Below are 225,294 nucleotides of genomic sequence, written 5' to 3'. Positions count from 1 at the left end.
ACAGGCGGTCGACCAGCGCCGTGGTGGGGATGGTCCGGCCTGCGGACAGCAGCAGGTGGGCCAGGAGCGCGCGCTCGGCCGGGCCGGGAAGCGGAGCCGGCTCGCCGTCGACGACGACCTCCATGGGCCCGAGCAGCAGGTAACGCACCTCGTCCACCGCGGTACCACCCTTCACCAGGACCATCGTGCCGGACGCCGAGCGGGGCGGGCAACGCCCTCCCGGCCCCACCGGGAGAGTGCCGGGCCCGTCGCTGGTGGCCTCTGATGCCCGCCCGTCACCGGCCGGTCGCGGCGTCCGGGCCGGCACCGGGCACCGCACCGACACGAGGCGTGTATGCCGTGCCGGCGAAGACGTCGAGGACCTCACCCAGGCGCATGGTGCCGGTGAGCCGCACGCGCGTGGTTGCCGCGTCCGCCTCGACCGTCGCGACACCGGGGACGTCGCGCAGCCAGCGCGACACCTCCCGCACGCACCGTCGACAGCCCATGCCCTCGACCACCAGGGCGATCTCGTGGTCCACCGGCCCCTCCTCCACCGTGCTCGGCCCTGCTCCCTGCCCTGCTCGCTGCCCTGATCCAGAAGGCCATCGTGGTGCCGGGCGCTGTCGGCTCACTGTCCGCCGGCCCCCAGCTGGAGGGACAGGCCTAGCCGGTCGAGCTGCACCCAGTACTCGGCGATGCGGTCGTCGGCCACGCGGTAGACGGCCGAGCCCAGCTCCACCAGGGGCTCACCGGTCGGGGCGTGGCCGTCGACCTCCCCGACGTGGCGCCCCTCCTGGCGCCAGCGCACGTAGACATGGTCGCCCTCACCCAGCAGCTCGGTGACCGTGAACCGGAACGGCCCGAAGGCGCGCAGCATGTCCCGGACGTGCCCGGCATACTCCTGCGGCGTCCGCACCACCTGCTGCTCGCCCTCGGCCAGGACCTGGTGCGCCACGACGCGAGGTGCCATCACCCGATGCGCCTCCGCCGCGTCGCCGGTGACCCGGACCCGCGCCAGGAACGCGACGACGACCTGGGCGGCCGGCGTCAGGCCTGCCGCCGCCGGCACCTCACCGGCACGCACCTCGAACGTCCTCATGCCGCCCCACTCCTTCCGGGATCCGCGTCCGTGGCCCCACCTCTCGGGCGCCCGGTCGACGACGGATCGCTGCACCGTATGCCGCCGGGCCCGTGCCGACAACCGGCTCGAGCCGCCCGGAAACCGTTGTCCCGAGCCGGGAAAGACGCCGGACAGAGAGTGGACAGCCGACGACAACCCGGCGGGCCCAGACTCGTGGGCAGGTACCCCACTGGGGTATCCCACTTCCCGCAGGACCTTCCGACAAGGAGAAAGACAGATGAGCACCACCATCGCGTCGCGGCGCTGGAAGGGCCTAGCCCTGATCGCCGCGGCCCAGTTCATGGTCATCATGGACACCTCGATCATCGGGGTCGCGCTGCCGAAGATGCAGGCGGACCTCGGCTTCAGCCAGGAGAACCTGTCCTGGGTCTTCAACGCCTACGTCGTGGCCTTCGGCGGGCTCCTCCTCCTCGGCGGCCGCCTGTCCGACCTGCTCGGCGCCCGCAGGGTGTTCACCAGCGGCTGGCTCGTCCTGCTCGCCGGCTCGGTCGTGGCGGGGGTCGCCGCCACCCCCGCGGTCGAGCTCGCGGGGCGCGCGGTGCAGGGTGCCGGCGCTGCGCTCATCGCGCCGTCGGCGCTGACGCTGCTGATGATGACGTTCGGCTCCAACCCCAAGGAGCTCACCAAGGCGCTGGCGCTCTACGGCGCGGCGGCCCCGGCGGGTGGCACGGCCGGCGTGTTCCTCGGCGGCGTCATCACCGAGTACCTGTCCTGGCCGTGGGTGTTCTACCTCAACGTCCCGATCGCGGTGCTCGTGTTCGTCCTGACGCCCGCGTTCCTGCCGGCCGGCGGCGCCCGTTCCGGCTCGGTCGACGTGCTGGGCGCGCTCACCGTCACCGGTGGCCTGGGCGCGGCCGTGTATGCCGTGGTGCGGGCACCCGAGGTCGGCTGGTCCTCCGTCTCGACCTGGGTCGCCCTGGGGGTGGCCGCGGCGCTGCTCGTCGCCTTCGTGCTGGTCCAGGTCTCGCGTCGCGATCCGCTCGTGCGCCTGGGCATCCTGCGGACCCCGAACCTGGGCGCGGCCAACCTCGCCCAGCTGCTCCTCGGCGGTGCGTGGATCCCGATGTGGTTCTTCCTGAACCTCTACCTGCAGCAGGTGCTCGGCTACAGCGCCTTCCCGTCCGGCGCGGCGCTGCTGCCCATGACCGCGCTCATCATGCTCGGCATGATCGCGCTGGCCCCGAGGGCGATGGCGGCCTTCGGTCCCAAGGCCATGGTCGTCACCGGCATGCTCCTGCTCGCCGCCGGCCTCGGCTGGTTGTCGCTGGTGCGCCCCGACGGCGCGTTCTGGGTCGACGTCCTCCCCGCCTCGCTCGTCGCGGCACTCGGCATGAGCCTGGCGTTCATCCCCTCGCTCGGTACCGCCATCAGCTCGGCCCGGCCCGAGGAGGGCGGCCTGGCCTCCGGCATCGTCAACGTCAGCTACCAGGTGGGCTCCGCCCTCGGTCTCGCCGCGATGACGGCGATCGCTGCCGGTGCGGGTGCCGGGCAGCTGGGCGACGTGCGCGCCCTGACCGACGGCTTCTCCGCGGCCTTCGTCGGCGCGGCCGTCATCGCCCTCGTCGGTGCCGTGGCCGCCGCGGTCACGCTGCGGACGCCGGCACCAGCGGACCAGTCCGCGCCCGAGCCGGCTCACGCCTGACCTGCGACGGGAACGAGGACGACCATGACCGAGATCCAGCACGTCACCGACGCCGACTTCGAGACCGAGGTGCTGCAGTCCGAGCTGCCCGTGCTCGTGGACTTCTGGGCACCGTGGTGCGGACCCTGCCTGGCCATCGCGCCGGTGCTCGCCGACATCGCCGCCGACAATGCCGGGACGCTGCGCGTCGTGAAGCTCAACGTCGACGAGAACCCCGTCACCGCAACGCGGTACGGCATCACGGGCATGCCGACGATGAACGTCTACGTCGGGGGCGAGGTGGTCAGGACCATCACCGGAGCCAGGCCCCGTCGCCGGCTCGAGGCCGACCTCGCCGGGTTCCTCCGCAACCCGGTGGGGAGGGCCTGAGCCACCAGAGCACCGGCACCCCGCCTCCCCCCTGCACACCGAACCACCACAGGAGAACCAGATGATCCACCACAGGGAACACACGACCACCGGCGCTGCCGGACGCGTCCTGGTCATCGGCGCCGGGGGCTACCTCGGCGGCGTCGTCACCGAGCACCTGCTCGCAGCCGGGCACCAGGTCCGTGCCCTGACCCGACCCGGCGAGGCGAGCAGCCCCGTCCCGGACGGCGTGACCACGGTGCCGGGCGACCTGCGCGACCCGGACTCGCTGCGAGCGGCGGTCACGGCCGACGTGGACGCCGTCGTGCACCTGGCCACGCCGCTCGGGGACGAGGCAGCAGACCTGGCGGCCCTCGACGCGCTCGTGTCCGCCCTGGCCGGGACCGGTCGCGCGCTGCTCTACACGAGCGGCGCCTGGGTCCTGGGCCCCTCGACGACGCCGTCGCCGAAGGACACGGCCGTCCCGGACCCGACGACTCCGGACGCCGCGACCCGACCGGCCACCGTCGAGCCGTTCGACGAGACGAGCCCGACCAACCCGATCCCACTCGTCGGCTACCGCCACCGCCTCGAGGAGCGGGTGCTCGCAGCGTCCACGCACCAGGTGCGCGGGGTGGTCGTCCGACCCGGCGTCGCGCACGGACGCGGGGGCGGCATACCGGCCCTCCTCGTGGAGCTCGCCCGGCAGCACGGGGTGGGGCGGCACGTGGGTGAGCGGACGGTCCGCTGGCCCATGGTCCACGTGGACGACCTCGCCGACCTGTTCGTCCTGGCCCTGCAGCACGCCCCGGCAGGCAGCGTCCTGCACGGGGTCACGGAGGAGGGCGTCGACACCCGGGCCCTGGCCGCCGCAGCCGCCGAGGCCGCAGGAGTCAGCGGCACCCGCGGCTGGTCCGTCGACCAGGCCGCCGACGTCCTGGGTGGGCCGTTCGCGCAGGCCCTCGCCTGCGACCAGGTGGTCTCGTCGGAGCGCACCCGGCGGGAGCTGGGCTGGCAGCCACACCGACCGAGCGCGGTCGACGACGTCGCGCACGGGTCCTACCGCGTGACGAGCGCAGCCTGACCCGGCTCCCGACCCCGGTCGCGGTCAGGGCGTGACGATCGCGAAGTCGGGGTCGGGCGCCTCGAGCGCCCCGACCAGCCGCCCCAGCGCCGCCGGGTCCCCCTCGACCCGGACGCCGGCGGCTGCGAGCGCAGCGGGGTCCGTGGCACCGGTGGCCACGGCGACGAGCCCAGCCGCGGGGAGGTGCAGGACTGCGTCGGCTGGGGTGTCGGGCAGCACAGCCGTGTGGCTCAGCACACCGTTGCGCAGGGTGAGCCGGAACGCCTGACCGGTGTCCGTGAGGCGCACGTCGAGAGTGAGGCGCTCCTGCCAGCAGGCGGGCCCGTCCACCCTCACCGCGAGCGCGTCGAAGACCTGCTCGGGGCTGAGCGCGGCCAGCATCCCCGGTGAGGTGGCGACCGGCGTACCGAACGCCCCGTGGCGCAGCTCGTGCGCGGCAGCGAGGTACGCCGAGCGCCAGGTGCCGTTCTCGCAGCCGTAGCCGAGCTGCTCGTAGGTGTCCGCGAGCAGCTCGCGAGCGGCCTCGTGCTCAGGCTGGGCGAACACCACGTGGTCGAGCACCTCGGCAACCCAGCGGAAGTCTCCCGCCGCGTACGAGTGCCGCGCCCTGGCCACGACGGCGTCGGCACCCCCCATGAACTCGACATAGCGCCGTCCTGCCTCCACCGGCGGGTGGGCCCACAGGTGGGCCGGGTTCCCGTCGTACCAGCCCATGTAACGCTGGTAGATGGCCTTCACGTTGTGGCTCACCGATCCGTAGTAGCCGCGGGCGTGCCATGCGTGGTCCAGGGCCGGCGGCAGCACGATCTCCTCGGCGATCTCCGTACCGGTCATGCCCCTGTTCAGCATGCGCACGGTCTGGTCGTGCAGGTAGGCGTAGAGGTCGTGCTGCTGGCTGAGGAACTCCACGGCCCGCTCCCGTCCCCACGTGGGCCAGTGGTGGGAGGCGAAGACGAGCTCGAGCTCGCCGCCGAACAGGTCGATCGCCTCGCCGATGTAGCCGGCCCACGCGTGCGGGTCACGGACCACGGCACCCCGGATCGTGAGGATGTTGTGCAGGACGTGGGTGGCGTTCTCGGCCATGCACAGGGCGTGGGAGCCGGGAGGTAGAGGTGCATCTCCGCAGGAGCCTCGCTGCCGGGAGCCATCTGGAACACCATCCGGATGCCGTCGACGACCTCCTCCTGCCCCGTCCGCGTGATGTCCACGGTCGGCGCGATGATCCCGGCGGTGCCGGTCGAGGTGGTCTGGCCGAGACCGGCCCCCACCTGTCCCTGCGGTCCGCGCGGCAGGGACGCGCCGTACATGTAGCCGGCCCTGCGCGTCATCGCGGTGCCTGCGTACACGTTCTCGCTCACGGCGTGCTCCAGGAAGCCCTCGGGCGCGAGGACCGGGACCTCACCGGTACGCACTGCCTCCGGGGACACGACGCCCTCGACACCGCCGAAGTGGTCGACGTGGCTGTGCGTGTACACGACACCGGTCACCGGGCGGTCGCCGCGATGGGTCCGGTAGAGACGCAGGGCCGCCGCCGCCGTCTCGGCCGAGATCAGGGGGTCGATCACGAGGACGCCCCGCTCCCCCTCGACGAAGCTGACGTTCGAGAGGTCGAGCCCCCTCACCTGGTAGATCCCCGGAACCACCTCGAACAGCCCGTGCATCGCCGTCAGCGTGGACTGCCGCCACAGGCTCGGGTTGACCGTCGCGGGTGCGTCACCGTCCAGGAACTCGTAGGAGCCGGCATCCCACACGACCTCACCCCGGGCGTCACGGACGATCGCGGGCTCGATGGTCCCGAGGTAGCCGCGCCGAGCGTCCTCGAAGTCCTGCTCGTCGTGCATGGGCAGCGTCTTCGACAGCTGCTCGTGAACGGCCAGGATCGCCTCGGTCGGCGGCTTCTGCATGGTGTCCATCACGGGTTCCTCCTGGGTCTCGGGCGCAGGCCACGGTGGCTGCCTCCCGACCCAGCGAATCGGCCGCGGCCGGCGGTCGCCTCACCCCGCGTGGGTGAGTGCCGCGACTCGTCCGCAGCCGTACGTGGCTCATGCCAGCCGGGTGGTGCCGCGGCGACCGCCCGCTCGTGGAGCCGGACGAGGTAGGCGCCGCGCCGGGTGGACGAGGTCGACCCGGCAGGGTCAGGGCCGTCGGCGGTGCGCGGCGGGGAGCCGGACGGTGAACGTCGCCCCCCGCCCCGGTCCGTCGCTCGCCGCTGTCAGCGTGCCCCCGTGGGCGTCGACGATGGCACGGCTGATGGTCAGGCCGATGCCGGTGCCTCCACGGTGCTGTCGGGCCGGGTCGGCGCGGTAGAAGCGCTCGAAGACATGGGGCAGGTCCTGCTCGGCGATGCCCGAGCCGGTGTCACTGACGACGAGCTCCACGGTGTCGCGGGGCCCGCTGCGCACGCCGAGCGTGATCGTCCCCCCGGAGGGCGTGTGGTGGAGCGCGTTGTCGAGCAGGTTGGACAGGACCTGCGCCATCCGGTCGGCGTCGGCGTCGACGACGTCCGGGGCGTCGGCGTCGGTGCGCAGGGTCACGCCGTGCTCCTGGCACGCCTCGGCGGCAGCGGCAGCGGCGGCACGGACCAGGTCCCCGGCCGGCCGCGGGACGGGGCGCACGTCGAGCCGGCCCTCCTCGGCCCGGCTCACGGCGCTGAGGTCGTCGGCCAGCCGGTGCAGGCGTCTGGTGTTGTCCCGCAGCACGGTCATGGTCGCCGCGTCGGGGGTCCGCACCCCGTCCTCAATGGCCTCGAGGTGGGCCTCGATGCTCGCCAGCGGGGTGCGCATCTCGTGCGCGAGGTCGGACAGCAGCCGCGTGCGCGTGTGCTCGACGTCCCCCAGCCTCGTGGCCAGCTCGTTGACGGTGTCGGCGAGGTGGTCGAACTCCTGCCCGAGCCCGACGGCCGGGACCCGGGTCTCGTAGTTGCCGTCGGTGATGCGGCTGGCCGAGTGGGCCACGGCGTCGGTAGAGCGCTGCAGCCGCCGGCTGAACCACGCCGTCACGACCAGGGCGATGACGACCGCCGCCAGCAGGCCGGTGCCGAGGGCCACGAGCAGCGAGTCCCGGAACCCGCGCTCGATGTGCTCGAGCTCGGCCGCGCCGTGCCCGCCACCCGCCTCGACCAGGTGCCGGTGGAAGATGCCCGGCCCGATGGCGGACGCGACCAGCCACGCCGTCCCCGCGCCGGCGACCAGCAGCAGCGCCTGGGCCAGGAGCAACCGCGTCGACAGGCCGACCGCACGCCCGGACCTCATGCGCCGGTCCCCATGCGGTACCCGACGCCGCGCACGGTCCTGATGTACCGGGACGCGGCCGCGTCGTCACCGAGCTTGCGGCGCAGGTGCAGGACGTGGACGTCGACGAGGTGCTCGTCACCGACCCAGCCCGAGCCCCACACCTCGTCGATGAGCTGCCGCCGCGTGAAGGCCAGCTGCGGCCGGGCCGACAGCGCGCCCAGCAGGTCGAACTCGGTCCGGGTCAGCGGCACCGGCTCCCCGTCGAGCCAGACGTCCCGTCCCAGCGGGTCGATCGAGAGCGCCCCGAACGAGCGCAGCTGTGGCTGCGGGTGTGCGCGCGCGCCCAGGGGTCGCGGTCGGCGCAGCATGGCCCTGAGCCGGGCGACGAGCTCGCGCGGGCTGAACGGCTTGGTCATGTAGTCGTCCGCCCCGACCGAGAGACCGACCAGGGTGTCGACCTCGTCGCTGCGGGCGGTCAGCATGACGACGTACGCGTCGGAGAAGGTCCGCAGCTGCCGGCACACCTCGAGCCCGTCCTGGCCGGGCAGCCCGAGGTCGAGGACGACCACGTCCGGGTCGAGCTCGCGGGCCACCTCGACGGCACGGATGCCGTCGTGCGTCACCTGCACCTCGTAGCCGTCGCGGTCCAGGTAGCTCGCGACCAGGTCCGCCATGGGGGCGTCGTCCTCCACCACGAGGGCGCGCAGCCCGGCTGCGGGGCTCGCGTCCTGGTGGGCGGCGCTGGTCACGCGACCATCGTCCCAGCCCGCCCGGCGGCGACGCAGGACCCGGTGGTCCCGAGCCCGCTTCTTCAGCGAACCTTCATCGTCCCGCGACCGGGTCATGGGGGCGGGCTGCGCACGCTGGAGGCACCGAGAGAGGAACGGTGGTCCCGATGACGGGGTGGTACGCAGGAACGGGCTGGGGAACGTGGCTGGTGATGGTGCTGGTCATGGTCGCGTTCTGGACCCTCGTCGTCGTGGGCATCGTCGCGCTGCTGCGCTGGACCGCGGCACCGCGGACCGCGGCACCGCGGACCGCGGCACCGCCTCCCGCGGCACCGCGACAGGGCGCTGCCGACGCCGGCGGCCGGCCCGCGCCCGACGCCGCCCGCGCGCTGCTGGACGAGCGCCTCGCGCGCGGCGACATCGACGAGGCCGAGTACCGGTCGCGGCTCGCGACGCTGCGGAGCCGGGCATGACCGGCCGGCACCCGAACCCGCTGGTGACCCGCCGGGCCGTCCTGGCCGGCGCGGCGGGCCTGTCGGGGGCCGGGCTCCTCGCGGCGTGCGGCTCCCCCACCGGCAGGCTGCTCCCGCCGTCGGGCGCTGCTGTCCGGGCGACCGAGCGGGCGCGCCACCACAGCGGCCGCACCGTGACCGCCCGGCTCACCCCGTCCGCCGGGGCGCTGGACCTCGGCGGGGTCGTGGTCGACACGTGGTCCTTCGGGAGCCTCCCCGGCCCCACACTACGGGCCCGGGCCGGCGACCGCCTGCTGGTCGACCTCGCCAACCACCTGCCCGCACCGACCACGGTGCACTGGCACGGCATAGCGCTGCGCAACGACATGGACGGCGTGCCGGGCATGACCCAGGAGCCCATCGCTCCGGGCGCCGCGTTCCGGTACGACTTCACCGTCCCGGATCCCGGGACCTACTTCTTCCACCCGCACGTCGGGGTCCAGCTCGACCGCGGGCTGTACGGCACCCTCGTGGTCGAGGACCCGGCCGAGCCGGGCGACCACGACCTGGAGTGGGTCGTCGTGCTCGACGACTGGGTCGACGGCACCGGTCGGACGCCCGACCAGGTCCTGGCCTCCCTGCGCGCCGGCACGTCCGCCTCGGGGATGGGCGGCATGGGCGGCATGGGCGGACCCGGCATGGGCATGGGAGGCGAGGGAGGCTCCTCACGACTGCTCGGCGGCGCCGGGGACGTCGACTACCCCCACTACCTCGTCAACGGCCGCGTCCCGACGTCCCCGGTGACGTTGACCGGCCGGCCGGGGCAGCGGGTCCGGGTGCGCCTGGTGAATGCCGGGTCCGACACCGCCTTCCGCGTCGCCGTCGGTGGGCACCGGCTCACGGTCACCCACGCCGACGGGTTCCCCGTGCAGCCGGTCGCCGGCGACGCCGTCCTGCTCGGGCAGGGCGAACGCGTCGACCTCCTGCTCACCCTCGGCGACGGGGCGTTCCCGCTCGTCGCCTCCGCGGAGGGCAAGTCCGGCCACGGCCTCGCCGTGGTACGCACGGCCGGCGGCGCCGCCCCGACCGCGGCCGCCGTCCCCACCGAGCTCGGCGGCCGCGTCCTCACCGTCGCCGACCTCAGCCCGGCCGCGTCGGTGACCCTGCCCGCGAAGCGGGTCGACCGCAGCCACGACCTGCTGCTCGGCGGGTCGATGCGCGAGTACCGCTGGACCATCAACGGCCGCACGTTCGACGAGCAGCAGCCGCTCGAGGTGCGCGAGGGCGAGCGCGTCCGGCTGCGGATGCGCAACGCCACGATGATGTTCCACCCGATGCACGTCCACGGGCACACCTTCGCGGTCGTCGACGGGACCGGGCGGCCCGGTGTCCGCAAGGACACGGTCGTGGTCCGACCCATGCAGACCGTGCTCGTCGACCTCGACGCGACGAACCCGGGTCAGTGGATGACGCACTGCCACAACGTCTACCACGGCGAGGCCGGGATGATGACGACGCTCTCCTACCGCGCCTGACCCCGGCGCGGCAGTGCCGGAGGTGGCGCGGGTCTTCATCGAACCTTCATCGGATGCCGACCGGATGCCGGGGGCACGCGGGCGAGGCTCGGGGTGCAGGCCGGGCCGACGTGCCCGGGCGCCCCGACCATCGGGGCAGGGCCTGCCGTCCGCACCCGACCCCGAAGGAGCCCGACCGTGCGCACCAGCGTCCGCGCCCTCACCCTGACCGCCACCCTGGCTGCGAGCCTCGCCGTCGCGTCGTGCAGCCAAGGCGGCGACCACGACGACATGGACGGCATGAGCGGGATGGGCGGCGCGAGCAGCAGCTCGACCGCCTCCGGCTCCACGTCCGCCGCCGCCGGCGACGTGATGTTCGCGCAGATGATGGTGCCCCACCACCAGCAGGCGGTCGAGATGGCCGACCTGGCGCTGACGAAGGCGGAGTCACCGGACGTGAAGACGCTGGCCACGAAGATCAAGGCCGCCCAGGGGCCCGAGATCGAGACCATGAACGGGTGGCTGCAGCAGTGGGGCGCGCCGACCACCGCCGGTGGGATGGACCACGGCACCGACGGGATGATGACCGACGCCGACATGTCCAGGCTCAGGGACGCCAGCGGCGCCCAGTTCGACCGCCTGTGGCTCACCATGATGGTCGCCCACCACGAGGGCGCCCTCACCATGGCCAAGGACGTGCTCGCGACCACCAGGGACTCGCGGGTGCGCACGCTCGCCCAGGACGTCGTCGACGGCCAGACGCGCGAGATCTCGACCATGAAGGCGATGCTCAGCGCCTCGTGAACCCGCCGCGCGGGACCGGCGCGCCCCGGGCACCGGACGTACCGGTGCCCGGGGCGACCTCCGTCACGGCTGTCCCGGCACCTTGTTCAGGGTGCAGACGAAGTACTTGACGATGCCGTCGTCGACGAGGGTCCCCGAGGCCATCGCCGCCTGCACCTCCGTCGCCGAGTCCAGGACCCCGTCGGCGTCGAGGTCGCCCGCGGCCAGCGCCGCGGCATACCCCTGGGGCGTGGACACCTTGTGCACCTGCCACCGGCCCCCGTTGAAACCGGGGTCACCGGGAGCCGCGGTGGCGACGCTCGGCTGCGCCCCGAAGAAGTTGTAGATCGTGTCCCAGCTCTGGGCGGGGGCGCCGGTGCCGGACAGGTCGGTCGGCGTGGCGACGGTCCGGTAGAGGACGTGGTCGACGTAGATGGCGGGGCCGGAGACACCCGCCGCGTATGCCGTCGAGCCCAGCCCCAGCGCCGCGGCGCCTGCCGAGACGGCGACTGCTGCGATGCGAAATGCCTTGCGGTTCATGGTTCTTCCTCATTTCTCACCGCCACGGTGGCGGCCTCGGGACGAGTCAACCGAGGTGGGGCGCGGGAGACCATGACGTGGCGGTTACGCCCTCCTTACGAGGTCCTGACGTGCGCGGCTGGGCACTCCGCACAGGGGTGCCCCGGACCTATCCTCGATCCATGCCCAGCGCCCTCGTCGTCGACGACGACCCGACGGTGGGCGACGTCGTGGGGGCCTACCTCGTCCGGGCCGGCTTCGAGGTGCACCGCGCTTCCGACGGTGCGACGGCCCTGGACCTCGCCGCGCGCACATCCCCCGACGTCGTGGTGCTGGACCTCATGCTGCCGGGGGTCGACGGGCTCGAGGTGTGCCGGCGGCTGCGCCGTGACCAGCCCGAGGTCCCGGTGCTCATGCTCACGGCCCTGGGCGAGGAGACCGACCGCATCCACGGGCTCGAGGTCGGTGCCGACGACTACGTGACGAAGCCGTTCAGCCCGCGCGAGCTCGTCCTGCGCGTGCAGGCGATCCTGCGCCGGGCCTCCGGACAGGCACCCCTCCCGGGCAGCTCGGGCGACGCCCACCCGGGCGACCCCGGCACGGATCTGCCGCCGACCACCGCGGACGGCGACCTGGTCCTGGACCGACGGGCCCACGTCGTCACCCGCGCGGGGTCGGAGCTGGCGCTCACCGCCCGCGAGTTCGCCCTCCTCGACTGGTTCCTGCGCCACCCCGGCGTGGCGCACCGCCGGGACGACCTCATCCGACACGTGTGGGGGTGGGACTTCGGCGACCAGTCGACGGTCACGGTGCACGTGCGCCGGCTGCGGGAGAAGGTCGAGGCGCAGCCGTCCGCCCCGCGGCGGCTCGTCACGGTCTTCGGCGTCGGCTACCGCTGGGACCCGACGCCACCGGACGCCTCCTGATGCCCGCCCAGCTCTCCGCGGTGGCGCTGTCGGCCGCGGTCGCCCTCGTCACGGGACTGCTCGGCGTCGCGGCGGTGGTGCGCCTCGCCCGCCGCTCCCTGGGGGCCGCCGCGGTCGCGGCGCCGGTCGTGGTCGTCCTGGCCGTCGCGGCCGGGGTGTACGCCAGCTCCCGGGCGATGTTCCTGCGCACCGAGGACTCCACCACCGTCCTGCTCGTCCTGCTCGCTGCGGTGCCTGTCGCCGCCGTCCTCGGTGGGCTCGTCGCCCGACGCGTCATCGCCGCCGACCGACTCGCCACCACCGAGCGGATGCAGCGGCAGCAGGAGGCGCGCTCGGAGTCGGACCGGCGCGAGCTCGTCGCCTGGGTGTCGCACGACCTGCGCACCCCGCTGGCGGGCATCCGGGCCATCAGCGAGGCGGTCGAGGACGGCGTGGCCACGGACGTGCCCGCCGCCATGCGGATGGTGCGGGACTCCGTGGTGCGCATGGGCGACCTCGTCGACTCCCTCCTGGCGCTGTCCCGGCTGCAGGCCGACGGCCCCGGGGTGCAGGTCGGCGAGGTCGACCTGGGCGACCTGGTGTCGGACACGGTGGCGAGCCTGTCGCCCCTGGCGCAGCAACGCGGCATACGGCTGACGGGCTCGGCCGCCCCCGGCGTGCGGGCCACCGTGGCCGCGGGGGACGTGCAACGGGCAGTGGCCAACCTCGTGGTCAACGCCATCCGGCACACACACGGCGAGGTCGTCACGACCGTCACCGCCGCCGCCTCGGGTGACGTCCTGGTCACGGTCGAGGACCAGTGCGGAGGCATCCCCGCGGACGTCATCGGACGGGTCTTCGAGACGGGCTTCCGCGGCAGTGGGGCGCGGACGCCGGGCGACGGGGGCGGCTCCGGACTCGGGCTGGCCATCGTCGCGGGGGTCGCACGGGCCCACGGAGGGACGGCGACGGTGGTCAACACGGCAGACGGCTGCCGGTTCTGCCTCCGGCTGCCCGTCGTACCGGCACAGCACAACGGCCCCTGACCGGCGTCTCCGCCGGCCGGGGGCCGTTCGTGGTGGTGGGCGATACTGGGTTTGAACCAGTGACCTCTTCCGTGTCAAGGAAGCGCGCTACCACTGCGCCAATCGCCCGGGTGGTGCTGGGTTCGACTCCCCCCAGAGGGAGCCGGTCCGAGGTGGAGACGGGATTTGAACCCGTGTACGCGGCTTTGCAGGCCGCTGCCTCGCCTCTCGGCCACTCCACCATGAAGGCGGTCCAACCCTTCCGAGCGGATGACCGGGCTCGAACCGGCGACCTCAACCTTGGCAAGGTTGCGCTCTACCAACTGAGCTACATCCGCATTACACGCGCTATTGGTGTTGTTCACGGGCTTTCACCCGCTGCGCGTGCGGTCAGACATTATCGGATCGGCGGACCCGTCTCCAAATCGGGTGCCACCGGTGTCATTTCGACCGGCTCGCGAGGCGCTCACGAGCGGTGCGCCGGTCCTGCTGCGTGCCCTGCTCGCGGTCGCGCTCCGCGCCCCGCTCCCCGTGGCGCTCCTGCCCCTCGGGGACCTCGCCCTCGCCCTGCATCGGGGTCAGGGGGCCGCGCGCGGCAGCACGCAGCCCGGCCACCGAGGACGAGAGGGCCGCCTGGTCGCGCTGGACACGGGCCCGCGCGGTGAGGCGGCGGCGCCGCCTGCGGGCACCCCGCGGCTCGGTGACAGCGCCGGCAGGCACGACGCCGCCGGCAGGCACAGCGCCACCGGTGTCGACCCCCCGGGTCTCGGCGACGCGGTCACGCACCCACTCCACCGTCTGGGCACGCAGCGAGGGGCGCTCCTCCACCGGCCACAGCTTGCGCACCGCGGCGTTGAGGGCCGCCCCGATGAGGATCGCGATGGCGAGCGCGTACAGGAAGATCAGCAGCACGATGGGCGCCGACAGCGGCCCGTAGATCGACGTCCCGCCCCGGATCGAGGCCGTCACGGTCTCGCGCACCACGAACGACGCCACGACCCAGATGACGAGCGTGAGGGCCGCACCGGGCACGTCCCGCAGCCACGGCGTGCGCCGCGGGGTCGAGATGTGGAACAGGGTCGCGATGCTGGCGACGGCACCGACGACCACCACCGGCCAGTACAGCCAGGTGAGGAAGCGCACCTGCTCGGGCAGCAGGTCCCCCACGACCGCCGGGCCGATCACGACGAGCGGCACGATGACGATGCCGACGAGGAGGGACAGGAAGTACAGCGTCAGCGACAGGGCCCGCGTGCGCACGATGCCCCGGACGCCCGACTGGCCGTACATGATCGAGATGGTGTCGACGAAGACGTTGAGCGCGCGCGACCCCGACCAGATCGACAGCAGGAAGCCGATCGAGATGAGGTCGCCACGCCCGTTCTTCAGCACCTCGCGGACGGTCGGCAGGATCGTGTCGTCGACGACGGAGGCCACGAGGAACCGGCCCGAGAACTGCTGGATGCCGAGGATGACCCGCTCGACGATGTCCTCGCCGAGCCACTGGCCGACGTAGCCGACTCCACCGATGAGCCCGATGAGCAGTGGCGGCAGCGACAGCAGCATGAAGAAGCCCGCCTCGGACGCCAGCCCCGTCACGCGGTACTTCATGCACACCCGGACGGTCTCGACCGTGAGGCGCGCGACCTGCAGCCCGCCGGGCACCCGGACGAGCGTCCGTCGCAGCCGGCCCCTGACACTCACCCCGCCACGGTATCCCGGCATAGGGTGCCTGACGTGTCCACCCACGCCGTCACCAACCAGGTGCCACCGCTGCCCGAGGCCAACACCCTGACGACGCAGCCGGCGCTGGCGGAGGGGCTCCGGCGGTGGTCCGACGACGCGGCATACCGGCAGGTGGAGGAGCTCGGCGCCCGCGCCGGCAGCGACGAGGCCCGGGCGTGGGCCGTGCAGGCGAACGAGTTCGAGCCGCGGCTGCGCACCCACTCCCCCCGGGGCGAGCGGGTGGACGAGGTCGAGTTCCACCCCGCGTGGCACGAGCTCATGCGCATCGCGGTCGGCGCCGGGCTCACCGCCGAGCCGTGGACCGCGCCCACCGGCACCGGCGCGCACGTCCGACGCGCCGCCGGCTTCATCGCCTGGTCCGAGAACGAGCAGGGCCACCTGTGCCCCGTCTCGATGACGTATGCCGCGGCGCCCGCCCTCGCGGCGAACCCCACCCTCGCCGCCGGCTGGGTCCCGCAGCTCGCCTCGCGCGACTACGACTTCGGTCTGCGCCCCGTCGCCACCAAGCGCGGCGCCATCGCGGGCATGGGCATGACCGAGAAGCAGGGCGGCTCCGACGTCCGCGCCAACACCACCCGGGCCGTGGCGACCCCGGGAGGACCGCTCGGGGGCGGCGACACCTACCGGCTGACCGGCCACAAGTGGTTCTGCTCGGCGCCCATGAGCGACGCGTTCCTCGTGCTGGCGCAGACCGACGCCGGCGTCGGCTGCTTCCTGGTCCCCCGCGTCCTCGAGGACGGCGAACGCAATCCCTTTGCCCTGCAACGGCTAAAGGACAAGCTCGGCAACCGCTCGAACGCCTCCTCCGAGGTCGAGCTCGACGGCACGTGGGGTGTCCGCGTCGGCGACGAGGGGCGCGGCATCCGCACGATCCTCGACATGGTCGCGGCGACCCGGCTCGACTGCATCCTCGGGTCGGCCTCGACGATGCGGGCCGCCCTGGTGCGCGCGATCCACCACGCGCGGCACCGCTCGGCCTTCGGGGCGCTCCTCGTCGACCAGCCGCTCATGCAGAACGTCCTCGCGGACCTGGCGCTCGAGGTCGAGGCCGCGACGACCCTCGCGCTGCGCCTCGCGCACGCCGTCGACGAGGGCGACACCGCCCTGTCGCGGCTCGGCGTCGCGGTCGGCAAGTACTGGATCTGCAAGCGCACCTCCCCCATGGTCGCCGAGGCGCTGGAGTGCTTGGGCGGCAACGGCTACGTCGAGGAGAACGGCCTGGCCCGGCTCTACCGCGAGGCACCCCTCAACTCGATCTGGGAGGGCTCGGGCAACGTCAACGCCCTCGACGTGCTCCGGGCCGTCGCCCGCGAGCCCATGGCGGTGGAGGCCTTCCGCAAGGAGGTCCAGCTCGGCGCCGGCCACAGCGCGGTCCTCGACGCCGCCATCGACCGCGTCGACGACGTGGTGCGGTATGCCGCCGAGCCCGGTGCCGCGGCCGGCGCGCGCAGCGTCGTGGAGCACCTCGCCGTGACCCTGCAGGCGTCGCTGCTCGTCCGCCACGCCCCCACGGAGGTCTCGGAGGCGTTCGTGGCCTCGCGGCTCGGCGGCGGCCACGGCGCGACGTTCGGCACGCTCGAGGCCGGCCTGGCCGCCTCCACCGCACGCGCCCTCGTCGACCGCGCCTGGGCCGGCTGAGCCGGACTGGCTGCGCCGGGCTGCGGCGGCCCTGCCTGACCCGAGCCGCCGGCCGTCAGTCCTGGATCACGGACATGACGTTGCCCGCGGGGTCGGTGAACCACGCGATGAGCGGGCCGCCCTTGCGGAACACGCCCTTGGCGTCGGTCTCGATCGGCGTGCCCTCGTAGTGTTCGAACCGGACCCCTCGGGCGGTCAGCTCGTCCACCGCCGCCTCGACGTCGGGCACGGGGAAGTTGAGCACCGTGAAGCCGGCCGGCTGGTGGTCGGCCTTGGGGTAGGCGATGGCCCGGTGGCTGCCGCCGAGGTGCAGGGTGAGGATGCCGTTCTGCTCGGTCACCTCCAGCCCGAGCGCCTCGGTGTAGAACGTGCGGGCGGCCTCGGTGTCAGGGACCGAGAACCCGCTGAACGCCTGTGAGTCGCGCAGCATGGCGCCTCTCCTCTCGTGGGGTACCGGTACCGACCGCCCGCGACCGCGGAACTCATCGATCGCCCCTTCGGCCCCTCGCTGTGGCAGGCCCTAGGACTTCGCGGCCCCGGGATCAGGTACGGGCGAGCCGCTCGGTCTCCTCGGCGATGTCGAAGTCGGCCGGCGGCCACTGCGGGTCCATCCGCTCGAGGTGCTCCAGGACCAGGTTCTGGACGGCCAGCCGGGCGTACCACTTGCGGTCGGCCGGGACGACGAACCACGGCGCGATGTCGGTCGACGTCCTGTCCAGGACCGCCTGGTAGGCCTCCTGGTAGTGGGGCCACTGCATCCGCTCGTCGATGTCGCCGGGGTTGAACTTCCAGTACTTGTCCGGCCGCTCCAGCCGCTGGGCGAGCCGCGCCTTCTGCTCGTCGCCGGAGATGTGCAGTATGACCTTGACGATGGTCGTCCCGGCCGCGGCGACCTTGGCCTCGAAGGCGTTGATCTGGGCGTACCGACGCGACCACACCGCCTTCGGCACGAGCTCGTGCACCCGCACGATGAGCACGTCCTCGTACTGCGAGCGGTCGAAGACGCCGATCTGGCCCGGCGCGGGCAGCGCGTTGCGGATCCGCCACAGGAACGGGTGCCGCTTCTCCTCCGCGGTGGGCGCCTTGAACGACGTGTAGCTCACGCCCTGCGGGTCCATCTGGCCGACGACGTGGCGCATGATGCCGCCCTTGCCGGAGGTGTCCATGCCCTGCACCACGAGCAGCAGCGACCGCGAGCCACCGCCCTTGGACTCGGCATACAGGCGCTCCTGGAAGGCGCTGATCTCACCCGCCCGCGCCGCCAGCGCCACCTCCCCGTCGGACTTGCCGCCCTTGAAGCCCGGCGTCGAGCGGGGGTCGAGGTCGGTCAGCGAGAAGCCGGGCCCGGCACGCAGCGCCTCGGTGAACGAGACCGGGGCGGGGGCCTCGTCCTTCACGTCCGAGACGTCGATCCCCGCGACCTTGGACTTCCTCGCCTTGTCCGCGCGCTTGGAGCCCTTGCCGCCGTTGCCCTTGGAGCTCTTGCCCTTGCCGCCCTTGCCGTTCCCCTTCGCCATGGCGGCATCAAATCACTGCCAGCCCGGTCTCGCGAGGGACGTGAGCCGCGACAGGGCGCGGAAGTACTTCTTGCGCGAGTCATGCGCCTGACCAGCATAAATGTGCTTCTTGCGGCCAAATGGGCTCACCATGGGCTCCCCGCACCGATATTCTGTCCCCGTGAGTCCATCTCGGGCCAGCACAGAAATTGCAGCGAAGGGAGCGGCAGAGTGGCACAAATAGTGCGCCGCGAGCGGATGGGGAGCGGCAAGCGCAAGGAGTACTCCTACCGTGTCAGGTGGCGCTATGGAGGCACCCGCGAGGGAGCGTGGCAGTCCGTCACCGTGCGCAGCGCGGAGGACGCCAAGTCGCTCCAACGAGCCGTTGAGGTTCGCGGCCACCGCGTCAAGGATGATGACCCCGACGTCCTAGACCGCAGCATGATCACGGGCGAGCGCACCCGGCATGGGGTGCCCGCGTTTGCCGAGGTGGCCGAGCAGTACATCGCGAGCCGAACCACCACGACCTCCGGCACGAGGGACCGGTATCGCCGACTCGCGCGAACCACCCTCGCCGACTGGCAGAACCGCCCAGTGGACGAGGTCAGCCGGGATGACGTGGCCGCCATGGTGAATGGACTGACCTCGCGGGGCATGTCCGCCGAGGCTCCCTACGACTTCGCTAAGGCGGTATTCCGATACGCCACGAGCGCGGAGCCTCCGCTTCGTGCGGGGAATCCGTGCGCCTCCGTGAAGTGCCCTCGTCGCCGCAAGCGTGATGGGGTGCGCGCCCTGGAACCAGCTGAGGCTTCGGTCCTGCTGTCGGCGTGTGACCGGTCAATCTCTCTGCTCGTGGAGACCGTCCTGGCAACAGGACTTCGGCAGGGTGAGGTGTTCGGCCTCCAGGTGCGCGACCTCCGGCTCGGGCCGCGACCCATGATTTCGGTTGTGCGGGCCGTTCGTCGTCCGGAGGGTGAGAATGGGGCCACTCTCGGGGAGCCAAAGTCGCAGAGCAGCGTGCGCGACATCGTGATCGACCATGACCTCGCCGCCGCGCTGAAGGCGCACGTCAAGGGCAAGGCTGCAGAGGACTTCGTTTTCCCCAACCCCTCGACCGGCGATTTCTGGCGAGCGTCTGTGTTCGCGAAGCGCCATTGGTACCCAGCACTCGAACGTGCCCGTGCCGAGGGCCTGGCCGGACGCCTCAGGTTCCATGACCTGCGGCACACTCATGGGTCATGGCTGCTCGCCGGGGGGATGGAGCTGCTCGCGGTGTCGCGTCGGCTCGGGCATGACTCCGTCGGCATCACCGCCGACATCTATGGCCATGTGCTGGCCCAGACCGATGACCGGATGCGCGAGCTGCTGTCAACCCGCCCCCGGGCAACAAGACCCGCGCGCAAGGCCCACAGGAGCGCCTAGGCGACTTCGGTCCGCGTCCGTGGGCCTGCGGGAGCCGTACACCCCTCGGAAGGCCTTTGCGTTCGCCAGCGTCGCCATCGTGTCCGACAGGTAGGTCGAGAACTGGGAGCGGCGCACCTGCGGCCCCTCCTCGTGGGTGCCGCGGTGGCACATGCGCCCGCAAACTATGCTGGCGCTATTGCAGGTCAGGTCGCGTGTCGCGCTACAGCCCGTATGTCCAGTTCACCGTGAAGCGAGGGGCGAGGGCGTCCGCGTCGCGCTTCAGCCTGTCGATGCGCCAGTACAGGAATAAGCGGCCCCGGAATGGCGACCACGCCAAACGCGACACCAACTTTGCACACTCGCGAGTCACGTCGGCCAATTCGGAGTTAATACCGCCGCCGTACTCGGGGTCCGGGTCGTCCGCCCACGACGCGATGCTGGCGGAAGACGCAGTGCGCCCGACAGCGACATACAGGCCCGCAACTTCCTGTGGCACTCTCGCCACCAGACATGCGGTTGATAGGTCGTGCGCAGCATCGTTAAAACTTGGTTCGTTTGGCAGCCGGGGGGCCCAGCGTGCGCTCTCACAGACTGACAGGGCCCGCAGGACCGCTGCCCGGGCCTCCCGGCGCTGCCCCGAAGAGGACAGAAAACTGCCCAGCATGGACCCCAAGCCCAGCGTTCCGACAACCTGAATGAGTGTCGCCGCCGTACTGGTGGTCGCTGGTGTATCCGTCACGGCACCATCATTGGCCAAGGGTGGGGGAGGTTGCTGAGGCGCGCCGTGCGCGAGAACCCCCGGTCAAGCGTTTGTGCATGCTCGCAAGTTGTGTCCCACGACCCCCGCACGTCGAGGACGGGCTCAGGAAGCCTGCCTACTTGGCGTCTTCCTGATTACTTGCTGCGGTCACCGGCTGCAAAACCTCTGGCGCGCCACCTGCGAACGCCCTCCATACACCGGTGATGCAGGCTAGCGCCTCGACCAGCAGTGTTGACGCCGAGACATTTACGGCTACGTCTGGGAAATCCTTGTGGAAATAGAGCACAGCACCTGCACCCACCGCGAGGAGTGGCAGCAGGGCGCAGGCGATCCAACCCATAGTCATCCTCAGACGAAAGGACTTCGCGTCCTTTTCCTTCCTGCGGTCGAAGGTTTCGCGCTCTTGCCTCAAGCGTTCCTGCGCCTGTGTCAACGCAGCCGTTCGCTGGGTCTGATCGGTCATGGCTGATTCCCCCGCCTGCGCCTCCGCCGCGACATCAAGAACATCTGCGCGATGACCGCACCGGATGCACCCGCCAGGACTCCACCAAGGGCGACTATCACGTTTCGTGAGTCTTCGGCCGAGTCCTTGTAGAGGATGGCGAGAAGAGAAAGAGCCACCGCCACCATCAGTGTTGATGCGGTAGCCGCGATCGCCAGCATGCGATAGCGCCGGGCGGTCGCCTCTGCAAACTGCGCACCTTCGTACGCACGCCTCTCCAGATCCAGTTCCATCCGACGGAGGTTCAGCAAGAATTCTTCGGAGTCAAGCTGCTCTCTGACGTCCGGCTGGCCTACCAGTCCCGAAAGACTCCTGCTGATCGATCTCGCCGCGTCTGTGAGACTTCCATCGCGGGCATCTAGCCACTGGTAGCGGCGCAACAAGCTAGGGATCTTGTTCGTGTCGAAGTTCGGATCGATGAGAAGGGGAACGATTAGTTTTCTCTCGCCACCCGCGATCTCGGCCGACGCGGCCGCTACCTCCACCTGCGCCCACTCACTCTTCACGAAGTTCTGCGACAAAAGGAAGATGACTCCCTCCGCCGTTTCGAGCCCTTCGTTGATGGCGTGGCTGATGTTCGAACCTGGTGTGATGAGAGAGGAGTCAAAGACGTCTACGCCGCTGTTGATCAGATTGTGGCGAAGCAGGTTGGCTGCCGGCGCGTCCTCGTGCGCGTAGCTCAGGAACACCGAAGGCAAAGCCCCCCCTAACGGAACCTACGTCTGGAAGCTGGATGCTAGCCCAACAGAGCCCCTCGCTCGTTGTTGTACACGATGCTGCCACCCTGCTCGCCGCTGCCGCAGGAAGGCCCTAGGGGTCCGGCGTTGCGAGCCCGCACAGGAAGCACAGCACGGCACCATGATCGCCATGGACTGGTCGACGTTGGCACCCACCGCCCTCGGCGGCGCGCTTGCTCTGGGTGGTGGGTTCCTCGGCCAGTGGTGGGGCGAGCGTCGGGCGGTAGCCCGGGAGCGCCGAGACCGTGAACACGAGCAAGCCGTCTGGGCGAGGCAGCAACGACGCGATGCGTACGCGGAGTTCTCCTCTGCATTCCATCGGGACTACGACACGGTCGTGGCCATGAATGTGGCAGGCGACGAGCCAGACTTCGAGTTTTTCTCCTCGCTCTACAACAGGCTCTCAAGAGTCAAGGTTTTTGGTTCCGTGGAGGCAGACGCCATAGCCGAGGAGATGTTCGAAAACCTCATGTCCTATAGCGGGACGAGTGCCGAGATGCCTACGCGCCGGGTGCAGGAGTCGCTGGATCGATTCATCAGACAGGCGAGACGCGACCTCGGAGTACCCGACTAGTCAGACAGCCCGGCTGCCGCGTAGCAGCCCCATCTGAGATCAGCCCTTGCCATGGCGGCTACGCCAGGTCCTTGGGGCGTCCGAATCTGTTTGCCCACCTCGCCGTCAACCACTGGTGGCATGGGGTTCCTCGACGTCCGACCCTTGGGTGCGGCACGTGTAGTCGCTGATAAGCATGCTCATCCGCATGGCGACGCTGTCGATGAGTCGGTCGACCTCTTTCGTCAGCGAGTGGTGCGCCTCTCGCTGATGGTCGTGCGCGGGTGACTCGAGGGCCACTAGGACAAGCTCCTGCACGACGCGGGGTGACGGACCTGACTCGATCGTCATCCGACCGATGACATCTCCGTCGCTCCAAGGCGGGGGCTTGAGGTAGCGCCAGTCCACCCGCGGCTCCGAGCCCGCCTCGTTGATCCAGTAAAGCAACGATGGCCAGACGGCCGTGACGGTCAGTCGCCGATGCTTGTCCAGGTTCGAGAGTCGCTGCAGCACATAAAGAGAGTCGGTGGCAGCCTCCGACTCCCAGGAGAGGTCGGAAGAGGTCGCTGACCCTACTTTCTGCGCCTGCTCCAGCCAATAGAAGGGTTGCACGTATCGGAGGCATCCCTGCATCCGAGTCGAGAAGATCTGCCGTCGTGCCTTACCCTCGAAGAACCGTTCGAACTCTGCAGGGGTCGCGCATATCGGCCACTGGCATTGACGCTCCTCGTCCTCCGTCAGCTGCCGGCCCAGGTCATACGAAACTATGGACAACAGCAGGCTGTCTAGCGCGCTGCGCAGGTTGTGAACGATGTCGCCCAGAACAAGACTGATCGCCACTGGGGGCGGCTCAACTTCGTGGAACTCGAACTCGACCACGATCGGTGGCCCAGTCTCGTTCCTCTCCTTGATGTTGAAGGGCTTTCGCTCCATGTACTCGCGCTCGGCTTGATCCAGCCGCTCCCAATGCTCACGGGCGTGAGCGTGCTTTGCCCACCACGCAGAACTCGGGTCGGTCCATGTGCTCTCGGGTGTCACCCACGGATCATGACAGGAGTTTGTCAGCTATCTGCCGTGCACGGCGGACGCGGACGGTGGGGGCGCAAGGTTCGCGCCCCCGTCCGCACACCATCAGGCTGCACCGACCGTGAGCCGCCGGATCGACTTCACCGGGACGGGCAGCCCGGCCCCGAAGCGTCCGGTGATCTTGAGGGCGACCTTGTCGCCCTTGAAGGCGGGCGCGTAGTCGACGGAGCGCTCGACACGGAAGTCTCGGGCGGCGACGGCGTAGATGCGGCCTGCGTCGTAGACCAGTGGGCTCGTGAGCCCGGGAACCGGCACGACGGTCAGGCCCTGGAGTGAACCCATGCCTGACGGGTAGACCGGGTGACCGTCTGAGCCTTCGCGTGCCGCCTCGGTGGCCGCAGCGGTGGGCGACAGGGCGACGTGGGTGGCCCGACCGCCTGCTTCACCGATGTCGGAGACCGCAGCGGCGACCGCAGCGGTCAGTGTGGCCCCGGTGATCTCCTCGGCGCGGCCGGTGACGCCAAGGGGGTTGGCCCCGGCTCCGGTGCCGCCGAGCAGACCGAGGTCGAGGTCGTGGGAGAACGCGTCCTGGACGACGCGGGAGACCTCGTCGGCGATCGGCCAGGTGGCATCCTCGAACGCTTCGCGGGTGATGAGGACGATGCCGCCGAGCTTCTTGACGGCGACGACCTCGGAGCCAGTGGTGAGGTCGACGTCCGGGAGGTCTGCGCCCTCGGCGACCCACCCCTGTCCCGTGACTGCGCTGACGACCGGGATGACGAGGTTGCCTCGGGAGGGGCGCCGGGTGAGGGTTGCGGTGAAGGGCGCGCCGCCGATGATCGAGTCGGCGATGAAGTCGGCGACCTCGGGGGGGAAGACGTTGCCGTTGAACTCCGTGCGCGTGATGGTGGTGGCCATGTCGAACTCCTGTGCATGCGAATGACATTCGCCATGCGCGCGGCTCGACGGCTCACGGCTCCGGCCGGATGGCTGCGGTCAGCACTCCCCTGGGTCCATCATGCCTGCTGGTAAGCCAGTCGATCCACCTCGGCGCGCAGTTCCCGTACGCGCCGGTGCACATCGTCGAGGAGTCTCGGCTCGACGGGCAGGAACTCCATGGTGACCGTCATGCCGCCGATGATCGCGACGGCGGCCACCTCGACCAGTGCGAACCGGTACCTGTCCCGCTGCTGGCGGTATCGCTCGTCCCGGGCGCTCACCCCTCCACCTCCTCGTTCAGCGTCGGCCACAGCGTCCGGTGTTGGGTGACACCGTCGTCCGTCATCTCCACGACGGTCACGGTGCCGTCGCCGTTGTCCACGATGCGCTCCAGGGCGGTGGGTAGGCTGTGGTCGCCCAAGCGGTGGCGAAGATCCTGGACACGTTCGGGGCGGGTCATCTTGTTCTCCTACTTCGTGGGCTTCTTGGTGTACTCACGGATGTGCCAGCCCTCGAGCTCCGCGATGGTGGCAATGTCGGCGAGGTGCTCTCGGCGCACCTCGTGGGCGCGGTGGAGACGGCTGTACATGCTGTGGATGCCCCGGTCGCGGAACCACTGGCGACCATCGTCCGAAGTGAGCCGCACGAAGCCGTAGCGCTCGCCGGGCGGGCTGTAGATGCTCATAAACCGGCCGACCGCATCGGGCGAGGTGCCGGCGGACGGCACACCACTTTCGTCGTGGCCGCCTTGCACCTCACCGCCATCGGACTGAGGCACGCGCTGGGACTCCTGCAAGGTCCGGGTGACCTGCGCCGTGGAGGTGGGCACGCGGGTAGTACTAGGAAGGGTGCGTCTGGTCTGGCCGGACGGGTCCACGGGCGTGTCGCCACCGTCTCGTCCGGCTCGGCCGGACGAGACCACCTGTCCGGCCCGACCGGACGAGACGTTCACCCACTCCTCCGGCGTGGCCGGACCAGTCGAGATGTCCGGCAGCGCTGGACGAGAAAAGGCGAACACCGTATGCCGCTGCCGCTTGCCCACTCGGCGCACCAGCGCCGGTCGGTGTTCCGCGGGCTCGCACAGACGGGCCAGGGCAGCGCCCACGGAAGACCGCAGCAGGCCGCTCCACCTCGCGAGGTTGTCGTAGCCCGGGGCGGCGGTGACCCCGTCGTACGAGTCGAGGGCCAGCAGCATCAGCACCCTGAACTCCGCGTCGGTCAGGCGGTAGGGCATCGACGTCACCCACTCCACGGCCGGGCGCGGGCCGTCCACCGTCATGGCGCTCATGCCGAGGACTTGGGGGTCTCAGCCAGCGGGTCGCGACGACCGTCGGCCATGGGGCTGAGCCGTCGTGCCGCCTCGCGCCGCCGGCGATCCATATCGAGTAGCGCTCGGTACCGCTCGATGAGCTCGGCGTAGTAGTCCGGCGCGGTGGGCTGGAGCCGCGGGCGCTCCGGACTAGAGTTTGAGGAGTCGAGGGCGTTGGCAGCGAGGTCGGCGGCGAAGGGCCCCATCGGGGCCTTTTGTTCTGTGGGGACCACCGTTCACGCCCCCGCAGGTCGCGGTTGAGCCCGAACGCGAGCGTCCTTCTCGATCTCCTCGATGTCCGAGGCCGAGAACCGGACCTGGCGTCCGAGTCGGTGATGTGGCACGCGACGACGCTGAACCTGATCTTCGAGCCACCTCTGGGTGACACCGAGCAACTTCGCCGTGTCGGCGTAGCTGAACAGGATGGTCGAGGGATCGGCGGCAGAACCGAGTGCAGGCATGGGCACGCTCCGTGGGAGGTACGTACCCAGCCGCTATCCGGCTCGTATGTCCGGTCACCGCACTGGTCTCAGGCTCAGCCTTGTGCAGCCGTGATCTGCACGACGACACGGGACAAAGTGTACCGAAAAGGGCATGCCTGCGGAAAGATGTGGGCATGAGCACCCCGCTCCCCCGCCGAGCGTCCTTCACCGATGTCGTAGGCATGCTTGGAGTCCCGATTGCATGCTCACGTTGCAGGCGTCGAGGTCAGTGGACGGTCGTCGCCTTCCTGTTGCAGCTCAACGGGTGGCCCCACCTGGTACCCGCAGAACGATCGGATGATCGCGGAGATGGTTCACTCCGAAGCGACATCGCGGCCAGCGTTCCGGCGACCGCGCGGGGTCCGGTCGATGTGACCTGCCACAGGTGCCTGAAAAGCTGCGGCCAGTGGACCGCCAAGGCGGTGGCGGCGCGGGTGTCCCAAGGGAAGCCCTGGGTGCCCGCGCTCTAACCACCCATCTAGCCCCTCAAGGGGTGAGCCCAAATGGGCTCACCATCTGAGATTAGGCGGGACCAACAGGGCCTGTTGAGGCGCGCCAGTGCTCGTCCGGGCGCGCCAGCGCGGTCAATCTGCTGATTGCCCTGTAGTACTTCTTGCGGTAGCCGCCGCGCAGCATGTCGCCGCCGAACACCTCGCCCAGTGGGAGGCCGCTGGCGTACACCGGGATCCGGGCGTCGTAGAGCCGGTCGACGAGCACGACGAGCCGCAGCGCGACGGCCTGGTCGGTCACCTGCCGCACGTGGGTCCACCCCATCGCGGACACGCCCTCGAGCATGGCGCGGTACCGGCTCGGGTGGACCGTGGAGAGGTGCCGGGTCACGTCGACGAAGTGGTCGAGCAGGGCCTCGTCCTCGGCCGTGGCCGCACGGACCTCGTCCTCGGGCAGCGGCGGCGGGCTGTCCACGGCGTCGCGGTGCCGGTAGTCCGGGCCGTTGACGGTGAGCACGTCGAACCGGGCCGACAGCGCCTGGATCTCGCGCAGGAAGTCCTCGGCGGCGAAGCGGCCCTCGCCGAGGGCGTCGGGCAGCGTGTTCGACGTCGCCGCCAGCGACACCCCGGCCTCGGCGAGCCGGGCCAGCAGGGTCGCCATCAGCACGGTGTCGCCCGGGTCGTCGAGCTCGAACTCGTCGATGCACACGAGCCGGTGGTCGCTCAGCGCCTCGACGGTCTGCTGGAACCCGAGCGCCCCGACGAGGTTGGTGTACTCGACGAACGTCCCGAACGCCTTCGGCCCCGGTGCCGCGTGCCACAGCGAGGCGAGCAGGTGCGTCTTGCCCACCCCGAAGCCGCCGTCGAGGTAGATGCCCCGGCCGTCCCCGTCGCCGTTCCCCCGGCGCAGGCGCCCCAGCAGGCCACCACCGCGCCGCTCCCCCAGCCCGGCGGCATACGCCTCGAGCCGGCGGACGGCCTCGGCCTGGCTGGGCTGCGCCGGGTCCGGGCGGTAGGTCGAGAACCGCTCGGCGTCGAAGCGCGGCGGCGGGACCAGCTCGCGCACCAGGCGGGCGCGGTCCAGCTGCGGTGAGCGTTCGGTCAGGGAGCCAGGCACGAGGGGCAGCGTAATCAGGCACACTGCGGCCATGCGCATCCTCCTCGGCCCCAGCGGCTCCCCCGCGCCAGGCACCGACCTCGACGAGCAGGCCCTGGAGCAGCTGTATGCCGTGCCGGCCGACCGCACGTGGCTGCGCGTGAACTTCGTGTCGAGCCTCGACGGGGCCGTCACCGGCGCCGACGGCCGCTCGGGCAGCATCAACACCCCCGCAGACCACCGCGTCTTCGCACTCCTGCGGCGGCTGGCCGACGTGGTCGTCGTGGGGGCAGGCACGGTCCGGGCCGAGGGCTACCCCGCCCTGCGCGACGAGGACCCCGGGGCGCCGGTCCTCGCGGTCGTGAGCAACCGCGGCGTGCTCCCCGAGACGGTCGCGGCCATGACCTCGCCACGGGGCTCGGCCATCCTCGTCACCCGCAGCGGCGCCGACGCGAAGGCGCTCGACGACGCGCGCCGGGTGCTCGGGGAGGAGAACGTCGTCCTCGCCGGCGACGACGAGGTCGACCTCGTCCAAGCGCGGAAGGCGTTGGCGGACAGGGGACTTCGCCAGATGCTCAGCGAGGGCGGCCCGGGCCTGTTCGGCTCGATGCTCGCGGCCGGTGTCGTCGACGAGGTCGACCTGACGTGGGCGCCCACCATTGTCGGCGGCGACCACGACCGCATCGTCAAGGCGGGCGACCTCGACGTCTCGCTCCGCCCGATGACCCTCGTCGAGGAGGACGGCACGCTGATCGGCCGCTGGGAGGTCGTGCCCGGTGCGCCCGGGGACCGTGCCTAGCGCGTCGTGAACTCCGCGACCGAGCGCTCCCACCGCTGCGGGTCGGTGTTCCACTCCTTCGTGTGCCGGGCGGTGTCCCAGTGCTCCATCGTGACCAGGTCGGGACGGGCGCGGGCGAGCTCGATCGACGGCCCGACGGGCACGAACTCGTCGTCGACGGAGTGGATGAGCAGCACGGGGTGGCGCAGCTCGGAGGCACGCGCGACCCAGTCGGTCTGGGCGACGTCGAGCGGGTCGTGCACCCCGACGAGGCGACGGGCGGCACGCCTTCCCATGAGCGCCCGGCTCAGCTCGCCGATGGCGTGCGGCACCCCGTTGAGCTCGGCGTGGTGGGCGAGCACGTCGGCCCAGTCGATGACCGGGGCGTCGAGCACCACCCGCGCAACCTGGTCCGCGAGCGTGGACCGGGCCAGGGTCTGCAGCACGATCGCCCCACCCATGGACCACCCGACCAGGGTGAGCTCGCGCGCTCCCCGCCGGACGGCATACAGGCCGGCGTCCTCGATGTCACGCCACTCGGACAGGCCCAGGTTGTAGCGGCCGTCCGGACCGCGGCGGGCGCCCAAGTCGTTGCGGTAGCTCGGGACGATGACGTTGATCCCGTTGTCGTGCAAGGGACGGACGGCGCGCAGGCCCTCGTGGCGGCGGGCTCCGCGTCCGTGGACCAGCACGGCCCAGCGGTCGCTGTGTGCTGCCGCCGGCACGACCCAGGCCGGCATGGTGCCCAGCTCGGTGTCGACGTCGACGTACTCCGTGCGCAGGCCGAGGGACCGGTCCGGCGGCCCGGAGAAGTAGTACTGGTTCCACCGGCCGTAGCCGGGCGCCAGGTGCCCGAAGTCCGTGCCGAGCACCCGCCGGCGCACGCGTCCCGCCCGCTCGTCGAGGTCGACGACGTCCCCGAGCCGGACGTGCCCGCTCTCGTTGTCGAGCCAGAGGCCGTACCGGCCCGGGACGACCGTCTCCGGCGTCACGCCCAGCACGACGGTGCCGTCGTCGACCGTGAGCAGGTGGGTGTCGTCGGGACGGCGCCGGTCCGGGGTGAGGGCACGGCGGGCGACGTAGGCCGCGGCCCCCAGCGAGCCGGCCAGCCCGGTGGCGACCACGGCGCCACCGGCGACGGCGGCCGCCGCGCCGGCCCTGCGTGCCGCCGACCGCTGCTGCTCGCCGGCGCCGGGCTGCGTCATGCGGTGTCCGTCCCGCCGAGGACGTCGGCGAGGTCGAAGCTCACCGGCTCCTCGAGCTGCTCGTAGGTGCACGACTCGGGATCGCGGTCGGGGCGCCACCGGGAGAACTGCGCCGTGTGCCGGAACCGGCTGCCCTCCATGTGGTCGTAGCGCACCTCGACGACGCGCTCGGGACGCAGCGGGGTGAAGGACAGGTCCTTGCCGGCGTTCCAGCGGCTGCCCGCGCCGCTCGTGGGGGTGCGGCTGCCCATGTCCTCCTGCGCCCACGCCCACGGGTGGTGCTCGAAGTCGGTGACCAGCGGCTGCAGCTCCTCGAAGAGCTCCCGGCGCCGGGCCATCGGGAAGGCGCCGATGACCCCGACGCTGTGCAGCGTGCCGTCCTCGGAGTACAGGCCCAGCAGCAGCGAGCCGATCGCGTCCGGGCCGCTCTTGTGGGTGCGGTAGCCGGCCACCACGCAGTCGGCGGTGCGTTCGTGCTTGATCTTGAGCATGAGCCGCTTGTCGGGCACGTAGGCGACGTCGAGCGGCTTGGCGATGACGCCGTCCAGCCCCGCGCCCTCGAACTGGTGGAACCACTCCTGCGCCACGTCCGGGTCGTCGGTCGCCCGGGTGAGGTGGATCGGCGGGGCCGCGCCGGCGAGCGCCTTATCGAGGGCCTCGCGCCGCTCGGCGAACGGTCGACCGGTGAAGTCCTCGTCCCCCAGCGCCAGCAGGTCGAACGCCACGAAGCTCGCCGGCGTCTCCGCCGCGAGCCGCTTGACCCGGCTGGCGGCCGGGTGGATCCGTTGCTGCAGCGCGTCGAAGTCGAGCCGGTCACCGGACTGCGGGCTGACGAGGACGATCTCACCGTCGATGACGGCCTTCTCGGGGAAGCTCTGCAGGACGGCCTCGACGACCTCGGGGAAGTACCGGGTCATCGGCTTCTCGTTGCGGCTGCCGATCTCGACGGTGTCGCCGGACCGGAAGATGATCGACCGGAAGCCGTCCCACTTGGGCTCGAAGAGGTAGCCACCGTCGCGCGGGATCGCCTTGACCGGCTTGGCCAGCATGGGGGGCACCGGCGGGACGACCGGGCCCCAGAGCGCCCGCAGGTCCGCGTCGCGGTCGGCCTTGGGGCCCATGTACTCCTCGTCGCCCTTGTCCTTGCGCCGCTTGCTCGGCTGCACCCGCGGCGGCTCGCCCGGCATCTTGGGGTAGTCCGGCGGGAAGTTGAGCTCGCCGAGCCCGCGCTCCTGCACGTCCCGGTCCCACAGGGCGATCGCGGCGGCGACGTCGCCGACCGCGTCGTCCATCCCCTCCCAGGCGTCGCCGTCGGCGGCGAGGATGCCCGGGACGGTGAGCACGGTGAAGTCGGCGGGCTCCACGTCGCGCAGCGCCTCCCAGGTGACGGGCATGCTCACGGGCGCACCGGGCAGCGGACGGGGGCTGTAGGCCGAGGCGATCGTGCGGTCACGGCAGGCCTGGTTGAAGTCGACGAAGACGCGCTCCCCGCGCTCCTCCTTCCACCAGGAGGTGGTCACGAGGTCGGGCAGCCGGCGCTCGAGCTCGCGGGCGATGCCGATCACCCCGTGCCGGACGTCGAGGAACTCGTGCGTCGGCGCGACCCGGACGAAGACGTGCACCCCGCGGTTGCCCGACGTCTTGGGCCAGCCGGTGAGGCCGATCCCGTCCAGGACGTCCTTGAGCGCGTACGCCGCCTCGACGGCGTCGCGGAAGTCGCGGCCCGGCTGCGGGTCGAGGTCGATCCGCAGCTCGTCGGGCCGGTCGACGTCGCTCGTGCGGACCGGCCAGGGGTGGAACGTCACGGTGTTCATCTGCATGGCCCAGACCGCCGCGGCGGGCTCGTCGACCACGACCTGCAGGTGGCGCCGCCCGCTGGGGTAGGTGCACATCACGGGCTCGATGAAGTCCGGCATGCCCTTGGGCGGGTTCTTGGTCCAGAACTCCTCGCCGCCGATGCCCTCGGGGAACCGCTGCAGGGTCACCGGGCGGTGCCCCAGCGCCCGCATCAGCCCGGGCGCGACGTCGACGGCGTACTGCGCCAGCGCGAACTTGGTGATGCCGCCGGGAGTCGCGTCGTCGTCGGGCCAGATGAGCCGGTCCGGGCTCGAGATCCGCACCGTCCGCCCGCCGCCGCGCCCCCCGGGCACCTCGATCTCGGTCGCCTTCGCCGCCGCCATGGGCCGAGCCTAGCCCCGGGGGTCCGACGGCCCCGGACCATTTCCGGGCGTCCGGGACCATTTCCGGGGTGCGTGGCGTTGCACCGAGTGCCCACCCATCCGAGACACGAGAGGGCCACGAACCGTGAGCATGAAGAGCACCGAGCGCACGTATGCCGTGAGCAAGACCGACGAGCAGTGGCGGGCCGAGCTCAGCCCCGCCGAGTACGACGTCCTGCGCCGCGCCGGCACCGAGCGACCCTTCGTCGGCGAGTACACCGACACGACCACCGAGGGCGTCTACGCCTGTCGCGCCTGTGGCGCGGAGCTGTTCACCTCGGACACCAAGTTCGAGAGCCACTGCGGCTGGCCGTCGTTCTACACCCCGCTCGCCGGTGACACGGTCGAGTACATCGAGGACAACAGCCTGGGCATGAAGCGGGTCGAGGTCCGCTGCGCCACCTGCGGCAGCCACCTCGGCCACGTCTTCGAGGGCGAGGGCTACGACACCCCGACCGACCAGCGCTTCTGCATCAACTCGATCAGCCTCACCCTGCGGCCGAAGGCCGACGCCTGAGTGAAGCCTCCGGTCAGAGCCGGATGATCGTGGCGGGGTCCTCCTCGCCGCCGTAGTACTGCGACAGGACCGCGCGGAACACCGCGCGGTCCTCGTCGTGCTCGGCGGCGTGCGCGAAGAGCGTCATCGACGACCGCAGCTTCACGGCGTCGATCCCGCCCAGCACGGCCTGCGGGTCGGAGCCGCCGAGGTCGAGCAGCGCCTGCGCACACTCCAGCAGCCGCGGGCCGAGGACGGGGTGGGCGAGGTAGGCGCGGGCCTCGTCCACGCCGGAGATCGCGTACTCGCGCGCCGTGGGGCTGGAGCCCAGGCCGGCTACCTGCGGGAAGACGAACCACATCCAGTGGCTGCGCTTGGAGCCGGCGCACAGCTCCCCGAGGGCCGTGGCGTACGTGCCGCCGTCGTCCTGGGCTCTGAGGAAGCGGCTGAGGTCGGGTGTGGCTGCCATGCCCCCATCGTGCCCACCCCCGCTGACGGTCGCAGGCCGCCGTCCACAGGGCCCCTGCCCCGCCTCCGTCAGGGACGGGGCCGCCGGTGCGCGAACCGGGGGTCGGTCTCCCACCACGGCCGGTCGAGCACAGGCTCGGCCGCCTCTGCCGCTGCCTGCGCAGGCGCGACGGCACCCCGCACGGGCACGGTCACGTCGCCGCCGCCGTCTCCCGCCCGGGGCGCCCGGAGGGCCCGCTCGGCGTCCAGCCGCGCGTCGACCGCGGCCGCCTCCCTGGCGTCGGCACGGACCCACGCCAGCACGGTGGCCGCCAGCAGCGGCAGCCCGACCGCCTCGGCGATGCCGAACATGGCCCCACCGCCGAGCCGTTGCTGCCACAACGGGTCCGGTGCCGCGAGGTAGGCCGCGACAGGAGCCCCGAGCAGCGCGGGTGACGCCATGACGACGACGCCGGGCACGGCGTCGAACAGCCCGTCGGCGAAGCCGATCAGCACCCGCACCCCGGCCGTGCACCACGCCGGCACCAGCTCGTCGGCGAGCAGCGGCAGGGTGAACAGGACACCCGTGCCGAGCAGCACGGCATACGTCGCCTCGCGCAGCCAGCCGTCCCGCAGGCTGTCGGCGAGCCACGGGGTGACGAACAGCAGCAGGTGCACCGCCGTGGCCACGACCGAGGCCAGCAGCGGGAACATCACCACGCGGGCCACCCGCCCGGACAGCACGCGGTCGAGCCGCTGCACTCCCCCGCCCAGCGCGCGCCGGGTCACCCCGACCGGGTCGCCGAGGGCCAGGCCGACCGGGGTGATCGCGGCGAGCACCGCCGACTGCGCCGCGGCCGCGACGAACGAGTGACCACGGTCGGCGGCCAGGCCGCCGTCGGTGGCGAGGACCAGGGAGCCCACGCCGAGCCCCAGGAACGCCAGCGTGCGCAGCACACCCACGCGGTGCCCCTGCGCCCGCCCGGCGCGCAGGGCGACGACGTAGCCCACGGTGAGCACGACGGCGAGCGCGGTCCCGAACGGCGACACGACCCACCGCGTGAGCAGGTCGGCCACCGGGAACGACATCAGCGCAGCGACGTGACCAGGTCGGCCACCTCGACCCGGCGGCCGGTGTGGAACGGGACCTCCTCGCGGACGTGCATCCGGGCGCGGGAGGCCCGCAGCTCACGCATGAGGTCGACGATGCGGTGCAGCTCGTCGGCCTCGAACGCCAGCACCCACTCGTAGTCGTTCAGCGCGAACGAGGCGATGGTGTTCGCCCGGACGTCGGGGTACTCGCGCGCCATCTGGCCGTGCTCGCGCAGCATGTCGCGGCGCTCCTTGTCCTCGAGCAGGTACCACTCGTAGGACCGCACGAACGGGTAGACGCAGATCCAGTCCTTGGGGTGCTCGTCGGCGAGGAACGCGGGGATGTGGCTCTTGTTGAACTCGGCCGGGCGGTGCAGCGCGGCAGCCGACCAGGTGCTCTCGAGCTGCCGCCCGAGCTCGGTGCGCAGCAGGGCGCGGTAGGCCGCCTGCAGGTCCTCCATGCGCTCGGCGTGCCACCAGACCATGAAGTCGGCGTCGGCGCGCATGCCGCCCAGCTCGTACACGCCGCGGACGACCACGCCGGTCTCCTCGAGCGAGGCGAACAGCTCCTCGACCTCCTTGGCGACCACGTCGCGGTTCTCGCCCAGCGGTGCGGTGACCGAGAAGACGGACCACATGGCATACCGGATCGAGTCGTTGATCTCACGGATGCGGGACGGGGAGGGCTTGCTGCTCATGCAGCCATTGTCACCCCTGCCGGGGGCGCTCTCGCAGGTGGGTCAGGACCGCCTCGGCCGCCGCCCGCCCGCTCGCCACGCAGGCGGGGATGCCCACCCCGTCGTATGCCGCGCCGGCCACCTCCAGCCCCGGGAGGGCCTCGACGCCCGCCCGGATGCGTGCGACGCGGTCGACGTGCCCGACGGTGTACTGCGGCAGGGCGCCGCCCCACCGCTGGACGTGGGAGTCGACCAGACGTGGCAGGGGGTGGCCCAGCGCCTCGCTCACCTCCGCCACGGCGAGCGCCTCGAGCTCGTGGTCGGGTCGCTGCAGGTCGCTCGTCTCGCCGTACCGCCCCACCGAGGCGCGCAGGAAGACCAGGTCGTCGGCGGCCTGAGCCACCCACCCCCACTTCGAGGACGTGAACGTGCTGGCCTTGATGGTGCGGCCCTCGGTGGCCGGGACGAGGAAGCCGGAGCCGGGCAGCTCGCGGGCGGCGTCCCCGGCGTCGCCCACCCCGATCGCGAGCGTGACGATGGCCATCGAGGCGTAGGGGATGGCGCCCAGCTCGCGGGCCGCGGCCGGGGCGTGGGGCGCGAGCAGGCGGCTCGTGGGCACGGCTGGTGTGGCGAGCACGACCGCGTCGGCGACGAGCCGCTCGGGCGCCGGCCGCGGCCCCACGACGACCGTCCAGCCACCTCCCTCGGACTCCGGCCGCGGTGCCACCTCCCGCGCGATCGTCTCGCTGCGGACCTCCACCCCCTCCGCGCGCAGCTGCTCGGTCAGGACCTCGGCGAGACGGCCGATGCCGCCGTCGAGCCCGGCGAAGACCGGCGTCGGCACCGAGGTCCCGGCCGGCACCGGCGCGGACCCCGAGGAGGCCGTCGCGGTCACCGCCGCCTCGTTGGCCGCTGCCGCCCGTGCCGCGGCGGCCGCCGCCTCCTCCAGCAGCGAGCCCGCGCGCCGCGCGGCCGCGAACACCTGCGGCAGGCAGGCCCGCAGCGACAGCTGTCGCGCCTGCCCGGCGTACACGCCCCCGAGGAGCGGCTCCACCAGCCGGTCCACGACCGCGTCGCCGAGCCGGGCCGCGACGTAGTCGCCGACCGACACGTCGTCGAAGTCGCCACCGGTCCACGGCTGCTCGTCCGCGAGCCGCGCCACCTCTGCCGGGCTGAGGATCCCGGCCGCCGACTCGGGGGTCGACGGGATGCCCATGAGCGTCCCCCTGGGCATGGGCCGGAGCTCACCGCGGGACCAGATCGCGGCCGAGGTCGTCGCGGGGTGGACCCGGTGCGCGGCCAGCCCGGCCTCGTCCATGAGGGCGACCGCCTCCGGCCGTCGGGCGAGCACCGACTCGGCGCCCACGTCGAGGGCGACCCCCGCGACCGGCTCGCGGCGCAGCTTGCCGCCCGGGCGGTCACTGGCGTCGAGGACGGTGACCGACACGGCGGCATCCGCACGCGTCAGGGCCCAGGCGCAAGCAAGCCCGGAGATCCCGCCCCCGATGACGACGACTCGTGACCGAAGCATGTCCACATGCTGTCAAGACCGTGACTGTTCCGATACCGCGGGCTGGGAACGTCACGGTTCCAGCGCCAGTCGCACCGGTGTCCGCAGGTTCCGCCGCACACCCGTAGGGGGTCGTCATGCCAGTCCCGACACACCGTCTCCACCGTCCCGCCGTCCTCGCCACGGCAGCGCTCGCCGCCGCCGTCCTCGCCCTCGCCGGGTGCGCGGGCGGGAGCGGCGACAGCTCGGGCGCCGCCCGGTCCGACTCCGCCGGTGTCGCGGGCGGCAGCGCGCCGAAGTCGCTCACCGAAGGGTCGGCCGGGTCGGCCGGGTCCTCCGGCTCCCGTGCCGGCTCACCCGCGCAGCCCTCGTCCGGTGGCAAGGCCTCGGGGGCCTCTGGCTCCGCGGCGCAGCAGGTCTCCCCCGCGAGCCTGCGGGCCGCCCAGCAACAGCTCGCGCGCCGCGCGTCCGTCGCCCTCGAGGTGAAGAACATCTCGCAGGCGGTGGCGCGGGTCCGCGCCACGACGGCGGCCTCCGACGGGATCATCCTCGCCGAGAACATCGGCACCACCGACGGCACCGCACCGCTGGCCGAGCGCTCGAAGGTGAGCGCCACCACCTACGGCGAGATCACCATCTCCGTGCCGAGCGCCAAGCTCGACGCCGTGGTGGCCGACCTCGCCTCGGTCGGCACCGTCCTGCGGTCGACGACCTCGAGCGACGACGTCGGCTCGCAGATCGTCGACACCCAGTCCCGGCTGGAGACCATGCGGGTCAGCGTGGCGCGGGTCCGGGCGTTCCTCGACCAGGCCAAGGGACTCGACCAGGTCGTGGCGCTCGAGGCCGAGCTGACCCGGCGGCAGTCCGACCTCGAGGCGCTCGAGGCCCAGCTCGCCTCGCTCAAGGACAGCGTCGCGATGTCACCGGTCCAGGTCAGCCTCACCACCCAGCCGGAGGTCGTGCAGCCGAAGAAGGCCGACACCGGCTTCCTCGCGGGCCTGCACAGCGGGTGGGACGCCTTCACCGGTTCGGCGGCCGTGGCCCTCACCGTGGTCGGCGCGGTGCTCCCGTTCGCCGTGCTCCTCGCCCTGGTGGGCGTGCCGGTGCTCGTGTGGCTGCGCCGGCGTCGGCCGCTCGCGGCGCCACCGGCCGCGCTCCCGCAGTGAGCGCGGAGGTCAGCGGGCGCTGATCTCGTGCACGAGCTCGACGACGCGGGTCAGGACGTCGGGGTCGGTGTCGGGCAGGACGCCGTGGCCCAGGTTGAAGATGTGGCCCGGCGCCGCTCGGCCCTCCTCGACGATCTCGCGGACCTTGGCCTCGAGGGCCTCCCAGGGCGCGAAGAGGAGGGCGGGGTCGAGGTTGCCCTGCACGGCGTACGACCCGCCGAGGCGGGCGATCGCGTCGGTGAGCGACACCCGGAAGTCGACGCCCACGACGTCGGCGCCGGCGGCGCCCATCGAGGCGAGCAGCTCACCGGTGCCGACCCCGAAGTGGATGCGCGGTATGCCGCGTGCCTCCACCGCGGCGAGCGCCGCCGCCGAGTGGGGCTGGACGAACCGCTCGTAGTCGGCCCGGGGCAGCGCGCCGACCCAGGAGTCGAACAGCTGGACCGCGGAGGCGCCGGCGGCGGCCTGCACGTCGAGGAACGCGCCGGAGATCTGGGCGAGCCGGGCGCACAGGTCGTGCCACAGCTGCGGGTCGCCGTACATGAGCGCCTTGGTGTGCTCGTGGTTCTTGCTCGGTCCGCCCTCGACGAGGTAGCTGGCGAGGGTGAACGGCGCGCCGGCGAACCCGATGAGCGGGGTCCCGCCCAGCTCGGCGGTCAGCAGCCGGACGGACTCGGTGACGTACGGGACGTGGTCGGGCGTGAGCTCCGGCAGGCGGTCGAGGTCTGCGCGGGTGCGGACCGGCTTGGCGACCACGGGTCCGACACCGGCGACGATGTCGAGGTCGACGCCGACCGCCGCGAGCGGGACGACGATGTCGGAGAAGAAGATCGCGGCGTCCACGCCGTGACGGCGGACCGGCTGCAGGGTGATCTCGGTGACGAGGTCGGGGCGGCGGCAGGACTCGAGCATCCCGACGCCCTCGCGGACCTTGCGGTACTCCGGCAGCGAGCGGCCCGCCTGGCGCATGAACCACACCGGGGTGTGCGGCACGGGCTGGCGTCGGGCGGCCCGGACGAGGACGGAGTCTGCTGGGGAGGTCACCCGGCAATCCTAGGTCGGTCGCGCGCCTCCTCCTGACGCCCCGGCCCGCTCCTGCAGCTGCTGGGTCCCCAGCACCCGCAGCAGGGCCAGGGCGTCGGCCTCCGGCGTCCCCGGCGCCGCCGAGTAGACGACGAGCAGCTGGTCGGTGTCGGGTACGTGCAGCGTGTCGCACTCGAGGGTGAGCGGGCCGACCGCGGGGTGGAGCAGCGTCTTCCGGTGGCTGCGCCAGGCGCCGGCAGTGGTGTCCTCCCACAGCGCCGCGAACTCCGTCGACCCCGACCGCAGGTCGCGCAGGAGCCGCTGGAGGTCGGGGTCGCGCGGGTAGCGCGCTGCCGCCCTGCGCAGGTTGGCCACGCTCTGGCGCGCGATCGCGGCACGCTCCTCGGGAGTACCGCCCACGGGTGTCATCGCCTCGCCTGCGGGGTCGTGCAGGAACCGCAGGCGGGCGAGGTTGCGCTGCTCGGGCCGCAGGCCGGACCAGTCCCCCTGCAGCGCCGCCGACATGGCGTTCCAGGCCAGCACGTCGCCCTTGGCGCTCTGCACGAACGCCGGCAGGTCCGTGAACCGGTCGATCAGGCGGAGCACCGAGGGACGGACGTGCACGTCGATCGTCCCCGCCTCCGGAGGAGGCGTCCCGGCGAGCCGGAACAGCTCGTCCCGGGCGTCCACGTCCAGGCGCAGGGCCCGCGCGAGCGCGCCCAGCACCTGGCTCGACGGCTGCGGTCCCCGGCCCTGCTCCAGCCGCACCACGTAGTCCACGCTGATCCCGGCCAGGAGCGCGAGCTCCTCACGGCGCAGGCCGGGCACCCGGCGGCGCGACCCCGCCGCGAGGCCGACGTCCTCGGGACGGACCGCTTCCCGGGCGCGGCGCAGGACGGCGGCGAGCTGGGGACGGCTGGACGGCACGCCCCCAGCATCCCCGGTCTCGGGCGGCGCTGGGTAGGACTGCCGCTCCCACGACCAGCCGTCCCTTCCGGGGCCTGCGCGCCGGCCGCACGGTGGTGCCATGACCCCCACCACCGACACCACCGACACCACCCTCCCCGACGACCCCGCGGACAGCACCACCACCGTCCTGGTCACCGGCGCCAACAAGGGCCTGGGCCTGGAGACCTCGCACCGGCTGGCCGACCTCGGCTGGACCGTCTGGATGGGCGCCCGCGACGCAGCGCGCGGCGAGGCGGCCGCCCGGGCGGTCGCCGACGCCCACCCCGGCGCCGACGTCCGGTTCGTCGAGCTCGACGTGACCGACGACGACTCGGTCGCCAAGGCCGTCGAGGCGGTCGACGGCTCCGGCACCGGCCTCGACGTCCTCGTCAACAACGCCGGCGTCCTCGGCCCGGGACGCCCCGCCCTCGAGACGGTCCCCGCGGACTTCCTGCCCGTGCTCGAGGTCAACCTGCTGGGTCCGGTCCGCGTGACGCACGCCTTCCTGCCGCTGCTCGCGGCGTCGTCGCGCCCGCGGCTCGTCATGGTCTCCAGCGGGCTGGGCTCCATCCAGCACGTGAACGACCCGGCACGGACCGAGTCCAGGGTGCCCGGCCTCGTCTACCAGTCGTCCAAGGCGGCCCTCAACATGGTGACGACCCTCTACGCCAAGGCGTTGCCCGGTGTCCGCGTCTGCGCCGTCGACCCCGGGTACACCGCGACCGACCTCAACGGGCACTCCGGTCCCCAGACGGTCCGCGAGGGCACGGACGCGATCGTCACCGCCGCCGCCGCCGACACGGTCCCGGGACCGCACTTCGACCGGCACGGCGTCGCCCCCTGGTGACGCAGCGCCTCGCGGACGCGCCGCGGTCGTCGCTCAGAAGGCGATGACCGCGGCGCCCACGAGGGACAGGACCGCGCCGACCCGCTGGATCGCGCGCAGCCGCTCCTTGAGGACCACCCGTGCCAGCAGGATCGTCACGACCGGGTAGAGCGACCCCAGGACGCTCGCGACGCTGACCTGCCCGCGGCTGCTGGCGAGGCCGAAGAGGATGTTGGCGAGCATGTCGCCGCAGCCGATGACCAGCAGGGCCGGCAGCTCGCGGGCGACGACACCGCCGACCGACCGCGCGACGAGCGCCACGACGGTGAAGACGACGACGGAGGTGGCGCGCATCCCCCACAGCGTCATCAGCGTCGAGGTGCGCGCGCCCCGGTCGATGCAGAACAGCGCCAGCCCGAACCCGACGGCCGCGACCCCCGCGAGCACCACCGGCCGCGGCGACACGTCACCGCTGAGCTCGGGCCCCGAGGCGAGGGTGACGCCGATGACGGCGACGAGGATGCCCACCCAGGTCCACGCGCCGGGCTCGTCGCCCGTGGCCACGCCGAGCAGCACCGGCACCGCGACCCCCAGGGCGGCGATCGGTGCCACCACGCCCATCGTCCCGGTCGACAGCGCGGTGTAGAAGCAGAGCAGCCCGGTGAGCCCCGACAGCCCGGCGGCCACGGACCACAGCGGCCAGCCGTGCCACGGCACGTGCCCGAGCTGGGTGAGGACCACGACGCTGATGACGAGGAAGGCCAGTCCCTGGGTCCAGCCCACGACCGCGACGGCCGGGCGCCGGCGCGAGAACAGCCCGGCGAAGAAGTCCGAGGTCCCCCACACCGCGCTCGACGCGAGGGCGAGCAGCGAGACCATGGCCCGCACGGTACCGACCCTCCCCGACCCCGGGGCACGGCGTCCACGCGCGGTCCGACACCCCGCGCGGCGTGCCGTTGCCTGTGATAGGCGACCCCGCGGCATACGCTCTGACGGTGGGCAGCCGAACGGTCCCCGGAGACCACTCCCCCGAGTTCGCGCAGGCGTTGGCCGATCTGCGTGGAGCGCGCCTGCGCCCCGAGATCCGGCTCACCGAGGTGCCCGCGCCGCAGCGCATCGCCCCGTATGCCGTGGCCCTCACCGCCGAGGTGGTCGGTGCGGCCGCCGACGAGGACGAGCTCGCCTCGGGACGGTTCGTGCTGCTGCACGACCCGTCGGTCCCCGAGCCGTGGGACGGCGCCTGGCGTGCGGTGACGTTCGCGCGGGCCGAGCTCGAGCCCGAGCTGGCCACCGACCCGATGCTCGGTGCGGTCGGGTGGTCCTGGCTCGTCGACGCGCTCGACAGCCACCACGTCGGCTACACCGCCGAGGCCGGCACGGTCACGCGTGTGGTGTCCGAGAGCTTCGCCGGGCTGTCCGACCGGCCGGCCAGCGTCGAGATGGAGGTGCGCGCCTCGTGGACCCCGGTGACCGGCAACGTGGGGGCACACCTGCTCGCGTGGTCGGACCTGCTGTGCACCATCGCCGGCCTGCCTCCGCTGCCCGAGGGCGTCATCGCCCTCCCGGGCCCACGCCGCTGAGGGGACCAGCCGGTAGGTTGGGCCGGTGACCGACACCGACGCCGCGCGTGACGCCGAGCTGGACCCGGCGCCCGACGCCACCCCGGCGGTCGACCTCGTCCCCCTCGACATGCCTGCCGACGGCGTGCCGCCGGTGGTGGAGACCGAGCGGGCGCTGATGGAGGCCGCCCGCGCGATCCGGGCCGGCGAGGGGCCCGTGGCGCTCGACGCCGAGCGGGCCAGCGGCTACCGCTACGGCCAGCGCGCCTACCTCGTGCAGCTGCGCCGCGAGGGTGCCGGCACCTGGCTGATCGACCCCATCGCCTGCCCCGACCTGTCGCCGGTCGACGAGGCCATCGGCAACGCCGAGTGGATCCTGCACGCCGCGACCCAGGACCTCGCCTGCCTCGCCGAGGTGGGGCTGCGACCGCGGCAGCTGTTCGACACCGAGCTCGCCGGACGGCTGCTCGGCCTCCCGCGCGTCGGCCTGGCCGCCGTCGTCGAGCACTACCTCGGGCTGTCGCTGGCCAAAGAGCACTCGGCCGTCGACTGGTCGACCCGCCCGCTGCCGGAGCCGTGGCTGCGGTACGCCGCCCTCGACGTCGAGGTGCTCGTCGACCTGCGCAACCTCATGGGCGTCGACCTCGCCCGCCAGGGCAAGGACGGTTGGGCGCGCGAGGAGTTCGAGGCGCTGCTCGACTTCACCGGTCCCGCCCCGCGCGTCGACCCGTGGCGCCGCACGTCCGGGATGCACAAGGTCCGGCACCGCCGCACCGCGGCCATGGTCCGCGAGCTGTGGGAGGCGCGCGACGCCATCGCCCGGGACCGCGACGTCTCGCCCGGCCGGGTCCTGCCCGACGCCGCCATCGTCGACATCGCCATGGCGGCGCCGTCCAGCCCCGACCAGCTGCCCGGCGGCCACCGTGCGGTGCGCCGCTACCAGCGCCAGTGGCTCGAGGCCGTGGCGCGGGCCGGTCAGGTCCCCGAGGACAAGCTGCCGCCGATGACGTTGCGGTCCGACGGGCCCCCGCCGGCGCGCGCGTGGGCCGAGCGCGACCCGGTCGCGGCCGCCCGGCTGTCCCAGGCCCGGGCCGAGCTCACCGCGTTCGCGGAGGAGCGCAGGGTACCCGTGGAGAACGTGCTCTCCCCCGACCCGCTGCGCCGCGTCATCTGGACGCCGCCGGCCGACCGCACCGCAGAGGGCTTCGCCGAGGCGCTCGCCCGGCTCGGTGCCCGCCGGTGGCAGACCGACATCGTCGCGCCGATGGTGACGCGCGCCTTCGCCGACCACCCGGACGCCGACGCGGGGTGAGGAACCGACACGGGTGACGGCACTCACTTCCGGGGTGCCGTGACCGACCGGTTACCCGCGGGTAGCATCGAGCGGTACGCACCGGCATACCGGTGTCACCCCCACCTTCCACAGGAGGCCACTCGTGCCCCGCACTCTGCGTGAGGTCGTGTTCGTCGACGGCGTCCGGACGCCGTTCGGCAAGGCCGGGGAGAAGGGCATCTACGCCCAGACCCGCGCCGACGACCTCGTCATCAAATGCATCCGTGAGCTCATCCGCCGCCACCCCGAGCTGCCGCCGGAGCGCGTGGAGGAGGTCGCCATCGCCGCGACCACCCAGATCGGCGACCAGGGCCTCACCCTCGGCCGCATGGCCGCGCTGCTGTCCGGGCTGCCGAAGACCACGCCCGGCTACTCCATCGACCGCATGTGCGCGGGCGCGATGACCGCCGTGACCACCACGGCGTCCTCGATCGCCTTCGGCGCCATCGACGTCGCCATCGCGGGCGGGGTGGAGCACATGGGCCGCCACCCGATGGGTGAGGGCGTCGACCCCAACCCGCGGATCGTGGCCGAGAAGCTCGTGGACCCCTCCGCGCTCGTCATGGGCTCGACCGCCGAGAACCTGCACGACCGGTTCCCGCAGCTCACCAAGGAGCGCAGCGACGCGTATGCCGTGGCCTCCCAGGACAAGCTCGCGAAGGCCTACGCCAACAACCAGGTGCAGCCCGACCTCGTGCCGGTCGCGACCCGCCACGAGGAGCTCGGCTGGGGGCTGGCCACCGAGGACGAGCCGCCGCGTCCCGGCACGACCGTCGAGGACCTGGCGCAGCTCAAGACGCCCTTCCGCCCGCACGGCAACGTGACGGCGGGCAACGCAGCCGGCCTCAACGACGGCGCCACCGCGTGCATCCTGGCCTCCGCCGAGGCCGCCGAGGAGCTCGGCCTGCCGGTGCGGATGCGGCTCGTGGACTTCGCCTTCGTGGGTGTCGAGCCCGAGGTCATGGGCATCGGCCCGGTGCCGGCCGCCGAGAAGGCGCTGGGCAAGGCCGGCCTGTCGATCGAGGACATCGGCCTGTTCGAGCTCAACGAGGCCTTCGCCGTGCAGGTGCTGGCGTTCCTCGACCACTTCGGCATCGCCGACGACGACCCCCGGGTCAACCAGTACGGCGGCGCCATCGCCACCGGCCACCCCCTCGCCTCCTCCGGCGTGCGGCTGATGACCCAGCTCGCCCGCCAGTTCGAGGAGCACCCCGAGGTGCGCTACGGCATGACCGCGATGTGCATCGGCATCGGCATGGGCGGCGCGGTGATCTGGGAGAACCCCAACCACGCCGACTACGGCAAGGAGGACGCGGCATGAGCACGGACACCCAGCAGCAGGCCCCGGCGGACAAGGGCGCCCAGGGCTTCGAGGAGGTCGTGACCCACACCCCGGTCCGCGACATCACCCTCCCCGGCGGCGCGGGCACCCTCGCGCTCGTCACCCTCGACAACGGCTTCGACCACACCAAGCCGAACACGTTCGGGCCCAAGACCATCGAGGGCCTCGTCGCCACGGTGGCCGAGCTGCGCCGGCGCGCCGACGCGGGCGAGATCCAGGCGGTCGGCATCACCGGCAAGCCGTTCATCTTCGCCGTCGGCGCCGACCTCAAGGCCGTGGGTCAGGCCCGCTCCCGCGAGGACGCGCTCGGTGTCGCCCGGGCCGGCCACGCGGCATTCGCCGGCATCATGGACCTGCCCGTGCCGACGTTCGCGTTCGTCAACGGCGCCGCCATGGGCGGTGGCGTGGAGATCGCGCTGTCCGCCGACTACCGCACCATCTCCTCGGGCGTGCCGGCGATCGCGCTGCCCGAGACGTTCCTCGGCCTCGTCCCCGGCTGGGGCGGCTGCTGGCTGCTCCCGAACCTCGTCGGCCCCGCCAACGCGCTCAAGGTCATCATCGACAACCCGATGAACATGAACCGCATGCTCAAGGGCCCGCAGGCCTTCGAGCTGGGCATGGCCGACGCCATGTTCGAGCCGGCCGACTTCCTCGAGGAGTCCCTGCTCTGGGCGGCCGAGGTCGTCTCGGGCGAGACGACGGTCCAGCGCCCCGAGGTCAGCCGTGACGAGGCCGAGTGGGCCGCAGCCCTCAAGGCTGCCAAGAGTGTCGTCGACCTCAAGACGGGTGGCAAGTCCCCCGCGCCGTACCGCGCGCTGAAGCTCGTCGAGGCGGCCCGCACGGCCACCCGTGACGAGGGCTTCGCCGCCGAGGACGAGGCGCTCGCCGACCTCGTCATGGGCGACGAGCTGCGCGCCGGGCTGTACTCGTTCGACCTCGTGCAGCGCCGCGCCAAGCGGCCCGCTGGTGCGCCGGACAAATCGCTGGCGCGCAAGGTCACCAAGGTCGGCATCGTCGGGGCAGGCCTCATGGCCAGCCAGCTCGCGCTGCTGTTCGCCAAGAACCTCGAGGTGCCGGTCGTCATGACCGACCTGGACGAGGAGCGCGTCGCCAAGGGCGTCGGCTACGTCCACGGCGAGGTCGATAAGCTGCTCGCCAAGGGCCGTCTCGGCAAGGACAAAGCGAACCGGCTCAAGGGCCTGGTCACCGGCTCCACGTCCAAGGACGGCTTCGCCGACGCCGACTTCGTGCTCGAGGCCGTCTTCGAGGAGATGTCGGTCAAGAAGCAGGTCTGGGCCGAGGTCGAGGCGATCGTCGGTGAGGAGTGCGTCCTCGCGACCAACACCTCCTCGCTGTCGATCACCGAGATGGCCTCGGAGCTGACGCACCCCGAGCGGGTCGTGGGCTTCCACTTCTTCAACCCGGTCGCGGTCATGCCGCTGCTCGAGATCATCAAGGGCGAGCAGACCGACGACGCGACCCTCGCCACGGCGTTCGCCACCGGCAAGGGGCTGAAGAAGACGACCATCCTGGTCAAGGACTCCCCCAGCTTCATCGTCAACCGGCTGCTCGGCCGCTTCATGGGCGAGGTCGCCAAGGTCGTCGACGAGGGCACGCCGATCGAGGTGGCGGACCGTGCGTTCGCCGGCCTCGCGCCGATGCCGCCGTTCATCCTGCTCGGCCTGGTCGGCCCTGCGATCGCGTTGCACAACAACGAGACCCTGGCCAAGGCGTTCCCCGACCGGTTCTACGTGTCGGAGAACCTGCGCAAGGTCGTCGCCGCGAAGAAGCCGGCGATCTACACCTGGCCCGAGGGCAAGCCGGTCGTCGACCCCGAGGTCGAGGCGCTGTTCGACAAGCCTGCCGACCCGGTGGTCCTGACCACCGAGGAGGTTCGCGAGCGCGTCCTCGGCGTCCTGGCCGACGAGGCCCGCAGGATGCTCGACGAGGGCGTCGCGCAGGCCCCGATGGACCTCGACCTGGCGATGATCACCGGAGCCGGGTTCCAGTTCTGGAACGGCGGCCTCACGCCGCTGCTCGACCGCGAGGGCGTCTCGGAGAAGGTCACCGGCACGCGCTTCCTGCCGCCGGGCGTGGCCAGCGTCCCCGCCTGAGCGGACACGTCACCAACCGGAGGGGTGGCGCACGACAGCGGTCGTGCGCCACCCCTCCGGCGTCCGGGGAACGAAACCCTTCAGCGGCACCCGCGGACGACCGAGGCCCGCGCGGTCAGTCGAGCAGCTGCGCCACCAGGGTGCGGCGGACGAAGTCGGCGTAGTCCTCGAGCGACCAGCCCTGCTGCAGCACCAGGGTCTCGTACAGCCCGGCGCCGGTGATGGCGAAGAGCACGTCACGCGCCCTGCGTGTGGACAGCCCTGGTCGCAGGAAGCGTCGGATCGCCCTGGCGTTGTGGGCCATTCGACGCAGGCGAGCGGCCTCGAGCTCCTCGTGCAGGTCGGCCACCGCCGGGTCGCTCGCGGCCGCCGCACGCACGAGCAGCTGCACCGGCGCGGCGCGTGGTGCCACCTCGGCGCTCAGCCGGGCCCACGCGTCGAGGACCACGAGCGGGTCCGTGGCCGTGCTCGACACCGCGTCCGACCGGCGCTCCGCCGGCTCGGGCCCTGCGCCCTCGAGTGCCTGCAGCCACAGCGCCCGGACGAGGCCGGGCTTGCCACCGAACTGCTTGTAGACGGTCTCCACGGACACCCCGGCGTCCGCTGCGACGTCGGCCACGGTGGTGCCGGCGTAGCCCTGTGCCGCGAATCTGCCCGCGGCCGCGTCGACGACGGCCCGGCGGCGCTCGGCAGCCGCGGCACGGCGCCCCGACGAGTCGTAGGGGCGCCGCCTCTTGACGACCGCTTCGGCCAAGGCGCACCATCCCAGTATTGGTTACTGATAACTGTAACCAATTAGGGATCGAGGCACCATGGACACGTCACACGCCACGCCCGCCAGCACCATCGACAGGCTCTTCGCAGCGACCAACGCGCACGACCTGGAGGCCTTGGTCGCCTGCTTCGCCCCGGACTACGTCAACGAGACCCCCGCCCACCCCGACCGCGGCTTCCGGGGCCCGCAGCAGGTGCGCGCGAACTGGACCCAGCTGTTCGCGGGGCTCCCAGACATGACGTGCAGGGTGCGGGCCCAGGTCACCCAGGGGGACGACGTCTGGGCGGAGGTCGAGATGTCCGGCACCCGGGGCGACGGCAGCAGGCACCTGGCCCGCGGCGTGCTGGTCTTCACCGTCGCCGACGGTCTCGTGCGGCGGCTCCGCTTCTACGTCGAACCCGTCGACGAGAGCGGTTCGACGGCGGACGACGCAGTGGCCCGGGCTGTCTCGGGCGGCGCGCCGTGATCACCGTGGTCGGCGGCACCGGCCACCTGGGACGCGAGGTGGTGCGACGCCTGCTCGCGGAGGGGAACACGGTCCGCGTGTACGCCAAGGGGGCCGCCTCCGCCACGGACCTCGCGGACGCGGGCGCCCAGCTCGTGCCGGGCGACATCCGTGACGCGGCGGCCGTCGCGCGGGCCGTCGAGGGCGCGACGGTCGCCGTGTGCGCAGCCCAGGGGCTGGCGGGTACCGGCAAGCCCTCCCCCGCCTCCGTCGACCGCGACGGCAACCGCCACGTCGTGGATGCCGCAGCCGCTGCGGGGGCGGCCCTCGTGCTCGTGTCGGTCGTCGGCGCCGGTCCGGACCACCCCGTCGAGCTGCACCGCATGAAGGGCGCTGCGGAGGCGTACCTGAGGTCCAGCGGCGTGCCGTGGACGATCGTGCGTGGCACCGCGTTCGTCGAGACCTGGAGCGACATCCTGCGATCGAGCGCCAACCGGGCGGGGCGGGTCCAGGTCTTCGGCAGGGGCCGGAACCCGGTGAACTTCGTGTCGGTGACGGACATGGCCACTGCCGTGGTCCGCGCCGCGGTGGACCCGGGCCTCCGGGGACAGGTCATCGAGGTCGGCGGCCCCGACCAGCTGACCCTCGTCGAGCTCGCCCAGCTGGTCGCACCCGGGACTGCACCACGCCACGTGCCCCGGACGGCGCTGCGGGTGATGCGCGTGCTCGCCCGACCGGTACGACCGCAGCTCGCCCGCCTCGCCGAGGCGGCCCTCGCCATGGACACGACTGACATGACCTTCGACGCGGCACCCGCCCACGCGGCATACCCGTGGCTGTCCTCGACTCACGTCGAGGCAGTGCTCGCCTGACCTCCGGCGGGCACCTCACGGCACACCAGAGCCCGGGCGCGGCCGTCGGTGTCGGCTCGTCCCTCCGGCCGGACCTGGCCGATCCCGGCACGCGACGCGGCGGGACCTGCCACAGTCCACTGCGTGCCCAGCCCCCACCGAGCCGTCCTCGCCGCGGTCATCGCCGTCGTGGTCACCGGCTCCACCGCGGCGTGCCTCCGGACGTCCCCCGGGACGGGCTCCGGTACGTCCTCGGCCGGCGCCGGCGCGACGACCACGACGCCCCTGCCAGCCACCGGCCCGGGCGGTGCCACCGGCACGCCGGTGACGCCGGGACCCGGCCGGTGGGCGGACTTCAGCGTCCCGGCCACGGCCTGGACGACGTGGAAGCCGGTCCTGCGGAACGTCCGGCCGGCCGGCGAGGACGACGTGGAGACCGTCCGGCGCCGCAGCCGCGCCGTGCTCGCGCGCGAGTTCACCGCCACGGTCGCGGGCCCCTTCGGGGAGTACACCCTGACCCGTGGACGCGCCCGGTCCCACGTCCGCCTCGGTCCGCAGGACCGCCCCGTCCTGGACGTGTATGCCGACCACGCGGCGCTGGCGGACCCCGACCCGCAACGGCTCCTCGCCGTGCCGGTCACCGTCTGCCCCCACGCGGAGAGGTCCTGCTTCACGATCACGGGCAAGGAGTCCCCCGGCGACAGGCCGCACCTGTTCGACACGGTGACCGACTCCTTCGTCTACGTGGCGTCGGCCGCCATGACGGCCCAGGCGCGCGGGCCGGCATTCCTCGACGCGGTCCGCGGCCAGGGACCGGCCCTGGGGACGGCGACCGTGGAGTCGCCGCTCGGCGCCCTGGACTGCGTCGTCGTGGTCGAGCAGCCCGCGGACCTCGCGACGCTCGAGGGGACCACGGTCGAGGCGGCCGACCGCAGGGCCGACCACGCAGAGCTGTGCATCGACACCCGCGGCCTGGTGGTGCTCGCCCCGGGCGAGCTGCTGTCGCCGGCCACGCCGTGGACCTCGCTGCGCACCAGCAGCTCCGGCGACCCCGACCCCTACCCCTACCCGGTCCGCCCGTACCCCTCCTGATCATCGCGGGCGCCCACACAGGACCGGGGCGAACTGTGGTTGGCCACCACATGCTCGGCCCCTCCCGCCAGACCTAGTCTCGCGGTCATGCCGACGACGCCAGCCCTGCTCGACCTGTCCGGACGCACGGCCCTGGTGACCGGCGCCGCGAGCGGGATCGGGGCCGCCTGCGTGGACCGGCTGGCGGCTGCCGGGGCGAAGGTCTACGCGGTCGACCGCGACGAGGCGGGCCTGGCCCGGTTCGAGGACAGCGGGGTCGTGGCCCTCGCGACCGACCTCAGCGACCTCGACGCCGTGGACGCTCTGCCCGGCGACGTCGACGTGCTCGTCAACAACGCGGGCATCCAGCACGTCGCGCCGATCCACGAGTTCCCCACCGAGACGTGGGACCTCATCCTGCGGCTCATGCTCACCTCCCCCTTCCGCCTCGTGCGCCGGGTGCTGCCGCACATGTACGAGCAGCAGTGGGGCCGCGTCGTCAACGTCTCCAGCGTCCACGGCCTGCGCGCCAGCGAGTTCAAGGCGGCGTACGTCTCGGCGAAGCACGGGCTGGAGGGCCTGTCGAAGGTGACCGCGCTCGAGGGTGGTGGACGCGGGGTCACGAGCAACTGCGTCAACCCGGCCTACGTGCGCACACCGTTGGTGGAGAAGCAGATCGCCGACCAGGCGCGCACCCACGGCATCGGCGAGGACGAGGTCGTGGGCAAGGTCATGCTCGACCCGGTGGCGGTCAAGCGCCTGGTCGAGCCGCCGGAGGTCGCCGAGCTCGTGGCGTTCCTCTGCTCCCCCGCTGCCGACTCGGTGTCCGGGGCGTCGTTCGCGATGGACGGCGGGTGGACGGCCCACTGACGGCTCCGGCTCCCCTAGGATCCCGGGCGATGGCCGAGCACCGCGACGACCCCGCGATGACGCTGCTGCGCCTGCTGGCCGAGGGGGCACCCGCGTCCGAGCTCGGTGCTGTCCGCGACGACTCCGGCGAGGCCCGCGAGCTCGCGCTGCGGGTGCGCGCCGCCTTCGACTCCCGGCGACGCCGCGAGGCCGAGCTGACCGCCCTGGTCGAGACCGCGCGCGACCTGGCGTCACTGCGCGACCCGGCAGGCCTGCTGGAGGCGATCGTGCGCCGGGCCCGGGCCCTGCTGGGTACCGACGTCAGCTACCTGACGCTGTACGACGCGCAGGCCGGCGACACCTTCATGCGGGCCACGGACGGGTCGGTCAGCGTCGAGTTCCAGAACGTCCGGCTCTCCCTCGGCGACGGCCTCGGCGGCCTGGTGGCCTCGACGCACAAGCCGTACTGGAGCGCCGACTACCTGCACGACCACCGCTTCCAGCACACGGGGACCATCGACAGCGCCGTCGGCGACGAGGGACTGGTCTCGATCTGCGGCACGCCCCTCGTGGTCGAGGACGAGTTCGTCGGAGTGCTCTTCGCCGCGAACCGGTCGCCGCGGCCGTTCTCCCCCGACCAGGTGGCCCTGCTCGGGTCGCTGGCGGCCCTGGCGGCCGTCTCGATCGTGCAGACCCGCAGCGCCGAGGAGGTGCGGCGCCACACCTCGGGCGTGGAGCGCGCGGCGGCGGCGCACGACCGCTTCGCCGAGCTCGTGCTGGCCGGCGGCGGCGTCGACGACATCACCAAGGCGCTGGGCGACCTGCTCGGCGGCTGGGTGGTGTTCGTCGACTCCGAGGGCGAGGAGCTGAGCAGCCACGGGCCCGTCCCGGCCGCGACCGACAAGGGCGGCCCGGCGCTGTCGGAGTCGCCCGCCGTCCGCGAGACCTCGGGCACCGGACGCCTCGCGCACGACGCCGCGCGCGACCAGTGGGCGATCGCCGTCAAGGCGCCGCAGACACCGCTCGGCGCCCTCGTCCTCGGAGGAGCCGGCGTGCTCGACGACGCCGACCGCCGGACGATGGAGCGCGCGGCCGTCGTGTGCGCGCTGGTGCTCCTCTTCGAGCGGACGGCTGCGGAGGCCGAGCAGCGGGTCCGTACCGACCTCGTCAGCGACCTGGTGAGCGGCCGGGGTGACCCGCAGACGCTTGCCGCGCGGGCGCGTTCGCAGGGCGTCGACCCCACGACCCCCCTCACGGTCCTCGTGGCCCACGCCGACGACCAGACGCCCCGTCGCACGCTGCTGCTGGCCTCCCACGCCGCAGCGGGGCCCGGCTCGGTGGTCGGTGAGCACGACGGCAACGTCGTGGCGCTGCTGCCGACCGACGACCCGCACGCCGCGGCGGTGCAGCTCGCGAAGCGGCTGGCACGACTGGGCGCCGTCACCGTCGGTGCCGCCGGTCCGGTGGCGGTCGGCGGCGACCTCCCGGGAGCCTGGCGGGAGGCGGTGCGCACCCTCGACGCCCTCGTGGCCCTCGGCCTGCAGGGCCACGGCGCCTCGTCGGCCCACCTGGGCTTCGCCGGTCTGGTCGTGGGTTCCACGCCCGACATCGACGGGTACGTCCGCACCCAGCTCGGACCGCTGCTGGACTACGACGCCCGGCGCGGGTCGGAACTCGTCAAGACGCTCCAGGCCTACTTCGACGCCGGGGGCAGCCCGCGGCACGCGGCGACGGCGCTGCACGTGCACGTCAACACCGTCAGCCAGCGCCTCGAACGCATCACGGCGCTGCTCGGTGGGGACTGGCAGCGCCCCGACGCCGCCCTGGAGCTGCAGCTCGCGCTGCGCCTGCGGCTGCTCAGCGAAGGCGCTCGGCGAGCGACGTAGCCACGGCGTCGGCCGTGAGGCCTAGCTCCTCGAGGAGCTCACCGCGCGAGGCGTGGTGGAGGAACTGCTTCGGTATGCCGTGCAGGTGCACCGGCACGTCGAGGCCGGCCTGGCGCAGGGCCAGGGTCACGGCCGCGCCGACGCCGCCGCTGACCAGGTTGTCCTCGACGACGGCCACGGCACCTGCGGAACGGGCGAGCTCGACGAGGTCGTCAGAGACCGGCAGCACCCAGCGCGGGTCGACCGCGGTGACGGTGTGCCCCTGGGCCTCGAGCTTGGCGGCGACGTCGACCGCGAGCGAGGCGAAGACCCCCACGCCGACGACGAGCAGCTCGCAGGAGTCCCCCGTGGTCTCGTGCAGCACGTCGACGCTGCCCTGCTGCCGCACGGCCGGCACGGCCGGGCCGACGTCGCCCTTGGGGAAGCGCAGCACGGTGGGGGCGTCGGAGACCTCGAGCGCCTCGCGCAGCTGCAGGCGCACCTGCTGGCCGTCGCGCGGGGCCGCCAGCCGCAGCCCGGGCACGATCGAGGCCAGGGTCATGTCCCACATCCCGTTGTGCGAGGCACCGTCCGACCCGGTGACCCCGGCCCGGTCGAGGACGAAGGTGACGCCGGCGTGGTGCAGGGCCGCGTCCATGAGCAGCTGGTCGAAGGCCCGGTTGAGGAAGGTGGCGTACACGGCGACGACCGGGTGCATCCCGGCATACGCCAGGCCGCTGGCCATCGTCACGGCGTGCTGCTCGGCGATGCCCACGTCGAACACGCGGTCGGGGTACGCGGCGGCGAAGCCGTCGAGGCCGACCGGGATGAGCATGGCGGCCGTGAGCGCCACGACGTCCTTGCGCTCCCGACCGACCGCGACCATCTCGTCGTTGAACTCGTCGGTCCAGATGCGGCCGCTGACCTCGAACGGCAGGCCGGTCTCGGGGTTGAACTTGCCGACGCCGTGGAACTGGTCAGCCTCGTCGTTGCGGGCGGGCGCGTAGCCGCGGCCCTTCTGGGTGATGACGTGCACGAGCACCGGGCCACCGAACGACCGCGCCCGGCGCAGGGCCTGCTCGACCGCCTGCTCGTCGTGGCCGTCGACCGGGCCGAGGTACTTCAGGCCGAGGTCCTCGAACATCCCCTGCGGGGCGACGATGTCCTTGATGCCCTTCTTCATGCCGTGCAACGTCTCGTACATCGCACCGCCGACGACGGGTGTGCGGTGCAGGGTGCTCTTGCCCCAGTCGAGGAAGCGCTCGTACCCCCGGGTGGTACGCAGCGTCGCGAGGTGCTCGGCGAGGCCGCCGATGGTCGGGGCGTAGGAGCGCTCGTTGTCGTTGACGACGATCGTCAGCGGCAGGTCCTTGTCGGCGGCGATGTTGTTGATCGCCTCCCACGCCATGCCGCCGGTGAGCGCTCCGTCGCCGATGACGGCCACGGTGTGCCGGCCGCGCTCACCGCGCAGGCGACGGGCCTTGGCGATGCCGTCGGCCCACGACAGCGCGGTGCTGGCGTGGCTGTTCTCGACGACGTCGTGCTCGGACTCGGCGCGGCTCGGGTAGCCGGACAGGCCACCGCTCTTCTTGAGCCGGCTGAAGTCGTGCCGGCCGGTGAGCAGCTTGTGCACGTACGACTGGTGCCCGGTGTCGAAGACGATCGTGTCCGTGGGGCTGTCGAAGACGCGGTGCAGGGCGATGGTGAGCTCGACGACACCCAGGTTGGGGCCGAGGTGGCCACCGGTCTTGGAGACCTCGGTGACCAGGAAGGTGCGGATCTCCTCGGCCAGGGCCGGGAGCTGGGCAGGCGTCAGGGCCTTGAGGTCTGCCGGGCTCGCGATCGTCTCGAGCAGTCCCACAGGGTGCGTCCTTTCGCCGTGCTGCGTCCTTCGCGGACCCGTGCTGCGTCCTGGGGGGAACGCCCGAGTCTAAGCCGTGACCACCACGGAGACCGAGTCGGGCAGCCCCTCGACGTGCACCTCCCCGTCCCGGTCCACGGTCACCGAGAACGTCACGTCCGCCCAGCGCAGCCCCTTCACGCGCAGGCTCCCGAAGGGCGGGGTCGCGGGCGGCCGCACCACGAGCTCGCCCCCGGGCACGTCGGCGCGCAGCCCCAGGGCGGTCGTGACGAGCGCGCCCACCGAGGCGGCCGACCACGCCTGCGGGCGGCAGGACGCCGGGTAGGGCGCCGGGCTCTCGATGAGCGGCGACCCGGAGTAGAGCTCGGGCCACCGGCGGTCGAACGCCGTCCCCGACGCGACGAGCGACCGGGCCAGCATGCCGGCGAGGTCGCCGAATCCCTCGCGGGACAGCCCTACCGCGGCGATGGCGGTGTCGTGGGTCCAGATGGAGCCCGTGTGGTAGCCGATCGGGTTGAAGCCCCCCGTGTCTGTGGACATCGTGCGGACACCGAAAGGGTCGAGCAGGGCCGGCGAGGTGAGCCGCTCGCTGACGAGCACGGCCTCCTCCGGGGTGAGGGCGCCCGTGCCGAGGACGTGCCCCATGTTCGAGCCCACGCCGTCGACCGGCGCTCCGTGGCCGTCGAGGGCCATCGCGAGGTACCGGCCCTCGGCGTCCTCGACCCAGAAGCCGTCGCGGACCCGCGTCGCCACCTGCTGTGCCTCCGCCGACCACCGGTCCGCCCCGTCGACGCCCAGCGCCCCGAGCAGGTCCGCTGCCCCGGCGAGCGCCTCGACGGCATACGCCTGCGCCTCCACGAGCGCGATCGGGGCGTCGGCCACGCTGCCGTCGCGCATCCGCATCGAGTCGCCGGAGTCCTTCCACCCCTGGTTGGCCAGCCCGTGGCCGGTGGTGTCGATGTACTTGAGCAGGCCGTCGGTGTCCGGTCGGCCGGGACCGGTCAGCCAGTCCAGCGCCGCCTGCAGGTTCGGGAGGAGGGAGCGCACCTCGTCCTCGGGCAGGCCCCAGCGCCAGGCGTCGACCAGCAGGCACACCCACAGTGCCGTGGCGTCCACCGTGCCGTAGTAGAGCGGCGGCAGCTGGAGCGCGTGGCCCGCGGCGCCGTATGCCGTGCGACGCACCTCGTGCGCGATCTTGCCGGGCTGCTCGGCCGAGTCCGCGTCGTTCTTCGTGCCCTGGCGCCGCGCCAGCGAGCGCAGCGTGCCGGCGGCGAGCTCGGTGCCGAAGGGCAGCGTCAGGCGCGCCGCCCAGATCGAGTCGCGGCCGAACAGCGTGAGGTACCAGGGGGTTCCGGCCGCGGCGAACACGTCGTCGGGGTCCAGCGGGTCGCGCAGGAGCAGGTGGCGCAGGTCTGCCATCGACTCCGCCACCAGCGGGCCCAGGCGGGGGTCGTCGGCCTCGACGACGACCTCGTCCCAGGCGACCACGTCGAGCCCGGCGTCGGCGTCGAGCGCGCTGGTCGACCGGCGCGTCGTCGCGACCGTCACCGCCAGGTCCAGCGAGCCCCCCGGCGACAGCTCGAACGGCTGCTCGAGCACGAGCGCTCCCCCGTCGACACGGACCGTGGCCTGCGACCGGACGGTGATGCCGTGGCGCGGCGTCTCGACCCGCGCTCCCTCGCCGTCGACGGACCACTCGAGCGGGGGCTGGTCGACCTGCCCAGCCTTGACCGTGGCCATGTCGGCGCCGTCGGCCGTGACCTCGACCCGCACGGTCGAGCGCACCGTCGTCGCCGCCCGGGAGACGACGCGGACGGTCTCGACCATCCCGGCGTCCACGAGCTCCCTGCTGCGCCGCACCTCGACCGTCGGGTCGGCACCGGGGTCCCCGAGGTCCCTGGCCGAGGAGAGGAACTGGGCGCGCCCGGCGCGCGCCTCGCCACCGACCGGACTCGGCTCCTCGCCGCCCACCGCCACCAGCAGCCCGCTCAGGACCCGCTCGTCGTCCACGTAGAGACCGTGCGCCGTGCCGGGGCGGAGCTGGCCGTCCTCCCCGGACAGGGCTGTGACGTTGCCCCGAACCGTGATCGCCAGGTCGTGCAACCACGGCTGGCGGTGTCGAGTGGGCATGCGGGCGGCTCCTTCGGGTCGGGGTCTGCGTCGTGCAGGGGTGTGGGTCGGGAACGCGGTGGGCCCACCCTCTCAGGTGCCGGACCGTTCGCCGAGCCGGGCCGCCGGCAGATCTTGACGACGCACGCGTGGTGGGTCATCCTTCCGATGGCACCCGATTTGAACGTTCCAATCCGCGTTCCGGGGCAACCGTCCCACCACCGACGATCACTTCGCAAGGGAGCGACGTGGCAACGAGAGCGACCCGGCCCGGCGACCGCGTGACGATCGTCGACGTCGCCGCCGCCGCCGGCGTGTCCCGGCAGACGGTGAGCAACGCGCTCAACAAGCCGCACCTGCTGGCCGCCGAGACGCTCGCCAAGGTGCACGCGGCGATCGACGAGCTCGGCTTCGCCCCCAACGTCGCCGCGCAGCAGCTGCGCCGTCGCCGCGCCAGCGCCTACGGCTTCGAGGTCAACCCCTCGGGCGCCGGGCGGATGGGGCACATCCTGGACGGGTTCCTCGTCGAGATGACCGTCGCGGCCCCGGGCCACGCCGCCCACCTGGTGACCTTCGCCCCCGACCTGGACGCCCTCATCGAGGGCTACGACCGGCTGCTCGGCACCGGGCTCGTCGACGGCTTCGTCCTCGGCGACACCCGGCGCGGGGACCCCCGACCGGACTGGCTGCTCGGCCAGGACGTGCCCTTCGTGACGTTCGGCCGGATCTGGGACCGCCCCGACCTCGGCGGCTGGGTCGACGTCGACGGCCGCGCGGGCATGCGCATCGGCGTCGAGCACCTCCTGTCGCAGGGGTACGAGCACGTGGCGTGGCTGGGCTGGCCGGAGGGGTCCCCCGTCGGCGAGGACCGCCGCGCCGGCTGGCTCGACGCGCTCGTGGCGTCCGGACACGACGACGACGCGTCGCTCACGGCCGAGGCGGTGCAGGACGTCGCCGAGGCCACCGCGGCCGCCGAGCGCCTGCTGCACGGGATGGGCGGCCGCGGCGCGATCCTGTGCGCCTCCGACCTGCTGGCCCTCGGAGCGGTCCGCGCCATCGCGGCGCAGGACCTCCGGCTCGGCACGGACGTCGGCGTAGTCGGGTTCGACGACTCGGACGTGGCCGAGGCGCTCTCCCTCACCAGCCTGCGCCAGCCGCTGCGCGCGGCAGCCGAGGCGGCGTGGGGCATCCTCCAGCCGGCCGCGACCAACCCGGGGGCCACTGACGGAGCGGCGACTCCCCCGGCGGCCGGCAGGGCCGACCGGACCGCACTCCTGCCCCCCACCCTGACCATCCGTGCGAGCAGCACCCGAGACCCGTCCGGCACTCCCACCGGACGCCCCACCCGAAGGAGCAGTACATGAGGCGCACCCCCATCCTCGCCGTCGCGCTGGCGGCCACCTCCGCACTCGCGTTGAGTGCCTGCGGAGGCGGCGGCGGCTTCAGCAGCGGCTCGGCGACCCAGAACACCAAGAAGGGCCCGGTCAAGCTCACCGTCATGATCGGCAGCTCGGGCGACGCCGAGACCAAGGCCGTCAAGGACGCGACTGCCGCGTGGGCGTCGAAGACGGGCAACACCGTCGAGGTCATCGCAGCCTCCGACCTCGGGCAGCAGCTCGGGCAGGCGTTCGCCAGCTCGACCCCGCCCGACCTCTTCTACACCGACGCCTCGAAGATCGGCACCTACGCCAAGGCGGGCAACCTGTACGCGTACGGCGACCAGGTCAAGGACGCGGGTTTCGTCGACTCCCTCGTGAAGACCTTCACGTACGACGGCAAGTTCTACTGCGCGCCCAAGGACTCCTCCACCCTCGCGCTGGAGATCAACACCGACCTGTGGCAGAAGGCAGGGCTCACCGACGCGGACGTCCCGAAGGACTGGGCCGGCCTCGAGACGGTCGCCAAGAAGCTCACGAAGGGCAACGTCACCGGCCTCGTGATCGGCAACGACATCAACCGGTCCGGCGCCTTCATGAAGCAGGCCGGTGGCTGGGTCGTCTCCGACGGCAAGATGAGCGCCGACGCCCCCGGCAACCTCCAGGGCCTGCAGGAGGTGCAGAAGATGATGAAGGAGGGGTCGCTCAAGTTCAACACCCAGACCAAGCCGGCCGCAGGCTGGGGTGGCGAGGCGTTCGGCAAGGGCCTGGCCGCCATGACGATCGAGGGCAACTGGATCGCCGGTGGGATGAAGGACTACCCCAACATCAAGTACAAGACGGTCGAGCTGCCCGCCGGCCCTGCGGGCAAGGGCACGCTGCTGTTCAGCAACTGCTGGGGCATCGCCGCCAAGTCGCCCAACCAGGCGCAGGCCGTCGAGCTCGTCAAGTCGCTCATCACGCCCGAGCAGCAGATGAAGTTCGCGGACGCCTTCGGCGTCATGCCCTCGACCACCGAGGGCCTGCAGCAGTTCTCCGCGAAGTACCCGGACAGCAAGGCGTTCGTCGACGGCGCGGCATACGGGCAGGGCCCGGTCAACCTCCCGGGTCTGGACGACGTGATCGGCAAGTTCAACAGCCAGCTGGCCACCCTGACCGGTACGTCCGGCGACCCGAAGGCGTGGCTGTCCGACCTGCAGAAGAACGGCGCCGCCGCCCTCGGCGGCTGACCCGTCCCCGAATCGCGGGCGGCGTGCGAGCGACCCCCACGCCTCGCACGCCGCCCGCCACCAGAACGCACCCGACTCCGCCCTGCCGCGACGCGGCATCCCCCAGGAGGACCCATGACCCAGCTCGGCACTGCGAACCAGGCGGTGGGGACCGAGGCCATGACGCCGACGGCCCAGCCTCCGCGGGGGCGCCGCGGTGGTGGGGGGATCCGCAGCGGCGAGGGCATCGCCGGGTGGGTGTTCGTCAGCCCGATGATCGTCATCCTCGGGCTCTTCATGGTGATCCCGATCGTCATGGCGCTCTGGGTCAGCCTCACGAACTGGAACGGGTCGGTGAACCCGTTTAGCGGCGGCCCGGGCGCGGAGTTCGTCGGGGTGAGGAACTACAGCGACCTGTTCGCCCGCGACGGCCTGACGCGCTCCAACTTCATGCAGTCGATCGGCAACACCTTCTGGTACGTGCTGTTCGTCGTGCCGCTGCAGACGCTGCTGGCCCTGGGGCTCGCGCTCCTGGTCAACAACCGGATGCTCAAGGCCAAGGGCTTCTTCCGCACCGCCTTCTACTTCCCCTCCGTGACCAGCTCGATCGCGATCTCGACGGTCTTCCTCTTCCTCTTCTCCGCCACGGGCGCCGTCAACGCCCTGCTCGGCGCCATCGGCGCCGGCCAGCCCAACTGGTTCACCGACGACCGCGGGCTGGTCCACCTGCTGTTCAACGCGGTCGGTGTCGACAACCCCGGGTGGGCGCAGGGCGAGGTCCTCGGCCGCTCGCTGTGGGACTGGGTCTCAGGGCCGTCGGTCGCGCTCAGCGTCATCATCATCCTCGTCGTGTGGACGACGTCCGGGACGTTCATGCTCATGTTCATCGCGGCGCTGCAGGACCTCCCCGTCGAGATCGACGAGGCGGCCGCCCTGGACGGCACCAGCGGCTGGCAGAAGCTGCGCCACGTCACGATCCCGATGATCCGGCCCACGCTCTTCCTCGTCATCACGCTCGGCCTCATCGGCACCTGGCAGGTCTTCGACCAGATCTACGTCATGGGCAAGGGCAACCCCAACGGCACGACGCTAACGCCCGCCTACCTCAGCTACCAGCAGAGCTTCGGCAACTTCAAGTACGGCTCGGGCGCGGCCATGGCGTTCGTCGTGTTCGCGATCATCGTGGTGCTGACACGGATCCAGCGCTGGGTCCTGACCGACAAGGACGAGCGTCGACCACTGCTTCGCCGGTCGAAGGCGGTGGCCCGGTGAACCGCCGGGTCAGCCCGCTGAAGCAGGTGATGCTCTACGTCGCCCTCGCGCTCTTCTCCATCCTGTTCATCTACCCGTTCCTCATCCAGATCGCGACGTCGTTCAAGACGGACCCGGACGCCGCGGCCCACCCGCTGTCGCTCGTCCCCAACCCGTTCGACCTCCACGCGTGGAAGCAGATCTTCGGCCAGGGAGCCGGGAGCGTGCCCTTCATGCGGTGGCTGTCCAACTCCGTGGTCATCGCCACGGTCGTGACCGTGGGCCGGGTGTTCCTCGACAGCCTGGCCGGGTATGCGTTGTCGCGCCTCAGGTTCCGTGGGCGCGGCTTCGTCTTCGCAGCCTTGCTGGCCGTGATGAGCGTGCCCAGCGTCGCGCTGCTCATCCCGAAGTTCCTGATGGTCAACTACCTCGGGATCTACGACACCTATGCCGCGATGATCCTGCCCCTGATCGTCGACGGGGCGGGCGTCTTCATCATGAAGCAGTTCTTCGACTCGGTGCCGGTCTCGATCGAGGAGGCCGCCCGGATGGACGGTGCGAGCATCTTCCGCACCTTCTGGTCGGTCGTGCTGCCGATGGCCCGGCCGGCCCTCATCACGTTGACGATCCTGTCGTTCCAGGGCTCGTGGAACGAGTTCTCGCACTTCCTCGTTGTCACCCGCGGCACGCCGGAGCACATGACCCTGGTGACCGGTCTCGCCAGCCTCGTCAGCGGGCAGCTGGGCACCGGCACGCAGTACCCGCTCAAGCTCGGCGCAGCGCTGCTCACGACCATCCCGGTCGCCGTCATCTTCTTCGCCCTCCAGCGCCACTTCATCCGCGGCGCCAACGAGGGCGGCGTGAAGGGCTGACAGCGCCTGTCGGAGTCCACGTACCGCGGGACCTGCGCACGTACTGACGCGGGACGAAGCGTCGGCACAGTCCTTCGTCGACGCGCTGGTCCGGTCGATCCACACGACCTAGAGGTCGGTCACGTACCACCGCTCGGGCGGCCCGGGACCGTTGACGGCCGCCCTGGACGCCGCTTCCTTGCACGAGACCGGACGGTCAGCGGACCGACCCGACCACGACAGATCCGGACGTTCTGTCGTCCTCGTGCTGCCAAGGGCGCCGGAGACGTAGATGTAGATGTCGACCGACGGGTCGTCGGCGTCCACCGGCTTCGGCAGCTCGCCGGACTTCCTCTGGATCCCGTCAACGACCCGACCGAGCCCCTCCTTCGGGCGTCGCCACGAGTCGCCCCAGGTCAGATGTGTCACCAGCCCCATGTGGGCAGCATGCCGCATGACGATGCGCGCGCTTGCCGACCGTCGTCCCCCTCGTGGCCGATGGGCGACCGCCGGCCGATTCGGGACCTGCCTCGGTGCGCGTGCCGGGGCTTCCCGGTGGAAACCCGGTGGAGTCCCAGCGGCGTGAAGTGGTTGGGTCCTGTTGAGTGCCTCGCTGCCACGACCCAGCACAGTGCGAGGCGAAGGGCACGAATCTCAAGGCGCGGTCCACGCCGCGTCTCCTCAGGTGACGGGGGTGGTCGCGGTGGCTGGTTACGGAGCGCTTTCCGACGTGTACGAGTGGCTGATCGGCGACGACAAGCTGACCCCGGCCAAGGCGGCCGCCTCGTACTACGGCGACGTCGTGGGCTCTCTGCCGCCCCACTCGCGCGTCCTCGACTGCGCGTGTGGAACTGGCCAGCTCGCTGTCGGTCTCGCGAGCCTCGGCCTCGACGTGGTCGCCGCGGACGCCAGCGATGGGATGGTCCGCCGGACGGAGGAGCTCGCCGACGAGCAGGGCGTCCCGCTCCGAGCTCTCCGCGCGAGCTGGGACCAGCTGCCCGACCACCTGGAGGACTCCACGTTCGATCTGGTGTTCTGCGTCGGCAACTCGCTGGGGCACGCCGAGGGCGCAGCCGGGCGCCTGACAGCACTGGAAGCGATGTCGCAGCTGTTGGGTCCGAACGGACGCCTCGTTCTCACGTCACGGAACTGGGAACTCGTGCGCTCCGCCGGCTCACGGGTGGACGTCCGCGACCGACTCATCCGCCGCAACGACCGCGACGCGGTCGTCAGCTACTACTGGCAGATCGAGCAGCGCTGGGAGCAGGAGCACTTCCTGGAGATCGTGGTCGCCCAGATCGAGCCGGATGGGGCGGTGCGCGCCTGCTCGGAGCGGCTGTCCATCTGGCCCTACCGGTACGAGGACCTCGTGGCGCAGTTGGGCAGCGTCGGGCTCACGGTGCAGTCCACCACCTTCGACCCCCAGAGCGACGGATACGTCGTGGTTGCCGGTCGCGATCGGACTGCTGCGGCTGTCAGGGCGTGATCGTAGGTCGTGGTGCAGGAGCGATGGCGATTCTCCGATCAGCCTGACGACATGGTCGACGCGGCAACGCTTGCCGAGACGATTGAGCGCCGAGTGGCATCGGGCGTGATGACCACATGGCTGGAGAGTTCGCTCGGTCGCCGGATCGCCTTGGTGAGCAACGGTCTGCGAGCGATGGTGCTGCTCCTCCAGCATGACGACGGCGACCCCGGCGAACACGCGATCGACCCAGCGGCCGGCGTGGGGTCGAGCGGTGGGTTCGTCCTCGACAACGGTCAGGTCGACGAGTACGACGACCGAGAGACGGTGCCGATGGGCGAGGCGTTGAGGATCGTGGTCTCCCTTGTTTCTGACGGCGTCCCTCCCAGCGATGCGTCGTGGGAGGTGGACCGGTAACACGTCCCGACGTCCGCTCATCGCCCAGAGCCGGTCCATGCGGCGCGCACGGGTGCTCGAGGGAAGACGTCCGCTCAGAGTCGGGGCACGTAGCGCTTGCCCTGCAAGGCGTCGTAGACCAGTCCGGCGCTGCGCCGGGCGGCGAGCAGCCGCACCCCCTCGGCCTCGAGGTCGGCGAGCACCTGCGCCAGGCCCTCGTCGCTGAGGTGCTCGCCGAGCTCGACGCGGACCTCCCGGTAGGCCTGCCGCATCGCGACGAGCTGGGCATCGATGTGGCGGGTCGCGAGCCAGGCGAGGGCCACCGGCTGGCGCCGCCACGAGGCGTAGAGCCGGTAGTCCGCCGGGCAGAAGTCGAGCAGCCACGACACCGCCGGAACCTGCCACCCGTCGGCCTCCGGGGGTGGCACGAGAGGCGGCCAGCCCGGCGGCACGGCTGCCGTCCTGGGCTGCTTGTCGAACACATGTTCGAGTGTAGGACAGCTTCCCGGGAGCCGCGGAACGACCGAGAAATCAGGTCACGAACTGGCCGGAAGCGCTCCTACGCTGGATCCATGGACACCTCCTCGCCCCAGGCCCAGCACCCGACTCCTTCCGGTTCGCGTGAGCGCGACGACCTGGTGGAGACCCTCCAGCGTCACCGCGGCTTCCTGCTCTTCACGGTTCGGGGCATCACCGACGAGCAGGCCCGCACCCGGACCACGGTGAGCGAGCTGACCCTCGGCGGCCTCATCAAGCACGTGGCCGAGACCGAGGCCCACTGGGCGACGTTCATGACCGAGGGCGCGGGAACCGCCCCGGACATCGACTGGCCCTCGATCGACTGGCAGAACCCGCCGCCGGAGGTCGCCGCCTTCCAGGACTCCCACCGGCTCACCGAGGACGAGACGCTGGCGGAGCAGCTCGCCCGCTACGAGCAGGTCGCCGCGCGCACCGACGAGCTCGTCCGCACCCTCGACCTCGACACCGCGTACGAGCTGCCGAAGGCACCGTGGTTCGAGCCGGGCGCGACGTGGACGGTGCGGCGCGCCGCCCTGCACATCGTCGCCGAGACGTCGCAGCACGCCGGCCACGCAGACATCATCCGCGAGGCGCTCGACGGCCAGAAGACCATGGGCTGAGAGGGATCCGCGCCCCGGAGGCGCACCGGAGCAGGCCGCCCGGGGCGGCGCGGACGTCGCTGCGGACCACGAGGTGGACGCCCGGCATACCCAATCCGCGGCAGCGGAGTTAGCGTGAGGCGGTGACGCACCCTTCCTCCGCGACCACCACCCCCACTCCCGCCCCCACCGCCCGCACCGTCGGCGAGCTGCGCGCCTCCGGCCACCAGCACAAGCCGCTGCGCCAGGAGGTCCGCGACAACCTGCTGGCCAAGCTTGCGGCCGGCGAGGACCCGTGGCCCGGCCTGCACGGCTTCGAGAACTCCGTGATCCCCCAGCTCGAGCGGGCGCTGCTCGCCGGGCACGACGTCGTGCTGCTGGGCGAGCGCGGCCAGGGCAAGACCCGCCTGCTGCGCAGCCTCGTCGGCCTGCTCGACGAGTGGACCCCCGTCATCGAGGGGTCCGAGCTCGGCGAGCACCCGTTCCACCCCGTCTCCCCCGCGTCGATCCGCCGCGCGGCCGAGCTCGGCGACGACCTGCGCGTGGCGTGGCGCCACCGCGACGAGCGGTATGCCGAGAAGCTCGCCACCCCGGACACCTCCGTCGCCGACCTCATCGGCGACGTCGACCCGATGAAGGTCGCCGAGGGCCGCTCCCTCGGCGACCCCGAGACGATCCACTTCGGCCTGATCCCCCGCAGCCACAGGGGGATCGTCGCGATCAACGAGCTGCCCGACCTGGCCGAGCGGATCCAGGTCGCGATGCTCAACGTCATGGAGGAGCGCGACATCCAGATCCGCGGGTACGTCCTGCGACTGCCCCTGGACGTGCTCGTCGTGGCCAGCGCGAACCCCGAGGACTACACCAACCGCGGGCGGATCATCACGCCGCTGCAGGACCGGTTCGGCGCCGAGATCCGCACGCACTACCCGCGCGAGCTCGAGGACGAGATGGCGGTGATCCGGCAGGAGGCCGACCTCGTCGCCGAGCTGCCCGACCACCTCGTGGAGATCCTCGCGCGCTTCACCCGCGGGCTGCGGGAGTCGTCGTCGGTCGACCAGCGCTCGGGCGTCTCCGCCCGGTTCGCGATCGCCGGCGCCGAGACGGTAGCGGCCTCCGCCCTGCACCGTGCCACCCGGCAGGGTGAGGACGAGGCGGTCGCCCGCGTCGTCGACCTCGACAGCGCCGTCGAGGTCCTCGGCGGCAAGATCGAGTTCGAGACAGGCGAGGAGGGCCGCGAGCAGGAGGTCCTCACCCACCTGCTGCGCACCGCGGTCGCCGAGACGGCGCGCCGCCACCTCGGCGGCATCGACCTCGCGCTGCTCGTATCCGCCCTCGAGAACGGTGCCAGCGTCACCACGGGCGAGCAGGTGTCGGCGCGCGACGTGCTGACCGGGCTGCCGGTGCTGGGCGAGTCCGACCTCTACGACCAGCTCGCCGACCGGCTCGGCGCCACCACGGACGGCGGCAGGGCCGGTGCCGTGGAGCTGGCCCTCGAGGCGCTGTACCTCGGCCGCCGGATCGACAAGGACAGCGCCGACGGCGAAGTCGTCTATGGCTGAGCACCGTTCCCGCTACGGGAGGTACACCGGCGGCCCCGACCCGCTCGCTCCCCCGGTCGACCTCGCGGAGGCGCTCGACGCCATCGGCGAGGACGTCATGGCCGGGTACTCCGCGGAGCACGCGATGCGGGAGTACCTGCGCCGGGGCTCACGCCAGCAGGCCGGCCTGGACGACCTGGCCGCGCAGGTCGCGCGCAAGCGGCAGGAGCTGCTGCAGCGGCACTCGCTCGACGGGACGCTGCAGGAGGTCAGGGAGCTGCTCGACCGGGCGGTCCTGGCCGAGCGCAAGCAGCTGGCCCGGGACCTCGACGACGACGCGCGGTTCGCGGAGATGCGGATGGAGAACCTGCCGCCGTCGACCGCCGGGGCGGTGAGCGAGCTCGCCGACTACCAGTGGCGCAGCCCGTCGGCGCGGGAGGACTACGAGCGGATCAAGGACCTGCTGGGGCGGGAGGCGCTCGACCAGCGGTTCGCCGGCATGAAGCAGGCGCTGGAGAACGCGACGGACGAGGACCGCGAGGACGTCCGGCGGATGCTGTCCGACCTCAACGACCTCCTCGCGGCCCACCGTCGGGGGGAGGACACCACCGAGCAGTTCCGCGAGTTCATGGAGCAGCACGGCGACTACTTCCCGGACAACCCGCAGTCGGTCGAGGAGCTCGTCGACAGCCTGGCCCAGCGCGCCGCCGCGGCCCAGCGGATGCTCAACTCGATGACGCCGGAGCAGCGCGCCGAGCTGATGGAGCTGTCGGCCCAAGCGTTCGGCAGCCCCGACCTCATGGACGCCCTCGCCGACCTCGACGCGAACCTCCAGGCGCTGCGGCCGGGCGAGGACTGGTCGGGGTCCGAGCAGTTCGAGGGGTCGCAGGGACTGGGGCTCGGCGACGGCACAGGGGCATTGCAGGACCTCGCGGCGCTCGACCAGCTGAGCGAGCAGCTCTCGCAGTCCTACCCGGGCGCCCGGATGGACGACATCGACGTCGACGCGCTCGCCCGGCTCGTCGGGGACGCCGCGGCCGTCGACGCCCAGACGCTGTCGCGGCTGGAGAAGGCGTTGCGCGACTCGGGCTACCTCAACCGCACCTCCGACGGACAGCTCCGCCTCTCCCCCAAGGCGATGCGCCAGCTGGGCCGGGCGCTGCTCCGCGATGTGGCACAACGCCTTTCGGGGCGGCAGGGCCAGCGCGACGTGCGCCAGTCGGGGGCCGCGGCCGAGCCCAGCGGGGCGACGCGCGAGTGGCAGTTCGGCGACACCCAGCCGTGGGACGTGACCCGCACGGTCACCAACGCCGTCCTCCGCACGGCCTCCTCGGGAGGGGGCCTGGGCGGTGGCGCGGGCGCCGGGACTGCCGGCGCCCACGGCGGCCGGGCACCCGGCATACGCCTCGACATCCGCGACGTGGAGGTCGCCGAGACGGAGGCGCGGACGCAGGCGGCGGTGGCGCTCCTGGTGGACACGTCGTTCTCCATGGCGATGGACGGGCGGTGGGTGCCGATGAAGCGCACCGCGCTCGCGCTGCACCACCTCGTGCGGACGCGGTTCCGCGGCGACCACCTGCAGCTCATCGGGTTCGGCCGGCACGCGCAGGTGATGGAGATCGAGGAGCTCACCGCGCTCGACGCCGAGTGGGCCAAGGGCACCAACCTGCACCACGCGCTCCTGTTGGCGCAGAGGCACTTCCGCAAGCACCCCAGCGCGCAGCCGGTGCTGCTCGTCGTGACCGACGGCGAGCCGACGGCCCACCTCGAGCCGGACGGCGGCGTCTACTTCGACTACCCGCCCCACCCGCTCACGATCGCCTACAGCGTCCGCGAGCTCGACAACGTCGCGCGGCTGGGGGCACAGGCGACGTTCTTCCGGCTGGGCGAGGACCCGGGGCTGGCGCGGTTCGTCGAGCAGATGGCCCGCCGGGTCGAGGGACGTGTCGTCGCACCGGAGCTCGACGACCTCGGCGCGGCGGTGGTGGGCAGCTACCTCGGGTCGCGCGGTGGCCGCGGGGGCGGGTCGTACCGCGACCACTTCGGCGACTGGTTCGGCGGCGGGCGCGGCTTCTGGGTCGACGACTGAGTGAAGGCCCGGGCCTGGGGCGGCGGCGGGAGGGCTTCCGGGTCGAGGCTAGAAGTCGAGGAGCAGCGGCTGGCGCTCGACGTGCGCCTTGCCCGCCAGCGGAAGCAGCGTGGACAGCCCGAACCGGGCGCACGTCTCCACGTCGGAGTCCGGGTCCGGCGGGCCCGCTGCCCGGATCGCCGCCCGCTCCTCGGTGTCCGTCAGGCCGATCGCCTCCGCGATGTCCTTGAGCTCGAGCAGCAGCCGGCTCAGCGGGGCCATGGTCGTCACCGGTCCGTCGGGCCGTGGCGCCCGGAACACGCGGCCTCCGGTCTCGACGGGCAACCACCACTCGGTGCCACCGAGCAGGCTCGGGAAGCGTGTGGGGGCCGCGCTGGCTGCCTGGTATGCCTCCGCCTGCTGGAAGTCCCGGGGGTCGTCGGCGTGGGCGCGGCGGAAGAAGCCGCCGCGGTTGACGGGGACGAGCTCGGGGCGTTCGAGGTATGCCGCGAGCAGCACCAGGCCGCCGTACCCGTCCCAGTCGGGCTTGTCCGTCCAGTACGGCAGGTCTCGGTGGTCGACCCACGGGGTGTCGCTGCCCAGGGCCTCGAGCAGCTCGCGCTGCCAGGTGGCGACCATCGACTCGGCCGCCGCGTGGTCGGGGGCGGGAGGGTCCTCCCTCCGCAGGACCTGCACGCGCCGCCCCGTCGCCGCACCGACCTGCTGCACCAGAGTGAGCCAGTCGCGCGCGAGGTACCGCGACAACGGGCCCACATAGACGTCCATCCCCATGGGGGCAGGCTGTCACGACGGCTGCGTGCGGATGGTCCGGACCGTGGGATGCCGACCGTTCGGGTGAGGGAGCGGGTCGTGGGGACAGGGCCGACGCTCCCGTCGGTGGCGTGAGCAGCGACGGTGCCTCTGTGTCAGCCCGGATGGCGAAGTCGTTGCGTCGCAGTCGATTACGACTGCGACGCGTGGCGGCAGGCTGTCGATGGTCGCACCTAGGCTTGCATCATGTCCACCGCAGACGAGGGCTTCGCCTGGCGAGGAGCCACCGGGCCCCGCCCGGTGCTGGCTGCGACCGTCGCGGCGCTCGAGGCGATGACCTCGTCGTCCCCGGAGCGGCTGTGGGCCCTCGGCGAGGGTGAGGTCACGGCCGCGCTGCAGCTGCTCGGCCGCCTCTCGGCGTGCGTCGACGCCCACCTCGTGTCCGTCCTCGCCGAGGCCAAGCGGCGCAGCCTGGACAAGGGCGAGGGGTGGGGTCCCGTCGACTGGGCTCGGGCCGTCGCACCCGAGCTGCCGCAGCGGACCGTGCTCGCCGCCAACACCGTGGCCGAGTCCGCGGACGAGCCACGCCTGGCGGAGGTCGTCGCCGCCGCGACCGTCGCCTGCGGCGGGGACACCGCCTCGAGCCTGCCGGTCTCGAAGGCGGCACAGCTGGTCCGGTTCCACAGGTCTGTCCGTGGCCTGGCCGACCCCAAGCAGCTCGACAGCCTGACGGACCTGCTCCTCGACTCCGCCCGCGGGCACGGTGGGCTGTCCGAGGGCGACCTCGCGGTGGCCCTGCGCCACACGAGCAACGAGCTGCGCCCGGACCGGCTGGTGGAGCACGAGGACGACGTCCGACGGGCACACCGGTCGATGGTCAAGAGCAGGGGCCCGCTCGGCCTCTCCCGCTACACGCTGTTGCTCGACGACGAGGGCGCCGCGGTCGTCGACGCTGCCGTCGACGCGCTCGCCAAGCCCTCCCGCGACGAGGAGACCGGCGAGCTCGACCTGCGCTCTCCCGCGACCCGTCGCGCGGACGCCCTGCTCGACCTCGTCCGCCGCGCGGTCGAGGCGCCTGACGGTGTCCCACGACAGGCCAAGACGAGCCTGGTGGTGACGATCGGCCTGGACGTGCTGAGCCGACGTTGCCGGGGCGCCGGCCTGACCTTCGGCGACGCCCTGCTCACGACCGACACCGTGCGACGGCTGGCCTGCGACGCTGAGGTGGTGCCCGTCGTCCTCGGTTCGCGCGGTGAGGTGCTCGACCAGGGCCAGGCGAAGCGGCTGTTCACACCCGGACAGATCCGCAACCTCTGGCTGCGCGATCGCCGCTGCACCTTCCCGGGATGCTCGAAGCCCGCTCGCTGGACGGATGCGCACCACCTCGTCCACTGGGCCGATGGCGGGGCGACCGACGTGGCCAACGCCGCCCTCCTGTGCCGCGCCCACCACACCGTGGTGCACCGGCAGAGGTATGCCGGATCGGTGGTCCAGGGCGACCACGGCCCGAGGGTGCACTGGGAGCTCGTCCCCGGCTCGTACGACGACCTCGTCGAGGCGATGCGCCGCAGGGGGCTCCACCTGGTGCCGGTGGAGGACCCCGAGCCCGAGCCGCCGGGACGAGATCGACCTCGCCCCTGACCCCGTCCGCCCGGACGGGGCCAGCGGCATGCCCCTGCTCGCGCAGGGCGCGAGCAGCACGGACGGCGGTCCCGGGACCGTGGCTGTTTCAGCCCCGGGACCGCCAGTTCGGACGCCGGTCGACGACGCTGACCGAGCCAGTCAGCTCGTCAGGCCGCGGGCACCCAGTCAGCCGGTCAGGCCGCGGGCACCCACCTCCTGCTCGTCAGCGCTGCCGCGCCCGCCAGGACGAGGGCCAGCGCGAGGAGCAGCAGCCCGATGGCGGGAGCACCCGTGAGGGCAAGGGCCGCCCCTGCGGCGGTGTCGAGGGCTGGCACCGCAGACGCTGCGCCCGAGCTCGACGGACCGGTCCCGGGGTCCACGACGTCGCCGCTCGGCGTACCCCCGCCACCGGAGCCACCCGGCGTGGTCGTGGAACCACCGGGAGTACCGGGCGGAGTGGTGGAGCCGCCGCCACCGTCACCGGGCTGCGTCGAGCCGCTTCCCCCGCTGCCCGGAGGCATCCCTGCGCCCCCAGCGGGCGGGGTGCTCGTGCCACCCGACGAGGAGTCAATGGTGCTCGCGTCGCCGACGACCGACACAGCGTTCCCGACGATGGTCACGGGAAGCGTGACCGGTGTGGTCACCTGGTTGCCACCGCCGGCGGAGTCGGAACCGCTGGTGGTCGAACCGGAGCCCGACGTACCGGACGCACCCGTCGACCCTGAGACCGTCGAGCCACTCGACGTGGCATCCCCGACCACGGACACGGCGTTGCCACCGGCCGTGACCGGCGCCGTCACCGGCGCGGTGACCTGGTTGCCACCCGCCGTCGAGTCGGTACCGCTGGTGGTCGAACCGGACCCCGACGTACCGGACGCACCCGTCGGCCCTGAGACCGTCGAGCCACTCGACGTGGCATCCCCGACTACGGACACGGCGTTGCCACCGGCCGTGACCGGCGCCGTCACCGGCGCGGTGACCTGGTTGCCACCCGCCGTCGAGTCGGTACCGCTCGTCGTCGAGCCCGACCCGGGGGTCGTGGACCCCGACGTGGCTGAACCGCTCGACGTCCTCGACGTCGAACCGCTCGACGTCGAGTCCCGCAGCACCGAGATGCTGTTGCCCGACGCCGCGATCGGCGCCGACACCGGCGCGGTCACCTGGTTGCCACCCGCCGTCGAGTCGGTACCGCTCGTCGTCGAGCCTGACCCGGAGGTCGTGGACCCCGACGTGGCTGAACCGCTCGACGTCGAGTCGCCCAGCACCGAGATGCTGTTGCCCGACGCCGTGACCGGCGCCGACACCGGCGCGGTGACCTGGTTGCCACCCGCCGTCGAGTCGGTACCGCTTGTTGTCGAGCCCGACGTACCGCCCCCACCGGCCGTGGTCGATGCGGCGGAGCCACCCGAGGTCGAGTCCCCCAGCACCGAGATGCTGTTGCCCGACGCCGCGATCGGCGCGCTGACGACGGTCGCCAGCTGGTTTCCGGCAAGGGTGCCGGACGTTCCGTTCGTGTCGTCGGCGGAGGCCGTCCCTGCGAAGAACAGGATGCCTCCCCCAACGATCAGGGCCGCTTCGAGGCCCCTGCGCACGTATGCGTGCATGGTCGTTCCTTCCTGATCGTGAACGTCGCGCGCAGCGCGACATGGCTCTCTCGCGTCCGTCCAGGGACGCAGCGAGCCGATCAGTCAGGACGGCTGTCGGGTTGCCTGAGGTCGGACCCGGCCAGGGCCGGCGCCCAATGAGGGACCGGTACCTGCGCCGCGGCACGCAGCACCGCGTGAGGCGGCAGCGCAGCCATGTCTGAGGCCAGCGGGCCGGACGAACTTGAGGTGGCCGGAGCCGCCGGCGCCTGCGGGTCCGGGCTGAGGGGCGCCGTCGGCGCAGGGCCGTCCGGCCCGGACGACGACGCCATCGAAGCAGCCGAGCGGGCCGGCACAGAGGGGTCCGGCGCCGGGACCATTCCACTCGGCGGCCCGACAAGCGACGATGGCGGAATCGACTGCGACACAACGATGTCGGAGGATTCCTGCAGTTCTGCTCCCGATCCTGCGAGGTGAGGTTTCGCCGGCGCTCCGGTGTTCACCGTGCTCTGGTCGGCCGACGGCTCGGTGGCCGGTGCGGTCGTCGAACCAGCTCCCGGCGACGGCGCGGGAACCGGAGCTTCGGCCGGCGCGGGCGGGAGCACCGCCTCCACGGTGGTGGTGATGGGCGTCGTCACGCCCTCGACGACGTCGCGCACGACGGGGGTCACCTCGGCGACCTGGTCTCCCACGACAGGAACGCCGCTCGTGGCCTGTTCGACCACCTGGGTCGTCGTGCCGACGAGCTCCTCAGAGGTCCCGATGGAGGTCTCGACGGTGGTACCGACAAGGCCGCCCAGCGGTGCCGTCGCCGCACCCGTTGCCGGTGCCGTCGCCGTCGCCGCGGTCCTCGCCGCACTCGTTGCCGGTGCCGTCGCCGTCGCCGCAGTCGTCGCGCCACCCGTCGCCGTCGCCGTCGTCCTCGCAGTCGCCTGCGTAGTCGTCGACGTGATGTCGTCGAGAGCCGCGGGGAGGGGCGACGAGGACGTCGTGGCAGGCAGGAGGCCGAGCGGGCGCGGCGCCTCGGCCGCCTGGGCCTCTCCGGACGAGAGCACCACCCACGCGACACACAGGAACCCAGCACCGAGCAGCAGCCGCACAAGGCGGTGCCACGGCACTATTCCCCTCATTCCCCTGCTCCCCCAAGCTCCCCGGCTCAAAGGACCTGCGGTGTCCAGTGGAACACCAACCGGAAGGGGATGCAACCGAACCGGCGTGCCCGGCAGCGTCCGCGGGTCTTCTCAGCGGGCTGCGGACAGCCCAACGTCCGGCGGGCTCCACACACGGTGAAGGGGTGTGCCGCGTGGTCTCCCACGCGGCACACCCCTTGGCGAACTCCGTTGCGGCGGAGGGGAACTCAGCCGTTCACGAGGGAACGCAGGACGTACTGGAGGATGCCGCCGTTGCGGTAGTAGTCGGCCTCGCCGGGGGTGTCGATCCGCACCACCGCGTCGAACTCGACCGGCTCGCCACCGTCCTTCTCGGCCCGGACCTTCACCGTCTTCGGCGTGCGGCCCTCGTTGAGCTCGGTGATGCCGGCGATGGAGAACGTCTCGGTGCCGTCGAGGCCCAGCGACTCCGCCGACTCCCCCTGCGGGAACTGCAGCGGGATGACACCCATGCCGATGAGGTTGGAGCGGTGGATGCGCTCGTAGCTCTCGGCGATGACGGCCTTGACGCCCAGGAGGCGGGTGCCCTTGGCCGCCCAGTCACGCGACGAGCCCGAGCCGTACTCCTTGCCCGCGAGGATGACGAGCGGGACGCCGGCCTCCTGGTAGGCGGCGGAGGCGTCGTAGATCGTCGTCTGCTCGCCACCGGCGAGGAAGTTGCGGGTGAAGCCGCCCTCCACGCCGTCGAGCAGCAGGTTCTTGAGCCGGATGTTGGCGAACGTGCCGCGGATCATGACCTCGTGGTTGCCGCGGCGCGAGCCGTAGGAGTTGAAGTCCTTGCGCTCGACGCCGTGCTCGGCGAGGTACTTCCCGGCGGGGCTGTCGGCCTTGATCGAGCCGGCCGGGCTGATGTGGTCGGTCGTGACCGAGTCACCCAGCTTGGCGAGCACCCGCGCACCGGCGATGTCCTCGACCGGGGTCGTCTCCATCTGCATGCCGTCGAAGTACGGGGGCTTGCGGACGTAGGTGGAGTCGTCGGCCCAGTCGAAGGTCTTGCCCTCGGGCGTCGGCAGCGACTGCCACCGCTCGTCGCCGGCGAACACGTCGGCGTAGTCCTTGGTGAACATCTCCTGGTTGATCGACTGCGCGATCGTGTGCTCGACGTCGTCCGGGGTGGGCCAGATGTCCTTGAGGAAGACGTCCTTGCCGTCGGTGTCCTGGCCGAGCGGCTCGGACTCGAAGTCGAAGTCCATCGTGCCCGCGAGGGCGTAGGCGATGACCAGCGGCGGCGACGCGAGGTAGTTCATCTTCACGTCGGGGTTGATCCGGCCCTCGAAGTTGCGGTTGCCGGAGAGCACCGACACGACCGCGAGGTCGTTGTCGTTGATGGCTTTGGAGATCTCGTCCGACAGCGGGCCCGAGTTGCCGATGCAGGTGGTGCAGCCGTAGCCCACGAGGTGGAAGCCGAGCTTCTCCAGGTAGGGCCACATGCCGGCCTTCTCGTAGTAGTCGGTGACCACCTTGGAACCGGGCGCCATCGAGGTCTTGACCCACGGGGCCACGGTGAGCCCGCGGTCGACGGCGTTCTTGGCCAGCATCGCGGCGGCCATCATGACGGACGGGTTGGACGTGTTGGTGCAGCTCGTGATCGAGGCGATCGACACGATGCCGTGGTCGATCTCGAACGACGCACCCTCAGCCGTGGTGACCGTGACCTTGCGCGAGGGACGGTTGCTGGCGTCACCCGTGTCGGCCGGCTTGTCACCACCGTTGTTGCGGTCCACCGAGACGCCCGAGGGAGCCGTCGGGTCGCTCGCCGGGAAGCTGGCGGCAGCGCCGGGGTCGCCCTCGGAGTGGGAGACGTAGGTCGGGAGCACCTTGCGGAACGCGGACTTGGCATCCGTCAGGGCGATGCGGTCCTGCGGGCGCTTCGGGCCGGCGATCGACGGGACGACGGTGGACAGGTCGAGCTCGAGGTACTCGCTGTAGCGCGCCTGCGTCGACGCGTCGAGCCACATGCCCTGCTCCTTGGCATACGCCTCGACGAGCGCGACGGACTCCTCCGAGCGGCCGGTGAGGCGCAGGTACTCGAGGGTCACGTCGTCGATCGGGAAGATGGCGCAGGTGGAGCCGAACTCGGGGCTCATGTTGCCGATGGTGGCGCGGTTGGCCAGCGGCACCTGCGCGACGCCCTCGCCGTAGAACTCGACGAACTTGCCGACGACACCGTGCTTGCGCAGCATCTCGGTGATGGTCAGGACGACGTCGGTGGCGGTGGCGCCGGAGGGGATCGAGCCGGAGAGCTTGAAGCCGACGACCCGCGGGATGAGCATCGAGACCGGCTGGCCGAGCATCGCGGCCTCGGCCTCGATGCCGCCGACGCCCCAGCCCAGCACGCCGAGGCCGTTGACCATCGTCGTGTGCGAGTCGGTGCCGACGCAGGTGTCGGGGTAGGCGACGCCGTCACGCACCATGACGGTGCGGGCGAGGTGCTCGATGTTGACCTGGTGGACGATGCCGGTGCCCGGGGGGACGACCTTGAAGTCCTCGAACGCGGTCTGGCCCCAGCGCAGGAACTGGTAGCGCTCGCCGTTGCGCTCGTACTCGATCTCGACGTTCTTCTCGAAGGCGTCCTTGCGGCCGAAGACGTCGATGATCACCGAGTGGTCGATGACGAGCTCGGCCGGGCTGAGCGGGTTGATCTTCGTCGGGTCGCCGCCGAGGTCGGCGACGGCCTCGCGCATCGTGGCCAGGTCGACGACACAGGGCACACCGGTGAAGTCCTGCATGATCACGCGGGCGGGCGTGAACTGGATCTCGGTGTCGGGGTCGGCGTTCTCGTCCCATCCGCCGAGCGCGCGGATGTGGTCGGCCGTGATGTTGGCGCCGTCCTCGGTGCGCAGGAGGTTCTCGAGCAGCACCTTGAGGCTGTACGGGAGGGTCTCGGCGCCCTCGACCGCGGAAAGTCGGTACACCTCGTAGGAGCTGTCACCGACCTTCAGCTCACCGTGGGCGTTGAAGCTGTTCGTGCTGGCCACTGCAGGCTCCTTCGATGCTGTCGACTTCTTCGTCCGATTTATCTTGACGTCAAGATATCACGTCAGGAGGGGCGCTGCGATCGATCCTGCTCCAGCGCGCGACGCAGCGGAAGCGGGAGGTCTCGCTTGGTCCGCTCGGCGAGACCGGCGGCGACGTAGGTGATGGTGAGGACGGCGCACAGCTGGCCGTCGCCGGCCCGGTGGATCTCGTGCCGGAGCGTGAACGACGTCGTGCCGACCCGCACCGGCCGGACCACGATCTCCGCGTGGTCCCCTGCCGACAGGCTCGCGAGCCACTCGATCTCGGCGTGCCGCACCAGGGGCATCGCATCGTGCGCCTTCGCCTCCTCGATGCCGTAGCCACGGGCGTCGCAGTAGGCCAGCCGGGCGTCGTCGCACCACGCGAGGTACCACGCGTTGAACACGACCCCGACCTGGTCGACCTCGTAGAAGTGCACCTCGACCCGGTGCACGAAGGGGTCGGCCGCGCCTGCGTCGGTCGCCCCGGCCGCGCTCGCACCGGTCTCCCGCGCGGCGATGGTCGGGTCGGTCCGGTCGGTGGTGCTCACGTGCGGGTCCTCTCGAAGAGCGCGATGCACTCCAGGTGGTGGGTCATGGGGAAGGCGTCGAAGGCGCGCAGGGTCACGAGGTCGTAGCCGTGCTCGGCGAGGTATGCCGTGTCACGCGCGAGCGCCGCGGGGTCGCAGGCGACGTAGGCCACGGCCCTCGCCCCCAGCGCGGCGACCTGCCGCACGACGTCGCGCCCGGCGCCGGTGCGTGGCGGGTCGAGGACGACGAGGTCGGCCGTCGGCGGCAGCATCGGGTGACGGCGCAGCTTGCGGCCCCTGGCGGCGCGGCGGTTGCCCGACGAGCCCTTGCGGGTCGGCCGCGGGACGCCGAACGCGTCGTCCACCCGGGCTCGCACCACGAGCGTCGACGGGTGCGCCGCGAGGTTGCGCTCGGCCTCGTCCGTGGCGCGCGGGTCGGACTCGACCGCGACGACCCGACCGGTCGGGCCCACCTGCTCGGCCAGCGCCCGGGCGAAGAGCCCGACGCCGGCATACAGGTCGAGGGCGGTCTCCCCCGCGCGCGGCGCGAGCATGCCGAGGACGGTGTCGACGAAGGTCGTCGCGGCGGCGGGGTGGACCTGCCAGAAGCCGCGGGCCGACACCTCGAACTCCCCGGAGAACCGGTCCCCGCGGACCGCCTCCGTGACCACCGGCACGGCCTGCGCGCCGGGCACCGCGACCACGACGGGCTCCCCCACCGACGGTGCCACGACGTCCACCGAGCTCTCCCCGGCCCAGCTGCCCTCGAGCACACCGGTGGCCAGCACCCGCGGGTCGGCGATGAGGCAGGTGTCGACGGGGACGACGTCGTGCGACCGGTGCTTGCGCAGGCCGGCCCGCCCCGACTCGTCGACGGCGAACTCGACCCGGGTCCGCCAGCCGAGGCCGTCGGGCGCACCGGGCAGCGCCTCGACCTCGACGTCGACCTCGAGCCCGGCCAGGCGCGACAGCTGCTCACGGACGACGGCGGTCTTGAGCTCGCGCTGGTACGCCAGGTCCGCGTGCTGGAAGTCGCACCCGCCGCACAGCCCCGGCCCGGCATACGGGCACGGCGGCTGGACCCGGTGCGGGCTCGCGGCCGTCACGGCCATGGCGTCTGCCCGCACGAACCGCTGGCCCTCGCGCGCCTCGGTCACCCGGACGGTGACCCGCTCCCCCGGCAGGGCGTGCCGGACGAACACGACGCGGCCCTCGTGCCGGGCGACGCAGAAGCCGCCGTGGGCGACGGGGCCGACCTCGACCTCCACCTCGTCACCGACGGACAGGTCGCCGGGACCGGCGTGCACCGTCGGCTCGCTGCCGCCGCTCACTGGCCGAGCCGGACCGAGCCCGCCGTGGGGCCGTCGAGCCGCTCCTCGACGCCCTCGGAGGACCGCAGCTGCCACGGGACGCTCGCGACCATGACACCGGGCGTGAACAGCAGCCGGCCCTTGAGGCGCAGGGCGCTCTGGTTGTGCAGGACCTGCTCGTACCAGCGGCCCAAGACGTACTCGGGGATGTAGACGACCACGACGTCGCGGGGGTGGCCCGAGCGCAGCGACTTGACGTACTCGACGACCGGCCGCGTGATCTCGCGGTAGGGCGAGTCGAGGGCCTTGAGCGGCACCGGGATCCGGCGGCGGTCCCACTCCTCCTGCAGCGCGCGGGTCTCGTCGGGCTCCACGTTGACCGTGATCGCCTCGAGCCGGTTGGGGCGGGTGGCCCGGGCGTAGGCGAGGGCCCGCAGGGTCGGCTTGTGGATCTTGGACACGAGCACGATGGCGTGGACCCGGCTCGGCAGCAGCTGGGCCTCGCTGTCGTCCTCCATGACCCGCAGCTCCTCGCGGACCCGCTCGTAGTGCTTGTGGATGCGCAGCATGATGAAGAACAGCACCACCATGGCCGCGATGGCGTAGCCCGCGCCGTGGACGAACTTCGTGAGCAGCACGACCACCAGCACCAGGCCCGACATGGTCGCGCCGACCGCGTTGATGACCCGGCTGCGCATCATGCGGGCGCGGGCACGCGGGTCGCGCTCGAGGCGCAGGTGCCGGTTCCAGTGCCGGATCATGCCGGTCTGGCTCAGCGTGAACGACACGAAGACGCCGACGATGTACAGCTGGATCAGCTTCGTGACCTCGGCGTTGTACAGGATGATGAGGAAGGCGGCGGCGCCGGCGAGGATGAGGATCCCGTTGGAGAAGGCCAGCCGGTCGCCGCGGGTGTGCAGCTGGCGCGGCAGGTAGCCGTCCTTGGCCAGGATCGAGCCCAGCACCGGGAAGCCGTTGAACGCCGTGTTGGCGGCCAGGACGAGGATGAGCCCGGCGACGATCGAGACGAGCACGACGCCCGGGTGGAAGCCGGAGAAGACGGCCTTGGAAACCTGCCCCATGATCGTGTCCTGCACGTAGCCGTCGCCGACCGGCTTGCCGTCGAGCAGGAGCTGCGTGGCGGGGTTCTCGGCGTACTTGATGCCGGTCCACTTCGCCAGCACCAGCATCGACATGAGCATCGTGATGGCGATGAGGCCCATCATGAGCAGCGTCGTCGCGGCGTTGCGGGACTTGGGCTTCTTGAACGCCGGGACCCCGTTGGAGATCGCCTCGACACCGGTGAGGGCGGCACAGCCGGAGGAGAACGCCCGCAGCAGCAGGAACATCAGCGCGAAGCCGCCCAGGGACTCGAACCCGGTCTCCGGGGCGAGCGTCAGCTTGGCGCTCTCGGCCTGCGGCAGCGTGCCGGTCACCTCGCGGATGAGCCCGACGACGCCCATGCCGATGACGCTGGCCATGAACGCGTAGACCGGGATCGCGAACGCCTTCCCGGACTCGCGCACGCCACGCAGGTTCATCGCGGTGAGCAGGACGACGAGCGCCACGGCGACGACGACCTCGTGCCCGCGGATGAACGGCAGCGCGGCCGCGGCGTTCTGCACGCCGGAGGAGATCGAGACCGCGACGGTCAGGACGTAGTCGACGAGGAGGGCCGAGGCGACGGTGAGCCCGGCCTTGGGCCCCAGGTTGGTGTTGGCCACCTCGTAGTCGCCACCGCCGGAGGGGTAGGCGTGCACGTTCTGCCGGTAGGACGCGACGACGACCAGCATGACGGCGACGACGCACAGGCCGATCTGCCACGAGTGGGTCAGCGCGAGGAAGCCGCCGGCCAGGCCGAGGGTCAGGAAGATCTCGTCCGGGGCGTAGGCCACGGAGGACAACGCGTCGCTGGCGAAGATGGGGAGCGCGAGCTTCTTGGGGAGGAGGGTCTCCCCGAGGCGGTCGCTGCGCATCGCGCGCCCGACGAGCACCCGCTTGAGGACGCGTCCAGAGGTTGGCACGGCGAACACTCTATGGGGCCCGGGTGGGGGCTGCGCGCCGCCCTGCGCCGCTGGTCAGGTGAGCGTGTAGCGTCGGCGTCGTGCATTTCGTGATCATGGGTTGTGGGCGTGTGGGGTCCTCCCTCGCGCACAGCCTCGAGGCGCAGGGCCACGACGTCGCCGTCATCGACCAGGAGGAGTCGGCGTTCCGCCGGCTGGGGTCCTCCTTCGAGGGGCGCCGCGTCACCGGTGTGGGCTTCGACCGCGACACCCTCAAGGAGGCGGGCATCGACGACGCCTACGCCTTCGCGGCCGTGTCCAGCGGCGACAACTCCAACATCCTGGCGGCCCGCGTGGCCCGGGAGACTTTCGGCGTGGAGCACGTGGTCGCCCGGATCTACGACCCCGGCCGCGCCGAGGTCTACCAGCGGCTCGGCATCCCCACCGTGGCCACGGTGAAGTGGACGTCGGACCAGATGATCCGCCGGCTGCTCCCCCAGGGACACGTGCCCGAGCTGGTCGACCCCTCCGGCAAGGTCGTCATCGCAGAGGTGACGGTCAACCCCGCCTGGGTGGGCCACCGCATCAGCGCGCTCGAGGAGGCCACCGGCGCCCGCACGGCATACCTGACCCGGCTCGGCTCCGGCATCCTCGTCGAACGCGACACGGTCTTCCAGGAGGGCGACCTGCTGCACGTCGCGACGCTGGTCACCGACCTGCCGTCGGTGGAGCGCACGCTCGACGCCCCGCCCGCGCCCAGCGAGCACTGACGAGAAGCACGGACCAGGAGGACATCGATGCGTGTCGTCATCGCCGGCGCCGGCAGCGTGGGCCGTTCCATCGCCCGCGAGCTGCTGCACAACGGCCACCAGGTGCTGCTCATGGACAAGGAGCGCAAGGAGATCCAGAGCCGGATCCCCGAGGCGAGCTGGCTGCTCGCCGACGCCTGTGAGATCACGGCCCTGCACGAGGCGGGCCTCGCCGAGTGCGACGTCGTCGTCGCCGCCACCGGCGACGACAAGGTCAACCTCGTGGTGTCGCTGCTCGCCAAGACCGAGTTCGGCGTGCCCCGCACCGTGGCGCGGGTCAACAACCCCAAGAACGAGTGGATGTTCGACGAGGCCTGGGGGGTGGACGTCGCGGTGTCGACGCCGCGCCTCATGACGGCCCTCGTCGAGGAGGCCGTCAGCGTCGGCGACCTCGTCCGGATCTTCCAGTTCCAGCAGGGCCAGGCCACCATGGTCGAGCTCACGCTGCCGGCCGACAGCCCGTATGCCGGCAAGCGCGCCGGCGACGTGGCGTTCCCCGGCGAGACGGTGCTCGTGGGGATCATCCGCGAGGACCACCCGATCGCGCCGAGCCGGGACGACTCGCTCGAGCCGCACGACGAGCTGCTGTTCATCACCACGCCGGAGTTCGAGGACGAGCTCGAGGCGATGCTCAGCCCCGGCGACCGGCAGCCGCGCGCGGCCGACTGACCGCCTGCCGCCAGCCCGCCGCGGCGAGCCTTGGCGTGCCGCGGACTCGGTGTCCGCCGCCGGGCCGTGGCCTAGCGAGCAGCGGACTCGGTGTCCGTCGCCGGGCCGTGCTCCGCCGCCTCGGCGGCGTGGTGGGGTGCCCGGGCCGCTGCGGGGGCGGCAGCCGGCTCCTGCGGCGTGTGGCCACGCACGAGCAGCACGCCCATGACCGCCACCGCGCCGAGCCACAACGGCCAGCCCAGGACGATCTTGGCCACGCCGAGGGCTGCCACGGCGCCCGCGAGGTACAGCGGGACCATCACGGCGAGCCGGACGGCGAAGATCGCGACCAGCACGAGGGTGAGCCGCTGGCAGACGCGCACCAGCCCCCGGTCGCGCCGCCACCCCAGGGGGTCCTCGGCGAGGTCCGGGTCACCGGCCGCGACCATGAACCCGACCAGCGGCCACCGGGTCGCGACGGACACGACGGCGACGACGCCCATGACCGCGTTCCAGAGGATCCCGGGCAGGAACGCGTCCTCGGCCCGGCCCGAGCGCAGCGCGAAGACGGCGGCGACGACGGTGGGGACGACCGCCTGCAGGACGAACTTGGTGCTCTGGCGCTGGGCGAGCCGGACGACCGCGAGCACGACCGTCACGGCGACGGCGGCCACGACGGCCGTCCGCAGGTCGCTCCGCGCGACCCACGGCACGACGAAGGCCAGCGTCGGCAGGGCGGTCTCGAGCGACCCGCGCCACCCGCCCAAGGCGGCGGTCAGCCGGTGGCGGATGACCTCCTCCACCGTCGTCAGCGGGACGAGCGCCCCGCCGGCGTCCGCGCCCACGCGGTCAGTGGCCACGCGGCGGGACGATCTCGTACGACGGGTTGAAGATCGTGGGCACGCCGCGCGTCCACGTGACGCGACCGCTGGCCCGCAGGTAGGTGCCCGGCGAGATGCCGCCGATGGTGCGGCGACCGAGCCAGACGAGGTTGATGGTGCGGCTGCCGTCGTAGAGGTCGACGACGAGCGCGGGCACGTTGACCCGGGGCCGCAGCGTCACCGCGCGGACGGTGCCGGACACCGTCGCCTCCTGCCGGTCGACGAGGTCGCACATCGGGGTGCAGCCCATGCGAACGGCGTCCTCCTGCAGCTCGTCGGCCTCGATCTGCGTGACCGACTTGGTGAGCCGTTCCCCGAGCCGGGCGAGGGCCGAACGGTGCTCCTTGGTGGCCGTGCCGCCGACGCGGGTCGGGGTGCTGGGGTGAGCCATGGCTGCCTACCTGACCTCGGTGATCTCGGGGCCGCGTTCGAAGGGGTTGAGGTCGTCGGCGCGGCGCTGGGGGGCGCCCGCCTCGTCGGCCGGCTCGCCCTCCGGCCCGGCGGCCTGGGCGGGGAGCTGCAGGGGAAGCATCTCCCGGGGGGCCATGGCGGCGTCACCGCGGACCACGACCGTGTTGCGCACGACCTCGAGCAGTGGGGCGGCCGCCTCGTCCTCGATCGCCGCGCGGCCCGAGAACACGGCGCGCAGGAACCAGCGCGGGCCGTCGACACCGGCGAACCGGGCCGGGGCGAAGACCGTGCGGCCGTCGGGGCCGGCGGAGGGCATCCGCGTGCGCAGCTCGAGGCCGAGCTCGCCACGCACCTCGTCGGCGGTGCCACCCTGGTTGAGGATCGACTCCGCGATCTCGCCGCGGATCTCGTCCCAGATGCCGGCGGTCCGGGGCGCGGCGAAGGCCTGGAGCTGGACGGCGGAGTCCGCGATGACGGCGGTCGCGCCGACCACCTGTCCCGCCTCCTCGTCGACCTCGAGCCGCAGCTCCATCCCGGGGACCCCCTGGATGCGCAGGCCACCGAGGTCCAGGCGGCCGTCGGACTCGCCGTCGACCTCAGCGCTGTCGAACGGGCCGAGCTCCTCGCGCCGGCCCGTGCGCGGTGCACCGGTCTCGTCCGCCCCGGAGGAGCTGCCCTCGGTGTCGTCGCCGCCGGCGGTCGACGCGTCCACGGAACCAGCGCCGGTGGCGTCCGGGTCCGCCGCACCTGTCGCGTCGGAGACCGTGTCCGTGCGGTCCACAGTGGAGCCCTCGGCGGAGAGGTCGTCGACGGCGTCGCCGGGAACCGTCTGGTCGGTCGCCGCGGTCTGCTTGCCTCGTCGGAAGATGCCCACTGCTGTCGTCAGTCCTTCGTCGTCGTGGTGTGGTGCCCGAAGCCACCACTGGCCCCGTGTCCAGTGTCACCCCGGGAGCTGTCCTCGAGCGAATCGACCTCGACGAACTGCACGCGGGCGACCTGCTGCACCACGAGCTGCGCGATGCGGTCGCCACGGCGCACCGTGAAGTCCTCGCGGGGGTCGAGGTTGACCAGGTTGACCAGCACCTCCCCGCGGTAGCCGGCGTCGACCGTCCCGGGTGCGTTCACGATCGTGATCCCGTGCCGGGCGGCGAGCCCGGAGCGGGGGTGCACCAGCCCCACGTAGCCCTCCGGCAGGGCGAGGGCCACCCCGGTGGGGACGAGCGTGCGCTCCCCCGGGGCCAGGGTCACCTCGACCGCTGCGTGCAGGTCGGCGCCGGCGTCGCCCGGATGGGCGTACGAGGGCACCGGGAGGTCCGGGTCGAGCCGGCGCAGGTGCACGGGCACCGCCGGCTCCGGGACGCGGGAAGGGTCAGCCACGTGGACTGACCCTATCCCTGCCCGGCCCTGCCGTCGTCCGTCCGGACGCGGGTGCCACCTACGCGGCGCACTCCCGGCACACCAGCACCCCGCCGGCCTCGCTGGCCAGCTGGCTGCGGTGGTGCACCAGGAAGCACCGGGAGCAGGTGAACTCGTCGCTCTGGCGCGGGATCACCCGGACCGAGAGCTCCTCCCCGGACAGGTCGGCACCCGGGAGCTCGAAGCCCTCGGCCTGCTCGGCCTCGTCGACGTCCACGCTCGAGGCGCTCTTGTCGACCCGTCGGGACTTCAGCTCCTCGATCGAGTCCTCGGACAGCTCGTCATCGGTCTTGCGCGGCGCGTCGTAGTCAGTCGCCATGGTCGCTGTCGCTCTCCTGTTGCTCGGTACATCTGGCCTCCCGCTCGCCGGGAAGCCATTTCGCCGGTGTCAACGCAGGTGCGTGCGGTTTTGTGCCCACCGCAGGCCGGGATTGTGCCCCATGGAGACCGGGGCGTCACCATCGGGTCCAGATTCGGCGAGCCGACCGTCGCCAGCGGCCTCGACGGGCGTCCCGTTTCTGCCCGAACGTGGCGGTTCCCAATGCCAAGGAAGCGTCTGCATTCACCCACTGTTCACCCAAGACGGGCAACCCGGTTCCCGGTTCCTGCGTTCGGGTGCATAGAGTCTTCGCTCCGGCCCGAGCCCGACCTACGCCTCGTCCCAGACGAAGAGAGGGGTGCACGATGACCGAGTTCCACAGTGAGATCCGCTCCCACGCCCAGAGCGCCATGGAGTCCCTGCGCGGAGCGCGGGAGTCCGGTGACGACTACCTCGCCTCCGTCAGGGAGGCCGAGCTGGAGAACCTCGCCCGCCTCGCCGCCGAGCACGGCCTGCGCATCCCCGAGCTGGCGGGGTTCGCCGCCTCGGCCTGACCCGGCGCCCTCAGGCCAGGGTGGCCCTCGCCTCGCGGACGACACGCTCGAGCTCCCCGTGCAGCGCGGGTGCCCCGGCCACGACCATGTCGGGCGTGGGCGGGGCGTCGCCGAGCCCGGTGAAGACGCCGCCCGCCTCGGTGAGCACCAGCCACGCCGCGGCCATGTCCCAGGCGTTGAGGCCCTGCTCGTAGTAGCAGTCCAGGGTGCCGTGCGCGACGGCGCAGATGTCGAGCGCGGCGCTGCCCAGGCGCCGGATGTCCCGGACGCGCGGCAGCACCTCGACCAGGAGCCGCGCCTGCTCGCGTCGCCGCTCGGGGTCGTAGCCGAAGCCCGTGCCGGTCAGCGCCTGGGCCAGGACCGGGGGCGCTGTCACCTCGAGCCGCTGGTCCTCACCGACGCCGGTGCGCAGCCAGGCGCCACCACCCGCGCGGGCGTGGAAGAGCTGGCCCGTGACCGGGTTGACCACGGCCCCGGCGACCGGCTGCCACGCCCCGGGCGTGCCGGGGTCCCCCACCACGGCCGCCACGGACACGGCATACGCGGGCAGGGCGTAGAGGTAGTTCACGGTGCCGTCGATGGGGTCGACGACCCACGTGACGTCGGACCGGGCGGCGGCGCCGCCCTCCTCCTCGCCGAGGAAGCCGTCCTGCGGGCGCAGCTCCCCCAGCCGCGCGCGCAGCAGGTCCTGGGCCCGCTGGTCCATCACGGTGACGATGTCCGTGGCCGTGCTCTTGGTCTTGGACACCCCGAGGTCACGCGGGCGCTCGTCGACGACGAGCCGCCCCGCCTCCCCGGCCACCGCGACGGCGACCCGCTCGAGCTCCTCGAGCTCCTCCTGCGGCGGAAGGACCGCGTCCACGGTCAGTCCCGGCCGCACAGGGCGGGCTTGGCGACGCGCAGGTTGGGGCAGCAGCCCGGGGCGCAGACCCAGTTCAGGGGCTTGCCTCCCGGCCACGCCGGCTGCTGCGGCTGCTCACCCCGCGCCAGGGCCGCACGCTCGAGGAGGAGGTCGGCCAGCCCGGAGACGAACTCGGGGTCGACACCGACGGTGGGGACGCGGACCATGCGCAGCCCGAGCCGCTCGGCCGTCTCCGCGGCCTCGGTGTCCAGGTCGTAGACCACCTCCATGTGGTCGGACACGAAGCCGATGGGGGCCACCACGACCGTCCGGGCCCCCTCGGCAGCCAGCTCCTCGAGCCGGTCGTTGACGTCGGGCTCGAGCCACGGCTGGGTCGGCGGGCCGGAGCGCGAGCAGAAGACCAGCTCGCCCTCGAGGTCGGTGTCGAGGGTGGCGTTGACCTCCTCGGTGATGGCCGCGCCGAGGGCGAGGTGCTGGCGCGAGTACGCGTTGCCCTCCCCGTCGCCGGGACCCGACGTGTCGTCCATCGCGGTCGGGATCGAGTGCGTCACGAACAGCAGCCGGACCGACCCCGGGTCCTCGCCGGAGCGCAGGACCTCGCGGACGGCCTCGGTGACCAGCCGGCTGTTGGTGCGCGAGAAGCCGGGGTGGTTGGCGTAGGTGCGGACCTTGTCGACCTCGACCTCGAGGTCGACGCCTGCGGCCTCCACCTCCTGCTGGGCGGCGGCGAGGTCCTCGCGGTACTGCCGGCACGAGGAGTAGCAGGAGTACGCGCTGGTCATGACCGTCACGAGCCGCCGTATGCCGCGCTCGTGCGCCTCGGTGAGGGCCTCGGCCACGAACGGGGTGAAGTTGCGGTTGCCCCACACGATCGGGGTGTCGATCTCCCGGCGGTCCAGCTCGGCGCGCAGGGCGGCGATGAGGGCGCGGTTCTGGTCGTTGATCGGGCTGCGGCCGCCGAAGCCGTAGTAGTGCTCGCCGACCTGCTCGAGCCGCTCGTCGGGGATGTTCTTGCCGGCGGTGACCCGGCGCAGGAACGGCAGGACGTCCTCCGGCTTCTCGGGTCCGCCGAAGGACAGCAGCAGGATGCCGTCGTAGGGGGCGAGGGGGTTCGCGGTGTTCTCAGGGGTGCTCACAGGGAAATCCTCTACTGGGGCAGCTCGGTGCGCAGGGGACGAGGGGCGTGGACGTCGAGGATGACCGCCACCATCCGGACAACGAAGACGAACGCGACACAGGACCAGATCACCAGCGGGGTGACCAGGTCGAAGTGGTGGGCGGTCACGATGAGGGCGGACCCGAAGAGCGCCGGCAGCGCGTACATCTCCCGGCGGAGCACCTCCGGCACCTGGCCGGCGAGCAGGTCGCGCAGCATGCCGCCCCCGACGGCGGTGATGCCGCCGACGAGGACCGAGGTCAGGGGGTCCATGCCTGCGCCCAGGGCCTTGAGCGACCCGCTGATCGCGAAGACGGCCAGGCCGGCGGCGTCGAGGACCCGCACGAACCGCGAGATCCGCTCGACGCCCGGGTGGAAGAGGAAGGTCACGAGGCCGGCGACGACGGCACAGGTCACCAGCCGCCAGTCCGAGATGCCGACCGGTGGCACGGAGCCGATGAGCAGGTCGCGCAGGACCCCGCCACCCAGGGCCGCGGCTCCGGCGAGCACCAGCACCCCGAACAGGTCGAGCCGCTTCTTGACCGCCACGAGCCCACCGGACAGGGCGAACGTGAAGACCCCGACGAGGTCGAGGACCAGCTGCAGGTGGGTGTCGAGGGTGAGCATCGCAGGTCAAAAGTACCTGCGCGGCGTGGGCGCTTTCGTGGGGACCTCACGGATGGCAGAGTCGAGGCGATGCCCAGCACAGACCAGGGCGGTACGGGAGAGGCAATGCGAGACCTGCGGCTCATCGGAGTCCACGAGGACGGTCAGCACCTGCTGCTGTCCGACAACGAGGGCGAGCGGTTCCGGGTGGAGCTCGACGAGCCGCTTCGCGCTGCCGTGCGCCGTGACCGCCCGCGCCTCGGCCAGCTCCAGATCGAGATCGACGGCGGCATGCGTCCGCGCGAGGTGCAGGCGCTGATCCGGGCGGGGTACTCGGCCGCTGAGGTCGCCGAGCGCTCGGGCTGGACGGTCGAGAAGGTCGCCCGGTACGAGGGCCCCATCCTCGCCGAGCGCGAGTATGTCGCCGGCCTGGCCCGCACCGTGCGGGTGCGCGCCCGAGGCGGCAGCGGGCAGCAGGCCACGACGCTGGCCGCGAGGGTCAGCCAGCGCCTCTCCGGCCGCGGCGTCGACCCCGGCCTCGCCGAGTGGGACTCCGCCCGCAACGACAGCGGTGAGTGGACCGTCATCCTGACCTTCCCCGCCGGCGGCCGCGAGCGCCAGGCGCGCTGGGCCTTCGACGTGCAGGCGCGCACCGTCACGGCGGTCGACGACGAGGCCCGCTGGCTCAGCGAGGAGGAGGCGGCCACGCCGGCCTCCCCCCTGCCGGCCCCCCACCTGGTCTCGGCTCCCGCCCGGGCGACCACGGTCTACGACGTGGAGGCCGAGGGCGGCGTGGCCTCACCGCGCCGCCAGGCCGCTCCCCCGGTCCCGGAGGAGCCCCTGGACCTCATGTCGGCCATGCGCGAGCGGGCCGCCCACCGCGGCCGTCCCCGCCGGCGCCGGAGCAGCCCCGCGGCGACCCCGGTCGACGAGGCCCCGCGCGAGGACGCGCTGCCCCTGGAGGACTTCGCCTACGACCCCGAGACCATGGCGCCCCCGCCAGCGGCCAAGGGTCCGCACCCGCTCGACGAGGACGCCGGCGAGGTCGGGCACGACGTCCTCCCCGCCGCGTACACCTCGCCCGAGGACCGGCCGGACCCCTCCCGTGGCCGTGGGACCGCGCCGGGGCCCGACGCCCCCAGCGCTGCGGAGGTCCAGGAGACCGACGGGCCGGCGGAGCCCGGCCGGCGGGTGCCCGGGGACCGGGAGAAGGCGAAGCCGGCGCAACCGGCGGCGCAGGACCGCGCGCAGCCCGAGTCGGAGCCGACGTCAGGGCGGGAGCCCGAGTCCGAGACCGCGCCGCGGCCGCGGCCGGCCAGGCGGCGCGCGGGTCGGCCGAGCGTGCCGAGCTGGGACGACGTCATGTTCGGGGCCAAGCCCCGCGAGTGAGCCGCGCCCCGGTGCCGGGCCCTCAGGCCTTCGGCACCGGGCACAGGTCGAGGTCGAACGGCAGCACGTCCGGTGAGCTCGAGGCCGCCCGCGCCGCCGCCGAGTTCATCCGCCGCATGAAGTGGCGACGGCACAGCACCTCGTACTCCACGAGGTCCTCGCTCCCGGGCGCGGTGTCGCCGACGACGACCTGCTCGCCCTCCACGACCATGGCGCCGTTGACGACGCGCGCGTTGTGCGTGGCGCGGCGGCCGCACCAGCACAGGGCCTCGACCTGGAGCACCTGCACCTTGTCCGCGAGCTCGATGAGCCGGCGCGACCCGGGGAACAGCTGGGTCCGGAAGTCGGCCGTGATCCCGAAGGCGAAGACGTCGACCCCCATCTCGTCGACGATGCGGGCCAGCTGCTCGACCTGCTCGGCCGAGTAGAACTGGGCCTCGTCGCAGATCAGGTAGTCGATCCGCTGGCCGGAGGTCGCGTGTCCCACCACGGTGTCCCAGAAGTCGAGGTCGTCGTGCACCTCGTGCGCCGCGGTCGACAGGCCGAGCCGCGAGGACAGGCGGTCCTCCCCGCCCCGGTCGAGCTTGCTGAAGATCAGCCCCCGCCGCCCCCTGGCCCGGTGGTTGTGGTCCATCTGGAGGGCCAGGGTGGACTTGCCGGAGTCCATGGTGCCGGAGAAGAAGACGAGCTCAGCCACGAGAGGACACCCTAGGCGGTCACCCGGGCCGGGACGTGGAACAGCGGCACTGCCGACTCCTCGGGTGTCAGCGACCCGTGCAGCCCGAGCAGCGCCAGAAGCTGTGGCCGGGCACGGCGCGAGTCGACGATCGCGAAGTTGTCGCGCATCGCCACCACGAGGTCGCCGATGCGCTCACGGTTGCGGTCCTCCACAGGGCCGAACCAGCCCTCCTCGATGGCCTGGTCGCGCGTGCGGATCCAGGCGCGCTCCTGGACCCGTTCGCGCCAGACGTGCGCGACGTCGCGGGCGGCGCCGGGCTGGCAGTACAGCTGCAGGGCCCGTGGCTCACCGCCGACGTGCCGCACGCCCGCCGCGAGCTCGAGGTCGTGGGCCAGGTCGATGCGCAGGGCGTGGGGCGCGTCGACCATGCCGTGGTCGGCGGTCACGACCACGGCCGTGTCGGGCGGCACGCCGGCGACCAGCCGCGAGATCTCCGAGTCGATGGCCTCGAGCTCGTCGCCCCACTCCCAGGACTGGCAGCCGTGGACGTGGCCGACCTTGTCGAGGTCGCCCCAGTACACGTAGACGAGGGAACGGGCGTCGCGCCGCAGGGCCGCCTGGGCGGCGTCCACGCGGTCCGCCAGGGACTTCGCTGCCACGAACCGGCCGCCGCGCACGGCAGCGCGCGTGAGGCCGGAGCCGTCGAAGAACGCCGGCCCGATGCGGGTCACGGAGACACCGTCGCGGTCGGCGGCCTCGAGCACCGTCTCGATCGGCTGCCACGCGAGCGGGTCGGGGCCGTCCTCCCACGAGAGCTCGTTGACGAGCCGGTCCTCGCCGGGCACGAGCACCTCGTAGCCGAGCAGCCCGTGCACCCCCGGCGGTGCCCCGGTGCCGAAGGTGCCCATCGAGGTGGCCGTGGTCGAGGGGAAGCCGGCGGTGAGCCGGTGGGCGGCCGGCAGCAGCGAGCGCAGGTACGGCGCGTGGCCACCCCTACGGCGGACCAGCTCGTAGCCCAGGCCGTCCACGAGCACCACGACGGCGCGTCGCGCCGGCGGAAGCTCGATCGGGGCCCGCCCGGCATACCCCGTGACGCCCAGGGCGGCTGCCACGGAGGGGAGCACGGCCGCAAGGCCGGCGTCGTCGTAGTGCGGTGGGGTCAGACCCTCGTGTGGCATCGGCTACCGGACGTCCGGAGGGGGGAGCAGGGTCACGGTCCTCACCGGCCGATGCCGGCCGACAGCTGCCGGGCGAAGCCGAGCGCCTGTCGCAGGGCCGCCTCGCCCTCGGCGTCGGCGCTGATCCGCAGGGAGATGTCGTCGGAGGCGATGCTGCCCTCGTAGCCGTGGTCGGCGTCGCAGTCGGGGTCGGCGCACGAGGCCGGGACGAGGTCGACGCGGCTCACCGCGCCCCAGCCGAGCGTCAGGGTGATCTCGCGCCCGAGCGAGCCGGGCCGGTACTCCTGCGGGTTGGACACGACGTGGGTCACCATCACCCCGCGCACGGCCGACAGCGGGACGCTCTCGGTGGTGGCCGTGGCGGTGTCCTCGTGCTCGGGGCTCTCGTCGGTGTGGTCGTCGGCGTGGGCGATGACCAGCCGGCTCGAGGTGAGGGCCAGCACGGTGATGTGGCGCCGGACCACGTCGTGGTCGAAGGTCGTCTCCTGGTGCACCAGGTGCGAGACGACGTCCTCCCCCGCGAGCGCTGCCTGGACGACGTCACCCACGAGGGCGGGGTAGTAGCCGGCGCGCTCGATGGCGCGCGTGAGGTCGTCGGGCAGGGGTGCCAGCGGCGTGGACGCGCTGGACGGGGAGGTGGGACCCATGGAGGCCATCCTGCCCTAGCCCGCGGCCCCACGCCGGACTGGTGGACGCTGCGCGGCATCGGTGCAGGTCAGCCCCTCGCGGGTACGCGGTGGGCGGTCCGGCACCGTCAGGGCAGGCCTCAGGTGAGGGTGCGCCGGCCCGGGTCCTTGCGCCGCGGCATCGGTGACAGGGTGACCTCCGCACCCAGCACCTCCACCCCGCCGGCGTGGGCGTTGACGGGGTTGAGGACCAGGCTCGCCACCTCGGGGAGGTTGTCCGCGAGCACCGACACCCGGGCGATGAGGTCCGCGAGGGCGGCACGGTGGACCGGGGCCGCGCCGCGGTGACCGTGCAGCATCGGCGACGCCTTGACCGAGGAGATGAGGTCGGAGACGTCGACGTCGGTCAACGGCGGGATCCGGTGCCCGATGTCGCCGAGCAGCTCGGTGGGTGCGCCCGCGATGCTGAACGAGACCACCGGTCCGAAGAGGGGGTCCTCCTCGCTGCGCACGACGCAGGAGATACCCGGCTGGGCGGCCATGCGCTGCACGACGAACGCGTTCGCCGACAGGGGCGTGAGCAGCTCGTTGAGCGCCTCGAACGCCCCGCGCAGCTGGCCCTCGGTGCGCAGGTCCACCCGGATGCCGGACAGGCCCGGCGAGTGCTGCATCAGCGGCGCGACCGACTTCACCACGACGGGGTAGCCGACCGCCTCCGCCGCCGCCACCGCCTCGTCCGCGGTCGTCACGGGGATGCTCTGCCACATCTCGATGCCGTACGCCTGGAGCAGCTGTCCCGCCTCGGTCGGCGTGAGGCGCCGCCCCTCCGGGTCGCGCTCGAGGACCTCGTCGACGAGGTGCTGGGCCGCCTCCCGGTCGATGCCCACCGGCCGCACGGGCACGCCGTGGTCGCGCGAGCGCCACGCGGCATACCTCGTCGCGGCGGCGAGGGCGCGCACGGCGTCCTCGGGCATGGAGTATGCCGGGACCACCTCCTCGCGCCCGTCGCTCGTCGTGCCGGCGAGGCGCTCGACCACGCCGCGCATGCCGAGGAACGTGGCGAGGCACGGCTTGTCGGACAGCAGGGCGGCGTCACGCACGGCCGTGGCGACGTCCTCGTCGAGGGTGACCAGCGGCGGGATGAAGCAGGTCAGGACGCTGTCGACGTCGGGGTCGGCGAACGCGTCCGCGAGCGCCTGCGCGAACAGCTCGCCCCTGGCGTCGCTGGGCAGCGACACCGGACCGTGGGTGACCTCCAGGCCCCAGCTGACGCAGGCCTCCGCCGTGAGGGCACCGAGCGCGTCGGAGTTGCCGACGACGGCCACCCGGTTGCCGCCGGGGAGCGGCTGGTGGACCAGCAGCTGGGCGACGTCGAACATCTGGTGCACGTTCTCGACCCGGATGACGCCGGCCTGGCGCAGCATCGCGTCGAAGGCCTCGGGCCGCACCCGGGTCGTGCGGGCCCGGTGGCCGGGCGGGACGCCGTAGCTCGAGACGCCGGACTTCACCACGACGACGGGCTTGGTCAGCGCGAGCCGCCGGGCGATGCGGGAGAACTTGCGGGGGTTGCCCATCGACTCGAGGTAGAGGCCGACGACGTCGGTGTCCTGGTCGTCGATCCAGTACTGCATGAAGTCGTTGCCGGAGACGTCGACGCGGTTGCCGGCCGAGGCGAAGACCGAGATGCCCAGCCCCCGACGGGCCGCCGACGCGAGCACCGCGATCCCCAGCGCCCCGCTCTGGGCGAACAGCCCCAGCCGCCCCGCGGGCGGCAGCTCGGGGGCGAGCGAGGCGTTGAGCCGCACGTGCGGGGAGTTGTTGATGACGCCGAAGGAGTTCGGCCCGAGGACCCTCATGCCGGCGGCACGGGCCCGGGTGAGCAGCTCGGCCTGCAGCTCCTCCCCCGCGGGCCCCGCCTCGGCGAACCCCGCACTGACGACGAGCAGGGTGCGCACACCGGCCTCGGCGCAGTCGGCCACGACCTCGAGCACCTCGTCGGCCGGGACGGCGACGACGGCCAGGTCGACGTCGTCCGGGATCTCCGAGACACGGGCGTGGCTCGGCAGCCCGAGCACCTCCATGGCCTCGCGGTTGACCGCGTGCACCGCGCCGTGGAACCCGGCCGCGAGGATGTTGGCGAGGATGTGGTGGCCGATGGAGTCGGTGCGGCGGCTGGCCCCGACGACCGCGATCGAGTCGGGGAACAGCACCGAGTGCATGCTCACCGACTCGGCCCGGTGCTCGCGGGAGAGCCGGACGGCCTCGGACCGCTCGGTCGGCTGGATGTCGAACCGCAGGGAGACGACGCCGTCCTCGAACCGGCGGCTGACCTCGTACCCGGCGTCGCCGAAGACCGACATCATCTTGCGGTTCTGCGGCAGCACCTCGGCCGTGAACTCCTCGATGCCCGAGTCCCAGGCGATGACGGCGAGGTGCTCGAGCAGCACCGACCCGATGCCCTTGCCCTGGAAGTGGTCCGAGATGTTGAAGGCGACCTCGGCGCTCGTCGGCGTGATCCGGTCGTACCGTCCGATGCCGATGATCTCGCCGCGCACGGTCGCCACCAGCGCCACGCGGTCGTGGTAGTCGACCGTGGTGAACCGGGTGACGTCACGGTCGCTGAGCTGCCGCAGCGGCGCGAAGAAGCGCATGTAGATGGACTCGTCGGACTGCCCGGCGTGGAACCGGTGCACCGCCGGCGCGTCGGCGGGGGTGATGGGGCGCAGGTGGGCGACCGACCCGTCGCGGAGCACGACGTCGGCCTCCCACCACGCCGGGTACCCGGGTGGAAGGGCCGCGGCCTGCGTCATGGCGCAAGCATGACAGACCCGCGGGACGTCCCTCGCGGGTCAGCGCCGCATCGGGACCCGGGCGAAGTGCTGCCCGGCGTCGGTGCTCTGCCAGTACGCGAGCCCGCCCTCCACGGCATACACCAGCGAACCGCCCGCCGCGCCCGCCCAGACGGGCGCTCCCCCGCGGCCCGGGCCGGTGTCGCCCCACGTGCGCCCGCCGTCGCTGCTGGCGAGCAGGGCCGTGGGGGCCGGCGTGCCGGAGGTGCTCGAGGGGGCGCCCCCGGTGACCGCGACGAGGTGGTCGGCGTCCGTGGCGGTCAGCCAGGTGCCGGGTGCCGTGGGCCGGCCCAGGCCCGGCGACGGCGTCGCCGTCCACGTCATGCCGCGGTCGGTCGAGGTGACCACCGACCACTCGTCCGCCGGCTTGCCCTTCGTCGGGCACAGCCCGACCAGGGTGCCGCGGGCGGCCGCCGCCCCCGAGGCCCACATGCCGCCGTCGCAGCCGTCGACGGCCCCGAGGGCGCCGGCCGGACCGGAGAGCCGGACGAGCGGCCCGGGGCGGGCGACGTCCGGACGGGCCGGGTCGGAGAGGGAGGTGTTGAGGTACGCGTCGTGGCCGTCCATCGTGATCCACGCGGCGAGGGCGCTGGTGGGGGTGCCGTTCGCCCGGACCGGGGTGGTCGAGGTGTCCCCCGCCTTCCCGGTCAGGGGCTGGAGGTCGGTGCACCCGGTCCGGGTGGACGTGTCCGACGCGGTGCACGACCGCGCGGTGGCCATCCAGACCCAGTCGCCGTCGGTCTCGAGCGAGAGGACGACCCGACGGTCCACGTCGACCGGCTGCCAGCTCCGCCCCCCGTCGAGGGTCCGCAGGGTGGTGCTGCCGAACACGTAACCCACGTCGGGGCTGGCGAACCGGATCCCCACCAGCTGGTGGGCACCTGTCGGGGTGCTTCCTGCCGCGGGCGTCGTCAGCGTCGTGAAGGTGGAGAGCGCCACCCACGTGCGGCCGTCGTCGCGCGACGTGACGACCTGGGTGCACGGCTTCCCGCCGGGGCAGGTCGCCGAGCCCAGGGCGTAGAGGACGTTGCCGCCGGCGTTCGTCATCGAGACCAGGCCGAAGGACTGGGCGACCGGCAGCGGGCCGGTCGCCGTCGAGACCGCCGGAGTGGGGGTCGTCGCCTGGGCGGGGAGCGAGGAGGTCGAGGGCAGCGGCGTCGGCGTCGTCGTCACGGTCCGCGTCACCGTCTCGACCGAGCGCTGGGACGATGCGGTGGCGGGCGAGGTGCGGTCGTCGGTCCGGTGGACGAGGCCGGCCCAAGCCCCTGCGGCGACGACGGCAGCGACGGCCGCCGCCGCGGCATACGGCAGCCACGACCGTCGCGCGGGCCGGCGGGCCTCGCGGACGATGCCCTCCCAGTGGTCGTGCCCCGCCTGCAGGTCGCGCACGTCGGCCCGCTCGCGGGCGAAGAACTCCTCCACGGGGTCGCGCTGGTCGCCGGCCCCGGGCAGGTCGGTCAGGTCGCGGCGGCTCATCGGGTCTCTCCCAGCATCTGCGCCATGCGCTGGCGCGCGTCGAACAGGTCTCGCTTCACGGTGCCCTCGGACTTCTCCAGCTGCCGGGCGACCGTCGCCACCGGCAGGTCGGCGAAGTAGTGCAGCAGGACCACCACCCGCAACCGGTCCGGCAGCGCCTGGACGGCGTCGCGCACCGTCAGCGTGGTGGCGTGGTCGGGCGCGGGGGTGACGAGGTCGCGCCCCGCCTCGTGCCGCTGGTATGCCGCGGCCTCACGACCGCGCTTGCGCCAGTGGTCCCGCACGAGGTTCGCGGTGACGGTGTAGAGCCAGGGCCGCGGCTCGTCCACCCTGGCGAACTCCCGGTAGAGCTTGACGAAGGCCTCGCTGGCCAGGTCGTGGGCGGTGTCGGGGTCGCCGACCAGCTTGGCCGTCCACCCGGCGAGCCGGGCGTAGTGCACGTCGTAGAGCTCGCGCAGGGCGGACTCGACGTCCACCGACTCGTGCGCAGGCACCGACAGCCCTCCCCGACTGCTCACCGCGGGAATCGGCCCGGCCAACGTGGTCATGTCCCTCTGACGCCACTGTGGTCCGCGCGGTTGGGCCCATCCTCCCAGCCCGCGTGTCGGGGAGGACCTTGGCCCCTGCGCATCCGGCCGGGCCGGCGCCCAGCATGGGTCATGAGGTCCGGTCGCGCGAGGTCGACCCGCGCCACCCCGCTGGTGGCCCTGGTCGCGGGCGCCCTGCTGTGGTCCGGCTGCGGCGGCACGGCGCGGACGCCGGCCACGAGCCCGACGGGCGGCTCGACCGGCAGCTCGACCGGCACGGCGACCACGCCCGTCGTCGCCGACACCGTCACGGACGTCCTCGACGTCGCGGCCTCCGACCACCTCGCCCACCCCGACCCTGCCCGCGGCCCTCGCCGACGGCGTCGTCACGCGGATCCCGACGAGCCGCAAGGTCGTGGCCCTCACCTTCGACGGCGGAGCCGGGTCGCAGGGGGCGGCCTCGATCCTGTCGACGCTGCGGTCGCAGGGCGTCCCCGCCTCGTTCTTCGTCACCGGCGAGTTCGCCACCGCGAACCCCGCCCTCGTCCGGCAGATGGCGGCAGTCGGCCCGGTGGGCAACCACACCTGGGACCACCCGCACCTGACGAGCCTGTCCGACACTGCGGTCCGCACCGAGCTCTCGCGCGCCGAGTCGGCGGTCCGGGCGGCGACCGGCCGCACCCCGCGACCGTTCTTCCGGTTCCCGTTCGGCGAGTACAGCACCCGCACGCTCGCCCTGGTCCACGCCTCCGGCTACGGGGCCGTCGGGTGGACGACAGACTCCCTCGGGTGGAAGGGCACGAGCGGCGGGCAGTCGGTCGACTCGGTGGTCGCGCGCGTGCTCGCCGGGCGCACCCCCGGGCAGGTCGTCCTCATGCACGTCGGCGCCAACCCGGACGACGGCACCACCCTCGACGCCGCCGCGCTCCCCCGCGTCATCGCCGGCTACCGCGCGGCCGGGTACGGCTTCACCACCCTGGACGCGCTGCGCTGAGCGCGACGACACAATGGCCGCGTGGAGCTTCGCGAGGTGCTGCGCCGGCGACGGATGGTGCGACGGTTCGACCCCGGCCGCCCGGTGGGGCGCGCCGCCCTCGACGCGGTCCTGTATGCCGCGCAGCGGGCACCGAGCGCCGGGTTCAGCCAGGGCTGGGACTTCGTCGTCCTGACCGCCGAGGACGAGCGGGAGGCGTTCTGGGCAGCGGTCGCCGGCGGCTCGTCCGGGGAACCGGACGCCTGGCTGCGGGGGGTGTCGGCGGCGCCCGTGCTCGTCCTGTGCCTCTCCGACCCCGACGCCTACCTCGACCGCTACGCCGAGCCCGACAAGGGCTGGACCGACCGCGACCCGGCCCGCTGGCCCGTCCCCTACTGGGACGTCGACACCGGGATGGCGGCGATGGCGATGCTGCTCGCGGCCGTCGACGAGGGCCTCGGAGCCCTGTTCTTCGGCGTGCCGCCCACGGCACACGAGCGGGTGCGGCAGGCCCACGGCATACCGGGCAACCGGCGGCTCGTCGGGGTGGTGGCGATCGGGCACGAGCGCAGCCGCGTCGGCGGGTCGAGCCGCACGCGGGCCCGCCGCCCCCCGGCCGAGGTCGTGCACTGGGGCAGGTTCGGCGGAGCCGACCAAGGGCTCAGTGGCGGAGCCGACCACGGGCCCGGCGGCAGCGCGACGCGGGCCCCCTCCGGCGCGGTGGCCGCACCACCTCCCGGCGTGGCGGGCGAGGGGCCCTCCGGCCGGTAGGACAGGATGGTGGGGTTCCCCACCATGAGTGCCAGGAGATCGCCACCGCATGGCCCGCAAGACCGCTGCCTCCCCGCCCCCGCCCGACGACTTTGTCGAGCGGATCGCCGACATCGACGTGTCGGAGGAGATGCAGAACGCCTACATCGAGTACTCCGTCTCCGTCATCAAGGCCCGGGCGCTGCCCGACGCCCGCGACGGCCTCAAGCCGGTGCAGCGACGGATCCTGTTCTCGATGCAGGAGATGGGGCTGCGGCCCGACCGCGGCCACGTGAAGTCCTCGCGGGTCGTCGGCGACGTCATGGGCAAGTACCACCCGCACGGCGACACCGCGATCTACGACGCGCTGGTCCGCATGGCCCAGCCGTTCACGATGCGGCTGCCGCTGGTCGACGGGCACGGCAACTTCGGCTCGCTCGACGACGGCCCGGCCGCGTCCCGGTACACCGAGGCCCGCCCCGCCCCGGCGGCCCTGCTCATGACCGGCAGCCTGCACGAGGACACCGTCGACTTCGTCCCCAACTACGACGACCAGCTCATGCAGCCGGACGTCATGCCGGCGGCCTACCCGAACCTGCTCGTCAACGGCGTGAGCGGCATCGCGGTCGGCTTCGCGACGAACATGCCGCCGCACAACCTCGTCGAGGTCATCGGCGCGGCCCGGCACCTGCTCACCCACCCGTCCTGCTCCCTCGACGACCTCATGAAGTTCGTCCCCGGCCCCGACCTGCCCCAGGGCGGGCGGATCGTCGGGCTCGACGGCATCCGCGACGCCTACCTCTCCGGCAAGGGCTCGTTCCGCACCCGCGCGACCGCCCGGGTCGAGAAGGTCACTCCCCGCCGCCAGGGCATCGTCGTCACCGAGCTGCCCTACCTCGTCGGCCCCGAGAAGGTCATCGAGAAGATCAAGGACAACGTCCAGTCCAAGCGGCTGCAGGGCATCGCCGACGTCAAGGACCTCACCGACCGCAAGCACGGACTGCGGCTGGTCATCGAGGTCAAGAACGGCTTCAACCCCGACGCGGTGCTCGAGCAGCTCTACAAGCTGACGCCGATGGAGGACTCGTTCCCCATCAACAACGTGGCGCTCGTCGACGGCCAGCCGCGCACGCTTGGCCTGAAGGACCTGCTGCGGGTCTTCGTCGACTTCCGGATGCAGGTCGTCCGCCGTCGCACCGAGTTCCGGCTCGGCAAGAACAAGGACCGCCTGCACCTCGTCGAGGGCCTGCTCATCGCGATCCTCGACATCGACGAGGTCATCCAGGTCATCCGCTCCTCGGACGACTCCGCGATCGCGCGCGGCCGCCTCATGGAGGTCTTCGACCTCACCGAGGTCCAGGCCAACTACATCCTCGACCTGCAGCTGCGCCGCCTGACCAAGTTCTCCCGCATCGAGCTGGAGAACGAGAAGACCGAGCTCGAGCGGCTCATCGAGGAGCTGGAGGCGATCCTCGGCGACGAGGCCCTGCTCACCAAGCTCGTGTCCTCCGAGCTCGCCGAGGTCGCCAAGGCGCACGGCACGCCCCGCCGGACGGTGCTGCTCGAGTCGGCCGGCGTGCCGGCGACCGCGACCTCGCCGCTGGAGGTCGCCGACGACCCGTGCTGGGTGCTGCTCTCCTCGACCGGCCTCATGGCACGCACGACGACCGCCGACCCCATCCCCACCGACGGCGGCCGCAGCAAGCACGACGTCGTCGTGGGCGCGGTGCGCACGACCGCCCGCGGCGAGGTCGGCCTGGTCACCTCGCGCGGCCGGATGATCCGCCTGTCCGCCCTCGAGCTGCCGACCCTGCCACCCACCAACGGCTCCCCCAACCTCTCCGGCGGCGCCCCGCTCGCCGCGTACGTCGACCTGCCCGCCGGTGAGGAGCCGCTCACGATCGTGTCGCTCGGCACCGACGGCGCGGGCGTCGCGCTCGGCACCGCGCAGGGCGTTGTCAAGCGCGTCACGACCGACTACCCCGGCCGCACCGACTTCGAGCTCATCTCGCTCAAGGACGGCGACGAGGTCGTCGGCGCGGTCGGCCTGACGTCCGACGACGTCGACCTCGTGTTCATCACGACCGACGCGCAGCTCCTGCGCTTCAGCGCCACGGCGGTGCGCCCGCAGGGCCGCGCGGCGGGGGGCATGGCCGGCATCAAGCTCGCCGCCGGGGCCAAGGTCGCCTTCTTCGGCGCCGTGGCGCCGGGCGCCGACGCCGTGGTCGCCACCTCCTCCGGCTCCTCGGGCGCGCTGCCCGGCACCGAGCCCGGGTCGCTCAAGGTGACCCCGTATGCCGAGTACCCGCCCAAGGGCCGCGCCACCGGCGGGGTGCGCTGCCACCGGTTCCTCAAGGGCGAGGACACCCTCGTCCTCGCGTGGGCCGGCGAGACCCCGGCGCGGGCGGCTGCCGCCAACGGCGTCGCGATCGAGCTGCCCGAGGCCACGGGCCGCCGCGACGGCTCCGGCACCCCGGCCGCCAGCCCGATCGCCCGCATCGCGAGCCCGCCCCGGTGAGCGACTCCCCCGGCGGCTCGCCCGGCGAGACCGCCCGAACCGCACCGTCGGCCGGCCACGGCCACCCGGCGCCGGACGCCTGCTCGGTGGGGTTCGACCGGGCGGACGTGAGCGCCTACGGCACGGCGGCGCGGGCCGGCTTCTTCGTCGCCCTCGAGCAGTCCGGTCCCTGGGGGCGCGACGCCGCGACGCAGTCGCACCTGCCGGCCGACCTCGGGGCGCGGCTGTCCTCGGCCTGCAGCGACCGCGGGGGCCGGCTCTCGCTGCTGCGCCGCCCCGGGCGGCACGCCGACGAGCACCACGGCGGCGGGCACACGGCATACCTCGCCTGGAGCGGTCCCGACGCCTGGCTGCTCCGGGCCACGGTCGAGGACCCGGCCACCCTGCTCTCGGTCGACCTCGACGCGCTGGCCCGCGGTGACCGCGACGCCGTCGTGGCGTCGCTCCCGGGTGCAGTGCCCGCCGAGCCCGTGCTGCTCGTGTGCACGAACGGGCGGCGCGACGTCTGCTGCGCGGTGCGCGGCCGGCCGGTCGCGGTCGAGGCCGCCGCCGCCCGCCCGGGGCGCGTGTGGGAGGCCTCGCACACCGGCGGCCACCGCTTCGCGCCGACGGGCGTCCTGCTGCCCCACGGCGCGACCCTCGCCCGGCTGGACACCGCGCTGGCCACCACCGTCCTCGACGAGGCGGACCACGGCCGGCTCCCGGCCGCGGCGCTCGGTCCCCGGCACGACCGCGGCCGCAGCAGCCTCGCCCCCGACGCCATGGCTGCGGAGTCCCACGTCCGCGCCGAGCACGCCGTCACCGACCTTGGCGCGCTGGTCACCGAGCCGGTGGACGAGGGCGCAGAGACCGTGCAGGGCCGGTATGCCGTCCGGCACCGGGACGGGCGCGCGTGGGTCGTGCAGGTGCAGCGGCACGAGGCCGGGACCCTGCCGGAGTCCTGCGCGAAGCTGCCGGTCACCGTCGTGCAGCGGGTGCCCCGCACCGTCGGCTGAGCCCTCGCTGCCCGCGCGGCGCGATGTGACACGCGTCACCTCTGGCGGTTGCGGTCGAGTTACGCAATCGTTACCCGAAGGAATACGCGCAACGATTGCGAGGCGCGGGCGTAAACGTTTACATGGGGTCGGTTCACCTCAGCGCTGAGGGGGCGTGTCCGCCTCAGCACGACGCGAGAAATGGAGGCGGGCACATGGCCCTCCGAATGCACACACGGCGCACCCTCACGGTGCTGGCCGGAGCCGCGTCCGTGGCGCTCGTCGCCGCGGCGTGTGGTGGTGGGAGCAGTGGCGGCGGCAACAGCGCTGCGTCCTCGGGCGCGGACAGCCGCGGCCCCATCACCTATGTCCAGGGCAAGGACAACAGCAACCTGCTCGGCCCGATGGCCGAGAAGTGGAACTCCACGCACCCGAACGAGAAGGTGACGGTCAAGGAGCAGTCCGACCAGGCCGACCAGCAGCACGACGACCTCGTGCAGCACTTCCAGGCCAAGGACCCGGGCTACGACGTCGTCTCGGTCGACGTCGTCTGGACGGCCGAGTTCGCCGCCAAGGGCTGGCTGACCCCGCTCAAGGACAAGTTCGCCCTGCCGACCGACGGCTTCCTCGAGCCGACCGTCAAGGCCGCGACCTACAACAACACGCTGTACGCCGCACCGACGTCCTCCGACGGCGCGATGCTCTACTACCGCAGCGACCTCGTCCCCAACCCGCCGAAGACCATCGACGAGATGTGGTCGATGTGCTCGATCGCCAAGAAGAACGGCATCGACTGCTTCGCCGGCCAGTTCGCCAAGTACGAGGGCCTGACCTGCAACGCCACCGAGTGGATGAACGCCTACGGCGCCAAGGTCGTCGACGCGGCGGGCAAGCCGACGGTCGACTCCCCCGAGGCGGCCAAGGGCCTGCAGGTGCTCGCCGACCACTACAAGAACGGTGACATCCCCAAGCAGGCGATCACCTACCAGGAGGAGCAGAGCCGGCAGTCCTTCGAGGACGGCAAGCTGCTGTTCCTGCGCAACTGGCCGTACGTCTACAACCTGGCCAGCACCGACGCCTCCTCCAAGGTCAAGGGCAAGTTCAAGGTCGCCCCGCTCCCCGGCGTCAGCGGCCCGGGCACCTCGACCCTCGGTGGTCACATGGCGGCCATCAGCGCCTTCTCCAAGCACAAGGCCACCGCGCTGGACTTCCTGAAGTTCCTCACCTCGCCCGAGCAGCAGAAGACGAACATGGAGAAGGGCTCGCTGGCCCCGGTCATCGAGTCGATCTACACCGACCAGGCCCTCGTCTCCAAGTACCCGTACCTGCCGGTGCTCAAGGAGTCCATCTCCAACGCCGTGTCGCGCCCGGTGACGCCGTTCTACCCGGCCGTCACCCAGGCCATCCAGGAGAACAGCTTCGCTGCGATCCAGGGCCAGAAGACGCCTCAGCAGGCAGTCAAGGACATGCAGGACGCCATGAAGGCCGCTTCCGGCGGCTGACCTGACGGTCCCAGCATTCCCAGTGGTGTGGGGGTGGTCCCCACGGGGCCACCCCCACACCCGTTCGGCGGCACGACCGCCACGCACCACCGGCGGGACCCCGCCACGCAGCACCGGCGGCACCCCCGCCACGCAGCACCACCTGAACACTCGAGCATGACGTCCACCACCCGCCCTCCCCCGAGGGCGCGGCGCAGCCGGGGCAAGGAGCAGGCATGAGCGCAGTCGCGGAGTCGACGAGGAAGTCGACCCCCACGAGGAACAAGGCGCCCAAGGAGAAGGGGCTCCACGCGGGCCAGGGTCGTCAGGGGCTGCTGCTCGTGGCACCGACCCTCATCTTCTTGGCCGTCATCATCATCTACCCGCTGCTGCGGGCAGTGCAGCTGTCCTTCCAGAAGGACGCCGGCCTCGATCCCGCCACCGGCCTGTTCGTCGAGGGCGGCAGTGCCGGCATCTCCAACTACACCCACTGGCTGCTGCAGCAGTGCGGCAACGTCGACTGCCCGCCCGGCACGCTCGGAGCGCAGTTCTACAACGCCTTCTGGGTGACGCTCTTCTTCACCGTGACCAGCGTGGTCATCGAGGTCATCCTCGGCATGTGGTTCGCGATGATCATGAACCGCGAGTTCCGCGGTCGCGGCCTGGTCCGCGCCGCGATCCTGGTCCCCTGGGCCATCCCCACCGCGGTCACCGCGAAGCTCTGGTTCTTCATCTTCGCCTACCAGGGCATCGCCAACAAGCTGCTCGGCTTCGTCGGGATCTCCCCCCAGCTGTGGACCAGCGACCCGGTGGCCGCCAAGCTCGCGATCGTCATCGCCGACGTCTGGAAGACCACGCCGTTCATGGCGCTGCTCATCCTCGCCGGCCTGCAGCTCATCCCCGGGGACGTCTACGAGGCCGCCCAGATCGACGGCGCCACCAAGTGGCAGACGTTCGTCCGGATCACGCTGCCCCTGGTCAAGACGCCGCTCATGGTCGCGGTCCTCTTCCGCACCCTCGACGTCCTGCGCATCTACGACCTGCCGGCCATCCTCACGCAGGGCGCGGGAGGCACCACGTCGTTGTCGATGCTCGTCATCAGGCAGATCCGCTCCGGGTTCCACAGCGCGTCGGCCCTGTCGACGATCGTCTTCCTCCTGGTCGCGTTCGTCGCGTTCCTCTTCATCAAGTTCGGTGGCGCCGACGTGATCCAGCGGCCGCCGCAGTCGAAGAAGACGAAGAAGAAGGAAGAGCCGCAGACCGGCAACCCCGTCGCCGCCAACGCCACCTCCACGGGAGCCTGACATGACCGCCACCACCGCGACCACCGCACCTCCGAACGCCGGCCGCACCGAGGCCCAGGAGATCCACTTCCGCAGCGACCGCAACGCCAAGATCCGGATGTACATCGGCCTGGCCGTGCTCGTGATCTGGGGCCTGGCCCCGTTCTACTGGATGGTCGTCACCGCGTTCCGCGACGTCGGCTACACCTTCGACAGCAGCCCGTGGCCGACCCACGTGACGCTGGACAACTTCAAGACCGCCTTCTCGACCGACCGTGGCAACCACTTCGGGGCCGCGCTCGTGCACTCGATCATCATCGGCGTCGTCACCACCGCGGTGGCCATGCTCGTCGGCGTCTTCGCGTCGTACGCCCTGGCCCGGCTCAACTTCCCCGGGAAGTACGTCGTCCTCGGGATCATCCTGGGGTCCTCGATGTTCCCCGGCGTCGCGCTGGTGTCGCCGCTGTTCCAGCTGTTCTCCAGCCTCGGCTGGCTGAGCGGCGTGAACTACCAGGCGCTGATCATCCCGAACATCTCCTTCGCGCTACCCCTCACGATCTACACGCTCACGGCGTTCCTGTCGGAGATGCCGTGGGAGCTCGAGGAGTCCGCTCGCATCGACGGCTGCACCCCGGGCCAGGCCTTCCGCAAGATCATGCTGCCCCTGGCCGCCCCCGGCCTGTTCACGACGGCGATCCTGGCGTTCATCGCCAGCTGGAACGAGTACCTGCTGGCCCAGCAGTTCTCCACCCCGTCGACGCAGACGGTCACCGTCGCCATCGCCCAGTTCACCGGCGCGCAGCCGCACCAGGAGCCGTACACCGCGGTCATGGCGGCCGGCACCATCGTCACGGTGCCGCTCATCATCATGGTGCTGGTCTTCCAGCGGGCCATCGTCTCCGGCCTGACGGCGGGAGGTGTCAAGGGCTAGGCGCAGGCCTCGCCCGGACGCCATGGGACTGTTCAACCCGGGCAGCGGTACCGGCGACGCACGCGCCAAGGCGCAGCGCCTCGACACCCTGCTCGGAATCCTGGGTTTCTTCACGTTCATGGCGGCGGTGCAGACCGTCGTGCTCGAGGTCCGCGGGGAGGCGGCGGGTGGTTCCGCCGCCCTCCTCGCGGTGCTCCTGCTGGCCTGCTGGCTCGTCTGGCGAGCCCGGCGGAACACGGGAGCCTGAACCACAGCGGGGAGGGGTGGATGAGCACCATCGGGGACGTGGCCCGCGCCGCCGGCGTGTCGGTGGCCACGGTCTCGCGCGCCCTGCGTGGCCTGGACCGGGTCAGCCCGGACACGCGGGACCGCGTGCTGAAGGCGGCGGCCGAGCTCAACTACATGGCCTCCCCCGCCGCGACGAGCCTGGTGTCGGGGCGCACGCGCGGCATCGCGGTCGTGACGCCGTACTTCGACCGCTGGTTCTTCGCCACCGTGGTCAGCGGCATCGAGAAGGAGCTGCGGGACAAGGGGTACCACGTCCTGCTCTGCGACCTCGAGGGCCACACGTTCGACACCCGGCTGCCCATCACCCAGAGCATGTTCTGGAAGCGGGCCGACGGCATCATCCTGCTCAACGTCCCACCCGACGCCTCCGAGCGGGCGCTGATCGACCGGCTGGGGCTCCCCGTCGTCACCGTGGGGAACCGCCAGCCGGGGTGGCCATCGGTGCGGATCGACGACCGGGCCGCGATGGCCCTCGCGACGCGGCACGTCATCGACCTGGGCCACCGCGACATCGCGTATGCCGGGACCGTGCCGGGCTCGATCACGCACCTCCAGACGCCCTACGACCGCCGGGAGTCGTTCACGGCGGTCATGCGCGAGCACGGGCTGGCGTGCCCACCCGACTGGGTGCTGGAGTGCGACTGGACGGCCGTCGGCGCGATGGAGCACGCGGACCGCCTCTTCACGAGCGGCCACCTGCCCACGGCCGTCGTGGCGGCCTCGGACGAGATGGCCTTCGGCGTGATGGCCTCCGCCCGCCGGCACGGCCTCGACGTGCCCGGTGACGTGTCGGTCATCGGCATCGACGACCACGTGTACTCGGACATCATGGGGCTCACGACGGTCCGCCAGGACGTGCTGGCGCAGGGGCGCCGGGCCGGCCGCATCATGCTCGACGCGCTCCACGGGCACGTCGACCCCGACCTCGACGAGGTCCTCGGCATCACCCTGGTCGACCGGGGCTCCACCGCGCCGGTGGGCGCCCGTGTGTCGACGGGCCTGACGACTGCGGGAACGGCGACCTGACCCCGCCCGCGCCCTAGTTGACCCCGCCCTCGGAGTCGGCGAGCGCCTCAGGGTCGCGCACGTACGTCTTCTTCGCCCGCAGGGAGCGGTTCGCCACCCAGGTGAGCAGCCACAGCACGACGCCCAGGGCGAGCAACCAGCCCGCGATCTCGTACTGGACCGTCTTGCGGCCGGTCCAGGGCCCGACGAAGAAGGCGCAGCACAGCGCCCCGAGGACCGGCAGCACCGTGGGAGCCACGAAGTGCCGGCGGTCGACGGTGTCCTTGCGCAGGACGAGGACGCAGACGTTGACGATGGTGAAGACACCGAGCAGCAGCAGTGCAGTCGTGCCGCCGAGCGCTGCCACCACGTCGCTGTCGGACCGGGTCGTGACCAGCACGATGAGCCCGAAGGCGATGACGGTGGTGAACAGGATGGACAGGTAGGGCGTGCGCCGGCCAGCGTGGACCCGTCCCAGGAAGGGCGGCAGGACCTCCTGGCGCGCCATGCCGTAGAGCAGCCGGCTCGCCATGAGCATGTTGATGAGGGCCGAGTTGGCGACGGCGAACATGGAGATGAACGGCAGCAGCGTGTCGATGGGGACCGACGGCGCCGCCGCCTCGACCACGCGGACCAGGGGCGTGTCGGTCCGGCCGAGCTCCTCGACCGGGACGATCGCCACGGCGAACAGGGCGACGAGCACGTAGATCAGCCCGGTGATGCTGATGCCGGTGATCATCATCCTGGGGAAGTTCCGCACCGGGTCGTGGGTCTCCTCGGCCATGTTGACCGAGTCCTCGAAACCGACCATCGCGAAGAAGGCGAGCGAGGTCGCCGCCGTGACGGCGAGGAAGGCGCTCTTGTCACTGGGGCTGTCGAAGACCACCGTGCGGCTGAAGTCCGTGCGCCCGTCCATCAGCGCCCAGAACCCCACGAGGATCACGAGCAGGAGGCCGGACAGCTCGACGAGGGTCAGGACGATGTTCGCCTTGACGCTCTCGCCCACTCCGCGGAAGTTAACGACGGCCACCAGCGCCATGAACGCCAGCGCCACCCCCATGACGAGCCCACCGTTGTCGGGGTCGAGCCCGAAGCCCTGGGCGAGGTTGGACGCGAACGCCTGCGAGGCGGTCGACGCGCTCGTGATGCCGGAGCACATCACGGTGAAGCACACGATGAACGTGAGGAAGTGGATGCCGAACGCCTTGTGGGTGTAGAGCGCCGCGCCCGCCGCTCGCGGGTACTTGGTGACCAGCTCGAGGTAGGAGAAGGCCGTCACCATCGCGATCGCGAAGGCCACGAGGAACGGGACCCACGCCGCGCCGCCGACCTCCGCGGCGACCTGGCCCGTCAGCGCGTAGACCCCCGTGCCGAGGATGTCGCCGACGATGAACAGCAGGAGCAGGCCCGGACCCATCACCCGCCTGAGGTCGGTCTGCTCCTCCCCCGTCGCGCGCTGGTGCGTGTCCTGGGCAGTGCTCATGGCACACCCTCCTGGGGTCGCGGCGGCCGCCCTTCACGACCCCTGCTGCCCCTTACCGTGACGCACCCGCACCCCGCCCGCAACGGCGGACGGTCGCGTCCGCGTGGACGCGCCCCGGCGTCAGGCGTCGATGCGCTCGCGGCCGAGGTCGGCGGCGGACTCCACGATGAAGTCCTTGCGGGGTGCCACGTCGTTGCCCATGAGCAGCTCGAACACGCTCTCGGCTGCCTCGGCGTCCTCGAGCCGCACCCGGCGCAGGGTGCGGTGCCGGGGGTCCATGGTGGTCTCCGCGAGCTGGTCGGCGTCCATCTCGCCGAGGCCCTTGTACCGCTGCAGCGGCTGCTTGATGGTCCGGCCCCGCTTGTTGAGGTTGGCGACCGTCGCGCGCATCTCGCCCTCGGAGTAGGTGTAGATGAGCTCGTTCTTCTTGGACCCGGGGTTGACGACCTCGATGCGGTGCAGCGGTGGCACCGCGGCATACACCCGGCCGGCCTCCACGAGCGGGCGCATGTAGCGGAAGAAGAGGGTGAGCAGCAGGGTGCGGATGTGGGCGCCGTCGACGTCGGCGTCGGTCATGATGATGACCTTGCCGTAGCGGGCCGCGTCGAGGTCGAAGCTGCGGCCCGAGCCGGCCCCGATGACCTGGATGATCGCCGCGCACTCGGCGTTCTTGAGCATGTCCGAGACGGACGCCTTCTGGACGTTGAGGATCTTGCCGCGGATCGGCAGCAGCGCCTGGTAGTCGCTGGAGCGGGCCAGCTTGGCGGTGCCGAGGGCGCTGTCGCCCTCGACGATGAACAGCTCGGACTTCTCGACGTCGGTCGAGCGGCAGTCGGCCAGCTTCGCCGGCAGGCTGCTGGTCTCGAGGGCGTTCTTGCGGCGCTGTGTCTCCTTGTGCAGCCGCGCGCTGATGCGCGACTTCATCTCCGAGACGACCTTCTCCAGCAGCAGGGCGGCCTGCGCCTTGTCGCCGCGCTTGGTGGAGGTCAGGCGGGCCGTGAGCTCCTGCTCGACGACCTTGGCGACGATGGCGCGCACCGCGTTGGTGCCCAGCACCTCCTTCGTCTGGCCCTCGAACTGCGGCTCGGCGAGGCGCACCGTGACGACCGCGGTGAGCCCGGCCAGGACGTCGTCCTTCTCCGGCTTGTCGTTGCCCACCTTGAGCCGGCGGCTGTTGACCTCGAGCTGCTTGCGGAAGACCTTGAGCAGCGCCTGCTCGAAGCCGGCCAGGTGGGTGCCGCCCTTGGGCGTGGCGATGATGTTGACGAAGGACGAGACCTTCGAGTCGTAGCCGGTGCCCCACCGCACGGCGATGTCGACGGCGCACTCGCGCTCGACCTCCGTCGGGCTCATGTGCCCCTTGGCGTCGAGGACGGGCACGGTCTCGGTGAAGGTGCCGGTGCCCTGCAGCCGCCACACCTCGGTGACCGCGGCGTCGGGCGCGAGGAACTCGGCGAACTCCGAGATGCCCCCGTCGTGCAGGAACACCTCCTCGTGCGGGCCGCCCTCCCCCGGCGTGCCGGGCAGGCGGCGCTCGTCGCGGATGACGATCGCCAGGCCGGGCACGAGGAAGGAGGTCTGCCGGGCCCGGGCGACGAGCTGGTCGTAGTCGAAGGCGGCGTCCTTGAGGAAGATCTGCCGGTCGGCCCAGTAGCGGATCCTGGTGCCGGTGACACCCCGCCTGGTCTTGCCGACCACCGCGAGCTCGGAGGACCGCTCGTAGGGCGTGAACTCGTGGTCCGGGCTCTTGTCGTCGCTCGCGACGTCCGGGAAGTAGCCGGGCTCGCCGCGCCGGAAGCTCATGGCGTAGGTCTTGCCGCCGCGGTCGACCTCCACGTCGAGCCGGGAGGACAGCGCGTTGACGACCGAGGCCCCGACGCCGTGCAGGCCGCCGGACGCGGTGTACGAGCCGCCGCCGAACTTGCCGCCGGCGTGCAGCTTGGTGAAGACGACCTCGACCCCCGTGAGGCCGGTGCGGGGCTCGATGTCGACGGGGATGCCGCGGGCGTTGTCGCGCACCTCGACCGACCCGTCGCGGTGCAGGACGACCTCGATCCGCTGGCCGTGGCCGGCGAGGGCCTCGTCGACGGCGTTGTCGATGATCTCCCAGAGGCAGTGCATGAGGCCGCGGCCGTCGGTCGAGCCGATGTACATGCCCGGCCGCTTGCGGACGGCCTCGAGGCCCTCGAGGACCTGCAGGTGGTGGGCGCTGTAGTCGCTGCTCGACTTCGTCGTCGCGGTCTTCTTGGCAGTGGTCTCGGTGGTGGCGGTGGCCACGGTCTGGGGTGCTCCTGTGCTGGGTCCGGCCCCGGTGGTGGGTGGCCCGTCGAGCGGGCCCCGGGTGGGGACCACGCTATCCCGGCGCGCCGACGAGCCGGCGCAGGCACGCGGCATACGGCATCGGGCGTAGCCCCCTCGGGCCACTCGCGCCCCACCCGGACCGGTTCCTCCCATCCACCGGACGCCCGAGCACCGAATCACCTGATGTGACATGCATGACGTGCATCACCACCCAATGCGGGCCGGGAAGAACTGCGCATGCTTGACTGTTGCTACCGGCGCCGGAACGGGCAGGTCTCCACGGAGACGAACCCCCGACCGGAGTAGGACGTCTCATCGGAGACACGACTTATGGAGGAAGGCTGACGTGACCACTGCACTGGCACCCACCCTGAGCGCGGCCGACCGCTGCGACCGCTGCGGAGCCCAGGCCTACGTGCGCGCTCGCCTTCACGCCGGCGGTGAGCTGCTCTTCTGCGCCCACCACGGACGCGAGCACCTGCCCAAGCTGCGCGAGCACGCCGACATCGTCGACGAGACGGACCGCCTGAACGAGACCCCCGCGATCGCGGCGGACGACGAGCGGTAACCGCCTCTAGGCTTCCGGGATGGAAGCCTCCACCTGGGTCCCCGCCCTCCTGATCCTGATCGGGATGGTGGGGATCGTCATTCCCGTGCTGCCCGGGCTGTTCCTGTGCCTGGCCGCGGTGTTCCTCTGGGCGCTCGACGCCCGGTCCGCGCTGGGCTGGACGGTCTTCGGGGTGTGCGCGGTGCTGTGGGGCGCGGGCGTGGGGCTGCAGTACGCCGTGCCCGGCCGGCGGATGAAGGCCGCCGGCGTGCGCAGCTCGACCCTCGTGCTGGCGGTGCTCGTGGCGGTCGTGGGGTTCTTCGTTATCCCGGTCGTGGGGGCTTTCGTCGGCTTCGTGCTCGGGATCTACCTCGTCGAGCTCAGCCACTCGCGGGACCGGGCGCTGGCCTGGGTGTCGACCAAGGCGGCGCTGCGCGCGGTGTTCCTGTCGATGGGGATCGAGCTGATGGCGGCGGTGGCGATCGCCGTCACGTGGGTGGCAGGGGTGCTGGTCGCTCAGTAGTCGTCGTGGCGACGGTCCCAGCGCTGCTCCATCCGCTCCATGAACGAGCCGCCCCGGGCGGATCGGGTGCGCTGGGCCGGGTTGGCGCGGCGGATGGTGCCGTCGGACTGCACGCTGCCGAGCCGGGCGCGACGACGCTGCGGGGTGAGGGCGAACGCGGCCGAGGCGACCATGACCGCGAAGCCGACGGCGCCCAGGACCCAGAGCTGGGTGTTGACCCCGACGAGCACGACCGCGAGGCCGACGACGACACCGACGATGCCGACCGCGATCCGGCGCCGCTGGGCGGCGCGGGCCCCGGCGCCCTGCATCTGCGAGGCGAACTTGGGGTCCTCGGCATACAGCGCTTGCTCCATCTGCTCGAGAAGCTGCTGCTCGTGCTCTGACAGGGGCACCGTGACCTCCTACGTTCGGTGTTCACCACCGCCAACGCACAGCCCCACCGGATCGTTCACCGAGAGCGAATCGGTGCCGGTCAGGGCTGGTGTGCTGACGTCTTCAGGATAGGTCCCCGCGCGGGGATGCACTACCTGATCGGTGACCTCCGTCACGGATGAGGCTGGCGGGACGGACGCTGCCGGCGCCGAACCGCGCGCTGGCCCGGTCGACCGCCCGGTCGGCCTCGCGCCAGCCGGCGTCGGGCTCGTCGAGCAGGCCCTGGATGGGGGCGCCCTCGGTGTCGACGAGGCCCTCCATCCGCACCCCAACGAGGCGGATCCGGGCGCGCTGCAGCCCGAGCCCGTCGAAGAGGGACCGGGCGGTGGCGTAGATGTCGCGGCTGACGTCGGTGGGGTCGCGCAGGGTGCGGCTGCGGGTGATCGTCGTGAAGTCGGCGAAGCGGACCTTGATGCTCACCGTCCGGCCCATCATCCCGGCGGAGCGGACGCGCGCCGCGGTGCGGTCGCTCAGCTTGAGCAGCTCGCGGTGGATGTATGCCGGGTCGTCGACGTCGTGCTCGAACGTCTCGTCCGAGCCGATGGACTTCTCGCGCCGGACCGGCTCGACGTGGCGGGGGTCGCGGCCCCAGGAGAGGTCGTGCAGGTGCGGGCCGAGGCTGTCGCCGAGCGCCCGGCGCAGGGTCTCCAGCGGGGTGTGGGCGATGTCGGCGACGGTGTGCAGGCCGAGCCGGACCAGTGCCTCCTCGGTCTTGTCGCCCACCCCCCACAGGGCGCCGACCGGCAGCTGCTGGACGAACCCGACGACCTCGTCGCGTGGCACGACGACCATGCCGTCGGGCTTGGCGAGGCCGGAGGCCAGCTTGGCGACGAACTTGGTCGGGGCCACCCCCACCGAGCAGGTGATGCCCTGCTCGTCGTGGACGGTGTCGCGGATGAGCTGACCGATCCGGGCGGGGTTGCCCAGCCGTCGGACCGACCCGGAGACGTCGAGGAAGGCCTCGTCGAGCGACAGCGGCTCGACGACCGGGGTGATGGTGTCGAAGGTCGCCATGACCGCCGCCGAGATCCGGGCGTAGAGCGCGTGGTCGGGGGCGATGACGGTGGCCTGCGGGCACAGGCGCCGGGCGCGCGACATGGGCATGGCCGAGGCCACCCCGAACCGGCGTGCCTCGTAGGTCGCCGAGAGCACCACGCCGCGGTTGCCGCCGCCGATGATGACGGGGGTGCCGACGAGCTCGGGCCGGCTCAGCAGCGAGGCCGAGGCGTAGAACGCGTCCATGTCGACGTGCAGGACGGTGCAGCCGGTGTCGTCGGGGGGACCGGCGTCCCCGCGCTGCGGCAGGGCGTACTGCCGCCGGCTCACGATGCCGTCCCGGCGGTGCCCCGTCGCCCGGCGGGGCCAGGGACCGCGAGGTCGGGAGTCATTGCGTCGGCGGTCAGGGGGTCGGGGGTCCGGCGGCCGGCTGGCGTGCGGTCGGGGGACGAAGGGTGGGTCGTGTGCGCCGGCGGGTGCGCTGGCATGGGCGCTCCCCTAGCGGTGGGCGAGGACGTGCACGGCCGAGCCGAGCTGTCCGAGGAAGGCGAACTGCGGTGAGTCGGCGACGGCCTGCTCGAGGCGCAGCAGCGCCACCCGGTCGGCGTCGGTGTCGACCAGGGCCGAGGGCACGAGGTCGCTGAACGTGCGCACCCCGTGGACGGCGTCGACGACGAGCCCGGTCTGCTCGACCATGGCCCGCAGCGCGTCGGCGTCGAAGCGGCGGGGCAGGGGGTCCTGGCTCCCCCAGCGCCCGTCGGCGCTGGTGAGGGCCTGCTCGGCCTGGGCGAACTGGCCGGCGAGCGCGCGCGCCAGCACCACGGCGAGCCGCTGGGCGGCGACGAGGCTGAGCGAGCCGCCGGGCGCGAGGACGTCCGCGAGCGCGGACAGGGTCGCCTGCGGGTCGTCGACGACCTCGAGGGTGCCGTGGCAGCAGACGAGGTCGACCGGGTCGGCGCCCACGACGCCGGCGAGGCTGTCGGCGTCGCCCTGGACGGCGTGCACCCGCGCCGCCACCCCGCGCTCGCCGCTGCGGCGCGAGAGGGACGCGAGGGCGTCGGGGCTGGGGTCCACCACCGTGACGTCGTGGCCGAGCTCGGCGATCGGGACGGCGAGGCCGCCGGTGCCGCCGCCGAGGTCGAGCACCCGCAGCGGCCGGCCGAGCTCGGCGGCGCGGCGCTCGACGATGTCGTGGACCGCGGCCCAGACCGCCGAGGTGCGCAGCGAGGTCTCGACGCCGCCACGACGGGTGCGCCACTGCTCGTCGACCACGCGGTCCTCCTCCTCAGACATCGGGACTGGGCAGCGTCGCGGGCTGGTTGCGCCACGGGTCTGCCTCGACGACCAGCCTAGTCGGCGGGGGTGACGGCGGTCGGCCCGTCCGAGCCCGCGGCACTCCCCGACGGACTCCCGAGCCCCGGCATCGTCCGTCCGGTCCGTGTCGTCCGGAACCTCCCACCTCGGGCGCCACCGCGCGGCTAGCGTGCACGCGCTCCCCCGCCCGAACGCTCCCCGCGCAGACAGCTCCCCCGCCGTCCGATCCCCCGAGGACCCGCCACACCGTGCCACCGCTCCGCCCCCACCCCACCGCCTCCGGGTCTCCGGCGGGCGCACCCGTCCCGACCGTCCCGACCAGCCCGACTCGGCCGCGACGACGGACCGCCCGGACTGCCCTCCGCGCCCGGGGCGGCATCGCCGTGGCGGCGGCAGTCGTCGCGCTGGTCGCGGGCTGCGGACCGGCGACGACCCCGACGGCCACCTCGGGCTCGGTGCGGCCGACCGCCGCAACGACGACGACCGGCACCGACGGCTCGGCGGGGGGCGCCGCGACCGCCACCTCGGTGGCGCCGGCTGCGGCTGCGGCGCCGTCGACCCGCGCCGTCGGGAGCACGGCGTCCCAGGCGCGCCCCGGGACGGCCCTGGCCCTGCTCGGCACCCTGGTCGTCAAGGGCCGCGGACCGATGACGGGGTACACGCGGGCCCAGTTCGGGCAGGCGTGGACCGACACCGACCGCAACGGGTGCGACCAGCGCAACGACGTGCTGCGGCGCGACCTGCGCGGGATCCGGCTCAAGGCCGGCACGCACGGCTGCGTCGTCCTGTCCGGGACGCTGCTCGACCCGTACACCGGGCGCACGATCGCGTTCACCCGCGGACCCGGCACGTCGGCGGCGGTGCAGATCGACCACGTCGTGCCCCTCGCCGACGCGTGGGTCAAGGGAGCGGCGCGCTGGGACGTCGGCACCCGGACCACCTTCGCCAACGACCCGCTCAACCTGCTCGCCGTGAGCGGTCCGGTCAACGCCGCCAAGGGCGCCGGGGACGCCGCGACGTGGCTGCCGCCGGCCAAGGGGTTCCGGTGCGCGTACGCCGCGCGCCAGGTCGCCGTCAAGGCGAGGTATGCCGTCGCCGTCACCTCCGCCGAGCGCGCCGCCTTGGCGCGCATCCTCGGGACCTGCCCCACGACGCCGGTGCCCACCGCCGGGCCCGTCGCCCTCGGCGGCTGGCCGGTCGCGACGAGCTCGTCGACCTCGACACCGCGACCGACGACCGCGACCGGCACGTCGTCGCCGAAACCGTCGACCACGTCCACCTCGTCCGTGGTCCAGGGCGTCCACCCTGGCGCCTTCTGCTCCCCCGAGAGTTCCCTCGGCCGCACGAGCGCGGGAACGCTGATGCGGTGCAGCACCACGGCGACGGACCCCCGCGCCCGGTGGCGGCGGGCCTGACCTCCCCGGTCGTCGTGCGCCGGCGTCAGTGGCCGGAGCTGCCGGGACTGGAGTGCCACAGCTTGCGCGGCGGGTCGAGCCGGTCGGCCCCCGGGCCGCCGGGCACCGCGGTGCCGCGCGCGAGCCGGTGCGAGCCCCGGACGTCCTCCCCCGGCGGCTTGGTGTCGGCGTAGGGAGACTGCCGGAACCCCGAGGCGTGGACGAGCACCCGTCGCCCGCCCCGCAGCGCCGCCTGGTGGGCGGCCTCCTCCGCCTGCGCCTGCTCGGCGGCCGCGCGCTCGGACTCCTCCATCGCGGCATACACGGCCTCCACCCCGCCGCGCTGCCACGCCTCCCACAACGGCGACAGCTCCCACGCGCCCGTCGCCCGCAGGGAGATGCCTCGCGGGCCGGTGCGTCGCACCACCCCGCGCACGAGCAGCATCCACGAGTGGAACACCGTTGCGGCGTAAGGACCCTGGACGTCCTCGAAGAACGTCGCGTCGACCGGCCCGGTCGAGTCGTCGAGGGTGAGGAAGACGACACGCCGGCCCGAGCGGATCGGCGGCGTCTGGGTGGCGACCTTGACCCCGCAGGCCCAGACCGTCGACCGGCTGCGGGCCGAGAGCAGGTCTCGGCTGCGGGTGACCCCGAGGGCGTCGAGCATCGGCGCGTAGAACTCGACGACGTGCGCGCTCGCGTCGAGGCCGAGGATGTCGAGCTCGGCCCGGACCCGCTCGGGGCCGCTCAGCTCGGGCAGCCCGGTGCCGGTGGTCAGCTCGGGGCGGTCGCCGAGGTCGAGGGCGAGCTGGGTGGGCTGGAGGTCGGCTGCGGTCACCGGTGCGGCCGCCTGTGACTGGGCCGCGGCACGGCCCCGCACCTGGTCGCCGGCGAGCACGTCGGGCAGGGTCGAGGCCTCACCGCGCGACCGGCCCCGGGGCGCGACCCGGCGGCTCGAGCGGCCGACGGCGCGGGTCCAGCGGTCGAGCTCGGCGAGGTGGAGCAGCAGGTCGCGCCGGGTGGTGCGGCCACGCCGCCCCAGGCCCGCCGTCGTCGGGCCGGACGTCAGGCCCGGCACCCCGCCGGAGACCGCGCCGATGCCGTAGAGCCGGTCGAACGCCCCGGCGAGGACGAGCCGTTCGGCGACCGGCCGGGACACCCGGGCGCGGTGCCAGAAGTCGGACAGCCCGGCATACGGCTGGCCGGCGACGATGCGCGCCACCTCGGCGTCGCTGATCCCGCGGACGTCGGCGAGCGAGAGGCGGATGCCGTAGTCGCTGGCATCGGGCAGGTCACCGGTGAGCACGTCGGCCGCGGTCCTGTCCCCGGGGTCGCCGGGGAGCCCCGGACGTCCGCCGAGGGGGTCGAGCGGCTCGACCCGCTCGACCCGGTAGGTGCCGGTGGAGGCGTTGACGTCCAGGCCCAGCACGGTGATGCCGAGCGAGCGGGCGTCGTCGAGGATGAGCCGCTTGGGGTACATGCCCGGGTCATGGGTGAGCACCCCGGCGAGGAAGGCCGCCGGGTGGTGGGTCTTGAGCCAGGCCGAGTGGTAGGTCGGCAGGGCGAACGCGGCGGCGTGGGCCTTGCAGAAACCGAACGACGCGAACGCCTTGAGCACCTCCCAGATGCGGTCGGTGTCCTCACGGGTGTACCCGCGCGCCAGGGCCGCGGGACGCCACCACGCCTCGATCTCGACCTGGCCGCCGGGGGTGCCGAGCGCGCGCCGGACCTCGTCGGCCTGCGCCAGCGAGACGCCGGTCGTCTCGGCGACGATCATGAGCACCTGCTCGTGGAACACCACGACGCCCTCGGTCTCCTCCAGCGCCGCGATGAGCGTGGGGTGCAGGTAGGAGGCGGCCTTCCAGCCGTGCCGGGCCTCGAGGAACGGCGTGATCATGTCGGACTTGACCGGGCCGGGGCGGAACAGCGAGATGTCGATGACGAGGTCCTCGAACCGCTGCGGCCCGAACTTGCCGATGAGCTCGCGCTGCCCCGGGCTCTCGATCTGGAAGCAGCCGAGGGTGTGGCTGGTGCGGATCAGCCGGAAGGTCGCCTCGTCGTCGAGCGGCACCTGCGCCTGGTCGTCGAGGTCGACCGTGACACCGTCGACGCGCTCCACCTCGGCCACGGCGTGCGCCATCGCCGACTGCATCCGGATGCCGAGCACGTCGAGCTTGAGCAGACCCATCGTCTCGACGTCGTCCTTGTCGTACTGGCTCATCGGGAACCCCAGCCAGCTCGCCTCGACCGGCGTGCGGTCGAGCAGGCTGCCGTCGGACAGCACGACCCCGCACGGGTGCAGCGCGATGTGGCGCGGCAGTCCGTCGAGCCGCTCGACGAGGTCGAACAGCGCACGCAGCCGGGGGCTGTCGAGCCCGCGGGAGCGCAGCTCGGGCAGCTCGGCGATGGCGTTGCGGACGTCGCGGGCGCGGATGTGCGGGAACGCCTTGGCGATTTCGTCGACCTCGACCGGGGCCATGCCGAGCGCCGCGCCGACGTCGCGGATCGCGTGCCGGACCTTGTAGGTGTCCATCATCGACACGCAGGTCACCCGGTCGCCGCCGAACCGCTCGAGGACCTTCTCGTAGACCTCGGTGCGCCGGGCCGACTCGACGTCGATGTCGATGTCGGGCAGCTCGGCGCGCAGCGGGCTGCAGAACCGCTCCATGATGAGGCCGTAGCGGATCGGGTCGACCCCGCTGATCCCGAGCAGGTAGTTGACCAGCGACCCCGCACCCGACCCGCGCGCGGCGACCCGGACCCCCATCTCCCGGATCAGGTCGACCACCTCGGCGACCGTGAGGAAGTACGAGGCGTACCCGAGCTCGGCGATGACCTTGAGCTCGTCGACGAGCCGGGTCTCGACGGCGGACAGCTCGCGCTCGCCCAGCCCGGGGTACCGCCAGGCGAGCTTGTCGCGGCAGCGCTGCTCGAGCCGCACCTGCGGGCTCTCCCCCGCCTCGATGCCCAGGACCTCTGGTTCGGGCAGGTGGACCGACCCGATGCCCAGGTCGTGCCGGGCGCTCTGGGCGCAGGCCAGCCCCAGGGCGAGGGTGCGCTCGAGCAGCGCGTCGGCCCGGGTGCGGTCGCCGCCGGTGACCGCGAGCGCCACCTCGCGCATGGTGTCGGTGCTCGCGAGGTGGGCGGCGTCGGTGACCCGGTCGAGGTGCCGGGTGTCGAGGGCGACGAGCCGGCGGGCGGCGTCGAGGACGTCGACGACCGCGGACTCGGCCGGGTCGACGTGGCGGACCGCCGCGGTGAGCACCGCGGGCAGCCCCGCCTCGTCGGCGAGCCCGAGCATCCGCGCGGCGTGGACGCGCGAGGCCGGGGTGCCGGACGGGCCGCCGTGGCAGACCACCTCGACCACGAGCGCACCGGGCGGCAGCCGGTGCTGCCACCGGGCGAGCAGCGCCCGGGCCCGGTCGGGCCGCCCGGCGAGGACCGCCCGCCCCACGTCGGAGTCGGGGCCGAGCAGGACGACGAGCGGGCTGGGGTGGCCGTCGGGGGCCGTGCAGCGCGCGGCGACGGTGTCGAGCGAGGTCACCGGGGTCCCCCGCTCCCCGCGCAGGTGGGTGTCGGTGACGAGCCGGCACAGCGCGGCATACCCGACACCCCCGGGCAGCCCCGTCGCCCGGCCGCGGGCGAGCACGGTGACGCGCGGGTGGCGCGGGTCGACCACCGCACCGCCGCGCACCGGGGTGCGGGGCCGGGCCGACGGTGGCAGGTATGCCGGGTGCCCGCCCTCGCGAGCGGCATCGGCGAGCACCCGGTCGGCGAGCGTCCGGTCGACGGGTCGGCGTCCGCCCCCGGCCGGGTCGTCGGGACCGCCCCGGGACGCGCCGGGCCGGTCCGGCTCGGGGCCGACTGCGAGGTCGACCCCGAGCACCGGGGAGATGCCGGCGGCGGTGGCCGCCCGGACGAACCGGACCGCGCCGTAGAGCCCGTCGCGGTCGGTGAGCGCGAGCACCGGCTGGCGGTGCTGGGCAGCCCGCTCGACGATCGCCTCGGGCGTGGCGGTGCCGTAGCGCATCGAGAACCCCGAGGCGACGTGGAGGTGGACGAAGTCGGTCACGGCGACCCCCCTCCCCGCACCGGCGCCCCGGATGCCGCGGACGCCGCGACGGTGGGCACGAGCACGTCGCGGTCGACGGAGGCGACCGGCAGGCCGAGGGCGCGGCACACCAGCTCGAGGAACGTCTCGGACTGGCGCAGCAGGTCGTCGGCCTCGCGGGCGGTGTGCGGGCCGGGCCGGGCCGCGACCAGCTCGAAGAAGCCGGCCCACTCGGCGAGCTCGGGCGCGACCGACGGCACCAGCTCCCAGAGGCTGCGCGGACCGGCGGGGCCACCGGGACGGGTGCGGGCGGCGACCACGGCGGCGGCAGCACGCAGGGCCGCGAGCTGGGCCTGGCGGTGGCGCTGGACGATGTCGCGGGTGTGGCAGGCCTCGAGCAGGGAGTGCCGGGAGCGGTCGAGCAGGTCGAGGGCGCTCGCCGCAGCACTCGGGACCGGGGTGGGGGTGGGAGTCATCGTCAGCCGTCCTCAGTCCGCGACCCGCAGCAGGCGCCAGCCCGGGCCGGCCGGGTCGTCGCCGAGGTCGTAGACACCCACCCCGGCGGTGCGACCCGCGCTGGCCTCCACCCGCCACACCCGGCGCTCGCGGGCGTCGGTGAGCACGTCGGCGCCCTCCCGGGCGTCGCGCCACCACGGCCGGCGCTCCTGCCAGGAGTCCAGGACGGTGCGCACGACGTAGAGCCGGCCGCGCCACACGAACGCGTCCGGGTGCGTGGCCACCGCGGTGCCACCCCCGTCGGTGCTCTCGCGGACCTCGATCGGCTCTTCGTACCGGCGCACCACGGCATGGCTCCTTCGCTCGGGGCAGGATGGGATGAGGTGGGGCCCTGGCCCCGACCGGCGGGGTCGAGGCGCCGGCCACGGGGCCAGGGCCGGCCGTGGCCCGGTGGCGACGAGCGGCTCGGGCACCAGGGCCGGGAACCGCGGGTCGCCGGTCGTCCGGACCCGGCATTCGAACATCTGTTCGATAACCAGAACGGTACACCCGGCCTCGGACAGGCCGTCAAGGCGAACCTCGGAACCCGTCCCGGTCCCACCGTGAGACGGGCGTCGGCAAGGCTGGTGGCCTCCTCCCCCCAGCCCTACTCTTCGAGCATGCCGCCCGACGCGCCCCCGCCCCCGGCGCCCAGCCCGACCGCCGGCCGCCCCTCCGGCCCGGCCCCGGACCTGAGCGGCCACCCCGGCGTGCAGCGCGTCCTGGCGGCGCTCGCGGTGCACCACGTGGTCCCCGAGGTCGTCACGCTCCCGGACGCCGTCCGCACCGCGGCCGCCGCCGCGAGCGCCCTCGGGATCACCCCGGCGGAGATCGCCAACTCGCTGGTGTTCCGGGCGACCTGCGCCTCGGGCGGGACCTCCGCCGTCCTCGTCCTGACGTCGGGCGCTCACCGGGTCGACCTGGTGAAGGTGGCCGACCTCGTCGACGACGTCGCGCACCTCGAGCGGGCCGACGCCGACTTCGTCCGCGAGAGCACGGGCTTCGCGATCGGCGGCGTCGCCCCCGTGGGCCACCTCCAGCCCGTCCCGACGTACGTCGACGTCTCGCTGAGCCGGTACCGGTACGTCTGGGCCGCAGCCGGCCACAGCCACACCGTCTTCCGCACCACCTACGAGGAGCTGCTCCGGGTCACCGCCGGGCGCGCCATCGAGGTCGCCTGACCCCACCGCCCCGCCGGCCGCACGGCATACGCGGTCCCCGAGGGGTCTTTGATGGCTTTGCACCCTCTGAGGAGCGCAAACCCTTCAAAGACCCTGCGCGCAGCGGTCAGACCTCGAGCACAGCGGTCAGGCCGGGGGCGGACCCTCGTGCACGCAGAGCACGTTGCCGTCCGGGTCGCGGAACCACGCGGCCCGCTCCGCACCGGTCGTCGCGATGTGGTCCACCGTGGTGAGGCCGGGCAGGTCGTAGTCGTCGAACACGACCCCGCGCGCCTCGAGGTCGCGCACCTCCGCGGCGACGTCGGGCACCTCCCAGCTGAGCGCGGTGCTCGGGTTCTGCGTCCCCGCCTCACGCGGCAGCAGCATGAGCACCATGCCGCCCGCGAGCCCGTACAGCAGGCTACCCTCGTCGTTCGCCCCCTGGAACGGCAGGCCGAGACGGTCGTAGAACTCCCGGGCGCGACCGGTGTCCGTGACGGGCAGCATCGTCGCGATCGAGCTCGTGGCGAGGGACATGAGCAGACCTCCTCGTGCGGCTGCGGCCCCGGCGGTCGCAGGCCACCTCCAGCATGCGCCGCGCCCGACCCGTGGCGCTCCGCCACAAGGGTGAGACGGGCTGGGCACAATGAGCCCATGACCTCACCCCGGCCGGTCGAGTGCTGGCTCACCGACATGGACGGCGTCCTCGTGCACGAGGAGAACGCCATCCCCGGAGCCGCCGAGTTCGTCCAGGCGCTCGTCGACAGCGGCCGGCGCTTCCTGGTGCTGACCAACAACTCGATCTACACCCCGCGGGACCTGCGCGCCCGGCTGCGGGCCAGCGGGATCGACGTGCCCGAGAAGGCCATCTGGACCTCCGCGCTCGCGACCGCCCAGTTCCTGGACGACCAGCGACCGCACGGGAGCGCGTTCGTCGTGGGCGAGGCCGGGCTCACCACCGCGCTGTACGAGGTCGGCTACACGATGACCGAGCGCGACCCGGACTACGTCGTGCTCGGCGAGACCCGCACCTACTCCTTCGAGGCCATCACCAAGGCGATCCGGCTGGTCGAGGGCGGCGCGCGGTTCATCGCGACGAACCCGGACGTCAGCGGTCCCAGCCAGCAGGGCACCCTGCCCGCGACCGGGTCGGTGGCGGCCCTCATCAGCGCCGCGACCGGTCGCCAGCCCTACTACATCGGCAAGCCGAACCCGCTCATGATGCGCAGCGCCCTCAACCGCATCGACGCGCACAGCGAGTCGACCGTCATGGTGGGCGACCGGATGGACACCGACGTCATCAGTGGCCTCGAGGCCGGCCTGCGGACGGTCCTGGTGCTCACCGGGTCGACCTCCCCCGACCAGGTCGACACCTTCCCCTACCAGCCGACCCGGGTGGTCGACTCGATCGCCGACCTCGTCCCGCTCGTGGGCGAGCTGCGCCCCCTCACCGGCCCCGCCGCCTAGCCCCGCCGCCTAGCGTCGCGGGCGGTCCCTCTCGGGGTCGGCCGCGAGCACGCTGTCGAGCAGCCCCGGGAACGCCTCGTCCAGCTCGGCCCGGCGCAGCGACACCAGCCGCTGCCTGCCGTGCGGCTCGTTGCGCACCACGCCGGCCTCGCGCAGCACCTTCATGAGGTGGGACTTGGTCGACTTCGGCAGGGCCGGGTCGGTCGCGCCGCACTGCGCCATCTCCAGCGGCCCGTCGGCGAGGTCGCGGACGATCCGCAGGCGCGAGGGGTCGCTGAGGGCGAACAGGACGTCGGTCAGCGCCACGTCCCGAAGGTCGGGATGGGGCAGCTCGGTGCTCCCTGGCATGGTTCGATCCTATTCGAACCATGCGCGGGGGCGACGGCGGTCGCCACGACGGGCGTGACGACGGGGAGGGAACGGGCGCGACACCGGCGCCGCCCCGAGGACCCCCGCGACCCAGCAGGGAATGCCGGGCGGTCGCCGACTGTTCGATAAGTTTCGAACCGTCGTTTCCGGGCCCGGAAGGCATTCCCCATGAGCGCGACCAGCACGACGAACTCCCCCACGGCCACCGGGGCCCGCACCCTGGACCCGGCCCGCGCCCGCCGGGCGGCCGGGTTCCCCCTGGCCCTGGCGGCGGTCGTGGCCCTCATGGTCGGTGCCAGCGCGCCGTCCCCGTTCTACCCGGTGCTCCAGGCGCGGATCGGCTTCTCGGCCGGCACGATGACGACCATCTTCGGCGTCTACGCCCTCACCCTGCTCGGGACGCTCCTGGTCACCGGCTCGCTGTCCGACCACGTCGGCCGCCGGCCCGTCCTCGCCGCAGGCTTCCTCGTCCTGGCAGCGAGCATGGTCGGCTTCTGGCACGCCACGGACGTCCCGACGCTGATGGCCTCCCGCGCCGTCCAGGGTGTCGCCGCAGGACTGCTCATGTCGACCCTGTCCGCGGCCGTCGTCGACCTCGAGCCCGAGCACCGCGCCGGCCTCGCGGCGACCCTCAACAGCGTCACCCCGCTCGCCGGCCTGGCCGCCGGCGCACTCGCCGCCGGCACCCTGCTCGACCGTGCCCACGACGCGCTGCCGCTGGTGTTCGGCACGCTCACCGCGGCATACGTCCTGCTCGCCCTCGCCGTCCTCGCCCTGCCGGAGACCTCGCCTCGGCACGCCGGCTGGGCGCGCTCGCTGCGCCCCCGCGTCGGCATCCCGGCACCCGCGCGGGCGGCGTTCACGCGCAGCGCCCCTGCGGTGTTCGCGGGCTGGGCCACCGGCGGCCTGTACCTGTCGCTCGGCGCCCCGCTCGTGGCACTCCTCGGCGGTCGCGAGCACCTCGCGCAGGGCGCCGTCGTGGCGATCCTCACCGGCGTGGGCGCGCTGAGCTCGGCTATCGGCGGCCGGGCCGGGGCCCGCCGCACCACCCTGTACGGCACGACCATGCTGGCCGTCGGCACCGTGCTGACCCTGGTGGCGCTGCACGCCGGCTCCCTCGTCGGCTTCCTGCTCGCAGCCGTGGTGGCGGGGTCGGGGTTCGGGACGTCGTTCCTGGGGATCATGCGCTCCATCACCCCGACGGTGGGGCCGGACCAGCGTGGCGAGCTGTTCTCGTCGGTCTTCGTCGTGAGCTACCTGGCGTTCGGGCTGCCCGCCGTCGCCGCCGGGTTCGCGGTCCCGCACCTCGGCCTGCTGACCACCGCGACGGTGTACGGCGTCGTGGTCGCCGTGCTCTCGGCCCTCGCCGCGCTGACCCGCCGGTTCGGCACCCGCGACTGACCAGCCCGGCCGGGAGCCCCCGGGCACCTGAGTAGTCGCACCGATGCCCGCGCCGGCCAGCCACGGCAGGCTCGTCGCGTCGCAGTCGGGAGACTGCGGCGGCGGGGCGCGGGCCCCGGGGCGGCCGGGGGGACGGTCGTCACCGGACCCGCGCCCCGCGCTGGGTCAGAGGCCGAGGTTGCGGTGCACCTCGAGGGTCGCCGTCGAGCGGTTCATCGTGATGAAGTGCAGGCCCGGTGCACCCTCGGCGAGCATCCGCTGGGCGAGCTCGGTGGCGATCTGCACGCCCACCTCGCGGGTGGCGACCGGGTCGCCCGCGACCCGCTCGAGCCGCTCGACGACGGGCGCGGGCAGCGGCGTCCCCATGAGCTGGGACATCCGCGCGACCTGCTTGAAGTTCGTCACGGGCATCAGGCCCGGCGTGATGGGCAGGTCGCGGCGCTCGGCGACCCGGTCGCGCAGCCGCAGGTAGGTCTCGGCGTCGAAGACCATCTGCGTGATCGCGAACGACGCCCCGGCGTCGGCCTTGCGCACGAGCACCTCGACGTCGTGGTCGAGGTCGGGCGAGCTCGGGTGCACGTCCGGGAAGGCTGCCACCCCGATCGTGAAGTCCCCGAGCGAGCGGACGAGCTCGACGAGGTCGGTGGCGTGGTTGAGCCCCTCGGGGTGCGGCGTCCACTCCCCTCCCGGGTTGCCCGGCGGGTCGCCGCGCAGGGCGAGGATGTTGCGGACGCCGCTCGCGGCATACATCCCGATGACCTGGCGCAGGGCGGCGACGGACGCGCCCACACAGGTGAGGTGGGCCAGCGGCGTCAGGGTCGTCTCGAGGGCGATGCGCCCGGTGACGCGCACCGTGCGGTCCTGGCTGGTGCCGCCCGCGCCGTAGGTGACCGACACGAAGTGCGGCCGCACCGACTCCAGCCGGCGGATGGCGTCCCAGAGGACCTCCTCGCCGGCGTCGTCCTTGGGCGGGAAGAACTCGAAGCTGATCGAGGGCTCGGTGCGCGCGAGCATGCCGGGGATCGACCGGGTCTGCGACTCCGGCCGGGCCAGCCGCGACGGTTGCCCGAGTGCCATGGCGGTGAGACTAGTCGAGCGTCCACGCCGTAGGCTCAGGTGCAGCACCGGGTGAGACGCCCTGTGCCGCCGACGATCTGGAGGAGCACGTGGTCGCCAGCCCGCTCGATGCCGCCGCACTGCGCGAACGCGTGCAGCGCTGCGTCGACGTCGTGCTCGCGCGCCAGGACGGCGTCCTCGCCGAGGTCGGCCCCGACGCCCAGGAGCTGCTCGCCGCCGTGGCCCGGCTGCTCACCGGCGGCAAGCGGCTGCGCGCCGCCTTCCTCTACTGGGGCTACCGGGGCACGGGTCAGCCCGACTCCGACGCGATCGTCCAGGTCGCGACCGCCATGGAGTTCTTCCAGGCGGCCGCCCTGATCCACGACGACGTCATGGACGACAGCGACACCCGACGCGGTATGCCGGCGGCGCACCGCTCCCTCGCCGCCCGCCACGAGCGCGAGGAGTGGGCCGGGGACGCCGGCCGGTTCGGGGTCGCCGGCGCGATCCTGGCCGGCAACCTGTGCCTCAACTGGACCGAGGAGCTGTACGCCACCTCGGGCTTGGCGCCCGAGCACCTGTCCCGCGGCCGGGAGGTCTTCGACCGGATGCGCACCCAGCTCATGGGCGGGCAGTTCCTCGACGTCGTCGAGTCCGCCCGGTCCTGGGAGGGCGTGCCGACCCCGGAGCGGATCGAGCGGGCCGAGCGGGTCATCCGCTACAAGTCCGCCAAGTACACCGTCGAGCACCCGCTGCTCATCGGCGCCACCGCCGGCGGCGCGAGCGCGGAGGACCTGGCCACGCTGTCGCGCTACGGCCTCGACCTGGGGCACGCGTTCCAGCTGCGCGACGACCTGCTCGGGGTGTTCGGCGACCCCGCGACCACGGGCAAGCCCGCCGGGGACGACCTGCGCGAGGGCAAGCGCACGGTCCTGGTCGCCCACGCCCTCGAGGGCACGGACGAGGCCGGACGGGCGCTGGTCGGCCGCCTCCTGGGCGACCCGGCCCTGGGCGACGCCGAGGTCGAGGAGCTGCGCCGCGTCATCACCGACAGCGGTGCCGTCGACGCGGTCGAGGCCGACATCACCCGGCTGGCCGGCTCGGCCCGCTCGGCGCTGAAGTCGACGACCGGCCTCACCGACGAGGCCGTGGACGTGCTCGACGCGCTCATCGACAGCGCGACCAGCCGCCAGTACTGAGGCAGCGCCCTAGAAGGCCGTCTCCATCGCGCGGCGGCGGACCTCGGTCTTGAAGCCGTCACGCAGGGCGTCGACGGGCGTGCCACCGCGGCCGAGGGTGTCGTCGGCGGTGAACAGCCAACGCACGACCTCCTCGTCGTCCATCCCGCCGTCGGCGAGGACGGTGATCGTGCCGCGCAGGTAGTGCAGCACGGTCTCGTCGAGGAACGCCTCGGGGACCTGCAGGATCCGCCGCTCCCCCACCCGCAGCCCGAGCAGCTCGCGCTCCTCGAGCATCCGGCGGACCTGCGACAGCGGCACGCCGAGGCGTTCCGCGACGTCCGGGACGGGCAGCCAGGACCCGACGAGGGCCTCGATCGACGTCGCCGCGCCGTCCTGGGTGTCCGCGCCGGGACCGGGGATCTGCTCGCTCACGGGGCCAGCCTGCCAGCCGTCGCGGACAATGCAAATTACATCGATGTAAGTCGATATCCCTGTCCCGGTTTGGTGTACTGTCACACGGGCCACAGTCGTCACACCGACACCATCCGCACCCGTCGTACCTCCCGCCCCGCGGGAGCCGCCCGAAAGGCACCCCCTGTCATGCCACCAGTGATCGCCCCGGCCGCCGTCCCCCCTGCTGCCGTCTCGGCCCCACCGGCGGTCGTGCAGAAGGCCAAGCCCGCGCCCCACGGCTGGACGACCTACACCGTGCGCAGCGGTGACAACCTGTCCTCGATCGCCGACCGCACCGGCACGACCGTGGGCGCCCTGGTCGCGCGCAACCACCTCCGCGACGGCGGGTCGAGGCTGTCGGTGGGCCAGCACCTGTCGGTGCCGAAGACGGCTGCCCAGGCCCGCGCCGAGGCCGCCCGCGCCAAGGCGGCCGCTGCTGCCCGGGCCGCGGCGATCCGGCGGGCCACCTACGTCGTGCGATCGGGCGACACGCTGTCAGGCATCGCCGCCCGCAAGGGCGTCTCCCTCGCAGCCCTCCTGAAGGCCAACCACCTGTCGACCCGCTCGGTGATCCACATCGGCCAGAAGGTCCGCATCCCCGGCGCCGGCGCCGCGAGCACCGCACGCCCGGCGGCCTCCGCCCCCACCACCGCGACCTACACGGTCCGCTCCGGCGACACCCTCAGCGCCATCGCCGCGCGGACGAAGACGCCGCTGGGCACGCTCTACAAGCTCAACCGGCTCTCGGCCCGCACCGTGATCCACCCCGGGCAGCACCTGCGGGTGCGTGGCACGTCCGCGAGCGCCGCGCGCCGGGCGAGCACCACGGCATACACCGTCGTGTCGGGTGACACGCTCTCCGGCATCGCCGCGCGCAAGGGCGTCTCGCTGGCCTCGCTGCTCAAGGCGAACCACCTCTCGGCCCGCACGGTGATCCACGTCGGCCAGAAGCTGCGCGTGCCCTCGACCGCCAAGCCGGTCAGCCCGAGCACCAACACCTTCGCGGGTCGCACCTACCCGCAGGCCACGGTCAGTGCGGCGAACCGCAACCGGGAGGCACTGGCCGCGCGCTCCGTCCCGAGCCGCACCCAGACCCGGGCGATGATCGTCGCGACGGCACGGCGCCACGGCGTCGACCCCACGCTGGCCCTCGCCGTCGCGTGGCAGGAGTCGGGCTGGAACCAGCGGCAGGTCTCGGTCGCCAACGCGATCGGCGTCATGCAGGTGATCCCCTCGTCGGGCGAGTGGGCCTCGCAGATGGTGGGGCGCCGGCTCAACCTGCTCAACACCCAGGACAACATCACCGCCGGTGTCGCGATCCTGCGCTCGCTGACCCGCTCGGCCTCGAACACCGACCAGGCGATCGCCGGGTACTACCAGGGGCTGGCGTCAGTGCAGAAGAACGGCATGTACGCGGACACCAAGTCCTACGTGAAGGCCGTGAAGTCGCACCGCGGCCGCATGTGAGCCCCCGCGCACAGCCCTGCCGGCGGTCCCCGGCTGTCCGCCCCGGACCTGCCTGCACGGGATGACCCGTCCGGTCTCCTACACTTTGCGGGTGTCTTCCGGTGTGACCGAGTCCCTCCTCGGCCGTGTGCTCGACGGGCGCTACCGCGTCCAGTCGCACATCGCCGACGGCGGGATGGCGTCGGTCTACCTGGCGCTGGACACCCGCCTGGACCGTGACGTGGCCCTCAAGGTGCTGCGTGCCGACCTCGCCCAGGACGAGGCGTTCGTCACCCGCTTCCGGCGCGAGGCGCGCTCCGCAGCCCGCCTGTCCCACCCCAACGTCGTGGCCGTCTTCGACCAGGGCGAGGACGACGGGCTCATGTTCCTCGCGATGGAGTACGTCCCCGGCCAGACCCTGCGCGAGGTGATGCGCGCCGAGGGGCCGCTCACTCCGCGAGCCGCCCTGGACATCCTCGCCCCCGTGCTGCAGGCCCTCGGGGCCGCGCACCGGGCCGGCATCATCCACCGCGACGTCAAGCCCGAGAACGTCATCCTGCGCGAGGACGACGGCACCGTGAAGGTCGCCGACTTCGGCCTGGCCCGGGCCGTCTCCGCGCACACCGTCACCTCGCAGACGGGCGTGCTCCTCGGGACGGTCGCCTACCTGTCCCCCGAGCAGGTCGAACGGGGCATCGCCGACGCCCGCAGCGACGTGTACGCCGCCGGGCTGATCCTGTTCGAGATGCTGACCGGGACCAAGGCGTTCACGGGCGACACCCCGATCCACATCGCGTACCAGCACGTCCACGGCTCGATCCCGGCCCCGTCGTCGCGGGTTCCGTCGGTGCCGCAGGAACTCGACTCCCTGGTGGCGCTGGCGACGTCCCGGGACCCCGACCAGCGCCCGTCGGACGCCGCTGACTTCCTCACCCAGGTGCGGGCGTCGCGCGCGATGCTCACCCCGGCCGAGCTCGACCGGCGCCCGGAGGGTCCCGCGTCACTCGCCGGCGGTGCCAGCACGGTGGCCGTGGAGCGCACGAGCGCCCTGCCCGTCGGGGCCGACGGGGCGGAGTCGACCGAGCAGGTGGACGACGGCGCGGCGCCCGCCCGCCGCCGCGTGCCCCCGGTGGCGCTGCCCATCGACCACACGCCGACCGTGCCGCCCGGGGCCGAGCTGGCCCCGCGGCGCCGTGGTGCGCTCGAGGGGCGCGTGGTGGGCGACGACGGCCGGCGCGGCGGCCTGCCGTGGCGCTGGATCGCGATCGCGCTCGCCGTGCTCGTGGTGGCGGGCCTCAGCCTGTGGTGGTTCCTCGCCGGGCCGGGCTCCCCCACCGTCGTGCCGCGGACGACCAACCTCGCGTACGCCAAGGCCGCCACCGCGCTCGAGCGGGCGCACCTCACGCCGAAGCGCGAGGACCAGTTCGACGAGAGCGTGCCCAAGGGCGTCGTCATGTCGACCGATCCCGGCGCCGGGACGGAGGTGTCCCGCGGCACCGACGTCACCGTGACGGTCTCCCGTGGGCCCGAGCGGTATGCCGTGCCCGACGTCGCGGGGAAGTCCAAGGCCGAGGCGACGGACCAGATCGCCGCGGCCAAGCTGGCTGTCGGCTCCACGACCGAGGCGTTCAGCGAGACCGTCGCGCCGGGGCTGGTCATCAGTGTCGACCCCAAGGCCGGCACGGAGCTCAAGCGGGGTGCCGACGTCGCGCTCGTCGTGAGCAAGGGACGCCAGCCGATCGCGGTGACTGACTGGACCGGCAAGCCCGCTGACCAGGCGGTCAACGACCTCACCGGCAAGGGCCTGCAGGTCGACGCGACCCAGCAGGAGTTCAGCACCGACGTCGCCAAGGGCAGCGTGATCTCCCAGACGCCGGCGGGCGGGACGCTCTACCGCGGTGACTCGGTCAAGCTCGTGGTCTCCAAGGGCCCGGAGATGGTCCCGGTGCCGGACGTGCAGGGCAAGCAGGAGGCGGAGGCCGAGAAGATCCTCACCGACGCCGGGTTCAAGGTGCAGAAGGACCGGTTCATGGGCGGCGTCTTCGGCACCGTCCGCAGCCAGAGCCCCGCCGGTGGCGGCAAGGCCCCCAAGGGCAGCGTCGTCACCCTCGTCATCGTCTGACCGGGCCCTCCGCCGACCCGTCCCCGCCCAGAACCAGCCCCGATGTCGCCACCCGAAGGCCCTGCCCTGTCCCCCAGCACGCCGTCCGCCGCCTCGCGCACGCGGCTGCCCGCGACCCGGCTCGCGACCCTGCTGCTGGTCTCCGTGACGGCTGTCTGGGGCTCGACGTTCTTCCTCATCCGCGACCTGGTCGCCCACGTGCCGTCGGCGGACTTCCTCGCCGTGCGGTTCGCCATCGCGGCGGTCGTCATGGCGGTGGTGTTCCGGCGGCAGGTGCTCGCCCTGCGCCGCCGCGAGCTGGTGGTCGGTCTCGGCCTCGGCGTGCTGTACGGCCTGGCGCAGCTGCTGCAGACCGTGGGGCTGGAGCACACCGACGCGTCGGTGTCCGGGTTCGTCACGGGGACCTACGTCGTGCTCACCCCGGTGCTGGGGGCGGTGCTGCTGCGCGACCGGCTGCCGGGCAGCACGTGGCTCGCCGTCCTCCTGGCGACGGCCGGCCTGGCCGTCCTGTCGCTGCGCGGGCTGTCGGTCGGCTACGGCGAGGCGCTGACCCTCGGCTCCGCGGTCCTCTACGCGCTGCACATCCTGGGCCTCGGCCGGTACTCGACCGCCGCCGCGGCGACCGGCCTGGCCACGGTGCAGGCGTTCGTCATCGCGGTCGTGGCGACCATCGCCGCGCTCCCGGGTGGCATCACGCTGCCGTCGACCGGGGGCCAGTGGACGTCGCTGCTCTACATGGCTCTGGTCGCCGGTGCCGTCGCCCTGTGGGCGCAGACGTGGGCCCAGTCGCACCTGCCTGCGGCCCGCGCCGCGATCGTCATGACCATGGAGCCGGTCTTCGCGGCGTTCTTCGCCGTGCTGTTCGGTGGCGAGTCGCTCACGGCGCGGATGCTCCTCGGCGGCGGCCTCGTGCTGGCCGCGATGTACGTCGTCGAGCTGCTCGGCCGTCGCACCCCGGGCGCCACCGCTGAGCAGGACCCACCGGCCGAGCTGCTCCACCACGAGGTGTGAGGGCGAGGGCTCCGCTCGGCAACGCGCCGGCCCCCAGGCCGCAGTCCGGGGCCGAACCCGTTCGCGGTGCTGTGCGTTGCCCCGCCGCCCGGGGCAACGCACAGTGAACGCACTCGGCACGGATCGGCACGGACCAGCCCAGGTCAGGGCGGTCGTATGCGCTGCCCCAGCCTCCGGGGCAACGCAAAGTCCGCGCGCCCGCCCCTCACCCCCGTGCGTCCGGGCGGCGGTCACATGCGCTGCCCCAGCCTCCGGGGCAACGCACAGTGAGCGCGCCCGCCCTTCACCCGCGTGTCCGAGCGGCGGTCGTATGCGCTGCCCCAGCCCTCGGGGCAACGCACAGTGAGCGCGCCCGCCCCTCACCCCCGCGTCCAGGCGGCGGTCATATGCGCTGCCCCAGCCTCCGGGGCAACGCACAGTCCGCGCGCTCGGTACGGATCGGCACGGACCAGCGCAGGTCAGGGCGGTCGTATGCCCTGCCCCAGCCTCCGGGGCAACGCACAGTGCACGTGGTGCAGGTCCGCTTCCCGGGCGGCACCCTCAGGCGGCCGGCGGCCCCTGCTCGAGCAGCGGTGCGAGCGCGTCGACGGCGAGCGTGGTCCCGGCGTCGTCGACGTCGAGGTGCCACACGAGGCGGACCGCCGTGGGGCTCACCGGGTAGATCCGCACCCCGCGCGCCGCCGCCGCCTCCACGAAACCGGCCGCCGTCCAGCCGGCACCGGACACGTCGAGCACCACGATGTTGGTCTGGACCCGAGCCGGGTCGACCGAGCCGGGGCGCGCCTGCGCCGCCGCCTCGGCGAACCGCCGGGCCCGGCCGTGGTCGTCCGCCAGCCGCTGCACGTGGTGCTCGAGCGCGTGCAGCCCAGCGGCCGCGAGGATGCCGACCTGGCGCATGCCACCGCCGAAGCGCTTGCGCCAGATGCGGGCCTCCTGCATGTGCGCCGCCGACCCGACGAGCACCGACCCGACCGGGGCGCCGAGCCCCTTGGACAGGCACACGCTCACGGTGTCGAACAGCCCGCCCCAGGTGTCGAGAGGGGTGCCGGTCGCGACGTGCGCGTTCCAGAGCCGGGCGCCGTCGAGGTGCATCGCGACGCCGCGCGCCTGCGTGCCCTCGCGCAGGGCCTGCACCTGGTCCAGCGGCTGCACCGTGCCCCCGCCGAAGTTGTGCGTGTTCTCCACGACGACGAGCCGGGTGTTGACCTGGTACGCCCCGCCGTCGGGGATCATCAGCGCCAACGGCTGTGCCGCGTCGAGCTCCCCGTGCTGCGCCATCCAGGACCGCGACGAGATGCCCGAGAGCACCGCGGCGGCACCCATCTCGGCCCGCAGCACGTGCGCGAGCGAGTCGGCGACGAGCTCCTGGCCCGGCGCGACGTGCAACCGGATGCCGAGCTGGTTGGCCATCGACCCCGACGGGGTGAACAGGCCGTCCTCGTGGCCCAGCATCCCGGCCACCCGCTGCTCGAGCTCGCGGACGGTGGGGTCCTCGCCGAACACGTCGTCACCGACGGGCGCGGCGGCCATCGCCGCGCGCATGGCGTCGGTCGGCTTGGTGAGGGTGTCGGAGAGCAGGTCGACCTGGGGGGCATCGGGCATGCGAGCAGCCTAGGAGGTGCCCCACCGACCCGGACGGCCCGGTCACCGCCGCAACGCGCGCCGCGGCCCCGGGCGCACGACAACCCGGACGGCACACGCCCGGTCAGCTCTTGGAGAGCATCTCCGCGGTGAGGAACGCCAGCTCCAGGCTCTGCTGGTGGTTCAGGCGCGGGTCGCACACGGTCTCGTAGCGCTGGGACAGGTCGGCGTCGAGGATCTTCTCCGCGCCACCGATGCACTCGGTGACGTCGTTGCCCGTGAGCTCGACGTGGATGCCGCCGGGCACCGTCCCAAGGCCCTGGTGCACCTCGAAGAACCCGCGCACCTCCTCCACCACGTCCTCGAAGTCGCGCGTCTTGTAGCCGCTGGAGGACTCGAAGGTGTTGCCGTGCATGGGGTCGCAGATCCAGGTGACCTGGGCACCGCTGGCGGTGATCTTCTCGACGAGCGTCGGCAGCGCCTCGCGGACCGTCCGCGCGCCCATCCGCGTGATGAACGTCAGGCGGCCCGGCTCGCGGTCGGGGTCGACCTTGTCGATGAGGCGCAGCACGTCGTCGATCTCGGCCTTGGCCGACAGCTTCACGCCGATCGGGTTGAGCACCTTGGAGACGAAGTCGACGTGCGCGCCGTCGAGGTCGCGGGTGCGCTCCCCCACCCAGATGAAGTGGCCGCTGGTGTCGTACAGCTCGCCCGTGCGGCTGTCGACGCGGGTCAGCGGGCGCTCGTAGTCGAGCAGCAGCGCCTCGTGGGCGGAGAAGAACTCGGTCGTGCGCATCGCGTCGAAGTCCGCGCCACAGGCCGACATGAACTTCATCGCCTTGTCGATGTCCTTGGCCAGGCGCTCGTAGCGGCTGTTGGCCGAGTTGGAGACGAAGCCCTTGTTCCAGTCGTGGACGTGCCGCAGGTCGGCGAAGCCACCCTGGGTGAATGCTCGGACGAGGTTCAGCGTGGCCGAGCTCGCGTGGTACGCGCGGACCAGCCGCTGCGGGTCGGGGATGCGTGCCTCGGGCGTGAACTCGAAGTCGTTGACCATGTCGCCGCGGTATGCCGGGAGCGTGACGCCCTCACGCGTCTCGCTGCCGCTGCTGCGCGGCTTCGCGTACTGGCCGGCCATGCGGCCGATCTTGACCACGGGGACGCTGGCGCCGTAGGTGAGGACCGCGGCCATCTGCAGGATCGTCTTGACCCGGTCGCGGATGTTGTCCGCGGTTGCGGCCGCGAAGGTCTCGGCGCAGTCGCCGCCCTGGAGCACGAACGCCTCGCCACGGGCGGCGGCCGCCATGCGGCTCTTGAGCACGTCGCACTCCCCCGCGAACACCAGGGGCGGGTAGGACGCGAGGGTCGCGACCGCGTCGGCGAGCGCCAACGGGTCGGGCCACTCGGGCTGCTGCGCCGCCGGGAGGGCGGCGCCGGCCGCGAGGCTGGCGAGGGCGTCGTGCTGGGCAGTGCTCACCCGTCAAGGATAGGTGCGCGCCGGACCGGCCCGTCCCGCAGCCCGCATCGCGGTCACCCGACCCCGGCCACCGGCCCTCAGGAGCTGCGGAGCACCCGGCCGGCGGACCCCGGCGTGGGCGGCCTCGGGCTACGCCTCGGGGGTGTCGAGCCCCTTGGCGATCGCGAACCGGGCGAGCTCGACCCGGTTGTGCAGCTGCAGCTTCCCGAGCGTGTTCTGCACGTGGTTCTGCACGGTGCGGTGGCTGATGAACAGCTCGGCCGCGATCTCCTTGGACGACATGCCGGTCGCGACGAGCCGCAGCACCTCGGTCTCGCGCTCGGTGAGCTCGGGGATCGGCCGGGAGGGGTCGACCGAGGGCTGGGTGGACATCTTGCGGAACTCCCCCAGCACCAGCCCGGCGAGCCCGGGGGTGAACACCGCCTCGCCGCGCGCGGTCGCGCCGACCGCCGAGACGATCTGCTCGCGCGTGGCCGACTTCACGAGGTAACCGGTGGCCCCGGCCTTCACCGCCTCGAGCACGTCCTGCTGCTCGCCGCTGGCCGAGAGCACGAGCACCCGCGTCTCCAGCGCGCCGAGCGCCTGGCAGACCTCGTGGCCCCGCAGTCCCGGCAGGTTGAGGTCCAGGACGAGCACCCGCGGCCGCGTCGCCTTGGTCCGGTTGACCGCCGACGGCCCGTCGTCCGCGGTGGCAACCACCAAGTAGCCGGCATCGGACAGGTCCGCCGCCACGGCGTCGCGCCACAGCGGGTGGTCGTCCGCCACGACCACCGTGACCGGCGCAGCCACACCAGAAGCCCCCGTGCCCGCCGCCGCGGTGTCCTGCTCGCTCATCGATCTCCCTCCGGCGCGCCGCTCCTCGGCGCGCGCATCTCGACCGTCACCCCGGAGCCCTCGCGGCCCGAGTACCTCGCTTCTCCCCCGAGGTCCGCCAGCCTGCCGCGGATGCTCGAGGACGCGCCCAGCCGCCCGGCTGCCGCGGCCTGCTCGAGCCGCCCGGACGGCATACCCACGCCGTTGTCGCGCACCGTGATGACGACGTCGTCGCCGGCGTCCTCGAGCAGCACCCAGGCCTGGGCGTCCTCGCCCGCGTGCTGGCGCACGTTGTCCAGCGCTGCGCCCACAGCGGCGGTCAGCTCGCCGGCGACCCTCGGCGGCACGGGGACGGGGTCGGCAGGGGCGACGAGCTGCACGCGGCCACCGGCGTACCGGGCGAGCGACTGGCGCAGGTCGGTGTCGCCGGTCACGGCGGCCTCGGTGTCCTCCGGGCTCGTGCCGCTCACCAGGGCGCGCAGGATGCGCTCCTGCTCGGCGGCCATGGCGCCGAGCACGGCCGACTGCTCGCCCAGCTCGCCGCCCCGCCGGTTGATGAAGGCGAGGGTCTGCAGGACGCCGTCGTGGACGGTGCGCGCGAGCCGCTCGCGCTCGCGCACGCGCGCCTCGAGGACGAGCGCCTCGCGCAGCTTGGCGTGGCCCTCGCGGGCCAGGTCGCAGGCGTACCCGATGAGGGCGCCGATGAGCAGCAGCAGCACGATGTTGTTGACCGTGTTGGGCGTGGCCTGCCGCACCTCCACGACGTCGACGACGCCGATGAACACGGCAGCGGGTATGCCGCCGCGCCGCCCGAGGAGGACGGCCGCGGACACGACTCCCGCGGCGGGCCAGAACGTCGGCAGGGTGCGGGCGCCTGCCTCGATGGCGGCGTCGGTGTCGACCAGGCGGGTGGCCAGGATCGCGCCTGCCCCCAGCGCCAGCTCGACGAGCACCAGCCACAGGCGGCGACGACGAAAGAAGACGAGGAACACGGTCCACGCCCCCAGCACGGCCAGGACCGACCAGGCCAGGGCGGGGCGGGTCAGGTCGGTGGGCCGGTCCCAGAGCGAGTACGCGGCGTAGAGCAGCGCGATCGGGCGGAAGACGTCGATGCCCTTCCAGAACGCCGACACGACCTCCGGCTGGGAGGACGGGTCGAGCACCGCCGACCGGCGTGCCGGCACGGAGAGCACGCCGGGACCCGCGTCAGGACGCAGCGCGGTCGACGGAGCCGCTGCCGGACTCGCCACCCGGGCGCTCGTCGTCGCTCCGCCCGGTGTCGCCGTCCGCGGCGGGTCGGCCCTCGCTCGCGGTGCGCTCGTCGATGTCGGCGGCGGCGTCGTCCACGGCGCGGCTCGCCGCCCGGGTCGAGGACTCCTCGCCGGCGGCGAGCGCCTCCTCGAGCTCCTTAGCCGCGGCACCCGGCAGGGCGGCCTCCTGGATCTCGCGGGCCTTGGTCTTGGCGGCGGCGAGGATCCGGTCCTTCATCGACGTGGCGTACATGTCGACGTACTCCTGGCCGGACAGCAGCATGAGCTCGTACATGATCTCGTCGGTGACCGAGCGCAGGACGAACCGGTCGTCCTCCATGCCCTCGTAGCGTGAGAAGTCCAGCGGCTTGCCGATCTTGATGCCGATCCGCATGAGCTTGGGTACCTTCTTGCCCGTGGGCTGGGCCTTGTCCGTGCCGATCATCGCGACCGGCAGGACCGGGACGCCGGCCTCCAGGGCCATGCGGGCCACGCCGGTGCGACCGCGGTAGAGCCGGCCGTCGGGGCTGCGGGTGCCCTCGGGGTAGATGCCGAGCAGCTCGCCGCGCCGCAGCACCTTCAGGCCCTGGCGCAGCGCCGCCTCACCCGCGCGGCCGCCGGAGCGGTCGATGGGCAGCTGGCCCACGCCCTTGAAGAACGCCGCGGTGAGGCGGCCCTTGATGCCGCGGCCGGTGAAGTAGTCGGACTTGGCGAGGAACGTCATCCGCCGCGGGACCATGAGCGGCAGGAAGATCGAGTCGGAGAAGGAGAGGTGGTTGCTCGCGAAGATCGCGGCCCCCTCGTCGGGGATGTTCTCCTCGCCCTCGACCCACGGCCGGAACAGCAGCTTGAGCAGCGGCCCAAGCACGACCGTCTTGAGAACCCAGTAGAACACCCCATACCTCCTGTGACGCGAGGAACTCTACGACACCAGTGGTGTGCGCCGCTGCCCGTCGGGATCCGCCGCATTCGCCGGGCGGACGGCCCTCGCCTCCGGGCCGGGCGCCACGTATCGTTGTCGCGTCGGTGGGAACGGTCGCAGTGCGCACGGTCCCCGGTCGGAAGCAGAGGGGCCCATGGGCGACAAGGACGTGGACGCGCAGTTCGCGGACATCATCGCGCACTGGGACGACGTCGCCGTGGTGCCGGACCGCCCCGCGGTCGACCGGCCCACCCCCGACCGGCCCGCCGTCGACCGGCCCGCGGTCGACCGACCCTCGCCAGACCACGTGGCACCCGAGCGCCCCGCGCAGGGGTCGACGGTCAACCCGCCGCTGCACCCCGAGGGCAACCCGACCAACCCGCCGCCGATCCGCCCCTTCGTGGTCTGGCGCGGCGTCGAGCCCGCCGAGGCCGACGACCCCGACCCCGACCCCGACGAGCTCACCGCGCTTGACGAGGAGGAGCACTTCGAGCCCGGCCCGGTGGCGCCGCTGCCGCCGCAGGAGGACCTGCAGTTCTGGGGCATCATCGTCGGGCTCGTCGCCGGCCCGCTCCTGCTGCTGTGGATCGTCCTGTTCGACCAGGACATGGGGCTGTGGTGGACCCTGGGCGCGCTCGGGCTCATGGTCGGCGGCTTCGTCCTGCTGGTGCTGCGCCAGCCGCACTCGCGCGACGAGGACGACCCGGACAACGGCGCCCGCGTCTGACCGCGGCCCGCCGCCGTAACGGTCCTCACCCGTTCGTACCGACCTGCCCCGTTCGTCCCCCGTGGTGCCGGCTGCGTCACTAGGTTGCCGCCGACCGACGACACCTGCAGGGGAGGACGTATGCCGCGGATCAGCATCACCTCCGACCAGACCGGGGTGGGCGCCGCCCCGGGTGAGGCCACGGCGGGCGACCCTACGGCCTACGTCCTCGAGATGCCTCGGGGCAGTGCTGCGGTCGGGGTCGCCGTCCCTGCGATCGGTGCGTGCTTCGCGGGCGTCCTGGCAGTCGTCGCCCTCGTGCACCTGTCGCTCGCCGGCTTCGTCATCGGCGGGCTGATCGCCGCGGGCGCGGGTCTCGCCGCCCGCCAGGGCCTGCGCGCGGCGTCGGTGCCGCAGCTGGCAGCCGGTCCGGGCGGCATCTACCTGAGTGGTCTAGGCATGGGTCCGGGCGAGAGACGGGCACAGGTCGTCCCCTGGTCGGCGGTCAGCCGGCTCGTCGTCTGCTGGGCCCTTGAGCCCTCCGGGCGCGCGGCATACGGCCCGTCGAGGCGGCCGGCCATCGCGCTGGTCCTCGAGGATGCGGGACCTGCCCAGGCACCGGTCGTCACCCCGCCGCTGCCCGAGCCAGCGGGACTGCGGCCACTCGCCCCGGGCGCGGTCGACCTCTCGTCGCTGGATCCCCGGGCGCTGGACGAGCTGCGGCGCACCCGCCCCGACGTGCTGGCGATGCTCCAGGCCGCGACGACCAGCGGCACTGCAGATGCCGCGCTTCGCCTGCCCTACCAACCGCTGGCCAAGGCGCTCGACGACGGGCAGCGCTCCGAGCTGGTCGCAGCCGTGCGGCGCTACGCCCCCCGCGTCGAGGTGGTGGACGGCCCGGACATCGACACGAGGGGCCCCACTGTCTGGGTCGGACGCACCACCGGCTGACCGCGCTCTCTCAGGGGCGCGCGGCGGCCGCCGGGTCGAGGTCCAGGTCGACCCACACCGGGCGGTGGTCGCTCGCCGCCAGCAGGTCCGCCTCGGGCAGCGGCACGTCGCGGTGCGGCAGCACCGTCAGCTCCGGTGAGGCGAACACGACGTCGAGCAGCCGCCGGGGCGCCGGCGCCGGGTAGGTCGGCGTCGTGGGCGACACCAGCCGGAGCCCGGCGGCGAAGCGCTGCCACGCCCGGCCGCTCTCCCCCTCGTTGAGGTCCCCGGCGAGCAGCACCGGGTCGCCTGCCGCGACCGTCTGCAGGATCTGCGCCGCGTGCCGGTCGCGCTCGGCCGCGTCGAGCGAGAGGTGCACCGAGGCCACCACCAGCGGCTGCGAACCGGCGGGCCCGACCCGCGCCACGGCATAACCGCGGGTGCGCTGCAGTGCCGCCACCCGCAACCGGTGGTGGCGCGACTCGGACACCTGCACGCGCAGCGAGGTGAAGATCGTCGTCCCGCCGCTGCCACGGTGCCGGCCGGACCAGCACATCCCGCACTCGGCCGCGAAAGCCGACACCCGCCACGACGAGAACAGGCGGCGCGGCACCTCCTGGAGGCACAGGACGTCGGGGTCGATCGCCCGGATGACACGGGCCGCCGCGTGCCGGTCGAGGGTGAAGTCCTTGAGGTTGTAGGACGCGACGCGCATCGCGCTCACGCCGCAGTCCCCGCGCCGTCCCGGGCCAGGTCGGCAGCGCCGATGAGCCCTGCCTCGTTGCCCAGCTGGGCGAGGACGATCTGCGCGAGGGGCCGGTAGCCACGACCGGTCAGGCTGCGCCGGAACATCGTCGTCGCGGGCTCGAGCAGCAGGTCCCCCGCAGCGCTGACGCCGCCGCCGATGACGAACATGCCGGGGTCGAACGCGGCAGCGAGGTTGGCGATGCCCACGCCGAGCCAGTGGCCGATCTCGGTGAGCAGCTCGGTGGCCGTGGGGTCGCCGTCCCGGGCCGCCTCGGTGATCATCGGGCCGGTCAGCGCCATGGGGTCACCGCCCGCCCGGTCCAGCAGGTCGGTCGCCATGGGGCTGTTGGCGGTCATGAGCGAGCGGGCCTCGCGGACCAGGGCGTTGCCCGACGCGTACTGCTCCCAGCAGCCCTTGTTGCCGCACTCGCAGCGCTGGCCGCCGGGGACGACCTGCATGTGGCCGAACTCGCCGGCGATCCCGAACTGCCCACGCAGCACGTGCCCGTCGAGCAGGAGCGCGCCCCCGATCCCGGTGCCAAGGTTGACCATGACGACGTTCGACTCGCCCCGGGCCGCGCCGAAGCGCCACTCGGCCCAGACGGCGGCGTTGGCGTCGTTGTCGACGCTGATCGGCACGGGCACCCGGCGCTGCAGGTTGGCCTGCAGCGGCTCGTCCCGCCAGGACAGGTGGGGCGCGAAGACGACGGTCGCGCGGTCGGCCGCGACGAAGCCCGCGGCCCCGATGCCGACGCCCACCACCTCGTCGTCGGCGGCTGCCAGCAGCTCGTCGACGACTTCGACGATGGTGTCCTCGACCACGGCCGGGCTCTTCGAGCGGTGCGGGGTGTCGCGGCGGGCGCGGCCCACCACCACCCCCTCAGCCGTGACGAGGCCGCCGGCGACCTTGGTGCCGCCGATGTCGATGCCGATCGCGAGGCTCACGAGGTGGCCGTCGTCTCGTCCTCGACCGCGATGTCCTGCACCCGCGACCGGGTGTGCCGGGCGCCCGCGTGGTCGGCGGGCGTCGCCCCGGGGGGAGCCTCACCGGCCGATGCCGGGCTGGCGCGCCGGTGGTCGGCGAGGTCGCGCAGGGTGTCGGCGAGCGCACCCGCGAGGTCGGCGAGCCGGTCCACGGTCTCCGGGCGGACCGAGCGGAGCAGCCCGATCCCCTGGCAGACGGGGCACAGCCGGCAGACCACCGCCCGGCCCGTGCCCGCCTCGGCGCCGCAGTGCTCGCAGTGGCCGTCGCCGCCGGACGTCGACCCCGTGCTCCCGCGCGTCCCGCCACGGGTGTCGCCGTGGGCGTTTGCCGCGCCATGTGCGTCCGAGGCGTGCGGGCCAGCGCCGCCACGGGCGTCGTCAGCGGTCGGGTGCCCGGTGTCCTGAGCGCTGCCGCGCGACGAGGCGCCGGCGGCATACCCGCTGCTCGCGGCCCAGCCACCCAGGGCGTCGAGCAGGCGCGCGGCCTCCTCCGCGACCGAGCCCACGGGCGCTCGCTCCTGGTCAACCACGCGGCCACACCTCCTCGTCGGGGACGAACCGCACCGCCAGCCTGCCCTCGCGGACGGCGGCGCGCTCGACCACGCATCGTTGCAGAGCCGCGGGCAGGGTCAGCACGCGCCGGTGCTCCCCCAGCGTCACGAGCAGCTCGTCGCCGCGGCGCTGCAGGACGAGGTCGGCCGCGTGGGCACCGGGCAGGGGCAGCGTGAGCAGGAAGCCGTCGCCGTCGCGGTCGACCGCCATGCCGCGGTGCGCGACGGGAGCGAGGAGCTCGTCGGGACCGCCGTCCTGCTCGGCCGCCAGACCGGCCAGCGCGTCCGCGCCGATGGGCTCGGCCGGCAGGTACGGCGTCACGTGCAGCGCCAACCCGGCGAAGGAGTCGCGCACCTCCTCCAGCCCCTGCTGCTGCGAGGTGTTCCACCCCGCCCGCCACGGGTCAGGCGTCCGCCGGCCCGCGTCGGCGACGGCATCGGGGAAGACGCGGTTGACCACGACCGCGTCCACGACGAACCCGTAGAGGGACAACGACGTCCAGGTCCGGCGGGACTCGGCGATCACCACGCGCTCGGGCGTCAGGACGAGCCGGACGGACGTCTGGTCCCCCGTGAGGAGCCGGTGGACCTGCCGCATCTGCCGGTGCCACCCCGTCACGGCCTCGACGACGGCCGGGTCCGGCAGCGGGACGCCGGCCGCGGCGGCGGCGGCCGGACGCAGGGTGCGGATGAGGCCGCGCTGGGCGGGGAGCAGCCGCTCGAGGTGCCAGGCCAGCGCCTCCGGCAGCGCCAGCAGCCGCAGGGTCTCGGCCGTGGGGGCGCAGTCCACGACCACGAGGTCCCACGGTCCGGACTCGACCTGGGCGCGCAGCTCGAGCAGGGCGGCGATCTCCTCGGCCCCGGGGAGGCGGGTCAGCTCCTCGGCCACCACCGGGTCCACGCCGACGGTCCCCAGGACGCTGAGCAGGTAGTCCTGGACCACCCGCCACGACGGCCCGAGCAGGTGCGGCGGGCTGACCTGCAGGGCGAAGAGGCCGGGCTCGACCTCGACCGGCTCGCCGGGACGGGCGCCCAGGTCGACCTCGAGCGCGTCGCCGAGGGAGTGCGCCGCATCGGTCGACATGACCAGCGTCTTGACCCCGGACCGGGCGGCGCGGACCGCGGTGGCGGCAGCCGTCGTGGTCTTGCCGACACCGCCCTTGCCGGTGAAGAGGAGAACGCGCATCGTGCCGCGACCGGGCCTCAGCCCTCGACGCGCTTCTTGAGCTCCTTGAGCGCGGTGTCGATGATGACCTTCTCCGCCTTGCGCTTGAGCATCCCGAGCATCGGGATCTTGACGTCGACCGCCAGTCGGTAGGTGACGGTCGTGCCGGCAGACCCCTTGGCCGCCAGGGTGTACGAGCCGTTCATGGCCTTCAGCACCGATGCCTCGACCAGGCCCCAGGACACCACGCCGGTGCCGTTGCGGGTGACGTCCCACTCGTAGTCGAGGACGTAGGTGTCCTTGATCGCGCCGGCGTCGAGGGTGAAGCGGACCTGGTCGGCCCAGCCGTCACCCTCCTCGGTGAGGACCTCGACCTTCTTGACCTCGGTGGCCCACTGCGGGTAGCTCTCGAAGTCCGCGATGACGTCGAGGACCTCGCCGGGCTTGGCGGCGATGTCGATGCTGGACTCCGTGCGGTCGGCCATGCGCGGAAGGCTACCCCGAAGTCCCTTCGAGCGAGTCCTTCAGCGCGTGCACCGCGACCTTCCACCGGAGGGTGTGCCGGGTGGCCACGTCGCGGGGTGCGCGAGGGCCGGTCGTGCCCCGCAGGTAGTGGTGCACGACGGCGCCGTCCCACCACGGCTCGATCCAGACCTCCATCTCCCCGACCACCTGTCCGGCGACGGTCCAGCGGACCCCCTTGACCCCGCGGTCGCGCTGCAGCGTCCGGACGAGGTGCGGCCAGACGCGGTCGCACCAGGCCTCGTCGTCCAGGCGGGTGCGGACCCGCTCCGGCGCGGCCCGGATGTACGTGTCGTCGACGACGTCGACGCGACGCTCGCGCATGGGACCAGTGTTCCGCACGTCACTCCCCCGGTCCGGACGCACCTCCCCGCAGGGCCCTACCGGTCGGTAGTCTGACCGCACGAGGACCGGTGCCGCGCCGACACCACCGTGGGTGCCACGGCGATCCCACCGGTCGAGCCGTCAAAGGAGACTCCGTGCAGGAACACGTCGCGCCCCCGCTCGTCCCCCCGACGACCGAGGGCAGCCTCGCCGACCTTCCCGCGCGCAACGCCGCGTCCAACCCCTCCGCCGTCGCCTTCGCGCGCAAGGAGGACGGCCGCTGGGTCGACGTGACGGCACGGCAGTTCAACGAGGACGTGCGCGCCCTGGCCAAGGGCCTCGTGGCCGCCGGCATCCGCCCCGGCGACCGGGTCGCCATCATGAGCAAGACCCGGTACGAGTGGACCCTGACCGACTTCGCGATCTGGACCGCGGGTGCGGTCACGGTGCCGATCTACGAGACCTCCTCGGCGGAGCAGGTGGCGTGGATCCTGTCGGACTCGGGCGCGAAGGCGATCATGCTCGAGACGCCCGCGCACGAGGCGGGGCTCGACGAGGTCCGCGACCAGCTGGGCAGCGTGGAGCACGTGTGGCAGATCGACGCCGGCGCCATCGACGAGCTCACCGCAGCGGGCGCCTCCGTCAGCGACGAGGACCTCGCGGCGGCCACGGCCGGCATCGACCGCAGCAGCACCGCGACGATCATCTACACCTCGGGCACCACCGGCCGCCCCAAGGGCGTCCAGCTCACCCACGACAACTTCCTGGCCCTGGCCGACAACGCCATCACCAAGCTCAAGGCGGTCGTGCAGGCCGAGGGCGCGTCGACGCTGCTCTTCCTGCCGCTGGCCCACGTGTTCGCGCGCTTCATCCAGGTCCTGTGCGTCGCCGGTGAGGCGAAGATGGGCCACAGCGCCGACATCAAGAACCTGCTCGACGACTTCGCCGCGTTCAAGCCGACGTTCATCCTGTCGGTGCCTCGCGTCTTCGAGAAGATCTACAACTCGGCCGAGGCCAAGGCGACCTCCGAGGGCAAGGGCAAGATCTTCGCCACCGCGGCCGACACCGCGATCGCGTGGTCGAGCGCGCAGGACACCGGGGGCGCCGGGATCGGCCTGCGGGTGCGGCACGCGCTGTTCGACCGGCTCGTCTACTCCAAGCTCCGGGCGGCGATGGGTGGGCAGGTCATGTATGCCGTGTCCGGCGGGGCGCCGCTCGGCACCCGGCTCGGCCACTTCTTCCGTGGCATCGGGGTCACCGTGCTCGAGGGCTACGGCCTGACCGAGACGACCGCACCGGCCACCGTCAACGTGCCCGACCGCGTCAAGATCGGCACGGTCGGCGCACCACTGCCCGGCGTCGGGATCCGCATCGCCGACGACGGCGAGATCCTCATCCGCGGCAACAACGTCTTCGCCGGCTACCACAACAACGACGACGCGACCTCGGACGCGGTCCGCGACGGCTGGTTCCACACCGGCGACATCGGCGAGCTCGACGAGGACGGCTACCTCAAGATCACCGGGCGCAAGAAGGAGCTGCTCGTCACCGCCGGCGGCAAGAACGTCGCCCCCGCGGGGCTCGAGGACCGGCTGCGGGCGCACCCGCTGGTGTCGCAGTGCATCGTCGTCGGCGACCAGAAGCCGTTCATCGCGGCGCTGATCACCCTCGACGAGGAGATGTACCCGACCTGGGCGAAGAACAACGGCATCGACGGCGTCCCGTTCTCCCAGGCGGGCAGCAACGAGGTCGTCCTGGCCGAGCTGCAGAAGGCCGTCGACGACGCCAACAAGTCGGTCTCCAAGGCCGAGTCGATCCGCAAGTTCGCCGTGCTCGAGGGCGACTTCACCGAGGAGAACGGCTACCTCACGCCGAGCCTGAAGCTCAAGCGCAACATCGTGATGCGCGACTTCCAGGACCAGGTCGAGGGGCTGTACGCAGGGGCCCCCGCGAAGTGAGCGGTGGACCCCCGTAGGGTCCTGCCCATGCCCGAGCGCCACCGGCCCGTCGTCCGTGCCCGGTGGCGCTCGCGTGTGCCGGGTGCGGGAGGGATCGTCCTCGCGGTGGCCTGGCTCGCGTACTTCGCCGCGCTGCAGTGGAGCGTGGTGCGCTACCGCATCCCGATCGTCGCCGTCCTCACCCTGGCCGCCGTCGGCCTGGCCCTGTGGCAGTGGCGCGGCTGGCGGGTCGTCCCCAGCCGCGGCGCGGTGGTGCTGATGCTGGCCGGCTCGGCGCTCGCCACGGCCGCCGTCCCGCTCTTCAGCTACCTGGCACCGACGGGCTTGGCGGTGGCGACCACCGCGCTCGTCGCGGCGCCGCTCGCCTGCGCGGTCGCCCTGTGGTCGGGCCGCCGGCGCGGCGCGACGATCGCCCTCGGTGCCGCCGTCGCCGGGTATGCCGTGGCGGCGGCGACCGCCGTCGTGTCCTCGCCGCGACCGCGCATCGACGTGTGGGTCACCCTCCAGCAGGCCTCGGACGGGCTCGCCCGCCTCGAGAACTTCTACGCGATGACGTGGACGGGGTCCCCCGGCATCCAGGACGCCTTCACCTACCTCCCCTGGACGGTGGTGCTGCTGGCGCCGGGCCGGTGGCTCGCCGGTGACGTCCGCTGGGCGCTGGCCGTGTGGACCCTGCTCGCGGCCCTGGCCGCCGTGCTGCTGACCCGTGGTGCGGCAGCGGACCGCAGCTCCGCCACCGCGGACGCGGCCGCTTGTCGGGTGACCGGTGGGACTGCAGCCGCCGGTCAGGTGGCCGGTGGGACTGCGGCCGCTGGTCAGGTCCCCGGTGCGACTGCGGCCGCCGCGGAGGACGACGCACCTCGTCGCTGGTGGACCGCGGCCGTGGTCGTGTCCCTGCTCCTGCTGGCGCCCGGCACCCTCACCCAGCTCGACCAGGCATGGACCGAGCCGCTGCTCCTCGCCGGCATCGCGTGGTGGGCGGTCCTCGTCCGTCGCGGCCACGCCTGGTGGGCAGTCGTCCCACTGGCGATGGCCTGTGCGAGCAAGCAGCACCTCGCGCTGCTGCTCCCGGTGCTGCTCCTGTGGCGTCCGTTCGGCTGGCAACGGACCGTGGCCACCGGGGCGCTGACCGGGGTGCTCATCGCGCCGTGGTTCCTGGCCAGCCCCGCAGACTTCGTGCACGACACGGTGAGCCTGCTCGTGACGTTCCACCCGATCAAGTTCGCCAACACGCTGTACCTGTTGGCGCTCAACACCTTCGGGGTCACGCTGCCCTTCGCGGTGACCGGCCTGGTCGTCCTCGGCACGCTGGCGGCCGTCTGCCTCACCGTGTGGCGGCGACAGCCCGACCTCGCGTCGCTGCTGCGGTGGCTCGCCCTCGTCCTGCTCGTCGCGAACCTCGTCAACAAGCAGGCGTTCTACAACCAGTTCTGGCTCGTCGGGGCGCTGGTGGTGCTCTCGCTCGCAGTTCCCGTGTCGCGCCCGAGCAGCTCGACGAGCCCTTCGGGGTACACCGTCTCGCCTCGCCGCTGACGCTCCTGCGGGTCCACCCAGGCCACCTCGAGGGTCGAGCGGACCTCGGTCTCCTCGAAGGCCACCGGCCGCGCGGCATACCGAGGCACCTCCAGCAGGTAGTAGACCTGCTGCTGGACGACGGTCCGCCCCTCGAAGGGGAACACGACGTCGTCGGCGTGCACCGGTCCGACCAGCCGGGCAGGGTCGACGCGCAGTCCGGTCTCCTCCCACACCTCTCGCACCGCGGCCTCGAGGGCGGACTCCCCCGGGTCCACGCCGCCGCCGATCGTGTACCAGTAGGTCGTGCCGGGGTCGTGCGGGTCGAACCCGTGGATCATCAGGACGGTCCCACCCGGCTCGACGACGAGCACGCGCACCGCCCGGCGGCGCAGGACCTCGCTCATCCGGCTGCCGCCGCACGGATCGCCGAGAGCCACTGCCGGGTGAACGCCGCCACCGTCGTGTGCAGGACGTCCTGGAACGCGTGCGCGGTGGCGGCGTCGACCTCGGAGGCGCTCGCGTCGGCGGAGGGCGCCGAGGCGGCGGCGCGGTAGAACCGCACGAGGGTGGACGTGCCGTACCGCTCGGCGACCTGGCGCACGGCCAGCCACGCCGCGTTGTAGGTGGGGCCGATCGTCGTGTGGGCCGGGTCGAACTCCTCGGCGCGGGGTAGCGCCGTGGGTCCACGACCCGCCCGCACCTGGGCGAAGAGGGCGGCCGCCACCTGCTGCTCGGTGGCGTCGACGTCGCGGTACCCGACGTAGTCGGCCATGCCCTCGGACAGCCAGAGCGGGACCGGACGCGTCGTCGTGGCACGGATGGCGACGTGGGTCGCCTCGTGGGTGACGACGACCTGCTGGCCCCGGCGCTGCAGGCCGGCGAAGGCGGTCGGGTTGACCACCACCCGGTCGGCACCGGCGCGGCCGGAGGGGTCGAACGGCCCGTCGGTGACGGCGGCCACCTGCCTGACCGAGTCGGCCTGCTGGCCGACGAGTTCGGCCATCTGGGCCGGGGTGCGGGGGACGACCAGCACGAGGCGGCCGTTCCAGGTCGAGCCGCTCCAGACGTCGCGCACCTGGCCGACCGCGTGCTCACCGAGGGTGAGGTAGGGCCGCAGCCGGCTCGCGGGCCCGCTGCCGAGCACGAGGGCCCCGTCGCCCTCGACCACCGTGAAGTCGGGCAGGTCCCACGCCTGGGTCTGGGTCCCGCCGTCGGTGTCGTCGGCGAGCAGCCAGCGACCGTCGCGGCGCACGACGGTGAAGTAGGACTCGAAGCCGCGGGTGGCGGTGTCGCAGCCGGTGAGGCTGTACCGGCCCTCGACCCGGGCCACCCAGGCGTCCGGCCCGAGCTGGGCGATCCGGTCGGGGCCGAGGGCGGGCGCGGCCTCGGGCGTGCCGTACTCGAACCGCCCGATCGGGAGCTGGTCGAGGGCGTCGAGCTGGGCGAGCTGGCGCAACCCGAACCCCGAGGTCGTGCTGGCCAGGGTGGCGGCGAACGCCGTGCGGTCCCTGCTGCGGACCGCGGCGGCCCGCCGGGCCAGGAGCGCGCTGAGCGCCTCCTCGCGGGCGACCGACGGCTGGGCCGAGTCCTGCTGGGTCGTGGTGGCGGGCCTCGCGGAGGTGGAGGGCTGCGGCGCCGTCCCGCCGCCCGAGCAGCCCGCCAGGGCGAGGCAGGCGGCCACCAGGGCCGCCCCCACCCGCTTGGCTCGCATGCGGTCATCGTAGGTCGCGACCGCCGGGTTCCCGCAGGTCAGCCCACTGCGCGGGTGTGCGCCCCCCACGGCTCACGGCGCGCGTGCACGGACGCGGCCTCCGGCACCGACACGAGGCCGGCCTCGACGAACCGGGTCACGGCGGCGCGCTCGGCCGCGTCGAGCGGGAGCTGGGCGTCCTGGAAGGCCAGCAGGGCGGGCACCATGCAGTCGGCGCAGTGCAGGTCCCGCACGGGGCAGGTCTGGCAGTCGATGATCACGTCGATCACCTCTCTCTCGTCGGGTCCTGTCGTTGGGCCGGTCCTCGGGACGGCCGCGGCGGCGGTCGTCCACCTGCCCACGACGCTAGGTGCCACCACCGACAACGCCCCGTGCCGGCATACCGACGGGCACGCCGGCAGGCCACCGACCGGCACCGTGAAGGGCTTGTCGCGGACGTCCACGGGCGGTCCGGTGGCGCGCCTGCACAGGGCTGTCACCGCGCCGTCCTACCGTCAGGTCCATGCAGATGGTCCAGGGCACCTTCGACGACTTGGGCACGGCTCTGGCCGATGTCACGTTCGTCGTCGTCGACCTCGAGACCACCGGCGGCAACCCGAACGACAGCGCCATCACCGAGATCGGCGCGGTCAAGGTCCGCGGCGGGCAGGTGCTGGGCGAGTTCCAGACCCTGGTCAACCCGCACCTGCCGATCCCCCCGTTCATCCAGGCGCTCACCGGCATCACGACCGCGATGGTCGCCGACGCCCCCCGCATCGAGGTGGCGCTCCCGGCCTTCCTCGAGTTCGCGCGGGGCGCGGTGCTGGTGGCGCACAACGCCGGCTTCGACGTCGGCTTCCTCAAGGCGGCAGCGCGCCAGCAGGGCATCGAGTGGCCCCGGCACGCGGTCGTCGACACCGTGCACCTGGCCCGCCAGCTGGTCACCCGCGACGAGGCGCGCAACCACAAGCTGTCCTCGCTCGCGGCCCTGTTCGGCGCCTCCACCGTCCCCGACCACCGCGCGCTGCACGACGCCCGCGCGACCGTCGACGTCCTGCACGGCCTCATCGAGCGCGTCGGCAACCTCGGTGTGCGCACCCTCGAGGAGCTGTCCTCCTACAGCTCGCGCGTGAGCCCGGCCCAGCGCCGCAAGCGCTGGCTCGCCGACGGCCTGCCCGACGCCCCGGGCGTCTACCAGTTCAAGGACGGCCAGGGCCGGGTCCTCTACGTCGGCACCTCGGTCAACATCCGCACCCGCGTCCGCAGCTACTTCACCGGCTCCGAGCAGCGCACGCGCATGGCCGAGATGGTGCGGATCGCCGAGAGCGTCACGCCCATCGTCTGCGCCACCACCCTCGAGGCCGAGGTGCGCGAGCTGCGGCTCATCGCCGAGCACAAGCCCCGCTACAACCGCCGCTCCAAGTCCCCCGAGCGCGCGACCTGGGTCAAGCTCACGGTCGAGGCGTTCCCCCGGTTGTCGATCGTCCGCGAGGTGCGCGGCGACGGCGCCAAGTACATCGGCCCGTTCGGCAGCCGCGCCTCCGCCGAGGCGGCCGTCGCCGCCGTGCACGAGGTCATCCCCCTGCGGCAGTGCGTCCAGCGCCTCTCCCCCACGCGCCGGGTCGGCTCGTGCGCGCTGGCCGCCATGGGGCGCTGCGGCGCACCGTGCACCGGAGCCCAGAGCGTCGAGGAGTATGCCGTCGTCGTGCGCGACGCCGTGCACGCCCTCGTCGGCGACTCCCGCCGGGTGGTCACGGCCCTGCGCTCGCGCATGGGCACCCTCGCCGACCAGGAGCGCTACGAGGACGCCGGGGAGGTCAGGGACCGCCTGCTCGCCCTCGTGCGCGGCATCGCCCGCGCCCAGCGCATCGCACCCCTGGCCGCGAGCCCCGAGATCGTGGCCGCGCGGCCCGCGCCGGCCGGCGGCTGGGAGGTCGTCGTCGTCCGCCACGGGCGCCTCGCCGCGAGCACCGTCGCGCCGCGCGGCGCCGACCCCATGCCCTACATCGACGCCGCCCGGGCCAGCGCGGAGATGGTCCTGCCCGCTCCGTGGCCCGCGCCCGCTGCGATCCCCGAGGAGACGGAGAAGATCCTGCGCTGGCTGGAGGCCCCCGGGGTCCGCCTCGTCGACCTCGACGGCGAGTGGACCTGTCCCGTCGGCGGAGCCGGCGGCGCCCGCGCAGCCCTCGAGCCCGACGCCGTGGCGCGCCGCGCCGTCCCGGGGTTCGTCGCGGCGTCCTAGCCAGCGGCGCGCACGGCGCCGATACAGTGGGCGCGTGATCACCGCCATCGTTCTCGTCAACGCCGACGTCGACCGCATCCCCGAGGTGGCCCAGGCCATCGCCGAGCTCGACGGGGTGTCGGAGGTCTACTCCGTGGCCGGCGACGCCGACCTCATCGCCATGGTGCGGGTGCGCGAGCACGAGGAGCTCAACGACGTGATCGCCGGCCGGCTCAACAAGGTGCAGGGCGTCATCGGCACCAACACCCACATCGCCTTCCGCACGTACTCGCGCCACGACCTCGAGGCTGCCTTCAGCCTGGGGCTCGACGGGGACTAGTCCGCCGAACGGCTCGACTTGGGTACAACGCCCCATCCGCTCACGGCCCACCGCGAGCACACTCGCTGCCGAGGGCGCGCCATCCGGTGCGCCACCGGCTCGAGAAGGACCGATGGCTGCGATCCCCTGCCCCTCCTGCGGCGCCGACCTGCCACCCAGCCCGCAGCAGTGCCCGCGCTGCGGCGTCCGTCTCATCGGCCCTGACGCCGTCCGGCTGTGGGAGGTCGACCAGGCGCTGGCCCGGCTCTCCAGCGAGCGCCGCGCGCTCCTCGCCGTGCTGTCGGCGCCCGCGACGACCGCCACCGGAGTCGCCCCCGCCGGGGTCGCCACCACCGGAGTCGCCACCACCGGAGTCGCCCCCACTGGAGTCGCCACCACCGGGGCAGCCCCGGTCGTCGCGACCACGGGTCCCACCGCAGCGACGCCGGGCGCCGTGCCCTCGGGAGCAGCTCCCGGTCCCGCGCCCGTCCCCGGAGCCGAGGCACCCCGCCCGCAGCACCGTTCGTGGACGACGCAGCAGACGCTGCTCGCGGTCGGTGTCCTGCTGGTCCTCGTGGCCGGGTCGATCGCCCTGGCCGTGGCGTGGTTCGTCATCGGGCGCTGGGGCCAGGTGCTCGTGATGGGTGGGCTCACGGCCCTCGCCTGCCAGGCCTCGCTGGTGCTGTCGCGGCGCCGCCTGCCCAGCAGCGCCGAGGCCCTCGCCGTCGTCGCCGGCGGCCTGCTCCTGCTCGACGCGTCCGCCGCGCGACGCTTCGGGCTCGCCGGTCTCGACGGCGTCGACGTCCACGCCTACACCGCCGTGTCCGGCCTCCTCGTGGCGCTCGTCCTCGCCGCCCTGCACCAGCGGGACCGGCGGGTCGCGGCCTTCGGGGTGCTCTCGCTCACCGCCGCCTCGGTCGCGTGGGGGGCGGTCGTCACGGCGCCGGAGCGGGCGGTACCCGCCGCGGTGCTGGCGCTGCTCGGCGCCGCCCTGTTCGCGCCGCTGCACCTCGCCCTGCCCGCCACGCTCGGGGTCGTGCGCCGGGCCGCCACCGGGCCGGCAGCGGGCTGGCTCGTCGTCGGGGCCGCGATCGCGGCCGGGGTCGCGGCCGACGTGGAGCCCGGAGACCTCCGGGCGCAGGCCCTCGTGGCCGACGGGCTGCTGCTGCTCGTCGCCGTGCTCGGTGCCCTCGTCGTCGCCCGGGTGGTCCGGGCGCGGTCCGCGCGGCTCGGCTCACGGGCAGCGGTCCGGGCCGACTGGACGGACCGGTGGTTCTCCGGCGACTGGCGTGCGGTCGGCGTCCTCGCCGCCGTCGCCAGCGGGACCGCCCCGCTCGCGGTCCTGGGGCTGTCGGTCCAGCTGCCGCCGGTGGCGGCAGCCGCGCTGGGCATGCTCCTCGCCGCGGCCGTCGTCGCCGTGGTGGCGGTGCGGCCCCTGCGCAGCCGGGTCGGGCAGCTGTGGCTGGAGACCGAGGCCGCTGCAGCCGTGGTCGCCACCTTCCTGGCGACCGTCGTCCACGCCTCACAGCCGGCGCAGGCCTGCGTCCTCGCCGGCGCTGCGGTCGCCGCGGCAGCCGTCGCCGTCATGCGCCACTCCTGGCGTTCCCCGGCGTCCGCCGTCGCCGCGGTCTGCGCGGTCGGCACCACCTGGCTCACCGCCGACCTCGCGAGCCCGACCGCGGCCGTCCTGGCGGTCGCCGTGGCCGGCCTCGCGCTCGTGGGCGGGGCACTCGCGCGGCCCCGACGGGCCGAGGAGGTGCCGCTGGGCGCGGTCGGCGCCGTGGCCCTGGTGGCCGCACTGGCCGGTGCCCTCGGCCAGGGACTCGACCGACCCGTCGTCGTCGCCGTCCTCGCGTGCGCCACGGTCGCCGGGGTCGCCACCGCGGTGCTGCGCCCGGGCCTGCGTCCGGCGACCACCGCGGTCGCCGTGGTCACGGGCACGGCGCTGGCCCGCGAGGTGGGCCTGCTCGTCTCCTCGTACGCCGAGTGGGCCTCGTTGGCGCTCACGGCCCTCGTCCTCGCAGGCCTGACGGCGTGGCGGCGCCACCGGCCCGAGGAGCCCGTCCTCGGCGGCTTCGCGGTCGCGATCGGCGTGGGCGCCCTCGCTCTCGGCCTGGACCGCGGGCTCCCCCATTCCACGGCGGCGGCCGCGTTCCTCTACGCCCTCGCCGCCCTGGGCATCTCGGTGCCGGCGAGCCGGCGTCCGGTGGTGCTGGTCGCCGTCGTCGCCGCCACCACGGCCACCTGGGTCGAGCTGCTGCACGCCGACGTGACGACGCTCGAGGCATACACGCTCCCGCCCGCTGCCCTCCTCCTGGCCGCCGGCCTGTGGTCCGCGCAGCTCCTGGGTCGCCGTTCGTGGCTGGTCGCCGGACCGGGCCTGGCGGTCGGGCTCCTCCCCTCCGCCCTGTTCACCGCGGTCGACGACGGGCTCCTGAGACCGCTGCTGGCCGTCACCGTCGCCGTGGTCGTGCTCGCCGCGGGGGCGTGGCGCCGCTGGCAGGCGCTCGTGGTCGTCGGCGCCGCCGCCGCGGTCGTCGTGGCGGTCACCCAGCTCGGCCCGTATGCCGTGCACCTGCCGAGGTTCCTCACCCTGGGCACGCTCGGTGTGGCGCTCCTGGCCATCGGGGCGCGGTACGAGCAGCGGCGCGAGGACGCACGGCACGCCATCAGCTGGCTGGCCTCCCTGAGCTGACCAGGAGGGCGGCCCGGCTCGGTCGGCACGTCGGCGGCGACCGGCGCCGCAGGGTCACCACGGCGGGCACGGTCGTCCGCCGGGCCGATCCCGGCGGCGCCGTGCGCGCGTAGCGTCTGGCCATGGACTCGATGCACGCCCTGTTCCACCGGGCCGCCGACGTCGCCGCCGACCACCGCGCCGCTGTCGGCTCGCGGCCCGTGCCGGCCCCGGCGACGCTGCCGGACCTGCTCGCCACGCTCGACACGACGCTCCAGGACGAGCCGCGCGCCGCCGACCGGGTGCTCGACGAGCTCGTCACCGGCTTCGGCCCGGGCGTGACCGGCAGCGTCGGCCCCCGCTTCTTCGGGTACGTCATCGGCGGGGCGACCCCTGCCGCGACGGCCGCCGACATGGTGGCCGCCGGCTGGGACCAGTGCGCGTTCAACGCCACCCTGTCACCGGCGGCCGCGGCCGCCGAGCAGGTCGCCGGCCGCTGGGTCACCGAGGTGCTCGGCCTCCCGGCCCGCGCCTCGGTGGGTTTCGTGACGGGGGCCCAGGGGGCCAACACGGCGGGGCTCGCCGCCGGGCGCCACCACGTGCTGTCGCGGGCGGGCTGGGACGTCGAGCGCGACGGCCTCCTGGGCGCCCCGGCGGTGCGCGTGGTCGCCAGCGAGGAACGGCACGCCACCATCGACCGCAGCCTGCGCCTGCTGGGACTGGGCACGTCCTGCGTGCAGGAGGTGTCCGCCGGTCCGAACGGCGCGATGGACACGACCGCCCTCGCGGAGGTCCTGGGGCGAGGCAGCGGGCCGGTGATCGTGTGCCTGCAGGCCGGGAACGTCAACACCGGAGCGACCGACGACCTGCGGGCGGCGACCGCGGTCGCCCGCGCCCACGACGCGTGGGTGCACGTGGACGGTGCGTTCGGCCTCTGGGGAGCGGCGTCGCCGGCGACGGCGGGGCAGCTCGACGGGGTGGAGCTCGCCGACTCGTGGTCGTGCGACGCCCACAAGTGGCTCAACGTCCCCTACGACGTGGGGCTGGCGATCACGGCCCACCCGGACGTCGCCGCCGCGACGCTGTCGTACACCGCGGCATACCTCACCGGGCACTCGGGCACGACCCCGCTGCTGGGCGACGTCGTCCCGGAGTCGTCCCGCCGGGCTCGAGGCTTCGCGGTCTGGGCGGCCCTGCGCGAGCTGGGGCGCACCGGCCTCGCCGACCTCGTCGACCGCTGCTGCGCCCACGCCCGCCGGTTCGCCGACGGCCTGGCGGCCGGCGGGGCCGAGGTCGTCAACGACGTCGTCCTCAACCAGGTGCTGGTGTCCTTCGGCGACGACGCGCGCACCGACCGCGTGGTCGAGGCGGTCCAGGCCGACGGCACGTGCTGGCTGGGCGGCACGACGTGGCACGGACGACGGTTGATGCGCGTCTCGGTCTCGAACGCCACCACGACGACCGACGACGTCGACCAGTCGGTGGCGGCGATCCTGCGGGCAGCCGCGGCGACGGCCTGACCGCCGGCCCGTCGCCCGCCGCGACCGGTCCCACCCGCGGCGCCGCGGGTCAGCGACGGGTGGCCGCTGCCCAGGCCTCGAGCCGCTGCTGGGCAGCACCGGAGTCGAGCGCGTGCTCGGCCCGGTCCATGCCCGTGCGGACCTGCGCCGTGAAGTCGGCGTCGGACGTCCCGCGGTCCGGCTCGGTGAGGGCCAGTGCGAGCCCGGCGTTGAGGACCACCGCGTCACGGGGCGCACCGTGCGCACCGGCGAAGACGTCGCGCGCGACCTGGGCGTTGTGCACCGCGTCGGCGCCACGCAGCGCCTCGACCGGCTGCAGGGCGAGGCCGAGCTGCTCGGGGTCGACCGTGCGCTCCACGACGCGACCGCTGCGCACCCACCACACGTGCGAGGTGGTCGCCAGGGTGAGCTCGTCGAGGCCGTCGTCGCCGCGGAAGACGGCGGCATCAGTGCCGCGCCCGGCGAAGACGCCGGCCATGAGCGGCGCCTGGGCCGCGTTGGCGACGCCCACCGCGGCATACGTCGGACGGGCCGGGTTGGTGAGCGGGCCGAGGGCGTTGAAGGCCGTGGCGACGCCCAGCCCGCCACGAGCCGCGGCGGCGTGCCGCATGGCGGGGTGGAAGGTCTGGGCGAAGCAGAAGGTGATCCCGGCCTCGTGCGCGACCTCGGCCACCCGCTCGGGCGACAGGGTGAGGTCGACGCCGAGGGCCTCCAGCACGTCGGCCGAGCCGGAGGACGACGAGGCGGCACGGTTGCCGTGCTTGACGACACGCACCCCGCTCGCCGCGATGACGACGGAGGACATCGTGGAGATGTTCACCGTGTGCGAGCGGTCGCCACCGGTGCCGACGATGTCGAGGCTGGGCCCCGGCACGTCGATGCGGTTCGCGTGCTCGAGCATCATGTCGGCGAGGCCGCGCAGCTCGTCGACGGTCTCGCCCTTGGCACGCAGGGCCACGAGGAACCCGGCGAGCTGGACCGGCGACGCCTCGCCGCGCATCACCTCACCCATCGCCCACGCGGCCTGGTCGGTGGTGAGGTCGCGGCCCGCGATCAGCTCGGTGAGCAGGTCCGGCCACGTGAAGGCGGCCGGAGCCGTGGCGTCCACGGTCAGCCGGCGGTCGGGCGCCCGCCGCGCCCCAGCTGCGCGACGGCGTTCGCCAGCGCGACCGGGTCCAGCGGGTGCGGCACGGCCAGGTCGGCCAGCGACCAGGTGGCCAGCCAGCCGTCCTGCGGCCGACCGGTCAGCACCAGGATCGGGGGGCAGTTGAAGATCTCGCTCTTGAGCTGGCGGCACAGGCCCAGCCCGCCCGTGGGGGCCGCCTCGCCGTCGAGGACCAGCACGTCGAACCGGGTGTTCTCCACCGCCTCGATGACCGCCGCGGCGGTGGCGCACTCGAGCCAGGACGTGACCTCCACGTCCCGGGCCGGACGCCGTCCCACGGTGACGCGCACGGCGTCGCGAGTGGTGCGGTCGTCGCTGTAGAGCAGCACCGAGATCTGGCGGGCCGAGGAGGCCGACGAGGTCGCCGGGTCGGCGGCGGGGGCGTGCGGAGCGGTCATGCGCCCGATGCTACCGGTGCGGTGTCCGGCACCCCGCGGGCGCCCGCCCCACGCGCGAGGCGCACCTCACGGGGGGCCGCCGGTGTGCCGCGATGCGAATGTGGCAATAATGGCGCACGTGGCGACAGCATCCGCAGTGACTTCAGAACCCTCGCGCCCGGCGAGCATCCCCGGACACGGCCCCGTCTCCCGGCCCAACATGGTGTCGGTCGGCACGATCGTGTGGCTGGCCAGCGAGCTGATGTTCTTCGCCGGCCTGTTCGCGATGTACTTCACGATCCGCTCGGTGGAGCCGGAGCTGTGGCGCACCTCGACCAGCGTGCTCAACGTGCCCTACGCGAGCATCAACACGCTGATCCTCGTCATCTCCTCGGTGTGGTGCCAGCTCGGCGTCCACGCGGCCGAGCACGGCAAGGCCCACCGCGGCGACGCCAAGCTGCTCGACCTCAAGGCCTGGGGCATGCGCGAGTGGTACGTCCTCACGTACGTCTTCGGCGCGATCTTCGTCTCCGGCCAGGTGCTCGAGTACTCCGAGCTCGTCCACGAGAACATCACGCTCTCCTCCAGCGCGTACGGCTCGGTCTTCTACCTGACCACCGGCTTCCACGCCCTGCACGTGACCGGCGGTCTCCTGGCCTTCCTGCTCATCATCGGCCGCACCTTCACGACCCGGCACTACAGCCACGCCCAGGCAGCGGGCGCGGTCGTGACCTCGTACTACTGGCACTTCGTCGACGTGGTCTGGATCGCGCTGTTCGCGACCATCTACCTGCTGAAGTGACTCCGAACCCCCTCATGCCCCTCGCCGCTCCCGCCACCACCGACAGGACCGCACCGTGAACGCACTGGCCGCCCGTCGCCGCCACCCGGCCGCCATCGCCCTGCTGATCCTCCTGGGGCTGGTCGTGACCGGCCTCGCCTACTCGGCCTTCGCCCCCAAGCCGGCCAGCGCCGCCACGGCCTCCGCCGACCAGGTCGAGCAGGGCAAGAAGCTCTTCCTCGCCAACTGCGCCACCTGCCACGGGCTGCAGGCCCAGGGCACCAAGGCGGGCCCGTCGCTCGCCGGTGTCGGTGCGGCTGCCGTCGACTTCCAGGTGGGCACGGGTCGTATGCCGATGGCTGCCCCGAACGTGCAGGCGCCCCGCGCGGTGGTCAGGTTCAACCAGGACGAGATCTCGGCCATGGCCGCGTACGTCGCCTCGCTGGCCCCCGGGCCGGCCGTCCCGGACGCGCAGTACTCCAGCGGTGAGGGCGGCGACGTCGCCAAGGGCGCCCAGCTCTTCCGCGTGAACTGCGCCATGTGCCACAACTTCGCCGGCTCCGGCGGTGCGCTCACCCGGGGCAAGTACGCCCCTAGCCTGCGCAACGTCGAGGGCAAGCACATCTACGAGGCCATGGTCACCGGCCCGCAGTCGATGCCGGTCTTCAACGACCAGAACATCTCCCCCGAGAGCAAGAACGACATCGTGGCCTACCTCCACGCGGTCGACAAGGAGGAGAACGTCGGCGGCATGAACCTCGGCAACCTCGGCCCGGTCTCCGAGGGCCTGTTCGCCTGGGTCTTCGGCCTCGGCATCATGGTGGCGTTCGCGGTCTGGCTCGGGAAGAAGGCCGCATGACGCCCACCCCGGCCGCCCGGCCCCACCTCGCACCCCACTCCAGCAACACGACGGGATCGACGACACGATGAGCGAACACGACACGCCCCACGGCGAGGTCGTCCCCAGCGACGGCAACGGCTACGGCGCAGGCGCCGTCCGGCTGGACCAGGGCCACATCGAGGGCACCGGCGGCCTCCCCGCCCGCTTCGACAACCCGGGCCTGCCGCCGCACGTCGCCCGCATGAGCGACCTCGACGAGAAGGCCGCCAAGCGGGCCGAGAAGCAGGTCGCGACCCTCTTCGGGCTCTCCAGTCTCGCGACGGTCCTGTTCGTCGTCGCCTACTTCGCCATCGACCCGGAGCAGGTCGCGTTCCTGCCCGGCATCGGCAAGGCGAACCTCTACAACGTCGTCCTCGGCGTCTGCCTGGCCCTCGCCCTCCTCGGCGTCGGCGTGGGTGCCGTCCACTGGGCCAAGACGCTCATGCCCGACACCGAGATGGTCGAGGAGCGCCACCCGCAGCGGGCCAGCGACGCCGACCGCAAGCGCGCGGTCGACAACTTCGTGGTCGAGGGCGGCAAGTCCCAGATCGGTCGTCGCCCCCTGATCAAGTTCTCCCTCGCGGGCGCGCTGGCGCTGCCGCCGATCGCGCTGCTGCTGCCGCTCGTCGGCGGCCTCGGCCCGCTCCCCAAGGACGAGCTGTCCAAGACGATGTGGAAGAAGGGCGACCGGCTGGTCCGCGACCCCGAGCGCACGCCGATCCGCGCCGACCAGGTCACCATCGGCTCGGTCTTCCACGTCCTGCCGGAGTCGATCAAGGACTCCCAGCACGTGCTCGAGGACAAGGCCAAGGCCGCGGTCCTGCTCATGCGCCTCAACCCCGAGGACATCAAGGTGCAGAAGGAGCGCGACTGGGGCCACGAGGGCATCGTGGCCTACTCCAAGATCTGCACCCACGTCGGTTGCCCGGTCGGGCTCTACGAGCAGCAGACGCACCACCTGCTGTGCCCGTGCCACCAGTCGACGTTCGACGTCACCAACGACTGCAAGGTCATCTTCGGACCGGCCAAGCGGCCGCTGCCGCAGCTGCAGATTACAGTGGACTCTGAGGGATACCTGGTGGCCGACGCCCCGTTCCACGAGGCTGTCGGCCCGAGCTTCTGGGAGCGTGGACACGCATGAGCACCACATCAACCGCTCGCGGCGCCGACCGGCTCCGCGCTGACGACCCGAAGCACGAGGCTCCCCACTCCCCCGGCGCCAAGGCCGTCGGTGGTGTCGCGGGCTGGCTCGACGACCGCACGGGTGCGGCGAAGCCCTTCGGCTACCTGCTGAAGAAGGTCTTCCCGGACCACTGGTCGTTCATGCTCGGCGAAGTCGCCATGTACTCGATGATCATCTGCCTGCTCTCGGGCACGTTCCTCACGTTCTGGTTCGTGCCGAGCGCCGGCCAGGTCGTGTACGACGGCTCGTACCTGCCGCTCAAGGGCATCACGATGTCCGAGGCGTACCGCTCGACCGTCGACATCTCCTTCGACATCCGCGGTGGCCTGCTCATCCGGCAGATCCACCACTGGGCCGCGCTGATGTTCATCGTCGCGCTGTCGGTGCACATGCTGCGCGTGTTCTTCACGGGCGCGTTCCGCAAGCCGCGTGAGATCAACTGGGTCATCGGCTGCATCCTGTCGATGCTCGCGCTGGTCGAGGGCTTCGCCGGCTACTCGCTGCCGGACGACCTGCTGTCCGGCACCGGCCTGCGTGCCGCCGAGGGCTTCATGCGCTCGGTGCCGGTCATCGGCTCGTACCTGTCGTACTTCGTCTTCGACGGCCCGTTCCCCGGCGAGGCGATCATCCCCCGCCTGTACGCCGTCCACGTGCTGCTCCTGCCGGCGATCCTGGTCGGCCTGTTCACCGCCCACATCGGGCTCGTGTTCGTGCACAAGCACACGCAGTACCCCGGCCCGGGCCGCACCAACGACAACGTCGTGGGCTACCCCGTGATGCCGGTGTACGCCGCGAAGGCCGGTGGCTTCTTCTTCATCGTCTTCGGCGTCGTCGCCCTCATCTCGGCGGTCGTGACGATCAACCCGATCTGGGCGTACGGCCCCTACGACCCCTCACCGGTGACGGCCGGGTCCCAGCCGGACTGGTACATGGGCTTCGCCGACGGCGCCCTGCGCCTGCTGCCCGGCTGGCTGGAGTTCACCGCCTTCGGGTTCACGTTCAGCTTCAACGTCATGATCGGCGCCATCCTGCTCATCCCCGTGATGTACGGGCTCATGGCTGCCTACCCGTTCCTGGAGTCCTGGGTCACCGGTGACAAGCGCGAGCACCACCTGCTCGACCGCCCGCGCAACAACCCGACCCGCACGGCCCTGGGCATGGCGGCCATGACGATGTACGGCGTGCTCATGTTCGCCGCCGGCAACGACATCATGGCCATCAAGCTGCACCTGTCGATCAACGACATCACCCACATCCTGCGGGCGGCGTTCTTCATCGCCCCGGTCATCGTGTTCTGGGTGACCAAGCGGATCTGCCTGTCGCTGCAGCGCCGCGACCGCGACCTGGTCCTGCACGGCCGCGAGACCGGGCGCATCATCCGCACGGCGGACGGGCAGTTCTTCGAGCAGCACGAGCCGCTCGACGAGTACACCCGGTGGAACCTCGTCCAGCACGACCCCCACGAGGTCCTGCAGCTCGAGGCCGCGACCGACGAGCACGGGGTGGCCTCCCCCACCGCGCGCAAGGACAAGGCCCGTGCCGCCCTGTCGCGGTTCTACTTCACCGACCGCATCGACCCGGTCACCCCGGCCGAGCTCGCCGCCGCGCACCACGACGGCCACGGCCACGAGGCGATCGAGGCCGCTCCGCAGGAGCAGGAGGCCCGTCCCGGGCTCGAGGCCGCTCGCCGGGAGCCCCCGCAGCGTCCCTGACGCCCGCACAGGCCCACCACCGCCGTGTGCCGCCCGCTCACCTCGAGCGGGCGGCATACGGCGTCCTGGGGCCCGTCCCGCGGCACAGGGCCCTCGGTGTCCCGTCCCGCGGGCGGGGGCATGGCAGGCTGGGACCGTGGTGGAGATGGGGCGCGCGGAGTTCGAGCAGGCCGTGGACGCCGCCCTCGACGGGGTGCCGGCCGAGCTGCTGGGCCTGATGGACAACGTGGTCATCTTCCTGCAGGACGAGCCCCCGGCGGACGAGCCCGACCTCCTCGGGATCTACGAGGGTGTGCCGCTGACCGAGCGCGGTGAGGCGTGGGCGGCAGGAGCCCTCCCCGACCGGATCACGGTCTTCCGGGGGCCGCTGACCCGCATGTGCGACACCACCGACGAGCTGGTCGAGGAGATCGCCGTGACCGTCGTGCACGAGATCGCCCACCACTTCGGCATCGACGACGACCGGCTGCACGAGCTGGGCTGGGGCTGACCTCCCACCTCCGTGGACGTTCCGCACCCGTCCCGCCTCCGTCCCGCCCCCGCGCCGCAGGCGCTCCTCCCCCGCCGGCCGCCGAGCGCCGTCAGCGCGGCAGGGGCAGGCCGAACGCCGCGGCCACCGAGGTGGCTCCCGCCGCCCGCCCGAGAGGGGCGGTGCGCGTCACCTCGGCGTAGAGCCGGGTGAGCGAGTAGTGGTCGAGCGGAGCCGTCACGACCACGTGGTGCAGGGACGGGTGCGCCACCACGGTGAGCACGCGGTTGCCGGACGAGTGGTCGTCCTCGTCCGCGGTCAGCACGACGACGAGCCGGCCCGAGCGCCAGTCGGGGCCGGTCTGGATGCGCGTCATCCACGTGCGGAACCAGTCGTCGGCGACGCCGAGCCCGCAGTCGTGCGCGTCGTGGCACAGGTCGGGGACCACCATGCCGGCGGCCGGGAGCGTCCCGGCCGCAACGGCCTCCTGCAGGGCGTCGAGCGGCAGGTCGTGACGCTCACAGGCTGCTCGTTCCGCGGGGAAGTACGCCCACGGGTTGTGCTTGACGGCATACCGGCCCTCGGGTTCCTGCTGGCACGGCCGGGCCATGCCCTCGGCGTAGACCGCTGCCGTCGAGCCGGCGGCCAGGGCGCGGCCGAAGACCGTGGCGCCCGGAAGGGGGTGCTGGGCAGGAGCCGCGTCGTCGGTGACCCCGTGGGTGCTCCCCGACGCGATGGCCAGGTAGTTCGGCAGCGACGGGTGCCGCACCGCCGACCAGGCGGTGGCGTAGCCGTACCGCTGCGCCAGGGACTCGGTGTACGGCATCTGCGCCCGCATCTGCGCGAGCGAGTGGTTCTCCATGACGACGACGAGCAGCTTGGTTGGCCCCACTGCTGCCGGGCCGCCGGATGCGCTCGTGGCAGCGGACCCGGTCGCGCCCGCGGACGTCGTCGCGGTCGACCGGCCCGGGCCCGCACCCGTCGACGCCGGCGCCGACGAGGCCGGGGACGACCCGGTCGTGGACGCCACCGAGGTGGGGTGGCCGGGTGAACCGCTCGAGCAGCCCGCGCCCAGGGCCACCAGGGCGGCCAGCGCCGCCCCGAGGATGGAGCCGGGAACCGCGCCGCGCCGGGCGGCGCAGGTCGTGGCCCTGCGACCGTCAGGGCGGCTCACGGCGGTCGCCTCAGGCGAGGGCGCTCTGCTTGACCCAGTTGGCGTAGGAGTACTGCCAGACCCCGATGCCCTCGGTCGGCTGGAACACCCGGCTGGACCCGGTGAACACGACCACGTCACCGGCCTTGGAGATCGAGTACATCCACGCGGCCTCGCTCGGCGACATGTTGACGCAGCCGTGGCTCACGTTCGAGCTGCCCTGCGACCCGACCGACCACGGGGCGGAGTGCAGGTACTCCCCCGTCCAGGTGACGCGCATCGCCGACTCGGTCTTGATCTTGTAGTAGCCGGGCTGGCCCTTCTTGATCCCGATTGTCGTCGAGTCCATCACCACGGTCCCCTCCTTGCGGATGATGACCTTGATGCCGGAGCGGGTCTCGGTCTTGGGGCCCGGGCGGCCGGCGCTGATCGGGATGGTGCGCAGGACCGTGCCGCCCTGGGTGACGGTCATGACGTGGCGCTTGATGTCGACCGTGGAGATCATCGCCGAGCCCACCGTGAAGCTGGCGCTGTCGTCGTTGGCGATCCACTTGCCCGGGCCGGTCTGCACCCCGCTCAGCGGCGCGTTGACGGTGACCTTGGTGCCCGGCTTCCAGTAGGTCTTCGGCCGCCACATGAGCTGGCGGCTGTCGAGCCAGCCCCAGTGCCCCTCGACCTTCGGCGACGTCGTCACGGTCACCAGCTTCTCCACCTGGGCGCGCTGCTCGGGCGTCACGACAGGAGAGTCGAACTGGATCGAGGCCGGCATGCCGATCCCGACCGTCTGGCCGGCGTAGAGGATGCCGTAGGTCGCCGTCACGGCCGGCTTGAGCGTGCGGAACGTCGACGTGCTGGTGCTGGGGGTGTCGTCGGACCCGGCGGCGGTCATCGACACGGTGTAGGTGCTGTCGGGGGCGAGGCGGCCCGTGGAGGTCCAGGTGCCGTTCTCGAGCGAGCCCTGCAGCGCGTGGCCGTCCGCGTCCTTGACGGTCACCGACTTCAGCGTCCCGGACTTGGCCTCGACCACGACCGGCGAGCTCGGCAGGACGCCGCTCGCACCGTCGGCGGGCGTGACCGAGAGGTCTGCCGGCACGACCGGGGCGCTGCTGGAGCTGGAGGAGGACGAGGAGGAGGGGCTGCCGGCGACGTTCCCGGTCGACTGGCCAGTCGCCGTACCGGAGCACCCGGCGACGAGCACGGCTGCCGTGACCAGGGTCGCCGCGGCGACGAGCTGTCGGCGTGCCCGAAGAGTCCTACCCACCACTGCTGCTCCTGTGCTCGCACCCTCGGGCGCGTTCCTCGCGTTCGTGTCCTGTCTCGGCCGGCCGGGCGCAGGGCGCCGCGGTCCACCCCCTCAGACGCCGTACGGCCCCGTCCGGTTGGCTGTCGGCGCCCGTGATCGGCCAGGCGGTTCGACCGCGTCAGGCCCCCATGGGGACGGCCCGCTGGCGCGGACCGTCGCTCCATGGTACCTCGGCGCCCGCGACGGCCCCGCAACGCGCGTGGCGAGATGCGTGGCGAGGTACGTCGGCCGCGCCGCCCGACGGTCGGGACCGCCCCCGGAACAGCAGAGAGGCGGTGTGCCGCCCGGCCGGGTGGCACACCGCCTCTCGCGGTGTCCGCGCAGGTCAGACCGCGTGCGGACCCTTGAAGTACTCGAACGTCCACCCCACGAGGGCCACGACGCCGAAGGCGGCACCGATGATGAACAGCCACCACCCGACCGCGAGGCCGAGGAAGCAGATCGCGGCGGCCCCGGCCAGCGGGAGCGGCCACCAGGAGTGGGGGCTGAAGAAGCCGTACTCACCCTCCTGCTCGTCGATCTCACCGGCAGGGTTGTCCTCCGGGCGCTCGGGCAGGCGTCGCCCGGTGGCCCAGAGGTAGAAGGCGATCATCGCGCCCAGTCCGGCCGACAGGAACAGCCCTGCCGGGCCGACCGGCTCGCGCCAGTGGGTGAAGATGCCGTAGAGGAGCCCGACGGGGGCGAAGAAGACCGCCAGGATGACGAAGAGCTTGAACTCGATCTTCATGCTCAGTCGCGCTCCTCGTGGAATCGGGGGTTGAGGTCGTGGTCCAGCTCACCGGTGTGGTGCGAGTGCGGGCCGTTGCCGTCCGGGCCGCCGATGATCCGGGTCAGGGTGTCGGGGTCGGCCGGCAGGGTCGCGAACGGGGCGGCCTCCGGGTGGTGCAGGTCGAAGGCGGGGCGCTCGGACCGGATCCGCGGGATCACGTCGAAGTTGTGCCGCGGCGGCGGGCAGGAGGTGGCCCACTCCAGCGAGGCGCCGTAGCCCCACGGGTCGTCGGTCTCCACCAGCGGAGCCGTCCGCCAGGTCTTCCACACGTTGTAGAGGAAAGGCAGCGTGGAGGCGCCGAGCAGGAACGAGCCGTACGTCGAGACCTGGTTCATCCAGGTGAACCCGTCCTCGGGCAGGTAGTCGGCGTAGCGGCGGGGCATCCCGTCGACACCGAGCACGTGCTGGATGAGGAAGGTGGTGTGGAACCCGACGAACAGCATCCAGAAGTGGATCTTGCCGAGGGTCTCGTCGAGCATCCGGCCGGTGAGCTTGGGCCACCAGAAGTAGAAGCCCGCGAACATCGCGAACACGACCGTGCCGAAGACGACGTAGTGGAAGTGGGCCACCACGAAGTAGCTGTCGGACAGGTGGAAGTCGAGGGCCGGGCTGGACAGGATGATGCCGGTCAGGCCGCCGAAGAGGAACGTCACGAGGAAGCCGATCGACCACAGCATCGGCGTCTCGAAGGAGAGCTTGCCGCCCCACATCGTGCCGATCCAGTTGAAGAACTTCACGCCTGTCGGCACGGCGATGAGCATCGTCATGACCGCGAAGAACGGCAGCAGCACCTGGCCGGTCGCGTACATGTGGTGCGCCCAGACCGTCACGGACAGCGCGGCGATGCCGATGGTGGCGAAGACCAGGGTCTTGTAGCCGAAGATCGGCTTGCGGGAGAACACCGGCAGGATCTCGCTGATGATGCCGAAGAACGGCAGGGCGATGATGTAGACCTCTGGGTGCCCGAAGAACCAGAACAGGTGCTGCCACAGCATGGGCCCACCGTTCTCGGGCTGGAACACCTGTGCCCCGAACTTGCGGTCGGCGCCCAGGGCCAGCAGCGCGGAGGCCAGGACCGGGAAGGCCATCAGCACGAGGAGCGAGGTGATCAGCACCGTCCAGGTGAAGATCGGCATCCGGAACATGGTCATGCCGGGGGCGCGCATGCAGATGATCGTGGTGATGAAGTTGACCGCACCGAGGATGGTGCCGAAACCACCGAGCGCGAGGCCGAAGACCCACAGGTCACCGCCGAGGCCGGGGCTGTTGGAGGCGTCCGAGAGCGGGGCGTACGCGAACCAGCCGAACGACGCCGCGCCCTGGGGCGTGAGGAAGCCAGCCGAGGCGATGAGGCCACCGAACAGGTACAGCCAGTAGGCGAACATGTTCAGGCGCGGGAACGCCACGTCGGGGGCACCGATCTGCAGTGGCATCAGCGCGTTGGCGAAGCCGGCGAACAGCGGCGTCGCGAACAGCAGCAGCATGATCGTGCCGTGCATGGTGAAGAGCTGGTTGTACTGCTCGGGGTTGTCCACGACCTGCAGGCCCGGCTCGAAGAGCTCGGCGCGGATGAGCAGCGCGAGCACACCACCGAACATGAAGAAGATGAAGGAGGTGATGAAGTAGAGGTTGCCGATGACCTTGTGGTCGGTCGTCGTCATCCACTTCACGACGGTCTGGCCCTTGGTGAGCCGGCGGGTCGAGGTGCCCTGCGTCGAGCGCAGGTAGGTCCCCGCCGTGGATTCGGTCGCCGCTGCCATCACTTGCTCCCAGTGCTCGGGACGAGGTTCTGCTGGTTGTTCATGATCCGCTCGGAGTTGAGGCTGTTGTCGAGCTGACCGGTGTTGCCCTTGGCCTTGAGCTCGGCGATGTGGGCGTCGTAGGTGGCCTGGTCGACGACCTTGACGTTGAACAGCATCTGCGAGTGGTAGGCACCGCAGAGCTCGGCGCACTTGCCCTTGAAGTCACCGGTCTCGGTCGGGACGACCTGGAACTTGTTGACCCGGCCCGGGATCATGTCGAGCTTCTGCAGGAAGGCCGGCACCCAGAACGAGTGGATGACGTCGCGCGAGGTCAGGACGAACTCGGTGCGCTTGCCCACCGGGAGGTAGAGGGTCGGCAGGGACGCCTCGGCGCCCTCCTTGCCGGTGAGCTCGGCCTGCGTGCCGCTCTCGTAGGTGTCCTCGTTGACGTAGTTGAAGTCCCAGGACCACTTCTTCCCGATGACGTTGACGACGACGTCGGGGTTCTTGCTGGTGTCCAGCAGCGCCGACTCGTCACGCTGGGTGTAGTAGAAGAGCACGGCGATCATGAACACCGGCACGACGGTGTAGAGGATCTCCATCGGCACGTTGTAGCGCAGCTGCACCGGGAGCTCGGTGTCGTCCTTGCGCCGGCGGTATGCCACGACGCACCAGAGGATGAGGCCCCAGACGAGGACGCCGACCGCGAGGGCCGCGATCCAGGCGCCGTTCCACAGGGTCGTGACGCGCTCGCCACCCTGGGTGGCGGCGCGCGGCAGGAAGCCGTCCTGGACGCGACCGGCGCAGCCCGAGAGGGCGACCGCCAGCAGGGAGGCCACGGCACCCACGGTGGACCTGCGGAGAACTGTCCGCCGGCGCGGGGGGCGCGGCGCAGGGACGTCGTGCTGACGCAACGGTGCACCTTCTTCGAAGCAGTGATGGGCCATTCGCGCCAAACCCTACTCCAGCCGGGAGGTGGTGTCGGGTCGGGGTACGGCTACCGTCGGGGTGTGGCGAATCCCCCTGTCGAGCGCGTCCTCCTCGACGCCGCCCCGGGACCGGTGCACCCCGCCGCGCGGGCGACCCTGGTGGCCGCCGTCGACGCCGGCTGGGCCGACCCCCGGCGGCTGCACGCCGAGGCGCGAACGGCGCGTCGCCTGCTCGACCAGGCGCGGGAGGTGCTCGCTGCCGGGCTCGGTGTCCGCCCGGCCGAGGTGACCTTCGCCCCCGACGGCCCGACCGCCGTCCGGTGGATGCTCGACGGGCTGCGGCACGCCGCGCGCCGCCGCGGCGCCCGCACGGTGGCCTCGGCCGTCGAGCACTCGGCCGTCCTCGTCCCGGCCAGGCACGAGGCGGACCTGTCGGGTGACGCCGGCCGCCTGGGCGAGGTGGCCGTCGACCGGCTGGGACGCGTGGACCTCGACGCGTGGAGGGAGGCCCTGTCCGTGCCGGGCACGGTGGCGGCCGCCCTCCAGCACGCCAACGGCGAGGTCGGCACCCTGCAACCGCTCGAGGAGGCCCACGCCACCTGCCGCGCGGCGGGCGTCCCGCTCGCCGTCGACGCCCAGGCGTCGCTGGGGCGGGTCCCTGCGCCCACGGCATACGACGTGCTCGCGGGCGACGCGCAGTCCTGGGGTGGCCCGGGCGGGCTGGGGGTCCTCGTCGTGCCCGAGGGCACCCGGTGGCTGCTGCCCGGGGCCACCGACCCGGACGCCGCCCTCCACGGGGCCTCGCGCCACACCCCGTGGGTGCCCCTGGCCCTCGCGGCGGCCGAGGCGTGGCAGCAGACCGAGGCGGCCCGCGAGCAGGACGCGGCCGAGGCCTTCGCCCTGGTCCGGGGGCTGCGCGAGGCGGCGGGCCGGCTCCCCGACGTCGACGTGGTCGGCGAACCCGAGGGCCGCCTGCCGCACGTCCTCACCTTCTCCGCGCTGTATGCCGACGGCGAGGCGCTCGTCCGCGAGCTCGACCGGGCGGGCTTCGCCGTGGCGTCGGGCTCGGCCTGCACCGCGAGCACGCTGGAGCCCAGCCACGTCCTTGCCGCCATGGGGGCGCTGACCCACGGCAACGTGCGGGTCACGCTGCCCCTCTCCGCGGTGGCGCCGGACCGGGCAGCCGGCGTGGCGGCCTTCGTGCGCGCGCTCCCCGGTGCCGTCGAGCGGGTGCGCGAGGAGCTGGGGGCACGGCGGCTGTGAGCGGGGACGACGTCGTCGACGCACGCGGCCTGCGCTGCCCGCTGCCGGTCATCCGCCTGGCGCAGCGGGCCCGCGACGCCGCCCCGGGGACCGAGCTCGAGGTGTGGTCGACGGACCCGGCCGCCGCCGCGGACGTCCCGGCGTGGTGCCGGATGAGGGGTCACGCGTTCCTCGGGGCCCGCGACGACGGCGACCACGCGGCATACCGGGTCCGTGTCGGCGGCCCCGAGGCGCCCGCTAGCTGACCGCGAAGGCGGGCGGCTCCAGGTGGATCGCGTCGCCGAGCCGGCGCAGGTACTCCGCCCGCGGGATGCTCACGATGCCGAGGGTGCGCAGGTGGTCGGTCGCCCACTGCACGTCGATGATGCGGCGCGGGTCGCCGTCGGCGAAGACGTGGCCGGCCATCGCGACGACGGCGGCCTTGGACGCGTCGGTGACGTGGTGGAACATCGACTCGCCCGCGAACAGGCCGCCGACGCACAGGCCGTAGAGGCCGCCGACGAGCTCGCCGTCCTGCCACGTCTCGATGCTGTGCGCCCAGCCGAGCGCGTGCAGCTGGGTGTACGCGTCGGCGATCTCGGTGGTGATCCAGCGGCCCTCGCGCGAGGGGTCCGCGCACGCGGCGACGACCTCGCGGAACGCGGTGTCGACCCGGATCTCGAACCGTCGCAGCGAGCGCCGCAGCGACCGGCTGGCGTGCACGCCGCCGGGCAGCAGGACCCCGCGCGGGTCGGGCGACCACCACCCGAGCGGCCGGGCCCCGTGGTCCCCGAGGCCCATGGGGAAGACGCCCGTGCGGTACGCCTCGAGGATCGTCCCCGCGCGCAGGTCACCCCCGACGGCGACGAGGTCCTCGCCGTCGTCGACCCCGGACAGGTCGAAGGCCCAGCCGCTCGGCAGGGGTTCGACGGGCTCGGGGGCGACCACCGGTCAGGGGGCCACGCAGGCGATGTGCGGCTCGATCGCGTCGGCGGAGTCCTGCCCGTACGCCTCGGCGAGCCGGGCGAGGAAGGTGGACTTGCCGAGGGTGTACTCCTGGGTCCCGACGGTCTCGATGACGTAGGTCGCCAGCATCGAGCCGAGCTCCGCCGCGTGCCGCAGGCCCAGGTCGGCGGCCAGGCCGGTGAGGAAGCCGGCGCGGAACGCGTCGCCGACCCCCGTCGGGTCGGCGCGGCGCACCTCGCGGGCGACCGAGACGTGGACGGGGTCCTCGCCCTTGCGCTCGATGGTGACGCCGTCCTTACCCTTGGTGACGACCCGGGTGTTGACCCGGGCCGCGATCTCGTCGGAGGACCAGCCGGTCTTCTGCTCGGTGAGGGCGGCCTCGTACTCGTTGGTGAGCAGGTAGTCGGCGCCGTCGATGAGCTGGCGGATCGTCTCGCCGTCGGCGAAGGCCAGCTGCTGGCTCGGGTCGGCCGCGAACGGGATGCCCCGCGAACGGCACTCCCGCGTGTGGCGCAGCATGGCCTCGGGGTCGTTGGCGCCGACGACGACGAGGTCCAGGCCACCGACGCGCTCGGCGATGGGGCCGAGCTCGATCGCCCGCGCCTCGCTCATGGCACCGGCGTAGAAGGTGGCGATCTGGGCCATGTCCTCGTCGGTCGTGCACACGAACCGGGCTGTGTGCCGCGACTCCGACACGTGCACGGACGTGCAGTCGACGCCGTGGCGCTCCAACCAGCTGCGGTAGTCGGCGAAGTCCTCGCCCACGGCGCCGACGAGGATCGGCCGCTGCCCGAGGTTGGCCATCCCGAAGGCGATGTTGGCGGCCACTCCCCCACGCCGGACCTCGAGGTCGTCGGCGAGGAAGGACAGCGAGACCTTGTCGAGCTGCTCGACGACGAGGGAGTCGCGGAACCTCCCCTTGAAGGTCATGAGGTGGTCGGTGGCAATGGACCCGGTGACGGCTATTCGCACACCGGAAACCTACCCGTTGCCGTTGCGGTCGGCAGCGCCGCGGGGGACAGTCGCTCCATGACCGACACGGGGGCAGGACAGGGCGCACAGCCGGGGACGACGGGTGCAGAGCCGGGGACGCGGACGGCGACGGAGGCGATGCGGGAGCTGGACTTCGGGGGGCTGCGGGCGACCTTCGTCAACTGCACGCTGAAGCGCTCGCCCGAGCGCAGCCACACGCAGGGGCTGATCGACGTCAGCGCCGGGATCATGCGCGACCACGGGGTCGACGTGCGCGAGTTCCGCGCCGTCGACCACGACATCGCGACCGGCGTGTACGTGGACATGACCGAGCACGGCTGGGACCGCGACGAGTGGCCGACGATCTTCGCCGAGATCCTCGAGTCGGACATCCTCGTCGTCGCCGGCCCGATCTGGCTCGGCGATAACTCCAGCGTCACCAAGCGCGTCATCGAGCGGCTCTACGGCGGCTCGTCGATGACCAATGCGGCCGGGCAGTACGTCTACTACGGCAAGGTCGGCGGCGCGATCATCACCGGCAACGAGGACGGCATCAAGCACTGCGCCTCCAACATCCTCTACAGCCTGCAGCACATCGGCTTCACCATCCCGCCCGGCGCGGACGCCGGCTGGATCGGCGAGGCCGGGCCGGGTCCGTCGTACCTCGACGAGGGCAGCGGCGGCCCCGAGAACGAGTTCACCCGGCGGAACACCACGTTCATGACCTACAACCTCATGCACCTCGCGGCGATGTTCACGGTGGCCGGCGGCTTCCCCGTCGGTGGCAACCAGCGAGTGGCGTGGGACGCCGGCGACCGCTTCGACTCCCCCAACCCCGAGTACCGCTGAGGCGCCGCGACGCACTCCACGTAACGACGCGCGGGCGGTACTTGGCAAAGTCAGGTACCTGGCATACCTTTCCTCCATGGCCCATGACCCGCAGATGCTCAAGGGAGTGCTCTCGCTGCTCCTGCTGAGCGTGCTGCGCGAGGAGCCGGGGTACGGCTACGGCATCGTCACCCGGCTCAAGGCCGCGGGGTTCGAGGACCTCGCCGAGGGGACGGTCTACCCGGCCCTGGCCCGCCTGGAGTCGGCCGGCCTGCTGCAGTCCCACCTGGAGCTGTCGGCCTCGGGCCCTGCTCGGAAGTACTACCGCACGACCCCGGCGGGAGTGGCCGAGCTCGCCGCCCGGGGCCGCGCCTGGCGGTCGCTCGTCGCGGCCGTCGACACCGTCACGGGCGCCGCACCGCCCGGCAACGAAGGGAAGTCCGCATGAGCATCCTCGACCGTGCCCGCATCGCGGGGGCCGTGGCCGGGTACGACTTCTGGATGGACTACCGCGGGGTGCCCGGGCGCCGCCGCAAGCAGCTGCGCACCGAGCTGCGTGCCAACCTCGACGAGGCCGCCGCGCGCGAGGGCACGACGAGCGCGCTCCTCGCGATCGGCTCCCCGAGGGCGATGGCGTATGCCGTGGCCGAGATCTACCGGGGCCGACCCCGGTGGGCGTTCGGCGGGTACGTCGCGCTGGCCACGTGGGTGGTGCTCCAGCTGCTGTGGACGTTCTCGGTCCTCGGGTTCGTCGAGGGCGTACGGGCCAGCGGGGTGACCGGGCGACCGGTCACCGGGTCCGTGCCTCCGCTGGTGTCGCAGGCGTCCGCCGAGTTCGGCACGGCCGGCGAGCCGGTCGCCATGGCCGGCGTGCTGCCCCTGTCGGTGCTGGTCGTCGCCCTGGTCGCGTTCGTGCTCGCCGCGGGGCCGTGGCGGCCCCTGGTGCACAGGCGCCGCCCCCGCCCTGCCGCGGCCTGAGCGGGCGCACGGCGGGCCGGGACACCCACCGCGTCCCGCGCACGACGAAGGGCCCCGCACCTGCTGGTGCGGGGCCCTTCGTGACGGCCGACCCGGTCGCCCGGGTCAGGTCGGGTCAGCTGAAGCTGTCACCGCAGGCACACGAGCTGCCCGCGTTGGGGTTGTCGATGGTGAAGCCCTGCTTCTCGATCGTGTCGGCGAAGTCGATCGTCGCCCCCTCGAGGTACGGGGCGCTCATCCGGTCGACGACGACCCCGACACCGTCGAAGTCGCGCACCAGGTCACCGTCGAGGGTGCGCTCGTCGAAGTAGAGCTGGTAGATGAGGCCGGAGCAGCCACCGGGCTGCACGCCCACACGCAGGCGCAGGTCGTCGCGACCCTCCTGCTCGAGCAGGGACTTGACCTTGCCCGCGGCGACGTCGGTGAGCAGCACGCCGTGCGTGGCCTCGGCGGGCGTCTCGGTCGCGGCCGGAGCGGTCTGGTCCTGAACACTCATGGTGATGCGTCCTTCATGGTCGGTGGAGGTGGGCCACTGGGGCCAACCCACGGTCGGTGCGGATTGTTCCCGCACCGCTTCCACTGTACGTCGTCCTCAGCGCTGGGGTGACCAGGTGGCCGCGACGCGGGCGGCACGGCGGGCCAGCGTGCCCACGGGGTCGGCCATGGCGGCCTCCACCTGCTCCGCCGTCTCGGCCACGGCATACGTCCCCGACAACCCGAGCGTCATCGCCTCGCGGCGTCCCACGAGGGTCTGTCCCGCGAGGACCACGCTCGGGGTCGCGGTCTCGAGCGCGAGGCCCGCCACCCCGGCCACGACCTTGCCCTGCAGGCTCTGCCAGTCGAAGCTGCCCTCCCCCGTGACCACGAGGTCGGCGGCGGCGAGCAGCTCGCGCAGCCCCACGGCCTGCAGCACCTCGGCAACGCCGCTGACGCGGGTGGCGCCGAGCAGGTAGAGCCCGTAGCCCAGCCCGCCGGCCGCGCCCGCGCCCGGCTCCTTGTCCAGCCGCCGCGGCTTGCCGCTGAGCAGGTCGGTCTGCTCGGGCACGGTGCGGCGGACGACCTCGACGAACCTCCCGAGCGCCCCCTCGAGGGCCTGGGCCAGCTCCGGGGAGGCACCCTTCTGCGGCCCGAAGACCGCCGAGGCGCCCTGCAGGCCGAGCAGCGGCGACTCCACGTCGCTGGCGAGCACCAGCTCCACCCCGGCGAACCGGCCGCGTGCCGCGTCGAGGCCGCCGAGCGCGTCGTCGCCGATGTCGGCGAGCGCCAGGCCACCCCGGGCCAGCTCCTCCGCGGCCCCGACACCGAGGGCCGCGAGCATGCCGGCGCCGGCGTCGTTGGTGCCGCTGCCACCGAGGCCGACGACGATGCGCGTGGCACCGGCCTCGAGGGCGGCGTCGAGCAGCTGCCCGACGCCCCAGGTGCTCGTGACGGCAGGGTTGCGCTCGTCCGCGGCGAGCAGGTGCAGGCCGGCTGCCTGGGCGGACTCGAGGTATGCCGTGCGGGCGCCGCCGGCGTCGACGAGCAGCACCCCTGCAGGGACCTCCCGGCCGAGCGGGTCGGCCACCGTGACGACGACCGTCTGGGCCTCCGGACGCGCGCTGGCGAGGACGTCGATGAAGCCCGGGCCACCGTCCGACAGCGGGACCAGCGTGAGCAGGTCGTGGGGTGCGGACTCGCGCCAGCCCTGGGCCATGGCCTCGGCCGCCTGCTGGGCGGTCAGGGTGCCGGTGAAGCAGTCAGGGGCGATGACGACGTGCACGCGACGAGGCTACCGGCGCGGGGCGCTCCCCCGGCACCGGTCGGCCTGCTCGGTCAGCGCCCCTGCTGGTGCGTCGAGGTCCCAGACCTCGGCGCTCCGACCCCGCCGCTGCGCCGAGGTCCCAGACCTCGGCGCTCCGACCCCGCCGCTGCGCCGAAGTCCCAGACCTCGGCGCTCCGACCGCGCCGCTGCGCCGAAGTCCCAGACCTCGGCGCTCCGACCGCGCCGCTGCGCCGAGGTCCCGGACCTCGGCGCGACGGCAGGATGCGTACGGTCGGTCAGCGACCGCGGCGCGACCCGGCGCGGCTGCCGGCCGAGAAGGCCGCAGCGCCGCCGGAGCCGGGCGTCGAGGTGGAGTAGGCCGTGGTGGACCCGCCGGACCGGCCCGAGGAGGAGCGCCCCGCACCGGAGCCCTGGGCACCACCGCGTCGGGCTCCCCCGCCGCGGCTCGCGCCGCGGCCGTCGCCGGGCTGCGCCGGGCTGCTCCCCGAGCGCTGCCCGCCCCGCTGGCCACCGCCCGTACCGCGGGAGCTCGTGCCGCGGGAGCTCGTGCCGCCGCTGGTGCCGCGGCCACGTCGTCGACCCGAGCCGCTGTTGCCCTGGCCCGCCGGAGCGCTCGCGCTGCCGGAGCCGTTCGTGGTGGCCGCGGGCTGGAACGCGCCCGCGAAGGTCCGCTCCCCCTGCGCCACCTCGGCGAGCAGCGGGTGGCCCAGGTGCACGCGGGTGGTCGTCGGGTTGATGCCCGCCTTGCGGGTGAGGTCACGCACGTCGCGGACCTGCTCGTCGGTCATGAGCGTGACGACGGTGCCGCTCGAGCCGGCGCGGGCGGTGCGGCCCGAGCGGTGCAGGTACGCCTTGTGCTCGACCGGCGGGTCGGCGTGGATCACCAGGCCGACGTCGTCGACGTGGATGCCGCGGGCCGCGATGTCGGTCGCCACGAGCGTCGTGGCGCTGCCGTCGTGGAACGCCTCGAGGTTGCGGGTGCGGGCGTTCTGGCCGAGGTTGCCGTGCAGCTCGACCGCCGGGACCCCCGACGAGTTGAGCTGGCGGGCCAGCTTCTTGGCGCGGTGCTTGGTGCGGGTGAAGACGACCGTGCGGCCCGGGGCCGCGGCCAGGTCGAGCAGCACCGGGAAGTGGGCGTCCGGGCGCAGGTGGAAGACGTGGTGCGTCATCTGCGCGACCGGCGACTGGGCGGAGTCCGCCTCGTGCGTCACCGGCGAGCTGAGGTAGCGCTTGACGAGGACGTTGACGCCGCTGTCGAGCGTCGCCGAGAAGAGCAGGCGCTGGCCCCCGGCAGGGGTCGCGTCGAGCAGGCGGCGGACGGCGGGCAGGAAGCCGAGGTCGGCCATGTGGTCGGCCTCGTCGAGGACGGTGACCTCGACGGCGTCCAGGCTCACGTGACCCTGCCCGATGAGGTCCTCCAGCCGGCCGGGGCAGGCCAGGACGACGTCGACGCCGGCCTTGAGGCCGCGGACCTGCGGGTTCTGCCCCACGCCGCCGAAGACGGTCTGGCTGCGCAGGCCCAGGGCCGAGGCCAGGGGCGCCATGGCGGCCTCGATCTGCAGGACGAGCTCGCGGGTCGGTGCCAGGACCAGGGCGCGGGGTCGGCCGGGCCGGCGGGGCGTGCCGCTGGCCGCGAGCCGCGTCAGCAGGGGCAGGAGGAAGGCGTAGGTCTTGCCGGAACCGGTGCGGCCCCGGCCGAGCACGTCGCGCCCGGCGAGGGAGTCCGGCAGGGTCGCGGCCTGGATCGGGGTGGGTGTGGTGATGCCGCGCTCGGCCAGCAGGTCGACGAAGGCGGTGGGCACGCCGAGGCGCGCGAAGGTGGTGTCGACAGACACAGGAAGGTGCTCCAGAGGTTGGGAGAGGTGTTCCGCCGGGCGCTGGCCGTCACTGGCCGCAGCTCACGGGAGGGGCGTCACACGATCCGCCCGTGGCGAAACTGTCCGGGCGACGCGTCCAGTCTACCCGCCGACGAGGCCCGGCCCCGACACGGAGGGGGGTGGCGCACGCGAGCGGCCCCGAATGGGTGGACACTGGGAGGCATGTCCACTCGCCCCCCGAGCAAACGCGCCCACCTGCAGAACAGCCCGTTCAACCGCGACACCGAGCCGGTGGTGCACCCCACCTTCGCCGTCGGTGACCGGGTCTCGCACGACCGCCACGGCCTCGGTTCGGTGGTCAAGCTCGACGACGACCGCGTCGTGGTCCGCTTTGGCGACCAGCACGTCAGCGTCGCCCGGAGCAGCCCGAAGATCCACCTGCTCTGAGACCGGGTCCGCGAGCCGGGCGGGCCGTCAGTGCGGCGCGAAGCCCGGCAGGCCCTGGCCCAGCCACTGCAACGCTGATGGAACCTCAGAGGCCCACAGCATGACGCGGTGTCCGCCCGTCTTGAGCAAGTCCGTCGTCACCGAAAGGGGCGCTCTCACGCTTTTGAGGAAGAGCGCGGTGGGAGGGTAGGAGTAGCCGTCCCTCTTGCTGGACTGTACCCACATCGCCATCGCTGGCGGGTTCTTCGCGGCCAGCCGTATCAGGTCGTAGCGCGCCGGCAGAGCATGTCCGAAGGGCCGGTATGTCGGGGTGAACTCGGGCCTGAAGGTACCGCTGAAGACCAGGTCGCCACCGAAGATGTTGGGGTGCAACATGCCGACCATGGCGGCGCACCATCCACCCTCGGAGTATCCGGCCACCGCCCATGAGCCCCGATCGGTCGCCACTCGGAAATGGGACGTGACGAACCGTGGCACGTCCTGGGCCAGCCACGTCTCCGTCTGCGGCGTGCCACTGGGGCCGTTGACGCACTCTCCGTCGAGGGAGAGGGGAAAGTTGTCCTGGGGCAGGACCACGAGGCTCGGGGCAATCTTCCGGGCCGCCACCTCGGCGTCGAGCGACTGCTGCAGGTTCATTCCCCTCAACCACGAGGTTGCGTTGCCCGGGATGCCGTGCAGGGCTTCGATGACCGGGTAGCGCCGCGACGAGCTGGGGTCGTACCCGGGTGGCAGCAGGACCAGCACCTCGCCCGAGAGCCCGCTTGTGCTTCCCCTGACCTGAAAGGTCTGCAGGCGACCGGACGCCTTCAGCGCGGGGAGCACGGACGGGGGCGGGGTCAGGCCACCGCGAAGGCGGTGGCTCAACGCCAACCGCGTGGTCCCTCCGTGGTGGGTGATCGTGACGGGTGAGCGAGCCCCGGCAAGGTCGTTCCAGCTCACGTAGAAACCAAAGTGGTCGTTGGCTATCACTCCCACGAGACACAGCACCACTACGTTGAGGGCGGCGATGCCCCCGGCTCGCGTCGTCACGGCTACCCACCGGCGGCGGACCACCGGTAAGCCGGCAGCGAGGACGACGAACAGGGCCACGGCCAGCAGCGCCAGCAGGGTGGGAAGCGTGTTACCAGTCAGGGACATGGATTATCCGTTTCGCTGATCCGGGCGCCCAAACCGCTGGACGTGGCCGGTCGGCCCGTGATCGCTCTCCGCACAGACTCATCCTGCGCTGGATCACTCGGAGCGTGCTGTGCGTCGGCTGGGACCTTGCTGAGGACTGCGCACTGATCGACCGCGGTCGCACACGGCATACGATGCGGGCGTGAGCACCACCACCGCGACGCCGCGCAACGCCCCGCTCCCCCTGCTCGTCCTGGGCCACGGCACCGACCTGCACACCGAGCGAGGGGTCGAGTGCCCCGGCGACCTGCCGGCACCCTCCGACCCCGGACTGGTCGAGCGGGCGCGCGCGGCGAAGGCGGCGCTCGGGGACCGGGTGTTCGTGCTCGGCCACCACTACCAGCGCGACGAGGTCATCGAGTTCGCCGACGTCACGGGCGACTCGTTCAAGCTGGCCAAGGACGCCGCGGCGCGCCCGGACGCCCCGTACATCGTGTTCTGCGGCGTGCACTTCATGGCCGAGTCGGCCGACATCCTGACCAGCGACGAGCAGACGGTGATCCTGCCCGACCTCGCCGCCGGGTGCTCCATGGCGGACATGGCCGCGATCCAGCAGGTCGAGGACGCGTGGGAGGACCTCGTCGCCGCGGGCGTCGTCGACCGCACCGTGCCGGTCACGTACATGAACTCCTCGGCCGCCATCAAGGCCTTCACCGGGCGGCACGGCGGCACGGTCTGCACGTCCTCCAACGCCCGCACGGCGCTGTCGTGGGCGCTGGAGCAGGCCGGCGAGGGCGGCAAGGTGCTGTTCCTGCCCGACCAGCACCTCGGCCGCAACACCTACGTGCGCGACCTCGGCGGGGCGCTCGACGACTGCGTGATCTGGGACCCGCACAAGCCGAACGGCGGCCTGACCCGCGAGCAGCTCGACGCGGCCACGATGGTCCTGTGGCGCGGCCACTGCTCCGTCCACGGCCGGTTCACCCTCGAGGCGGTCGAGCAGGCCCGGCGCGACATCCCCGGGGTCAAGGTGATCGTCCACCCCGAGTGCCGCCACGAGGTCGTCGAGGCGGCCGACGAGGTCGGCTCGACCGAGAAGATCATCGCCACGATCGCGGCCGCACCGGCCGGAACGTCGTGGGTCGTCGGCACCGAGCTCAACCTCGTGCGGCGGCTGGCCGAGCAGTTCCCCGAGCAGCGGATCGCCTTCCTGGAGAAGAACGTCTGCTACTGCTCGACGATGAACCGGATCGACCTGCCGCACCTGGTCTGGGCGCTGGAGTCCCTCGTGCAGGGCCGCGTCGTGAACCCGATCCGGGTCGACCCGGACGTGGCGCACTGGGCCCGGGTGGCCCTCGACCAGATGCTCGCCCTGCCGGGGCCCACGAGCCGCGACTGACACCGGCCTCGACCGGCCTCGACCGGTCAACGGCCCGGCCGGTCAGCGGCCCGGCAGCTCCTCGACCTCGATGGTGAACTCGCGGTCGCGCAGCCGCTCGACGAGCCGGTCGCCGATGGCCGTCGCCGGGGTGAGCACACCGGCTGCCGGTGGCAGCCGGTCGCCGTCGAGGGCCAGCGCCAGCGCGGCCTCGCCGAGCATGACGGCCGTCGCGGCATACCCGGGGTCCCCCTGCGCGGCCACGGTGGCGAGGTAGCGCCGCCCACCCCTCGTGGTGGTGCGCACCTGCATGCGGAACCAGCCCGACTCGCGCGCCTGCTCGCCGGGGCCCTCGCCGGGCTTGGGCGCGAGGCGGTCGACGAGCGGGCGCGTCCGCGGGTTCGCCATCCCGGTCATCGCCAGGCCCAGGCCGGCGGTGACGAGCGTGGCACGCCGCCGGCCGGCGAGACCGGGCCCGTAGCCGCTGAGCTCGCGGTAGCGGAAGCGCCGGCCGTACGCGTGGCCGAGCAGGGCGTTGCTGCGCCGGACGATCCTGGTGTTGAAGTCGGCCATCACGAAGGGACCCACCCACTGGCCGGTCTCCCGCTCGACGAACACCGACCGCGGGTCGCGCTCGGGTCCCAGGTCCGGCTCTGAGGCGCGGTCCGGGCTGAGCGCGTAGGGATCGCGCAGCACCTTCGTGAGTGAGGGGTCGGACCCCACGGCCTCGAGCTGGGCCCGGGCGGAGTCTATGGTGCCGCCGGAGAACCCGCCCTTCATCCGGGCGAGCAGCGTGGTGTCGAGCAGGTCGCCGGCGCCGTCGCGCTCGGCCCGCTCGTGCAGCACCAGCACCGCCAGGTCCGAGGGCACGGAGTCGTAGCCGCAGGCGGTGACGACGCGGGCACCGGTCGTCAGGGCGGTGCGGTGCACCTCGTCGGCGAGCCGTCGGACGAACAGCACCTCGCCGGTGAGGTCGGCGTAGTGGGTCCCGGCCTCAGCGCAGGCGCGGGCCAGCGGCAGGCCGTACCGCAGGTAGGGGCCCACCGTGGTCACGACGGCCGTCGTCGAGGCGGCGAGGTCCGCCAGGGACGCCTCGTCGGCGGCGTCGGCCACGAGGACCGGCCAGTCCCGCGCGGCGCCCGGGAGGCCGGATCGGACCGCCTCGAGCCGCTCGCGCGAGCGCCCGGCGAGGGCGATCCGCGTCCCCGCGGGCGCGTGCCGCGCGAGGTGGCCGGCCAGCAGCTTCCCGACGAACCCCGTGGCGCCGTAGACGACGAGGTCGTGCTCGCGGGCGCCCGCGCCTGCCGCGGCGCTCACGGCCGGTGCTCCGCGGGGACGCGCTCGTCCTCGCGCACGGGACCGGGCGGAGTGCCGTCGCCGAAGGGCCGGCCGCCGAGCTCCTCGCGTCCGTGGGCCGTGAGCCAGCCGCTGAGGTCCGGCCCCTTGGGGACGATGCCGGTCGGGTTGATGTCGTGGTGGACCACGTAGTAGTGCCGCTTGATCTGCACGAAGTCGACGGTGTCGCCGAAACCCGGCGTCTGGAACAGGTCGCGGGCGTAGGCCCACAGCACCGGCATCTCGCTCAGCTTGGACCGGTTGCACTTGAAGTGGCCGTGGTAGACCGGGTCGAACCGCACGAGCGTGGTGAAGAGCCGCACGTCGGCCTCGGTGATGGTGTCGCCCATGAGGAACCGCCGCGTGGCTAGCCGCTCCTCGAGCCAGTCGAGCGCCGTGAAGAGCCGGTCGTATGCCGCGTCGTACGCGTCCTGCTCGCCGGCGAACCCGCAGCGGTACACGCCGTTGTTGACCTCGGTGTAGACGCGCTGCATGACCTCGTCCATCTCCTCGCGCAGCGCCTCGGGGTACAGGTCCGGCGCACCGTCGCGGTGGAACGCGGTCCACTGCGTCGACAGGTCGAGGGTCAGGGGTGCGAAGTCGTTGGTGACGACCTGCCCGGTGGGGACGTCGACGATCGCGGGGACGGTGATGCCGCGCGGGTAGCCGGGCTGCCGCTTCTCGTAGGCGTCCTTGAGGCGCGGGATCCCGAGCACCGGGTCGACGCCACCGGGGTCGAGGTCGAAGGTCCAGCTGTCCTCGTCGTGCGTGGGTCCGCACAGCCCCATGGACAGCGCGTCCTCGAGCCCGAGCAGGCGGCGCACGATGATGGCGCGGTTGGCCCACGGGCAGGCGCGCGCGGCGACCAGCCGGTAGCGCCCGGCCTCCACCGGCCACTCCCCCTCCCCGTCGCCGCGGGTGGTGATGCGGTCGTTGATGTAGCGCGTGTCGCGCTCGAACGACGGCTCGACGTAGCCCTTGCCCTTGGTGCCCTCAGCCATACCGCGAACCTACCGGTGCGGGCCCGACCTCACCGGCCGCGCGTGCGCGGTGGGACGCCGGCTCCCCACCGCAGCGGTGCGGCCGGGAGCTCAGCGGTCGCGCGTGTGCGCGATGAGGTCGCGGTACCAGTGGTAGGAGTCCTTCGGCGTGCGCACCTGGGTGTCGTAGTCGACGTGCACGAGCCCGAACCGCTGGCGGTACCCCTCGGCCCACTCGAAGTTGTCCGTGGCCGACCACGCGAAGTAGCCGCGCACGTCGGCGCCGCCCGCGATCTCGCCGGCCAGGGCCCTCAGGTGTGCGTCGTGGTAGGCGATCCGGCGGTCGTCCGCGACGCGGCCGTCGACCGGGCCGTCGGAGAACGAGCAGCCGCTCTCGGTGATGTAGACGGGCGGCAGCGCGTCTCCGTACCGGTCGCGGAACTGCCGCACGACCTGCGCCAGGCCCTCGGGCACGATCGGCCAGTCGAAGTCGGTGCGCTCGTAGCCCTCGATCCGCCGGCTCTCGAACGGCAGCCCCTCGGGCATGGGCGGCCCGTCCGCAACGACCTCGCCGGCGGCCGGCGCCTGACCCGTGGCAGCATCGCCCGCCGGCGCGCTGCCGGGGGCGCCGATCCGGGCCGGGTTGTAGTAGTTGATGCCGAACCAGTCCAGCGGCTGGCGGATGGTCTCCAGGTCGCCGTCGCGGTAGGTCGGGAAGCCCTGCTCGGTGCCCTCGACCGGGTACCGGCCCAGCAGCACCGGGTCGGCGAACATCCAGTTCCACAGGTTGTCGTAGACCTCGGCGGCCTGCCGGTCCTCCGGGCTGTCCGACGCCGGCCACACGGGTGCGTGGTTGCTGGCGATGCCCAGGTTGGAGCACCCGGCCGCCCGCAGCGCCTGGGCGGCCAGCCCGTGTCCGAGCAGCAGGTGGTGGGCCACGGGCAGCGCCTCGAAGCCCATGGACCGTCCCGGGGCGTGCACGCCAAGGGCGTACCCGAGCATGGTGACGACGTTGGGCTCGTTGAGCGTCATCCAGCGCGCGACCCGGTCGCCGAGCCGCTCGCCGACCACCGAGGCGTATGCCGCGAAGTGCTCCGCGGTGTCCCGGCTCGCCCACCCGCCCACGTCCTCGAGCGCCTGCGGGGTGTCCCAGTGGAACAGGGTCGCCGCGGGCTGGATCCCCGCCGCGAGCAGCTCGTCGACGAGGCGGTCGTAGAAGTCGAGCCCGGCGGCGTTGACCTCACCGGTGCCGGCCGGCAGCACCCGGGGCCAGGCGATGGAGAACCGGTAGCTGTCGACGCCGAGGTCCTTGAGCAGCGCGACGTCCTCGCGGTACCGGTGGTAGTGGTCGCAGGCGACCGCGCCCGTGTCGCCGTTCGCGATCGCGCCCGGCCGGTCGCAGAAGGTGTCCCAGACCGAGCGGCCGCGGCCGTCCTCGTCGACCGCGCCCTCGACCTGGTAGGAGGCCGAGGCCACGCCGAAGAGGAAGCCCTGCGGCAGCTCGGGGAAGCCGCCTGCCGGCTCAGCGGGCGCGGCCGACTGCGCGGCGTTGCTCGTCGGGGAGTCGGTCATCGCGGCATCGCCCCGAGCCGGGCGAGCAGCACCGCCTCGGCGACGCAGACCTTCTCGAACTCCTCGAGGTGCAGCGACTCGTTCGCACCGTGCGCCCGGGTGTCGGGGTCCTCCACCCCGGTCACCAGGATGGCCGCGTCGGGGAACTTCTCGGCGAACGAGGCGACGAACGGGATGGAGCCGCCGACGCCGATGTCCACCGGCTCGACGCCCCACGCGTCGGTGAAGGCGGCACGCGCCTGGTCGTAGACGGGGCCGTCCGCGTCGGCGGCGAACCCGGCGCCCTGGTCGTCGAGGCGGACCTCGACCTTCGCGCCCCAGCGGGTGTGGGCCTCGACGTGGCGCTGCACCGCGGCATACGCCTCCATCGGGTCCTCGTTGGGGGCCAGGCGGATGGACACCTTGGCGCTCGCGGTCGGCACGAGGGTGTTGGACGACTTCGCCACGGACGGGGCGTCGAAGCCGATGACGGTGGCCGTGGGCTTGGCCCAGATGCGGTCGAGCAGGCTGCCGGTGCCGATGACCTCGACGCCGTCGAGCAGCCCCGACTCCTCGCGCAGCCTGGCCTCGTCGAAGTCCAGGTCGCTGGCCTTGCCCGACTTCAGGCCGGCGACGGCGACGTCGCCCGCGTCGTCGTGGAACGTCGCGAGCAGCCGGACCAGCGTGGTGACGGCGTCCGGCACGGCGCCGCCGAACATGCCCGAGTGGATGCCGTGGTCGAGCGTGGTCACGGTGACGACCACGCGGATGAGGCCGCGCAGGGTCGTCGTGAGGGCGGGCTCGCCGAGCGCCCAGTTGGTCGAGTCGGCGAGGACGATCGCGTCGGCGCGCAGCTTGTCGCCGTGGCGCTCGAGGATGGTGGGCAGGGAGTCCGAGCCGATCTCCTCCTCCCCCTCGACGAAGATCGTCACGCCGACGGGCAGCCGGCCGGCGTGCGCACGCAGTGCCGCCACGTGCGCCATGATCCCGGCCTTGTCGTCTGCGGCGCCGCGGCCGTAGAGGCGGCCGTCGCGCTCGGTCGGCTCGAACGGCGCGCTGTCCCAGTCGGCGTCGTCCCCGGGCGGCTGCACGTCGTGGTGCGCGTAGAGCAGCACCGTGGGCGCCCCCTCGGGCCCGTCCACGTGCCCGATCACCGCGGGCCGGCCGCCCTCGCGCACGATCTCGACCTCGAGCCCCTCGGCCCGCAGCAGCTCGGCGGTCGCCTCGGCGCTCGCCTCCACGTGCGCCTGGTCGAACGCGTCGAGGCTGACACTGGGGATTCGGGTGAGCGCCTCGAGGTCGGAGCGCACGCCGGGCATCAGGCCCGCCACGGTGGTCCGGAGGTCGTCGATCTGGTCCTGGGTGAGCACGTCGTCGGTCACGGCGGCGAGCCTAGTGGCTCGGCCCGCGCCGCCGTCGGCGGGCGCGATTCGGGTGGGGGCAGCCGCACGGCATACAGTTGCGTCGTGTTTGGACGTGGCAAGACCCTCAACGAGCAGCAGGCCGACACCGTCGCGCGCCCGGAGCGCGAGGGGGCCAAGAACCGGCCGACGCCCAAGCGGCGCGACCAGGAGGCTGCCCGCCGGCGTCCCCTCGTCGAAACCGACCGCAAGGCCGCCCGCGACCGTGACCGCCTGGCCCGCCGCGAGGCCCAGCTCAAGCAGCGCCAGGCGATGGTCACCGGTGACGACGCGCACCTGCCCGCCCGCGACAAGGGCCCGGTCCGCCGCTACATCCGCGACTACGTCGACGCCCGGTGGAACCTCGGCGAGTTCATGCTGCCGGTCATGCTGGTCGTGCTGGCGCTGTCGTTCGTGCGCATCCCGTGGGTGTTCGCCGCGGTGTCGATCGGCGTCTACGCGCTCATCCTGATCGCCGCGGTCGACGGGTTCCTCATGTGGCGCAAGCTCAAGAAGCGGCTGGTCGCGAAGTTCGGCGAGGACAAGGTGGGCCGCGGCCTGGCCATGTACGCCGTCATGCGCGGCTTCCAGATCCGCCGCTCGCGGATGCCGCGGCCGCTCGTCGACCGCGGGAACTACCCGTCCTGAGCGGCAGCGGGCCGGGTCTACTCGGTCTACTCGGCCGCGCGCAGGCTCATCGGGCCGTAGACGAGCTGCCCCTCGTGCCACAGGTTGACCGCGTCGACACCGTGGGCGCCGAGCTCGTGCCAGCTCTCGCCGAACCAGTTCTCGGCGTCGGACTGCGACGGGAACGCCGTCGTCACCAGCCCCTCGCCGGTCATCTCGCGGCCGTCGGCGTCGAGGTAGGTCCAGGTCCAGGCGTCGCTCATGCGCCCACTCTAGGCGTGGCGGCGCTGCCGTCCGTTGACGGTGGCGGTGGGCCGGTGCGAGGTTGCCGCCCGTGATCGAGCTCGACCGGGTGCGGGTCCGGTATGCCGCGGAGCCCACCGGCGCGCCCGCCCTGTCCGTGCCTGGTCTGTCGGTGCCCGAGGGTGAGCTCGTGCTGGTCGCCGGGCCGACCGGGTCCGGCAAGACCTCGCTGCTGCGGGTGCTCGGGGACCCCGGCCTGCCGGCGAGCGTGCAGGGGGCCGTCGTGGTCGACGGGACGCAGCTGCGCCGTCTCGCGGCGGACGAGCGCGCGCGGCTCGTCGGGTACGTCCGGCAGGACCCCGCACCGCTCGGCCCGACCGTCGAGGACGAGGTGCGCCGCGGACTCGCGCTGCACCGGGGCACCCGCACAGGCTCCGGCCGGCGCCTCGAGGAGACCCTCGACCTGCTCGACCTGGCGAGCCTACGGGACCGGGCCGTGGCCCGGCTGTCCGGCGGCCAGCAGCAGCGCGTCGCCATCGCCGCGGCCCTCGCGGCGGGCCCGCGCGTCCTGGTGCTGGACGAGCCGACCTCGGCGCTCGACCCCGTCGCCGCCGAGGAGGTGCTCGCGATCCTGCACCGCCTCGTGCACGACGTCGGCACCACGGTCGTGCTCGCCGAGCACCGGCTCGAGCGCGTCGTGCACCACGCCGACTCGATCGTGCTGGTCACCGGCGGCGTGGCGACGGGCCTGCTCGACCCTGCGGAGGCGATGCGGGACTCCCCCGTCTGTCCCCCGCTCGTGACCCTGGGCCGCGCGGTGCGGTGGGACCCGCTGCCGCTGTCGGTGCGCCAGGCGAGGCGGGCAGGCGGCGACGTGCGTCGACGGCTCGAGCAGTCGGCCGACCCTGCAGCCCGCGCGGCAGCCGTCAGCCCGGGGCACGGTGCGGCCGCGAGCCGGGTCAGGGGCCTGGGCGTCGTGCGCGACGACGTCGTGGCGTTGCGGTCGGTCGACCTGGACGTCGCACCCGGCGACGTCCTGGCCCTCCTCGGCCGCAACGGGTCCGGCAAGACCACACTGCTGACGACGCTCGCCGGCCGACTGGCCCCGAGCCGTGGTCGGGTGGAGGTGGCGGGCGAGACGGTGCTGACCCCGCAGGACCCCTCGGCCGTCCTCACCGAGCCCACGGTGGCCGGGCAGCTCGCGAGCGCGACCGACCCGGCGCGCGGACGCGAGCTGCTGGACCTGCTGGCCCCCGGACTGGCCGACGAGGTCCCGACGGACGGGCTCTCGCAGGGACAGCGGATGGCCCTGGCGCTGGCGTCCATGCTCGGCCGGCCCGGCGACGAGCCCGCCCCGGGCCTCCTGCTGCTCGACGAGCCGACGCGCGGGCTGGACTACCGGGCCAAGCACGCGCTGGCGTCCGTGCTCGGGGAGGTGGCGTCCCTCGGCGGTGCCGTGGTCGTGGCCACGCACGACGTCGAGCTGGCGGCCGAGGTGGCCTCGCGGGTCGTCGTCCTGGCCGAGGGCGAGGTCGTCGCCGACGGCCCCGCCCGCGAGGTGCTCGCCGCGTCCCCGGCGTTCGCACCCCAGGTCGCCAAGGTCGTCGCACCGCTCCCCCATCTCACGGTCGACGAGGTGCTCGCCGCCCTCGTCCTCCGCGACGACTGACCGCGCAGTCACCTCTGCTCTGCGCGCACACCTGCGTCCCCGTGCGCACGGATCGGATCCGGGCGCAGGCACACGGACGTCTGTGCGCAGACCCGCGATCAGGAGGGCGGGCCGGCCTCGATCCGGCGGCGCACCTCGGCCAGGCCCTCCGGTCCCGGGTCGACGGCCCACCAGCTCTCGACCCACCACGTCGCACCGACACCGGCCCAGTCCGCCGGCGTCCCCTCGAGGCGGACGAACTGCCCCGTGCTGTCGGCCTCCACCACGACGTCGTAGCCGTCCCACGGCAGGCCGGCCCGTTCCCGCATCCCGCGAACCGTCCGGACCACCTCCCCGTAGGTCTGCAGGTCGTACGCCGTTCCGGGCTCCAGCGGCTCGTCCCCGACCACCGACACGAGCAGGCCGTCCCAGCGGGACGCCCGTTCCAGCGACGGCTGCCGGGTGCGGCCGCGGCGCCAGGCCCCGACGACCCAGACCGGTGGGTGCGGCCGCTGCGCAGGTGGCGGCGGTCCCGGCGGCGCCCCCTCGCCCATCGCTCGCACCGGGTAGTGGCGCCCGTCGAAGGTGAACCCCTCGTCGGCGAGGAGGCCGGCGAGCACCGCCAACCCCTCCTCGAGCTTCTCGGCCCGGGCCCGGCGGCCCTCGTCGGGCTCGAACCGCGTCCACCCCGGGTGCAGCGCCCCGAGCCCGACCGACATGACGACGCGTCCGCCGCTGAGGCGGTCGACCGTGGAGACCATCGACGCGAGGTCCCAGGGCCGGTGCCGTGACGCGGGCGTGAGGAGCGTGCCGAGCCGGATGCGCGAGGTCGTCATCGCGGCCGCGCCCAGCACGACCCAGGCGTGCTCGCCGTACAGCGACTCCCAGGTGAAGACACCGTCCCAGCCCCGCTCCTCACCGAGCGCCGCGAGCTCGGCGAACTGGCGGGCGTCGGCGAACGGGACCACGAATCCGTAGCGCATGACCGGACCCTAGGCGCGACCACCGACACCCGACCCCGCTGACGGACGTCTGTGCGCAGACCCGCGTCCCACTGCGCAGGGAGCAGATCCGCGCGCAGTCACACGGACGTCTGTGCGCAGACCCGCGATCAGTCGCTGGGCTGCTCGACCACGACGGGCTCGAGCACCACGTCGGTCGTGAGGGAGCTCGCGATGTAGCACTCGTCGTGCGCCTGGTGCAGCAGCCGCTCGACGACGCCGGCCTCGGTCCCGGCAGCCACCGTGACCCGCGGGCGCAGCACGATCCGGGTGATCCGCAGCGGCACGGCGTCGTGCGGCATCTCGCCCTCGGCGTCGTCCTCGTAGCCGACGACGTCGACCCCGGCCCGTGCCGCCACCGCGAGGAACGACAGCAGCTGGCACGACGAGGCGGCCAGGACGAGCAGCTGCTCGGGGTTGGGCAGGTCGGCGTCACCGCGGAAGTGCGGGTCCGCCGACAGGTCGAACCCCTCGGGCGCGGGCGGCACCCACGCCGAGTGCGCCCTCGGGTACGCCCGGTACCCGGCCCCCGTCGACCCGGCCCAGCGCACCTGCGCGCGGTACCGGTGGTCGGCACCAGACGGCATACCTGCTCCTCCCACGCGATCGGCCCACGCGACCGGCGCCACGGCCGGCGCGCCGACGACCTGTCTCAGCCCTCGCGGACGTCGACCTCGACGAACGGCGGCCGCACGACCGTCGCGGGCACCTCGCGGCCACGCACGTCGATGACGACCTCGTCACCGGCGGCGACGTCGGGCGACAGCAGCGCCAGCGCGATCCCGTTCTTCAGGGTCGGGCTGAACGTCCCCGACGTGACCTCGCCGACGACCTCGCCACCGCGCTTGACCTCGCAGTGCGCGCGCGGGATGCCGCGGCCGGTCGCGAGCAGGCCCCACGCGACGCGACGCGGCCCCGCCTCCTTCTCCGCCACCAGGGCGTCCCGCCCCCAGAACTGTTCCTTCTTCCAGCCGACGGCCCAGCCGACCCGAGCCTGCACCGGCGTGATGTCGACGGAGAGCTCGTTGCCGTGCAGGGCGTAGCCCATCTCCGTGCGCAGGGTGTCGCGGGCACCGAGCCCGCACGGCAGGCCGTCGAACGGCGCGACCGCCTCGGCCAGCGCGTCCCACAGCTCGCCGGCGACCTCCCACGCCGGGACCAGCTCGTAGCCGCGCTCACCCGTGTACCCGGTGCGGCAGACGATGACCGGGTGCCCGTGCCAGTCGGTCTCGACGAACGACATGTACTCGTGGCCGGACGGGAGCCCCAGCGCCTGCAGCACCTCGTCGGACTTCGTGCCCTGGACCGCGATGACGCCGTACGACTCGTGCAGGTCCTCGACCGTGATGCCCTCGGGCGCCGCCGCTGCCAGCATCCGCACGACCTCCGCGGTGTTGGCGGCGTTGGGGATGAGGAACACGTCCTCGTCGCTGCGCAGGTAGGCGATGAGGTCGTCGACGACCCCGCCGGACTCGTTGCAGCACAGCGTGTACTGCGCCTTGCCCTCGGTGATGCGACCGAGGTCGTTCGCGAGGCAGCGGTTCACGAAGTCGCGCGCGCCCGGCCCCGAGACCCGGGCCTTGCCCAGGTGCGAGACGTCGAAGATTCCGACCGACGTGCGGACCGCCGTGTGCTCGCGGACCACGCCCCCTCCCGGGTACTCGATCGGCATCTCCCACCCACCGAAGTCGGCCATCTTCGCGCCGAGGGCGACGTGGCGGTCGTGCAGGGGCGAGGTCTTCAGGGCGGCGTCGCTCATGGCGCGAACGCTACCGCCCGAGCACGGGGACGCGGCACGGGCCGGGCTATCCTGCGGCGAGCAGGGCCACCAGCCCAGGGCTGCCACGCCCGTCGCGACCTTGTCCACGAGAAAGAGAGCACCGTGACGACCGTCAACGTGACCGACCGTTCCGCCCACGACGTCAAGGCCGACGTCCTCGTCCTCGGCACGATCGGCCAGGACGGCGAGGCCGCCCTCGCCCCCGGTCACGGACTGCCCCGCGGTGCCGCGAGCCACCTCGCGACGCAGCTGTCCGCGCTGCACGCGACAGGCTCGGCCGACGAGGTGCTCACGGTCGCGGGCGTGCCCGGTGTCGCCGCCCCCGTCGTGGTCCTCGTGGGGCTGGGCAAGGCCGGCGCGACCACGACGAGCTTCGGCCACGAGGTGCTGCGCCGCGCCGCCGGCTCCGCCCTGCGCTCGGTGAGGAAGTCGAGCAAGGTCGCCGTCGCCCTGCCCGCCACGGGCGTCGAGTCGGTCGCCGCGGTCGCCGAGGGCGCTGCGCTCGGCGCCTACCGGTATGCCGGGGTGCGCGGCCCCGCGCCGAAGGGCAAGGACGCCAAGGCCTCCGAGCCTGTCGCGACCATCACGGTCGTCACGCCGGAGGGCCGCACCAAGGCGGCCAAGGACGCCGCGACGCGCGCCACGGTGCTCGCCGACGCCAAGGCATACGCCCGCGACCTCGTGAACACCCCGCCGAACAAGCTGTTCCCGCAGTCCTTCGCCGAGTCGGTCAAGGAGCGTGCGGGCGCGGCCTCGGCGAAGGTGAAGGTCTCGGTGCTCGACGAGAAGGCGCTCGTCAAGGGCGGCTTCGGCGGCATCGTGGGTGTCGGCCAGGGCTCGGTCAACCCGCCCCGCATCGTCACCCTGACGTGGAACCCGCCGAAGGCGCGCGGTTCGGTCGCCCTCGTGGGCAAGGGCATCACGTTCGACTCCGGCGGCCTGTGCATCAAGCCCCCGGCCTCGATGCTCTCGATGAAGTCCGACATGGCGGGCGCGGCCGCCGTCGCCGCGACGGTGTTCGCGGCAGCCGAGCTGGGCGTCCCCGTGACGGTGACCGGTTACCTCTGCCTGGCGGAGAACATGCCCAGCGGCAGCGCCCAGCGACCCAGCGACGTCGTGACGATGCGCAACGGCACCACCGTCGAGATCCTCGACACCGACGCCGAGGGTCGCATGGTGCTCGGCGACGGCATCTGCCTGGCCGGCGAGTCCACCCCCGACGCGATCGTCGACATCGCGACCCTCACCGGCGCGCAGATGGTCGCCCTGGGGGCGCGCGTCGCCGGGATCATGGCGAACGACGACGCGTTCCGCGACCGGGTCCGCGCGGCCGCGGACGCCTCGGGCGAGGCGGCCTGGCCCATGCCCCTGCCGACCGACCTGCGCGCGCAGCTCGACTCCGCGGTGGCCGACCTGGCGCACAAGGGCGAGCGCTGGGGCGGCATGCTGACCGCCGGGCTGTTCCTGCAGGAGTTCGTGCCCGAGGGCACCCCGTGGGCGCACGTCGACATCGCCGGCCCGTCCTTCAACGAGGGCGCCGCGTGGGGATACACGCCCAAGGGCGCGACCGGCTACGGCGTCGGCACGCTGCTGCGCCTCGTCGAGGGGTATGCCGGCTGACGACTCGCGAGCGCCGCGGCGCCGAGGCGTGGCGCGAGTCGTCCGCGTCGCAGGCGTGAGGAGGCCCGCCCGGGAACACCCGGGCGGGCCTCGTCGCACTGGGTAGGGCGCTCAGCCGCTCTTGCGGCGGAACATCTGCTGGGTGGCGCTGGTCGCCGCGTTCTGGGCGTGGTCGACCTTGCCGTGCTCGTGGTCGTCGGAGACGTCGCGGCCGGCATGCGCCTGCTTCTTCTCCAGGGCCTCGCGGAACTTGCGCTTGACGTCCTCGCTGGGCCCCTGCGATCCGGACCTGCCAGACATGCCGCCTCCTGTGGCTCGTGGTGTGCGGGTCGCCCCCAGCCTTGCACCCCGGCCGGGCGGTCACCAGTGGGTATCGGCGCTGCCCCGGTGGGGGCCGCCTCGTCGCGCGTCGGCTCCCGCTAGCGGGTCAGCCCTTGCCGCGCTGGCGCGAGTTCCACTCGCGCATCCGGCTCGGGTAGCCGGTCTGCAGCACGTCGTAGACGGGTACCCCGAGCCCGGCCGCGAGCTCGAACGCGGCCTGGCGCGAGCCGGCGGCGCGGCGGGTCCACTCCCCGTCGTGCGCGATGAGGATGACGGTCGTCGCGGTCACGTTCGTGGGCGGCTCGACGTAGGCCTCCACGCCGCGGCGCGAGGAGGCGAACTCCGACAGGTGCCGGCGCACCGCCTGCTGGTCGACCGCCATGTTGGGCCCGTCCGAGGGACCCCGGCGAGCCTTCCTGCCGCCCCGTCTCCACCACGCCATGCACCAACGATACGGGCAGGACACCGCCGTTCCCGTGCACCGGACACGCTCCGGCGGCCCTGCGTCCGCAACCGCGAGACCTGCTTGCGCCCCCTCCTGCAAACAGTGACAAGATGCACTGTGTCGATCCGCGCCCGGCCACGACCTGGTCCTGTCGCAGGCTCGGCGCGACCGTCCGATGCCCACGACGCAAGGGAGCGAGCATGCCGGCTGAGGCCGAGACCACCTTCGATGTCCTCATCCTGGGTGGTGGCAGCGGCGGCTACGCCTGCGCCTTCCGCGCGGCCGAGCTCGGCCTGAGCGTCGCCCTCGTCGAGAAGGGCAAGCTGGGCGGCACCTGCCTGCACGTCGGCTGCATCCCGACCAAGGCGCTGCTGCACGCCGCCGAGGTCGCCGACACCGCGCGCGAGGGCTCCCGGTTCGGTGTGAAGACGACCTTCGAGTCGGTCGACATGTCCGGCGTCAACGCGTACAAGGACGGCGTCGTCGCCCGCCTGTACAAGGGCCTGCAGGGCCTGGCCAAGGCGCACAAGATCGAGCTCGTCGAGGGCGAGGGGCGCCTCGTCGACCGCTCCACCGTCGAGGTCGCCGGCCGGCGCATCACGGGACGCAATGTCGTCCTCGCGACCGGCTCCTACGCGAAGTCGCTGCCGGGCCTGGAGATCGGCGGCCGCATCATGACCAGCGAGCAGGCCCTGTCGCTCGACTTCGTGCCGCCGCGCGTCGTCGTCCTCGGTGGCGGCGTCATCGGCGTCGAGTTCGCGTCGGTCTTCCGCTCCTTCGGCTCCGAGGTCACGATCGTCGAGGCACTCCCCCGGCTCGTGGCCGCGGAGGACGAGGCGGTCTCCAAGACGCTCGAGCGCTCGTTCCGCAAGCGCGGCATTGCCTTCCGCACCGGCGTGCGGTTCGAGGGCGCCACCCAGTCCGGCGACACCGTCGCCGTCTCGCTCGAGGGTGGCGACACCATCGAGGCGGACCTGCTGCTCGTGGCCGTCGGCCGCGGCCCGGTCACCGACGGCCTGGGGTATGCCGAGGCAGGCGTCACCCTCGACCGCGGCTACGTCGTCACCGACGAGCGCCTGCGCACCGGCGCCGAGGGCGTGTACGCCGTGGGCGACATCGTGCCGGGCCTGCAGCTCGCGCACCGCGGGTTCGCCCAGGGCATCTTCGTGGCCGAGGAGATCGCCGGGCAGTCGCCGGCCGTCGTCGACGAGGCCGGCATCCCCCGCGTCACGTACTGCGACCCCGAGATCACGTCGGTCGGCCTCACCGAGGCCCAGGCCCGGGAGAAGTACGGCGAGGTCGAGACCTACGAGTACAACCTCGGCGGCAACGGCAAGTCCCAGATCCTGCAGACGCAGGGCTTCGTCAAGCTCGTCCGCGAGAAGGACGGACCCGTCGTCGGCGTCCACATGATCGGCGCCCGGATGGGCGAGCAGGCCGGCGAGGCCCAGCTCGTCTACAACTGGGAGGCCCTGCCCGAGGACGTGGCCGGCCTCATCCACGCGCACCCCACGCAGAACGAAGCCCTCGGCGAGGCCCACCTGGCCCTGGCCGGCAAGCCCCTGCACGCCCACAACTGAAACGCAGCACATTTCCAACCAAGAGGAGAACGATCAGATGTCCGAACGCGTGACCATGCCGGCTCTGGGTGAGTCCGTCACCGAGGGCACGGTGACGCGCTGGCTGAAGAACGTCGGCGACACCGTCGCGGTCGACGAGCCGCTCCTCGAGGTCTCGACCGACAAGGTCGACACCGAGATCCCCTCCCCCGTGGCGGGTGTGCTGCAGGAGATCCTGGCGGGCGAGGACGACACCGTGCCGGTGGGCGCCGACCTCGCCGTCATCGGCGACGGCAGCTCGGAGGGCGGGTCCGACGCGGGTTCGCAGGACGCGGGCCAGCAGGAGTCCGGCCAGCAGGAGCAGGCCCAGGAGGCCCCCGCGGCCGAGGCGCCCTCGACCGCGCAGGAGCCGCAGCCGGCGACCTCCGAGCCCGAGCAGCAGCAGGCGGAGCAGCCGCAGCAGTCCGGTGGCGACCAGGGCGGCCAGCAGTCGGGCGGCAGCGGTGGCGGCGAGACGGTCACCATGCCGGCGCTCGGAGAGTCCGTGACCGAGGGCACCGTCACCCGCTGGCTCAAGGCCGAGGGCGACACCGTCGAGGTCGACGAGCCGCTGCTCGAGGTCTCGACCGACAAGGTCGACACCGAGATCCCCTCGCCGGTCGCCGGCGTGGTCACCAAGATCCTCGTCCAGGAGGACGACACCGTGCCGGTCGGCGGCGAGCTGGCCGTCATCGGCGGGTCCGGCGGCGGCGCGGGCGAGCAGGCCGCTCCGCAGCAGGAGCAGCCCGCGCAGCAGTCCGCCCCGCAGCAGGAGGCGCCGCAGCAGCAGCCGGCCCAGCCACAGCAGGAGCAGGCCCCTGCCCAGGCGCAGGCCGACACCGCGCAGGCCGCCGCCGAGACCGCCGCGAACCAGCCGGCCGGCTCCTCGCCCGCCGAGCAGGCCGAGCGCACCGAGGCCCCGGCTCCGGCGCAGGCGCCCGCCCCGTCCCAGGCCCCCGCCCAGGCGACGTCTGGCGAGGCCGCGGACGCCTCGGCATACGTCACCCCGCTGGTGCGCAAGCTCGCCGCGGAGAACAACGTCGACCTCGCCAGCATCAAGGGCACCGGCGTCGGCGGTCGCGTCCGCAAGCAGGACGTCCTCGACGCCGCCAAGGCTGCCCAGGAGGCTGCTGCGGCCCCGGCGCCCGCGCCCGCCGCGGCACCGGCAGCGGCGGCTCCCACCGCCGCGCCGAGCGCACCGTCCACCACCGGCTCGGTCTCGCCGAAGCGCGGCACCACCGAGAAGATGTCGCGGCTGCGGCAGACCATCGCCAAGCGCATGGTCGAGTCGCTGCAGGTCTCGGCCCAGCTCACGACCGTGGTCGAGGTCGACGTCACCAAGATCGCCCGGCTCCGTGCGCGGGCCAAGGCCGACTTCGAGCGGCGCGAGGGCACCAAGCTCAGCTTCCTGCCGTTCTTCGCGCTGGCAGCGGTGGAGGCCCTCAAGGAGTACCCGCAGGTCAACTCGAGTGTCGAGGGTGACCAGATCACCTACCACGGCCAGGAGAACCTCGGTGTCGCCGTCGACACCGAGCGCGGGCTGCTCGTCCCGGTCATCAAGAACGCCGGTGACCTCAACATCGCCGGTCTGGCCCGCGGCATCGCGGACCTGGCCGACCGCACCCGCAACAACAAGATCATGCCGGACGAGCTGTCGGGCGGGACCTTCACGCTGACCAACACCGGCAGCCGCGGGGCGCTCTTCGACACGCCGATCATCAACCAGCCGAACGTCGGGATCCTCGGCACCGGCGCGGTCGTCAAGCGACCCGTGGTCGTGACCGACGCCGACGGTGGCGAGACGATCGCCGTGCGCTCGATGGTCTACCTCGCCCTGTCGTACGACCACCGGGTCGTCGACGGCGCGGACGCCGCCCGGTTCCTCAGCACCATGAAGTCGCGCCTCGAGGAGGGCAACTTCGAGGTCTGAGCCGGCACCAGCCGACCCAGCACGATCGGGCACGGCCCGGGCTCTGCCCGGGCCGTGCCCGACCCCGTTCCCCCACCCTTCCCACCCCTCCCAACCCGGCCGCCTTCCCGGCGAGCTGACCGCCCCGACCCGCAGGAGACCCCATGCCACAGCGCGTAGCCATCACGGGTTCGACCGGACTGATCGGCAGCGCGCTGTCGGCCGCCCTGCGCGAGCGCGGGGACCAGGTCGTCCGGCTCGTCCGTCGCGCTCCCTCGGCCGCCGACGAGGTGGAGTGGGACCCCGCCGCCCGCCGCCTCGACCCCGGCGCGCTCGCGGGGGTCACCGCGGTCGTGAACCTCGCGGGAGCCGGCGTGGGCGACAAGCGCTGGACCCCGTCGTACCAGCAGCTCATCCTCAGCTCGCGGGTCGACTCGACCGCCACCGTCGCCCGGGCGCTGGTCGAGCTCGGAGCGCCGGTCCGCCTGGTCTCGGCGTCCGCGGTCGGCTACTACGGCGACCGGGGCGAGGAGGTGCTCACCGAGGAGTCGGCTCCCGGCGACACCTTCCTCAGCGACGTGGTGCGCGCCTGGGAGGGCGCCGCCGACCCCGCCCGCGACGGCGGGCTCTCGGTCGTCCACCCCCGCACCGGCCTGGTGCTCGCGCCCGGTGGCGGGGCCATGGCCAAGATGCTGCCGCTCGCCAAGGCCGGCATCAACGGGCCGCTCGGCAACGGCCGCCAGTGGTGGCCCTGGATCTCGCTGCGCGACACCGTCGCCGGCCTGGTCCACCTGGTCGACCACCCCGAGGTCACCGGCCCGGTCAACCTCGTCGGGCCGCACCCGGACCGCCAGGTCGAGGTGGCCCGCGAGCTCGGCCGGCAGCTGCACCGCCCGGCCGTGCTGCCCGCGCCCGCCTTCGGGATCCGGCTCGTCCTGGGCGGGTTCGCCGACGAGGTCCTGCACAGCAAGCGGGTCGTCCCCGGTCGCCTCACCGACAGCGGCTTCACGCACACCGACGGGGACGTCGCCTCGGCCCTGCGCTGGGTGCTCCAGAATTCCTGAGCCCGCGCCGCCCCGCTCAACCGGCTGAGGGGTCGAGCACGGAGTCGACCTTCCACCTCCCGTCGTTCCACGCCAGGGCGAGGCGCAACGGCTGGCCCGTCGTGGCGGGACGGTGCTCGACGCGCCCCGCACCGACCACCTGGTATGCCGCGGTGTCGACCGAGGCCTCGATCGTCGCCGTGGTGGGCGAGACCGTCACAAGCCGGGCGGTGCGCGCGGTAAGGCGCACCCCTTCGTACCGCTGGTGCCGGTCCGCCAGGTCGCGCAGGGCCGCGGCGTCCTGGCGCAGCGCCTGCGAACCCGGCACGTCGAGGGCGTCGAGCCGAGTCGGGTCGCCGGCCACCACCAGGCCCGCACGCGCGTCGGCGAGCGCCTGGACCAGCCCACGCGGATCGCGCTGGGGCGCGTGACGGTCCGTGAGCGGGTCCCGAGGGGTCGACGGTGCGGAGGCCGTGGGCCCTGGGGCTGCCGCGCTCTGCGCGTCACCGGGCAGCCAGCCCGGGGCCGACACCCCGCCGGCCACGACCGCCCCGGTGGGCACGAGGACCGCGGCGGTGACGGCCAGCAGCAGCACCGTGGTGGCCAGGCGACCGCGCGGCACCCTCGGCACGGACAGCCCGGACGGGGTGGGCCGTGGCGTGGACAGCCGGGTCGGGGTGGGCCGTGACGTGGACGGCCGCGTCGGGGGCAGGTGGGACCCGGACAGCCGGGACGCGGACAGGTGGGACGCGGACAGGCGAGGCAGGCGGCCGAGCACCGCACGCACGACGCCGGCGACCGCTCCCCCGGGCCCCGGACGGCGCGGGGTGGGGCCGGCAGGTGCCGCAGCCTGGGGCGTGCGACCCGCGTCGCGGATGCGCTGGGTCAGCAGCGAGGTCTCGTCCGTCCCGACGGTCATCCGCAAGGGTTCGCACGGCACGGCGTCGAAGTAGCCCAGCGCCAGCTCGGCGGCGCTCGGCCGGGCGTCCGGGTCGCCGGCCAGGGCCCTGGCCGTCAGCCGGCGCCACGCCTCGGGCAGGTCGGGGAGGACCTCGTCGACCGGGGCCCGCAGGGCACCCGGGCCGGGGGGCTCGCCCGTGGCGCACCACCACGCGAGCGCACCCACGGCATACACGTCGGCCGCCGGTCCCGGCCGCTGTCCGTCGAGGACCTCGGGCGCGACGAAGCCCTGGGTGCCCCAGAGGTCGTCGGGACCGGCACCGGCCACCCTGGCGACCCCGAGGTCGGCGAGCAGCGGCCGGCCGTTGAGCTCGAGCAGGACGTTGCCCGGGCTGACGTCGCCGTGCACGACCCCGGCGGCGTGCAGGCCCGCGAGCGCCCGGGCGACCGGCGCGAGCACCGTGACGGTCTCCCCCGCGCTGAGGTGGCCTCGGGCCGCGACGACTCCCGCCAGCGAGCCGCCACGCACCCGGTCGAGGACCACCGCGACCGCCGGACGCTCGCCGCCGAGGCCGACCGCCTCTCGGAACCGCACCAGTCCCTCGACGTCCACACGCGCCAGCACGGAGAGCTCACGGGCCGCGTCGGCTGCCTGCGCTCCGGTACCGACCGGCACCACCTTGACGGCCACCGCCGCGCCGTCGGCGCAGCGGCTCGCCGCCCACACTGCTCCCGAGCTCCCCCGCCCGATCAGCTCACCCACGTCGTACCCGGGCACCTCCGGCGGTACGGCGCTCCCGTGCAGGTCACCCCTGTCGACCCCGGTACCCGGCACCCCGGCCGCCGAGGGCGCGGCCCCCGGCCAGCCGAACGTGTCGCCGAACCCGTCGTCGCCGAACCCGTTGTCGCCGAACCCGTTGTCGCCGAACCCGTCTTCATGCCCCTCCATGCCCTCGAGTCTGCCGCCCTGAGGGGGCGCCGCCGCCGTTGTCCACAGCCCGGCATAGGGTCCGGTCCATGCCCACCGACCAGCCCACGATCCTCGCGACGTCCGGCGGCTACCGCTTCGCCGACCGCACCCGCTTCGAGTTCGACGGCCTCGTGCACCACGCGGTCGAGCTGTCCGGCGTGACCGGGCGGCGGCCCCGCGTGACGGTGCTCGGCACCGCGAGCGGCGACCAGCGCGCGTTCGCCGACGACCTGCACGAGGCGGGTCGCGTGGCGGGTTTCGACCTCACCAACCTGCACCTGTTCCCGATGCCCAACCTCGACGACGTCGAGGGCCACCTGCTCGAGCAGGACGTGGTCTGGGTCAACGGCGGCTCGGTGGCGAACCTCCTCGCCGTCTGGCGGGTGCACGAGCTCGACGCCGTTTTCCGCCGGGTGTGGGAGGCCGGTGTCGTCCTCTCCGGCGTCTCGGCCGGCTCGATCTGCTGGTACCTCGGTGGGACGACCGACTCCTTCGGCCCCGAGCTGCGCGCCGTGACCAACGGCCTGGGCTTCCTGCCCTACGGCAACGGGGTCCACTACGACTCCGAGGGCCGCCGGCGCCCCCTCGTCCACCGGCTCGTCGCCGACGGCACCCTGCCGACCACCCACTGCACCGACGACGGGGTCGGCCTGGTGTACCGAGGCACCGAGCTCGTCGAGGCGGTCACGGAGGCCGACGGCAAGGGCGCCTACATCGTGACCCGGGACGGCGACGAGGCCCGTGAGGAGCGCCTCGAGCCGCGCCGGCTGCCCACTCCCTGACCCGCCCGGGCCGCGGCGTACCGTGGTGCACATGCGGTTCGAGCACGTGGGCTTCGCGCCCGACTTCGTCGACTACCAGGCCGGCTGGGCGCACCAGCGCGAGGTGCACGCGTCGGTGGTGGAGGGCGGCGAGGACACCGTGCTCCTGCTCGAGCACGCCGCCGTCTACACCGCCGGCAAGCGCACCGAGGAGCACCAGCGGCCCAAGGACGGCACCCCGGTCGTCGACGTCGACCGCGGCGGCCTCATCACGTGGCACGGCCCCGGCCAGCTCGTCGGCTACCCCATCGTACGGCTGCACGGCGTCCCGATCGACGTGGTCGCGCACGTGCGCCGGCTCGAGGAGGTCATGATCCGCACCTGTCGCGAGTTCGGCGTGGCGACCGTGCGGGTCGAGGGCCGGTCCGGCGTCTGGGTCCTGGCGGACGAGCGCGGCCCCGACCGCAAGCTCGGCGCCATCGGCGTTCGCGTCAGCAGGCAGGTGACCATGCACGGTTTCGCGCTGAACTGCGACGCCGACCTCTCGTGGGCGGACAACATCGTCGCCTGTGGCATCGAGGACGCCGGGGTGAGCTCGATCAGCCGCGAGGCCGGGCGCGTGGTCACCGTGCAGGACGTGCTCCCGTATGCCGAGAAGCACCTGGCCGAGGTCCTCGCCTCCGCCTAGCGCCCGGGCCCCGGGACCTCCGTCCCTGCTGGGCACCGCCCCCTCCCGCTGGGATGGGGGTGGACCCCGCAGAAGGAGGACCCCATGTCGACCCTCACGCCACCCCGGGCAGCGGGACACCCCGTCCGCACGCACCGGCAGCTGACCCGGTGGTCGCTGCTGATGCTGCCAGCGTTCCTGCTCGTCTTCTGGCTCACCGACGTGATCGGGACCTTCCTGATGCTGCCGCTCCTGGGACTGCAGGAGGGCGACCTGCCCCTGATGGCCCGTGACCTGGCCGGGTGGACGGTCGAGACGCTGCTGTTCCTCGTCGCCATCGCGGTGCCCGCACTCGGCATCGGGCTGGCGCGGACGGCCTTGCGACGCGGCGGCCGCGCCGGTGCCTGGGCTGCCCTGGTCCTCAACGCCGCCGCCGCCCTCATCATGGTCTACGTCTTCGCCGACGCGGTCCGGATGACGTATTTCCCCGACGTCACCTTCCCCTTCGGCAGCTGACGGCACCCCGCCCCGGCGTGGCCATGGCATCGGCACCCGCTCCCGAGTGCATCAGCGCCTGCGCCGGCGAGGTCGGACCAGCAGGTCGCTGAAGTCGGTGGGTTCAGGGTCCAACGGCTGGCCGGCAGCCAGCCGCCTCCGGAGGTCCGCTGCCACAGCGACCGCGTCGGCCTCGTCACGCGCCCGCACGGTGTGGACGACACGACGCCCGCGGCGCACCTCGACGGTCCGGGGCATCCTCGGGACGAGCCGCAGCGCGAGGACCCAGAACGGCCACACGAGCACCAGCGCCGCCACCTCGACCACGGCGGGCAACAGGCACAGGACGGCCGCTACCAGGAGGAGCACCAGACCCGCCTGCAGGCCCTGCGCCCGCCCTTCCCGGAGCTCTGGGCTACCGCGGTACCGCCGCGACCGGGCGTTGTCCGCCACCTCCTGCCCGAGCCCCGACACCTCTGCCAGCGCCTGCGCGACCGGCTGCGGCGACCTCAACCGCCACGGGCGGTTCAGCACCACCACCCTCAGGCCGACCACCCGCTCGTCGAAACCGGCATACCCCTGCTCCCCCATCACCCCACCGTAGGGTTGTGGGACGAGCAGCCGGCCCGTCGTCCACAGGGCCACCGCCACCCGGCCCGAGGAATACGCCACGGTGCGCAGGCGTAGTCTTGGAGGACGCCCGGGAACCTCCGGGCGCCCCCGTGCCCCACGGCATACCGGCTGGTGGTGGCGCGCCGGACGCACAACGCAAGGCAAGGGAGTCTTCGTGACCGTCGCACCCGAGGGCCGCCGGCTGCTGCGTGTCGAGGCACGCAACGCCGAGACGCCGATCGAGCGCAAGCCCGAGTGGATCCGGACGACCGCCAAGATGGGTCCGGAGTACACCAAGCTGCACTCGATGGTGAAGACCGAGGGCCTGCACACGGTCTGCCAGGAGGCGGGCTGCCCCAACATCTTCGAGTGCTGGGAGGACCGCGAGGCCACCTTCCTCATCGGCGGTGACATCTGCACCCGCCGGTGCGACTTCTGCGACATCGCCTCCGGCCGCCCGCTGGCCCTCGACCTCGACGAGCCGCGCCGCGTGGCCGAGTCGGTCGCCCAGATGGGCCTGCGCTACTCGACCGTGACGGGCGTGGCCCGCGACGACCAGCCCGACGGCGCCGCGTGGCTGTACGCCGAGACGATCCGGCAGATCCACGAGAAGAACCCCAACACCGGCGTGGAGATCCTGCCGCCCGACTTCGGCGCCAAGCCCGAGCTCGTCGGCCAGGTCTTCGACGCCCGTCCCGAGGTGTTCGCGCACAACCTCGAGACCGTGCCGCGGATCTTCAAGCAGATCCGTCCCGCGTTCACCTACGAGAAGTCGCTCAAGGTCCTGTCGATGGCCCGCGACGCCGAGCTGGTGACCAAGTCCAACCTCATCCTCGGCATGGGCGAGGAGGACCACGAGGTCGAGCAGGCCATCCGCGACCTGCACGACGCGGGCTGCGACATCCTCACGATCACCCAGTACCTGCGTCCCTCGAAGCTGCACCACCCGATCGACCGGTGGGTCAAGCCCGAGGAGTTCGTGCACTGGAGCCAGGTCGCCGAGGAGATCGGCTTCAAGGGCGTCATGGCCGGGCCGCTCGTGCGCTCGTCCTACCGCGCCGGCCGGCTGTGGGCGACGGCCATGACGAAGTGGGGCCGCCCCATCCCCGAGCACCTGCAGCACCTCGCCGACGCGGCCGGTGACCCGGCCCGCCAGGAGGCCGCCTCGCTCGTCGCCGCGCGCACGCCGGCGGCGCTCGGCACCTCCGCCTGACGGTATCCTCGACCCCATGGCCCGCAAGGAGAAGCAGCAGTCCGGCACGCCCAAGGAGCCGGGTCGCCTCGCGCAGGTCCGCCAGGTCTACACGGCGGCGCGTCAGGTCGACCGGACCATCCCGTGGTGGATGCTGCTGGCGTTCCTCGCGGTGCTCGTCGTCGGCGTCGGCATCGGCGCCCTCCTCGGTCACTGGGTCTACGCGCTCGTCCTGTCGATCCCGCTCGGCCTGCTCGCCGCCGTGCTCGTCCTCAGCCGCAAGGCCGAGCGGGCCGCGTTCCGCAGCATCGAGGGCCAGCCCGGCGCCGCCGGTGCCGCTCTCGGCGCCCTGCGCCGCGGCTGGTACTACGACCAGCAGCCGGTGGCCGTCGACGGGGCCCGGGGCACGCGCCCCGAGGACATGGCCGGCGCGGCGTTCGTCTACCGCGCGGTCGGCCGCCCGGGCGTGGTGCTCGTGGCCGAGGGCCCGAACGCCCGCCGCTCCAAGCTCATCGCCCAGGAGCGCAAGAAGGTCGAGCGCGTCGCGCCCGGCGTCCCGGTGACGACCCTGGTCGTCGGTGACGAGGCCGACCAGGTGCCGGTCCGCAAGGTCAGCGCCAGGATGACGCGGATGAAGCCGGTCCTCACCAAGGAGGAGGCGGCCGCCGTCAACAAGCGGCTCAAGGCCCTCGGTGGCGTCCGCCCGCCCATCCCCGCCGGCATGGACCCCATGCGTGCCCGCGTCGACCGCAAGGCCATGCGCGGCCGCTGACCCTGCGCCGGCCGACTTCGGGCCACTGCACCCCGGACCGTGACCCCGGGACCGCGGCCGTGTGGCCACGAGTCGCTGGGTCTCCCCGACTTCGGGCCACCGAGCCCCGCACCGGGTGCCTCACCTCGCGGCCATGTGGCCACGAGTCCGTGAAGGGCTGGAGGAGGCCGGCATCCCCCACGCGCGCTCAGGCGGAGGCGCGGGTGACCAGATGCGTGTCGAGCACGACGTGTGAGGGGCCTGTGTCCCCGCCGCCGTTGATCCGCGACAGCAGCATCGTCGCCATCTCGCGCCCGAGCTGCTCCATCGGCTGGTGCACCGTCGTGAGCGCCGGCTCGGCGACCGCGGCGACGGGGCCGTCGTCGAACCCGACCACCGCCACGTCCCCCGGCACCGAGCGTCCCGCCTCCCGCAGCACCCGGATGGCACCGAGCGCCATGAGGTCGCTCGCCGCGAACACGGCGTCGACCTCGGGGTGGCGCGCCAGCAGCGCCCGCATCGCGGTGGCCCCGCTGGCCTCGGTGAAGTCACCGGTCTCGACGAGGCCGTCGTCGACACCGACGCCGGCGTCGCGCAGCGCCTGCTGGTAGCCCTCGAGGCGGTCGCGCCCGGCGATCATGTCCTGCGGCCCGGCGATCAGCCCCACGGTGCGGCGCCCTTCGGCCAGCAGGTGCGCGACCGCGGCCCGCGCCCCGCCGACGTTGTCGACGTCGACCCAGCTGAGGCCCTGCTCGGTCGTCGGCCGGCCACACAGGACGATCGGCAGACCCCGCCCCTGGATCCGCCCCGGGAGCGTGTCGCTGTCGTGGGCAGACAGCACGAGGACGCCGTCGACGTGCTGCGGCGTGAGGTAGCTGTCGAGCCGCTCGGCCTGGTCGCGGTTCTGCACGAGGGCGAGCACGAGCTGGCGGGAGGACTCCCCCACGACCGTCGTGATGCCCCGCACCACCCCGGCGAAGAACGGCTCGCCGAAGATGCGCTCCTCCGGCTCGGAGATCACCAGCGCGATCGCACCCGTCCTGCGCGTGACGAGGGCCCGGGCAGCCATGTTGGGCACGTAGCCGAGGTCGCTCACCGCCTGCATCACGCGGGCGCGGGTGCGCTCGGAGACCTGCGGTGACCCGTTGATGACGCGCGAAACGGTGCCCCGGCCCACCCCCGCACGGGTGGCGACCTCCTCGAGGGTGGGCTGGCCACCGTGCGCACTGCTCATGGGCGTCAGTATGGCGTGCCGGTCAGGAACTCCGAGTACCACCGTCCGCTGTCCTTGACCGTGCGCTCCTGCGTGCGGAAGTCGACGTGCACCAGCCCGAAACGCTTGGCGTACCCCTCCGCCCACTCGAAGTTGTCCATGAGCGACCAGGCGAAGTACCCCGCCAGTGGGACCCCGGCCTCGACGGCCCGGCGGCCGGCGTCGAGGTGACCGCGCAGGAACTCCACGCGCTGCTCGTCGTGCACGCGCCCGTCGACGAGGACGTCCTCGAACGCCGCACCGTTCTCCGTCAGGACCAGGGGCAGGTCGCCGTAGTCGCGCGTCACCCGGGTGAGGATGTCGAACAGCCCGTCGGGGTCGACCTCCCAGCCCATGGCCGTGGTCGGCATGCCGCGCCCCTGGAAGTCGACGTCCACGGTGCCGGGGAAGGCGCCGGGAGCCACCACGTGGCGGGTGTAGTAGTTGACGCCGAGGAAGTCCAGGGGCGCCGAGACGACGTCGAGGTCGCCGTCGCGGACGAAGGCGAGGTCGCTCAGGTGCCGCACGTCCTCGACGACGTCCTTCGGGTATGCGCCGCGCAGCACCGGGTCGAGGAACCAGCGGTTGGCGAGGCCGTCGACCCGGCGCACGGCATCCGCCACCCCGTGGCCGTCGTGGGCGCCGTCGACCGGGTAGAGGTTGAGGGTGACGCCGACCTGCGCCTCGGGGGCCGCGGCCCGGATCGCCTGGACCGCCAGCCCGTGGCCGAGCAGCAGGTGGTGCGAGGCCGCCAGGGCGTCGGCGGGGTCCGACCGGCCGGGGGCGTGCCGGCCGCTGCCGTAGCCGAGGAAGGCCGAGCACCACGGCTCGTTGAGGGTGATGAAGTGGCCCACCCGGTCCCCCAGCGCCCGGGCGACGTGCCCGGCATACTCGGCGAACCGCTCGGCCGTGTCACGCACCGGCCAGCCCCCCGCGTCCTCGAGCGGCTGCGGCAGGTCCCAGTGGTAGAGCGTCGCCCACGGGGCGATGCCGCGGGCGAGGAGCGCGTCGACGAGGCGGTCGTAGAAGTCCAGCCCCGCGACGTTCACCGGGCCCGAGCCGGTCGGCTGCACGCGCGGCCACGCCACCGAGAACCGGTAGGCCTCGACGCCGAGGTCGGCCATGAGCGCGACGTCCTCCTCGTACCGGTGGAAGTGCTCGACGGCCACCTCGCCGGTGTCCCCGTCGACCACACGTCCGGGGGTGCCGGAGAAGGTGTCCCAGATCGATGGGCCGCGGCCGTCCTCCTTCGTGCCGCCCTCGATCTGGTAGCTCGACGTCGCCACGCCCCACGTGAAGTCCGTGGGGAATGCGTTGCGCATCAGTGGGGTTCGCTTCGAGGGGTCCTGTCCGGTCATGGTCATCCTTTGACTCCGCCCTGCATGATGCCGCCGATGATCTGGCGGCCGAAAACGATGAAGACCACGACGAGCGGCAGGGTCCCCAGCAGGGTCCCGGCCATGACGAGCGCCTGGTCGGTGTAGTAGCCACCCGAGAGCCGCGAGAGCGCCACCTGCACCGTGGGGTGGTCCGCGTCGAGGGTCAGGTAGGGCCACAGGAAGTCGTTCCACCGCTCCATGAACGTCAGCAGGCCGAGCACCGCGGCCGCAGGTCGCAGCACCGGGAAGACGACGGAGAAGAAGATCCGCGTCGTCGACGCGCCGTCGACCCGCGCCGCCTCGATGAGCTCGGTGGGGATCGACTGGGCGGCGTACTGCCGCATCATGAACACGCCGAACCCGCTGACGAGGAACGGCAGCAGCGCAGACCACAGTGTCCCGGCGAGGCCGAGCTTCGACATGAGCATGTAGAGCGGGACCAGGCCGAGCTGGACCGGCACCATCATCGTCGCCACGACGACGAGCAGCAGCGCGTTCCGGCCCCGGAACTGCAGCTTGGCGAACGCGAACCCGGCGAGCGAGGACAGCACGACGACCGACACGGTCGCGGCACCGGCCACCAGCAACGAGTTGAGCATGGCTCGGCCGAACAGCACGTCCTGGTTGGCGAAGACGCGCGAGATGTTGGTGCCGAGCTCGCCGCCCGGCGTCAGCGGCGGCGGGATCGAGGAGATGTCGCTGTTGGGCCGCGACGCCATGACGACCATGTAGTAGAGCGGCCCGGCCGACAGCAGCACCGACACCGCGAGGCAGAGGTAGACGAGCCGGCTCGCCGGCGTCGCACCGGTGCTGCGCGAGGCGGCAGCGCCGAGAGACCTCGGCGGGCGCAGGCCCCTGCGGCGCCGCAGGCCTGCGCGGGCCTGGTGTGCCGTGGGCTCGGTTCCGCTCGCGGCGGGCACCACGGCGGGGACCTGGGTCTGGGTCATGGTGTCCTCACTCCGCCGACCGGATGCGTCGCAGCAGCAGCACGTTGACTGCCGAGAAGGCGGCGATGAACAGGAACAGCACCCACGCGATCGTCGCGGCGTACCCGAAGCGCTGGCCGGTGAAGGCGTTCTGCACGAGGTACATCGCGGCGGTCTGGAACTGGCCGGTCGTGCCGCCGTTGATCGAGTTCGCCCCGGGGTTGAAGAGCAGGGGCTCGGTGAACAGCTGGGTCCCGCCGATGGTGGCGACGATCGTGACGAAGATGAGGGTCGGTCGCAGCATCGGCACGGTGATCGACCAGAACGTGCGCCAGCCGTTCGCCCCGTCGATGCGCGCCGCCTCGTAGATCTCGGTGGGCACCGACTGCAGCGCAGCGAGCAGGATCAGGGCGTTGTAGCCGGTCCAGCGCCAGTCGACCATCGTGGAGATCGCGATCCAGCTCGACCAGCGGTGGTCCTGCCAGGCGATGGGGTCGACGCCGACGTGCCCGAGCAGCCAGTTGAACAGGCCGAAGTCACGGCTGAACATCAGCGTGAAGATGATCCCGACGGCGGCCACCGACGTGACGTTGGGCAGCAGGATCCCCATCCGCCATAACGTCGCCGCCCGCAGCCGCGAGTTCAGCATCTGGGCCAGGACCATGGCCAGCACCAGCTGCGGCACCGTCGCGATGACGAACATCGCGAAGGTGTTGAGCATGGCGTTCCAGAAGTCCGAGTCCTGCAGGAGCTCGGCGTAGTTGCCCAGGCCCACCCAGCCCTGGTCCCCCGCCAGCAGGCTCCAGTCGTGGGTGCTCACCCATGCCGTGTAGAGCAGCGGGAAGAGGCCGAAGACCGCGAACAGGATGAAGAACGGCGACACCATCGCGTAGGGCGTCAGTCCGGCGTCGGCGCGACGCGCCCAGCGGCGCCACCGGGCCGGGTCCGTGCCCGGTGGCGCCGTGGGTGCTGCAGTCGTCGAGGTCACGGAGGGCTACTTCGCGGCCTTCTCGGCGGCCGACACGGCTTCCTTCCAGCCGTCCGCGGCACTGCGCTGGCCGCCCTCGACGCTGCGCATGGCGTTCTCGACCGCGTCGCGCACGGGCTGGTTCTTCGCGCCGAGGAAGACCGGCTTGAGGTTGGCCGCACCGGCCACGAAGAGCTCACCCACGGGCGCGTTGTTGAAGTACTCGTTCGTCGCGTCCTTCAGGGCCGGGTCGGTGTACAGCGTCGGGTTCGAGGGCAGGTTGCCGACCGCCTTGAAGGCGGCGAGCTGGCTGGACCCGCTCGTGAGGAACTTGGCGAGGTCGACGGCCTCCTTCTGGTGCTTGCTCTGCTTCGGGACGCCGAGCCAGGAGCCACCCCAGTTGCCGCCACCGCCGGGGACGGTGGTGATGTCCCACTTGCCGCTGTTCTCGGCACCGGCCTGGTCCTTGATGTAGCCGGTCATCCAGGCGGGGCAGGCGAGCGTCGCGAACGACCCGCTCTTGAACCCGGCGTTCCACTCCGGGGAGAACGACTTGAGCTTGGCCGACAGGCCCGAGTCGACCATCTTCAGGCTCTCGTCCCAGGCCGCCTTCACACCGGGGTTCGAGTCGATGACGAGCTTCTCGTCGCGGTCGAAGTAGGTGTGGTCGGAGGACTGCATGAGGATCGAGTTGTAGGTGTTGGTGGCGCTGTCGACGAAGTGCGACTTGGGGTCCTTGATCCCGGCCTCGTAGCGCTTGCCGGTGGCGATGTAGTCGTCCCACGTCGGCCAGAGCTTGGCCACCTCGGTGCGGTCGGTCGGCAGCCCCGCCTTCTGGAACAGGTCACGGCGGTAGCACATGGCCAGGCCGCCGACGTCGGTGCCGAGGCCGATCGTGGTCTTGCCGTCGGCCGTGGTCGCGTTGGCGTACTTCCACGGGAGGAAGTTGCCCTTGAGGTCGTTGCTGCCGTAGTCCTGCAGGTTGACGAACTTGTCCGCGCTCTGCACGAAGTTGACGATCTGGCCCTCCTCGAGGGCGACGACGTCCCCTGCGCCGGAGCCGGCCGCGATCCGCTGGATCAGCTGGGTGTTGTACTTGCCGAGGTCACCCTCTGCCGTCTCGACGACGGTCACGTTGGGGTGGTCCTTCATGTACTGCTTGTAGAGGTCGGTGTAGCCGAACTTGCCGAAGGTGCTCACCCGGAGGGTGATCTTCTCCTTGCCGGCGGAGCCGGCGCCCCCGTCGTTGCCACCGCACGCGGCGGTGGAGAGGGCGACCGTTGCGAGAAGTGCGGCTGACCCGATCAGCCTGCGCGAGGGGATGTGCACCGTTGCACCTTTCCGTCGGGCCCCCTCTCTGGGAGCGCTCCCGAGAATGGAGCCGTATGCCGGGTGCGGCGGTCAAGAGTGTGCGTGGGAGCGATCCCATTTCGTGACCTGTTCGTGACCTTGTCAGCGCTTACATCCCCCGGGCCGACGCCGCGGACCGCCCGGGGGCCGCCCCGAGCTCGGGACTTGCGGTTGGCGGCATACGCGATATAACGTGTTTACGACGCGATATAACGCGATTGGTCAAAGGAAGGATCGGACGATGGCGCAGGAATGGCTGGTCGAGAACCCGCGGGTGCTCGACATCGGTGGCGACGGTGAGCGGGTACGCGAGCTCAAGGTGGGGGTCGTCGGAGGCCACGTGGACGTGGTCACCCACAGCGACTCCCCGACGGCCCGGGTCGAGGTGTCCGCCATCGAGGGCACGCCCCTGAGGGTGACCTGGGACGGCACCCTGCTGAAGATCACGCATGGCTCCGAGGGCGAGGGCGTGCTGGGCAAGCTCCGGCAGTGGGTCACCCTCCCGGATCGCAACCGGGTGACGCTCAGCATCTCGGTGCCCGAGGACGCCAGGGCGACCGTCGGCACGGTGAGCGCGAGCGGGCTGCTCGCCGGGCTGCGCTCCCCCGCCCGGGTCAACACCGTCTCGGGGACGATCACCCTCGACGACATCGCCGGCGCCGTTGACGTCAACACCGTCTCCGGTGAGGTCGAGTGCGGCCAACTTCGCGGACCGCTGCGCGTCAACAGCGTCTCGGGAGCGGTCACCGCCCAGGCCAGCGACCTGCCCGAGGTCGACATCAACACCGTCAGCGGGGACGTCACGCTCGACCTGTCCAACCCCGCGTCGCGGATCGCGTCGCACTCGGTCTCCGGCGATGTCACGGTGCGCGCGCCGCATGACGGGTACGACGTCAAGGCCAGCACGGCCACCGGGCAGGTGGTCATCGACGGACAGAAGGTGCACCGCTGGGACAGCGGTCAGCGACTCACCTCCGGCGGGCGCGGCCTGCGGCTCGACGCCAGCGCCGTGTCCGGGAACGTGGTCGTGCTCCAGGCCGCCACGGCCGGGGACGGGGCACCGGCGTGAGCCCCGTCTTCGCGCACGGCCAGCTGCGCCTGTACCTGCTCGCCCTCCTCGACGACGGGCCGCGGCACGGCTACGAGGTGATCCAGGACCTCGAGCAGCGGTTCAACGGCCTCTACTCCCCCAGCGCCGGCACGGTGTACCCGCGCCTGGCCAAGCTCGAGGAGGAAGGCCTCGTCGAGCGCAGCGACGAGGGACGCAAAGCCGTCTACCGCATCACCGACGCGGGTCGCGCCGAGGTCCGCGCCCGCCAGGACGACCTCGCCCACCTCCAGGTCGACCTCGACGACTCCGTGCGCCAGCTCGCGCAAGAGGTGCGCTCACGGGTGCGCGGCGAGACCAGCGACCTGCGCGCCGAGCTCAGGGCTGCGGCCCGGGAGGCGAGGCGCACGGCCACCCCGGCCGGGGGTGGCGACGCCTGGAGCAGCTGGACCACCAGTGACGCCCAGGCCTTCGGTGACCTGGAGAAGGCAGTGCAGCAGCTGCGCCGGGACGCGCGGGAGGCCTGGAAGCGGCACGGGGTGACCGCGGAGCAGAGCCGGGAGATCGTGGCCATCCTCGGCGAGGCGTCCGAACGGATCCGCGCGGTCCTCGTCCGGCGCTGACGCCAGGTCTGCGCGGTGGCGGGGCGTGAGCCGCCGGGGTCAGGGGTATGCCGTGGTGCCGGGTCAGGTGCGGACGATGACGGTGCCGGCGGCCTTGTCGTGCAGGCCGCGGCCGTCCTTGTCCCAGAACATCGCCGGGAGGAAGAGGCACAGCAGGACGGTGCGCACGAGCACCTGGAACGGCCGGGCGGGCCGTCCGTCGAGCGACACCACCCGCAGCCCCACCAGCCGGTGGCCGAGGGTGCTGCCCAGGGTGCCGACGAGCAGGAGGTTCTCCACGGCGAAGACGGCCAGCAGCACGAACGAGTCCGACCCGGTGGCCACGCCGCGGAACGGCAGCGGGACGTGGAACAGCGCGCTGGCAATGAGCTGGCAGACGGCCCAGTCGACGAGGACGCCGATGAGGCGACGGCCGAAGCGACCCACGGAACCGGCGCCGCCGGCCGGCATACCCAGGCGCTCACCGGGATGCGCCGACGGCTCGCCGGACCGTGCGCCCGGCCCCTCGAGCCAGGAGCCGATGTCCTTGCGGTCGACCACGGAAACCAGCCTCTCACGGCGTAACACCGGCGAAACATGCGGGTCATGCCCGGGCAATGCTGCCCCGCTAGGGTCGGTGGCGACCCCAACGGGCACGTGTGCCCGGACCACCACCAGGAGGCCCCTATTGTTCAGCAACGCTGACGAGGTCCTGAAGTTCATCAAGGACGAGGACGTCAAGTTCGTCGATGTGCGGTTCTGCGACCTGCCCGGCGTCATGCAGCACTTCAACGTGCCGGCCGAGACCGTGGACGCGGACTTCATGAAGAACGGCCAGATGTTCGACGGGTCCTCGATCCGCGGGTTCCAGGCCATCCACGAGTCCGACATGAAGCTCATCCCGGACCCGACGAGCGCCTACCTCGACCCGTTCCGGAAGGAGAAGACGCTCATCCTCAACTTCTCCATCGTGGACCCGTTCACGAACGAGGAGTACTCCCGGGACCCGCGCAACATCGCGGCCAAGGCCGAGGCCTACCTGAAGTCGACCGGCATCGCCGACACCGCGTACTTCGGCGCCGAGGCCGAGTTCTACGTCTTCGACGACGTGCGCTTCGAGACCAAGCAGAACGCCGGCTACTACTTCATCGACTCGGTCGAGGCGGCCTGGAACACCGGTCGTGAGGAGGAGGGCGGCAACAAGGGGTACAAGACCCGCTACAAGGGTGGCTACTTCCCCGTCCCCCCGGTCGACCACTTCGCCGACCTGCGCGACGAGATGTCGCTGGCGCTGGGCGCTGCCGGGCTGTCCGTCGAGCGCGCCCACCACGAGGTCGGCACCGCGGGCCAGCAGGAGATCAACTACCGCTTCAACACCCTGAAGCAGGCCGCGGACGACGTGCTGAAGTTCAAGTACATCATCAAGAACGTGGCCTGGGAGGGCGGCAAGACCGTCACCTTCATGCCCAAGCCGCTGTTCGGTGACAACGGCTCCGGCATGCACAGCCACCAGTCGCTGTGGAAGGACGGCGAGCCGCTGTTCTACGACGAGCGCGGCTACGGCGGCCTGTCGGACCTCGCGCGCTGGTACATCGGCGGCCTGCTCAAGCACGCCCCCGCGGTGCTCGCCTTCACCAACCCGACGGTGAACTCCTACCACCGCCTGGTGCCCGGCTACGAGGCCCCGGTCAACCTGGTCTACTCGGCCCGCAACCGCTCGGCGTGCGTGCGCATCCCGATCACCGGTGACAGCCCGAAGGCCAAGCGCATCGAGTTCCGCGTGCCCGACCCGTCGGCGAACCCCTACCTGGCGTTCTCGGCGATGCTCATGGCCGGCCTCGACGGCATCAAGAACCGCATCGAGCCGCCGGAGCCGGTCGACAAGGACCTCTACGAGCTGCCGCCGGAGGAGCACGAGGCCATCGAGCAGGTCCCCGGCTCGCTGCCCGAGGTGCTCGACGCACTGGAGGCCGACCACGAGTTCCTGCTCGAGGGCGACGTCTTCACCAAGGACCTCATCGAGACCTGGATCGAGTGGAAGCGCAAGAACGAGGTCGACCCGATCCGGTTCCGCCCGCACCCGCACGAGTTCGAGATGTACTACGACATCTGACATGAGGGTCCCTCACGGGACCTGACCGTCAGTGTTGCCGAGCCCCGGCCGGGGGTCCCAGATCGCCCCGCCGGGGCTCGCGCGCGTCCCGACGCATCCCCGCGCCGAGCCGGGCTGGCGACCGCGGCATGTGAGGCATAGGAATGAGGCACGGCACAAGGTCGTGTCGTGTACGTCTATCAAGGAGCAGTGCCATGAGCGAGATCCCAGCGGACACGACGCCGACCGGTCGGGACGACGAGCTGCGAGACGGCACCTCGCCCGCAGGCGATGTGGAGCGCGAGGCTCACGCGGATCGCGCCGACGACGGCGCGAACACGGGTGCCGGACCCGAGGCGGACCTTGCCGAGGGTGACGACGTGTCCGCCGGGGCGGACGGCGTCGGCGGCGGCAACGACTCCCGCAGCAGCCTGCTCGAGGACACTCTCGGCGCCGGAGGCGACCCCGACGAGCTGGACGGCGAACAGTAGGGGGGCCGGTACGTGGCGGACCCCCCGCCAGGGTGGCCGGATCGTGATGGCGCTCAGGCGATCCAGGTCGAAGTCGTCCCGACCACCCGGGAGCCGTCGAGGTCGGCGAGCGAGAGACCCACGAACTGCTCCGCCTGCGCGGAGGTCTGCCACCGGAACCTCGGCTGGTCGGTCGTGGCCGCCTCCACGATCACCTCGGCCGCCTGCTGCGAGGTCTGCGCGTTGTCGAAGGCGCCGGCCGTGCGCCGCAGGTATGCCGCGAGCAACCCGGCATACGGGTCGCTGGCGTCGGCGTCCGCGTCGGCCCGGTGGACGTTGGCGGTGAACTCGCTCGCCACCGCCCCGGGCTCCACGACGCTGACGACGACGCCGAAGGAGGCGGCGACCGGCGCAAGCGACTGCATGAGCCCCTCGACGGCGAACTTGGCGCCGCAGTAGGCGTCCGCGAACGGCTGGCCGACCGCTCCCCCGACGCTGGTGACCGTGACCACGCGCCCGCGCCCGGCGGCCCGCAGGCCGGGCAGCACGAGCCGCGTCATCCGAGCGACACCGAGGTAGTTGACGTCGAGCTGGGCCTGGAGCTGCTCGTCGGTGAGCTGCTCGAGCGTGGCCACCGCCCCCCGGCCGGCGTTGTTGACGAGGACGTCGATGCCGCCGTGGTCGGCGAGCACGCCGGCGACCGCCTCTCTGGCCTGCTGGGCGTCTGTGACGTCGAGAGCGCGCACGTCGAGCTCGACCCCGGCCTCGTCGGCGGCGCGGCGCAGGTCGGCGTCCCTGGTCGTGTCCCGCATCGTCGCCACCACGGTGAGTCCGGCGCGGGCGAGTCCCACGGCGGTGTGCAGCCCCATCCCGCTGGAGGTGCCGGTGACGAGGGCGACATCCGCTCGACGGGTCATGCCGGAATCGTAGACCTGCGTGCGTGTCCCGGCCCGGGGACGCGGGGTCGGACCGCCAGCACGAGGACGCGGCACCGACGCAGCCGGCGGGGCGACCGTCAGTCCGCGGCTCGGGCTGTGGACCGCGCCAGCGGCAGCCGCACCGTGAACGACGACCCCACGCCCTCCTGCGACTCCACGTCGACGGTGCCGCCGAGGCCGTCGACGACGGCCTTGACGATGGACAGGCCCAGGCCGGCTCCGGGGACCGCCCGGTCGGTCGCGGCCGCGGAGCGGTAGAACCGGCGGAACACCTGCCCACGGTCGGTCGAGGGGATGCCGATCCCGGTGTCCCGCACGGTGATCCGCGCCATCGCGACGGCGGCGTCGCGGCCCGGCCCGCGGCCCGGCCCGCGGCCCGGGTCGCCTCCGTGCGGGCCACCTCCGTGCGGCTCACCGCCGTGCGGCTCACCGCCGTGCCGCTCACCGCTGTGCCGCTCACCGCCGTGCGACCCAGCGGCCTCCGGCTGCGCCTCGGTCGACAGGGTGACCTCGACCCGGCCACCGTCAGGGGTGAACTTGACGGCGTTCGAGAGCAGGTTGGTGACCACCCGCTCGAGCCCTCCAGGGTCGCCCTCGACGACGACGGGCTCCTCGGGCAGGTCGAGCCGCAGGTCGAGGGCGCGGTGCTGCGCCTGGGTGACCGCCGCCTCCCACACGGTCTCCACCACGGCCGCGAGGTCGCACGGCACGCGCGCGAGGTCGAGCTGGCCTGCCTCGATGCGTGAGTTGACGAGCAGGTCCTCGATGAGGGCCAGCAGCCGCCGACCGTTGCGGTCGATCCTCGAGACGACCTCCCGCTGGCGTGGCGACAGCGGGCCCGCGCCGTCGTCCTCGAGCAGCTCGGTGTAGCCGAGCACGCTCGCCAACGGTGTGCGCAGCTCGTGGCTGACCGCGGAGAGGAAGTCGGTCTTGGTGCGGTCGAGGGCGGTCAGCTCCTCCACCGCCTGCCGCTCCCGCGCGAGCGCCTGTGCGGTGGCCAGGTCCGCCTCGCGGCGCAGGGTGACGTCCTCCGCCACGGTGAGGAACCCGGTGACCCGGCCTGAGGGGTCGACGATCCGGCTCGTGGTGTGGTCCACGACGATGCGTCGCCCGTCGCTGGTCACCCAGGTCCAGTCGCGGTTGCGGCTCTCCCCCGTGCGCAGCACCTCGTGCACGATGACCTCGGGGCCGGGTTCGACGCCCTGCTGCCGCGCCGCCTCCTCGATCTCCGCCGGGTCGTGCAGCTCGACCCAGTTGAGCTTCCCGACCACGTCCTCCGCGCCACGGCCGAGCAGGTTCGTCGCCCCGGCGTTGAAGAGGGTGATCACGCCCTCCCGGTCGGTGCCGATGATGGCCGTGACGGCAGCCGAGTCGAGCACGGTCTCGAGGAACAACCGTGAGGCGAGCTCCTCGGTGACGTCGGTGCCGGTGCGCACCTCGTGCGTGCGCCTGCCGGCCTCGTCGGTGAGGAAGCCCGTGGACCACACCATCCGGCGCACCCCGAGGCCCTCGACGTCCCAGTCCTGTTCGCGGGGGCCCGCGTCACCGGCCTCGCCACCCGGGAGGGCCGAGCTGCTCCGCGCCTCCACCGGGAACACCTCGTCGACCGGGAGCCCCACGACCCCACCCTCGGGGCGCCCCAGGTACCGCGCGGCCATGGAGTTCACCCGCTCCACCCGCCCGTCCGGCCCCACCACCACGATCGAGCTGGTGACGCTGTCGATGACCACGGACGCGAACTGCGCCTCTCTCCGCAGGGCCTCCACGGCCGACCTGCGCTGCACGGTGGAGACGGCCAGGGCCAGCGTCGTGACCGCGGCCGTCACCAGGAACGCCTGCGTGAGGGCACCGACCGTCTCGGGCTGGTACCCGCTCTGGCGGGCCGCCGTCGCGAACGGCCCCTCCCCGCGGTTCGTGAGCACGATGACGAGCACGCTCACGACGAGCAGCTGGGCGGCCACGGTGCGCAGGTGCAGCCGGGTGGCGCCCCACACCAGCACGGGGAGCGGGAGGAACGCCAGCGGCACCGCGCGACTCGTTCCGAAGATGGCGACCGTGACGCCGAGCAGGACCACCCACTGCAGCGCGTCCTCCGTGCGCAGCGGCTGGCTGCGTCGCGAGCGCACGACCACCCCGAGCGGCGCGATGACCAGCACCGCGGCCGCGTGCGAGGCCGCCACGGCGTATGCCGTCGGCAGGAACGTCCCTGCCAACGTCAGCTCGACGGCTGCGCCCGCCAGGACACCGAAGGTGACCGCGCCCGCCACGGTCGCGAGCAGCAGGCGGCCGAGGTCCTCCAGCGCCGCGAGCCGCGGTCGCCGGCCACTGCCCGCCATCAACGCCCAGAAGACTGCGGCCTCGGCCGCGTTCGCGACGCCGAAACAGGCGGCTGCCACGGGGAGTCGGCCGCCGTACCAGTTGGCGAGGGCGGTGGCGACGAGCACGCCCAGCACGACCAGGCCGGCGCGGCGACGGTCAGGCCCCGTGGCGAGCAGGAAGGCGGCCGTCAGACCGGCGGCCGGCCACCAGACCGCCACGGACGACCCGGCGGGGGCGAAACGGACGGCGACACTTCCCAGCACCGCGACACCGACCAGCACCAGCAGCAGGGCGAGCAGCCAGTTCCCTCGCAGGGGAGCACGGTTGCCGGGCGAGGCGGGGCGACGCGGCACGCCTGTCGAGGACAGACGGGCCCCGCGCGCGAGGGCTGGGCGCCTCGGTGGCATGACTCATCCTTGCGCACGTTCGGGCCAGACGCCCCCAAACCGGCCGAACCGGACCCGAACAACGGAAAAAGCCCCGGCCGAGGGGCGGGGGCGGGGTGCGGGTGCGCGAACCGTGGATGCGCGGACCGTAGATGCGCCGACCGTCGGTGCGCCGACCCTTGGTGCGCCGGCGCGGGGTACAGCGGGTCGTCAGCGGCGGCTGGTCTCGCTGTGCACGGGGACGGACGCGGAAGGTCGGTCGGCGACGGGACCCCCGACGCCGTCACGCCGGTCGAGCTCGGAGAGGTCCTCCTCCATCACCGGGGCGATGCGGTCGAGGATGCGCTGCCACATGGGGACCAGACCGTCCTTTCGAGGGGGTCGACGTCGTTCGCTGCCTGCGTCTCCTAAGGTCCCGCAGGAGGCCGCCGCCTGCACGTCGGAACTTCCCGGCTCCTCCGTTGGTCCGCCGTCGCCGACCGTTCGGGCGACCTGTCCCCCGCCCGTACCGGTGTGCCGGGCCGGCCCCCGGTGCGTGCCGCCGGTGCTCACCCGCGTCGCCCCCTCATGCCAGGCGCACCGTCGTCGGCATGCTGGCAGCCTCCACCGTCACCTCGAACCACACGGTCGTCCCCGCGGACGTGCGGTGGGCGCCGAAGGCGTCACTGATCGCGCGCACCAGCGACAGCCCCCTGCCCCGCACGGCCATCGGGTCGCCGCCGGTGAGGAGCGGCTCACCGCGGTTGCCGCTGTCGGCGACGGTGACCGTGAGCAGGCCCGGTTCCATGTCCATGCTGAGGTGCGACTCGGTGCCGGCGTGCAGCACCGAGTTGGTGATGAGCTCGGAGATCCCCGTGACGACGGTGTGCTGGTCGCCCTCGCTGACTCCCCACGAGCTGAGGTTGTCCCGCGCCCAGTCGCGCGCCGCCCGGACCGACTCCGGCAGCGGGGGCACGACCACGGACGCCCGCCGGTGCCCGGCCGGCGACCGCCCGACGGCGAGGACGGCGCAGTCGTCCTCCTGCCCGGACGTCTCGATCATCGCGTCGATGACGTGCTGCGCGACGCTGCGCGGGCTGCCCGGCGGGACCTCGCCCAGGACGGTCAGGAGCCTGCTCTCCCCGGCGTCGAGCGCCTCCCCGCGGCGCTCGATGAGCCCGTCGGTGAAGCCCAGGAGGATGTCGCCGACGTCGAGCCGCAGCCGGTGCACCGGCCGGTCACCCTCGATCCCCAGCGGCGGTCCCACCGGCATCGACAGCAGCCGGGCCCGCGGCAGTCCGTCGGCCCGGGACAGCCGTCCCGACAGCAGCGCCGGCAGGGGGTGCCCCGCACTCGCGAGCACCAGGTCACCGGTCGACGGGTCGATGGTCCCGAACAGCATCGTCACGAAGAGCTCGCCCCCGAACGACAGCCCGGGACGGGCTCCGCTCGACCCCAGCGGCAGCGAGGCCGGCCACAGCGCGTTGAGGTCCGTGACGACGCGGTCCAGTGCCTGCATCACCGCCGCGGGCCGTGAGTCGGTGAGGGCGGCGCCACGGATCGCGGCGCGCACCTGCCCCATGACGGTCGCCGCCATCACCCCGCGCCCGGCCACGTCGCCGATGACGAGCGCCAGCCGCCCGTCGGGGAGGAAGAACGAGTCGTAGAAGTCGCCGCCGGCCACGGTGCCCTCGGACACGGGCTCGTACCGGGCCGCGATGCTCACCTCGTCCGGCTGGGGCAGGTTCGGCGGCAGCAGCGTCCGCTGCAGCAGCTCCGCGGTCGTCCGCTCCATGTCGTAGACCACCGCCCTGCGCAGAGCCTCCCCGACGAGCTCGCGGAACGGCGACACCACTGCCAGCACGTCCTGCGGGACCCCTGACGACTCGCGGCTCAACGTGAGCACGGCCTCGATGTCACCGCCCGGCAGGGCGATCGCGACGTGCTCGCCCTGCTCGCTGACGTAGGTGCCCCCCTCCTCGGCGGTCCGCTGCACGAGCTCCAGGACGTCCTCGCCCACCTCGGACCAGATGAGCGGGAGCCGCTCCTCGTCCGGCGACAGGTTCTCGATGCGGTGCCGTCGCGCCATCCGCCAACCCATGGGCCCGGGCGAGGGCAGGCACACCGTCGCGGAGAGGGCGTCGAACGCGGCCATGCTCTGGCGCAGCACCACCTTGCACACGTCGTCGACCGTGACGGCCACGGCGAGCGAGGTGGCGAGCCGGGCCACGGCCCGCGCGCGCCCGATGGCCGACGTCGTCTCGATCGCGACGTGGAGCACGGCCAGCACCGACCCGTCCTCGTCGAGCACGGGCGAGCCGGCGCGCATGAAGTAGCCGGTGCCCGGTTCGGAGGACCGCCACGGCAGGTCGAGCTGGGCACCCTCCTGCAGGAAGGAGGTCCCGTCCCGCAGCACGCCCTCGAACTCGGGGCCGACGAGCAGGTCGCCCCACACCTCGGGGGCGACGTCGGCCGCCGCCCGCCCGAAGGCCGACGGGTGGCGGTCCCCCAGCAGCTCGCCGAACGCGTCGTTGTACAGCAGGGAGAACGACGGGCCGCACAGCAGCGCCATCGGCACCGGGCAGCCGACGACGAGGTCCCACGCGGCGGACAGGCGGGCGGGCCACTGCTCGCGGGCGCCCAGCACGGTCTGGTCCCGGTCCAGCCGGGTCACCAGGCTCCGCACGGCGAACGCCGATCCCTCACTCACGAACAGTCCCATCCACGACCACGTCGACGTCCATCCGGCACCGCACCCCCAGCGTAGGACCCGGCACGCGAAACACGCTGCTTACGCGCGATTTTGCGCCGGCGCGTCCACGACGCGGTCACGGGCCCCGGCCTGGTCGGCGAGGAACGCCCACTCCCAGGCCACCTGCCGCCAGCTGTCGTACCGGCCGCTCTTCCCGCCGTGCCCGGCCGACATCTCGGTCCGCAGGAGCACCGGCCGCTCCCCCGGGTCGCTGGTCGTCTCCTCGCGCAGCCGGGCGACCCACTTCGCCGGTTCGGTGAAGTACACCCGCGTGTCGTTCAGGGACGTCGTCGCGAGCACCGCGGGGTATGCCGCGCGCCGCACGTTCTCGTACGGGGAGTACGACTTCATGTACGCGTACACCTCGGGGTCGTGCAGCGGGTTGCCCCACTCCTCCCACTCCACGACCGTGAGCGGCAGGCTCGGGTCGAGGATCGTAGTGAGGGCGTCGACGAACGGCACCGCCGCGTGCACCGCCCGGAAGAGCTCGGGCGCGAGGTTGACGGCCGCGCCGATGAGCAGGCCGCCAGCCGAACCCCCTTCTGCGACAAGGCGGTCCGGCGCGACCCAGCCGGTGTCGACCAGGTGCTGCGCACACGCCACGAAGTCGGTGAAGGTGTTCTTCTTCGACCCCAGCTTGCCCTCGTCGTACCAGGCACGACCCATCTCACCGCCGCCACGGACGTGCGCGATGGCGTAGACGAAGCCGCGCTCGAGCAGGGACAGGCGGGCCACCGAGAAGTACGGGTCCGAGGACAGCTCATAGGACCCGTATGCCGTGACCAGACCCGGGTGCGACCCGTCCGGGACCGCCCCGGCTCGGTGCACGACCGAGATCGGCACCCGGGTGCCGTCGGGCGCCAGGGCCCACTCGCGGCGCTGCTCGTACGCCGACGGGTCGTAGCCACCGAGGACGGGCTGCCGCTTGAGCAGGGTCAGCTCGCGGGTGCGGACGTCGTAGTCGTAGACCGTCTTCGGGGTCACGAGCGACTCGAAGCCCACCTGCAGCGTGCGGGTCCCGGGCTGGGGGTTGTCACCGAGCCACACGTGGTGCACGGGCTCGTCGAGCTCGATGTCGTGCCAGGTGCCGAAGCCCGTCTCGCTGGACGGGTCGCGGTCGAGCACCCGCAGGGCCGTCAGCCCGTTGCGCCGCAGCGACAGCACGGCGACGTCGTCGAACGCCTCCACGCCCTGGAAGCGCTCGCCCTCGCCGGAGCGCATCAGCGGCCGCCACTGGTCTGCCGAGGTCGCGTCGAGGGGCGCCCAGGCCAGGTCGGAGTCGATCGAGTCGGCGTTGTGGACGATGAGCAGCCGGTCGGCAGCGGGCTCCACGTCGTACTCGACACCGTCCCGGCGCGGTGCCACGACGTGGAACTGACCGAGCGGGTCCGCCGCGTCGAGCAGGTGCACCTCGGAGGTCGTCTTGGACCCCAGGCCGATCATCAGCCAGCGGTCGTCACGGGAGGAGCCCAGGCCCATCCAGAACCGCTCGTCGTCCTCCTGCAGGACCAGGACGTCCTGGGCGGTGGGGGTGCCCACCTCGTGGCGCCAGACCTGGTGCGGCCGCCACTGCTCGTCGACCCGCAGGTAGAAGACGAACCGCCCGTCGAGCGAGAACACCACGCCGTACCCGATGCCCGACACGGCGTCGTCGAGCACCGCACCGGTCTGCAGGTCCTTGACCCGCAGGGCGAACCGCTCGTCGCCCTCGGTGTCGACGGCATACGCCAGTCGCCGGTGGTCCGGGCTCACGGTGAGCGCGCCCAGCGAGAAGAAGTCGTGTCCCTTCGCCTCGGCGTTGCCGTCGAGGAGCACCTGCTCGCCCGGCACCGGCTCGCGGGCGTCCAGCGAGGGTCGCGGCTGCCCCTCCACCCGGGGCGCGCGGCACTCCACCGAGTACTGCGACCCCTCGAAGCTGCGCGAGTAGTACCACCAGGGTCCGCTGGCGACCGGCACCGACAGGTCGGTCTCCTGGGTCCGCGAGCGGATCTCCTCGAAGATGGCCTCGCGCAGCGGTTCGAGCGAGGAGGTCATGGCCTCGGCATAGGCGTTCTCGGCCTCGAGGTGCGCGCGCACCTGCGCGTCGTCCTTGTCGCTGAGCCAGGCGTAGGGGTCGACGACGACGTCGCCGTGGTGCTCGCGGGTGCTCTCCCGGCGCGCGGCGGGGGGTGCCTCGGGGGTGGTGGTACTCACGGGACCACCCTAGGAGACCACCCGTGCCGGGGTGGGCTCACCCCGCGAGGCAGCGGGGCCCGAGGATCACCTTGAGGTCGCCGAAGAGCGCGTCGGTGGCGTTGACCCGGTAGGTGTCCTCGAGCCGCATGACCACCGACCGCCCGGGTTGGCTCAGGCGGACGTGCACCTCGGTCGAGCCGGGGTGCGAGGACAGGACCGCCTTGAGCTCCTCGACCTTGGACTGGGTGGCCCGGTTGGTGTCGATCGTGACGACGACCGGCCCCCGCGGACCCTCGGAGATGTCGGGCAGGGTGAGGTCGGAGGCGTAGATCGACGGGGTGTCGTCGCGCCGGTTGACCCGGCCCTTGACGACCACGACGGCGTCGTGGACGAGCGCGTGCCGCACCGTCTCGTACGCGGACGGGAAGAACAGGCACTCGATCGCGCCCTCGAGGTCCTCGACCGTGACGATCGCCCAGAGGTCGCCCTTCTTGGTGCGCTTGACCGACAGGCCGGTGATGAGGCCGGCGATCGTGACGGTCGCACCCTCGGGCTTGCCGTCCTCCCCCGTCAGGCTGGCGATCGAGGTGTCGGCGTGCGAGGACAGCACGTGCTCGATGCCGAACAGCGGGTGGTCCGACACGTAGAGGCCGAGCATCTCGCGCTCGAACCCGAGCAGTGTCTTCTTGTCCCACTCGACACCCGGGATGGGCGGCAGGACCGAGAAGTCGACCGAGGCACCCGAGTCGTCGTCGCCGAAGCCGCCGAACAGGCTGTCCTGCCCGATGGCCTCCTGGCGCTTGATGTCGACGAAGTTGTCGACGTACGCCTCGTGCACCCGCAGCAGCCCCTGCCGCGTCTCGGCGAGCCCGTCGAACGCGCCCGCCTTGATGAGCGACTCGATGGTGCGCTTGTTGCACACGACGGCCGGGCACTTGGACAGGAAGTCCTTGAACGAGGTGAAGCGGCCCTTCTCCTCGCGCGCCTGCACGATCGCCTCGACGACGTTGTGGCCGACGTTGCGGATGGCCTGCATGCCGAAGCGGATGTCGGTGCCGACGGCCGCGAACCGCGCGACCGAGTCGTTGACGTCGGGCGGCAGCACCTTGATGCCCATGCGCCGGCACTCGCCGAGGTAGAGGGCGGACTTGTCCTTGTCGTCGCCGACGCTGGTGAGCAGCGCGGCCATGTACTCGGCCGGGTAGTTCGCCTTGAGGTAGGCGGTCCAGTACGACACCAGCCCGTATGCCGCGGTGTGCGCCTTGTTGAAGGCGTAGTCCGAGAACGGGACCAGGACGCCCCACAGGGCGGCGATGGAGGCCTCGTTGAACCCCTTGGCCTTCATGCCCTCGGAGAAGGGGACGTACTCGGCGTCGAGCACCTCCTTCTTCTTCTTGCCCATGGCGCGGCGGAGCAGGTCGGCGTTGCCGAGGGTGTAGCCCGCGAGCTTCTGAGCGATCTCCATGACCTGCTCCTGGTAGATGACCAGGCCGTAGGTCGTGCCGAGGATCGGGCCGAGGGCGTCGATCATCTCCTGCTGGAGCTTGCCCTCGAGCTGGGGGTCGAGGGGCGTGAGCGCCTGCTTGCCGTTCTTGCGCAGCGCGAAGTTGGTGTGGGCGTTCACGCCCATGGGCCCGGGCCGGTAGAGCGCGAGGGCCGCGGAGATGTCCTCGAAGTTGTCCGGCTGCATCAGCTTGAGCAGCGTGCGCATGCCGCCGCCGTCGAGCTGGAAGACACCGAGGGTGTCACCGCGCTGGAGCAGCTGATAGGTGGCCTTGTCGGTCGTGTCCTTGGACAGGGCGTCGAGGTCGATGTCCTCACCGCGGTTGGCCTTCACGTTCTCGATGGCGTCGTCGAGGATCGTGAGGTTGCGCAGTCCGAGGAAGTCCATCTTGACCAGGCCGAGCGACTCACAGCTCGGGTAGTCGAACTGGGTGATGACCTGCCCGTCCTGCAGGCGGCGCATGATCGGGATGACGTCGATCAGCGGCTCGCTGGACATGATGACGCCGGCGGCGTGGACTCCCCACTGCCGCTTCAGTCCCTCGAGCCCCTTCGCGGTGTCGACGACCTCCTGCAGGTGCGGCTCGGAGTCGACGAGGGCACGGAACTCGACGCCCTCGCCGTAGCGCTTGTGCTCCTTGTTGTAGATCTCCGAGAGCGGGACGCCCTTGCCCATGACGTCCGGCGGCATCGCCTTGGTGAGCTGCTCCCCCACCGAGAACGGGTGCCCCATGACGCGGGCGGCGTCCTTGACGGCCTGCTTGGCCTTGATGGTGCCGTACGTGACGATCTGCGCGACCCGCTCGGCGCCGTACTTCTCGGTGACGTACTTGATGACCTCACCGCGCCGGCGCTCGTCGAAGTCGACGTCGAAGTCGGGCATCGACATGCGCTCGGGGTTGAGGAACCGCTCGAAGATCAGGCCGTGCGGGATCGGGTCGAGGTCGGTGATGCGCATGGCGTACGCGCACATCGAGCCGGCACCCGAGCCACGCCCCGGACCGACGCGGATGCCGTTGCGCTTGGCCCAGTTGATGAAGTCGGCGACGACGAGGAAGTAGCCGGCATACCCCTTCGAGACGATGACTTCGGTCTCGAAGGCCGCCTGCTTCGTCGCGTACTCGGGGACGCCGCCGGGGAACCGCTCGCGCAGGCCGGACTCGACCTCCTTGACGAACCAGCTCTCCTCGTTCTCCCCGGGCGGGCAGGGGAAGCGCGGCATGAACCGCCCCTCGCCCTCGGTGAACGAGATGTCGCACATCTCGGCGATGAGCAGCGTGTTGTCGCAGGCCTCGGGCAGCTCGCGCCAGGTGTGGCGCATCTCGGCCGGGCTCTTGAGGTAGAAGTCGTCGGCGTCGAACTTGAACCGGTTCGGGTCCATGAGGGTCGAGCCGGACTGCACGCACAGCAGGGCCGAGTGCGCCTTGGCGTCCTCGGGGCTGGTGTAGTGCAGGTCGTTGGTCGCCACCAGGGGCAGGTCGAGCTCACGGGCCAGGCGCAGCAGGTCCTTCTGGACCCGGCGCTCGATGTCGAGCCCGTGGTCCATGAGCTCGCAGAAGTAGAACTCCTTGCCGAAGATGTCGCGCATGTCGCTCGCGGCCTGCAGCGCCTCGCGGTACTGCCCGAGCCGTAGCCGCGTCTGGATCTCGCCCGAGGGGCAGCCGGTGGTGCCGATGAGGCCGCCGGAGTACTGGCTGAGCAGCTCACGGTCGACCCGCGGCCACTTGGCGTAGACCTGGTCCAGGCTCGCCATGGAGTCCATCCGGAACAGGTTGTGCAGCCCGTTGTTGTTGCGCGCCAACAGGATCATGTGGGTGTACGCGCCGGAGCCGGACACGTCGTCGCCGGCCTGGTGCTCCTCGCCCCACCGCACGCGCGTCTTGTCGGTGCGGTGCGTGCCGGGCGTCACGTACGCCTCGACGCCGATGATCGGCTTGACGCCCGTCCCCTGGGCCTTCTTCCAGAACTCGTACGCGCCGAACACGTACCCGTGGTCGGTGGTCGCCAGCGCCGGCATCCCCATCTCGGCGGCGCGGTGGAACAGGTCGCCGATGCGGGCGGCACCGTCGAGCATCGAGTACTCGGTGTGCACGTGCAGGTGGACGAACGAGTCGGTGCTGGAGGCGTTCTGCGGGGACATCGGGACGATCCTAAGCCAGGGCGGTGACGGTCTTCGGCGTGTCGTCGGACGTGTCGTGGGCGGGTGTCCGCCACCGCCCGGTCCGCCCTGCGCCGGCGGCCGTCGCACGCTGCGGGTGGGCCCTCGTGGAGGCGCTCCCACAGCCCCGGACGGACCGCGGACATGCAAAAGGGCCACCCGTGTGGGGTGGCCCTTTTGACAAAGTATGTTCGGCTGCGTCCTACT

The 225,294-nt window shown here is 72.8% G+C and carries 211 protein-coding genes and 3 tRNA genes (1 of these 214 only partly in view); 93 read left to right on the top strand and 121 right to left on the bottom strand.

Annotated features, from left to right (window positions below; translation table 11 throughout):
- From RKE38_RS16460 to RKE38_RS16450, 3 genes are all read right to left on the bottom strand, one after another.
- Window positions 1-175, bottom strand: the start of a protein-coding gene (locus tag RKE38_RS16460; RefSeq protein ID WP_316008550.1) for a BTAD domain-containing putative transcriptional regulator. The gene continues 3,035 nt to the left of window position 1, outside the view; only the first 175 of its 3,210 coding nucleotides appear in the window; its start codon is at window positions 173-175; the stop codon falls past the left edge of the window.
- A gap of 100 nt (window positions 176-275) precedes the next feature.
- Window positions 276-521 carry a heavy-metal-associated domain-containing protein gene (locus RKE38_RS16455; protein ID WP_316008549.1) on the bottom strand — a complete coding sequence of 82 codons (246 nt, stop codon included), beginning with the start codon at window positions 519-521 and terminating at the stop codon, window positions 276-278.
- A gap of 89 nt (window positions 522-610) precedes the next feature.
- The gene (locus RKE38_RS16450; RefSeq protein WP_316008548.1) at window positions 611-1,081 is read right to left on the bottom strand and encodes an ester cyclase; all 471 of its coding nucleotides are present in this window, start codon (window positions 1,079-1,081) and stop codon (window positions 611-613) included.
- A gap of 259 nt (window positions 1,082-1,340) precedes the next feature.
- Between RKE38_RS16450 and RKE38_RS16445 the strand changes: the two genes are divergently transcribed.
- The 3 genes from RKE38_RS16445 (at window position 1,341) to RKE38_RS16435 (ending at window position 4,197) form a co-directional block, all read left to right on the top strand.
- Entirely contained in the window at window positions 1,341-2,765 is a 1,425-nt protein-coding gene (locus RKE38_RS16445; RefSeq protein WP_316008547.1) for an MFS transporter, read from the top strand.
- 24 nt (window positions 2,766-2,789) lie between these two features.
- Window positions 2,790-3,134 carry a thioredoxin gene (gene trxA, locus RKE38_RS16440; protein ID WP_316008546.1) on the top strand — a complete coding sequence of 115 codons (345 nt, stop codon included), beginning with the start codon at window positions 2,790-2,792 and terminating at the stop codon, window positions 3,132-3,134.
- A 61-nt stretch (window positions 3,135-3,195) separates the two neighbouring features.
- Window positions 3,196-4,197: an NAD-dependent epimerase/dehydratase family protein gene (locus RKE38_RS16435; RefSeq protein WP_316008545.1), complete on the top strand. Its 1,002-nt coding sequence runs from the start codon at window positions 3,196-3,198 to the stop codon at window positions 4,195-4,197.
- Window positions 4,198-4,221: 24 nt separating this feature from the next.
- On the opposite strand, the gene RKE38_RS16430 is transcribed toward RKE38_RS16435, so the two are convergent.
- The 4 genes from RKE38_RS16430 to RKE38_RS16415 all read right to left on the bottom strand — a co-directional run bounded on the left by RKE38_RS16430 (window position 4,222) and on the right by RKE38_RS16415 (window position 8,179).
- Window positions 4,222-5,106, bottom strand: coding sequence for an alkyl sulfatase dimerization domain-containing protein (locus RKE38_RS16430; protein ID WP_316008544.1), 885 nt, complete (start codon window positions 5,104-5,106; stop codon window positions 4,222-4,224).
- The gene (locus RKE38_RS16425) at window positions 5,040-6,110 is read right to left on the bottom strand and encodes an MBL fold metallo-hydrolase (RefSeq protein WP_316008543.1); all 1,071 of its coding nucleotides are present in this window, start codon (window positions 6,108-6,110) and stop codon (window positions 5,040-5,042) included. Before RKE38_RS16425 ends, RKE38_RS16430 begins: the two co-directional genes overlap by 67 nt.
- Window positions 6,111-6,332: 222 nt before the next feature.
- Window positions 6,333-7,448: a HAMP domain-containing sensor histidine kinase gene (locus tag RKE38_RS16420; RefSeq protein ID WP_316008542.1), complete on the bottom strand. Its 1,116-nt coding sequence runs from the start codon at window positions 7,446-7,448 to the stop codon at window positions 6,333-6,335.
- Window positions 7,445-8,179 (bottom strand): response regulator transcription factor, encoded by a 735-nt coding sequence (locus RKE38_RS16415; RefSeq protein ID WP_316008541.1) that lies wholly within the window; start codon window positions 8,177-8,179, stop codon window positions 7,445-7,447. Before RKE38_RS16415 ends, RKE38_RS16420 begins: the two co-directional genes overlap by 4 nt.
- 146 nt (window positions 8,180-8,325) lie before the next feature.
- Between RKE38_RS16415 and RKE38_RS16410 the strand changes: the two genes are divergently transcribed.
- The 3 genes from RKE38_RS16410 to RKE38_RS16400 all read left to right on the top strand — a co-directional run bounded on the left by RKE38_RS16410 (window position 8,326) and on the right by RKE38_RS16400 (window position 10,928).
- The gene (locus tag RKE38_RS16410; RefSeq protein ID WP_316008540.1) at window positions 8,326-8,631 is read left to right on the top strand and encodes an SHOCT domain-containing protein; all 306 of its coding nucleotides are present in this window, start codon (window positions 8,326-8,328) and stop codon (window positions 8,629-8,631) included.
- A complete protein-coding gene (locus RKE38_RS16405) occupies window positions 8,628-10,145 on the top strand; it encodes a multicopper oxidase family protein (RefSeq protein WP_316008539.1) in 1,518 nt (505 codons plus the stop codon). The genes RKE38_RS16410 and RKE38_RS16405 overlap by 4 nt, the downstream gene beginning before the upstream one ends.
- Window positions 10,146-10,322: 177 nt before the next feature.
- Entirely contained in the window at window positions 10,323-10,928 is a 606-nt protein-coding gene (locus RKE38_RS16400; protein ID WP_316008538.1) for a DUF305 domain-containing protein, read from the top strand.
- Between the two features lie 63 nt (window positions 10,929-10,991).
- Here RKE38_RS16400 and RKE38_RS16395 read toward each other — a convergent pair whose 3' ends face one another.
- Window positions 10,992-11,447, bottom strand: a complete 456-nt coding sequence (locus RKE38_RS16395) for a hypothetical protein (RefSeq protein ID WP_316008537.1) — start codon at window positions 11,445-11,447, stop codon at window positions 10,992-10,994.
- 161 nt (window positions 11,448-11,608) lie between these two features.
- Between RKE38_RS16395 and RKE38_RS16390 the strand changes: the two genes are divergently transcribed.
- Together RKE38_RS16390 and RKE38_RS16385 are read left to right on the top strand one after the other, a co-directional pair.
- On the top strand, window positions 11,609-12,352 hold the full coding sequence (locus RKE38_RS16390) for a response regulator transcription factor (protein WP_316008536.1): 744 nt from the start codon (window positions 11,609-11,611) through the stop codon (window positions 12,350-12,352).
- On the top strand, window positions 12,352-13,377 hold the full coding sequence (locus tag RKE38_RS16385; protein WP_316008535.1) for a HAMP domain-containing sensor histidine kinase: 1,026 nt from the start codon (window positions 12,352-12,354) through the stop codon (window positions 13,375-13,377). The genes RKE38_RS16390 and RKE38_RS16385 overlap by 1 nt, the downstream gene beginning before the upstream one ends.
- Before the next feature lie 33 nt (window positions 13,378-13,410).
- On the opposite strand, the gene RKE38_RS16380 is transcribed toward RKE38_RS16385, so the two are convergent.
- The 4 genes from RKE38_RS16380 to RKE38_RS16365 all read right to left on the bottom strand — a co-directional run bounded on the left by RKE38_RS16380 (window position 13,411) and on the right by RKE38_RS16365 (window position 15,060).
- Window positions 13,411-13,485, bottom strand: a tRNA-Val gene (locus RKE38_RS16380).
- Window positions 13,486-13,527: 42 nt separating this feature from the next.
- Window positions 13,528-13,598: transfer RNA gene (locus RKE38_RS16375), tRNA-Cys, on the bottom strand.
- Window positions 13,599-13,621: 23 nt separating this feature from the next.
- Window positions 13,622-13,694: transfer RNA gene (locus RKE38_RS16370), tRNA-Gly, on the bottom strand.
- A 103-nt stretch (window positions 13,695-13,797) separates the two neighbouring features.
- The gene (locus tag RKE38_RS16365; RefSeq protein ID WP_316008534.1) at window positions 13,798-15,060 is read right to left on the bottom strand and encodes a YihY/virulence factor BrkB family protein; all 1,263 of its coding nucleotides are present in this window, start codon (window positions 15,058-15,060) and stop codon (window positions 13,798-13,800) included.
- A 33-nt stretch (window positions 15,061-15,093) separates the two neighbouring features.
- Between RKE38_RS16365 and RKE38_RS16360 the strand changes: the two genes are divergently transcribed.
- Complete coding sequence (locus tag RKE38_RS16360) at window positions 15,094-16,740, top strand: acyl-CoA dehydrogenase family protein (protein ID WP_316008533.1); 1,647 nt, start codon at window positions 15,094-15,096, stop codon at window positions 16,738-16,740.
- Window positions 16,741-16,795: 55 nt separating this feature from the next.
- On the opposite strand, the gene RKE38_RS16355 is transcribed toward RKE38_RS16360, so the two are convergent.
- Window positions 16,796-17,170 (bottom strand): VOC family protein, encoded by a 375-nt coding sequence (locus RKE38_RS16355; protein ID WP_316008532.1) that lies wholly within the window; start codon window positions 17,168-17,170, stop codon window positions 16,796-16,798.
- A gap of 112 nt (window positions 17,171-17,282) precedes the next feature.
- Complete coding sequence (locus RKE38_RS16350) at window positions 17,283-18,257, bottom strand: polyphosphate kinase 2 family protein (RefSeq protein ID WP_316008531.1); 975 nt, start codon at window positions 18,255-18,257, stop codon at window positions 17,283-17,285.
- Between the two features lie 222 nt (window positions 18,258-18,479).
- Between RKE38_RS16350 and RKE38_RS16345 the strand changes: the two genes are divergently transcribed.
- On the top strand, window positions 18,480-19,658 hold the full coding sequence (locus tag RKE38_RS16345) for a site-specific integrase (RefSeq protein WP_316008530.1): 1,179 nt from the start codon (window positions 18,480-18,482) through the stop codon (window positions 19,656-19,658).
- Between the two features lie 857 nt (window positions 19,659-20,515).
- On the opposite strand, the gene RKE38_RS16340 is transcribed toward RKE38_RS16345, so the two are convergent.
- Together RKE38_RS16340 and RKE38_RS16335 are read right to left on the bottom strand one after the other, a co-directional pair.
- Window positions 20,516-20,863: a hypothetical protein gene (locus RKE38_RS16340; protein WP_316008529.1), complete on the bottom strand. Its 348-nt coding sequence runs from the start codon at window positions 20,861-20,863 to the stop codon at window positions 20,516-20,518.
- Window positions 20,860-21,591: a toll/interleukin-1 receptor domain-containing protein gene (locus RKE38_RS16335; RefSeq protein WP_316008528.1), complete on the bottom strand. Its 732-nt coding sequence runs from the start codon at window positions 21,589-21,591 to the stop codon at window positions 20,860-20,862. The genes RKE38_RS16340 and RKE38_RS16335 overlap by 4 nt, the downstream gene beginning before the upstream one ends.
- 169 nt (window positions 21,592-21,760) lie before the next feature.
- Between RKE38_RS16335 and RKE38_RS16330 the strand changes: the two genes are divergently transcribed.
- A complete protein-coding gene (locus RKE38_RS16330; RefSeq protein ID WP_316008527.1) occupies window positions 21,761-22,213 on the top strand; it encodes a hypothetical protein in 453 nt (150 codons plus the stop codon).
- Between the two features lie 105 nt (window positions 22,214-22,318).
- Here the strand turns inward: RKE38_RS16330 and RKE38_RS16325 are convergent, their stop codons facing one another.
- The 7 genes from RKE38_RS16325 to zapE form a co-directional block, all read right to left on the bottom strand.
- Window positions 22,319-23,230, bottom strand: coding sequence for a hypothetical protein (locus tag RKE38_RS16325; protein WP_316008526.1), 912 nt, complete (start codon window positions 23,228-23,230; stop codon window positions 22,319-22,321).
- A gap of 93 nt (window positions 23,231-23,323) precedes the next feature.
- Window positions 23,324-24,136, bottom strand: coding sequence for a phage major capsid protein (locus RKE38_RS16320; protein ID WP_316008525.1), 813 nt, complete (start codon window positions 24,134-24,136; stop codon window positions 23,324-23,326).
- 98 nt (window positions 24,137-24,234) lie between these two features.
- On the bottom strand, window positions 24,235-24,438 hold the full coding sequence (locus tag RKE38_RS16315; protein WP_316008524.1) for a hypothetical protein: 204 nt from the start codon (window positions 24,436-24,438) through the stop codon (window positions 24,235-24,237).
- Window positions 24,435-24,617: a hypothetical protein gene (locus tag RKE38_RS16310; protein WP_316008523.1), complete on the bottom strand. Its 183-nt coding sequence runs from the start codon at window positions 24,615-24,617 to the stop codon at window positions 24,435-24,437. Before RKE38_RS16310 ends, RKE38_RS16315 begins: the two co-directional genes overlap by 4 nt.
- A 9-nt stretch (window positions 24,618-24,626) precedes the next feature.
- On the bottom strand, window positions 24,627-25,445 hold the full coding sequence (locus RKE38_RS16305) for a hypothetical protein (RefSeq protein ID WP_316008522.1): 819 nt from the start codon (window positions 25,443-25,445) through the stop codon (window positions 24,627-24,629).
- A 257-nt stretch (window positions 25,446-25,702) separates the two neighbouring features.
- Window positions 25,703-25,927, bottom strand: a complete 225-nt coding sequence (locus RKE38_RS19585; RefSeq protein ID WP_410055474.1) for a helix-turn-helix domain-containing protein — start codon at window positions 25,925-25,927, stop codon at window positions 25,703-25,705.
- Between the two features lie 543 nt (window positions 25,928-26,470).
- Entirely contained in the window at window positions 26,471-27,547 is a 1,077-nt protein-coding gene (gene zapE / locus RKE38_RS16300; protein ID WP_410055473.1) for a cell division protein ZapE, read from the bottom strand.
- Between zapE and RKE38_RS16295 the strand changes: the two genes are divergently transcribed.
- A complete protein-coding gene (locus RKE38_RS16295; RefSeq protein ID WP_316008520.1) occupies window positions 27,546-28,292 on the top strand; it encodes a dihydrofolate reductase family protein in 747 nt (248 codons plus the stop codon). The two genes, zapE and RKE38_RS16295, sit on opposite strands and share 2 nt — an antisense overlap.
- Here RKE38_RS16295 and RKE38_RS16290 read toward each other — a convergent pair.
- Together RKE38_RS16290 and RKE38_RS16285 are read right to left on the bottom strand one after the other, a co-directional pair.
- A complete protein-coding gene (locus RKE38_RS16290) occupies window positions 28,289-29,476 on the bottom strand; it encodes an alpha/beta hydrolase family protein (RefSeq protein WP_316008519.1) in 1,188 nt (395 codons plus the stop codon). The genes RKE38_RS16295 and RKE38_RS16290 overlap by 4 nt on opposite strands.
- Window positions 29,473-31,656 (bottom strand): ATP-dependent DNA ligase, encoded by a 2,184-nt coding sequence (locus RKE38_RS16285; RefSeq protein WP_316008518.1) that lies wholly within the window; start codon window positions 31,654-31,656, stop codon window positions 29,473-29,475. Before RKE38_RS16285 ends, RKE38_RS16290 begins: the two co-directional genes overlap by 4 nt.
- A 130-nt stretch (window positions 31,657-31,786) precedes the next feature.
- On the opposite strand from RKE38_RS16285, the gene msrB reads away from it, so the two are divergent.
- Window positions 31,787-32,212, top strand: coding sequence for a peptide-methionine (R)-S-oxide reductase MsrB (gene msrB / locus RKE38_RS16280; protein WP_316008517.1), 426 nt, complete (start codon window positions 31,787-31,789; stop codon window positions 32,210-32,212).
- Window positions 32,213-32,225: 13 nt separating this feature from the next.
- On the opposite strand, the gene RKE38_RS16275 is transcribed toward msrB, so the two are convergent.
- The 4 genes from RKE38_RS16275 to hemG form a co-directional block, all read right to left on the bottom strand.
- Complete coding sequence (locus RKE38_RS16275; RefSeq protein WP_316008516.1) at window positions 32,226-32,660, bottom strand: DUF1810 domain-containing protein; 435 nt, start codon at window positions 32,658-32,660, stop codon at window positions 32,226-32,228.
- 68 nt (window positions 32,661-32,728) lie between these two features.
- On the bottom strand, window positions 32,729-33,727 hold the full coding sequence (locus RKE38_RS16270) for a cytochrome c oxidase assembly protein (RefSeq protein ID WP_316008515.1): 999 nt from the start codon (window positions 33,725-33,727) through the stop codon (window positions 32,729-32,731).
- Window positions 33,727-34,428, bottom strand: coding sequence for a hydrogen peroxide-dependent heme synthase (gene hemQ, locus RKE38_RS16265; protein ID WP_316008514.1), 702 nt, complete (start codon window positions 34,426-34,428; stop codon window positions 33,727-33,729). Before hemQ ends, RKE38_RS16270 begins: the two co-directional genes overlap by 1 nt.
- 10 nt (window positions 34,429-34,438) lie before the next feature.
- Complete coding sequence (gene hemG, locus RKE38_RS16260; protein ID WP_316008513.1) at window positions 34,439-35,938, bottom strand: protoporphyrinogen oxidase; 1,500 nt, start codon at window positions 35,936-35,938, stop codon at window positions 34,439-34,441.
- A 116-nt stretch (window positions 35,939-36,054) separates the two neighbouring features.
- Here hemG and RKE38_RS16255 point away from each other — a divergent pair, with 116 nt between their 5' ends.
- Window positions 36,055-37,083, top strand: coding sequence for a DUF4349 domain-containing protein (locus tag RKE38_RS16255; RefSeq protein ID WP_316008512.1), 1,029 nt, complete (start codon window positions 36,055-36,057; stop codon window positions 37,081-37,083).
- A gap of 9 nt (window positions 37,084-37,092) precedes the next feature.
- Here RKE38_RS16255 and hemE read toward each other — a convergent pair whose 3' ends face one another.
- Both hemE and RKE38_RS16245 read right to left on the bottom strand, forming a co-directional pair.
- Window positions 37,093-38,127, bottom strand: coding sequence for a uroporphyrinogen decarboxylase (gene hemE / locus RKE38_RS16250; protein ID WP_316008511.1), 1,035 nt, complete (start codon window positions 38,125-38,127; stop codon window positions 37,093-37,095).
- A 9-nt stretch (window positions 38,128-38,136) separates the two neighbouring features.
- On the bottom strand, window positions 38,137-39,033 hold the full coding sequence (locus tag RKE38_RS16245; RefSeq protein ID WP_316008510.1) for a helix-turn-helix transcriptional regulator: 897 nt from the start codon (window positions 39,031-39,033) through the stop codon (window positions 38,137-38,139).
- Window positions 39,034-39,133: 100 nt separating this feature from the next.
- Here RKE38_RS16245 and RKE38_RS16240 point away from each other — a divergent pair, with 100 nt between their 5' ends.
- A complete protein-coding gene (locus tag RKE38_RS16240) occupies window positions 39,134-39,901 on the top strand; it encodes an SDR family NAD(P)-dependent oxidoreductase (protein WP_316008509.1) in 768 nt (255 codons plus the stop codon).
- 33 nt (window positions 39,902-39,934) lie between these two features.
- Here RKE38_RS16240 and RKE38_RS16235 read toward each other — a convergent pair whose 3' ends face one another.
- A complete protein-coding gene (locus RKE38_RS16235) occupies window positions 39,935-40,759 on the bottom strand; it encodes a DMT family transporter (RefSeq protein WP_316008508.1) in 825 nt (274 codons plus the stop codon).
- A 116-nt stretch (window positions 40,760-40,875) separates the two neighbouring features.
- Here RKE38_RS16235 and RKE38_RS16230 point away from each other — a divergent pair, with 116 nt between their 5' ends.
- The 4 genes from RKE38_RS16230 to RKE38_RS16215 all read left to right on the top strand — a co-directional run bounded on the left by RKE38_RS16230 (window position 40,876) and on the right by RKE38_RS16215 (window position 46,228).
- Window positions 40,876-41,460 (top strand): DUF3000 domain-containing protein, encoded by a 585-nt coding sequence (locus RKE38_RS16230; protein WP_310156352.1) that lies wholly within the window; start codon window positions 40,876-40,878, stop codon window positions 41,458-41,460.
- Window positions 41,461-41,485: 25 nt separating this feature from the next.
- A complete protein-coding gene (locus RKE38_RS16225; RefSeq protein WP_410055472.1) occupies window positions 41,486-42,751 on the top strand; it encodes an HRDC domain-containing protein in 1,266 nt (421 codons plus the stop codon).
- 124 nt (window positions 42,752-42,875) lie between these two features.
- Entirely contained in the window at window positions 42,876-44,093 is a 1,218-nt protein-coding gene (locus RKE38_RS16220) for a thiolase family protein (protein WP_316008507.1), read from the top strand.
- Window positions 44,090-46,228 carry a 3-hydroxyacyl-CoA dehydrogenase NAD-binding domain-containing protein gene (locus tag RKE38_RS16215; protein ID WP_316008506.1) on the top strand — a complete coding sequence of 713 codons (2,139 nt, stop codon included), beginning with the start codon at window positions 44,090-44,092 and terminating at the stop codon, window positions 46,226-46,228. The genes RKE38_RS16220 and RKE38_RS16215 overlap by 4 nt, the downstream gene beginning before the upstream one ends.
- A gap of 115 nt (window positions 46,229-46,343) precedes the next feature.
- On the opposite strand, the gene RKE38_RS16210 is transcribed toward RKE38_RS16215, so the two are convergent.
- The gene (locus tag RKE38_RS16210; RefSeq protein WP_316008505.1) at window positions 46,344-46,982 is read right to left on the bottom strand and encodes a TetR/AcrR family transcriptional regulator; all 639 of its coding nucleotides are present in this window, start codon (window positions 46,980-46,982) and stop codon (window positions 46,344-46,346) included.
- Window positions 46,983-47,040: 58 nt separating this feature from the next.
- Between RKE38_RS16210 and RKE38_RS16205 the strand changes: the two genes are divergently transcribed.
- The 5 genes from RKE38_RS16205 (at window position 47,041) to RKE38_RS16185 (ending at window position 52,105) form a co-directional block, all read left to right on the top strand.
- Complete coding sequence (locus RKE38_RS16205) at window positions 47,041-47,469, top strand: nuclear transport factor 2 family protein (RefSeq protein ID WP_316008504.1); 429 nt, start codon at window positions 47,041-47,043, stop codon at window positions 47,467-47,469.
- A complete protein-coding gene (locus tag RKE38_RS16200; RefSeq protein ID WP_316008503.1) occupies window positions 47,466-48,320 on the top strand; it encodes an SDR family oxidoreductase in 855 nt (284 codons plus the stop codon). Before RKE38_RS16205 ends, RKE38_RS16200 begins: the two co-directional genes overlap by 4 nt.
- Before the next feature lie 123 nt (window positions 48,321-48,443).
- Window positions 48,444-49,391: a hypothetical protein gene (locus RKE38_RS16195; RefSeq protein WP_316008502.1), complete on the top strand. Its 948-nt coding sequence runs from the start codon at window positions 48,444-48,446 to the stop codon at window positions 49,389-49,391.
- 87 nt (window positions 49,392-49,478) lie between these two features.
- Window positions 49,479-50,240, top strand: coding sequence for a 3-hydroxybutyrate dehydrogenase (locus RKE38_RS16190; RefSeq protein ID WP_316008501.1), 762 nt, complete (start codon window positions 49,479-49,481; stop codon window positions 50,238-50,240).
- A 29-nt stretch (window positions 50,241-50,269) separates the two neighbouring features.
- On the top strand, window positions 50,270-52,105 hold the full coding sequence (locus tag RKE38_RS16185) for a helix-turn-helix domain-containing protein (protein WP_316008500.1): 1,836 nt from the start codon (window positions 50,270-50,272) through the stop codon (window positions 52,103-52,105).
- Here the strand turns inward: RKE38_RS16185 and dxs are convergent.
- Window positions 52,077-53,945: a 1-deoxy-D-xylulose-5-phosphate synthase gene (gene dxs / locus RKE38_RS16180; protein ID WP_316008499.1), complete on the bottom strand. Its 1,869-nt coding sequence runs from the start codon at window positions 53,943-53,945 to the stop codon at window positions 52,077-52,079. The two genes, RKE38_RS16185 and dxs, sit on opposite strands and share 29 nt — an antisense overlap.
- A 69-nt stretch (window positions 53,946-54,014) precedes the next feature.
- Window positions 54,015-56,075: a glycogen debranching N-terminal domain-containing protein gene (locus RKE38_RS16175; RefSeq protein WP_316008498.1), complete on the bottom strand. Its 2,061-nt coding sequence runs from the start codon at window positions 56,073-56,075 to the stop codon at window positions 54,015-54,017.
- Window positions 56,076-56,302: 227 nt separating this feature from the next.
- Between RKE38_RS16175 and RKE38_RS16170 the strand changes: the two genes are divergently transcribed.
- The 4 genes from RKE38_RS16170 (at window position 56,303) to RKE38_RS16155 (ending at window position 60,761) form a co-directional block, all read left to right on the top strand.
- Window positions 56,303-57,418 carry a LacI family DNA-binding transcriptional regulator gene (locus RKE38_RS16170; protein ID WP_316008497.1) on the top strand — a complete coding sequence of 372 codons (1,116 nt, stop codon included), beginning with the start codon at window positions 56,303-56,305 and terminating at the stop codon, window positions 57,416-57,418.
- On the top strand, window positions 57,415-58,659 hold the full coding sequence (locus RKE38_RS16165; protein WP_316008496.1) for an extracellular solute-binding protein: 1,245 nt from the start codon (window positions 57,415-57,417) through the stop codon (window positions 58,657-58,659). The genes RKE38_RS16170 and RKE38_RS16165 overlap by 4 nt, the downstream gene beginning before the upstream one ends.
- Before the next feature lie 114 nt (window positions 58,660-58,773).
- Window positions 58,774-59,910, top strand: a complete 1,137-nt coding sequence (locus RKE38_RS16160; protein ID WP_316008495.1) for a sugar ABC transporter permease — start codon at window positions 58,774-58,776, stop codon at window positions 59,908-59,910.
- Window positions 59,911-59,939: 29 nt separating this feature from the next.
- Entirely contained in the window at window positions 59,940-60,761 is an 822-nt protein-coding gene (locus RKE38_RS16155; RefSeq protein WP_316008909.1) for a carbohydrate ABC transporter permease, read from the top strand.
- 108 nt (window positions 60,762-60,869) lie between these two features.
- Here the strand turns inward: RKE38_RS16155 and RKE38_RS16150 are convergent, their stop codons facing one another.
- Window positions 60,870-61,178: a hypothetical protein gene (locus RKE38_RS16150; RefSeq protein WP_316008494.1), complete on the bottom strand. Its 309-nt coding sequence runs from the start codon at window positions 61,176-61,178 to the stop codon at window positions 60,870-60,872.
- Window positions 61,179-61,443: 265 nt separating this feature from the next.
- On the opposite strand from RKE38_RS16150, the gene RKE38_RS16145 reads away from it, so the two are divergent.
- A complete protein-coding gene (locus RKE38_RS16145; protein WP_316008493.1) occupies window positions 61,444-62,226 on the top strand; it encodes a class I SAM-dependent methyltransferase in 783 nt (260 codons plus the stop codon).
- 51 nt (window positions 62,227-62,277) lie between these two features.
- Complete coding sequence (locus tag RKE38_RS16140; RefSeq protein WP_316008492.1) at window positions 62,278-62,622, top strand: hypothetical protein; 345 nt, start codon at window positions 62,278-62,280, stop codon at window positions 62,620-62,622.
- Window positions 62,623-62,696: 74 nt separating this feature from the next.
- On the opposite strand, the gene RKE38_RS16135 is transcribed toward RKE38_RS16140, so the two are convergent.
- A complete protein-coding gene (locus tag RKE38_RS16135) occupies window positions 62,697-63,083 on the bottom strand; it encodes a hypothetical protein (protein WP_316008491.1) in 387 nt (128 codons plus the stop codon).
- A gap of 90 nt (window positions 63,084-63,173) precedes the next feature.
- On the opposite strand from RKE38_RS16135, the gene RKE38_RS16130 reads away from it, so the two are divergent.
- From RKE38_RS16130 to RKE38_RS16120, 3 genes are all read left to right on the top strand, one after another.
- Window positions 63,174-63,740, top strand: coding sequence for a DinB family protein (locus tag RKE38_RS16130; protein WP_316008490.1), 567 nt, complete (start codon window positions 63,174-63,176; stop codon window positions 63,738-63,740).
- 122 nt (window positions 63,741-63,862) lie between these two features.
- On the top strand, window positions 63,863-65,281 hold the full coding sequence (locus tag RKE38_RS16125; RefSeq protein WP_316008489.1) for an ATP-binding protein: 1,419 nt from the start codon (window positions 63,863-63,865) through the stop codon (window positions 65,279-65,281).
- Window positions 65,274-67,349, top strand: a complete 2,076-nt coding sequence (locus RKE38_RS16120; protein WP_316008488.1) for a VWA domain-containing protein — start codon at window positions 65,274-65,276, stop codon at window positions 67,347-67,349. The genes RKE38_RS16125 and RKE38_RS16120 overlap by 8 nt, the downstream gene beginning before the upstream one ends.
- A gap of 48 nt (window positions 67,350-67,397) precedes the next feature.
- On the opposite strand, the gene RKE38_RS16115 is transcribed toward RKE38_RS16120, so the two are convergent.
- Window positions 67,398-68,120: a hypothetical protein gene (locus tag RKE38_RS16115; RefSeq protein ID WP_316008487.1), complete on the bottom strand. Its 723-nt coding sequence runs from the start codon at window positions 68,118-68,120 to the stop codon at window positions 67,398-67,400.
- Window positions 68,121-68,345: 225 nt separating this feature from the next.
- Between RKE38_RS16115 and RKE38_RS16110 the strand changes: the two genes are divergently transcribed.
- The gene (locus tag RKE38_RS16110) at window positions 68,346-69,740 is read left to right on the top strand and encodes an HNH endonuclease signature motif containing protein (RefSeq protein ID WP_316008486.1); all 1,395 of its coding nucleotides are present in this window, start codon (window positions 68,346-68,348) and stop codon (window positions 69,738-69,740) included.
- A 176-nt stretch (window positions 69,741-69,916) separates the two neighbouring features.
- On the opposite strand, the gene RKE38_RS16105 is transcribed toward RKE38_RS16110, so the two are convergent.
- Complete coding sequence (locus tag RKE38_RS16105) at window positions 69,917-70,057, bottom strand: hypothetical protein (RefSeq protein ID WP_316008485.1); 141 nt, start codon at window positions 70,055-70,057, stop codon at window positions 69,917-69,919.
- 703 nt (window positions 70,058-70,760) lie between these two features.
- Here RKE38_RS16105 and RKE38_RS16100 point away from each other — a divergent pair.
- Entirely contained in the window at window positions 70,761-71,342 is a 582-nt protein-coding gene (locus RKE38_RS16100) for a hypothetical protein (protein ID WP_316008484.1), read from the top strand.
- Between the two features lie 64 nt (window positions 71,343-71,406).
- Here RKE38_RS16100 and RKE38_RS16095 read toward each other — a convergent pair whose 3' ends face one another.
- The 5 genes from RKE38_RS16095 to RKE38_RS16075 form a co-directional block, all read right to left on the bottom strand.
- Window positions 71,407-72,423, bottom strand: coding sequence for a hypothetical protein (locus RKE38_RS16095; protein WP_316008483.1), 1,017 nt, complete (start codon window positions 72,421-72,423; stop codon window positions 71,407-71,409).
- Between the two features lie 239 nt (window positions 72,424-72,662).
- The gene (locus tag RKE38_RS16090) at window positions 72,663-75,452 is read right to left on the bottom strand and encodes an aconitate hydratase (RefSeq protein ID WP_316008482.1); all 2,790 of its coding nucleotides are present in this window, start codon (window positions 75,450-75,452) and stop codon (window positions 72,663-72,665) included.
- A 62-nt stretch (window positions 75,453-75,514) separates the two neighbouring features.
- On the bottom strand, window positions 75,515-76,021 hold the full coding sequence (locus tag RKE38_RS16085) for a thioesterase family protein (protein WP_316008481.1): 507 nt from the start codon (window positions 76,019-76,021) through the stop codon (window positions 75,515-75,517).
- Complete coding sequence (locus RKE38_RS16080) at window positions 76,018-77,331, bottom strand: class I SAM-dependent RNA methyltransferase (RefSeq protein WP_316008480.1); 1,314 nt, start codon at window positions 77,329-77,331, stop codon at window positions 76,018-76,020. The genes RKE38_RS16085 and RKE38_RS16080 overlap by 4 nt, the downstream gene beginning before the upstream one ends.
- Window positions 77,328-79,286, bottom strand: a complete 1,959-nt coding sequence (locus tag RKE38_RS16075; protein ID WP_316008908.1) for an APC family permease — start codon at window positions 79,284-79,286, stop codon at window positions 77,328-77,330. Before RKE38_RS16075 ends, RKE38_RS16080 begins: the two co-directional genes overlap by 4 nt.
- A 128-nt stretch (window positions 79,287-79,414) precedes the next feature.
- On the opposite strand from RKE38_RS16075, the gene RKE38_RS16070 reads away from it, so the two are divergent.
- Window positions 79,415-80,083, top strand: a complete 669-nt coding sequence (locus RKE38_RS16070; protein WP_316008479.1) for a TrkA family potassium uptake protein — start codon at window positions 79,415-79,417, stop codon at window positions 80,081-80,083.
- A gap of 27 nt (window positions 80,084-80,110) precedes the next feature.
- A complete protein-coding gene (locus tag RKE38_RS16065) occupies window positions 80,111-80,791 on the top strand; it encodes a TrkA family potassium uptake protein (protein ID WP_316008478.1) in 681 nt (226 codons plus the stop codon).
- A 71-nt stretch (window positions 80,792-80,862) separates the two neighbouring features.
- On the opposite strand, the gene RKE38_RS16060 is transcribed toward RKE38_RS16065, so the two are convergent.
- The 5 genes from RKE38_RS16060 to RKE38_RS16040 are packed head-to-tail and all read right to left on the bottom strand — an operon-like array spanning window position 80,863 to window position 83,797.
- Window positions 80,863-81,630 carry a DUF3159 domain-containing protein gene (locus RKE38_RS16060; RefSeq protein WP_316008477.1) on the bottom strand — a complete coding sequence of 256 codons (768 nt, stop codon included), beginning with the start codon at window positions 81,628-81,630 and terminating at the stop codon, window positions 80,863-80,865.
- Complete coding sequence (locus RKE38_RS16055; protein WP_316008476.1) at window positions 81,620-82,042, bottom strand: OB-fold nucleic acid binding domain-containing protein; 423 nt, start codon at window positions 82,040-82,042, stop codon at window positions 81,620-81,622. The genes RKE38_RS16060 and RKE38_RS16055 overlap by 11 nt, the downstream gene beginning before the upstream one ends.
- A gap of 6 nt (window positions 82,043-82,048) precedes the next feature.
- On the bottom strand, window positions 82,049-82,936 hold the full coding sequence (locus RKE38_RS16050) for a DUF3710 domain-containing protein (protein WP_316008475.1): 888 nt from the start codon (window positions 82,934-82,936) through the stop codon (window positions 82,049-82,051).
- An 8-nt stretch (window positions 82,937-82,944) separates the two neighbouring features.
- Window positions 82,945-83,439, bottom strand: a complete 495-nt coding sequence (gene dut, locus RKE38_RS16045) for a dUTP diphosphatase (protein WP_316008474.1) — start codon at window positions 83,437-83,439, stop codon at window positions 82,945-82,947.
- 58 nt (window positions 83,440-83,497) lie between these two features.
- Window positions 83,498-83,797, bottom strand: coding sequence for a DUF4193 domain-containing protein (locus tag RKE38_RS16040; protein ID WP_310156266.1), 300 nt, complete (start codon window positions 83,795-83,797; stop codon window positions 83,498-83,500).
- A 365-nt stretch (window positions 83,798-84,162) separates the two neighbouring features.
- Between RKE38_RS16040 and RKE38_RS16035 the strand changes: the two genes are divergently transcribed.
- Window positions 84,163-84,351 carry a hypothetical protein gene (locus tag RKE38_RS16035; protein ID WP_316008473.1) on the top strand — a complete coding sequence of 63 codons (189 nt, stop codon included), beginning with the start codon at window positions 84,163-84,165 and terminating at the stop codon, window positions 84,349-84,351.
- A gap of 10 nt (window positions 84,352-84,361) precedes the next feature.
- Here RKE38_RS16035 and RKE38_RS16030 read toward each other — a convergent pair whose 3' ends face one another.
- From RKE38_RS16030 to RKE38_RS16020, 3 genes are read right to left on the bottom strand one after another with little or no spacing between them, the layout of a single operon-like run.
- Window positions 84,362-85,213, bottom strand: coding sequence for an inositol monophosphatase family protein (locus tag RKE38_RS16030; RefSeq protein WP_316008472.1), 852 nt, complete (start codon window positions 85,211-85,213; stop codon window positions 84,362-84,364).
- A 2-nt stretch (window positions 85,214-85,215) separates the two neighbouring features.
- Window positions 85,216-86,349 carry a ferrochelatase gene (locus RKE38_RS16025; RefSeq protein WP_316008471.1) on the bottom strand — a complete coding sequence of 378 codons (1,134 nt, stop codon included), beginning with the start codon at window positions 86,347-86,349 and terminating at the stop codon, window positions 85,216-85,218.
- Between the two features lie 11 nt (window positions 86,350-86,360).
- A complete protein-coding gene (locus RKE38_RS16020) occupies window positions 86,361-86,996 on the bottom strand; it encodes a trimeric intracellular cation channel family protein (protein WP_316008470.1) in 636 nt (211 codons plus the stop codon).
- A gap of 69 nt (window positions 86,997-87,065) precedes the next feature.
- Here RKE38_RS16020 and sepH point away from each other — a divergent pair, with 69 nt between their 5' ends.
- Window positions 87,066-88,364: a septation protein SepH gene (sepH, locus tag RKE38_RS16015; RefSeq protein ID WP_316008469.1), complete on the top strand. Its 1,299-nt coding sequence runs from the start codon at window positions 87,066-87,068 to the stop codon at window positions 88,362-88,364.
- Between the two features lie 22 nt (window positions 88,365-88,386).
- Here sepH and RKE38_RS16010 read toward each other — a convergent pair whose 3' ends face one another.
- The 6 genes from RKE38_RS16010 to RKE38_RS15985 all read right to left on the bottom strand — a co-directional run bounded on the left by RKE38_RS16010 (window position 88,387) and on the right by RKE38_RS15985 (window position 95,666).
- A complete protein-coding gene (locus RKE38_RS16010) occupies window positions 88,387-89,061 on the bottom strand; it encodes a thymidine kinase (RefSeq protein ID WP_316008468.1) in 675 nt (224 codons plus the stop codon).
- An 11-nt stretch (window positions 89,062-89,072) separates the two neighbouring features.
- Window positions 89,073-90,221 carry an alkaline phosphatase family protein gene (locus RKE38_RS16005; protein WP_316008467.1) on the bottom strand — a complete coding sequence of 383 codons (1,149 nt, stop codon included), beginning with the start codon at window positions 90,219-90,221 and terminating at the stop codon, window positions 89,073-89,075.
- A gap of 41 nt (window positions 90,222-90,262) precedes the next feature.
- Window positions 90,263-90,868 carry a DUF5998 family protein gene (locus tag RKE38_RS16000; protein WP_316008466.1) on the bottom strand — a complete coding sequence of 202 codons (606 nt, stop codon included), beginning with the start codon at window positions 90,866-90,868 and terminating at the stop codon, window positions 90,263-90,265.
- 119 nt (window positions 90,869-90,987) lie between these two features.
- Entirely contained in the window at window positions 90,988-93,657 is a 2,670-nt protein-coding gene (locus tag RKE38_RS15995; RefSeq protein WP_316008465.1) for a GNAT family N-acetyltransferase, read from the bottom strand.
- Window positions 93,658-93,696: 39 nt separating this feature from the next.
- Window positions 93,697-95,172, bottom strand: coding sequence for a sialidase family protein (locus RKE38_RS15990; protein ID WP_316008464.1), 1,476 nt, complete (start codon window positions 95,170-95,172; stop codon window positions 93,697-93,699).
- Window positions 95,169-95,666, bottom strand: a complete 498-nt coding sequence (locus tag RKE38_RS15985; protein ID WP_316008463.1) for an RNA polymerase sigma factor — start codon at window positions 95,664-95,666, stop codon at window positions 95,169-95,171. The genes RKE38_RS15990 and RKE38_RS15985 overlap by 4 nt, the downstream gene beginning before the upstream one ends.
- A 391-nt stretch (window positions 95,667-96,057) precedes the next feature.
- On the opposite strand from RKE38_RS15985, the gene RKE38_RS15980 reads away from it, so the two are divergent.
- From RKE38_RS15980 to RKE38_RS15940, 9 genes are all read left to right on the top strand, one after another.
- A complete protein-coding gene (locus RKE38_RS15980; RefSeq protein WP_316008907.1) occupies window positions 96,058-96,693 on the top strand; it encodes a polysaccharide deacetylase family protein in 636 nt (211 codons plus the stop codon).
- A gap of 21 nt (window positions 96,694-96,714) precedes the next feature.
- On the top strand, window positions 96,715-97,443 hold the full coding sequence (locus tag RKE38_RS15975; protein ID WP_316008462.1) for a nitroreductase family protein: 729 nt from the start codon (window positions 96,715-96,717) through the stop codon (window positions 97,441-97,443).
- Window positions 97,444-97,492: 49 nt separating this feature from the next.
- Complete coding sequence (locus tag RKE38_RS15970) at window positions 97,493-99,940, top strand: DNA topoisomerase IV subunit A (protein WP_316008461.1); 2,448 nt, start codon at window positions 97,493-97,495, stop codon at window positions 99,938-99,940.
- Window positions 99,937-100,935: a sucrase ferredoxin gene (locus tag RKE38_RS15965; protein ID WP_316008460.1), complete on the top strand. Its 999-nt coding sequence runs from the start codon at window positions 99,937-99,939 to the stop codon at window positions 100,933-100,935. The genes RKE38_RS15970 and RKE38_RS15965 overlap by 4 nt, the downstream gene beginning before the upstream one ends.
- Before the next feature lie 206 nt (window positions 100,936-101,141).
- Window positions 101,142-102,416, top strand: a complete 1,275-nt coding sequence (locus RKE38_RS15960; protein WP_316008906.1) for an ABC transporter substrate-binding protein — start codon at window positions 101,142-101,144, stop codon at window positions 102,414-102,416.
- Between the two features lie 215 nt (window positions 102,417-102,631).
- On the top strand, window positions 102,632-103,699 hold the full coding sequence (locus tag RKE38_RS15955) for a sugar ABC transporter permease (protein WP_316008459.1): 1,068 nt from the start codon (window positions 102,632-102,634) through the stop codon (window positions 103,697-103,699).
- A 1-nt stretch (window position 103,700) separates the two neighbouring features.
- Window positions 103,701-104,609, top strand: a complete 909-nt coding sequence (locus RKE38_RS15950) for a carbohydrate ABC transporter permease (protein ID WP_316008458.1) — start codon at window positions 103,701-103,703, stop codon at window positions 104,607-104,609.
- Window positions 104,610-104,631: 22 nt separating this feature from the next.
- Window positions 104,632-104,856, top strand: a complete 225-nt coding sequence (locus RKE38_RS15945) for a hypothetical protein (protein ID WP_316008457.1) — start codon at window positions 104,632-104,634, stop codon at window positions 104,854-104,856.
- A 20-nt stretch (window positions 104,857-104,876) separates the two neighbouring features.
- Window positions 104,877-105,923: a LacI family DNA-binding transcriptional regulator gene (locus RKE38_RS15940; RefSeq protein ID WP_316008456.1), complete on the top strand. Its 1,047-nt coding sequence runs from the start codon at window positions 104,877-104,879 to the stop codon at window positions 105,921-105,923.
- Between the two features lie 13 nt (window positions 105,924-105,936).
- Here RKE38_RS15940 and RKE38_RS15935 read toward each other — a convergent pair whose 3' ends face one another.
- Window positions 105,937-107,385 carry an APC family permease gene (locus tag RKE38_RS15935; protein ID WP_316008455.1) on the bottom strand — a complete coding sequence of 483 codons (1,449 nt, stop codon included), beginning with the start codon at window positions 107,383-107,385 and terminating at the stop codon, window positions 105,937-105,939.
- Between the two features lie 120 nt (window positions 107,386-107,505).
- A complete protein-coding gene (locus tag RKE38_RS15930; RefSeq protein WP_410055471.1) occupies window positions 107,506-109,779 on the bottom strand; it encodes a type IIA DNA topoisomerase subunit B in 2,274 nt (757 codons plus the stop codon).
- A gap of 253 nt (window positions 109,780-110,032) precedes the next feature.
- Between RKE38_RS15930 and RKE38_RS15925 the strand changes: the two genes are divergently transcribed.
- The gene (locus RKE38_RS15925) at window positions 110,033-110,254 is read left to right on the top strand and encodes a hypothetical protein (protein ID WP_316008453.1); all 222 of its coding nucleotides are present in this window, start codon (window positions 110,033-110,035) and stop codon (window positions 110,252-110,254) included.
- A 19-nt stretch (window positions 110,255-110,273) separates the two neighbouring features.
- Window positions 110,274-110,756: a DUF456 domain-containing protein gene (locus RKE38_RS15920; protein WP_316008452.1), complete on the top strand. Its 483-nt coding sequence runs from the start codon at window positions 110,274-110,276 to the stop codon at window positions 110,754-110,756.
- Here the strand turns inward: RKE38_RS15920 and RKE38_RS15915 are convergent.
- The 3 genes from RKE38_RS15915 to RKE38_RS15905 form a co-directional block, all read right to left on the bottom strand.
- A complete protein-coding gene (locus RKE38_RS15915; protein WP_316008451.1) occupies window positions 110,750-111,151 on the bottom strand; it encodes a DUF3040 domain-containing protein in 402 nt (133 codons plus the stop codon). The genes RKE38_RS15920 and RKE38_RS15915 overlap by 7 nt on opposite strands.
- A gap of 103 nt (window positions 111,152-111,254) precedes the next feature.
- Window positions 111,255-112,517, bottom strand: coding sequence for a DNA polymerase IV (gene dinB, locus RKE38_RS15910; protein WP_316008450.1), 1,263 nt, complete (start codon window positions 112,515-112,517; stop codon window positions 111,255-111,257).
- 168 nt (window positions 112,518-112,685) lie between these two features.
- Window positions 112,686-113,480, bottom strand: a complete 795-nt coding sequence (locus RKE38_RS15905) for a methyltransferase domain-containing protein (protein ID WP_316008449.1) — start codon at window positions 113,478-113,480, stop codon at window positions 112,686-112,688.
- 404 nt (window positions 113,481-113,884) lie between these two features.
- Between RKE38_RS15905 and RKE38_RS15900 the strand changes: the two genes are divergently transcribed.
- Entirely contained in the window at window positions 113,885-114,916 is a 1,032-nt protein-coding gene (locus RKE38_RS15900) for an HNH endonuclease family protein (RefSeq protein ID WP_316008448.1), read from the top strand.
- Between the two features lie 25 nt (window positions 114,917-114,941).
- On the opposite strand, the gene RKE38_RS15895 is transcribed toward RKE38_RS15900, so the two are convergent.
- Genes RKE38_RS15895 through RKE38_RS15885 form a run of 3 tightly spaced genes read right to left on the bottom strand, consistent with a single transcriptional unit; the run spans window position 114,942 to window position 119,746 of the window.
- Window positions 114,942-118,967: a DNA polymerase III subunit alpha gene (locus tag RKE38_RS15895; protein ID WP_316008447.1), complete on the bottom strand. Its 4,026-nt coding sequence runs from the start codon at window positions 118,965-118,967 to the stop codon at window positions 114,942-114,944.
- The gene (locus RKE38_RS15890) at window positions 118,964-119,422 is read right to left on the bottom strand and encodes an SAV_6107 family HEPN domain-containing protein (protein ID WP_316008446.1); all 459 of its coding nucleotides are present in this window, start codon (window positions 119,420-119,422) and stop codon (window positions 118,964-118,966) included. The genes RKE38_RS15895 and RKE38_RS15890 overlap by 4 nt, the downstream gene beginning before the upstream one ends.
- A 12-nt stretch (window positions 119,423-119,434) precedes the next feature.
- The gene (locus RKE38_RS15885; RefSeq protein ID WP_316008445.1) at window positions 119,435-119,746 is read right to left on the bottom strand and encodes a DUF6504 family protein; all 312 of its coding nucleotides are present in this window, start codon (window positions 119,744-119,746) and stop codon (window positions 119,435-119,437) included.
- A gap of 315 nt (window positions 119,747-120,061) precedes the next feature.
- Here RKE38_RS15885 and RKE38_RS15880 point away from each other — a divergent pair, with 315 nt between their 5' ends.
- The gene (locus RKE38_RS15880) at window positions 120,062-120,622 is read left to right on the top strand and encodes a YbaK/EbsC family protein (RefSeq protein WP_316008444.1); all 561 of its coding nucleotides are present in this window, start codon (window positions 120,062-120,064) and stop codon (window positions 120,620-120,622) included.
- Window positions 120,623-120,748: 126 nt separating this feature from the next.
- Here the strand turns inward: RKE38_RS15880 and RKE38_RS15875 are convergent, their stop codons facing one another.
- Window positions 120,749-121,138: a VOC family protein gene (locus RKE38_RS15875; RefSeq protein ID WP_316008443.1), complete on the bottom strand. Its 390-nt coding sequence runs from the start codon at window positions 121,136-121,138 to the stop codon at window positions 120,749-120,751.
- 117 nt (window positions 121,139-121,255) lie between these two features.
- Between RKE38_RS15875 and RKE38_RS15870 the strand changes: the two genes are divergently transcribed.
- Window positions 121,256-122,068, top strand: coding sequence for an HAD-IIA family hydrolase (locus RKE38_RS15870; protein WP_316008442.1), 813 nt, complete (start codon window positions 121,256-121,258; stop codon window positions 122,066-122,068).
- A gap of 9 nt (window positions 122,069-122,077) precedes the next feature.
- On the opposite strand, the gene RKE38_RS15865 is transcribed toward RKE38_RS15870, so the two are convergent.
- The gene (locus RKE38_RS15865; RefSeq protein ID WP_316008441.1) at window positions 122,078-122,416 is read right to left on the bottom strand and encodes a helix-turn-helix domain-containing protein; all 339 of its coding nucleotides are present in this window, start codon (window positions 122,414-122,416) and stop codon (window positions 122,078-122,080) included.
- A gap of 189 nt (window positions 122,417-122,605) precedes the next feature.
- Between RKE38_RS15865 and RKE38_RS15860 the strand changes: the two genes are divergently transcribed.
- The gene (locus RKE38_RS15860; protein ID WP_316008440.1) at window positions 122,606-123,838 is read left to right on the top strand and encodes an MFS transporter; all 1,233 of its coding nucleotides are present in this window, start codon (window positions 122,606-122,608) and stop codon (window positions 123,836-123,838) included.
- A 165-nt stretch (window positions 123,839-124,003) separates the two neighbouring features.
- Here the strand turns inward: RKE38_RS15860 and metF are convergent, their stop codons facing one another.
- Window positions 124,004-124,915: a methylenetetrahydrofolate reductase [NAD(P)H] gene (gene metF / locus RKE38_RS15855; RefSeq protein WP_316008439.1), complete on the bottom strand. Its 912-nt coding sequence runs from the start codon at window positions 124,913-124,915 to the stop codon at window positions 124,004-124,006.
- An 89-nt stretch (window positions 124,916-125,004) separates the two neighbouring features.
- On the opposite strand from metF, the gene RKE38_RS15850 reads away from it, so the two are divergent.
- On the top strand, window positions 125,005-126,093 hold the full coding sequence (locus RKE38_RS15850; RefSeq protein ID WP_316008438.1) for a polyprenyl synthetase family protein: 1,089 nt from the start codon (window positions 125,005-125,007) through the stop codon (window positions 126,091-126,093).
- Window positions 126,094-126,102: 9 nt separating this feature from the next.
- Here the strand turns inward: RKE38_RS15850 and RKE38_RS15845 are convergent, their stop codons facing one another.
- A complete protein-coding gene (locus RKE38_RS15845; RefSeq protein ID WP_316008437.1) occupies window positions 126,103-126,507 on the bottom strand; it encodes an Rv2175c family DNA-binding protein in 405 nt (134 codons plus the stop codon).
- 168 nt (window positions 126,508-126,675) lie between these two features.
- Between RKE38_RS15845 and RKE38_RS15840 the strand changes: the two genes are divergently transcribed.
- The 3 genes from RKE38_RS15840 to RKE38_RS15830 all read left to right on the top strand — a co-directional run bounded on the left by RKE38_RS15840 (window position 126,676) and on the right by RKE38_RS15830 (window position 131,107).
- Window positions 126,676-127,995, top strand: a complete 1,320-nt coding sequence (locus RKE38_RS15840) for a LysM peptidoglycan-binding domain-containing protein (protein WP_316008436.1) — start codon at window positions 126,676-126,678, stop codon at window positions 127,993-127,995.
- A 91-nt stretch (window positions 127,996-128,086) separates the two neighbouring features.
- Window positions 128,087-130,096 (top strand): Stk1 family PASTA domain-containing Ser/Thr kinase, encoded by a 2,010-nt coding sequence (gene pknB, locus RKE38_RS15835; protein WP_316008435.1) that lies wholly within the window; start codon window positions 128,087-128,089, stop codon window positions 130,094-130,096.
- Between the two features lie 42 nt (window positions 130,097-130,138).
- A complete protein-coding gene (locus tag RKE38_RS15830) occupies window positions 130,139-131,107 on the top strand; it encodes a DMT family transporter (protein WP_316008434.1) in 969 nt (322 codons plus the stop codon).
- Window positions 131,108-131,647: 540 nt separating this feature from the next.
- On the opposite strand, the gene RKE38_RS15825 is transcribed toward RKE38_RS15830, so the two are convergent.
- The 5 genes from RKE38_RS15825 to RKE38_RS15805 all read right to left on the bottom strand — a co-directional run bounded on the left by RKE38_RS15825 (window position 131,648) and on the right by RKE38_RS15805 (window position 137,120).
- Window positions 131,648-132,709, bottom strand: coding sequence for a GntG family PLP-dependent aldolase (locus RKE38_RS15825; protein ID WP_316008433.1), 1,062 nt, complete (start codon window positions 132,707-132,709; stop codon window positions 131,648-131,650).
- 103 nt (window positions 132,710-132,812) lie between these two features.
- The gene (locus RKE38_RS15820) at window positions 132,813-134,162 is read right to left on the bottom strand and encodes a class II 3-deoxy-7-phosphoheptulonate synthase (RefSeq protein WP_316008432.1); all 1,350 of its coding nucleotides are present in this window, start codon (window positions 134,160-134,162) and stop codon (window positions 132,813-132,815) included.
- A gap of 129 nt (window positions 134,163-134,291) precedes the next feature.
- Window positions 134,292-134,996 (bottom strand): response regulator transcription factor, encoded by a 705-nt coding sequence (locus RKE38_RS15815; RefSeq protein WP_316008431.1) that lies wholly within the window; start codon window positions 134,994-134,996, stop codon window positions 134,292-134,294.
- Window positions 134,993-136,168 (bottom strand): MacS family sensor histidine kinase, encoded by a 1,176-nt coding sequence (gene macS, locus RKE38_RS15810; RefSeq protein WP_316008430.1) that lies wholly within the window; start codon window positions 136,166-136,168, stop codon window positions 134,993-134,995. Before macS ends, RKE38_RS15815 begins: the two co-directional genes overlap by 4 nt.
- A gap of 13 nt (window positions 136,169-136,181) precedes the next feature.
- Window positions 136,182-137,120 carry a lysophospholipid acyltransferase family protein gene (locus RKE38_RS15805; protein ID WP_316008429.1) on the bottom strand — a complete coding sequence of 313 codons (939 nt, stop codon included), beginning with the start codon at window positions 137,118-137,120 and terminating at the stop codon, window positions 136,182-136,184.
- 181 nt (window positions 137,121-137,301) lie between these two features.
- On the opposite strand from RKE38_RS15805, the gene RKE38_RS15800 reads away from it, so the two are divergent.
- Together RKE38_RS15800 and RKE38_RS15795 are read left to right on the top strand one after the other, a co-directional pair.
- A complete protein-coding gene (locus RKE38_RS15800; RefSeq protein WP_316008428.1) occupies window positions 137,302-137,874 on the top strand; it encodes a hypothetical protein in 573 nt (190 codons plus the stop codon).
- Between the two features lie 120 nt (window positions 137,875-137,994).
- On the top strand, window positions 137,995-138,804 hold the full coding sequence (locus tag RKE38_RS15795; protein ID WP_316008427.1) for a hypothetical protein: 810 nt from the start codon (window positions 137,995-137,997) through the stop codon (window positions 138,802-138,804).
- A gap of 10 nt (window positions 138,805-138,814) precedes the next feature.
- Here the strand turns inward: RKE38_RS15795 and RKE38_RS15790 are convergent, their stop codons facing one another.
- The 6 genes from RKE38_RS15790 to RKE38_RS15765 are packed head-to-tail and all read right to left on the bottom strand — an operon-like array spanning window position 138,815 to window position 143,076.
- On the bottom strand, window positions 138,815-139,498 hold the full coding sequence (locus RKE38_RS15790) for an endonuclease/exonuclease/phosphatase family protein (RefSeq protein WP_316008905.1): 684 nt from the start codon (window positions 139,496-139,498) through the stop codon (window positions 138,815-138,817).
- 5 nt (window positions 139,499-139,503) lie between these two features.
- Window positions 139,504-140,475, bottom strand: coding sequence for an ROK family glucokinase (locus RKE38_RS15785; RefSeq protein WP_316008426.1), 972 nt, complete (start codon window positions 140,473-140,475; stop codon window positions 139,504-139,506).
- Window positions 140,472-141,044, bottom strand: coding sequence for a hypothetical protein (locus tag RKE38_RS15780; protein ID WP_316008425.1), 573 nt, complete (start codon window positions 141,042-141,044; stop codon window positions 140,472-140,474). Before RKE38_RS15780 ends, RKE38_RS15785 begins: the two co-directional genes overlap by 4 nt.
- Window positions 141,037-142,251, bottom strand: a complete 1,215-nt coding sequence (locus RKE38_RS15775) for an ArsA family ATPase (protein ID WP_316008424.1) — start codon at window positions 142,249-142,251, stop codon at window positions 141,037-141,039. The genes RKE38_RS15780 and RKE38_RS15775 overlap by 8 nt, the downstream gene beginning before the upstream one ends.
- 17 nt (window positions 142,252-142,268) lie before the next feature.
- Window positions 142,269-142,715: an SRPBCC family protein gene (locus tag RKE38_RS15770; RefSeq protein ID WP_316008423.1), complete on the bottom strand. Its 447-nt coding sequence runs from the start codon at window positions 142,713-142,715 to the stop codon at window positions 142,269-142,271.
- A gap of 10 nt (window positions 142,716-142,725) precedes the next feature.
- The gene (locus tag RKE38_RS15765) at window positions 142,726-143,076 is read right to left on the bottom strand and encodes a hypothetical protein (RefSeq protein WP_316008422.1); all 351 of its coding nucleotides are present in this window, start codon (window positions 143,074-143,076) and stop codon (window positions 142,726-142,728) included.
- Window positions 143,077-143,231: 155 nt separating this feature from the next.
- Here RKE38_RS15765 and RKE38_RS15760 point away from each other — a divergent pair, with 155 nt between their 5' ends.
- Entirely contained in the window at window positions 143,232-145,034 is a 1,803-nt protein-coding gene (locus RKE38_RS15760) for an AMP-dependent synthetase/ligase (RefSeq protein WP_316008421.1), read from the top strand.
- A gap of 27 nt (window positions 145,035-145,061) precedes the next feature.
- Complete coding sequence (locus RKE38_RS15755; RefSeq protein ID WP_316008420.1) at window positions 145,062-146,567, top strand: hypothetical protein; 1,506 nt, start codon at window positions 145,062-145,064, stop codon at window positions 146,565-146,567.
- On the opposite strand, the gene RKE38_RS15750 is transcribed toward RKE38_RS15755, so the two are convergent.
- The 3 genes from RKE38_RS15750 to RKE38_RS15740 are packed head-to-tail and all read right to left on the bottom strand — an operon-like array spanning window position 146,453 to window position 148,529.
- Entirely contained in the window at window positions 146,453-146,953 is a 501-nt protein-coding gene (locus RKE38_RS15750) for an NUDIX hydrolase (RefSeq protein WP_316008419.1), read from the bottom strand. The two genes, RKE38_RS15755 and RKE38_RS15750, sit on opposite strands and share 115 nt — an antisense overlap.
- Window positions 146,950-148,260 carry a hypothetical protein gene (locus RKE38_RS15745; RefSeq protein WP_316008418.1) on the bottom strand — a complete coding sequence of 437 codons (1,311 nt, stop codon included), beginning with the start codon at window positions 148,258-148,260 and terminating at the stop codon, window positions 146,950-146,952. Before RKE38_RS15745 ends, RKE38_RS15750 begins: the two co-directional genes overlap by 4 nt.
- 38 nt (window positions 148,261-148,298) lie before the next feature.
- Window positions 148,299-148,529, bottom strand: coding sequence for a hypothetical protein (locus RKE38_RS15740; protein WP_316008417.1), 231 nt, complete (start codon window positions 148,527-148,529; stop codon window positions 148,299-148,301).
- A gap of 233 nt (window positions 148,530-148,762) precedes the next feature.
- Here RKE38_RS15740 and RKE38_RS15735 point away from each other — a divergent pair, with 233 nt between their 5' ends.
- The 4 genes from RKE38_RS15735 to RKE38_RS15720 all read left to right on the top strand — a co-directional run bounded on the left by RKE38_RS15735 (window position 148,763) and on the right by RKE38_RS15720 (window position 154,973).
- Window positions 148,763-150,481, top strand: coding sequence for a DEDD exonuclease domain-containing protein (locus RKE38_RS15735; RefSeq protein WP_316008416.1), 1,719 nt, complete (start codon window positions 148,763-148,765; stop codon window positions 150,479-150,481).
- Between the two features lie 34 nt (window positions 150,482-150,515).
- Window positions 150,516-150,800 carry an Lrp/AsnC family transcriptional regulator gene (locus RKE38_RS15730; protein WP_310156095.1) on the top strand — a complete coding sequence of 95 codons (285 nt, stop codon included), beginning with the start codon at window positions 150,516-150,518 and terminating at the stop codon, window positions 150,798-150,800.
- 112 nt (window positions 150,801-150,912) lie between these two features.
- Window positions 150,913-153,474, top strand: a complete 2,562-nt coding sequence (locus RKE38_RS15725) for an SCO7613 C-terminal domain-containing membrane protein (protein ID WP_316008415.1) — start codon at window positions 150,913-150,915, stop codon at window positions 153,472-153,474.
- Between the two features lie 122 nt (window positions 153,475-153,596).
- Entirely contained in the window at window positions 153,597-154,973 is a 1,377-nt protein-coding gene (locus RKE38_RS15720; RefSeq protein ID WP_316008414.1) for a pyridoxal phosphate-dependent decarboxylase family protein, read from the top strand.
- A gap of 49 nt (window positions 154,974-155,022) precedes the next feature.
- On the opposite strand, the gene trpD is transcribed toward RKE38_RS15720, so the two are convergent.
- Window positions 155,023-156,081, bottom strand: a complete 1,059-nt coding sequence (gene trpD / locus RKE38_RS15715) for an anthranilate phosphoribosyltransferase (protein ID WP_316008413.1) — start codon at window positions 156,079-156,081, stop codon at window positions 155,023-155,025.
- A 2-nt stretch (window positions 156,082-156,083) separates the two neighbouring features.
- On the bottom strand, window positions 156,084-156,536 hold the full coding sequence (locus RKE38_RS15710; RefSeq protein WP_316008412.1) for a hypothetical protein: 453 nt from the start codon (window positions 156,534-156,536) through the stop codon (window positions 156,084-156,086).
- 109 nt (window positions 156,537-156,645) lie between these two features.
- Here RKE38_RS15710 and RKE38_RS15705 point away from each other — a divergent pair, with 109 nt between their 5' ends.
- The 5 genes from RKE38_RS15705 (at window position 156,646) to RKE38_RS15685 (ending at window position 161,561) form a co-directional block, all read left to right on the top strand.
- Window positions 156,646-157,317: a heme-copper oxidase subunit III gene (locus tag RKE38_RS15705; protein ID WP_316008411.1), complete on the top strand. Its 672-nt coding sequence runs from the start codon at window positions 156,646-156,648 to the stop codon at window positions 157,315-157,317.
- 55 nt (window positions 157,318-157,372) lie between these two features.
- Window positions 157,373-158,155 carry a cytochrome c gene (locus RKE38_RS15700; protein ID WP_316008410.1) on the top strand — a complete coding sequence of 261 codons (783 nt, stop codon included), beginning with the start codon at window positions 157,373-157,375 and terminating at the stop codon, window positions 158,153-158,155.
- Between the two features lie 67 nt (window positions 158,156-158,222).
- Complete coding sequence (locus tag RKE38_RS15695; RefSeq protein WP_316008409.1) at window positions 158,223-159,317, top strand: ubiquinol-cytochrome c reductase iron-sulfur subunit; 1,095 nt, start codon at window positions 158,223-158,225, stop codon at window positions 159,315-159,317.
- On the top strand, window positions 159,314-161,071 hold the full coding sequence (locus tag RKE38_RS15690) for a ubiquinol-cytochrome c reductase cytochrome b subunit (protein ID WP_316008408.1): 1,758 nt from the start codon (window positions 159,314-159,316) through the stop codon (window positions 161,069-161,071). The genes RKE38_RS15695 and RKE38_RS15690 overlap by 4 nt, the downstream gene beginning before the upstream one ends.
- 145 nt (window positions 161,072-161,216) lie before the next feature.
- Window positions 161,217-161,561, top strand: a complete 345-nt coding sequence (locus tag RKE38_RS15685) for a metallopeptidase family protein (protein ID WP_316008904.1) — start codon at window positions 161,217-161,219, stop codon at window positions 161,559-161,561.
- Window positions 161,562-161,652: 91 nt separating this feature from the next.
- Here RKE38_RS15685 and RKE38_RS15680 read toward each other — a convergent pair whose 3' ends face one another.
- From RKE38_RS15680 to coxB, 5 genes are all read right to left on the bottom strand, one after another.
- A complete protein-coding gene (locus RKE38_RS15680) occupies window positions 161,653-162,714 on the bottom strand; it encodes an alkaline phosphatase family protein (RefSeq protein ID WP_316008407.1) in 1,062 nt (353 codons plus the stop codon).
- Window positions 162,715-162,724: 10 nt separating this feature from the next.
- The gene (locus tag RKE38_RS15675; RefSeq protein ID WP_316008406.1) at window positions 162,725-163,954 is read right to left on the bottom strand and encodes an Ig-like domain-containing protein; all 1,230 of its coding nucleotides are present in this window, start codon (window positions 163,952-163,954) and stop codon (window positions 162,725-162,727) included.
- 367 nt (window positions 163,955-164,321) lie between these two features.
- On the bottom strand, window positions 164,322-164,723 hold the full coding sequence (locus RKE38_RS15670) for a cytochrome c oxidase subunit 4 (protein ID WP_316008405.1): 402 nt from the start codon (window positions 164,721-164,723) through the stop codon (window positions 164,322-164,324).
- 2 nt (window positions 164,724-164,725) lie between these two features.
- Complete coding sequence (gene ctaD / locus RKE38_RS15665) at window positions 164,726-166,525, bottom strand: cytochrome c oxidase subunit I (protein ID WP_316008404.1); 1,800 nt, start codon at window positions 166,523-166,525, stop codon at window positions 164,726-164,728.
- On the bottom strand, window positions 166,525-167,346 hold the full coding sequence (coxB, locus tag RKE38_RS15660) for a cytochrome c oxidase subunit II (protein WP_316008403.1): 822 nt from the start codon (window positions 167,344-167,346) through the stop codon (window positions 166,525-166,527). The genes ctaD and coxB overlap by 1 nt, the downstream gene beginning before the upstream one ends.
- Window positions 167,347-167,517: 171 nt before the next feature.
- On the opposite strand from coxB, the gene RKE38_RS15655 reads away from it, so the two are divergent.
- Both RKE38_RS15655 and RKE38_RS15650 read left to right on the top strand, forming a co-directional pair.
- Window positions 167,518-168,699, top strand: a complete 1,182-nt coding sequence (locus RKE38_RS15655) for a cysteine desulfurase family protein (RefSeq protein WP_316008402.1) — start codon at window positions 167,518-167,520, stop codon at window positions 168,697-168,699.
- Window positions 168,696-168,944 (top strand): sulfurtransferase TusA family protein, encoded by a 249-nt coding sequence (locus RKE38_RS15650; RefSeq protein ID WP_316008401.1) that lies wholly within the window; start codon window positions 168,696-168,698, stop codon window positions 168,942-168,944. The genes RKE38_RS15655 and RKE38_RS15650 overlap by 4 nt, the downstream gene beginning before the upstream one ends.
- Here RKE38_RS15650 and aat read toward each other — a convergent pair.
- Both aat and RKE38_RS15640 read right to left on the bottom strand, forming a co-directional pair.
- Window positions 168,937-169,626: a leucyl/phenylalanyl-tRNA--protein transferase gene (gene aat, locus RKE38_RS15645; protein ID WP_410055470.1), complete on the bottom strand. Its 690-nt coding sequence runs from the start codon at window positions 169,624-169,626 to the stop codon at window positions 168,937-168,939. The genes RKE38_RS15650 and aat overlap by 8 nt on opposite strands.
- 3 nt (window positions 169,627-169,629) lie before the next feature.
- Window positions 169,630-170,616, bottom strand: a complete 987-nt coding sequence (locus tag RKE38_RS15640; RefSeq protein WP_316008400.1) for a carbohydrate kinase family protein — start codon at window positions 170,614-170,616, stop codon at window positions 169,630-169,632.
- Window positions 170,617-170,754: 138 nt separating this feature from the next.
- On the opposite strand from RKE38_RS15640, the gene RKE38_RS15635 reads away from it, so the two are divergent.
- The 3 genes from RKE38_RS15635 to RKE38_RS15625 all read left to right on the top strand — a co-directional run bounded on the left by RKE38_RS15635 (window position 170,755) and on the right by RKE38_RS15625 (window position 172,422).
- Entirely contained in the window at window positions 170,755-171,465 is a 711-nt protein-coding gene (locus RKE38_RS15635) for a flavodoxin family protein (RefSeq protein WP_316008902.1), read from the top strand.
- A 76-nt stretch (window positions 171,466-171,541) separates the two neighbouring features.
- Complete coding sequence (locus RKE38_RS15630; protein WP_316008399.1) at window positions 171,542-171,892, top strand: PadR family transcriptional regulator; 351 nt, start codon at window positions 171,542-171,544, stop codon at window positions 171,890-171,892.
- Window positions 171,889-172,422 (top strand): hypothetical protein, encoded by a 534-nt coding sequence (locus RKE38_RS15625; RefSeq protein ID WP_316008398.1) that lies wholly within the window; start codon window positions 171,889-171,891, stop codon window positions 172,420-172,422. The genes RKE38_RS15630 and RKE38_RS15625 overlap by 4 nt, the downstream gene beginning before the upstream one ends.
- Window positions 172,423-172,537: 115 nt before the next feature.
- On the opposite strand, the gene RKE38_RS15620 is transcribed toward RKE38_RS15625, so the two are convergent.
- The 3 genes from RKE38_RS15620 to RKE38_RS15610 form a co-directional block, all read right to left on the bottom strand.
- A complete protein-coding gene (locus tag RKE38_RS15620; RefSeq protein ID WP_316008397.1) occupies window positions 172,538-172,918 on the bottom strand; it encodes an iron-sulfur cluster assembly accessory protein in 381 nt (126 codons plus the stop codon).
- Between the two features lie 96 nt (window positions 172,919-173,014).
- Window positions 173,015-174,181 carry a glycerate kinase gene (locus RKE38_RS15615; protein WP_316008396.1) on the bottom strand — a complete coding sequence of 389 codons (1,167 nt, stop codon included), beginning with the start codon at window positions 174,179-174,181 and terminating at the stop codon, window positions 173,015-173,017.
- Between the two features lie 278 nt (window positions 174,182-174,459).
- A complete protein-coding gene (locus tag RKE38_RS15610; RefSeq protein WP_316008395.1) occupies window positions 174,460-176,019 on the bottom strand; it encodes a DEAD/DEAH box helicase in 1,560 nt (519 codons plus the stop codon).
- 204 nt (window positions 176,020-176,223) lie between these two features.
- Here RKE38_RS15610 and RKE38_RS15605 point away from each other — a divergent pair, with 204 nt between their 5' ends.
- Entirely contained in the window at window positions 176,224-176,448 is a 225-nt protein-coding gene (locus RKE38_RS15605) for a hypothetical protein (protein ID WP_316008394.1), read from the top strand.
- 27 nt (window positions 176,449-176,475) lie between these two features.
- Here the strand turns inward: RKE38_RS15605 and RKE38_RS15600 are convergent, their stop codons facing one another.
- Window positions 176,476-177,585: an alpha/beta hydrolase gene (locus RKE38_RS15600; RefSeq protein WP_316008393.1), complete on the bottom strand. Its 1,110-nt coding sequence runs from the start codon at window positions 177,583-177,585 to the stop codon at window positions 176,476-176,478.
- Between the two features lie 181 nt (window positions 177,586-177,766).
- Here RKE38_RS15600 and nadA point away from each other — a divergent pair, with 181 nt between their 5' ends.
- The gene (gene nadA, locus RKE38_RS15595; RefSeq protein ID WP_316008392.1) at window positions 177,767-178,963 is read left to right on the top strand and encodes a quinolinate synthase NadA; all 1,197 of its coding nucleotides are present in this window, start codon (window positions 177,767-177,769) and stop codon (window positions 178,961-178,963) included.
- A gap of 42 nt (window positions 178,964-179,005) precedes the next feature.
- On the opposite strand, the gene RKE38_RS15590 is transcribed toward nadA, so the two are convergent.
- From RKE38_RS15590 to RKE38_RS15575, 4 genes are all read right to left on the bottom strand, one after another.
- Window positions 179,006-180,259 (bottom strand): saccharopine dehydrogenase family protein, encoded by a 1,254-nt coding sequence (locus RKE38_RS15590; protein ID WP_316008391.1) that lies wholly within the window; start codon window positions 180,257-180,259, stop codon window positions 179,006-179,008.
- Window positions 180,256-181,278 (bottom strand): glutathione S-transferase family protein, encoded by a 1,023-nt coding sequence (locus tag RKE38_RS15585; protein WP_316008390.1) that lies wholly within the window; start codon window positions 181,276-181,278, stop codon window positions 180,256-180,258. Before RKE38_RS15585 ends, RKE38_RS15590 begins: the two co-directional genes overlap by 4 nt.
- A gap of 90 nt (window positions 181,279-181,368) precedes the next feature.
- Entirely contained in the window at window positions 181,369-182,829 is a 1,461-nt protein-coding gene (locus RKE38_RS15580; RefSeq protein WP_316008389.1) for a beta-glucosidase, read from the bottom strand.
- Window positions 182,826-184,190 (bottom strand): dipeptidase, encoded by a 1,365-nt coding sequence (locus RKE38_RS15575; protein ID WP_316008388.1) that lies wholly within the window; start codon window positions 184,188-184,190, stop codon window positions 182,826-182,828. Before RKE38_RS15575 ends, RKE38_RS15580 begins: the two co-directional genes overlap by 4 nt.
- 84 nt (window positions 184,191-184,274) lie before the next feature.
- Between RKE38_RS15575 and RKE38_RS15570 the strand changes: the two genes are divergently transcribed.
- Window positions 184,275-184,856 carry a DUF3043 domain-containing protein gene (locus tag RKE38_RS15570; protein WP_316008387.1) on the top strand — a complete coding sequence of 194 codons (582 nt, stop codon included), beginning with the start codon at window positions 184,275-184,277 and terminating at the stop codon, window positions 184,854-184,856.
- Window positions 184,857-184,882: 26 nt separating this feature from the next.
- Here RKE38_RS15570 and RKE38_RS15565 read toward each other — a convergent pair whose 3' ends face one another.
- A complete protein-coding gene (locus RKE38_RS15565; protein WP_316008386.1) occupies window positions 184,883-185,098 on the bottom strand; it encodes a hypothetical protein in 216 nt (71 codons plus the stop codon).
- A gap of 71 nt (window positions 185,099-185,169) precedes the next feature.
- Here RKE38_RS15565 and RKE38_RS15560 point away from each other — a divergent pair, with 71 nt between their 5' ends.
- Window positions 185,170-186,747, top strand: a complete 1,578-nt coding sequence (locus RKE38_RS15560; protein ID WP_316008385.1) for an ABC transporter ATP-binding protein — start codon at window positions 185,170-185,172, stop codon at window positions 186,745-186,747.
- 98 nt (window positions 186,748-186,845) lie between these two features.
- Here RKE38_RS15560 and RKE38_RS15555 read toward each other — a convergent pair whose 3' ends face one another.
- The 3 genes from RKE38_RS15555 to gcvT all read right to left on the bottom strand — a co-directional run bounded on the left by RKE38_RS15555 (window position 186,846) and on the right by gcvT (window position 189,486).
- Window positions 186,846-187,709 carry an LLM class flavin-dependent oxidoreductase gene (locus RKE38_RS15555; protein WP_316008384.1) on the bottom strand — a complete coding sequence of 288 codons (864 nt, stop codon included), beginning with the start codon at window positions 187,707-187,709 and terminating at the stop codon, window positions 186,846-186,848.
- Window positions 187,710-187,837: 128 nt separating this feature from the next.
- Complete coding sequence (locus tag RKE38_RS15550; RefSeq protein WP_316008383.1) at window positions 187,838-188,314, bottom strand: OsmC family protein; 477 nt, start codon at window positions 188,312-188,314, stop codon at window positions 187,838-187,840.
- Window positions 188,315-188,379: 65 nt separating this feature from the next.
- Window positions 188,380-189,486 (bottom strand): glycine cleavage system aminomethyltransferase GcvT, encoded by a 1,107-nt coding sequence (gcvT, locus tag RKE38_RS15545; RefSeq protein ID WP_316008382.1) that lies wholly within the window; start codon window positions 189,484-189,486, stop codon window positions 188,380-188,382.
- 123 nt (window positions 189,487-189,609) lie between these two features.
- Here gcvT and RKE38_RS15540 point away from each other — a divergent pair, with 123 nt between their 5' ends.
- Complete coding sequence (locus tag RKE38_RS15540) at window positions 189,610-191,127, top strand: leucyl aminopeptidase (RefSeq protein WP_316008381.1); 1,518 nt, start codon at window positions 189,610-189,612, stop codon at window positions 191,125-191,127.
- Between the two features lie 111 nt (window positions 191,128-191,238).
- Here the strand turns inward: RKE38_RS15540 and RKE38_RS15535 are convergent, their stop codons facing one another.
- Both RKE38_RS15535 and RKE38_RS15530 read right to left on the bottom strand, forming a co-directional pair.
- Complete coding sequence (locus RKE38_RS15535) at window positions 191,239-191,427, bottom strand: DUF5302 domain-containing protein (protein WP_316008380.1); 189 nt, start codon at window positions 191,425-191,427, stop codon at window positions 191,239-191,241.
- A gap of 127 nt (window positions 191,428-191,554) precedes the next feature.
- Window positions 191,555-191,830 (bottom strand): hypothetical protein, encoded by a 276-nt coding sequence (locus RKE38_RS15530; RefSeq protein ID WP_316008379.1) that lies wholly within the window; start codon window positions 191,828-191,830, stop codon window positions 191,555-191,557.
- Between the two features lie 263 nt (window positions 191,831-192,093).
- On the opposite strand from RKE38_RS15530, the gene lpdA reads away from it, so the two are divergent.
- From lpdA to RKE38_RS15515, 3 genes are all read left to right on the top strand, one after another.
- Entirely contained in the window at window positions 192,094-193,473 is a 1,380-nt protein-coding gene (gene lpdA / locus RKE38_RS15525; RefSeq protein WP_316008378.1) for a dihydrolipoyl dehydrogenase, read from the top strand.
- Between the two features lie 37 nt (window positions 193,474-193,510).
- The gene (gene sucB, locus RKE38_RS15520; protein ID WP_316008377.1) at window positions 193,511-195,421 is read left to right on the top strand and encodes a 2-oxoglutarate dehydrogenase, E2 component, dihydrolipoamide succinyltransferase; all 1,911 of its coding nucleotides are present in this window, start codon (window positions 193,511-193,513) and stop codon (window positions 195,419-195,421) included.
- 143 nt (window positions 195,422-195,564) lie between these two features.
- The gene (locus RKE38_RS15515) at window positions 195,565-196,464 is read left to right on the top strand and encodes a TIGR01777 family oxidoreductase (RefSeq protein WP_316008376.1); all 900 of its coding nucleotides are present in this window, start codon (window positions 195,565-195,567) and stop codon (window positions 196,462-196,464) included.
- Between the two features lie 16 nt (window positions 196,465-196,480).
- Here the strand turns inward: RKE38_RS15515 and RKE38_RS15510 are convergent, their stop codons facing one another.
- A complete protein-coding gene (locus RKE38_RS15510; protein ID WP_316008375.1) occupies window positions 196,481-198,292 on the bottom strand; it encodes a serine/threonine protein kinase in 1,812 nt (603 codons plus the stop codon).
- A gap of 68 nt (window positions 198,293-198,360) precedes the next feature.
- On the opposite strand from RKE38_RS15510, the gene RKE38_RS15505 reads away from it, so the two are divergent.
- The 3 genes from RKE38_RS15505 to RKE38_RS15495 all read left to right on the top strand — a co-directional run bounded on the left by RKE38_RS15505 (window position 198,361) and on the right by RKE38_RS15495 (window position 200,257).
- Window positions 198,361-199,095 carry a peptidase E gene (locus tag RKE38_RS15505; protein ID WP_316008374.1) on the top strand — a complete coding sequence of 245 codons (735 nt, stop codon included), beginning with the start codon at window positions 198,361-198,363 and terminating at the stop codon, window positions 199,093-199,095.
- A gap of 31 nt (window positions 199,096-199,126) precedes the next feature.
- Complete coding sequence (lipB, locus tag RKE38_RS15500) at window positions 199,127-199,762, top strand: lipoyl(octanoyl) transferase LipB (protein ID WP_316008373.1); 636 nt, start codon at window positions 199,127-199,129, stop codon at window positions 199,760-199,762.
- A gap of 84 nt (window positions 199,763-199,846) precedes the next feature.
- Entirely contained in the window at window positions 199,847-200,257 is a 411-nt protein-coding gene (locus RKE38_RS15495) for a hypothetical protein (RefSeq protein WP_316008372.1), read from the top strand.
- 51 nt (window positions 200,258-200,308) lie between these two features.
- Here the strand turns inward: RKE38_RS15495 and RKE38_RS15490 are convergent, their stop codons facing one another.
- Window positions 200,309-200,827 (bottom strand): hypothetical protein, encoded by a 519-nt coding sequence (locus RKE38_RS15490; RefSeq protein ID WP_316008371.1) that lies wholly within the window; start codon window positions 200,825-200,827, stop codon window positions 200,309-200,311.
- A gap of 196 nt (window positions 200,828-201,023) precedes the next feature.
- Between RKE38_RS15490 and lipA the strand changes: the two genes are divergently transcribed.
- Together lipA and RKE38_RS15480 are read left to right on the top strand one after the other, a co-directional pair.
- The gene (gene lipA / locus RKE38_RS15485) at window positions 201,024-202,061 is read left to right on the top strand and encodes a lipoyl synthase (RefSeq protein ID WP_316008370.1); all 1,038 of its coding nucleotides are present in this window, start codon (window positions 201,024-201,026) and stop codon (window positions 202,059-202,061) included.
- A 16-nt stretch (window positions 202,062-202,077) separates the two neighbouring features.
- Window positions 202,078-202,812, top strand: coding sequence for a DUF4191 domain-containing protein (locus RKE38_RS15480; RefSeq protein ID WP_316008369.1), 735 nt, complete (start codon window positions 202,078-202,080; stop codon window positions 202,810-202,812).
- A 187-nt stretch (window positions 202,813-202,999) separates the two neighbouring features.
- On the opposite strand, the gene RKE38_RS15475 is transcribed toward RKE38_RS15480, so the two are convergent.
- The 5 genes from RKE38_RS15475 to RKE38_RS15455 are packed head-to-tail and all read right to left on the bottom strand — an operon-like array spanning window position 203,000 to window position 208,644.
- A complete protein-coding gene (locus tag RKE38_RS15475; RefSeq protein ID WP_316008368.1) occupies window positions 203,000-204,025 on the bottom strand; it encodes a LacI family DNA-binding transcriptional regulator in 1,026 nt (341 codons plus the stop codon).
- Between the two features lie 5 nt (window positions 204,026-204,030).
- Window positions 204,031-205,401 carry a GH1 family beta-glucosidase gene (locus RKE38_RS15470; protein WP_316008367.1) on the bottom strand — a complete coding sequence of 457 codons (1,371 nt, stop codon included), beginning with the start codon at window positions 205,399-205,401 and terminating at the stop codon, window positions 204,031-204,033.
- 2 nt (window positions 205,402-205,403) lie between these two features.
- Window positions 205,404-206,369, bottom strand: a complete 966-nt coding sequence (locus RKE38_RS15465; RefSeq protein WP_316008366.1) for a carbohydrate ABC transporter permease — start codon at window positions 206,367-206,369, stop codon at window positions 205,404-205,406.
- Between the two features lie 7 nt (window positions 206,370-206,376).
- The gene (locus RKE38_RS15460; protein ID WP_316008365.1) at window positions 206,377-207,336 is read right to left on the bottom strand and encodes a sugar ABC transporter permease; all 960 of its coding nucleotides are present in this window, start codon (window positions 207,334-207,336) and stop codon (window positions 206,377-206,379) included.
- Window positions 207,337-207,342: 6 nt separating this feature from the next.
- On the bottom strand, window positions 207,343-208,644 hold the full coding sequence (locus tag RKE38_RS15455) for an ABC transporter substrate-binding protein (RefSeq protein ID WP_316008364.1): 1,302 nt from the start codon (window positions 208,642-208,644) through the stop codon (window positions 207,343-207,345).
- A 262-nt stretch (window positions 208,645-208,906) separates the two neighbouring features.
- Between RKE38_RS15455 and RKE38_RS15450 the strand changes: the two genes are divergently transcribed.
- Both RKE38_RS15450 and RKE38_RS15445 read left to right on the top strand, forming a co-directional pair.
- Window positions 208,907-209,734, top strand: a complete 828-nt coding sequence (locus tag RKE38_RS15450) for a DUF4097 family beta strand repeat-containing protein (RefSeq protein ID WP_316008363.1) — start codon at window positions 208,907-208,909, stop codon at window positions 209,732-209,734.
- A complete protein-coding gene (locus RKE38_RS15445) occupies window positions 209,731-210,336 on the top strand; it encodes a PadR family transcriptional regulator (RefSeq protein WP_316008362.1) in 606 nt (201 codons plus the stop codon). The genes RKE38_RS15450 and RKE38_RS15445 overlap by 4 nt, the downstream gene beginning before the upstream one ends.
- Window positions 210,337-210,399: 63 nt before the next feature.
- On the opposite strand, the gene RKE38_RS15440 is transcribed toward RKE38_RS15445, so the two are convergent.
- Window positions 210,400-210,876, bottom strand: coding sequence for an RDD family protein (locus RKE38_RS15440; RefSeq protein ID WP_316008361.1), 477 nt, complete (start codon window positions 210,874-210,876; stop codon window positions 210,400-210,402).
- 127 nt (window positions 210,877-211,003) lie between these two features.
- On the opposite strand from RKE38_RS15440, the gene glnA reads away from it, so the two are divergent.
- Window positions 211,004-212,428 (top strand): type I glutamate--ammonia ligase, encoded by a 1,425-nt coding sequence (gene glnA, locus RKE38_RS15435; protein ID WP_316008360.1) that lies wholly within the window; start codon window positions 211,004-211,006, stop codon window positions 212,426-212,428.
- A 194-nt stretch (window positions 212,429-212,622) separates the two neighbouring features.
- Window positions 212,623-212,898 (top strand): hypothetical protein, encoded by a 276-nt coding sequence (locus tag RKE38_RS15430; protein ID WP_316008359.1) that lies wholly within the window; start codon window positions 212,623-212,625, stop codon window positions 212,896-212,898.
- A 53-nt stretch (window positions 212,899-212,951) separates the two neighbouring features.
- Here the strand turns inward: RKE38_RS15430 and RKE38_RS15425 are convergent, their stop codons facing one another.
- The 6 genes from RKE38_RS15425 to dnaE form a co-directional block, all read right to left on the bottom strand.
- A complete protein-coding gene (locus tag RKE38_RS15425) occupies window positions 212,952-213,794 on the bottom strand; it encodes an SDR family oxidoreductase (RefSeq protein ID WP_316008358.1) in 843 nt (280 codons plus the stop codon).
- Window positions 213,795-213,892: 98 nt separating this feature from the next.
- Window positions 213,893-216,541 carry an ATP-binding protein gene (locus tag RKE38_RS15420; protein ID WP_316008357.1) on the bottom strand — a complete coding sequence of 883 codons (2,649 nt, stop codon included), beginning with the start codon at window positions 216,539-216,541 and terminating at the stop codon, window positions 213,893-213,895.
- Window positions 216,542-216,730: 189 nt separating this feature from the next.
- On the bottom strand, window positions 216,731-216,874 hold the full coding sequence (locus RKE38_RS15415; protein ID WP_316008356.1) for a hypothetical protein: 144 nt from the start codon (window positions 216,872-216,874) through the stop codon (window positions 216,731-216,733).
- A 211-nt stretch (window positions 216,875-217,085) separates the two neighbouring features.
- Window positions 217,086-219,209, bottom strand: coding sequence for an ATP-binding SpoIIE family protein phosphatase (locus RKE38_RS15410; RefSeq protein ID WP_316008355.1), 2,124 nt, complete (start codon window positions 219,207-219,209; stop codon window positions 217,086-217,088).
- Between the two features lie 81 nt (window positions 219,210-219,290).
- Window positions 219,291-221,444 carry a S9 family peptidase gene (locus RKE38_RS15405; protein WP_316008354.1) on the bottom strand — a complete coding sequence of 718 codons (2,154 nt, stop codon included), beginning with the start codon at window positions 221,442-221,444 and terminating at the stop codon, window positions 219,291-219,293.
- A 37-nt stretch (window positions 221,445-221,481) separates the two neighbouring features.
- The gene (dnaE, locus tag RKE38_RS15400; protein ID WP_316008353.1) at window positions 221,482-225,069 is read right to left on the bottom strand and encodes a DNA polymerase III subunit alpha; all 3,588 of its coding nucleotides are present in this window, start codon (window positions 225,067-225,069) and stop codon (window positions 221,482-221,484) included.
- Between the last annotated feature and the right edge of the window lie 225 nt (window positions 225,070-225,294).

The organism is Phycicoccus sp. M110.8 (assembly GCF_032464895.1).
Taxonomy (GTDB): domain Bacteria; phylum Actinomycetota; class Actinomycetes; order Actinomycetales; family Dermatophilaceae; genus Pedococcus.
The sequence above is the reverse complement of the archived record's forward strand: the minus strand, read 5'-3'. Positions and strand labels throughout refer to the sequence as shown.

What these genes read in the sequence shown, in the direction of transcription:
- RKE38_RS16450 (WP_316008548.1), bottom strand. Translation starts at nt 1,081, where the DNA reads ATGAGGACGTTCGAGGTGCGTGCCGGTGAGGTGCCGGCGGCGGCAGGC.
- RKE38_RS16445 (WP_316008547.1), top strand. Translation starts at nt 1,341, where the DNA reads ATGAGCACCACCATCGCGTCGCGGCGCTGGAAGGGCCTAGCCCTGATC.
- trxA (WP_316008546.1), top strand. Translation starts at nt 2,790, where the DNA reads ATGACCGAGATCCAGCACGTCACCGACGCCGACTTCGAGACCGAGGTG.
- RKE38_RS16435 (WP_316008545.1), top strand. Translation starts at nt 3,196, where the DNA reads ATGATCCACCACAGGGAACACACGACCACCGGCGCTGCCGGACGCGTC.
- RKE38_RS16425 (WP_316008543.1), bottom strand. Translation starts at nt 6,110, where the DNA reads ATGGACACCATGCAGAAGCCGCCGACCGAGGCGATCCTGGCCGTTCAC.
- RKE38_RS16420 (WP_316008542.1), bottom strand. Translation starts at nt 7,448, where the DNA reads ATGAGGTCCGGGCGTGCGGTCGGCCTGTCGACGCGGTTGCTCCTGGCC.
- RKE38_RS16410 (WP_316008540.1), top strand. Translation starts at nt 8,326, where the DNA reads ATGACGGGGTGGTACGCAGGAACGGGCTGGGGAACGTGGCTGGTGATG.
- RKE38_RS16405 (WP_316008539.1), top strand. Translation starts at nt 8,628, where the DNA reads ATGACCGGCCGGCACCCGAACCCGCTGGTGACCCGCCGGGCCGTCCTG.
- RKE38_RS16395 (WP_316008537.1), bottom strand. Translation starts at nt 11,447, where the DNA reads ATGAACCGCAAGGCATTTCGCATCGCAGCAGTCGCCGTCTCGGCAGGC.
- RKE38_RS16390 (WP_316008536.1), top strand. Translation starts at nt 11,609, where the DNA reads ATGCCCAGCGCCCTCGTCGTCGACGACGACCCGACGGTGGGCGACGTC.
- RKE38_RS16385 (WP_316008535.1), top strand. Translation starts at nt 12,352, where the DNA reads ATGCCCGCCCAGCTCTCCGCGGTGGCGCTGTCGGCCGCGGTCGCCCTC.
- RKE38_RS16355 (WP_316008532.1), bottom strand. Translation starts at nt 17,170, where the DNA reads ATGCTGCGCGACTCACAGGCGTTCAGCGGGTTCTCGGTCCCTGACACC.
- RKE38_RS16350 (WP_316008531.1), bottom strand. Translation starts at nt 18,257, where the DNA reads ATGGCGAAGGGGAACGGCAAGGGCGGCAAGGGCAAGAGCTCCAAGGGC.
- RKE38_RS16340 (WP_316008529.1), bottom strand. Translation starts at nt 20,863, where the DNA reads ATGACCGATCAGACCCAGCGAACGGCTGCGTTGACACAGGCGCAGGAA.
- RKE38_RS16330 (WP_316008527.1), top strand. Translation starts at nt 21,761, where the DNA reads ATGATCGCCATGGACTGGTCGACGTTGGCACCCACCGCCCTCGGCGGC.
- RKE38_RS16320 (WP_316008525.1), bottom strand. Translation starts at nt 24,136, where the DNA reads ATGGCCACCACCATCACGCGCACGGAGTTCAACGGCAACGTCTTCCCC.
- RKE38_RS16310 (WP_316008523.1), bottom strand. Translation starts at nt 24,617, where the DNA reads ATGACCCGCCCCGAACGTGTCCAGGATCTTCGCCACCGCTTGGGCGAC.
- RKE38_RS16305 (WP_316008522.1), bottom strand. Translation starts at nt 25,445, where the DNA reads ATGAGCGCCATGACGGTGGACGGCCCGCGCCCGGCCGTGGAGTGGGTG.
- RKE38_RS19585 (WP_410055474.1), bottom strand. Translation starts at nt 25,927, where the DNA reads ATGCCTGCACTCGGTTCTGCCGCCGATCCCTCGACCATCCTGTTCAGC.
- RKE38_RS16295 (WP_316008520.1), top strand. Translation starts at nt 27,546, where the DNA reads ATGCGCATCCTCCTCGGCCCCAGCGGCTCCCCCGCGCCAGGCACCGAC.
- zapE (WP_410055473.1), bottom strand. Translation starts at nt 27,547, where the DNA reads ATGGCCGCAGTGTGCCTGATTACGCTGCCCCTCGTGCCTGGCTCCCTG.
- RKE38_RS16290 (WP_316008519.1), bottom strand. Translation starts at nt 29,476, where the DNA reads ATGACGCAGCCCGGCGCCGGCGAGCAGCAGCGGTCGGCGGCACGCAGG.
- RKE38_RS16285 (WP_316008518.1), bottom strand. Translation starts at nt 31,656, where the DNA reads ATGGCGGCGGCGAAGGCGACCGAGATCGAGGTGCCCGGGGGGCGCGGC.
- msrB (WP_316008517.1), top strand. Translation starts at nt 31,787, where the DNA reads ATGAAGAGCACCGAGCGCACGTATGCCGTGAGCAAGACCGACGAGCAG.
- RKE38_RS16275 (WP_316008516.1), bottom strand. Translation starts at nt 32,660, where the DNA reads ATGGCAGCCACACCCGACCTCAGCCGCTTCCTCAGAGCCCAGGACGAC.
- RKE38_RS16270 (WP_316008515.1), bottom strand. Translation starts at nt 33,727, where the DNA reads ATGTCGTTCCCGGTGGCCGACCTGCTCACGCGGTGGGTCGTGTCGCCG.
- hemQ (WP_316008514.1), bottom strand. Translation starts at nt 34,428, where the DNA reads ATGAGCAGCAAGCCCTCCCCGTCCCGCATCCGTGAGATCAACGACTCG.
- hemG (WP_316008513.1), bottom strand. Translation starts at nt 35,938, where the DNA reads ATGCTTCGGTCACGAGTCGTCGTCATCGGGGGCGGGATCTCCGGGCTT.
- RKE38_RS16255 (WP_316008512.1), top strand. Translation starts at nt 36,055, where the DNA reads ATGCCAGTCCCGACACACCGTCTCCACCGTCCCGCCGTCCTCGCCACG.
- RKE38_RS16240 (WP_316008509.1), top strand. Translation starts at nt 39,134, where the DNA reads ATGACCCCCACCACCGACACCACCGACACCACCCTCCCCGACGACCCC.
- RKE38_RS16235 (WP_316008508.1), bottom strand. Translation starts at nt 40,759, where the DNA reads ATGGTCTCGCTGCTCGCCCTCGCGTCGAGCGCGGTGTGGGGGACCTCG.
- RKE38_RS16215 (WP_316008506.1), top strand. Translation starts at nt 44,090, where the DNA reads ATGAGCACGGACACCCAGCAGCAGGCCCCGGCGGACAAGGGCGCCCAG.
- RKE38_RS16205 (WP_316008504.1), top strand. Translation starts at nt 47,041, where the DNA reads ATGGACACGTCACACGCCACGCCCGCCAGCACCATCGACAGGCTCTTC.
- RKE38_RS16190 (WP_316008501.1), top strand. Translation starts at nt 49,479, where the DNA reads ATGCCGACGACGCCAGCCCTGCTCGACCTGTCCGGACGCACGGCCCTG.
- RKE38_RS16185 (WP_316008500.1), top strand. Translation starts at nt 50,270, where the DNA reads ATGGCCGAGCACCGCGACGACCCCGCGATGACGCTGCTGCGCCTGCTG.
- RKE38_RS16175 (WP_316008498.1), bottom strand. Translation starts at nt 56,075, where the DNA reads ATGCCCACTCGACACCGCCAGCCGTGGTTGCACGACCTGGCGATCACG.
- RKE38_RS16165 (WP_316008496.1), top strand. Translation starts at nt 57,415, where the DNA reads ATGAGGCGCACCCCCATCCTCGCCGTCGCGCTGGCGGCCACCTCCGCA.
- RKE38_RS16160 (WP_316008495.1), top strand. Translation starts at nt 58,774, where the DNA reads ATGACCCAGCTCGGCACTGCGAACCAGGCGGTGGGGACCGAGGCCATG.
- RKE38_RS16155 (WP_316008909.1), top strand. Translation starts at nt 59,940, where the DNA reads ATGCTCTACGTCGCCCTCGCGCTCTTCTCCATCCTGTTCATCTACCCG.
- RKE38_RS16150 (WP_316008494.1), bottom strand. Translation starts at nt 61,178, where the DNA reads ATGGGGCTGGTGACACATCTGACCTGGGGCGACTCGTGGCGACGCCCG.
- RKE38_RS16140 (WP_316008492.1), top strand. Translation starts at nt 62,278, where the DNA reads ATGGTCGACGCGGCAACGCTTGCCGAGACGATTGAGCGCCGAGTGGCA.
- RKE38_RS16130 (WP_316008490.1), top strand. Translation starts at nt 63,174, where the DNA reads ATGGACACCTCCTCGCCCCAGGCCCAGCACCCGACTCCTTCCGGTTCG.
- RKE38_RS16120 (WP_316008488.1), top strand. Translation starts at nt 65,274, where the DNA reads ATGGCTGAGCACCGTTCCCGCTACGGGAGGTACACCGGCGGCCCCGAC.
- RKE38_RS16115 (WP_316008487.1), bottom strand. Translation starts at nt 68,120, where the DNA reads ATGGGGATGGACGTCTATGTGGGCCCGTTGTCGCGGTACCTCGCGCGC.
- RKE38_RS16110 (WP_316008486.1), top strand. Translation starts at nt 68,346, where the DNA reads ATGTCCACCGCAGACGAGGGCTTCGCCTGGCGAGGAGCCACCGGGCCC.
- RKE38_RS16075 (WP_316008908.1), bottom strand. Translation starts at nt 79,286, where the DNA reads ATGCGCAGCGACCGCCTCGGGGAGACCCTCCTCCCCAAGAAGCTCGCG.
- RKE38_RS16065 (WP_316008478.1), top strand. Translation starts at nt 80,111, where the DNA reads ATGCGTGTCGTCATCGCCGGCGCCGGCAGCGTGGGCCGTTCCATCGCC.
- RKE38_RS16055 (WP_316008476.1), bottom strand. Translation starts at nt 82,042, where the DNA reads ATGGCTCACCCCAGCACCCCGACCCGCGTCGGCGGCACGGCCACCAAG.
- RKE38_RS16040 (WP_310156266.1), bottom strand. Translation starts at nt 83,797, where the DNA reads ATGGCGACTGACTACGACGCGCCGCGCAAGACCGATGACGAGCTGTCC.
- RKE38_RS16035 (WP_316008473.1), top strand. Translation starts at nt 84,163, where the DNA reads ATGACCGAGTTCCACAGTGAGATCCGCTCCCACGCCCAGAGCGCCATG.
- RKE38_RS16020 (WP_316008470.1), bottom strand. Translation starts at nt 86,996, where the DNA reads ATGCTCACCCTCGACACCCACCTGCAGCTGGTCCTCGACCTCGTCGGG.
- sepH (WP_316008469.1), top strand. Translation starts at nt 87,066, where the DNA reads ATGCCCAGCACAGACCAGGGCGGTACGGGAGAGGCAATGCGAGACCTG.
- RKE38_RS16005 (WP_316008467.1), bottom strand. Translation starts at nt 90,221, where the DNA reads ATGCCACACGAGGGTCTGACCCCACCGCACTACGACGACGCCGGCCTT.
- RKE38_RS16000 (WP_316008466.1), bottom strand. Translation starts at nt 90,868, where the DNA reads ATGGGTCCCACCTCCCCGTCCAGCGCGTCCACGCCGCTGGCACCCCTG.
- RKE38_RS15995 (WP_316008465.1), bottom strand. Translation starts at nt 93,657, where the DNA reads ATGACGCAGGCCGCGGCCCTTCCACCCGGGTACCCGGCGTGGTGGGAG.
- RKE38_RS15990 (WP_316008464.1), bottom strand. Translation starts at nt 95,172, where the DNA reads ATGAGCCGCCGCGACCTGACCGACCTGCCCGGGGCCGGCGACCAGCGC.
- RKE38_RS15970 (WP_316008461.1), top strand. Translation starts at nt 97,493, where the DNA reads ATGGCCCGCAAGACCGCTGCCTCCCCGCCCCCGCCCGACGACTTTGTC.
- RKE38_RS15960 (WP_316008906.1), top strand. Translation starts at nt 101,142, where the DNA reads ATGCACACACGGCGCACCCTCACGGTGCTGGCCGGAGCCGCGTCCGTG.
- RKE38_RS15955 (WP_316008459.1), top strand. Translation starts at nt 102,632, where the DNA reads ATGAGCGCAGTCGCGGAGTCGACGAGGAAGTCGACCCCCACGAGGAAC.
- RKE38_RS15950 (WP_316008458.1), top strand. Translation starts at nt 103,701, where the DNA reads ATGACCGCCACCACCGCGACCACCGCACCTCCGAACGCCGGCCGCACC.
- RKE38_RS15945 (WP_316008457.1), top strand. Translation starts at nt 104,632, where the DNA reads ATGGGACTGTTCAACCCGGGCAGCGGTACCGGCGACGCACGCGCCAAG.
- RKE38_RS15940 (WP_316008456.1), top strand. Translation starts at nt 104,877, where the DNA reads ATGAGCACCATCGGGGACGTGGCCCGCGCCGCCGGCGTGTCGGTGGCC.
- RKE38_RS15935 (WP_316008455.1), bottom strand. Translation starts at nt 107,385, where the DNA reads ATGAGCACTGCCCAGGACACGCACCAGCGCGCGACGGGGGAGGAGCAG.
- RKE38_RS15930 (WP_410055471.1), bottom strand. Translation starts at nt 109,779, where the DNA reads ATGCCGCGTGCCTGCGCCGGCTCGTCGGCGCGCCGGGATAGCGTGGTC.
- RKE38_RS15920 (WP_316008452.1), top strand. Translation starts at nt 110,274, where the DNA reads ATGGAAGCCTCCACCTGGGTCCCCGCCCTCCTGATCCTGATCGGGATG.
- RKE38_RS15905 (WP_316008449.1), bottom strand. Translation starts at nt 113,480, where the DNA reads ATGTCTGAGGAGGAGGACCGCGTGGTCGACGAGCAGTGGCGCACCCGT.
- RKE38_RS15890 (WP_316008446.1), bottom strand. Translation starts at nt 119,422, where the DNA reads ATGACTCCCACCCCCACCCCGGTCCCGAGTGCTGCGGCGAGCGCCCTC.
- RKE38_RS15880 (WP_316008444.1), top strand. Translation starts at nt 120,062, where the DNA reads ATGCCGCCCGACGCGCCCCCGCCCCCGGCGCCCAGCCCGACCGCCGGC.
- RKE38_RS15875 (WP_316008443.1), bottom strand. Translation starts at nt 121,138, where the DNA reads ATGTCCCTCGCCACGAGCTCGATCGCGACGATGCTGCCCGTCACGGAC.
- RKE38_RS15870 (WP_316008442.1), top strand. Translation starts at nt 121,256, where the DNA reads ATGACCTCACCCCGGCCGGTCGAGTGCTGGCTCACCGACATGGACGGC.
- RKE38_RS15865 (WP_316008441.1), bottom strand. Translation starts at nt 122,416, where the DNA reads ATGCCAGGGAGCACCGAGCTGCCCCATCCCGACCTTCGGGACGTGGCG.
- RKE38_RS15860 (WP_316008440.1), top strand. Translation starts at nt 122,606, where the DNA reads ATGAGCGCGACCAGCACGACGAACTCCCCCACGGCCACCGGGGCCCGC.
- metF (WP_316008439.1), bottom strand. Translation starts at nt 124,915, where the DNA reads ATGGCACTCGGGCAACCGTCGCGGCTGGCCCGGCCGGAGTCGCAGACC.
- RKE38_RS15840 (WP_316008436.1), top strand. Translation starts at nt 126,676, where the DNA reads ATGCCACCAGTGATCGCCCCGGCCGCCGTCCCCCCTGCTGCCGTCTCG.
- RKE38_RS15830 (WP_316008434.1), top strand. Translation starts at nt 130,139, where the DNA reads ATGTCGCCACCCGAAGGCCCTGCCCTGTCCCCCAGCACGCCGTCCGCC.
- RKE38_RS15825 (WP_316008433.1), bottom strand. Translation starts at nt 132,709, where the DNA reads ATGCCCGATGCCCCCCAGGTCGACCTGCTCTCCGACACCCTCACCAAG.
- RKE38_RS15815 (WP_316008431.1), bottom strand. Translation starts at nt 134,996, where the DNA reads ATGAGCGAGCAGGACACCGCGGCGGCGGGCACGGGGGCTTCTGGTGTG.
- RKE38_RS15800 (WP_316008428.1), top strand. Translation starts at nt 137,302, where the DNA reads ATGGGCGACAAGGACGTGGACGCGCAGTTCGCGGACATCATCGCGCAC.
- RKE38_RS15795 (WP_316008427.1), top strand. Translation starts at nt 137,995, where the DNA reads ATGCCGCGGATCAGCATCACCTCCGACCAGACCGGGGTGGGCGCCGCC.
- RKE38_RS15790 (WP_316008905.1), bottom strand. Translation starts at nt 139,498, where the DNA reads ATGCGCGTCGCGTCCTACAACCTCAAGGACTTCACCCTCGACCGGCAC.
- RKE38_RS15775 (WP_316008424.1), bottom strand. Translation starts at nt 142,251, where the DNA reads ATGCGCGTTCTCCTCTTCACCGGCAAGGGCGGTGTCGGCAAGACCACG.
- RKE38_RS15770 (WP_316008423.1), bottom strand. Translation starts at nt 142,715, where the DNA reads ATGGCCGACCGCACGGAGTCCAGCATCGACATCGCCGCCAAGCCCGGC.
- RKE38_RS15765 (WP_316008422.1), bottom strand. Translation starts at nt 143,076, where the DNA reads ATGCGCGAGCGTCGCGTCGACGTCGTCGACGACACGTACATCCGGGCC.
- RKE38_RS15755 (WP_316008420.1), top strand. Translation starts at nt 145,062, where the DNA reads ATGCCCGAGCGCCACCGGCCCGTCGTCCGTGCCCGGTGGCGCTCGCGT.
- RKE38_RS15750 (WP_316008419.1), bottom strand. Translation starts at nt 146,953, where the DNA reads ATGAGCGAGGTCCTGCGCCGCCGGGCGGTGCGCGTGCTCGTCGTCGAG.
- RKE38_RS15745 (WP_316008418.1), bottom strand. Translation starts at nt 148,260, where the DNA reads ATGCGAGCCAAGCGGGTGGGGGCGGCCCTGGTGGCCGCCTGCCTCGCC.
- RKE38_RS15735 (WP_316008416.1), top strand. Translation starts at nt 148,763, where the DNA reads ATGCAGATGGTCCAGGGCACCTTCGACGACTTGGGCACGGCTCTGGCC.
- RKE38_RS15725 (WP_316008415.1), top strand. Translation starts at nt 150,913, where the DNA reads ATGGCTGCGATCCCCTGCCCCTCCTGCGGCGCCGACCTGCCACCCAGC.
- RKE38_RS15720 (WP_316008414.1), top strand. Translation starts at nt 153,597, where the DNA reads ATGGACTCGATGCACGCCCTGTTCCACCGGGCCGCCGACGTCGCCGCC.
- RKE38_RS15710 (WP_316008412.1), bottom strand. Translation starts at nt 156,536, where the DNA reads ATGACCGCTCCGCACGCCCCCGCCGCCGACCCGGCGACCTCGTCGGCC.
- RKE38_RS15705 (WP_316008411.1), top strand. Translation starts at nt 156,646, where the DNA reads ATGGCGCACGTGGCGACAGCATCCGCAGTGACTTCAGAACCCTCGCGC.
- RKE38_RS15695 (WP_316008409.1), top strand. Translation starts at nt 158,223, where the DNA reads ATGAGCGAACACGACACGCCCCACGGCGAGGTCGTCCCCAGCGACGGC.
- RKE38_RS15690 (WP_316008408.1), top strand. Translation starts at nt 159,314, where the DNA reads ATGAGCACCACATCAACCGCTCGCGGCGCCGACCGGCTCCGCGCTGAC.
- RKE38_RS15685 (WP_316008904.1), top strand. Translation starts at nt 161,217, where the DNA reads ATGGGGCGCGCGGAGTTCGAGCAGGCCGTGGACGCCGCCCTCGACGGG.
- RKE38_RS15670 (WP_316008405.1), bottom strand. Translation starts at nt 164,723, where the DNA reads ATGAAGATCGAGTTCAAGCTCTTCGTCATCCTGGCGGTCTTCTTCGCC.
- ctaD (WP_316008404.1), bottom strand. Translation starts at nt 166,525, where the DNA reads ATGGCAGCGGCGACCGAATCCACGGCGGGGACCTACCTGCGCTCGACG.
- RKE38_RS15635 (WP_316008902.1), top strand. Translation starts at nt 170,755, where the DNA reads ATGCGGGAGCTGGACTTCGGGGGGCTGCGGGCGACCTTCGTCAACTGC.
- RKE38_RS15630 (WP_316008399.1), top strand. Translation starts at nt 171,542, where the DNA reads ATGGCCCATGACCCGCAGATGCTCAAGGGAGTGCTCTCGCTGCTCCTG.
- RKE38_RS15625 (WP_316008398.1), top strand. Translation starts at nt 171,889, where the DNA reads ATGAGCATCCTCGACCGTGCCCGCATCGCGGGGGCCGTGGCCGGGTAC.
- RKE38_RS15620 (WP_316008397.1), bottom strand. Translation starts at nt 172,918, where the DNA reads ATGAGTGTTCAGGACCAGACCGCTCCGGCCGCGACCGAGACGCCCGCC.
- RKE38_RS15605 (WP_316008394.1), top strand. Translation starts at nt 176,224, where the DNA reads ATGTCCACTCGCCCCCCGAGCAAACGCGCCCACCTGCAGAACAGCCCG.
- RKE38_RS15600 (WP_316008393.1), bottom strand. Translation starts at nt 177,585, where the DNA reads ATGTCCCTGACTGGTAACACGCTTCCCACCCTGCTGGCGCTGCTGGCC.
- RKE38_RS15585 (WP_316008390.1), bottom strand. Translation starts at nt 181,278, where the DNA reads ATGGCTGAGGGCACCAAGGGCAAGGGCTACGTCGAGCCGTCGTTCGAG.
- RKE38_RS15580 (WP_316008389.1), bottom strand. Translation starts at nt 182,829, where the DNA reads ATGACCGACTCCCCGACGAGCAACGCCGCGCAGTCGGCCGCGCCCGCT.
- RKE38_RS15565 (WP_316008386.1), bottom strand. Translation starts at nt 185,098, where the DNA reads ATGAGCGACGCCTGGACCTGGACCTACCTCGACGCCGACGGCCGCGAG.
- RKE38_RS15555 (WP_316008384.1), bottom strand. Translation starts at nt 187,709, where the DNA reads ATGCGCTACGGATTCGTGGTCCCGTTCGCCGACGCCCGCCAGTTCGCC.
- RKE38_RS15550 (WP_316008383.1), bottom strand. Translation starts at nt 188,314, where the DNA reads ATGCCGTCTGGTGCCGACCACCGGTACCGCGCGCAGGTGCGCTGGGCC.
- gcvT (WP_316008382.1), bottom strand. Translation starts at nt 189,486, where the DNA reads ATGAGCGACGCCGCCCTGAAGACCTCGCCCCTGCACGACCGCCACGTC.
- RKE38_RS15535 (WP_316008380.1), bottom strand. Translation starts at nt 191,427, where the DNA reads ATGTCTGGCAGGTCCGGATCGCAGGGGCCCAGCGAGGACGTCAAGCGC.
- RKE38_RS15530 (WP_316008379.1), bottom strand. Translation starts at nt 191,830, where the DNA reads ATGGCGGTCGACCAGCAGGCGGTGCGCCGGCACCTGTCGGAGTTCGCC.
- lpdA (WP_316008378.1), top strand. Translation starts at nt 192,094, where the DNA reads ATGCCGGCTGAGGCCGAGACCACCTTCGATGTCCTCATCCTGGGTGGT.
- sucB (WP_316008377.1), top strand. Translation starts at nt 193,511, where the DNA reads ATGTCCGAACGCGTGACCATGCCGGCTCTGGGTGAGTCCGTCACCGAG.
- RKE38_RS15515 (WP_316008376.1), top strand. Translation starts at nt 195,565, where the DNA reads ATGCCACAGCGCGTAGCCATCACGGGTTCGACCGGACTGATCGGCAGC.
- RKE38_RS15510 (WP_316008375.1), bottom strand. Translation starts at nt 198,292, where the DNA reads ATGGAGGGGCATGAAGACGGGTTCGGCGACAACGGGTTCGGCGACAAC.
- RKE38_RS15505 (WP_316008374.1), top strand. Translation starts at nt 198,361, where the DNA reads ATGCCCACCGACCAGCCCACGATCCTCGCGACGTCCGGCGGCTACCGC.
- lipB (WP_316008373.1), top strand. Translation starts at nt 199,127, where the DNA reads ATGCGGTTCGAGCACGTGGGCTTCGCGCCCGACTTCGTCGACTACCAG.
- RKE38_RS15495 (WP_316008372.1), top strand. Translation starts at nt 199,847, where the DNA reads ATGTCGACCCTCACGCCACCCCGGGCAGCGGGACACCCCGTCCGCACG.
- RKE38_RS15490 (WP_316008371.1), bottom strand. Translation starts at nt 200,827, where the DNA reads ATGGGGGAGCAGGGGTATGCCGGTTTCGACGAGCGGGTGGTCGGCCTG.
- RKE38_RS15480 (WP_316008369.1), top strand. Translation starts at nt 202,078, where the DNA reads ATGGCCCGCAAGGAGAAGCAGCAGTCCGGCACGCCCAAGGAGCCGGGT.
- RKE38_RS15475 (WP_316008368.1), bottom strand. Translation starts at nt 204,025, where the DNA reads ATGAGCAGTGCGCACGGTGGCCAGCCCACCCTCGAGGAGGTCGCCACC.
- RKE38_RS15470 (WP_316008367.1), bottom strand. Translation starts at nt 205,401, where the DNA reads ATGACCGGACAGGACCCCTCGAAGCGAACCCCACTGATGCGCAACGCA.
- RKE38_RS15465 (WP_316008366.1), bottom strand. Translation starts at nt 206,369, where the DNA reads ATGACCCAGACCCAGGTCCCCGCCGTGGTGCCCGCCGCGAGCGGAACC.
- RKE38_RS15450 (WP_316008363.1), top strand. Translation starts at nt 208,907, where the DNA reads ATGGCGCAGGAATGGCTGGTCGAGAACCCGCGGGTGCTCGACATCGGT.
- RKE38_RS15430 (WP_316008359.1), top strand. Translation starts at nt 212,623, where the DNA reads ATGAGCGAGATCCCAGCGGACACGACGCCGACCGGTCGGGACGACGAG.
- RKE38_RS15425 (WP_316008358.1), bottom strand. Translation starts at nt 213,794, where the DNA reads ATGACCCGTCGAGCGGATGTCGCCCTCGTCACCGGCACCTCCAGCGGG.
- RKE38_RS15420 (WP_316008357.1), bottom strand. Translation starts at nt 216,541, where the DNA reads ATGCCACCGAGGCGCCCAGCCCTCGCGCGCGGGGCCCGTCTGTCCTCG.
- RKE38_RS15415 (WP_316008356.1), bottom strand. Translation starts at nt 216,874, where the DNA reads ATGTGGCAGCGCATCCTCGACCGCATCGCCCCGGTGATGGAGGAGGAC.
- dnaE (WP_316008353.1), bottom strand. Translation starts at nt 225,069, where the DNA reads ATGTCCCCGCAGAACGCCTCCAGCACCGACTCGTTCGTCCACCTGCAC.